This window comes from Paenibacillus agri, from assembly GCF_013359945.1.
Taxonomy (GTDB): Bacteria; Bacillota; Bacilli; order Paenibacillales; family Paenibacillaceae; genus Paenibacillus_AQ; species Paenibacillus_AQ agri.
On the sequence record NZ_JABWCS010000215.1, the window covers coordinates 57,672 to 224,915 of the forward strand.

Sequence of the window (167,244 nt, forward strand, 5' to 3'; positions counted from 1 at the left end):
TCCGGACTGACGCTGGATGTGGAACGGCTGGTGCTGTCCCGGGGCAACGATCGGACGGATCTCAGTCATACGGAGGTCAAGATTTTGGACGAGCTGATGCAAAAAGCCGGGGCCATCGTCACCCGTGACCGCCTGCTTGAGAAGATATGGGATGATCAGGTGTTTGTCGATGACAACACGCTTAACGTCTACGTTACCAGGGTCCGTAAAAAACTAGCGGCGCTGGAGATCCATGACGGTCTGCAGACCGTGCGGGGTCAAGGCTACCGGCTGACACCGAACTGGGGGGATGGGGAGTGAAACTATTTTTACGGGAGCAAAAGACATTAATCCTCGTATATCTGACCCAGCTAGCTGTCATTACACTGGTTTACAGACTGGATGGAGGTAGCGCGGTCAGTGTTAGTCTATATGCTGATATCCTCAGCACTTGTCTGCTGATTGCCTACCTCGGTTTCCGTTACATCTCCAACCGTACCTTCTACGAACGGATGACGGCACGGCCTTCCACGCTGGACGAGACAGGTGGCCCGTCGCAGGATACGCCGCTGGCTGAGAGCTTGCGCGGGCTGTTAACCCATCAATTCCGCCTCTATAAAAATGATCTGCACAGCTACCGCCACAAGCTGGAGGAGCATATTCATTTCATCAATCAATGGGTTCATGGCATGAAGACCCCGTTGTCCGTCATTCATCTGATCATTCAAGACAAGGATGGGCCCCCTTTCACGGCGATTGGAGACGAGCTTGATCGTCTGAAGAAAGGACTGGAGACCGTGCTATATACAGCAAGACTGGATACGTTCGAGCATGATTTCTATGTGGAGCGGTTGGAACTGCAGACAGTCCTGCGGCGGATTACTTCAGAGCAGAAGCGACTGTTCATTCGTAGCCGTGTATATCCCTCTATTATGGTAGAGGACAATATTGTTGTGACTTCGGATGAGAAATGGCTGTCCTTTGTCCTGACCCAAATCATTACAAATGCTGTCCGGTACACAGTAAAAGAGGGCGCAGTCATTCATTTAACAGGCTATATACTGAATAATAGGGTAGTATTGGATATACGTGATGAAGGGGTAGGCATTCCGCCGGGCGATCTGCCGCGGGTGTTTGACCCTTATTTTACTGGCGTAAATGGCCGGAATTTTCAGGAATCCACCGGGATGGGGCTATACCTGGTTAAGCAGATTTGTACCAAGCTCGGTCATGAGGTCAGCATCAATTCAGAGGTAGGGAAAGGCTCAACGGTACGGATTGTATTCTAACCACCTTACAATTGTGTAAGGTAACTGTAAGTTTCACAAATAGCTGGCGCCTGAGAGGTGTTTGTATAATAGAAGCATTCCAGGCCACGGAAGGAGCGGCGGCACTTGCCCATACTTGAAGTCAATAATTTATCCAAAATTTATGAGGGCCAAGTGTCCACGCAAGCGCTGAATCATATCCGGTTTGCTGTGGAAAAGGGTGAATTCGTCGGTATTATGGGCCCTTCAGGAAGCGGGAAAACGACCCTGCTGAACGTCATCGCCACCATCGATCAACCGACCTCCGGTGAGATTTCGATTGGTGGACGAGACCCTAATCTGCTCAGCAGACAAGAGAAGGCCTTGTTCCGCCGTCATGAGCTGGGTTTTGTATTCCAACAGTTCAATCTGCTCGACACGCTCACCGTGGAAGAGAACATCATTTTGCCGTTGACACTGGCCGGTGTCTCTGTTCCAGAGATGGAAAGTAGGCTGCTACAGGTATCAGAAGCGCTTGGCATTGGGCATTTGCTCAAGAAGCGGACGTACGAAATTTCCGGCGGGCAAATGCAGCGGACGGCGATCGCCCGTGCTATGATCCACCGGCCTGCGCTGATTCTGGCCGACGAGCCTACAGGCAATCTGGACTCCACAACATCGGGCGAAGTGATGGGTATGCTGGAGCAGATCAATGCTTCGGAGGGAGCGACGGTGCTGATGGCTACACATGATGCCGTGGCTGCGAGCTTTTGTCACAGGGTGATTTTTATCAAAGACGGGCGGTTCCACAGTGAGATGTACAGGGGCAGCAGCCGAGCCGCCTTCTTTCAGAATATCATTGATATGCTGTCGCTTCTGGGAGGCGCGGGCCATGACCTTTCGGCAGTTCGCTTATAGAAATGTAATTCGTAACAAGCGGAAGTATGCCGCCTATTTTGTCAGCAGCTCGTTCTCCGTGATGATCTTCTTTCTGTGTGCCCTGTTTATTTATCACCCGGATCTGTCCAAGGATCTGATTTTCAGTACTGCAACGCAGACGATGATGGTCGCCGAAGGGTCCATTTTTGTGTTTTGCTCCCTTTTTGTACTGGTATCTGTGAGTTCGTTCCTGCAATCCCGCAAGAAGGAATTCGGCATTCTACTGATGCATGGGATGACTAGGCGGCAGTTGCACCTGATGGTCTTTTTGGAAAATATGATGATCGGCAGCGCGGCAATTTTCACCGGTACCGGGCTGGGCTTACTGCTTGGCAAGCTGTTCCTGATGATTGGCTCGGGCTTCCTGGGCATTCATTCGCTTTCCTTTCATCTGCCCTGGCAGGCCCCAGTGCTGACCATTTGCAGCTTTGTGCTGTTGTTTGGTCTGATCTCGCTCTGTACTTTTGCGCTAACTGGCCCTGAAGATCCGATGCCGCTGTTCCAAGGGGAAAGCAAGCATGAGGAAGAACCTAAAATCTCTGTAGTGCTTGTGCTGCTGTCAGCAGTTTTCCTGATCGCTGGTTACGTTATGGCCGCCACAGTGCGCGCGGCTTTGGTAGATGTCATAATGTTCCCTGTCGTGATCATTACTGTCATTGGAACGTATCTGTTCTACACCCAACTGAGCATCTACATTGTGAAGTTACTGAAGAGAACACGGCGTTTCTATTGGCATCGGATTAACCTCATCGCACTCTCTGGCCTGTCATCCCGCTGGAGAGAGAACGGACGCATGTTCTTCATTATCACGATTATTTCGGCCGTGTCATTCACTTCTGTTGGTGTATTTGCTTCCATTCAGACGTTGACCCGGGAACTGAAGCTTAATTACCCGGCAGCTGTTGGCTATGTGGCTAAGGGGACGGAGGACGCGGCAGAAACAGAACAGCACCTGGACAGCATTCGCAGGGAGCTCGCAGGCCGTGGCCTGATCTTCGATACACTTAGCATCCCTATTAAATATGCAGAGGTGGAATCGCAGACTGGGCCGGATCGGACGCGGCTGCTGCCCCTGATCTCCTACAGTCTTTATAAGCAGGCGCTGATGAAGGCTGGATTCAGTTCGTCCGAAAGGCCGCTTGAAGGTCACGACGGGCTGGTCATGATCGGCTCTCAGCGGGACCGCAGTCTGACGAGTGAGCGGGTCAAGGCTACATATACCCTGCGGCAGGGAAGCATAATTCGGGAGATCGGCTACACCGAGGAATTACCGATTGCGAACCATCTGCTCCCGGCGCTGGACGGCGTTGACGGGGGTGACTTTAGCGGCATTGTGGTTAGCGATGAGCTGTATACTGCTATCCGCCCCGTGCAGACTGATAGGTACACGGGATTCTATGTTGCAGATTTGCTGCAAACGGTTGGAATCGCGGCCGATCTTTCCGTCAAGGGCAAGAGGGCATACACTGCTGATTATCCCTATGCCATTGCAGTCAGCGGCACATTGTTTGAGATCCACAAGACTCTGTACAGTACAATGCTGTTCGCTTCTCTGCTTGTGGGTACCGTCTTCTTCATTGCAGCTGGAAGCTTTCTTTACTTCCGTCTGTACATGGATCTGGATTATGATCGTCTGCAATATTCCACCCTGGCCAAGATGGGTGTCACTGATCAGGAACTAGACCGGATGGTGACTGTTCAGCTGTCGCTGTTGTTTTTTGTGCCGATTGGACTGGCGATTCTGCACAGTCTGTTTGCATTCATTGCCCTGCAACGTTTATTTTATTTGTCGATCGTGACCGAGACAGGAGCGGTTCTGGCGGGTTATTTTGCCGCCCAGGTGCTGTACTTCTTCTTCATCCGCAGCCGCTACCTGCGCAATCTGAAGAAAAATCTCATCTGAATGCGAGGCGAAAGCATGAAAACATGGATTACAGATTTTATGGAACAATTCGGTTATCTAGGCATCTTTCTGATGCTGGCCTTTGAAAACATATTTCCCCCGATTCCTTCGGAGATTATCCTGCCATTCGGCGGTTTTATGACGACCACCTCTGGGCTGACCCTTACTGGCGTGATTCTTGCGGCAACGGGCGGATCGCTGCTGGGCGCAGTCATTCTGTACGGTGTTGGCCGAATGCTGGATGTGGACCGGATGGAACGGATTGTGGAGCGCTGGGGCAAGGTGATTCGCATTACCAAAAGTGATATACGCAAAGCGGATGCGTGGTTCGACAAGTACGGCTATTGGACTGTACTGTTCTGCCGGATGATTCCGCTGGTGCGTAGCCTAATCTCGATCCCAGCCGGAATGTCGGGGATGAAATTCGGCGTGTTCATGCTGTTCACGGCCATAGGAACGCTTGCGTGGAACGTGCTTCTGGTGCTGGTAGGGGCTGCTCTCGGTGAATCCTGGGAGAGTATTGCCGGTTACATGGATGTCTACTCAAACATTGTCTATGTCCTCATTGCAGGCGGTCTGATGCTGCTGGCTTTCTTGTATTTCCGCAGACGGAGGCAGAGAGCAAGCGCACGCAGTTAGAACGTTTGAAGTGGAGGCCTGGGCTCGAAAGTAGAAGTAGGAATGGAAGCATTCGAATGATGACGCTATGAAGATGAATTTAAGGAGGATTTAACATGGACCTGCTCATGATTATTAAAGCAATTATTCTTGGCATCGTCGAAGGTATAACCGAGTTTGCTCCCGTATCCTCTACTGGTCATATGATTATTGTGGATGATATGTGGCTGCGGTCACAGGCATTTCTGGGCCAACATACGGCAAATACATTTAAAGTAGTTATTCAGCTAGGCTCGATCCTGGCGGTTGTAGTGATTTTCTGGAAAAGATTTATTGATCTGCTGGGCTTGAAGCGGTTCAGCCGCAAAGAAATGCAGCCTGTGCCGGATGGACAGACACAGCTGCCTGCCGGTGAAGGGCATCTAAAGCTTCGCATGGTGCTGATCGGTCTCATTCCTGCCGGAGTCCTTGGCGTATTGACAGAGAACTACATTGATGACCATCTGTTTTCGACGGCAACCGTATTGATTGGTCTTGTCATCGGTGCGGTATTTATGATTTGTGCCGATCGTTTCGCCCCGAAGAAGGTTCAGACCGAAACGGTCGATCAAGTGACCTACAAGCAGGCGCTGGGCGTTGGCCTGATGCAGTGCTTCGCCCTGTGGCCAGGCTTTTCCCGCTCCGGTTCCACCATCTCCGGGGGCGTACTGCTGGGGATGAGCTACCGGGCAGCAGCTGACTTCACGTTCATTATGGCCGTGCCGGTCATGGCCGGAGCTACCCTAATCTCCCTAATCAAGAACTGGCAGTACTTCACGGTGGAGTCCTTGCCGTTCTTCATCGCTGGCTTCATAAGTGCCTTTATTTTCGCGCTAATATCGATGCGTTTCTTCCTGAAACTGATCAATCGGGTCAAGCTGATGCCCTTCGCGATCTACCGAATTGTGCTGGCGGCAGTGGTGTATATTATTTTCTTCTAACTGGCTATAAGGATTCCGTATAACTGCTACACTCATAATCTATTGCGGTTTACTTGGTATTCCAGTATGATGACGTTATATTCATTCCCGAAACTGAATAACGGATACAGGTGCCTGCCGGATACCCACATACCGGATGGCTTAATAGGGAAGTTCGGTGCAAGACCGACGCGGTCCCGCCACTGTAACGGAAGAGTCTTCAGCGACCCTCGTCACTGGCAGCATATGCTGTTCGGGAAGACGGCTGAAGATGTAGACGCCGCAGCCAGGAGACCTGCCTGTTTCGACAGCACAGCTTTACCTACGGAAGATAGGACGGTGTTAGACCAGCTACCAGTATGTATAATACTAGGGCGTCTTTCCCTCTGACTTCTTACAGGGAGAGACGCCTTTTTTGGGTATAAAACATGACGCATATAGATTATTAGTGAGATAAGGGAGGAACCTAGGAATGACGCAAACAGTAAAAGTAAGTAACCTCGGGTACCCGAGAATCGGGAAAAACCGTGAATGGAAAAAGAACCTGGAGACCTTCTGGTCCGGCCAAAAAAATGAAGCTGAATTCCGTTCCGAAATGGAAAGAATCCAGCTCGAGCATTTGCAAACACAAAAAGAAGCCGGTATTGATCTGATTCCGGTCAATGATTTCACATTCTACGACCACGTGCTGGATGCAGCCGTAATGTTCGGAATTGTACCTCCACGGTATGAATACGATGGCGGAGACATCGGACTGGACCTTTACTTCGCAATGGCTCGCGGTAACGCTACAGCTACTGCATGCGAAATGACTAAATGGTTTAACACGAACTATCACTATATCGTTCCAGAGATCGGCAACCAAACGCCGCGTCTGACTGAGAACAAGCCACTTGCGGCTTACCGTTTTGCTAAAGCGCAAGCCGGTATCGAAGGCAAGCCGGTTGTCATCGGCCTTTACACCTTCCTGAAGCTGTCCAAAGGCTTCCAGCCATCTGAAACGGCTGAAATCGCGAAGCGTTTCTTGCCAGTATATGTGCAACTGCTTCAAGAGCTGAAGCAAGAAGGCGTGAAATGGGTACAAGTGGACGAGCCTGCGGTAGTAACCGGGCTTACCAATGAAGATATCAGCCTGCTTGAGACGATTTATGCAGAAATCGCTGCAGCTGTGCCTGGATTGAACATCATCCTGCAAACTTACTTCGAAGCTGCTGAACCGCTTGAAGCACTTCTTAAGCTACCTGTACAAGGTCTGGGTCTTGACTTCGTACACGATGGCGGTACAAACCTCGAATCCATCGAGCGTCTGGGCTGGCCGGAAGACAAGATTCTCGGCGTTGGTATCATCGACGGACGTAACATCTGGCGCTCCGATCTGGATGCTAAGCTGGCATTGCTGGACAAACTGGCGACTCATGTTAGCTTGGACCGTGTGTTCCTGCAACCATCCTCCAGCTTGCTGCATGTACCGGTAACCGTAGAAGGCGAAGACAAGGTTAAATCCGTAATCAAGAACGCTCTGGCATTCGCGAACGAGAAGCTGGTAGAACTGAAGCTGATCAGCTCTGCACTGGAAAACCGTGATGCTGTTGCTGCCGAGCTGCAAGCTAGCCGCGATGCACTTGCTACCTTCCGTGCCCTGCCTGAGCGCGGCCGTGAAGATATCGCTGCAGAAGTGCGCAAGCTGGCTGAACTTCCTGCAAACCGTAACCTGCCATTCGCAGAGCGTGTGAAAGTACAGCAGGAGAAATGGAACCTGCCACTGCTGCCAACAACAACGATCGGAAGCTTCCCGCAAACACCAGAAGTTCGCCAAGCTCGTCTCAAATGGCGCAAAGGTGTATGGAACCAAGAGCGTTATGATCAATATATCCGTGATCAAATCGACGAAGTCATCACTTTCCAAGAGAAGCTCGGACTGGATGTACTCGTACACGGTGAATTCGAACGTACAGACATGGTTGAATTCTTCGGTGAGAAGCTGGCTGGATACTTGTTCACCCGCAACGGCTGGGTGCAATCCTATGGCTCCCGCTGCGTGAAGCCGCCGGTAATCTATGCTGACGTTGCTTTCATCGAGCCAATGACCGTTAAAGAGAGCGTCTATGCACAATCCCGCACCAAGCTTCCGGTAAAAGGCATGCTGACTGGACCGGTAACGATCCTGAACTGGTCGTTCGTCCGCGATGACTTGAGCCGTGAAGAAGTAGCGAACCAAATCGCGATTGCACTGCGTCATGAAGTGAAGGCACTGGAAGATGCTGGCGTTGAGATGATCCAAGTGGATGAGCCAGCGATCCGTGAAGGTCTGCCACTGAAGCCAGAAGATCGTCAGCACTACCTGGATTGGTCGGTTAAAGCGTTCCGTATCTCTACCTACGATGTCAAAGACACGACTCAAATTCATACGCATATGTGCTATAGCGAGTTCAACAACATGATCGATTCTATTTCCGATATGGATGCTGACGTTATCTCCATTGAGACTTCCCGTAGCCATGGCGAACTGATCGTGAGCTTCGAGGAGCAAGACTACGATAAAGGCATCGGCCTTGGCGTATACGACATCCACAGCCCGCGTGTCCCAGCTGTAGAGGAAATGACAGTCAACATCGACCGCGCTCTGCGTGTATTGGAGCCAGAATTGTTCTGGATCAATCCAGACTGCGGACTCAAGACCCGTGGATGGGCAGAAACTGAAAGCGCCCTGCGCAACATGGTTGAGGCCGCTGCGATCGCAAGAGCTAAGACTAGCCCAAGCAAAGTGTAATACCGCGCTGTAAGCTATGAATATATGTACTAGAAAATCAGCAGGCTCCCTTCGTGGGAGACCTGCTGGTTTTTTGTTATTGGGGAGCTAGAATTCGCTCGGTTTCGCTCAGCCTATTTTAGCTGACTCGAGTTAGGCTAAACAGGAAGTGAGCAAGGGCATACAAAAGGAGAGCAAGAGCGTAGGAAAGAGGGTGAAGCGCATATAGCAGGGGGCAAGGGCGTGGGAAAGGTGAGTAAGAACATACAGTAGGTGAGCAAGGGCGCAGGGGAAGGCGAGTATGGGCACAGCAGGAGAATAAGGGCATGGAGTGGGCGAGGAACAGTTACAATCGAGTGGCGAACGAGAGAATGCGTCAGGTGAGCAGAAGCAAGCAGCAGATAAGCGAGAGAATGCGTCAGGTGAGCAGAAGCAAGCAGTAGATAAGCAAGTGCCTACTGCATGCAAACAAGATCATGCTGTATACAAGCAAGAGCATACAGCAGTAAGTAAGGTTGTGTAGACTGCAAAGGGTGTGTCCACGTCTTCCGGCTTTTAGGACAACTTCTTTATTGTATATTCTTTTTTTATCGATACACTTGATAATAATTCTCATTATTGATAAAATAAATGAGAAAAGAAGGAACCGTGGAGGGTTCCTTCCGGGTAAACTTACTTGCTCTCGAATGTTTTACAATCTGTTTCTTCCGCACGTGTTGGCTCCTTGGAGCTATGGAAAGCAACAAAGATGGAATCAGCCTGACATTTGTTCTCCTCTGCCCAGTGGGTGCAGGAGTTGACTTCACAGATTACGTCTTTTGCCATAAGGGTTCACCTCCCCTTTAGTAAAATGACTGCATCGTTAAATGGAATCTGCTGCTCGGCAAGGTGGAGCTTGTCCGAACAGAACCATGCCCTCATCCTAATGGATGTAAGGGTTTTTTGGTGTTATTTGTCTGTCAAGACACCGTAATTGTACCAAACAAAGTGACTGTTCGCAAACAGAAGCATCCTGATCAGGATGCTTCTGTTTTTGTTTTTACTGGGACTCTTTATCACTTTATGCAAAACTTTTAATAACATGCAACATTCCAGCTTCTGGAATCGTCTGGGTAGAAAGAAGTATTCTACTAAATTATGGGGGTATGGCGATGCGAAAATGGGGGTTGTATGGGATTTGGTTATTGATTTTGGTTATTGTCGTCACGGGTTGCGGATCGGCTGACAAGAACAGCAGTAATATGGCTGCGGATTCGGGAACGGCTAGCTCTGAAAGTAAATTTGACAGTGAGGCGCTGATACAAAAATCTGAGATGGCGGACAAGTCTATGTCTAATGTTTCTGCTGATTCGGACGCTAAAGCCGAGGGCGGATCAGAAGACGGTAGTTCGGTCACCGCAGGAGATTCTACAGCGTTAAATACCGGCAAGGCTGGTGCCGGATTTACAGGCAGTGACGTAGTAGCTGGATTGAACAAGAAGCTGATCTATCGCGCCAATCTGAACATGGAAGTGGATAACTACGCTAAGGCTCAGACTGAGGTTCGCAACATGGTGACGCTTGCCCAAGGCTATATTATCGAGTTCAACGAGAATATGTCTGAATATGAGCAGGGTGGCACTTTTTATTATGAAGGTACCGGCATCTGGCTTCTCCTCTTTTTTGAGTAATCTTGAAAAAGTGAAGCATGCGAAACTCCAGCGTAGTATTCAGGGGCAGGATGTATCTGAAGAATACGTAGACCTTGAATCCCGACTGAAGGCTAAGCAAATGATGGAAGCTCAATATACTGAATTTATGAAAAAAGCGACCAAGCCCGCTGACCTTGTCGCGTTTGCCAACGAACTGGGTTCCATCCAGGAGGAGATTGAACGGATCAAAGGGAGAATGCGTTACATTGACCAGAATGTTTCGTTTTCAACTGTAGAGCTACGTTTGTACCAAACGGACGAAAGCCTTGATGTGATGAAGAAAAAAGGTCAGGATCCACTCGGTACACGCGCATCTCAGGCCCTGAGCGGCAGCTTGAATGCGTTGTCTGTTACCTTTCAGTGGATTGTGGTGATCCTGGCCGGTGCTTTGCCAATATTAATCGGTGCAGCGCTTGTTCTGATTATCGTCTTCGCTTATCGCAGAAGAAGACAGCGCCGGCAGAGTGAACAATCTCAATTGATTCGGGAAGCGAACCGGCAGTCGGGGCGGACGCAAGAGAAAATGCCGGAAATCCGGCAGCCGTCACCGGAGATCAAACAGACGCAGGCGAAAGCAAACCAGACGCAGGCGAAAGCAGACCAGGCGCAGCTTAAGGTAGAGAAGACACAATCGGAAGATGTGCAAGCGCCACAGGTCGGGGCTGATCCTGTGGATGACCGTGAGAATGGTAACCGTGATAAAAAGTAATGTATGCGGGTGAGAAATTTGTACATGGAACGCGAACCTGCTTCATTTGTTGCTGAAGCTAAGTGGAGGTAGAAGGTACTGCGTTTGTTGAAAGAAAAAATTCGTTTAGAACAATCTGATGAGAATAACCAGAGTCGTTGTAAGCGAACAAGGCAGTCCGAGCAGACAGTGTTGAGCAACCAGAATAAGTAATTTAGAGACCAAGCAGCAAAGCAGAGTTAGTCGTTTGGGAGATCAAGCAGTAAAGCGGCTGAGGTGATTAAGCCTAGGCAGTGTTCACTTGAAAAATAACAGGACGGAGTCCCGTTATTTTGCCTTGGATCGTTAGGTTTTAGGGAATAACAGGAAAAAATCCTGCTATTTCTCCCGATTATGCGATTAAATTCAAATCAGGCAGAATTAACAGGAGATAATCCTGTTATTGTGTGAATATCTGGAGAAATGTTTGAATTAACAGGAGAATTTCCAGTTAGCCGTCAGCGCGGAGCATGATCATCTTGTATCTTTTGGGTAAAAGTCAGAAGTGAGTAACGGGAATTAGTGATGAGCACTAGTAGTGGAAAATATTCACGACCAATTCCATTAAAAGCTTACACTTCAAGATCCAAAAAAGCCGTCAAGTCTCACGTATTCCGTGAAGCTTGGCGGCTCTGTCTTTGGCTTTGATATTACTGTGAGGAGCACAATAGCAGGTCAGCTATTCGTATTTAACGGTGTTGTATAAACAGCGTAGTGGCTCCTGAACTTATATGTCGAAGTCTTTAGTTGCTGCTCATTATTCAAACGCACACACGTACTCAAGCTCGTACTCTAACGCGTGCTCGAACGCATGCTCTTACCAATACCATCCCCGCTAATTAAGCTTGCTGAAAAAGCACCCGGTACTCCCCGTATCCCTCTGCCTCAAGGTCTTCTTTGGGCACAAACCGCAGTGCAGCGGAGTTGATGCAGTAGCGCAGACCGTTAGGGCCGGGGCCGTCGTTAAATACATGGCCGAGGTGGGAGTCGGCTTCTTTACTGCGGACTTCCGTACGGACCATCAGGTGGCTGAGGTCGGTCTTTTCTTTGACGGAGTAATCGCGGATCGGACGGGTGAAGCTCGGCCAGCCACAGCCGGAGTCGTATTTGTCCTCAGAGCTGAACAGCGGCTCGCCGGATACGATATCTACATAAATGCCATCTCCGTGATGATCCCAGAATTCGTTGCGGAAAGGCGACTCTGTCGCATTATTCTGTGTCACTTCATATTGAAGTGGAGTCAGACGTTCTCTTAAGCTTTCCTTATCTTCCTTATGGGACCAGTGTTGTTCGATAAAAGCATCCCGGCCGGAGCCAGTGCGGTAGCGTTTGTAATGCCCCGGGTTCTTGTGGTGATAGCCTTGATGGTATTCTTCAGCCCGGTAGAACTTGGACGCTGGAAGTATAGGAGTAACGATGGGCTTGGAAAAGCGGCCGCTCTCCTGGAGCTCGGCTTTGGAAGCTTCAGCCTCAGCCCGTTGTTCCTCGGAATGGGTGAAGATCGCTGTGCCGTACGAAGTTCCACGGTCGTAGAACTGTCCGCCTTCATCGGTAGGGTCGATTTGTTGCCAGAACAGCTCTAACAGCTTGCGATATGGGAAAATATCCGGATTGAACGTAATTTGCACCGCTTCTACGTGGCCCGTGGTTTCGGAGCATACTTCTTCATAGGTAGGGTTCTCTGTATGGCCGCCGGTATAACCTGAGACTACGTCGATAATGCCCGGTAGCTCCTCAAAAGGGGATACCATGCACCAGAAGCATCCGCCTGCGAAGGTGGCTTGTTCCGTTTTGGATTCTATATGATTCTTATGAACTTCACTCATTAATATCCCTCCATTCGGATAATGCAATTAAATAGATCACAATTTAATTATAAAACAAATATGGGCCGCCTGCCAGCAGTTGCCTCCATTAAGCCCCATTTGGACGCGAGCGTAATGATAGCCCTGCCAGACCAATTACAGCCACATACAGCAGGACAGCGATAATGGCATTACTCGGATTGCTCAGCCCATTGCCGCCAAGATATGCGAACAGGGCGATCCCGGGGATTTTGCCTAAGCCCGATGCCAGTAGAAAGCTCCAGAAGGGCAGGCCTGCTGCTCCGGCATAAGCGTTGACTGCAGTCTGCGGGATGATTGGCAGCAGCCGGGCCAGTACGACAGAAGCAAAGGGACGGCGTTCCACAGTAGCTGTGAATTTTTCAAGCGCGGGAATAGAGGCCAGATAGGCTCGTGCTCTGCCCTGGAACCAGTACTTTACGCCAATGAACATCAAGGCTGCGGCCAGGTTAGTCGCTAACCAGCAGATCACCGCACCTGCAAGACTCCCATATACATAGCCGAATAATCCGATGACGGCCTTGTAGGGTACAACGGGAAATAAGGCGAGCACGGTGGCCATTCCCACCGACAGAACCGGGTTTTGAACATTGCGCATCCAGTCCAGGATGTCATTCCTGTACATAAAAGCTGCGCCTATACCCGCAATATACAACAGAATCGGCAACCATTTTCTCATCTTAATATGCCCTTTCCTCCATCTCTTCATCTCATCATACTGAAAAAAATGAAATTATTGAAGCAAAGGTCATTTGTCGGGTCATCAGTTCAAGGTATAATAGCTGGAAGAGTGTATACGTGATGAACATACAGACTTCAAGAGGGGGAGAGCTCACGACATGAAAGTTCCTGATCGAAAAAGAGTTGCACTGGTCGGCATCGGCGGTATTGCGCGTAAAGTATATCTGCCACTGCTGGCCAACCATCCACAGGTGGAGGTCGCGGGAGTGTTGAGCCGTTCCGCAACAACCGTGCAAGATACGCTAGAGACCTATCGTTTTCCTCAGGGCACGACCGATTTGAATGAATTATTGTCCTGGGATGTGGATGCCGTATTTGTACATAGCCCAACACCCTCCCATTATGATATCGTTATGAAATGTCTAGAACGCAGAGTCTCAGTCTATGTGGACAAGCCGCTCTCCTATAACTTGAAGGAATCGCAGGAAATGGCCTCTTTTGCTCAGGAGCAAGGGGTTCTGCTGGCTGTAGGGTTTAACCGCCGTTACGCTCCTTTGTATATGACAGCGAAGGCTTGGTTAGAGCAGGCGGGTGGCATCAGTCAATGTACTGCGGTTAAGCATCGAACAGAGCTTCAGTCTGGCAGTAGCCGGGAGACGGTATATGATGATCTGATTCATATGCTCGATTTGCTGCTATGGCTGTGCGGCAATGACTATGAGCTGTTACGATCCATGCTGCAAAGTAACAAAGAGGGACAATTGCTGCAATCCTCGGGTCTGCTGGGTTGGAGTAGCGGAGCGTCAGGGATGTTCAGTATGATCAGGGATGCCGGAACAGATCTGGAGAAGCTGGAGCTGCACGGAAACGGTAGATCAGCGGAGGTAGTGAACCTGGAGACAGCGGTACTCTATGAAAAGGGTGGCCTGCCGCGTAGTCAGGGCTTTGGAAGCTGGGACACGATACTCCAGAGAAGAGGCTTTAGCGGCGCTGTGGATGATTTTCTAAGCCATATTGACTCTCCAGAGCAATGCGGCATCGCGGCCGCAGCCGTATTGGCAAGCCATAAGCTGGCGGAAGAACTATCGGATTGAGGAGAACAGAAAGGGGCCATACATAAAATGGATGACCAGCGTAAACAAATGGAAGAACAGATTATTGAGAGTTACAAGCGTGATGAAGAAATGATGATTCTTGTCTTTGCCCAGTGGTGCGTAAATAATAAGCTGGATCCGCATGCCTTGTATTTGCAGGCTTACCCGCACCAGGAGAACAATGCAGCACTGCACCATGCCCTCTCCTTGACAGTACCTGAGGAAGAAGCCGGATTCATTTCCAATGATACGGTGCTCGGCTTGTTGTCGCTGTATGGCAATGATGATCTGGCCTTCGTAGTCACTGAAGCGATAGCGGAACGCGCTTCTTCACAGGGTGACGGAGAGTAGTAAGAAACGGCAATTATTATGTCAGTATTAACTTTTTTTTGGCAAACGATGTTCATCGGGGTTGAAGTGTGGTAAAATTTTATATACTAACTAATAGTAAGTTTTATTAGTGAGAGGTGAAAACAATGGAACAACATCAACTGACAATGTGTCCGAGATTTGAGACGGCTTTTTCTTTCCTTGGTAAGCGGTGGAATGGACTAATTATTCAAACGCTAATGAGCGGGCCGAAACGCTTCAAGGATATTTCCGGTCTGATCCCTTCGATGAGTGACAAGATGCTGTCGGAGCGGATGAAGGATCTGGAATGCGAAGGCATTCTGGTGCGCCATGTCTATCCAGAAACTCCGGTGCGGATTGAATATGAGTTGACGGACAAAGGACGGGCACTTGAGCCTGTCATGAAACAAATTTCTGTATGGGCCGAGAGCTGGGTTGAATAGCTTGCATCCGGTCAATGACTTGTAGATAGCCTCTTTCTCCTGTATTGGAGAGGGGCTTTTTTCAACCTTGGATAACCCAGCTATGGGTATTCCGGTCTGTACAACTATGAAATTACTTATTTACTTTAAATTGGACGGGGAATGGTTGCACAAAGTCGAGATTTGTGTAATATAATAGAAAAAAACATTGCCCATACTTTGTGGGATGATTTCCCAATCGCATGTTTTGTCCTGTTGTCCGGCCTAAGTGTTCTCTAGTCAGCCCGGGTACCACGTTGCTGCTTGAGATGCATGCTTTAGATTCAGCACAACTAACAGGAGGCGAGAAGATGAAGACTACCCTGTTTTCCCGGGAAATAACGTATGGAAAAAAGGATGTTGCCGAGCTGGAGGCTGCTTCGATTAAGGTGCAGCTTATTTATGACAAGACACTGTTTATGCTTCACAGCCATCTTCCTAAGTCCTTGTGGGATGCGTGGATCGGTGTGCCTTACAATATTATATCTTCCCTTTATAAGGGAGATAACGATGGTGGAACTGTTTTTCAGAAGTGGATTCAAGGTCCATCCGGCTTTAAATGTATCGGTTGTGAACGTCACTGTCTGGAATCTACGTCACCTCCCGCTGAGATTCGGCCGTCCGGCGTACAGCGGAAGTACAAATTCCACAATGGCATCAGACAAAGCATGGTACTTCAGGCTGTAATCTGGTCCATGTATGAGAATACGATATTGTTCGAACCATTTTTGGGCGGGGAGCCTTTTTTGACTGAAGAGGATCTGGATACGATCTCCTCATACTTCGTGCCAACCTATCTGAGCCAATTCCCTTTGCTTGAGCGCTCTAAGCCCTGTAAAGAGTATAAGGATCAGCATATTCGCGTGTACCAGGAGTGGATCTCAGCACCCGATGTGGTCCTGCAATGGGATGGCGGGCTGACGGAAGGCCGATGGATGACTGGTGTTTATATGGATCATGCCCGGTTTGCCGGACTCGGCCCTTATGTGAAGGATGCCAAAGGCAAGCGTACGTATATGCAGGCCTTTGTTCAATAGAAGGAATCAGGATTTACATGCTGTCTTATAGGCTGGAGGACGAGCCTAATGTCTCTAGGTGATATTCCCTAGTGTGAATAGAAAAAAAGTTTGCTTAGAGTCCCTTCGGGGACTCTTTTTTATCCTATCAATAGGAATAATCTCCTGATTTTGCATTGAGAACGTGGCTGGCTTCGGTTATCCTAAAATGAGACGAAATACGAAGTGACTACAGCCTGAGACACTAGTAGCGGATGTTGTCGGGAAGATAAGGCGGTGCTGGAAATGCCCATGGTAGGGTTGGGGCGTTTGTTGCTAGGATTGATTATTATTATGACCTTGGGGGGATGTTCCTCCGCTCTAGGTACCAAAGCAGACGTGGTTACAGGGCCTGAGGGGCCGACATTTTCCTTAATGGTGGGTGGCAAAGAACTGGCTGACAGCACAGAAAGACTATTAAGCGGCACTTATAGAAAAGGAATCACGATTCTTGAACTGCTGCAGGGCAGCGGTGTTGCTGTTTTTGCAGAAGACGGACAGAAGATTCTCGCTGTAAGCAATGTGTCCCTGGGGCCAGACATGGAATGGGAAGTACAGATGGACGGCAAGGTAATCAGTAATACGAATTGGAAGAGCAGTCCCGTTAATTCAAGCGCACGTATTGTGATTATGGCAAAGTCGGATGCCGGAGGCAAAGACCCGGATTCAGTCTTCCTATACGTGAACGGTGGAAGTGAGCAGGAGAACCTGACACATATATACGTAATGAGCTTTACAAGTGATCTCTCTGTGAGAAGCCTGCTGAAAAGCTGCGGAATGGTTCAATTGTCGGAGGACAACCAGAGAATACAGGCGGTGAAGGGACACGCACCACAGTCCAGTGAAATATGGAAATTGCGAGTGAATGGCAAAAAGCTGCTGGACAACGGGATGGACATGAAACTTCGGCCGATGGATGAGTTGGAGATTTCCTTAGGGTTGCGATAATAACAATACATAACGGCCAGATCACCTATTAGAAAAAGGGGGGTCTGGCTATTTCAGTTGCACGTGACAGAAGTTCTTTCTATGAATGAATAATTGTCAAATATATTGTGAAAGTATTCACAAATACTGTGACTGCAATCACAATCACGGTTCAAATTTGAAATGTATACTTTCAGTATATGGAAGTAACAAGAGAGCATGCAGAAGCATTGAGGAGGTACCTAACCATGACAGCAAGCAGAGAAAAGTTGGTATTAGTCGGCAACGGGATGGCTGGAATTGGCACTGTGGAGCAGATTTTAAAGCTTGGCGGCGCGTATGAGATTACCGTGATCGGGAGTGAACCTCACCCTAATTACAACCGTATCATGCTTTCTTATGTTCTGGAAGGCAGCAAGACTACCGAGGATATTATTCTAAATAATTGGAACTGGTATGAGGACAATGGGATTACGCTGCATACGGGAACAACAGCTACGCGCATCGATACAGCATCACGCCAGATCTACACGGACAGCGGTTTGGTAATTCCATACGACAAGGTGATCATTGCAACTGGATCGAATTCGTTCATTCTGCCGGTTCCGGGCAGCGACAAGGAGGGAGTAGTAGGCTTCCGCGATATTGCGGATTGTGAGGCTATGCTGGAGGCAGCCCGGCAGTACAGCAAAGCAGCTGTAATTGGCGGGGGACTACTCGGATTGGAAGCGGCCAAAGGGCTGGTAAACCTGGGTATGGATGTTACTGTCGTGCATTTGATGGAAGATTTGATGGAGCGCCAGCTGGACCGGAGCGCATCTTCAATGCTGCAAGCAGAACTGGAACGTCAAGGCGTGAAATTTGCGATGGGTATGCAGACGGTAGAGCTGACCGGGGAGCAGAGGGTAAGTGGGCTGCGCTTCAGCGATGGCAGTGAGCTGGCAGCTGATTTTGTCGTCATGGCTGTCGGGATTAAGCCGAATGTGCAATTGGCGAGAGACAGCGGGCTTGAAGTTAACCGCGGCATTGTTGTGAACGACTATCTTCAGACCTCCGCAGAGGGAGTCTATTCTGTGGGTGAGTGTACGGAGCACCGGGGCGTATGCTATGGTCTCGTCGCGCCGTTGTTTGAGCAGGGGATGGTGCTTGCGAAGCATTTGTGCGCTGTAGACACGAAGCCATATGAAGGTTCTGTCGTGTCGACCAAGCTGAAGATTTCCGGTGTCGATGTATTTTCTGCTGGCGAATTCATAGATACCCCCGAACATACAGTGATCTCTGCCAAAGATGAATGGAAACGAACCTACAAGAAGATTTTGCTGAGAAATAATATTATCGTCGGTGCTGTTTTGTTCGGAGATGTGACAGAATCGGCCAACTTACAGAAGCTTGTGAAGCAAGGCGCGAAGATGACGGATGATATCTATGCCGAGGTTATGGGAACCGGCTGCTGCGGAAATGGGGAGGCCAAAAAGGGCTTGATTGTGGAGTCCATGGCCGATGAAGAGATCGTCTGCGGCTGCAACGGTGTGACGAAGAAAGCAATTGTAGATGCCGTAACCGAGAACGGATTCACGACGGTTGAGGAGATCAAGGCCTGCACAGGTGCAACCCGTTCGTGTGGCGGCTGCAAGCCAGTGGTTGAGCAGATTTTGCAATTTGTACTTGGTGACAGTTTTCAGCAAAGTTCCAAGCAGGGCATTTGCACCTGTACTTCCCTGAGCCGCGATGAGATCGTGGCCGAGATTCACGCCAAAGGTCTAAAGACCAGCAAAGAGGTCATGCATGTGCTGGGCTGGGCCCAGGAGGAGGGGTGCTCCAAGTGCCGTCCTGCTATTAATTATTATTTGGGAATGACATATCCTGACACCTATGAGGATGAGAAGGAATCGCGTTTCGTCAATGAAAGAATGGGAGCCAACATCCAGAAGGATGGCACCTATACTGTAATTCCCCGGATGTACGGCGGGGTGACCACGCCGGAGGATTTGAAAAAAATCGCTGACGTTTCCCTCAAGTACGACGTTAAAGTGGTCAAAGTCACCGGTGGACAGCGTCTCGATCTGATTGGTGTGAAGAAGGAGGATCTGCCCAAGGTATGGGAAGAGCTGGATATGCCGTCCGGCTATGGTTATGCCAAGTCGCTGCGCACCGTCAAGACTTGTGTGGGATCACAGTTCTGCCGCTTTGGCACCCAGGATTCCATGGGTATGGGGGCTTTGATGGAACGCAAGTACGAACGACTGGACTTCCCGGCGAAATTTAAAATGGCGGTCAACGGCTGTCCACGCAATTGTGCGGAATCCTGCACTAAGGATATCGGCATCGTCGGCAATGATGGCGGCTGGGAGGTCTTTATCGGGGGCAACGGCGGGATTAAGCCGCGGATTGCAGACTCCTTCTGCAAGGTCAAGACCGATGAGGAATTAATAGAAGTTTGCTCAGCCGTGATGCAGTATTACCGGGAGACTGGCAACTATTTGGAGAGAACCTCCGAGTGGGTGGAACGGATGGGACTTGCCAACATTCAGACCGTTATTCTGAACGATGAAAGCAATCGTAAGGAACTGGCGGCACGAATAGATTTTGCCCTGGCCCAGGTTAGCGATCCTTGGAAAAAAATGCTGAACGACGACAGCACCCGTTCGGCTCTGTTCGAGACCGCAAAGGTCTAGCCGTGCGCAAGCTGGCTGGAATGAGGAATGAATAATCTTAAAGGAGCGAGAACGATGGAAATGACGAAGCAGGAATATGCGATCGGTGAAGTGCAGGATTTTCTGCCCCAAATCGGTCGGGTAGTGAAAGCGGGACAGACTGAGCTGGCTGTTTTCCGCACCTCTGACGGGACTTTTTATGCTGTGGAGAATCAGAGCCCTCATCCGAAGGGTGGACCGCTGGCAGAAGGAATCGTATCTGGCTATTACCTGTATGATCCACTGTACGATTGGAAGATTGATCTGCGCTCCGGCGAGGTTCAGGCTCCAGATCAGGGCAGAGTGGCGACCTATTCCGTTCAGACCGAAGACAATAAGGTGAAGGTCCGCGTGTAGCCTGATCGATTAAGCTTGATAAGCATGGTGAATCAGAAACACCAGGGGGAATGGGTATGTTTGCACAAAGTGTGGAGAATATCGTTGAAGCAGCTGTTTATAAACGCGATAAAATGAATGAAAGTCTGCCCAAATACTTTCTGGCAGCGCTGCTGGCAGGGGCTTATGTCGGGATCGGCATTATCCTAATCTTTTCTCTTGGAGCGCCACTGGCAGCACTCAAGTCGCCATTCCAATCGCTGATTATGGGAGCTTCCTTCGGGATCGCATTGACCCTTGTTGTCTTTGCGGGCTCGGAGCTGTTTACCGGCAATAATATGTTTTTTACGGCAAGCACGCTTGCAGGCAGAACTAGCATTGGGGATACCCTGAAGAACTGGGTGATCGTTTTTCTCGGCAATCTGGCAGGCGCTGTGGTTCTTGCCCTTCTGATTCAAGGGACGGGACTGTTCAAGGCGGCTCCGGCTGAACATCTGATTTTTACGGCTGCTGCCAAAAAAATGAGCCTGCCGTTCTCAGAGCTGTTCTTCCGCGGCATTCTTTGTAACTGGCTAGTCTGTCTGGCCCTATGGATGTCCTCGCGGGCTAAGAGTGAGACAGCCAAGCTGGTGCTGATCTGGTGGTGTCTGTTCGCGTTCATCGCCAGCGGCTATGAGCACAGTGTAGCGAATATGACGCTGCTGAGCGTAGCGCTGCTGCTTCCAGGTCATCCCGAAACGATCTCGCTGGCAGGCTGGCTGCACAACATGATTCCGGTAACGCTCGGTAATATTATTGGCGGCGGCGTCTTTGTCGGTATGGCCTATTGGCTGATTTCACCTCTGCGCGGCGCGGGTAAGAAAATCTAGAGGCAAAGCTAAAGAGTATATTAGAGGTAAAAGCTAGAGCTAGAGATAAAACAAAAGCAAACGCAACATCAAACGTAGAGTTAAAGGGCGTCTTTTGCTGAGCACAATGCTACTCAACAAAGTTACACTTTTTAAACCAGGATGTCTCCAGCAGGTCGGGGACTTCCTGGTTTTTACATTTGGAGAACTGTACATGTCCTTATGGTCCTTCTAAAAGCTCCTTATTTGGCCTATGTCATCATCGTGGATCTCCAGTCCAGCCGTAAAAAAAGACGCCCCGCAAGGCGTCTTGACCACTCTATTAAGTTCCGTGAAATTTATTGGGTCAGATATGATTCAATGAGGTGAATAGAGGGTATAAGTTTAGGGCGTTAGATTCGGCAAATTTCTCCCGGGCACATTTCGCAATGGCAAATTTCCTGAAGCATACCCAGATCCTTGATGACGATCATGCCATTCTCATATTCCACAGCGTCTTTCTTCCGCAGATCGCTCAGCATCCGGTTCACGCTCTCACGGGTGGCACCGATCATATTAGACAGGTCTGTGTGTGTGATTTTTTTGTTAATCAGAATATTCTCGCCGCTCTTCTCGCCATAGGTGTTGCCCAGACGGATCAATGTAGAGCAGAGTGCACCCGGTTTACCATACATCATTAGATCCCGGAATTTAGTCTGTGTCAGACGATGATGAATCCCCATCCATTTCATGAAGTCAATGGCAAAGTCGCAGTGCTGGCAGATGAGAATCTCCAGATCCTTGTGCTCTATGACGCCAACTTCGCTGTCTTCAATGACCTCGGCTGTAAAGCTGTGCTTCGTGCTGAAGAAAGGATCCGCTTGACCGACCATATCGCCTGCTTGGTACATATAGAGAATGAGTTCTTTACCTTCATCTGTAGATTTGGTTAATTTCACACGTCCACGTTTAATGTAAAATAGTTTATCCGAATAGTCACCTTCCCAGAAAAGGTGTGATCCTTCAGGGACTGTACGTTCTTTCATTGTAACGAGAAGTCTGTTGAAGTTCTGCTCGGAGAAACATTTCGTATTGCCATGGGCTTCGATAGCATTGTGGTATTCCTTGATCATAATCGACATCCCCTTTATTCCCTCAGTTTTTCAGTAAATTTTAAATTAATTATACCTTGAAATTGGCCAGATATGGGTAAAAAAAAGCCCTTAAAAGTGTCGAATTTTTAACATTGTGATTATTTTCACTTCAAATGTGTGAGATTTAATATGATTTTCGCGACATTAGGAGTATAAAGGGTAACTAAGGTGCATAGCAAAACAGCCATTACCATTATACACATATAGTGGGATTTGGTTGTTTTTTTGTTGTCTTTTTTGCAAAAGAGGTTGGTTTGTACACTGGTTTCTCATAATTTCGTATAAATGCACATAACTCTGTTACAGCCGGACATTGGCGGCAATAAAGCCGGACGATATCCTAGAGTTGAGCGTCTGGAGCTCTGTGATTATAAGGGCGGGCGGACAAAACTCAGGAGAAGGAGAAATCATACATGGCTAAAGTAGCGGACAAATATCTAAAGGTGGATCCGTGGGCAATTATCGAAGAGGGCTTCGACACGGAGCGGAACCGGGTTTCTGAATCTATCTTTTCACTAGGTAACGAATACATGGGCGTACGCGGGTACGCTGAAGAAGGATACAGCGGTGACAGTCTTATCGGGAGTTATTTCAACGGTTTAAATGAACAGCTGGACATCGGCAACCATTATAAAGGGATTATTCGCTCCCTGCGGTATATGGTCAATTCCGTGGACTGGCTGCATACACGTATCGCTGTAGACGGCGAACAGCTTGATTTGGCTAAGAGTAAGATTTCGGATTATGTACGTAAACTGGATTTCCGTACGGGCACCTACCGCCGGGAATTTGTATGGCATCTGGAGAATGGGAAAAGCCTGAAGCTTGTTTTCACCCGTCTTGTCAGCATGACTATGTCTCACCTTGGTTTGCAGCAAGTTGCATTTGAGCCGCTAAACTTCTCCGGAAGTGTGGACATCATTGCAGGTCTTGATTTCAATATCATTCATGAAGAGCGCGGCGTGAGCATGTGGAACCCTGTTCGCAGCGGAGAGCAAGATGGAATCTCGGCAATTTTGGCGAGCACTATAAATACCGGCAACAAGCTGTTCTCCAGCTTCACATTGAAAGCTTCCCAACCGATTGAAACAGCACGTGTTGAACGGGAGAAATTCATTGGACAGAGCTTCTCACTGGAATTGACCCAAGGTGAAACTGCACACTTTACGAAGTTTGCTATCAACTGTGCAGACAGCACATCTGCAAGAAGTGCCGAAGAACTGTGGAGTGAAGGCCTGGGCCTGGCTGTGGCGTCATTAAGTCTGGAAGAGCAGGCTGTACTTGCGGAGCAAGAAGCTTACTGGAACGGAATCTGGGAGACCAGTGATATTAGTATCGAAGGAGATCCTGAGAACCAACAGGGTATCCGGTTCTGCATTTTCCAACTGTATCAGACCTACCATGGCGACCATCCGGGCTTCAATATCGGAGCCAAGGGTCTGACGGGTGAGGTATACCGCGGATTGGCCTTCTGGGATACAGAGTCCTACTGTCTTCCATTCTATATGTTCAACAATCCGAAAGCGGCCAAGAGCTTGCTGGAGTTCCGCTACAGAACGCTTCCTGAAGCTATGCAACGCGCCAAAGATGTGGATTGCGAAGGTGCATGCTATCCGATCGCTACCATTGACGGAACGGAAAGCTGTGATCTGTGGCAGCACTCTAACCTGCAGTTGCATGTAGGTACAGCAGTATCCTTTGGTATTTGGCACTATGTCAAGAATACTGGAGACAAAGAGTTCCTATTCAGCAAAGGGGTAGAAATGCTGATCCAGATCAGCCGCTTCTATGCAACACGCGGTCAATGGGGACAACGTACCGGCGAATACGGTTATTTTGGAGTTATGGGACCAGACGAATTCCAACTGATGGTGAACAATAACTGCTATATCAACCTAATGGCTAAAAAATCCTTCGAATTTGCCCTGGAAGCGATTCAGGAAATGAAGGAAAAGGCGCCGTCCGAGTTCGCTGAATTGTCAGCTAAAGTGGAACTGCGTGAGGAAGAACTGGGCGACTGGAGCAACAAGGCAGAAAAAATGAAGATTCCTGTAGACAAGGAAACTGGAGTATATGAGGAGCATGACGGATTCTTTGATATGCCTCACATTGATATTCACTCCATTCCAGTGACAGAATTCCCGCTGTATTCCAACTGGTCGTACGATCGTCTGTACCGCTATGACATGATCAAACAGCCGGATGTGCTAATGTTCATGTTCTTGTATAGTGAGCAGTTCACCAAGGAAGAGAAGCTGGCCAACTATGAATACTATGAGTCAAGATGTATCCATGAGTCTTCGTTGTCGCCATCGATTCACTCTATTCTTGCCAGTGAAATCGGCAAGCATGAGGAAGCGTACAACTTCTTTGAATTCGCAACACGTCTTGACCTGGATAACTATAACCGCAATACCCGCGAAGGACTTCACACAACCTCTATTGCTGCGGCATGGATGAACATTGTGTATGGATTTGGCGGCATGCGTTCCGACGGTGAGCGTCTGTCATTCCAGCCATCCCTGCCTGAGCGTTGGACATCCTACAGCTTCCAGGTAATGTATGAGGGAGTACTGCTCAAGATTGTTGTGAACAAGGATAACGTTAGTCTGAAAGCCATCAGCGGCGGTAGCACGGAGATTATTGTGTACGGGCAACGGATTAAAGTGGATGCCTCCGGTACGGTGCTTCCGCTGGGCGAAGGGATGATTGCAGGTTGAACTGGACAGTTAGAGAAGAGAGCTTCGACAAGAACCAGATAACGACGAACGGGAACAAATATATGACCGGCAACGGCTATATGGGTTATCGCGGCACACTTGAAGAATTCGGCAAGGAGCAGCTGTCCGCGGTGACACTGGCCGGCCTCTATGATAGAGCTGGTGAGAAATGGCGTGAGCCTGTGAACGCTCCGAATGGACTGTTTACGGTCATCTCCTGCAACGGCCAGCCGCTCAGTGTGCTGGATACCGAACCGGTATCCCACATACAGGAACTGGATTTCCGCAGTGCAATCCACCGTCGTGAGACGGTGTACCGTACGCCTGAGGGCGGCACGGTGACCGTTACCGCCGAGCGTTTTGCAAGCATGGATAACCTGCATCTGCTTCTCAGCAAACTAACTGTCAGCAGCACCATCGATTGCCGGATTGATATTGAGACGGGAATCGACGGAGAGGTGTGGGATATCAATGGTCCTCACTTGTTCGAGAAAAAAGAATATGCCGAGGGCGATGTACTGATCTCAAGTGCGGTTTCCGGAGAATTGAACGTTCCGGTTGCTGTGGCAGAAATCGCTGATTTTGGCTTTGGAGAGCAGCAAATTGTGGATGGCCTGGCCATCCGCAAGCTCTTGCTGGATGCCAAGGCAGGCGAAACCTACGAATGGCACAAGTATGTGTCGGTATACACTGGCCTTGACGGCGGTAAAGCACCGGTAGACAATGCTGTAGAGGCTGTTCAGGCGGCGGCTAAATTAGGTTATGATGAGCTGCTTGCAGCACATCGTAAGCGTTGGGAAGATCGTTGGGTGGGCAGTGATGTGATCATTGAAGGTGACGATGAAGCACAGATGGCGCTCAGATACAGCATTTATCAGCTGCTGATCATTGCCCCTACGGAATCGGAGAAGGTCTCCATTCCGGCGCGCGGTTTGTCCGGGCAAGTCTATAAGGGAGCCGTGTTCTGGGATACAGAGATGTTCATGCTGCCGTTCTTCCTGCACAGTGATCCGAGTACCGCCCGCAATCTGATGATGTACCGTATCCACACGCTGGATGGAGCCCGCCGCAAGGCAGCGGAATATGGCTTCCTTGGTGCATTCTATGCCTGGGAGAGTCAGGATACGGGTGACGATGCCTGTACCCTGTTCAATGTGAACGATGTGTTCACTGGACGGCCTATGCGTACTTATTTCCGGGATAAACAGGTGCATATCAGTGCGGATGTTGTCCACGGTATTTGGCAGTATGTGCAGTTTACCGGAGATGACAGCTTGCTGGTGGATGGCGGAGCAGAGGTAATCTGGGAGTGCGCCAGATTCTTCTATTCCTACGCGTTCTACAATCCAGTCAAGAAGCGTTATGAAATTCTGGATGTGACCGGACCGGATGAATATCATGAACGTGTTAACAACAACGCGTTCACGAATGCGCTGGTCAAGGAAAGTCTGGAGATTTCGCTACGGACGGCGGAATTGCTCAAAGAGAAGTATCCTGCCGAGTTTGAAAAATTGACGGCTCAGTTCACAGACGGTCCATTCCTGACCGAGATCGGTTCGATGCTGGAGAGCTTCTATGTTCCACAGCCTGATGAAGAGACGCTTGTCATTGAACAATTTGACCGTTATCATACCCTTGAAGAAGTCACGCTGGCGGATCTGAAATCACGTGTTCTGAATAAAAACGAATATTGGGGCGGCGGCAACGGTCTGGCTACTACAACCAAAATCCTGAAGCAAGCAGACGTTGTGCTCATGATGAACCTGTTCAAGCATTCCTTCTCTAAAGAAGTCAAGAAGGCGAACTGGGAATTCTACGAGCCACGCACCGAGCATGGCTCCAGTCTCAGTCCGTGCATTTATGCGCTGGTTGCTGCTGATATCGGCTCTCCCGATTGGGGATATCCGTACTTTATGCGGACCGCTACAGTGGATTTGACCGGTGAATCAAAGCAATACGTAGGCGATCTTTATATTGGCGGAACGCATCCGGCTGCGAACGGCGGCGCGTGGATGGCAGCGGTACTTGGTTTTGCCGGCGTGCATTTCGACGGTGATACCGTGCATATCAAACCTTCCTTGCCACAGAAATGGGAGGCAGTGGAGCTCCCGGTGGTATTGCGCGGAGGAACCTATACGCTGAGAATCAGCCGCGGAGAAGTAACGATTACGGCTGCAGCCGGCAACAGTAGTGCATTAAACTTTGTTGTAGATGGCGCAGAGCCACAGTTATGCCAGCCGGGCGTGCAGCTGAAACTTCAGACAGCAGGGGCTACGGTATAGCTAGATCAGCGTGCAATTATATTTTCGTATACATTAATAGAGATATGATCAACACATAGAGAGGACAGAATGTCATGCTGCAAAATATGAAAGGTGCCATCTTCGATCTGGACGGTGTCATCGTAGATACGGCGAAATACCACTTCCTGGCCTGGGCAGAGCTTGCCCGTGAGCTTGGCTTTGAATTTACAGAGGAGGATAACGAACGTCTCAAAGGCGTAAGCCGGATGAGATCGCTCGATATCCTGCTGGAAGTAGGCGGTCTTGATTTCCCGGAGGAAGAAAAAATCGCGATGGCAGATAAGAAGAACAAGCTGTACGTAGAGTTCATCAACAAGCTTGATCAATCCGAGCTGCTGCCGGGCGTGAAGGAATATCTTACAGGTCTTAGAGAACGCGGTGTTGGTATCGCGCTTGGTTCAGCGAGCAAGAACGCCATGTTCATTCTTGATAAGCTGAACATTACCGATCTGTTCGATGCTGTAGTTGATGGCAACAAAGTATCTAACGCTAAGCCTGACCCTGAAGTGTTCCTCACCGGGGCTGTTGAGCTTAAATTACAGCCGGAGGAATGCGTTGTGTTTGAAGACGCAGAAGCGGGTGTGGAAGCAGGAAAAGCGGCAGGAATGAAGGTAGTCGGAATCGGCAAGCCGGAAATTCTTAAGGAAGCGGATCTTGTTGTTGCCGGATTGCATGAACTCCTCTAACTTGATAGACTGATGTCATTGTGAGGGGAATTCCCTCATAATGACAAGTCTATGAAGGAAGATTGAGGGATGAGAAATGGAGACCATTCTTTTATGGCCTGACGGTGCTCCCGGAGCTGCGGGTACTAATGACGAGGATTGCCCGGCTATTACACCTTATCTTGTCGAAGGGGACGGCAATGCCGCGGTTGTGATTTGCCCTGGTGGTGCTTACGGGATGCGTGCAGATCATGAGGGGGAGCCCATAGCTATCTGGCTCAACAGCCTGGGCATTTCAGCCTTTGTGTTGCGCTACCGCGTAGCGCCCTACCAATATCCAAGTGCACTTCTGGATGCCAAGCGGGCGATGCGTACAGTGCGCCTACATGCTGAGAAATTCAGGATTGATCCCGCCCGCATCGGGATTCTTGGATTCTCTGCTGGTGGTCACCTGGCCTCCACGGCTGGCGTGTTGTTTGACAAGGGCAATGCAGAGGATAATGATCCAGTGGAACGGGTGTCCAGCCGTCCGGATCTTATGATTCTATGTTATCCGGTAATTTCTATGGATGATCAGGTGGTACACAAAGGGTCCAAGGACAATTTGCTGGGTTCTTCCCCGCAAGATGATTTGGTGGATCTAATGAGCAGCGATCTGCAAGTAGGAACGGACACACCGCCGACCTTTCTGTGGCATACGTCGGATGACGAAGGTGTGTCGGCTCAGAACAGCCTTCTTTTCGCCGCAGCTCTGGGACGTCATGGTATTCCGTTCGATCTGCATGTCTATGCACACGGAAGACATGGCCTAGGCTTGGCTACGGAGGAACAGCATACTTGTGGCTGGACGGAGACTTGCGCTTCATGGCTTGACTTAAACGGATATACGCAATAATAATGTATTAATACGTGTTCAGAGAAGACTGGAGCCGTTCTGACGGGCTGTTCCAGTCTTTTTTTTTGTGCTGTAGTGTGTAACTGAGATTTTCAAATATCCTCCAACAGTTAACGGATAACTGTAAATTTAGCATTCCACTTCTGCAGGCTGGATCATGGCGTAGCTTTTATTTTGTCTTTAGTAGAAAAATAGATACAAATACTCCTAAAAAACTTTAGAATAGACATATATGACGCATATAGCGTTTGTTATAGTATGAAGCTGGAGGTGTGCCTTATGTGGTCAAGACTTGTTAAGCCACTTGTGAAACTGAACGTCAAGCAGCAGTTAATCCTGCTCTTCCTGATTATGATCTCTCCCATTCTGATTCTGAACAGCTACGGCAATTTGAAGGCCGAGGGCATTCTCAAGCGTCATGTTACGAATGCATATGTGGAGCTGAATAAACAGAACTTTACGATTATTAACCGGGATATTGAGACCGTTAACAAAATCACCACCACCATCATTCAGAACCCGCTGATTCAACAGCTGAGCACAAAATCCAATGAAATTGTGATGGATTCGTTCAAGCGTTATGAGGCTATAGAAAAGCTGCTGCTCAGCTACTCCCAGGGTACCGGCAAGGATGATGTTGTTTATTACTCGCTCTATGTATACGATCCGGAGGATAAATATTTCTTTGCCCCGAACTTTCCGCAGGTCAAGAAGGCGGGAGTTTATTTTTTCTCCAAGGAAGAGGAGCCTAGTTGGTTCCAATCGGCGGTGCAGCAGAAAGGGCGGGGCTATCTGCAGTTTATGGACAGACTCAGTGCCCAGGCCGAGAATAACAAGACACTTACCTATGTCAGGGCGGTCAACAACATTTACCGTGGAGAAGGGACCATTGGCGTATTGGTCGTGACTAAAATGGAGTCCAAAATCAGTGAATCGCTGAAATCGATATCCCTGCCTGACGGTGAGATCTACCTCACAGATATGAATAATCTTGTACTTGCTTCTACGATTAACAATTTAGGTGACCATATTGAACTGCCGGAAGGGGCAGAGGAGGGAGATCCGGAAGGCATCGTGGATGTTATCACCAATGATTTTATTTATGTGGTCAATAACAACCATGCCCTGGGTCAGAAGCTTGTCTACAAGGTTCCTGTAAAAGCGCTTTTACAGCAGCAAAATGAGATGAAGAGGGTCATACAATATATCACCATCGCCTATGCGGTATTCGGGCTGATCATTATTACATATTTCTGGCGTTCCCTGATGACGCCTCTGCAAAAGCTAGCCTTTTTCGTGCGTAAATACGAACCTGGCAATCGTGTCCCAGAGACGCCAAGGTGGGGCAGCAATGACGAGGTCAGCGTGCTGATCACTTCCACGTATGATATGGCCCGAAGGCTTAATGGCCTGATTACTTACAAGTATAAAATGGAACTGAAGCAGAAAGAATCGCAGCTGCAATTGCTTTACCAACAAATCAATCCCCATCTGCTATATAATACACTCGAGAGCATATATTGGAAAATATCACTTGAAGGTAATGCGGAATCTGCCGAGATGGTCAAGCAGCTGTCCAAGCTGATGAAGATTAGTCTCAGTCGTGGCAGAGAGTTGATTACACTGGAGGAAGAACTGGAACATGCCTCTGCTTATATCAAGCTCCAGCAGCACCGGTATGATTATGTTTTTCGGGTTGAGATGAATATTGATCCGGATATTAAGAGCAACTTGATTCCGAAGATCACTCTGCAGCCGTTGATCGAGAATGCCATCATTCATGGCGTGAAGAATATGGGGGAAGACGGCGAGATTATTATTACAGCCTGGATGGAGGAGGATTACATCCTTATCTCCATAGAAGATAACGGTTACAAAGAGGTTGATTTTGAGGCAATTATGTGGATTCTTGATGAAGAAAATCCAAATCCGACCAGCGGATATGGCATCCGTAATGTCAACCAGCGTATACATCTGCATTTTGGCCCTGAATATGGTATTAGTTATGCTGCCCGCGCGGGTGGTGGAACCCAGGTAGTAGTCAAGCTGCCGAAATCGGAGAATCACGAATAAAAGGAGAATATCGATATGTTTAATATTTTGGTAGTGGACGATGAGCCGTTGATTGTTAAAGGACTTAGCAGTCTGCTTGCTTCATCCGGTTTGGAAATCGATCATATTTATACGGCAAACAGCGGTTTTGAGGCGCTAGATTGCATACGAATGGAAGATATCGATCTGCTGGTTACGGATATTCAGATGGGCGCCATGAGCGGCATTGATCTGATGCAGCATGCGAAACTGACCAAGCCTTGGGTACAAACCATTGTCATCTCAGCGCATGAGACGTTTCAGTATGCCCAAATGGCGGTACGGCTAGGAGCCAAGGATTATTTGATCAAGCCCTTGAACAGCGAGCAGTTTCTGGACTCTGTACGTAATGTGCTGCTGAAGCTGGATAAGCCTTCACCGGAGCTGGATACGTTCATGTCCGGTATCAGCGAGAGCTTTCGCTTAGAAGAGACGCAGCCGGAATACAGTCAACTGTTGACTGAATTGCTGGCGAATCCGGATAAGGTGCTGGCTGACCCGCGCAGTCTGCAAAAAATAGATGCCCTTAACCTTCAGGGGCCTTTCTTTTCGGTCATCAAGATCAAGCTTCCGTTGTCTGATCCGGGATCAGAGAAGAAATATTGCGCCAATGATAAGCGCCTCTTATGTTATGCAGCCTTGAATATTGCCAAGGAGCTTATGGATCAGGAGTGGAACTCTATTGCTTTTTACTCTCCAGAGGGAGAAATAACGATCATTATCCAGTGGGATGAGAAAAGCTATGAAGAATCTTCCTCGGGCCAGATTAACCGGTTAGATGTTCTCGGTCGCAGTTTGCATTTTAATATTCATAAATATCTGCATCTGCACGCGGTTATCGGGATTAGCCAGATTCTGAAGGGACTGCCGTTTATGAATGTGCTGAACCGGCAGGCTTCAAAGGCTATTCTCTGGAACAAGGAGCATAGCGACCACTATGTGTTCTACTATGGTGATTTTAACTGGAATAATTACGCAATAGATCCTTCTGCCGAAGAACTACATACGCGAAGCAACCTCATCGTCCAGAAAGCGAAGGAATACATCGACGAGAACTATGCGCAAAAAGGTCTGACTATTCACGAGGTGGCGAAGAAAAATCATGTAAGTCCCAACTATCTGAGCTACCTGTTCAAGAAGAATACAGGCTTTAATCTGTGGGAGTATGTGATTAAGCTGCGGATGGAGGAAAGCCGGGAAATGATCCTGAATACGGATCTGCGAAGATATGAAATTGCAGAGCGAGTAGGCTATGAATCGCCGGAACATTTTAGCAAAATATTCAAAAAATACTATGGAATTAGCCCCAGCGAATTGAAGAAGTAAGAACAGTCATTACTTCGATAGATATACACATGTTCAGTACAAGCCTGATTTTCTACAATTTAAGGTAGGAAGCATTTTGCGAAAAAATGCCGAACGAACCAAAGGAATGAGGGAGCTTGATGAACCAAACTGCAGTAGTAAACGAAAACCCGGGGGCACAGATGGAGCGTAAATCGTCCACGCCACAACGGAATGGCCGCTGGAAGAAAAACTTCTGGGGCTACATGTTCCTTGTACCCGCATTTGTAATTTTCATCCTATTCATGTGGGTTCCCATTTTGAAGGGCTTAGTGTACAGCTTTTATCACGTCGATTTCGTTTCAGGCAATACTTTTGTGGGCTTTGACAACTATGCCAGAGCACTTACAGATCCCGATGTATTAACGGCTGTAAAGAATACCCTCTATTACATGGCATTGTGTTTTGTCCTCGGATTTTGGGTTCCAATCGCCTTCGCGATCGCGATCTCGGAGCTCCGCAGATTTGGAGGCTTTGTGCGGGTAGCTGCTTACTTGCCTTTTGTCGTACCAGGCGTCGTGTTGTACGGACTATGGAGATGGCTGTACGATCCGGTTGGACCAATCAATGCGTTACTTGGCACTTTTGGAATCGACCAAATTGCGTTTTTGACTGACACCAGATGGTCTATGATTTCACTCGTCTTTATGGAGACCTGGCAGCAATTCGGTTCAGGGATGCTAATATATCTGGCAGCGGTGCTGAGCATTCCGCGTGACTGGTATGAAGCGGCAGAAATTGACGGTGCTGGTGTATGGGCACGTATTCGTCATATTACATTGCCTTCTATGCGTAATCTGATCATTCTGATGCTTATTTTGCAGGTTATCGGCACTTCGCAAGGGTACCAGTCACAGATGGCTTTGCTTGATGGTGGACCTAACAACACCACGTTGACCTATGCGCTCCTGATGGTTAAATACGCGTTTACAAAACTTGATTATGGAACGGCTACTGCACTAGGCATGCTTATGTTCATCGTCCTGGGCGGTTTGGGCGTCTTACAGTTCAAGCTCAACAAGGAGGACAACTAAGATGAAAAGTGGAGACAGAGGTATATTATCGGAACACGATCTTAAGCAGACCAGTAATAAAATCGTATATGGAATAATGGTTTTGGTTATATGTGCCATGGTGTTCAGCATGTTGTATCCTATACTCATGATGATGTTTAACGGACTCAAGTCCAATACAGAAGTAAACACGTTCCCGCCACACTTTTTCCCGCAGGAATGGCATTTTGACAACCTGAAGCAAGCAATGAACTATATTGATCTGTTTTCATACCTAAGAAACACTATCTATATCTTTGTGGGTAACATGTTAATGACCCTGGTAGTGTTGGGGATGGCGTCGTTTAGTATCTCCCGGATGAATGTACCTTATAAGAAAGCTATTTATTTCTTCTTCCTGATGACCCTGTTCATTCCGGCGAGCAGTTATATGGTTCCAAACTTTGTCAACTTGAAGGAACTGGGCTTGCTGAACCAATACGCAGCTTTCTGGCTGCCAGCAGGTGCGAATACATTCTATTTCCTGTTGCTCAAGAACTTCTTTGACGGTATTCACCCTGAAATCTTCGAAGCCGCCCGGATCGACGGAGCCTCGGAGCCAAGAAGCTTCTTCTCCATCGCAGTACCGCTGTCGGTTCCGATTTTCGCAACACTTGCCATCTTTATCTTCTCTACAGCATGGAATGACTGGTTCTGGCCGTCACTCGTTATGCATAGTGATGACAAGTACACATTGGCAACAGCGATCTATAAGTATGTTATTAACGTTAAGGCACTCAATACCAATATCAAGTTTGCGATTCTTTTCCTTGTCAGTTTGCCGCCAATTGTCGTATTCTTGATCTTCCAGAAGTTCATTATGCGCGGTGTGGCTTTATCCGCTGTCAAAGGTTAAATTTAATGTCTGATTCTACTACCAATCGTAAACTTACACATAAAAGGAATATAAATGCACCTCGTTTGTAAACGATTTCTCTTTTATGATCAATGTGTAAGATAATTATGAAATTGAAAAGGGGAGTTTCAATGCGCAAGTATTCCACTATGCTACTAAGCCTCCTGATGGCCGGTTCGTTGCTTTCCGCTTGTGGCGGTAACAACGGTAATACAGCCAGCGAAAAGGGCGGGGACGCAACTACAGCCCCAACGAATGCCGCAACAGACAATTCAAGCGGCACCGATGCAGCTGCTAAGGATGACATTACCCAAAGAAAAGTTACAATCAAGATTCACTATCCGACACCTGACCTTACGGAAATCAGAGCTCAGGAAGATGACAAAATTAAGCGTTTCCAAGCTGAATATCCAAACGTTGAAATCGTTAAGGATGACTGGCAGTACAACGTAAATGAAATCGGCATCAAGATGGCTGCCAACGAGGCACCAACGTTCTTCAATACCTTTGCTACAGAAGCTAAGTTCCTGGTTGAAAAGGGCTGGGTAGCCGATATCACAGATCTTTGGAACAACTATGAACACAAAGATGAAATTAACCCTGTCCTGCAGAATCAGTTCATCATTGACGGCAAAGTATATGGTGTAACACAAAAAGGTTATGTCACCACTACAATGATCAACAAAAAGCTGCTTGATGAAAAAGGTGTAGCTGTTCCTCCACTTGACTGGACTTGGGACGATATGCTGAACACTGCCAAGGGCGCAGCGGATACTAAAAAAGGTATCTCTGGTATTGCTCCAATGGGTAAAGGTAATGAAGCTGGCTGGAACTGGACCAACTTCCTGTTCGAAGCAGGCGGAGAAATCCAAAATATTGATGGCGGTAAGGTTGTAGCTACATTCAACTCCGACGCTGGTGTGAAAGCACTGGACTTCTATAAGCAGCTTAGATGGGAAGCTAATGCTATTCCTCAAGACTGGGCACTTGGCTGGGGCGATGCTGTAGGCGCGTTCCAACAAAGCCGTACTGCAATGGTTATGGCCGGTTCTGACGGCGTTATCGAGCAAGCCCTGAACCAAGGCGGTTTGAAACCTGAAGAGGTGTTGACGTACCCAATGCCTGCAGCTGAAAAAGGCGGCAAGCACACAGGCGTACTTGGTGGCGACTATCTCGTAATCAACCCGAATGCAACGAAAGACGAGCAAGAGATGGCTTTCCGTTACATCACATTCGACTACTTCTCTGAGAAGGGGCTGGATGCACTTGATGCGGTAATCAAGCAACGTGAAGCAGACGGTAAATTCTTCATTCCGCCGCTTCTTGACTACTTCTCCGCTGATTCTGAATTCGGTAAGAAGACTAAAGCTGTCTATGATAAGTACACAAACGTCTACCAATACAATCCGGAAATCATGAACCTGCTGGACGGTAAGCCAGAAGCTCAGTACAATACTCAGGACTACTATGCAACAATGTCCAATGTCATTCAAGAGCTGTTCTCCAAAAAAGGAACGGATTCCAAAGCTCAGCTTGATGCTGCTGCTAAAACAGTCCAAGAGAAATTCTTCGACGGAATCAAAGTACAATAATCAGACTTCAGCATAATCGCTGTAACTGAATAGCACGAACAAAGGGATGTCCCAGAAACCATGTGAATGGTGAGGGGCGTCCCTTCGTATTATTGGATCAACTAGAGATTACTGGTTGGTCTTTTTTAATAGCCTTTTTTTGTTAGGTATATTTGAGATTAAAGAGTGACCAGGAGTGGTACTGAATGCGTGTGAGGGATTGTGAATCTTCTGTGATTCATGGAGTGCTGAATGAAGAGCAAGATGTTTCTTTTTAGTTATATATAATAAGGAATACGTTGGTTAAAAGCCTAAAACAAGGGGAATTCAACGATTTTTTAAATAAAATATGGTTAAAATACCTGAATATGATTGAATGTAAGCGCTTTGAAACACGTCAAAAAAACTTTATACTTTGTGAAAGATTTCACTATACAAGACGAAAAGTATGTGATAATATGAACATGTAGAGAAAAACAACTCAAAAATTGACAGGAGGACGAGGGACATGGCAGTTAAAAATGAAGTGCCCGCCCAAGTGAAGCAACCAACAGCTGAGGAATATATTCAGACTTTGGTAGATAAAGCCAAGAAGGCTCAAGAAGCGTACATGCAGCTGGATCAAGAGCAAGTCAACACAATCGTTCATGCAATGGCGCTGGCAGGACTCGACAAGCACATGTATCTGGCGAAACTGGCCGTAGAAGAAACAGGTCGCGGGGTCTACGAAGATAAAATTACGAAGAACATTTTCGCAACAGAATATATCTGGCACGGAATTAAATATGACAAAACCGTAGGGGTCATCGAAGACAACTCCTACGAAAGTTTCCAAAAGATCGCCGAACCGGTCGGCATCGTTATGGGTATCACACCGGTAACCAATCCAACATCCACCACGATGTTTAAAGCTTTGATCGCCGCAAAGACACGTAATCCTATTATATTCGGTTTTCATCCATCTGCGCAAGAGTGTAGTGCAGCATCCGCCAAAATTCTACATGACGCAGCAGTGAAAGCTGGCGCACCTGAGAACTGTATCCAATGGATCGAATTGCCTACGATGGACAAAACCAACGCTTTGATGAACAACCCTGACGTTGCACTGATTCTGGCAACAGGCGGATCGGCGATGGTTAAAGCAGCTTATAGCTGTGGTAAACCGGCTCTGGGTGTAGGCCCTGGTAACGTGCCTGCCTTTATCGAGAAGAGTGCCGATATCGACCAAGCGGTAACTGACATCATTCTTTCCAAGACATTCGATAACGGTATGATTTGCGCATCCGAGCAAGCAGTAATTATTGAAGAAGCTATCTTCGACCAAGTGAAGAAGAAAATGATTGCGAACGGTTGTTACTTTGTTAACAAAGAAGAAGCTGGCAAGCTGACTTCCGGCGCAATGAACGTTGAAAAATGTGCAGTGAATCCGGCAATTGTTGGCCAATCTGCAACGAAGATCGCGGAAATGTGCGGAATTCAAGTTCCAGCAGGCACTAAAATTCTGGTAGCTGAACTTGAAGGTGTAGGTACAAAATTCCCGCTGTCTGCAGAGAAGCTTAGCCCGGTACTGGCTTGCTATAAAGTTAAAAATGCTGATCAAGGTATCGAACGTGCTGCCGAGATCGTTGAGTTCGGAGGCATGGGCCACAGCTCGGCTATCCACTCCAACAATGAAGAAGTGATCATGAAATTCTCGAACCGTCTGCAAACCGGACGTATTCTGGTAAACTCGCCATCGACACACGGTGCCATCGGCGATATTTACAACACTAATATCCCTTCGCTGACCCTGGGCTGCGGATCTTACGGACGCAACTCGGTATCGCAAAACGTGACTGCCATCAATCTGATCAACGTGAAAAGGGTGAATCGTCGTACCGTGAATATGCAATGGTTTAAAGTACCCGACAAGATCTATTTCGAAAAAGGTGCAACTCAATACCTTGCCAAAATGCCTGATATTACACGTGTTGCGATTATCACTGACCCTATGATGGTGAAGCTGGGTTATGTGGAAAGAGTTGAACACTACTTGCGTCAACGTCAAACACCAGTAGCCATCGAAGTGTTCTCGGAAGTAGAACCAGATCCATCGACAACTACAGTGGAAAAAGGTACAGCTATGATGAACAGATTCCAGCCGGACTGCATCATTGCACTTGGCGGCGGTTCCCCTATGGACGCAGCTAAAGGTATGTGGTTGTTCTATGAACACCCAGACGCTGACTTTAACGGTCTGAAACAAAAATTCATGGATATCCGTAAACGGGTCTACAAGTTCCCTAAACTGGGTAACAAAGCTAAATTCGTTGCCATTCCTACCACTTCGGGTACGGGTTCGGAAGTTACTTCTTTCGCGGTTATCACGGATAAAACAACTGAAAAACACACCAAATATCCTTTGGCTGACTATGAGCTCACACCTGATGTAGCTATCATTGATCCAGAGTTCGTATACAGCTTGCCAAAAACTGCTGTTGCTGATACAGGTATGGACGTTTTGACCCATGCGATTGAAGCCTATGTGTCGGTTATGGCTAGTGACTACTCCGATGGTCTGGCCATCAAAGCTATCCAGCTCGTATTCCAATACCTGGAGAAATCGGCACTGGAAGCTGATCCACTGGCCCGTGAGAAAATGCACAATGCTTCAACGCTTGCTGGTATGGCGTTTGCCAACGCGTTCCTGGGCATTAACCACAGCTTGGCGCACAAATGGGGCGGTCAATATCACACGGCTCATGGTCGCACCAATGCGATTCTTATGCCACACGTTATCCGCTACAATGCCAAGAAACCAACGAAGTTTGCTTCGTTCCCTAAGTATTCGCACTTCGTTGCTGATGAGCGCTATGCAGAAATCGCCCGTATTTTGGGACTGCCAGCTCGTACCACTGAAGAAGGGGTTACCAGCTTGATCAATGCTATCCGCGACATGAACAAAAAGCTGGGTATTGAGGAGTCGTTCCAACAGCTGGGCTTTGATCCTAAGGATTTCGAATCGCGTGTTGACTATCTGGCTGACCGTGCATTCGAAGACCAATGTACAACTGCCAATCCAAAAATGCCGCTTGTCAGCGAGCTTGCAGACGTATACCGCAATGCTTTCTACGGCAAATTTGACAACTAATACCAAGGGTTTAAGCTAAGAATTCTGTTCCTTGAGAAACTGGATGCTAGTGACAAATATCACCGAAAAGGTGATATTTGTCACAGTCCTTTTTCAGAAAATAAACTAAAATATTTATATAAACAAACAACGATCCCAGTTGTAAAATCACTTTTGTGAATTTTATAACAACCATTAGATGGGGTCGCGAGACACGGGATTAACCTTCAAGCCCGCGATCTCTACAATACTATAAATATAGATGGAGGGATTTAGCATGTCGGTGATTGAAAAAGATGTACAAGAAGTGAAGTCGGGTTGGCGCGGTTTTACAAAAGGTAAATGGTCCAGAAAAGTTAACGTGAATGATTTTATTGAGAAGAACATTACCCCATACCTGGGCAAGGAAGACTTCCTCGCCGGAGCTACTGAGAATACCAAAGAGCTGTGGAAAATTGTTTCTGAAATGACTAAACGGGAAATTGCTAACGGCGGTGTGCTTGATGTAGATGTGAACACTGTATCTACGATCGTTTCACACAATCCTGGTTACATTGACAAAGACAAGGAGCAAATTGTCGGCGTACAGACTGACGCGCCTTTCAAACGTTCCATTCAACCGTTCGGTGGTATTAAAATGATGATCGATGCCTGCAACGCATACGGATTTGAACTTCCGCAAGGCATTGTCGACATGTTCACGAACATTCGCAAAACGCATAACCAAGGCGTATTTGATGCATATACAGATGAAATGAGAGCAGCGCGCAGAGCGGGGATCATTACCGGTCTTCCTGATGCTTACGGCCGTGGCCGGATCATTGGTGACTATCGCCGCGTAGCGCTTTACGGAATTGATTTCTTGGTCAACGAAAAGAAACAAGACCTCAAAAATCTTGAAGTAGATGCCATGAGCGAATCCGTAATTCGTCTTCGGGAAGAGGTCTCCGAACAGATCCGCGCACTGGGCGAACTAAAGAAGATGGCGGCTATGCACGGCTTTGATATCTCCAAGCCAGCTAACACTGCCAAAGAAGCTTTCCAATGGGTGTACTTCGGATATCTTGCAGCAATCAAAGAACAGAACGGTGCGGCAATGTCCCTTGGACGCGTATCCTCTTTCCTTGATATCTATGTTGAGCGCGATATCGCAGAAGGTATTTTGACCGAAGAACAAGCACAAGAATTAACAGACCATTTCGTTATGAAATTGCGTATCGTTAAATTCCTGCGCACACCTGACTACAATGAACTGTTCAGTGGTGACCCTACCTGGGTTACAGAATCCATTGGCGGTATGTCCGTAGATGGTACAACACGCGTTACTAAGAACAGCTTCCGTTTCCTGCACACCCTGTACAATCTGGGACCTGCACCGGAACCGAACTTGACTGTACTGTGGTCCGAGAAATTGCCTGAAGGCTTCAAGAAATATTGTGCCAAGGTATCCATCGAGACCAGTTCCATTCAATACGAGAATGATGATCTGATGCGTCCGATCTATGGCGATGACTACGGTATTGCATGTTGTGTATCTGCAATGCGCATTGGTAAACAAATGCAATTCTTCGGCGCACGTGCCAACCTGGCGAAAGCACTGTTGTATGCTATCAATGGTGGTGTCGATGAAAAATCCGGCGTGCAAGTTGGTCCTGAGCTTCCGCGCATCACTTCCGATGTTCTCGATTATGAAGAAGTAATGAAACGTTTCAAACCAATGATGGAGTGGCTGGCTAAGCTGTACATGAACACGCTGAACGTCATTCACTACATGCACGATAAATATTCCTACGAACGTATTGAAATGGCTTTGCATGACCGCGATATTCTGCGGACTATGGCTTGTGGTATCGCTGGATTGTCTGTTGCAGCAGACTCCCTGAGTGCCATCAAATATGCCAAGGTTAGACCAGTACGTAACGAACAAGGTATTGCCATTGATTTTGAAATCGAAGGTGAATTCCCTTGCTACGGTAACAATGACGATGCCGTAGACAGCATCGCGGTGGATTTGGTTGAATCCTTCATGACAATGATCCGCAAAAACACAACTTACCGTGATTCCTTGCCGACACAATCGGTACTGACCATCACATCTAACGTTGTGTATGGTAAGAAGACAGGTACTACACCTGACGGACGTAAAAAAGGCGAGCCATTCGCACCGGGTGCAAACCCAATGCACGGCCGTGATAAGAAGGGCGCCCTGGCATCCCTGAGCTCTGTTGCCAAACTGCCTTACGAGGATAGCCTGGATGGAATCTCCAACACCTTCTCCATCGTGCCTAAGGCATTGGGTAAGGAAGAAGAAGGCCGCAAATCCAACCTGGTATCCATGCTTGACGGATACTTCGGCAGCAAGGGTCACCACCTGAACGTCAACGTGTTCGCCCGCGAGCAGTTGATGGATGCTATGGAGCATCCAGAGAACTACCCACAATTGACCATTCGTGTATCCGGCTATGCAGTTAACTTCATCAAGCTGACTCGCGAACAACAATTGGATGTAATCAACCGTACGTTCCATGGTTCGATGTAAGACGATAACGAAATTGCTTTGGCTTTAGCTATATCATTATGATACTCGCAAGGAGATGCCGCCCTTGTCACAAGGGCGGTAAAATCTTGTTCTCAATTGGTTAAAATTTTAAATTTCGGGACCGCGATTTTAGGTGACAACAGTCTTTAAGGACAGGGACCTTCTTCGGAAGGAGAGGCTGTGGTCAGTCGTGGAGAAAGGATGACTCCTAATGATTAAAGGTCGCATACACTCCTTGGAAACCTTTGGAACCGTTGACGGGCCTGGCATTCGATTTGTTTTGTTCATGCAAGGCTGTCTGTTGAAATGCCAATATTGTCATAATCCAGATACATGGGCATTGGATGAGGGCAAGGAAATGAGCCTGGAAGAGGTTCTGGCTGAGATAGAGCCTTACTTGAACTATTACCGTACGTCCGGAGGTGGCTTGACCGTATCCGGCGGAGAGCCAACGCTGCAGGCCCATTTCGTCAAGCAACTGTTCACGGAAGTGAAGAAACGCTGGAATCTGCACACCACACTGGATAGCAATGGCTACAATGAAGGTGATAAGATTAATGATCTGCTGGATGTGACAGATCTGGTGATGCTGGATCTTAAGCATATCGATGACGAAGCCCACATCAAGCTAACGGGCAAATCCAATGAGCGGACACTGAAGCTCGCACGCTGGTTGTCAGATCATGATCGCAAAATGTGGATCCGGCACGTCTATGTTCCTGGCATTCATGACCGGGAAGAGGATCTGTTGAATCTTGGTCGCTTCATCGGCAGCCTGAATGGGGTAGAGAAGTTCGAGATCCTGCCATACCACCAGATGGGCGTATACAAGTGGGAAATGTTAGGCAAGGCTTACGAGCTTGAGGGTGTTCCCAGCCCAACTGAAGAGGAAGTACAGCGGGCTTACAGACTGGTTGAAGAAGGTCGCAAGCAAGTCGAACTGGTATAATATCTTGTCATAAGAACATAAGAAGCCGTCCCAAAATAGCTGCTGCTAAAGGGGCGGCTTCTGTTATGATATAAGAATAATCCGCTTACAAATTGATTAGAAAAGAATCGATTATTTTGATTTATGTTAAAATACATAACATAATAACGGTTTATCATACATGAAAGCACTTATTCTTCATTGTTTTTAGATGATTTTTGATTTTAAAATTAGCCTTTACAAAGATGTATGTTATATATACTAACGTTAAAAGTTAAAAAATAACAATGATTTCGCTTACATTAGACAATTTTATCCCTACTGTAGATGAATCTTAACCTTACGTTAACAATCACCTTTTTTTATAATAGAAACTGTAAACGAAAACATTAAATAGGGAGGGTCACAAAAATGAAAAAAAGTATGACTTTGCTGTTGTCCCTGATTTTCGTAAGCTCTGCGCTGCTTGCCGGTTGTGGAGGAAATAACAACACTAGCACTACCAATGGTGAGGGCAACAAAACTGGAACGAACACGGTGGAAGCTACAAACGCACCTGCTACTGAGGAACCGGTAAGTGAGGAGCCGTTCGAAATGACGATCCGTCACACCCAAGTAGGGGCAGACAAACAAAAACGTTTGGCTATTTTGGAGGATGTAGTTAAGAAGGTAGAAGGGGATGTTCCTGGTTTAACCTTTAAGCTGGACGGCGTTGAATCAGACGTGAACCGTAAAGAAAAACTTCGTGGTGAAATGGCGGCAGGCAATCCACCGCAGGTATTCGATCTGTTCGGTAGCCCTGACTCCAAGATTTATGCAAAAGAAAACAAGCTTCTTGATCTGACGCCTATTCTGGAAGAATTGGGCATCAAAGATAAATTCTCCAACCTTGATCCGTTTACTTATGAAGGAAAGATCTACGGATTGCCAATCGGCGGTTCCGGTGAAGGATTCTTCTATAACAAAGAGTACTACAACAGCAAGGGCTGGAAGGCCCCTACGACTTTTGCCGAGCTGGAACAACAACTGGCAGATATCAAAGCTGACGGCAAAGTGCCATTGGCTGCTGCCTCCAAAGCAGGTTGGGTACCGTTGATGTTGGCTAACCACTTGTGGTCCCGTTATGCTGGACCGGAAGTTACTGCTAAGTTCGCTACTGGCGAAGCTAAATGGACAGATCCGCAAGTCGTTGCCGGCTTTGCTAAGTACAAAGACTGGGTAGACAAAGGTTACTTCAAAAAAGGCGAACTGGGCTTCGAATATGCTGAATATACAACACAATTCACAAGCGGTGAAGCCATCCTGTTGTATGACGGAACATGGAAATCTTCCGTATTCAAACCAGGTCAATCTGGTGAAGGCCTGATCGGCAAAGTTGGATTCTTCAATATTCCTCCGGTTGAGGGCGGTGTGGGTGACCAAACAGCTCTGATGCGCGATGTGAACAATGGTTACGGCTTCTCTGCAGCGGTAGCTAATGATCCTCGTCAATTGGCTGCAGTGAAATCCTTCATCAAGAATCTGTTTAATGAAGAAATGCAGCTTCGCGGACTTGTAGAAGATGGCGTGCTGCCTGCAATGAAGATTGACCAAAACGTATTGAATGAGAATATTACAGATGATCTGATGAGCGAGATCGTAGCTGTACTGAACAACTCCCAATCCTCATTCCCAGCCTTTGACTCTCTTGTGCAAGCGGATGTAACGACCGAGATCAGTAACATTCAAATTCAAAAGCTGATCGGCGGACAAACCACACCTGAGAAGATGGGCGAAGCGCTGCAAAAGGTTCAGGAAGAAGCCAACGCAGCAGTGGAATAAGAAGCAGGAAACTGAATGTACCCTGGCGCTTGTTCCAGGGTACATTTTTTAAAATACTTCCTTAAATCGTTCTCTGATGTCTAAGCAATTGGAGGTAGCCATGAATAAAGCATTGAGAAACCCTGTGGTTTTTACGCTATTTGTTGTTCCTGCTTTAATTCTGTTCCTGATGTTCTTCATTTATCCGATTTTCAGTTCCATCTATTACAGCTTTACCAGTTGGAATGGTGTATCAGCGACGGTGAAATATACTGGTTTTAGTAATTATACGAAGGCTTTTGGGGATGAAAGATTTTGGATTTCGGTGAAAAACAACGGATGGTTCATTCTGTTCTCCGTGTTTATCCAAGTCCCTTTGATCGTGATCTTCTCTCTTTTGATCGCAAATGTCAAAAAGCTGAAGGGTCTGTACAAGACAGCAGTATTTATGCCATCGATTATGTCAACGGCTGTTATCGGCATCCTGTGGGGCTTTATCTACGAGCCTAACATCGGACTCTTTAACAAACTGCTGAGTTTGGTCGGAATCAACCCGGTATACTGGTTGTCGGATGAGCGGTTCGCGATGCTGTCCATCCTGATCACCAATGCGTGGCAGTGGACCGGATTTTATATTGTCATGGTGCTGGCGGCTATTCTGTCTATTCCAGGCGAACTGGATGAAGCTGCGGCAATTGATGGCGCAACCCGTTTCCAGCGGGCGACCCGGATTACTCTTCCTTTGATTGTCCCTATTATTTCCGTAGTCATCATGCTGTCCATCGCGGGTGCGATGAAGGCGGCGGATATCGTTATCGTCATGACGAAGGGCGGACCAGCAGGTTCCACCGAGGTTATGGCAACTTATATGATTAAATATGCGATTACCAACTTCAAGTATGGGTACGGCAATGCCATCGCTGTTCTGATCTTTGCGTTCACGCTGGTGGTTACAGTTCTTTATCAAGTGCTTATTGCCCGGCGTACAGAAAGGGTGGAATACTAATGCGCACCCTGAAAAAGAGTCTGCCCCATGTGATCCTTCTGGGTTATCTGCTGGTCATCCTGTTTCCTTTCCTGTTCGTGCTGTTCTCGTCTGTGAAGAAGGATAACAACGCGATTGCGCTCAATCCTTTTGGTATTCCGAAAGAATTTGTTTTCAATAACTATGTTGAGGCATGGGTTAACGCCAAAATAAGCACCTATTTCTTCAACAGCTTGTACATTTCTGTGTTATCATCCGTCGTATCCATCCTGCTAGCCTCGATGTTCGCGTTTGCAATCACGCGCATGCGTCAGGGCAAATGGAATACGATATTGTTCTCTTTGGTTCTGGTAGGGATGCTGATTCCGAACAACGCGCTGATGCTGCCGATCTACAACATTGTACGTAAGCTTGGCATCTTGAACACGCATTGGGCGCTGATCATCCCATATATTGCGAATGCGATTCCATTTACGATCATTATTTTGGCTGCTTTTATGCGATCTTTGCCCTCGGAAATTGAGGAAGCGGCCGTTATGGATGGCTTGAATGCCCCTGGTATCTTTGCTAGAATTATTGTACCTCTAACGGTTCCCGCTATGGTTACAGTATTCATTGTGAATTTCCTAGGAAATTGGAATGAATTCTTGCTAGCCAACTACTTCCTTTCCAATGATGAGCTGCGTACGCTTCCAGTGGGCATGGTTCAATTCCGTGATCAATATCAGATGAACTATGCACAGATGTCGGCGGGGATTGTCTACAGCGTATTGCCAGTGGTCGTTATCTATGCGATTTTGCAGGAGAAAATCATTGAAGGCGTTACAGCGGGCAGTGTGAAAGGATAATCCCTTAGGGTCAGGAGCATGGCCGATGAATTTGCGCTATAAACTTTTTACGGCATTTGTGGGCCTGATTATTATCCCCCTGTTTATACTTGGCATGATTATGTTCTTCGTAACTTATAATTCTATTGAGAAAAAATATAGCCAGCAGTCGGAATATTCCCTGAAGGCGATCAGCTACAGTATTTCTAATGTCTTCAAAGACATGGACAATGTAACAGACAACGGAATTGCCACCTCAGTATTCCATATGGCACTAAGTGCCGATGATCCTTCCAAACAGGATCTGACGGATGCCGAGCAACTGAACCTGAATGCCAGCCAGCGCAATTTCCGGAGTCTGTTATACAATCATCCTTCTATTAGTTATGCGTTTCTATACAATTTTAATGGAAAAGGCAGTTCGGAGATTGTCTCGGTTTTCACCAAAGAGAATTTCCGCACGATGCCTTATGAAAAGTTCAAAGAGAGCGATCTGTACAAGCAAGTCATGACGCTCAATGGTGTGCCCAAATGGCTGGCTCCTCACGAATACCCGGAACTTACGGGGACTGAACCCGTGTTTACGCAAATTCGGCTCGTGAAGGAGCTAAGCTTTTTTCAGAATATCGGCATACTGGTTGTGCAAATTAAAAACTGGGAGTTCGAGTCGATCTTCCGCAATTTGAAGATAGGCGACAGCGATCAGAATGTTTCCTTCATGCTGGTGAATGATGACGGTATGATCCTGTTTGATCCGGATCGCAAGCTGGATGGACAAAACTTTGAATCTTTTACCACTAAACAAGTAGCCTTCAAAAAAGGATTTCAGAGCTTTAAAACCGAGTTCGACGGCGAGAAGAGTATCCTCTCTGTCTATCACCTGAAGGATTATCCATGGAGTCTTGTATCCGTGACCTCTTGGGAGACATTATCCCGTGAAGTCACAGTGTTCGCACGCTGGTTCGTGATCGTCGTATTTATCTGTTTCTTGGCTGCCGTTTTCTTCAACCTGTTCTTCATGAACCGAATTACCGGGGCTATTGCGGTCATTGTCCGTTTCATGCGCCGTGTGGAAGACGGAGATTTGACTACCCGTGTTGAGGAAAAAGGGAACGATGAGCTGACTCTGCTGGCGAAAGGATTCAACGATCTGATGAATAAGATCAATGGTCTGTTCAACCGAATTCAGGTCGAGCAGCGTCGCAAGAATCAGGCGGAGATGAGAGTGCTGCAGGCGCAGATTAAGCCTCATTTCTTGTTTAATACCCTTGAGTCGATCAATGTGCTCGCGGTGCAGAATGAAGGGCGCAAAGTAAGCGAAATGGTCTACAGGCTGGCCAGTATTTTACGGATCAGCATTCAGGGCAGGGATGAAATTACCGTTGAGGAAGAGACGAAACATCTGCGACATTATTTGGATATCCAAAAGTTCCGTTTTGAGGATCTATTCGACTATGAGATCGACATTCCAGATGAGCTGATGAGCTGCGGGATACTGAAGCTTACGTTACAGCCGCTTGTGGAGAACAGTATTCAACATGGCTTTGAAGGGATTGATTATACAGGCAAGTTGATCATCCAGGGCTGGGAAGAACGGGGGAATCTGATCCTGAGAATCTCAGACAACGGTATCGGCATGACGCCGGCTCAGCTGTCGCTATTCCAGTATATGGTGAACGAAAATGCGGAGCAGGAAGTCGTTGACAAGCCGGATAATCGAATGAATCATGAGCGAAGGGGACTTGGCGTCCGCAGTGTGGCCGACCGTATCCGTATTGAATACGGGGACTTATACGGTGTCTTTATCTGCTCCAGTCCCGGTCAGGGAACGATTATACAATGCGTCATACCTAAATACGAGCAGGGGGAAGATCATTATGCTAAAAGTATTATTGGTTGACGATGAGGCGCCGATTCTAAACAATTTGAACCGTGTGCTGCCCTGGGAGGAAATGGGCATGACTGTATCAGGCATGGCCCGCAGCGGAATGGATGCCTTGCGTATCGCCGAGGAGGAGCATCCCGATCTGGTGCTGTGTGATATCCGCATGCCCGTCATGGACGGTCTGACGTTCGTCGGTAAGCTGCGCGAGCTTGGCAATGAGTGCGAGGTACTGCTGCTCACCGGCTACCAGGAATTTGATTATGCTCGTGAAGCGATCCGGCTTGGGGTGAGGGAGTACATCTGCAAGCCGATACACTATGAGGAACTAGGCAACAAAGTGCGTGAGATTGGGGCCCACATTCGCAGCAGAAAGTACAAAGATAAATTGTTCAATAGTCTCCCTTTGTTCCAGGAAGTGCCGGATAACGGAAGCGAGAACTCGAAAAAATCATCGGATCAGCTCATGAATATGGCGGTTCAGTACATTACAGAAAAGTTGAGTTCTGACATCGGCATTGAAGAGGTGGCTGGCAAGCTTGGCATAAGCAGCAGTTACTTCTGTTTGCTGTTCAAGAATCGCTTCTCCATGACATTTGTCGAATATGTGACGCAGCAGCGAGTGGATGCCGCCAAGTTCATGCTGGCCCACAGCGAAAAGAGCATTGCGGTGATTGGTTCGGGTGTTGGCTATCAGGAACGGCGTTATTTCACCAAAGTATTCCAGAAACAGACGGGAATGTCGCCCAAGGAGTACCGGGAAGCCTGGAAGCGTAGCGCCGAGTAAGCATTTGGTATAGCTCCCAAGTAATTTAAGCCCTATAAAAAATGCGCAATGGCATACTATGGACACCTTCATGGATCATGGTTTTCGATTCAGGGAGGTGTTTTCCCATGTTTATGGGAGCTGGCGTTAATCTTTTCTTTACATTTCTGAAACTTTTTAAGGCCTCATGCGTCTAATACTATGTTTTGTTAAAAAAGTACGTGGCAGATTTGACCGCCGTCCTTATGGATGGCTGCATTTTTGCAGGGAATGTTGTTGCTGTACATCTAACAAGATTGTAGTGCGCTAATATTCCATCAAATAGGAGCAGAAGGAGTCATACAATGAATTTTAGAAAACTCGCATTAGTTGCTGTACTGGCCGTTTCCCAGGTCGCTGCAGCCGTTCCGGCATTTGCGTCATCTGTAAGTGGTACGGTAATCGGCACAGTTGGTACCGCTGTCCCGGATGCTACGCCACAGAACACCGTTAATCCGTCGGAAGCAACAGACGCATTGCCGCATCAGCCAGAGGCCACAGAACAGCCTGTTAACAACGGAGCTCCTGGAGCAGATCAACCTTCACCTACGCCACCACCAAGTGACGTACCTGTTGTAACGACAGAAACACCTTTATCCACAACATTGCCAACAGCAACACCAGTACCGAGTGCAACTCCGACGCCAGCAGTTACCCCAAGCTCAGGTGTACAGCCTATTCCTACTGGTGGTCCTAATCAGCTTATCCTGATGATGAATAGTAACAAGATGTATGTCAATGGCGTTCAATATCTGGCTAATCAGCCAATGGCCGTCAAGAATGGTGTATCTTATGTATCCATCCGCGCCATGGTGGAGCGGGTAGGGGTCAAATTTATTTTTGACAACAAAACAAAGGAAACAGTCGTAACTAAAGGTACTGACGTTATGCGTTTCAAGACAAACAGCAATGTCTATACCGTTAACGGCAAGAAGGTAACGATGAAAGGTCCAGCTTACCTGTTCAATGGTACCTTTATGATCCCGCTAACTTCCATTACTGCGGCACTTGGTATTCCTTATACCGTAGATAATGTGCAAAAAAGTGTCACTCTGACACTGGATACAAAGCCTAAAGCTTCCTTCACGGTTCAGCCGACCGAGATCTATGCTGGCGAGCCGGTAGCCTTCACTACAACCAGCTCTTCCCCGAATGGTACAGCCATCGTTGAAGAACGTTGGGAAGGCAAGCAGGATGTATATGATCAACCAGGCTTCTATACCGTTAGCTACTCCGTTAGGGACGCGAATGGAGAATGGAGTAATCCTTACTCTGTAACCATTAATGTCCTGCAGCCTAACCAGCCGCCGGTAGCTAACTTCACGACAGATAAAGATGAATATAAAATGGGTGAGCCAGTAACCATTACTGACCACAGCTACGATCCTGAAGGCGAAGAACTGACGGCCGAATGGTCGAATCGCGCACTTGCCTACTTTAACCCGGGTCCAATCTCCATTCAATTGAAGGTTACGGACAAACACGGATTGAGCGGAACTTTTGAGAAGACGATTAATATTACTAATGATCAGTTGTATACACAAGATGAAGTAGCCAAGCTGTTCACCCCGCCGGGTGATGTTCTGACTATCGATGGTGGTTCTATCCCAAGCTATCCTAATTTGGCGTACAACACCTCTTCCGAGCCATACACACTGATCCGCAGTAATAGCCCAGAGACAGTAAACACTGAAGGCGTACTGTACCGCGAGACGGCTCTTGGTGCGACACGTTTCCTGGTTCACCATAAGAACAACATGAGTACAAGACAGAAGGTATATATCATTGCAACTAATAAAAATCCGGAACCAGCGACGATTACGACTCAATTTGTCGGATTTGCCGGTCCGGCAGCATCACCGGAGTACACAGGCAAAATTTCTGTTATGAAGTACTATAATTCTATTGTTACTGGTGCGAATTACAGCACGATCACACTTCAGCCGGGACAAAGCGTTCCGATCTTGACGGATACTAGCAAAGTTGCTATGAAGCCGGGTGACATCATCTCACTGAGTGCTGACCTGATGAGCGATTATGCCATCCAATATGACGTAATCATGATCGAGCAGACCAAGGATCCATTGACTACTTTGCCGCTGCTGCCTATTCTGGATCGGGACGGCGTGCATAACCGTGGTACGTATCCTGATTCCACCCGCATCATCGACGTACCTGATGTAGTAGGAACAGTACCATCCAGACTTGTTCTGGGAGACAACAAGAACGATTTGAACCTTATCGGTATGGATCCAATGACTGGAACCGAGGCTTCCAACGCCGGGAACTTTGGCGTATTGTACAAAATCAAGATTGATCGCGTAGCACCAAACACGCTGATCACCTTCAACCCGCGCGGAGGCAACTACCTTGGTTCTGTTCTTGTAAATGGTGTGATTGTGAATCTGGCGAATAAAGGAAGCTTGTCGAATTCTGACATGAACGCAGTGCTCTTCCGCACCGGTGAATATGAGGGTTCGGTTGAGATGCTCTTCACCGTTGCATCCGGAAGTAATCTTCCTGTAAACTTTGTATTCACTCCGCTTCCAGCTAAAAAGTAAGGCTATTTACAGTTTAAAGCACTTATAAATAGATTTTCTTACCCATCCCGAGGGCGTTCAGCTATTGAACGTGTCTCGGGTTTTTTAATGGATTGAATATATATGGACTGATATTTGATTAGGCAAGGATAGTGCTTCATTGACGGAGCATTTATTTTGGGGCATTATAAAGAGAGTGTTATTGAAATGAACAATTATTATGGGAGATGAGCGTATGCTGTCGACAGATCAAATATTGGAAGTCATGTCGGGGCAGGGACTGCGAATCACCGATCAGCGCAAAACGCTTGCCAAGTTATTCGGCGAGAATACAGGATATTTGTCAGCGAAGGATGTCTATGACCATATGGGACGCAAGTATAGCGGTCTCAGCTTTGATACCGTCTACCGTAACCTCCGGGTCATGGAGGAGCTGGGTGTGCTTGAGCAGGTCGTCTTTGAAGATGGCGTGAAGTTCAAAGCAAGCTGCGTACACGATCATCATCACCATCATATGATTTGCCTTCAATGCATGAAGACTTATCCAATCCATTTCTGTCCGATGAATTTGACTGATACGCCGGACCAGTTCCGGGTCGTCAAGCATAAATTTGAGGTGTTCGGTTACTGCAAAGATTGTGAAGAGACCCGGGAAGAAGAGTCAGCGCCGGCAAGTCTTAGTAAAGCAGGGCATTAAGATGGGAGTCGGACGCAGAACGATTCAGGCGCCAATCCGGATATACCGCAAGTATATTTCTCCGATTAAGCCGGCTACTTGCCGCTTTTACCCGACCTGTTCAGCCTATGCACTGGAAGCGATAGAAGTTCACGGTCCCTTAAAGGGTTCATGGCTGGCTGCGAAGCGGATAGCCCGCTGCCATCCTTTTCATCCGGGAGGTTTGGACCCTGTCCCTCCGCTAAAGGAAGAGAACCCAGAGGGAGGAACGTCCCAGGTTACTTGACATGACGGCGTCTTTTTGGGTATATTTTGGATAATAACTTGATTTCCGAGGAACGGATGAGTAGATCTGGATACCTGTACAGAGAACCGGGGAAGCTGAGAACCGGCAGGAGACGCCAGATTGAATATGGTCCGGGAGGAACTGTGTTCGAGCGAAGAACCGCATGACTGGGTTCACGTAAGATAACGGCGTGTTCCAGCGTTAATGGGCAGTTTCCGGCAAGGGAACTGGAGAAGCCTGTTCTCTGTGAGGAGACAGGGAATTTTGGGTGGTAACGCGTGAGTTTACTCTCGCCCCATATAGGGGGCGGGAGTTTTTTGTTTTTTATGGAGAAGAAAGGGTGACGACAATTGAGCGACAAGAAAACTTTTTATCTGACAACACCAATCTATTACCCGAGTGACAAGCTGCATATCGGGCATGCCTACTCAACGGTAGCCGGAGATGCTATGGCCCGCTATAAGCGCCTGCGTGGCTACGAGGTTCATTACTTGACCGGTACAGATGAGCATGGACAGAAGATTGAACAAAAGGCCGGAGAAGCTGGCAAGACCCCTCAGCAGTTCGTTGACGATATTGTTGTTGGCATCAAGGACCTGTGGCGTAAGCTGGACATTTCCAATGATGATTTCATTCGTACAACAGAAGAACGCCACAAAACTGTCGTTCAGGATATTTTTGACCGGTTGCTGAAGCAAGGTGACATTTACAAAGGGGAATACGAAGGCTGGTACAGCATTCCTGACGAGACGTTCTACACCGAGACGCAACTCGTTGATGTGGAGCGCGATGGCAATGGTGTTATTATTAGCGCTAAAAGCCCGGACAGTGGTCATGCGGTAGAGCTGGTCAAGGAAGAAAGCTACTTCTTCCGGATGAGCAAATATGCGGACCGTCTGCTGAAATATTATGAGGAGAACCCGGAGTTTATTTTGCCGGAATCCCGTAAGAACGAGATGATTAACAACTTTATCAAGCCGGGTCTGGAAGATTTGGCAGTGTCCCGTACGACCTTCGACTGGGGCGTTAAGGTTAAGGGTGATCCGAAGCATGTGGTGTATGTATGGATTGACGCGCTTACCAACTACATTACTGCACTAGGCTATGGCTCGGAAGACCGTAGTCTGTACGATAAATACTGGCCTGCAGATGTGCACATCGTGGGTAAAGAGATCGTCCGCTTCCACACCATCTACTGGCCGATTATTCTGATGGCACTGGGTGAGCCGCTGCCGAAGAAGGTTTTTGCGCATGGCTGGCTATTGATGAAGGATGGAAAAATGTCCAAATCGAAGGGTAACGTCGTAGACCCGGTAACCCTGATTGACCGCTACGGTCTGGATGCCCTGCGCTACTATCTGCTGCGCGAAGTGCCATTCGGCTCTGACGGCACGTTCACACCGGAAAGCTTTGTAGACCGGGTTAACTACGATCTGGCGAACGACTTAGGCAACTTGTTGAACCGTACAGGTGCAATGGTTGAGAAGTATTTTGAAGGCGTGCTTCCGGCTTATGAGGGTAACGTAACAGCATTCGACGGCGAATTGCAGGCTGCGGCGCAGAACACCTATGCCAAAGTAGAAGAAGCGATGGAAAAAATGGAGTTCTCCGTAGCACTGACTGCCATTGGGGCGTTCATTAGCCGGACGAACAAGTATATCGATGAGACACAGCCTTGGGTGCTTGCCAAGGATGAGAGCAGAATTGCGGAGCTGGCTTCCGTGATGAGACATCTTGTTGAAGGTTTGCGGACGGCGTCCATTCTGCTGCAGCCATTCCTTACTGGCGCACCAGCGAAGATTTGGGAGCAGCTGGGTATTGCGTCAGGCGAGCTGACTACATGGGATAGTGGTAAGACATTTGGCCTGATTCCGGCCGGCACGAGGCTGGTGAAGGGTAATCCGATCTTCCCGCGTCTCGATGTGGAACAAGAGGTGGCTTACATCGCTGAGGCGATGGGCGGAGGCAAGGCAGCGGCGGCTCAGCAGGCTGAGGCGGCTCCTGCAGTAGAAGCTTCCGAGGTGGAAGAAGAGCACAAGGAAGAAATCGGCATTGACGATTTCGCCAAGGCAGAGCTGCGGGTGGCACAAGTCATCGCCGCTGAGCCGGTGAAGAAAGCTGACAAGCTGCTGAAGCTCCAGCTGGATCTCGGCTACGAGCAACGTCAGGTGGTATCAGGGATTGCGAAGTTCTACACACCTGAAGAGCTGGTAGGGCAAAAGGTGATCTGTATCGTGAACCTGAAGCCGGTTAAGCTGCGCGGTGAGTTGTCACAGGGTATGATTTTGGCAGCTTCCAAAGGGGATCAGCTGACGCTTGCTACGGTACCGGACAGCATGCCTAACGGAGCGATTGTGAAATAAGACGGGACATTTTTTAAAAAAAGTGATTTAGAGTAGTGCAGAGCAGCAATTTGGAATAATGCCAGAGTACTGCTGAGCACAACAGAGTACATTAAAAAGGGAACATTCTCACAGCTATGAGAGCTGAGGGGATGTTCCTTTTTTCATATACGATAAGAAAGAAAAAGAAAAAGAAAAGGAAAAGGAATAGTAAGACTATGCTTCGGCAACAGCGGTATTCTATTATCTGCTATAGAAGGGCAAGCTAAAGGAAGAGAAAACACAAGTCAAATACAAAATCAACGTTAGGGGTAAAGAGGATAAAGAGTTGACTTATCGTAACCATTACTATTATAATTCGCATAGTAAATATTACGATCTGAGGAGTCGATAGTTAATATGGTTTCACGCATGTCACGCAAAGGGTGGTTCATGGTTGCCCTGATGCTGGTTCTGGTACTCGCCGGATGCGGCGCTAAGAGTGGTGGAAATATTGTGGAGGGCAAGGTAAACGTGGTCACCACATTTTATCCTATATATGAATTTGCCAAAGAAATTGGCGGGGATGATGTCCATGCCATTAATCTGCTGCCGGTCGGTGTAGAACCGCACGACTGGACACCTCGCAGTCAGGATATTATTAATACGTCCAAAGCGCAGCTGTTTTTGTATAATGGTGCTGGTCTGGAGGGTTGGGTGCCGAACTTCCTGAAGGGGCTGGACCGTGGGAGCAAAGTGCAGGCGGTAGAAGTGAGCCAAGGCATTAATTTGATCAAAACGAATGAAGATGATGGTCATAACCATGGCGGCGGAGATAATGCTGATCATGAGAGCGGAGCGGAGGATCATGGTGCGGAGAGTGGGAATACGGGCGGGGATAGCCTGCACACAGACCCGCATACTTGGGTGAGTCCGAAGTCGGCGCTCATTATGGCCGGAAATATTAAAAATAGTCTGCAAAATGTTGATCCCGAGCATAAGGATGCTTACCAGGAGCGTTACAATAAGCTCGCAGAGCGTCTCAAGGCGCTTGACGCCAAGTTCGAAACCGAACTTGCCAAGGTACCAGGTAAAGAAATCGTGGTTTCCCACCAGGCCTTCGGCTATCTGGCTCGTGATTACGGTCTCGATCAGCATGCGATTATGGGCTTGTCACCGGATGCAGAGCCACGCGGGCAGGATATGGTTGCGCTGGCGAAACTGGTGAAGGATGAAGGGATTAAGTATATTTTCTTCGAGGAACTGGTCTCCGATCGACTTGCCAAAACACTGGCAAATGAAGCAGGAGTATCGACGCTTGTGCTGAATCCGGTAGAGGGGCTGACCCAGGAACAGGAGAAAAATAACGATAATTATTTCACTCTGATGGAGAAAAATTTGCAAAATCTAATTCTAGCCTTACAATAATAAGGAAAGTATACGTGAAAGGTGGTACTATGCATGCAACCGGTATCCCTGGACTGTCATCAACATATGATTGAGATACAGGATCTTTCCTTTTCCTATGGAGAGCAAAAAGTTATATCCGGACTTAGCTATACTGTAAAAGAGCGTGATTTTCTCGGCATCATTGGCTCCAATGGCGCTGGCAAAACCACGTTGATGAAAATGATCGTCGGCCTGCTGCCTCCGAGTAGCGGCGATATCAAGTTGTTCGGCCAATCCGTGCGCAAGTTTAAGGACTGGGAGCGGATCGGCTATGTGCCGCAGAAAAATGCGTTTAACCCGTTGTTCCCGGCTACCGTGCGTGAAGTGGTGCTGTCTGGCCTCTATAACAACAAAAATCTGATTCGTAGGGTATCCAAAGCACAGCACCGGCAGTGTGATGATGCGCTCGAAGTGATGCGGATTCAGGATATTGCGGATAAAAGAGTAGGTCAGCTCTCCGGAGGTCAGCAGCAGCGTGTGTTCCTGGCGCGGGCGCTGATCAATCACCCGGATCTGCTGATTTTGGACGAGCCTACCGTTGGGATCGACGCCGAGACACAGGCCGGATTCTTCGACCTGATCACACATATGCATGCTCATCATCACATGACCTTCCTGATGGTGTCGCATGACATTGATATGATCCGTAATTATTTGGGGCAGGAGCCGGTCCAGCGTAACGGTAAAATCAATTTCTACTCTCGCCACTCTCATGATGTGCAGGATTGTGTCGAGGATAATCTTCAGCACACACTTGGTTGATGGAGATCGAGTACATGAGAATAACGGGAATTTCTCCCGGTAATCTGATGTATTTCTTGGTCAGTGTTAGAATAACAGGATAAGCTCCTGTTATTTCTCGGCTATTGAGCTCTAATCCGTTTAAAATGCTAGATTAACAGGAATAATTCCAGCTAATTTGAGAAAAAGGAGCTATCCTTCTTAAATAACTGGAGTTTTTCCAGTTATGCTCCCAGGTTTTTTAGTATTGATGAGGCGTCGACAGTATAACGTCAGATGCCTTAATATGTTTGTCTTGTGGTTATCCATAGTCAAACATGGGTTAACCAAAGCATTAGATCTTGTGGTTATCCATGGTGAAACATAAGATAACCAAAGCAATAGATCCTGTGGTTATCCATGGTGAAACATAAGATAACCAAAGCAATAGATCCTGTGGTTATCCATAGTCAAACATAGGATAACCCAAGCATTGGATCTTACAGTTATCCATTGTATAACATAGGATAACCAAGCGCATTGGATCTTACAGTTATCCATTGTATAACATGGGATAACCAGAGGCACTGGATCTTGAGGTTATCCATGGTGAAACATAGGATAACCAAAGCATAAGATCTTGCGGTTATCCATTGTATAACATAGGATAACATCAGGTCTTTGCCCTTGCCTTTGACCTTATATCTTGATCTTGTCAGTAGATCTTTCAAGTCCCTAAGTCCCGTCCACCGTAAAGCGTGTCCCGTCAGGGACGAAAGCGATCATGCGCCAAACGGTCCTAGACACAGCCCCCCTCCCGCCTACGTCAGTTGCACTTAGCGGTGTCCAGAGGGTGCAGCCCTTTGGGGCCCTCTCTTCGGGAAGGGAGGGTTTGGGAGGGATCGAAAAAAAAGGAGAATTGATTTTGGAAATTCTATTCAGCGATTTTTTCCAGCGGGCGCTTGCGGGCGGTCTGCTGATTGGTATTACTGCGCCGCTTATAGGCGTTTTTCTTGTTCTTAGACGTCTGTCGATGATCGGGGACACGCTGGCGCATGTCACGATTGCCGGTGTAGCACTGGGCTTCTTGGCGGGATTTTATCCGCTGGGCGCAGGTCTGATTTTTGCCGTTGCCGCCTCCTTTGCTATTGAGAAGCTCCGCAAGGCGTACAAAAGCTACGCCGAATTGTCCATAGCCATCATCATGTCAGGCGGTGTAGCGCTGGCTTCGCTTTTCTTCACACTAGGCAAAGGATACAATGCAGATGTTATGAGCTATCTGTTCGGTAGCATCTATACGCTCGATAATACGGACTTGCTCGTCGTTGGACTGGTTACGATAGCAGTTGTGGTTGTGGTTGCGCTATTCTTCAAAGAGTTCTTTCTACTTAGCTTTGAAGAGGATGCTGCGAGCGTCAGCGGACTGCCAGTGAAGCTGTTGAACATGTTAATAACGATTCTGACCGCACTGGTAATCAGCACAGCGATAAAAATCGTTGGTTCCCTGCTGGTATCTGCACTGCTGACCATACCAGTAGCCATTAGCCTGCTGTTATCGCGCAGCTTTAAATCATCGGTTATTGTTTCGGTGGTTATCGCAGAAATTGCGGTAGTGGGTGGCCTTGTTGTAGCCGGAATCTGGAATCTTGCGCCAGGGGCTACGATTGTCCTGTTACTTATTGCGATGCTGGCTCTGACGCTGATCGGCAAGAAGGGCCTGCCAACATAAGCAGGGAATACGCAGGTAAATACGTCAGGTAGCCCTGCGTAGGCTGATGTTGAACGTGTGAATGCAAAATTGAATGTGTGAAAGTAAGAATAGGTTTGAAGGTAACCGTGAACATATGGACGCTCTATGAAAGTGTGGGCCAACCATGACAGTGTGAGCTGAGCATTTTAACATATACAACGGGAATTCATAAGTCGCCATACTGAAGAAGGTTTTGGGAAGAGACATTAATCGGGAAGGAGCGCTGCTGCTTTGTCCAACATTAATGCAGGAATAGCTTTTGCTGCAGGTCTGGCCTCATTTATCTCTCCATGCTGCCTGCCTCTTTATCCTTCGTATTTATCTTACATAACCGGATTATCTGTTCAGCAATTGAAGAGCGGCGGCAACACCAAAGAGGTCCGTTTCCGGACCTTGAGTCATACTTTGGCTTTTATCCTTGGGTTTTCTGCGGTTTTTTACACATTGGGTTTTGGTGCGGGGTTGTTTGGACAGTTCTTTAACGGCCAGCGGGATCTGATTCGCCAGTTATCGGCAATCCTTATTATTGTTATGGGGCTGTTTTTGCTCGGTATTTTTCAGCCACAGTTTCTGATGCGTGAACGAAAGCTGAATCTCAAATGGAAGCCGGCAGGCTATGCCGGATCTTTTATCTTCGGCATTGGCTTTTCTGCCGGCTGGTCACCGTGTATTGGCCCGATTCTAACAGCCATCATTGCGCTTTCGGCTAGCGATCCCGGGACGTGGTTTACGCTTATTACTGCATACAGTATCGGATTCGCCTTGCCTTTCTTTGCGCTTGCGTTCTTCCTAGGCGGAGCCAGACGCATCCTGAAATACTCCAATGTGCTGATGAAGATCGGCGGCGTTCTGATGGTGCTTATGGGCCTGTTGCTCTTTACGGATCAGATGTTCCGCATCACGATTTGGTTGCAGAATATTACACCTGAATGGCTGAAGTTTTAGGCTGAGCCACTCTGGAATTAATATGGGACAATGGCTATGACCCGTCCTGTTGCTTTAGCTATTAGGTGCTGCTTATGCTGCCTGCTTCATCAGGTGAAATAATCAATCTTACCTTCTGGAAAATGCTCGAAAATCCGCTCTGTGATGAATTCCCGCAGGGCGGTTTGTTGTTCATCGGGGTAGACGTATTTGTTCTGTCCCCAGCGTCCCCACTTCTTTTTCCGCTTCTCAATGTCCATCTCCAGCTTCGACTTCGGATAACGCTTCTCAATCACCGTCTTGGCCGTCTTGGTGAAGCGATGCTGAATCATTTCAAAGGTTAATCCTTTTCCCGCCTCGGGAGGTAGCGCTTCTGCGAGCTTGGACAGTAGCTCTGCGTAGCCCTCCTGCCAGCCGTCATGCCAGATGATAGGGGCAATAATGAAGCCCAGAGGGTAGCCGGCCCTAGCGACCTTACCGGCGGCCTCTATACGTTCCTCGAACCGGGCGGTGGCCGGCTCGAAATTTTTGATGACATAATCGGCATTGACACTGAAGCGGATGCGCGTATGACCGTTATGCTGGAGCTTAAGCAGCGGGTCCACATGCTGATACTTGGTGACAAAACGCAGCCGGCCCAGCGGCTCCTTTGCCATGAAATTAATCAGTTCCTCCAGGGAACCGGTAATATGCTCCAGGCCCAGCGGATCTGAGGTACAGGCGGCTTCGAACGTTGTGATTTCGGGTGAGCGCTCTTCGATGTATTTTTTGGCGGCGTCCATCACATCATCTGTATTGACGTATACCCGAATATAAGGCTTGGCCCCAAGGGTAGTTTGAAGATAGCAATAATGGCAGTGTCCCATACAGCCGGTCGCGATGGGAATAGCATAATCGGCAGAAGGCTTGGACTGGTCGAAGGTCAGCGTTTTGCGCAAGCCAACGACAAGCGTTCTTTTGGCGATTTTATATTGCTCGGATTCCGTTTCGCCGGGAAGATTGGTGATACGATTATGCGATGTTGTCATACGGTAAGGGATGTTATTGCTCTTCACCCATTCCATAATCCGCTCCCCTTTGGGGTAATTCAGGGCGTTCGGCTCGAAAAAAACAAGCTCGGGCATGAAGGGGGCTGTTGGTCTTTTTTGCCGCCTGACTGCAGGGCGTTTCGGTGTCACGGTTGACATGAATACACGCTCCTTCATATAGGGGATGTCCTTAGTGTGCGGGTTTAGCGGTCATTGAAACCGTGGTAATCCTGTGCAATTTGGTCCGCAAAATGTGGCGGGACTTGCCAAGGAGCGGGAGAAACATGTATCATTGTTAGAGCAAGGTTTGGCCTTATGCGCCACGCTCATTATAGAAAAGAGGTAAAGTTGAATGCCAACACCCAGCATGGAGGATTATTTGGAGCGCATATACAAGCTCATCGATGAGAAGGGGTATGCGCGGGTCTCGGATATCGCCGAGGGATTGGAAGTCCACCCTTCATCTGTGACCAAGATGATCCAAAAACTGGATAAGGACGAATATCTCATCTATGAGAAATATCGTGGGCTTGTCCTGACCAATAAAGGAAAAAAAGTGGGAAAACGACTGGTTGACCGCCACCAGCTTCTGGAGCAATTTCTTGAACTGATTGGTGTGCAGCAGGAGAATATCTATAAGGATGTTGAAGGCATCGAGCATCACTTGAGCTGGGACTCCATCACGCGTATTGAGACACTGGTGGAATATTTCCGGCGGGACCAGGAACGGGTGCAGACGCTTTATAATATTCATGATGAACTGGTTAGCGATTCTTAGAAAAAAGGGACCCGGCTGTTTCTTTTCTACGAATTTACCGCAACCTTTCCCAGTTTTTTACGTCAAAACGGATACCGTCCTTTTTAGGATGACTCCGTTTTTTTGTTTTTTTACCACACTTTTGAATTTGGGGAGGAATTATGAAATACCGTAAATGGATGCTTGGACTACTGGTAATCATCTTGAGTCTGCCGCTGTTTTCTGTAGGGGTACGTGCGGCGGGGGTTCAGATTACGATTGAACTGGACGGGCAGGCACTGGTTAGTGATGTGCCACCTTATATTACACCGAAGAATGTGACCATGGTACCCATCAGCGTTATCAGTAAAGGGCTAAGTGCAGGCGTTGAATGGAATCAGAACAGCAAGACCGCTACAATCACGCAAGGAGACACGGTAATCAAGCTGACCAGCGGCCAGAAGAACGCCCTGGTGAATGGAACGGCAGTAACCCTTGAGACCACCGTAGAGGTAAAGCAGGGCCGGGTAATGGTACCGCTGCGTTTTGTCAGTGAACAGCTCGGATTGCAGGTGGTGTGGGATCAAGCAACGAAGCATATCTCCTTGTATACAGGGGCAGAACCGCCGCAATCGGCAGGTCCGCAGCAGCCGACACCATCAACTGCACCTACCTCTACACCAGCACCTACGGCGACGCCAGCACCAACAGTAACACCAAAAACTACGCCAACACCAACGTCGACGCCAGTGGTACCGACAGTGCCGCTTCCTGGGGCGGGAGTTAACAAAGCGATGAAAGGTGCATGGATTTCCTCTGTCTTCAATCTGGATTGGCCCTCGGTGTCTTCCGCCGGGAAAATCGATAAGCAGAAGCAGGAATTCGATAATTTGTTGGACAAGTTAAAGGCAGTGGGCTTCAATGCAGTCTTTGTGCAGGTTAGACCGTCTGCAGACAGCCTATATCCGTCGTCCCTGGTGCCATGGTCGAAGGTGTTGACCGGAACGCAGGGAAAGGACCCAGGCTATGACCCGCTCGCATATATGGTCAGCGCAGCTCACGCACGCGGTATGCAATTTCATGCTTGGTTTAACCCGTTCCGGGCTACCACGGATGCATCTACTACAGGCCTCGCCAGCAATCATGTCGCTAAAGCCCATCCTGAATGGATTGTGAATGCCGGAGGCAAGCTGTACATAAATCCAGGGATACCTGAGGCGCGTCAGCATATTATTGACACGGTAATGGAAGTCGTCAAAGGTTATGATATTGACGGCGTTCATCTGGATGATTATTTCTATCCGTCAAATACTACCTTTGCTGATGATGGAACCTTCAAGACCTATAACGCCAAGGGAATCGTATCTAAGGATGACTGGCGCCGGGACAACATCAATGAGTTCGTTCGTCAGCTTGGATCACAGATTCACAGCGCTAAGCCAGCAGTATCGTATGGCATCAGTCCATTCGGCGTCTGGCGCAACATTAAGATGGACAGCACAGGCTCAGACACCACAGCAGGCGTAACCGCCTATGACAGCATGTATGCCGATGTGCGGACATGGGTCAAGCAGGGCTGGATCGACTATGTTGCTCCGCAGATTTACTGGAGCCTGTCCTTCAATACTGCACGGTATGACAAGCTGGTCGATTGGTGGGTAAATGAAGTAGCGAACACTAAGGTGAAGCTCTACATCGGCCTGGCAGCCTATAAAGTCGGGGCCAGCGACCAAAGCGCGGAATGGCAGAGCGGTCAGCAGATCATCAATCAATTGAAATATAATGAGAAGTATAATGAAGTGGCGGGAAGCATTATGTTCCGCGCCAATGATATTGTGGTCAGAGATCCATTTGGGCTTTCAAGCCTACTCACATTTTATTTTAAGCCCTGATCCTTTAGTTACTGAAGTGCAGACTTATTGAAAAAGGCATCCCACGCGTTAAAACGTGGAGATGCCTTTTTACATTAATGATATTTGGGTAGGTGATCATCGTTCTTGCCTTTGCTGCCTTCGATGACCTGGAATGGATAGCTTTTGCGTTTACCGGGCGAGGCCTGGCTCTTGCGGATGCCAGCTACCTTGGCCATCGTTTTCTGGGAAGGCTTTACCTTGATCTTCGATCCACGTGGACTTCCGCTAAAGGCACGTTTTTTGAAGAAATAATAGATCACAGCGATCAAGAGAACCGGGATAATCAGTTCAGATAAAGCCCCCCAATCACTATCGATGATCGAGTACACCAGTCCGAATGCTGCCAGCAGTATTGCACTCCAAAAAATCAAAGCATGCCTGTTCATAGGCCACTCATCCTTTCGCCGGATCCAATATGCCTGACACACTTGCTCCTGCATAACCCTTTGCTTCGATCTCTGCGTCCAACTCCCGCATGCGGTTGAAGGAAGCGATAGATACCTCTACCTGTTCGTCTTTAGGCTCTTTCGTTGTGAGCAATTGAAGCCACAGACCCGGATAGCCCAGGTACTTCAGTCCCGGTACGTCGCGTACCGCGTTTGTTCCCTTCAATACTTCAAAGGAGACTCCGATAACGACTGGCAGCAATATAATCCGCTGAATTACACGTTCCCACAGACTATCCCATGGAACTACAGAGTAGATAATTACGCCAAGCACAATGGTCAGCATCATGAAGCTGCTTCCGCAGCGGTAATGCAGGCGGCTGTACTTCTGCACGTTGCGCACGGTCAATTCCTCACCGGCTTCAAAAGCGCTGATGACCTTATGCTCCGCCCCGTGATACTGGAAGAGCCGCTTGATAACCGGTGTCTGGGAGATCGCCCATAGATAGACCAGCAGCAGAATCAGCTTAATGGCACCTTCTATGATGTTGTGCAAAACATAGTTGTCGAATACATTTTTAAATAAAAAACTTTCAAGAAATACCGGTACGAGGGTAAAAATTACCTTACCAAAAATAAAAGAAAGAATACCCATGACAGCGACGCCAAAGATCATTCCAAGACTCCAGCCCTCTTCCTTATCCTTCTTCTTGGGTTTGGCGGCTTCTTCTGGATCTACCTCATCCTCGGCATAAGATTCTGCGGAATAGTTCAGGTGTTTGGAGCCCTTGGCGCTGGCATCTATAATACTGACAAGGCCGCGAAGCAGCGGAATCTTGCGGAGTTTGACGACCCAGCTCTTGTCGCTTTTCGGCACCTCCAAAAATGTGATTTCCTGATTCTTGCGCCGTACGGCTGTTACGTTGACATGCTTGCCGCCGAACATGACGCCTTCAATGACGGCTTGGCCGCCGTAGCTTGGAGTTTCCTGGGACAACCCATTCACCTTCCCGTTTGTAATATATTTGTATATCCCTCATTGTAACTAATTTTTACGGACATTACTAGTTGGATCGGCTTTTGCTGTACATACTATCCATTAGAGAGAGGATAAGGATGTTTAGGCCGTATTAAACCAATGAGGAAAGGGTGTACAGCCAAGATGAGCAAGCCGCAACAACAGAGAACAGTGCATACAAATCCGTTTGTGTTTGCCTTGGAGCTCGGCTTTTTTGCCGGATTGTTCTGGGGAGGTGCCCGCTGGATCATGTATACACTACACTTTACCAAGGTCATTCCCGCATTTTTGGCGGAGCCTTTCTTTAAGCATGAGTTTTTGCTGAAGCCAGCCGGTCATCTGATCGGTTACTTGTCCTTTATTCTCCTGTCGGTGATCGCTACCCTGATTTATGTATTCGTGTTCCGCTGGTTAAAGGGACCGTGGCCGGGGATGATTTATGGAGTACTCTGGTGGGCAGGCCTCTTCCTGGCGGGCTCCTGGCTCTTCCTGTTGCAGCGTCCGTTCCGGCTGCCATGGAATTCGGTGATCAGTGAATTTTGCGTTTTTTTACTCTGGGGACTGTTTATCGGGTATACCGTTGCGATGGAGTACACGGATGAGCGCAAGCGGGAACGGAAAAGCATACTTACTTAAACGCCTCAAAAAAACTTCTCAAGGGCATAACCCTATGTTAAAATACAATGTGGCTATTTTGAGAGGAGAATGAAAATGGGCAACAAGCGTGTCTCCAAGCTGCGCAAGGCTTTGCTGGATCAAGGTTTGGATGCGATCTTAATTACCAGCGACATCAACCGCCGCTATTTGAGCGGATTTACCGGGTCGTCAGGATATGTGCTCGTCACAGGTGACGAGGCTTACTTGCTGACAGACTTCAGGTATATGACACAGGCAGCGGATCAATCAAACGGATTAAAAGTGGTAGAGCACGCTTCCAAGTTTCTAGATACGGTACGTGAATTGCTGCCAGCAGGCAACAATGTGCGTATTGGCTTTGAACAGGATCAAGTGGCTTACAGCGCTTATACAGCTTATGCGGAAGCCTTAAAGCCGGCTGAGCTGGTTCCGGTATCCAAGGCTGTTGAGAACCTGCGTACCTACAAGGATGAAGAAGAGTTGGCTGTCATGAGACGGGCCGGCGCGCTCGCGGATGATACTTTCCGCCATATTCTGAATGTGATCAAACCGGGCATGACCGAACGTGATGTGGATCTGGAGATGGAATTCTACATGCGTACCCATGGAGCAACGTCTTCGTCCTTTGATACGATCGTCGCTTCCGGTGAACGTTCGTCGATGCCGCATGGTGTGGCGAGCAGTCGTGTGATTAAGGGGAACGAGTTCATAACTTTGGACTTTGGTGCTCTGCTTGACGGCTACTGCTCCGACCTGACGCGGACCATTGCGCTAGGATCGCCTGATCCGAAGCTGAAAGAGATTTATGATATTGTGCTGGAGGCTCAGCTACATACGCTGGCAAATATCAAACCGGGTATGACCGGACGTGAATGCGACGCACTGGCGCGTGATATCATTACGCGTTATGGATACGGCGAGCAGTTCGGACACAGCACCGGCCATGGCCTTGGCATGGAAGTGCATGAATGGCCACGTCTCTCCAAGCTCAGTGATGAGATTATGGAGCCAGGCATGGTAGTTACCGTAGAGCCGGGAATTTATCTGCCGGGTCTCGGCGGCGTGCGCATTGAAGATGATGTAGTGATTACGGAAAGCGGCATTTCGCTGCTGACGCACTCGTCCAAAGAGTACACCATTTTGTAAGTTGGCTTTAAGCCCATGAGTAGCTTTCGAACGGGAAGACTATATTTTCTCATCAGGGTTCCATTATAATTATTGATTTCAGGAGGGGTATTTGTGATTTCAGTTAACGATTTCAAAACAGGTTTGACCGTAGAGGTGGACGGAGATATCTTCACCGTTCTTGATTTCCAGCATGTTAAGCCAGGTAAAGGTGCGGCATTCGTACGCTCCAAGCTTAAAAACCTGCGTAACGGTAACACTGTTGAGCGTACCTTCCGTGCAGGCGAAACTATCGGCCGCGCGATCATCGAAAACCGTGGTGTACAGTACCTGTATGCCAGCGGTTCGGAGCACGCATTCATGGACAACGAAACTTACGATCAATTCGAACTGTCCAGCAAGCAGCTTGAATGGGAACTTAACTTCCTGAAAGAAAACATGACTGTGAACATTGTAAGCTACCAAGGCGAGATCCTTGGGATCAACCTGCCTACCAGCGTAGAGCTGAAGGTTGCTGAAACTGAGCCAGGCGTGAAAGGTAACACCGCTCAAGGTGCTACTAAATCTGCTAAGCTTGAGACTGGCCACACTGTACAAGTGCCTCTGTTCATCAACGAAGGCGATGTTCTTCTGATCGATACCCGCGAAGGTAAATACATCTCCCGCGCGTAGTCGTAAGGGAGAGTGTTCCATATCAGACTTTATTGCGTACAAGCCCCCCGCATTAGCGGCGGGGCTTGTACGTGTTTGGGTTTCCCGAACAATCATTTTCCTGTTAAAATGGCCCTGTGAGGGGCCTGATTCCGGACAATCCAAGAATTGCCCGGATATTTTTTTGTGAAACCATTAACGCATAACACTAATTTCGTATTATACTGATTTAAAGCGGGAAACTGAAAGCAAGATACTACATAGACCGAAATAGGGAGTGAATGGGACTTTGTCACTTTATGTTATGAAATTCGGGGGCAGCTCCGTCGGCGACATCGAACGTATGAAGCGGGTCGCAGGACGTATTGCACAGAAGCAGGATGAGGGCCACCGCTGTGTTGTAGTTGTATCCGCCATGGGTGATACGACAGATGATTTAATTGATCAGGCGAAGGAACTGAACGCTCAGCCACCAGCGCGTGAAATGGATATGCTGATGACTACGGGTGAGCAGATCTCTGTCGCTCTGTTGTCTATCGCGCTGCATGGAATTGGCCGGGACGCTGTGTCCTATACAGGCTGGCAGGCTGGATTCCGTACGGATGAGACGCACGGACGCGCTCGCATTAACGAAATTTTGCCTGGCCGCGTGCTGGAGTCTCTGGAGAAGAACCAGATTGTCATCGTTGCCGGATTCCAGGGGATGACTGTGGACGGTGAGATCACCACGCTGGGTCGTGGTGGTTCTGACACAACGGCTGTTGCACTTGCAGCTGCGATCAAAGCAGATGTGTGTGAAATCTACACCGATGTCGACGGGATCTACTCAACTGACCCGCGGATCGTGAAGACTGCGCGCAAACTGAAGGAAATCTCTTACGACGAGATGCTGGAGCTCGCCAATCTGGGCGCTGCTGTTCTGCATCCGCGTGCCGTGGAGTATGCCAAACGTCATCAAGTCAAGCTGGTCGTCAGATCAAGCTTTAACCATAATGAAGGTACTGTTGTGAAGGAGGAAACAAACATGGAGCAGGGAGTAGTGGTAAGCGGTATTGCCTACGATAAGAACGTGGCACGGATCAGCATTTTGGGAGTGCCTGATGTGCCGGGCGTACTCGCACAAGTCTTCGGCAAGCTGGCCGGAGAAGGCATCGATGTGGATATTATTGTACAGAGTGGCGTGCAAGGGGAGCAAGCAGATTTCTCCTTTACCGTCTCGCTGGATGATCTGGACCGTGCCAAGGGAGTAATCAAGGAGCTGCACAGCGCACTGCCATACCGTGAAGTGACCTCCGAAGATAATCTTATTAAAGTATCCATTGTCGGCGCTGGCATGGTCAGCCATCCTGGAGTAGCAGCTCAAATGTTCGAGGTAATCTCCAATCAGGGCGTCAGCATCAAGATGGTGAGCACGTCCGAGATCAAGGTATCTTGTGTCATTGAATCCGGCAATCTGCAAAACATCATTCAGGCGCTTCACACCGCCTATAATTTGGATACCACTGAGCAAGCTTTTGTTGGCGGACCACAAGACCGCCGTTAAGTTATACGTGAGCACACAAACAGGGATGTCAGCAGCCATTACGGCTGTTGGCATCCCTTTTTTTGCGAAAAAGAAAACGCATTATCTCAGTTGCCCGTATGCTCTTTGGGAAACCTGGAAAATGTGCATAAATCTACCGGATAAGCATGTGTTTTAAAGGGTAGTCCACGATAATCAACTCTCTCAGTCATATGATACAAGCAGGAGGTGAAAAACTTATGACTATTCAATTTATTGATTTGAGAGTCTCCAATCAAGCTGCGTCTGATTCGACACCGGTAACTATTCCGCTAGCTGCCACGCCCTTTGTATTCGGTGATATTGGGATTCAGACCGCCGGGGTGTTGCCGGAGAATCATGGCAATGTTCGTGTGCTCTTGTCAGGTTTTGTGAAAACGGAAAATAATCCACAGTTCAATACCAACACTATTAATGTCCGCAGAAATGGCACAGTTATTTTTACAACGACTTTTGGGGTGGCGCTCAGCAGAGAAAATGAAATGATTGGATTTAATGCGGTTGATGTACCCCCGGCTGTGGATGTTGCAACAGGACAGATTCAGTATACCTGCGAAATTTTCACTAATGCTGCTGTTACCGACAACTTGAACAACGTTCAGGCGAGAAATTTCAGTGGAACAGCGGCCGCTGGCAATTTCACAGGTTAGAAGACTTCCCGAAGTCTATAACAAATAAGGCCTGCACGAAAGTGACTTGTGAGAAAAGTCTCTTCCTGCAGGCCATTTATATTCATTTTGAGAGAAAAGATAGGGTGCTATTACTAGCTGAGTCTTCTGAATCTACCCAGAATCTCTACCGTCTCCAGCACATTGACGAAAGCTTTGGGATCGGTCTCCAGGATCGTCTTCCTAAGCTCTGACAGCTCATAACGGGTTGTGACCGTCATCAGCATGGTATTTCCCTCGTGGCTGTAGCCACCTTCCGCATTCACTACGGTAACCCCATGGGGCAGGAGCGTGAGCCGATTCAGCATCTTCTCCCGTTCCTTGGTGACGATGAAGCAGGTCAGTTTGACGTGGCGGATATGTATCATATCCACGACCCGGCTCTTGACGAAGATGCATAGCATGGCATAGAGGGCCGAATCCCAGCTTTTGAAGAAGCCAAGACTCAGAATCACAATTCCGTCCATTACGAACAGGATCGACCCCATCGGAATATCGTGCTTGCGGGTAATAATAGAGCCAAGAATATCAAAGCCCCCGGATGAACCACCCACTCGCAGCGCAAAGCCAACACCACAGGCAATAATCACCCCGCCAAAAATACTGGCCAGAATCGGATCTTTGGTCAATCTTACCACCGGAATAATCGTCATAAACCAGGTTGTAGCCACCACCGAGAGCATGCTTAGACAGATATACTTCTTCCCCACAGCGACAAAGCCCCACACTAGAATCGGTAAATTCATTGCAAAATAAATTATAGAGATATATTTCGGATTGGTTAGATATCCCACTACGGATGCCGCCCCGGCTATTCCTCCGCTTAGTAGCTGGTGCGGAATCAGAAACAGACGCAGCCCGCTGGCGACCAAAAAGGCCGAAATAATAATAATTGCTACTTCTCGCGCCTGCTTCACAGCAGCTGCGCCACTTAGTCCTGCCCATAAATTCCGAACGTACATACGATATCCCCTCTTTTTTCTTATGTAAAAAAATAAATTTATCATACTGATGATATTTTCTTATCGGAATGATCACTATGATTTGTTTCACAGTCTTCCCCTTAATCTTCCCTTTCTTTCCTGTCTAATCCGGGCCCGTCCCGCATATCCATGAATAATGGCTGGAAGTAGAGAATTCAAAGGGAGCAAGAGTGTTTTTAATATTGTCAGAAGGAGATGAGCGGATTTGGACAAGTATGTAAGCTGGATGGCTGTGTTGAGAATGCTGTCCGGCAGTGCCGAGATTATAGCTGCGCTGCTTATGCTGAGGCTTAATCAGGTGGATAAGGCGTTGGCTGTCAATTCTACACTGGCTTTAGTTGGACCCACTATATTGATTCTGACCACGGCCATTGGACTTACCGGGATGGCACAGGAACTGTCTTGGGGCAAGCTGGGCTGGATTGGCTGCGGTGTTGCCTTTCTCTTAATTGGAATTCTAAAAAAATGATAGATGATAGTCATATTTGACCGGTACAAGCATAAATATGAACTAAAGCAGAAGAAGTAGAGGACAACTTGGGGGTAGCTTGTATGGCAAATGACTGGCTTCACTTATTCCCTGAAAAAGTAAGAATGCTGCTAAAAAGCCTTCCTTTGCAACTTTTATCAGCGGTAGAGGAAATCCGGGTCCGCGAAGGGCGGCCTCTCGAAATCAACTATTCCGGCAAGTATCACTTTCTAAGCGCCGATGGTAGGCTCACGCAAAAGCCAGAGGAAGCTTATCGGCCGGATCGTGAGGATAGCCACCGGCTGCTGGATCTGATCAGCAACCATTCCTTGTATACGATGGAAGAAGAGCTGCGGAAGGGGTTCATTACGATTCCTGGAGGCCATCGGATTGGACTGGCCGGACGAACTGTATTGAGCGGGGGCGGTGTGGAACATCTGCGCGACATCACCGGATTCAATGTACGTATTGCACGTGAAGTGCCGGGTGTGGCTGACAGTGTGCTTCCTTATCTGCTGGACAAAGGTCGGCTGCGGGTGCTGCATACGCTGATCCTTTCGCCGCCCCAGCATGGCAAGACCACACTGCTGCGCGATCTCGCCAGACAGATCTCCGGGGGCAGCCAGAACAGGCAAGGCGGGAGCCGGCAAGGTCTCAAGGTGGGTATCGTCGATGAACGATCCGAGATTGCTGGAAGCAGACGCGGGATCCCCGCCTTCGATGTAGGCCCACGCACTGACATTTTGGATGGCTGCCCCAAAGCGGAAGGAATGATGATGATGATTCGTTCGCTCTCCCCAGATGTCATTATTGCCGACGAGATCGGTCGTCCCGAGGATGCCGATGCCGTAACTGAAGCGCTGCATGCAGGCATTACAGTCGTGGCTTCCGCTCACGGTAAGGAAGTGGCCGAGCTGGCCCGCAGACCGGGGCTGGGCAGTCTGCTCGAACACAGGATGTTCGAGCGCTATGTGATTCTCCACCGCAGTGAGGCGGGATTATCCTTCCGCGTCCTGGACAGTCAGAAGCGTGCGCTGCTTCCCGGCGCACCGGGAGAGCGGACAGGCGGTGAACGCCATGCTTAAACTGTTCGGCGCCGTGCTGGTCGTGCTAGCCGGTACATTGGCCGGGTTCCAGCGGGCCAGGCAGTATGCCGACCGTCCCCGGAACATCCGTAGCCTGATCGCCGCCCTGCAGCGGCTGGAGACCGAGATCATGTACGGCTTTACGCCGCTGCCGGAAGCGCTGCGGCGGATTGGACAGCAGTGCAAGGAGCCGCTGAGAGCCTTGTTTGTCCAAGCTGCGGAGGAAATGTCTCCGCCGCATGATCGCAGCGCCGAGGAGGCCTTCGGCCGGGCTATGGAGGCACACTGGAAGGCCGCAGCGCTGAAGGGCGCGGAGAAAGAAGTTATAAGGCAGCTAAGCTGTACGCTTGGCACCAGCGACAGGTCGAACCAGAGCAACCATATCGCGCTGGCTTTGCAGCAATTAAAGCAGGAAGAGACGGCGGCCAGAGAAGATCAGGGCAAATACGAAACGATGAGCAAAAGCCTGGGTCTGCTGCTTGGAGCATTGATCGTCATTTTGATCTTTTAGCGAGGTGCCAGGAATGAATATTGAAGTGAATGCCATCTTCCAAATTGCCGGCATTGGCATCATCATCGCCATGATTCATACCGTGCTGAAGCAGATGGGCAAAGAGGATATCGCCCATTGGGTCACAGTCATCGGGTTCGTCGTCGTGCTGTTCATGGTCATCCGCATGCTGGACGGACTGCTCCAGGAAATCAAAACGATCTTTCTTTTTCAATAGGCGCGGCGTGTCATGGAGATCATTCAAGTTGTAGGGATCGGGCTCATGTCGACCATATTGATACTCGTCCTGAAGGAACAGAAGCCGATGTTCGCCTTCCTGCTCACAGCTGCCACAGGAGTTCTGATCTTTCTGCTCCTGATTGGCAAAATCGGGATGGTCCTCTCCACGCTGGAGCGGATCGCCGAATCCTCCGGGATGGAAATGATCTACCTGAAGACCATCTTCAAAATTATCGGGATTTCCTACATTGCCGAATTTGGCGCCCAGGTGGTGCGTGACGCAGGCCAGGAATCGATTGCCTCAAAGATTGAGCTGGCTGGAAAAATACTGATCATGGTGCTGGCCGTGCCCATTATCAGCATTATTATTGAAACGGTCATGAAGCTTTTGCCCGCATAGGGTCTTAAATAACTACGAACGCGAAAGAGGAACAGGGAGGAGAAGCCATGCCGGAGCGCCGCAAGTTTCGCCCTCCGCCGTTCAAAATCATACTGCTTCTGCTCCCCTGCCTCGTGATGCTGTGGTGTGCCGGGAGCGCCGCTGCTTCGCCAGCGCCTACTCCAGCAGGAAGCTCATCGCCGGTGGATCAATGGGTGAAAAGCCAGGTAGAGAGCCTTCCCAAAGATAAAGTGGACAAATACTGGGATCAGCTGATGAAGGATTACGGCGGATTTTTCCCGGACGGGGCCACCCCTACCCTCATGGATATGCTGCTGCCAGGTGACAAGGGACTCAGCATGAAAGGGGTGCTGTCAGGTCTCGGGGCGTACATGTGGCACGAGGTACTGTATAACGGCAAGCTCCTCGTCACCATTGTCATGATCAGTGTGATGAGCATGATCCTGGAGACGCTGCAGACCGCTTTTGAACGTAAAACCGTCAGTAAAGTCGCGTATACCCTCTGTTATATGGTAGTGCTCGTCATTGCCGTTAACAGTTTCAATATTGCTATCGGTTATGCCAAGGATGCGATCGACAGGATGATTGATTTCATGATGGCGATGATTCCTCTGCTCTTCGCGCTTCTCGCTTCTATGGGGAACATCATCACGGTCTCGGTCACTCATCCACTAATTGTGTTCATGATCCATACGGTCGGCACCTTAATTCACACCATGGTTTTCCCGCTGCTATTCTTCTCGGCCGTGCTGCATCTGGTCAGCTCGTTGTCCGAGAAATACAAGCTTACCCAACTAGCCAATCTGCTGCGCAATATCGGTGCCGGGCTGCTGGGGGTACTGCTGACTGTGTTTCTGGGCGTCATATCCGTCAGGGGCATTACCAGCTCGGTCACTGACGGGGTTACGATCAGGGCTGCAAAGTATATAACGGGAAATTTTGTTCCGGTCATCGGTAAAATGTTCGCGGATGCCACGGACACCGTCATTTCTGCTTCACTGCTGGTGAAGAACGCCATTGGATTGTCGGGAGTTATCATTATTTTGTTCCTCTGTGCGTTTCCGGCAATCAAAATCCTGGTGCTTGCACTCATCTATAATGTTGCTGCCGCTGTTATGCAGCCGCTCGGCGAGACACCGATCGTAACCTGCCTGCAGACGATTGGAAAAAGTATGGTGTATGTGTTCGCCGCCTTGGCTGCAGTCTCGCTGATGTTCTTCCTGGCCGTCACGATTATGCTGACCGCAGGCAATGTCACGGTAATGATGAGGTGAGTGCAGGCGGTGCTTCTGAAGCCGGATTGCAGCAGAGGATTCCGGGATGCAGCATCAGCAGCACACTTTTGGGAGGGAGACGATGACTTGGTTAAGCGATTGGCTGCGTGAGATCATCCTGGTAGTATTGCTGGCGGCTTTCGTGGAGTTGCTGCTTCCTAGCAAGTCCATGGAGCGTTATGCCAGACTGGTGCTCAGCCTGTTGATCCTGCTCACCCTGTTGAACCCCGTCGTCTCCTTGCTGAAGGGAGACGCTGCTAAGGAGCTTAGCTTGGCGATGAGTCAGCAAGAGAAGACAGGCGGAATGTTCACAAGCACTGGCAAGGGGACGGATTCGCTGGAAAAGATTCTGGCGGACGGACAGAAGTTAGCCCAGGGCCGTCAGGAGCAGAGTCTCAAGCTGGCGGCCGAGGAAGTAGCCGGACAGATGCGAGATCAGATCGCAAGTGAAATGGGCGTACGAGGTGTCCGTGTAACTGTCTCGCTGGCGATGGGCAAGCCGCCTGGGGGAAACGGTGGAGACGTCCCGGTGATCTCAGGTGTAACGGTAGCGCTGCCTGCAGCCCATTCCCCTTCAGGGGGGAAGGGAGGTGCTTCCGGCGCAGCGGTCTCCCAGCCGATTGTCATCGCCCCTGTGGAAGCTGTAGAGGTGTCTATAGGAGGCACGCCAAGTGCAGCGCCAGCCCAAACCGGGCACACGGGAGTAAAGGGCAGTGCCGGCGAGAGCGGGGAATCAAAGGAAGAAGCAAAGTTAATCACTCAGCTGCTGAAGCAAAGATGGGATCTCGATCCGGAGGTCATCCACATACAAGATCAAAGCGCAGGCGACACAAAGCTGTGAGGCCAAGCATCGACAATATGCCAAACAATGAAGGAGGGATACAGGGATGGGCAACTGGTTGAAAAAGCTGGAACAGTGGGCCGGGGGCGGACAGGGAAGCCCGAAGCGGAGCCATACGTTCCGCTGGCTGATTATTCTGGGCTTATTGGGCGCGGCGATCATGCTGTTTAATTCTTTTGTGAATGTGAAGAAGATCGACAGCGAGAATACAGGGCGGGAGCCGCCCGGCTCCGGTAGTTCACAGGCGACTATCCAGCAGGCTGATCCGGCGGTCAGCAATTCTTTTTCCGGCATAGAACAGGCTATGGAAGACCGCACCAAGGAAATTCTGGAGAAAATCGTCGGTGTGGGGACAGTGGATATTATGGTCACCGTTGATTCTACCGAGGAAATCGTCGTGCAACGAGATGTCAAAGACTCTCAGCAGAGCAGTGAAGAGACGGATGCCAACGGGGGAAAGCGTCATACGACGCAGTACACAAGAGACGGCGAGATCGTAACCTACACCCAGTCCGGCGATCAGACCCCGATCATAACGAAGCGGGTTAAACCTCAGGTGCGCGGTGTGCTGGTAGTGGCCAAAGGGGCAGAGAACAAGGTTGTCCGCAGCTTGATTGAGCAGGCAGTCCAGAAGGGTCTGAATGTACCGAGCTACAGGATTTCCGTAGTGCCGCGCAAGCAGGAATAGAAGAAGGAAAGCATAAAAGGAGGAATAAGGAATGAACGGCAAAAGACAAACGATTTGGTTAGTATCGATGCTCAGCTTGATGGTGGTCTTATCCGCGTATTATTTATTCACAGAAGACTCTGGTGCTTCAGTTCCGAAGGAGACGGCGGGCAGCATGCAGGTGGATGGCACAGCTAAGGGAACCTCCGCAAATAATATTCTTGATAAAGGCTTCGAGGTCAATGAAGTGGTGACCCAAGGTGATGTTACCGGCGATGCAGATGCTACCGCTCAGACAACTGCACAAGACCCTGCAACATTAGATGACAGCGCAGCAGCAACTACTGAGGACAGCAGCAAAGCTGCCGATAACAGTAACAATGCAGCGGCCAGCACCGGTACTTCAGATAAGACAGCCGATAAATCAGCTGCTGGGGATAAAAAATCTGACGGTAACAAAGCAACTGCTGACAGCAAGAACAGCAGCGACAAGAGTACCGATAAGAAAACCGCAGTAGCAGATGAGAAAACACCAGCCAAGAAAGATGCCGATGTCCTGGACGAAGTCGCGTCTCAAAGTGTCTCTGCAAGCAGTTTATTCAACAATTACATGTACGAGCGTGCGCAAAATAATCAGAAGCAATACCGCGATCTGATGGCTCTGATCAACGATATGGATAAGACGCCAGCTGAGAATGCTGTAGCTCAAGAACAGTTGCATGCGCTGGAAGACAAAGAGTCCAAAATCACTAATATCGAAGAGCAGCTTCAACAAAAATATGGCGAGGCCATCGTCAAGGAAGACAGTAACAATTTCTACAAAGTGATCGTTCAGAGTGACAAGCTGGATGTAAAGCAGGCGGTGAGCATTGTAGACCTGGTCATGAAGGAACTTAGTGTCACTCAGGACAAGGTCAGCGTGCAATACGTCTCCCAGCAGTAAACGATGAGAAAAAACAAAGAAAATAGCGAAAGAGCTCGGGTTATCCCGGGCTCTTTCCATTTCTAGCGTTTATGATATAATACTTAAAGTTATCTTGTCCGCGAAGAAGAGCGGTTTCGAGAGAAAGCTGAAGGAGTGAACTGATTTTATGTTCAAATTAAGCGAAATTAAGGAATTGATTAAATTGCTGGACCAGACATCCTCCGTACATGAGCTGGAGATTGACAGCGAAGGAATGAAACTGGCTATCCGCAAACCGAAACGCCCTGAGGCCGACGGAACAGCGGTTCCTTATGCCTATCCTCTGACGCAGCCTGTTCTGCAACAGCCTGTTCCGCAGCAACCAGCGGTCCAGCCAACTGTAATTGAGACACCTGTTCAGGTACAGACTCCGTCTACTCCTGCAGAAAGCACATTACATACAATCGTGTCTCCGATGGTCGGTACCTTCTATAGTGCCGCATCTCCTGAAACGCCGTCGTTTGTATCTGTCGGCGACCGTGTCAATGCCAAGACAACAGTATGCATTATCGAAGCTATGAAGCTGATGAATGAACTGGAAGCGGAAGTGAAAGGCGAAATCGTATCCGTTCTGGTCGAGAACGGCCAGCTTGTGGAATACGGCCAGCCGCTGTTCTTGGTTAAACCGGAATAATATGCCGTAAATCATGCGGAGCTAAGGCTCCGCAATACTTTTGGGAGGAAACGCATGAACATTCAAAAAGTGCTGATTGCCAACCGTGGAGAAATAGCGGTCCGCATTATCCGGGCCTGCCGTGAACTCGGCATTTCCACCGTGGCGGTCTATTCCGAGCCCGACAGGGACTCACTGCATGTCCGTCTGGCAGATGAGGCCTACTGCATTGGACCGATGCCATCCAAGGACAGCTATCTGAACTTTACTAATATTATGAGTGTTGCCACGTTGACCGAATGCGATGCTATTCATCCGGGATACGGATTTCTCGCGGAGAACGCTGATTTTGCGGAGATTTGCGAGTCTTGCAATATTACCTTTATCGGGCCTTCCCCGGAAGCGATTACGCGTATGGGTGACAAGGCTGTGGCGAAAGACACCATGAAGCAGGCCGGAGTTCCGGTTATCCCGGGTTCTGATGGCCTTGTGGGTGATGTAGAGGAAGCTGTAGCGCTGGGCCGTGAGATCGGGTATCCGATCATCGTTAAGGCAACAGCGGGCGGCGGAGGCAAGGGCATCCGGATTGCTGAGGATGAAGAATCCTTGGTGAAGCAGATTACTGCAGCCCAGCAGGAAGCACAGAAAGCCTTCGGTAACGCCGGAGTCTATCTGGAGAAATTCCTGACGGGAATGAAGCATGTCGAAATACAGATTATTGCCGATAAGCATGGCAATGTTGTCCATCTGGGCGAACGGGACTGCTCTGTGCAGCGCCGCCGTCAGAAATTGGTGGAGGAAGCGCCTTGCGCCGTACTGACACCGGAAATTCGTGAGGCCATGGGTGATGCGGCCGTACGTGCGGCGCTTGCCGTGAACTATTCCGGAGCAGGTACACTGGAATTTCTGCTAGGTCCGGATGGTAATTTCTACTTCATGGAAATGAATACCCGGATTCAAGTTGAACACCCGGTTACAGAAATGGTTACCGGTGTTGATCTTATCAAAGAAATGATTTCCGTAGCTGAAGGCAATCCGCTTTCCTTCAAGCAAGAGGATATTGTGATTAACGGCTGGTCCATTGAATGCCGGATCAATGCCGAAGATCCTGAGAAGAATTTCATGCCTTCACCGGGCAAAATCGGCTTTTATCTGCCACCGGGTGGTCTTGGCGTTCGCGTAGACAGTGGCGCCTATCCTGGGTATACTATTTCACCATTCTATGATTCCATGATTGCGAAGCTGATCGTCTGGGCACCGACCCGTCAGGAAGCTATTGCGAAGATGAAGCGCGCTCTGGGCGAGTTCGCGGTGGAAGGTATTCATACGACGATTCCGTTCCATCAAAAACTGCTTGAACATCCTGTGTTCTTGGACGGGAATTTTGACATTAAATTCCTGGAAGAGTATGAAGTTTAGGACGACTTTGCTTTGTTTGTCATAAAGTTCGCCAAATGATATAGTATGTTTAATAAGAGACGTGCTTTAAGCTTGAAATCATGAACAACATGTTGAAAGGTGTGAAGGCTAAGATGAGTACATTGCCGACGGAATTCGAACGGACGGAAATCGGTGAAATCCAAATTGCCCCGGAAGTAATCGAGGTAATCGCAGGTTTGGCTACAGTAGAAGTTAAAGGTGTAGCCGGTATGAGCGGTGGATTTGCTGGAGGAATTGTGGAGCTTCTCGGACGCAAGAACCTGTCCAAAGGTGTGAAGGTAGAGGTTGGTCAACGCGAGGCAGCGGTGGATGTATCCGTAATCATCGAGTACGGCAACCGTCTTCCTGAAGTGGCGGCGGAGATTCAGCGCAATGTTAAGCGTTCCATCGAGACCATGACTGGGCTTACCGTTGTGGAAGTCAATGTTCATATTCATGATGTGCAGTTCAAGAGCACCACTGTAGAAAAGAACGAGGATGTCGAAGCCGTGCTTCGCGTGAAATAATAGCCACCCGTTCTTCTATAAACCCCCGACAGCAACGTCGAGGGTTTACTCTAATTTAAGGAGGTTATGAGACTCGTGGCAAAAATTTTGGACAGGCTTCTGCTGTTCATCTACAGCCTTAGCATCGGAATATTATCTGTAATTGCCATCCTCCTCTTGAGCGGAGCCATCCCCAGAACGGTGGAGATTAAGGATGGGCCGGCAATTTACATTGTTGCGATCACGATCTCAGTGATCCTGTTCTTGCTCAGCATTCGTTTCTTCTATATCTCCATGCGACGCGACCGGGCAACTTTGCCTTCGGTGGATCAGCGCACAGAGTATGGGGATATCCAGATCTCCATGGAAACGATTGAGAACCTCAGTCTCAAGGCTGCCGGTAAGGTGAAAGGCATCCGCGATCTGAAGTCGCGTATCCGCGTCTCTCAGGCGGGTCTGGAAATCATGATCCGCGCGGTAGTGGACGGAGAGCATTCGCTCCCGCTGCTGACCACGGAAGTTCAGCGTCAGGTGCATGATTTCGTGCAGGAAACGACTGGCATACCGGTCGCGGATGTGTCCGTATATATTGCCAACCTGTCACAGTCTCCAAGCTTCAAAAGTCGAGTGGAATAGAGGTGGGTTTCCCCTATGTCCTGGAGAGAAGTATGGGAAAGTCACGGGGGTAGGATCGCCGGAGTCTCCTTCGGGGTCATTCTCGGTTTGATTTATTTGATTAGTGGTTTTTGGGATATGCTGTTCTTTGCACTGGTAGTGTTCATCGGATATACGCTTGGCAAAAGGAAGGACGATCACGCGCAGTCTCCTATGGTTAGATGGCAGGAGCTGGTAGAGTGGTTGTCTGGACGCTGGCGTCCTTTCAAATGAACCGCGATAGTCTTTCTCCCGAAGCAGGAATTGCAGGTCTGTTGATGTTCGTTGCCCCGGAAGAAAGATCACGCGGTTTTTTTGTGGAGAGAAGGCTCTTGTCGCAGTTGCGATAATATCTGTGTCCTATATATAAGACGAATAAAAGAAATTAATAAAAGCGGGAAGGAACGAAGGGGAAGTTTGGAACTGTAGGAGCGAAGCGTTCGCCTTTGTTTCCGGATTTCAACCGCTAAAAGCGGTTAATAAATAAGAAATCTGGGGACAACAGCGACCGGAAGTCCAAACATCACCGCAATGACGACTGAGCCTTAAGTTAGATCTTAAGTTCGACTTATATAGGGATAAAATGTGCTGAATTTGGGCTTAAAATAAAGATATGCGAAACAAGATTTTAGGAGGAACACATGAAGAGACGTTTAGCTAGAGAAATTATTGTACAAAGCCTGTACCAAATGGAAATGAATGATGTGGACAGTGCTGAGGCGGTAGAAATGCTGCTGGAAGAAGCTTCGGAGGAGAATGAGACGGAACGTGTCATTACCGATGAGATTGAACTGAAGCACTATGTAGTAGACCATGTGAATGGCGTTTGGGAGCACAAGGTAGCGATCGATGACATGCTGGAATATTATTTGAAGGGCTGGCAAATGAGCCGTCTGTCGCGTGTGGACCGCCAAATTTTGCGTCTGGCGACTTTTGAAATGGTATTCGCAAGCGATGTTCCTGCCAAGGTCTCCGTCAACGAAGCCATTGATCTGGCCAAGCATTTCGGTACCGAGGATTCCGGTAAGTTCGTCAACGGGGTACTGGGTAAGATGATTCAGGAATTGGACACACTCAAAGCGGATCATCTTCAATAATTGATTAAACGTTGAGGATGCTAATTTAGCAAGAAACAGGTGAATGTATGATTTAGGAGCATTATCGTATGCTAAAATGTTCTACTTTAGTCTTAGAGAAGTAAAGCTTTTAGATTAAGTACGGTTATTGCTCTTAATGTACATTACACACGAAATTCCTAACTTTTAAGGTGCAATATTGCCTTTGTTCCGAAACTAAGTATTGCAAGCTCAGGTTTTGAAAGCACGCCATGTTTTGTGTAGAGCTATTAACTTTTTTTAAATAAATTAAGCTGGAATTAGGAGTTATCTTTAGAATCAGGAAAGAACTTTAATGTTGACCTCTGATTTTGACTTGAGCCCCAAAACAGGTTCAATTTATAATATAAAATCAATCAAAGCCTACCAAAGAGGAGAGATTTTCATGACAGCAGCAATCATCAGTGGTAAACAAGTATCCGACGAAATTCGCATCGACATTGCCCGGGAGGTTGCTGGGCTCGTGGAACGCGGGGTTAAGCCAGGCCTTGCCGTTGTGCTTGTAGGGGAAGATCCAGCATCGCAAGTATATGTTCGCAATAAGGAGAAATCCTGCATTAGCTTAGGCTTCCATTCCGAAGTACATAGACTGGATGCCTCGACTTCACAGGAAGATCTGTTGGCGCTGGTAGAACAGTTGAATCAACGTGATGACATTGACGGAATTCTTGTGCAATTGCCATTGCCGGGACATATCGAAGAAAAAGCCGTTATTGATGCGATTGCTGTGGAAAAGGATGTTGACGGTTTCCATCCGGTGAATGTGGGTAATCTGGTTATTGGCGATGATAGCCTTCTTCCATGTACACCTGCTGGTGTCATAGAGTTGATCAAGCGTACAGGAACCGAGATTTCCGGTAAGCATGCCGTGGTTATCGGTCGCAGTAATATTGTTGGCAAGCCGGTATCCCTGCTGTTGCAACGTGAGAATGCTACGGTTACTATGTGTCATTCCCGTACAGCTAACATTACGGAGCTCAGCCGTCAGGCTGATATCTTGGTAGTCGCGATTGGACGTGCTAACTTCATTGATGCATCCTTTGTGAAGCCGGGCGCTATCGTCATTGATGTTGGTATGAACCGTTTGGACTCTGGCAAACTTGCCGGTGACGTTGACTATGAAAGTGCGAAAGAAGTTGCTGGCCATATTACACCCGTACCGGGCGGCGTGGGCCCTATGACGATTACGATGCTGATGGGGAATACGCTGATTGCAGCGAAACGCCGTCACGGACTGGAATAGGTAGGAATCATGGCGGCAGAGCGGCAAGTCTATTCCATTAAGGAACTTAACCGTTACATCCGCATGAAGCTGGACTCGGATCATCTTCTGTCGGATGTATGGATACGTGGTGAAATCTCCAACTTTACACATCACGGCAGCGGACATATGTATTTCACACTGAAGGACGAGAGCAGCCGTATCAAGGCGATCATGTTCGCGTCCCACAATCAGCGTTTACCCTTTGTGCCAAAGGAAGGCTCCCGGGTTATTGCCAGAGGCAATGTGACTGTATATGAGCGGGATGGGCAATACCAGTTCTATGCAACGCACATGCAGCCGGATGGCATTGGCAGTCTGTATCTTGCTTATGAACAGCTGAAGGCAAAGCTGGAGCAAGAGGGGTTGTTCGCGGCGGAACGCAAGTCTCCACTACCAAGGCTGCCTCGCTGCATCGGGGTCGTAACTTCCCCGACCGGCGCAGCCGTGCGGGACATTATGATCACGCTTCAGCGGAGATACCCGCAAGCCGCAGTTGTGCTGTACCCGGTGACGGTGCAGGGCAAAGGCGCTGCGCCTTCCATCGTAAAGGCGATCAAGACACTGAACGCTATGGGTGAAGCAGACGTCTTGATCGTTGGCCGCGGCGGGGGCTCTCTGGAGGAGCTCTGGGCGTTCAATGAGGAGATCGTCGCCCGTGCGATTGCGGCATCGGATATCCCGGTCATTTCGGCCGTTGGCCACGAGACCGATTTTACGATTGCCGACTTCGCCGCCGATCTCCGGGCGGCGACGCCTACCGCGGCGGCGGAACTGGCGGTGCCGCATGCCGCCGAGCTGGCGGCGCAGCTTCGCCAGCAGCAGCGCAGGCTGCGCCAGGGGCTGCAGCGGCGCGCCCAGCGCGGACGCGAGCGGCTGGCTTCGCTGCAGCGCTCGCCGGTGCTGGTCAACCCGCGCCGGTATCTGCTGCAGCATACGCAGCAGCTCGACATGCTGCGCCAGCGGCTTTCCAGCGCGGCAGATGCGCGCCTGCGGCGCGCGCGAGAGCGTGAAGCGGTGCTGCGGCACAGCCTGCAGCGCTTCCATCCGCGTGATGGCGTGATCGCCGCCAGGCAGCGCGCCGAAGGCTTACGCCGCGAACTGATCGGCGCGATAGGGGCACGGCTGCGGGACAAGCGCTCGAGCTATGTGGCGGAGATGCGCCACCTCGACGCGCTAAGCCCGCTCAAAGTCATGTCGAGAGGCTACAGCCTCGTCTACGACGAAGGACAACAGCACTTGGTCAAGTCGCTGAATGATGTAGCGCTCGGCGACCTTGTGGTGGTTAAGCTGAATGATGGTGAACTGAATTGCCAGGTATGGGGAATGAAGGAGGATGGCAAAGACGATGACAAAGGAAGCGGAACTGGATTTTGAAGGAGCGATGGACCGTCTGGAGGAAATCGTGCGGGAGCTTGAGCACGGCGATGTCCCCCTGGAAAAGGCCATCGATTTATTTCAGCAGGGGATGAAGCTGTCCCAGCTGTGCGGTAACAAGCTTGAGCAGGTAGAACGCAAGATTGAGATGATAGTAGAAGAAGACGGCGAACTGCGCAAGAAGCCGTTTGGCGGTCTGGAAGGGGTCGGCGATGAGTCCTTTTGACAGCAGTCCTGAAGGGAACGCCGGGGAGCCCCTGCGGGAACCCATTGAGTCCTACATTGCGATAATTAATGATCTGGTCACTACTGAACTGGAGGCAACCATCCCAGAAGCATGGTTTGTCCCCGAAAACTTGCATAAGGCGATGCAGTATTCGCTGATGGCCGGGGGCAAACGCCTGCGGCCACTGCTTGTCGTCGCAGCTTGTGAAGCACTGGGTGGATCACGAACTGCAGCGCTTCCTGTGGCCGCAGCCATCGAAATGGTACATACGTATTCACTGGTGCACGACGACCTGCCAGCCATGGACAATGATGATTACCGGCGCGGCAAGTTGACGAATCACAAGGTGTTCGGCGAAGCGACAGCCATTTTGGCCGGAGACGCACTACTAACCCATGCGTTCTACAGCATTGTACAAGCTACGCGGCGCCATGGTATTCCGGCGGAGAGCTCGCTTGCCATTGTAGAGGAACTGGCTGAAATGGCCGGTCCACGCGGAATGGTCGGCGGTCAAGTGGCCGATATGGAGGGTGAGCAAGGCTTGACCAACTTAGAGCAGCTTCGCTACATCCATGAACACAAGACTGGAGATCTGTTTATCTTCTCGCTCTTGGCCGGAGGACGGATCGCGGGCGCAGATGAGCAGCAGTTGGCGGCCCTACGGGAGTTTGGAACAAATATTGGACTGGCCTTTCAGGTTCAGGACGATATTCTGGATCTGATCGGCGACGAAGGCAAGCTCGGCAAAAAAACAGGCAGTGACATCGAGCAGCAAAAAGTCACTTATCCTTTTTTTATCGGGATTGAGGCTTCGAAATCCGAGGTGGAGCGATTGACGCTGGCAGCCCGGAAAGCCGTGCTGGGCGGCGGTTTTACCGACGCCAGCAGGCTGCTGGAGATCGCCGATTATCTCATGAAGCGGGATCATTAGAATCAAATACGGAAACGGCTGTACTTCGACAGCCGTTTCGTTTGTGTTATAATGGGATTTATATATTTTACAACAACTAGGAAAGCGGGGAATACACGTGCTGCTTCCACAAATAAATGAGCCTGCGCAGTTGAAAATGCTATCAATCGAAGAACTCGGTGTTCTTGCGGAGGAAATTCGTCATTTCCTGATTGAAAAGCTATCTGTAACCGGAGGGCATCTTGCATCTAACCTGGGAGTCGTGGAGCTCACGCTGGCCCTGCATTACTGCTATGACAGTCCCTGGGACAAAATGATATACGACGTTGGGCATCAGGCTTATGTCCACAAAATATTGACTGGTCGCAAGGATCGCTTCGATTCGCTGCGCAAGCACGAGGGGCTCTGCGGATTCGTCAAGCGATCTGAGAGTGAGCATGATGTCTGGGAAGCCGGACACAGCAGCACCTCGTTGTCAGCAGCCATGGGCATGGCGATGGCCCGGGATTTGAAAGGCGAAGACAACAAGGTGATCGCAGTGATCGGCGACGGAGCTTTGACGGGCGGTATGGCTTTTGAAGCACTGAATCATATTGGACACGAAAAGCGTAAACTAATGGTAATTCTGAACGACAATGAAATGTCCATTGCGCCGAATGTCGGAGCGATGCACAATTATTTGAGCAAGATCCGTTCAGACCGCCACTACTTGCGCGCTAAAGACGAAGTTGAAGGACTGCTCAAGAAAATCCCTGCCATCGGGGACCGCCTCGCCAAAACGGCGGAGTGGGTGAAGGACAGCCTTAAATATATGATGGTTCCTGGTGTTCTTTTTGAAGAGCTGGGCTTTACTTATCTTGGACCTGTAGATGGCCACGATCTGGAGAAAGTGATCGAAGCCTTCCACCAGGCCGATAATGTCAACGGCCCTGTGCTTGTGCATGTGCTTACTACGAAGGGTAAGGGCTACAAGCCAGCGGAAGCCGACTCTTATAAATGGCACGGGATTTCTCCTTATAAGATCGAATCCGGCCAGGTGCTTAAAGCGGTCGGCAACCCGATGTACACCGAAGTATTTGGCAAAACGCTAATCGAGCTGGGGCGTGAGGATAAACGTCTGGTTGCCGTTACGCCTGCAATGCCAGGCGGATCTGGACTGTTCCCGTTTGCCAAGGAATTCCCGGACCGGATGATTGATGTCGGCATTGCCGAACAGCATGCTGCTACTCTTTGTGCTGCGTTGGCGATGGAGGGTATGAAGCCGGTATTCGCGGTCTATTCGACCTTTATGCAACGGGCGTACGACCAGATTGTGCATGATATTTGCCGTCATAATGCTAATGTCATGTTCGCGATCGACCGGGCCGGCTTTGTCGGCGCCGATGGAGAGACGCATCAAGGGGTATACGATATTGCCTTTATGCGCCATATTCCGAACATCGTGCTGATGATGCCTAAGGATGAGAATGAACTGCGCCATATGATGAAGACGGCCATAGATTATAATGACGGACCGATTGCTTATCGTTATCCACGGATCAATGGCACGGGTGTTCCTCTTGATGAAGAGCTGCATACCATACCGATTGGTACCTGGGAACGGGTGCGTCCGGGTGATGAATACGCGGTTGTAGCCTGTGGACCAATGGTCCAGCTTGCAGAAGAAGCAGCAGAGCTGTTGAAGCGTGAAGGTATTCAGGTCGGCGTGGTCAATGCACGTTTCCTGAAACCGATGGACAACTCGATGCTGCTGGACCTCGCTCATGCCGGAACAAGCATGGTCGTACTGGAAGAAGCAAGTCAAGCCGGCAGCTTGGGCAGCGCTGTGCTGGAATTCTACGCGGAGCATGAACTATACGATGTCAGGGTTCATCCAATGGGTGTGCCGGACATTTTCGTGGAGCATGGTTCGATCAAAGATCAGCGCCAGGTTGCGGGACTTACCGTTGAAGCACTGTGCAAACGTATCAAGTCGATGATCGCTCTGCGCGCCTTTTCATACAAGAACACTTCGTCTTCCTGAGAAGACCGGAAGCTGCAACCCGCATCCTTTGAACAATGGGAGATGACCATGGAACACCGTAAAGAACGGATAGATGTACTGCTCGTGGAGCAGGGGTATTTTGAAAGTCGTGAAAAAGCCAAGGCCGCCATTATGGCTGGCCTAATTCTCGCGGATGAAGAGCGGATCGAGAAGCCGGGCATGAAGGTGCCGCGCGAATCCGTGCTGAAGGTCAAAGGGGCTGTCCATCCCTATGTTAGCAGAGGTGGATTGAAGCTGGAGAAAGCACTCCGTACCTTTGGGATTGATCTTACCGGACGGAATATGCTGGATATTGGTTCTTCCACCGGAGGGTTTACGGACTGTGCGTTGCAGAATGGTGCCAGTCATGTCTATGCCATTGATGTCGGCTACAACCAGTTGGACTGGTCGCTGCGCAACGATGAACGGGTGAGTGTTATGGAGCGGACCAACTTCCGTTATATGACGCCCCCGGACCTTAAGGGGCCAGTGCCCGATTTTGCCAGCATCGATGTATCATTCATTTCCCTCAAAATCATTCTCCCTCCGCTGATGGCGCTGTTGAATCGTCCGGCAGATATTGCCGCGCTGATCAAGCCGCAGTTTGAAGCAGGCCGGGAGAAGGTTGGGAAGTCGGGCGTAGTTCGTGAGCCTGCTGTACATAAGGAAGTGCTGGTCAATGTGCTTTCGATGGCAGCCGGACTGGGCTATAGTCTTCAGAACCTGACTTTCTCGCCGATTACTGGCGGTGAGGGCAATGTGGAGTTCCTGGCTCACTGGCGGCTTGAGCCGGTTAGCGAGTCTGCGGCAGTGGAAGCCGGAGAACCATCTGCTATTGTGGAAGCTTTGTCTGCTGACGTCAGCTTTGCTGTGCTGGCCGATAAGGTCATCAAGGAGGCTAACGCCACATTTAGTGTCAATACAACTCATGGAAACTCACGACGGTGAGTTTCTTTTGTCATTGGGGAGGATTTTGCAGGGGGACGCGCGAATAAATCTCCGAGGTGATGGATATGGCAGGTAGCTCTGACAAGATCGTCATGACGGTGATTGGGATCGCGGTTGCCATTGGCTTGTTATACAGATTGTATGTATGGCTGGAGGGCTCTCCGCGTTCATTAATAAAAGATAAGATTCCGATAAATAAGGATATTCTCCCGCACCCGGCCATCGATTATCTGGAAGAGGCCGGGTACGAGGTGATTGGCGGCAAATTGAAGATTCCTCTGTCATTCCGGGTCAATGGAGCGGCGATGTACAGCAGGATATTTATCGATTATGTTGCTGCCAAAGAGGACGGGTCCTTCTATATGGTGATTCTTGCCCGACCCCGCAAGCCGCTGGATTTCACCGGCAGCGGGCTGCGTGATTATTTGCTGCCTTATCTGCTGATCTACCCCGAATGCAGCGGTGTGCTGTATGTCAATATGGCGGCTGCGGCAATCCATGTGATTGAGCTCGGTAAAGACGATGGTGAATCCAATTAAGCTTAATTTTTTAAATACGGGAGGCAACAATGAAGGGACAACGACATATCAAGATTCGCGAGATTATTACGCAAAAGGAAATAGAAACACAGGACGAGCTAGTTGAAGCACTGCGCGACGCCGGTTTTCAGGTAACCCAGGCTACGGTGTCTCGTGATATCAAGGAGCTCCTGCTGATCAAGGTGCCGATGGATGACGGCAGATATAAATATTCACTTCCAACGGACCAGCGTTATAATCCGGTTCAGAAGCTCAAGCGCGTGCTGGTGGACAACTTCGTACAGATTGATTTTTCCGGTAATTTGGTTGTAATGAAGTGTTTGCCGGGTACGGCAAATTCCGTCGCTGCTTTGATCGACAATATTGATTGGCCGCAGATTATGGGAACCATTTCCGGGGATGACACCATCCTCATTATTTGCCGCCAGCCCGAAGACAGCAAAACGGTGATTTCGCAGATTATGGGTTATATTTCGTAATCGTAAAGCATTAATCAACAGCCAATGGCATGACTTTTCGGAGGTGTTTCTTTTCGTGTTAGAAACGTTATCAATCCGCAATTTGGCCGTCGTGGAGGCGGTGGATGTTCATTTTTTCCCTGGATTTCATGTGCTTACCGGTGAGACCGGTGCAGGTAAATCCATTATTATTGATGCGCTGGGGCTGATTGCCGGCGGACGCGGGTCCGGTGATTCCATTCGTTACGGCTGTGAGAAGGCGGAGATGGAAGCCTTGTTCAGTCTGCCCAGCAGTCATCCGGTGTGGGAAACGCTGGACAGACTGGGCATCGGGGCACAGAAGGAGGAGCACCTCATCATCCGGCGTGAGATCACCTTGCAGGGCAAGAGTACATCACGTGTGAACGGACAGATGGTCAACCTCAGCATGCTGCGGGAAATAGGGGAACAATTGGTCAACATCCACGGCCAGCACGAGCATCAGAATCTGCTGAAGGCGGAACGCCATCTCGGATTGCTGGATACTTACGGCGATGCGATTATTGGGCCGCTTAAAGCGGTGTATCAGGAGCGGTATACCGCTTTTGCTAAGGTGGAAAGAGAACTACGGGAATTACAGGAATCCAGTCAAAAGGCATACCAGATGCTGGACTTGTATCGTTTTCAACTGGAGGAGATTTCTTCGGCGGCCTTAAAACCGGGAGAAGATGAATTACTTTCCGAAGAAAGGGTCAAACTATCCCACAGTGAGAAAATGATGGATTCCGTATCAGGTGCATACGAACTGCTGTATGATCGCCAGGGACTGGAATCGATTGGAAAAGTCATTTCAAGGCTGGAAGATGCCGTTCGTTATGATGAAAAAGGCTTGAAGAGCATTCTGGAGCAGCTGCAGTCTTCCTATTATCAATTGGAGGATGCGGCCTTTCAGCTTCGCGACTACCGTGAAGATATCGAATTCAACCCACAGCGGCTGGAGGATATCGAGAACCGGTTGGACCTGATTACCGGCTTGCGCCGCAAGTATGGGGACAGTGTAGAGCAGATTCTGGCTTATTATGAACAAATTCATCGGGAAACCGATTTATTGGAGAATAAGGACGAGTATCTTGAGAAATTGACTACGAAGCGAGATGAGCTGCTTGCAGTTTTAATGGATGCAGCTGTTGAGCTAACCGAGGCAAGACGGATCTGTGCGGACGATCTGGCAACCCAGGTGGAAGGCGAATTGAAGGATCTGCAGATGGAGCGGACCTCACTCAAAGTCAGATTGGAGACGCTGGAGGACCCACGGGGTATTGAATATCAAGGCCAGCGTATCCGCTTAACGAGACAAGGGATCGACAGCGCGGAGTTCATGATCTCCCCAAACCCCGGGGAGCCACTGCGCCCACTCGGCAAAATCGCCTCTGGCGGTGAGCTGTCGCGGATTATGCTGGCGATGAAGAGTATTTTTGCCCGGACCGACGCCATTCCTGTACTGATCTTTGACGAGGTGGATACCGGTGTAAGCGGCCGTGCAGCACAGTCCATAGCAGATAAGCTGTTTAAGCTGTCTTCTTCCTGCCAGGTGTTCTCCATTACTCACTTACCACAGGTTGCTTGCATGGCCGATCATCAGTACCTGATCCGTAAAAAGGTGGAGGATGAGCGGACCATGACCGAGGTAGAAGCCCTGACCGAGGATGGACGGGTAAAGGAGCTGGCCCGGATGTTGGGTGGCGTGGAAATTACCGAAAAGACACTGCATCATGCGCAGGAAATGCTTAATCTGGCGGGAGCCAGCAAGGCTGCGCAGGGTAAGCGGGACAATGATTGACAGTAATAAAAGCCTGGGGGCAAGGTTATCTTATAGGTACGCAATTGGCGACCACCTTTTTCGTCAAGCGAAAGAAGCAAAAGGGAGCGTGACAGCCATTGAAGCCGAACCTCAGGAAGTTAATGCCCGGCCTTTTACTTGCCTTCTTTCTCAGTTTATCAGGCATAACGGGACCCGTCACAAGCTTTGCCTCTTCATCAGAGCCTGAGCCTAACCAGGCCAAAATGGTGCAGAAGGGAATTGATCCGGAGCTAAAGGTTATTCCGGGGGGACAGACGATTGGTGTGAAGGTCAAATCTGCAGGCGTGCTGGTTGTCGGGCATCACATGGTCCAGACTGCACAGGCCTCCAAGATTTCACCTGGCGAGAACAGCGGGCTGCTGCCCGGGGATCTGATGACCTCGATTGACGGTGTGAAGCTGGATGAAGTGTCCAAGGTAGCCAAGCTTGTGGAGCGTGCCGGTAAAGCAGGCGAATTCCTCAATATTGTGTTTAAACGGGGCGGCAAGGAGCATACCGCCAAGCTCAAACCCGCCTACGACCGTAATGACAAGGTGTGGCGCCTTGGACTTTACATCCGGGATTCAGCAGCAGGGGTAGGTACCCTGACCTTTTATGCTCCCCAGCAAGGAGTGTATGGTGCACTCGGGCATGTCATCACCGACATGAACACTGGGACACCCATTGTTGTGGGCAGCGGCCACATTGTGCAGTCTAGTGTAACCTCGATTTCCAAGAGCCAGGACGGCGATCCCGGTGAGAAAAGAGCTCATTTTCTCAAGGAAAGCCAGGTTCTAGGGAATGTGGAGAGCAATACGGATTTTGGCATCTTCGGCAAAATGGACCGTAATCCGGAACACAGCCTCTACAAAGAGCCGATTCCGATTGCACTGAGCAATGATGTGAAAGAAGGACCGGCGCAGATCCTGACCGTTGTAGACGGCCAGCAGGTGGAGCGTTTCGATGTGGAGATCATTCATGTAGCTAAGCAGCAGGTTCCAGCCACGAAAGGTTTGATTCTGCGGATCACCGATCCTCGTCTGCTCGACAAGACCGGCGGGATTGTACAAGGAATGAGTGGTAGCCCTATTGTGCAGGATGGCCGTCTGATCGGTGCAGTCACCCATGTATTCGTGAACGACCCTAAATCCGGCTACGGCTGCTTTATCGAATGGATGCTTAGGGACTCCGGAGTAGCCAGCCAACAAAATAGCATCCCACAATATCTTAAGGCCATCTAGCCTTAAGATTTTTTGTCGAAGCTGACCGAACTACATCGAACCTTGCAATAAAATATTTAATTATAATCTAACCCCGAAAAAAAATAAAGAAAAATAATTTTCGACAGAAGGAAATTCAATCCAGATGTCGAAAACGTAAGGGAGAGAAGACAAAATTGTTATTTTCGAATAGCAGGTATAAATAAGGAGGAAGCAGCCAGTGCAGAATATTGAAATATTGTTGGCCGATGATAACCGGGAATTTACGAACTTGCTAGCCGAATACATTACAGAGCAGGAAGACATGACTGTAACGGGCATCGCGTACAATGGGGAAGAAGTGCTGCATATGCTTAGCGAAACACGTAAAGTTCCCGATGTCCTTATTCTTGATATTATTATGCCTCATTTGGACGGACTGGGTGTGCTTGAGCGTCTACGCGAAATGGACCTGAATCCGCAGCCCAAGATCATTATGCTGACAGCTTTCGGGCAGGAGAACATTACTCAAAGAGCTGTGCAGCTGGGGGCATCTTATTATATTTTGAAACCGTTCGATATGGAAGTTCTTGCGAACCGGGTGCGCCAGTTGGTGGGAGTCCAATCTAATATTACCTCTTCCTCTTCTTCCGGTATGTCGGGCTTCACGGCTTCAAGATCTAATGTGGTGCCATTATCCAAAGGCAAGAACCTGGATGCCAACATCACCTCCATCATCCATGAGATCGGCGTACCAGCCCATATCAAGGGATATCAATACCTGCGTGAGGCGATCACCATGGTGTACAACAACATCGAAATTCTGGGTGCCATCACCAAAACGCTCTACCCGGCCATCGCTGAAAAGTTCAAAACCACACCTTCCCGCGTTGAACGCGCCATCCGCCACGCCATCGAAGTGGCCTGGACCCGTGGTAACATTGACAGCATCAGCCACCTGTTTGGTTACACCATTAATATCTCCAAATCCAAGCCCACTAACTCGGAATTTATTGCCATGGTAGCTGATAAGCTACGGATTGAGCATAAGGTGTCTTGAAAGGGTAAGGAGGAGTGAGGGGTAAGGGATTTTAGTGAATGGATAAATATTACATTCAGTATATGAAAGCCGATAAACTTGTTTTGAAACCGATAAACTTTTTCCATCTCACCCGATAAACCATTTTGGTTTATTGGGTTTTGTTTTTGTAGGAAAAGAGATGGAGGAATAAGATGAATTTATCGGACCTGGAATTTTTCCTGGAGGATTTTTTAGCCTACTGTCAGAACAAAAATTCATCACGAAAAACGATTAGCTCACATGAACAATCATTGAAATTATTCATTGCTTATTTGAAAAACAAACATGATGTGGATAAAGTGAAAGAAGTTCGAGTAGGACATATGAGGCAGTATATTGCTTATGTTCAGGAGAGGAAAGTATACGGTAGTGAATCGTGAATCATTTAAACAGATGAATTTTCCTGAAAACAGAAAGGATTTTAAAAAAGAAGTCTCATCAATTACAATAAATAACTAAAGATGATACAAAACAAGTGCTTTTCGATAAGTTGAGGAAATTAGCAGAAGAAGTTTTTTATAACACCTTGAGAAAAACATTCGGAAATTAAGTCTAATATAGGATTAAGCAGCTAATGCTTAGTCCTTTTCTGTTCTTATGACTAAATTATAGATGCTAAGGCACTATATAACATGGTAAAATAATCCTATGTTTTCTTTAGTTTTTGTTTATAAGAAGAGAGATTCTAGATACATACTATGTGCTATATTTGAAATTTCGAAGAAAGTTATGACTCCGTTCAATGAAGACTAGGACAAGGCTATTATATCTGAAGAAGTGAGGTTTTTCTTGAAAAACATTTTAAAGGTGTATGTAGTACTTATAAGTCTATTGCAAATGGCGATTTGCGAACCTACGATATTTTGATTAAATAACTATTTTATAAGGAAGTAGAGGTGTTTGATGCATGGATATAAGAAAAGAATTGAAAATAACCAAAGGTGATGTAGTACATGCTGCGGTTAAAAGCACTGTTTCATTGATCCCAGGAGTTGGAGGTTATTTATCAGAAGCATTTTCATTATTAATAACTGAGCCTGCTGAAAAAAGAAAAGAGAATATTCTTGTGATGATTGATGGACGTTTACGAGAACTAGAAGAAAGGTCGTTTGATATAGAGTCATTAGCAACAAATGAACTTTTTCTCAGCAGCGTCTTACAGGCAACACAAATAGCGATGAGGACACATCAAAAAGATAAAATCATGGCTTTGTTAAATGCAATTACTTCGGTAGCGACTGAGCAAAGTTTAGACGATAGTCAGGTGCATATGTTTCTGTCTTTTATCGAGAGCTTCAATGAATGGCATCTTAAAATACTTTTGTTTTTTGATAACCCAAAAGAGAACTTAATTTCTAAAGGACTTTCACATGACTTCTACATGGGTGGCGCAAGTGAGGCACTGTATCGCTATTTTCCTGAGTTAGAAAACCGTAAAGAGTTTACTAAGCAAATAATGAATGAACTGTATCAAAGGGGACTTCTTAGCTCGGATGCAGGAGTTTTAAATACGATGATGACCGGAAGTGGTATTGTTGCTTCTAGAACCTCATCAACAGGGAAAGAATTTTTAAGTTTCATTAGCAAACCAATTACGTATAATGACTGATTTATAAGAAGTAGGGGTGAATTTTAAAATGATCGTCTATCACGGAACTACGGTGGACAATGCAGATTCAATTATGAAAAATGGGTTTTCTTTAGATACTTTTTATTGTGGCGCTTTTGGAGTAGGAGTTTATTTTGCAAGAGATACAGAAAGATGCAAAGAATTTGGGGACAAATATTAGAAGTAGAACTTAAAGAAAGTTCTGTTTTAAATGTTGATTTCAAATCAATTTCAATTCATTTTCAATCCTTATTAGATACTGATATCGAATTTATGAATAAATTTAAAGACTACACTGAATCTGAAGGCTATCAAGCTTTAGAGTTAAATAACTCAAGGGTTATTGTAGTTTATGATTTAAGTTGTATTCAATCGATAAAGCGCTGTACATGAAATGGCTATTTCGTATAGGGATACACTAAAGGAGAAGGATCATAAATGACCGTTGTAATTGGAATTTTAACTAACGATTTTTCAATTCTAGCTACGGATACGAGAACTTGCTATGAGAATGATAACAATGAGTTGTTTAACGATCAATCCTTAAAATTGCGCGCTCTTAATTACCCTCATGGTTGGTTGGCTGGCTTAGGCTATTCGTCATTTTTAGATCATTATCATGAATTGTCTTGCAGGATAGTTAATCCAAATACAGACAATTATTGCAGGGCGTATGCTCAAGTGGCACATGCAATGTTGCAACAAAATCCAGATCAGTTAAATGACATTATTGACTCATGCTGCTATCATACATTTATTCATAATGGAGATGTAGAGTTAAATTACTCATATTTTGACGAGAATAGCGAGAGTCGTACAGTTGCCTTATTGAAAAATAAATTTCAGATAGGGTTCCCTTACAATTACCCTGCAAAATCAAGAAAATGGATTGTTGAAAATTACATAGAATCCGAAATTGATTTAGGATTAGATTCAATTATCTTGAAGCTCTTAGAAATATTTAAAGAAGTTTCTTCAAAGTCTAATTCAGTCAGTAAGATATGTGAGATTGGAATTCTTAATAAAAATGGACACATCCAAAAATACTCTTTCAGTGGTCATGTAGATAGTTTATTAACTATATATCAAGATAGATTGAAAAGTGATTCAGTTGAATATACTTGTCATCTACCAACAGATTAGAAAGTGCACGAAAGGAATGTTTTATCAAAATATACAGTAGACACATATAGCGCATTAGGGAAGAGAAGATCGTTTTGATAACGAAATGATGTTTTTGTTCTTATCATCACCATGGTCCGCATTTTCTTCTATCTCTTTTTTCTCATCGTGAAACTCAACAAGAGAATGAGCCGTGATGTAGTCAAATGGAGTGTAATTATTACTTGGTAATTTTCTTGTAAGTAATATCTTGACAATGATGATTCCTAAAATGAGTGGTATGTAAAAACACAGGAGAAAAATGGAGTATTTGATGTATGGAGAAGCAGTGCTTTAAAAACTGGACTTGTTAACTTCGGTAAGAATAAAGTTGATCAAAAAACAAACTCAGCTATTTTCTATATAGTAGATGAAGGGATGCATGTAGCTCATGTATTAGATAATAAAGTTAATTTCCTTTGGACAGTGATACTCCATAGTCAGATTGTCCGAAGATGGTTCGGATGATCTGACTAATTTTGATTGTGTAAACACTAATGAATACTGCCATTGTCAGAAGAACAAGAAAACGTTTGGAAGGCCATTCACGTGATATGAATGAATTTCTAGTGAATGAATCATTAGATGAACAACTTGATGGTTATAACACAACGTTTTTAGCGAAGAATGACAATGGTTTAATTTTAGCATACATGTCTCTTTGTACTGATGCCATACGACTTAATCATGCAGAAAGAAACAATGGTCAAATAGGTTACGAAACATTTCCAAGTCTAAAGATAGCAAGACTTGCTGTACATAAAGATTATCAAAGAATTGGCCTTGGCAAAAATATGATAAAGTACGCAGTACATAAATCATTACAATTGCTAGAAGATTTTTGTGGAGTTAAATTTCTAACTCTTGATTGCTTCCCTCATAGATTGGGTTATTACGTGGAGACTATTGGTTTTGTTCAGAACCAGGAATCATCGGAAGATTTGATTAGTTTAAGGTTAAATATTGATGAGTATTTAGATAGACTGGTGTAGTCACTCTCTCATTGGAGTGACTTTTTTAATGTCTCTTCTTTCCAAATAAAATAACAATTTCAATCAATCAGGCCATTTGTTTAAATGGTCTTTTTGCTGCACACTGATTTTGTAGAAGCTCCTCCAGATGCTACCCGTACCATCAGGAGGAGGAGAAAATGAAGGTCATGAAGGATCAGGAATTACCCTCTAATGTTTCTAGGATCATTCCCATAAGAATTCTTTTCGCGGAATTTGCTATTTTTCCCTTGGATGGAATGTTCAAGACCATCCCTAATTGCACGTTTTCGTGCATCGGCTATAGCTTCAGCTTGAGTATCATAAACCTTTGATACACGCTCGTTACCTCCAATTTTATTTGCCCACTTATCACCGTGTGTGACTGTATAAATATCTCCTTCTGCCATGAAAAAAACCTCCTTATTTTAGTTGTTATATGAATAAATTACTTACGACCTGCACGAGATTGTGACAGAACTGAACCGGCAAGAGATTTTGCAGTTTTGCTAGAAGTATTGCTTCTAAGTACTGAGGATGCTTTTGTTGACATCTTTGAAGACGAGACCTTGCTTGTACTAGATTTTGGCATTAGTGTTCACCTCCATTTACCATATATTGTTGTTCATGTATTAAGATACATCAATATATTGTGTTTGTAAACTATTTTTTAGCAAACCCGCGCGGGGCATAAGCTCATCCAATCTCCTCCAAAGGCAGTCCAAAGACCATCCACAGGTACTCCACAAATGATCCACACACTATTCATGATTTTTATTTTTCCAATGATAAAATAGCGAATAAATTGAGGATGAAATAGCATACGAATTTTATATCTGACTCCCCAATTTTGGGGAGAGCTGCGACAGCTTTGACATACGAATTTTAGAGATCATTTTTTTGGTGATCTCTTTTTACGTTGTCCGAGTCTTGCGGACATTAATAATACAGGAGATTATCTCGGTCGCTTGTGATGTAGCAAGTAAACTGTAATAACGGAAACAGCCTATGATGTGATAGCGATCTTTAATTGAAAGTAAACATTATTTTGCCCTAAGTGGTTCTATCAAAATGGAGTTTTTGAACCTAAATCATTTTGAGGTAGGTTTAAAAAAGGCTAAGATAATATATCTTTGGAGGAGAAGATTGCGCTGCTACATGTGAAGTCATTAGGTACAAATCAAGCCTGGGAAACATATGAGTCTTTAGTGGATGGATACTTTGACATAAAGGAACAGTTAAATTTGTTAACTGCTATGGCTAGACGCAATGGATTTGTAACATTTGCTCAGTTCAATGAGTCTAGATTTAGCACTGAGCGAACAATTAAAACGTTTCGTGATTGTATAGCTAGAGACTTAATCTGAATTGCTGAAGACTTTAGGGATTATGTGGGCCAATTAGATGCTGCTATTCGAATTAGTCGATGCAAATCTGCAATTAAAAGACTAGAGGAAAGATACAACAAGTATGGATACTCCGAGGCTTGTAGGATCATTGTAGATGTAATGCATATTCAACATGTAACTAAGATTAGAAGCCAAGGTCAAAAGAATCGACCTAATAAAGAGCGATTGTGAAACAATATAACAGATGATTATTGAGTTGAATAATACATACATAGCTAATGTTGGCGACGAACAGTCTCAGGTTGAGGATTCTTGCGAAATTGCTGTTTACATAGAAGATAGGTTGTTGAGTTATGCCAATCTACAAGAGTTGTAAATATTGTGGCAAGATACATGATACTAAATTGATATGCGATAAGAAGCCTAAGAAGAAACGCAAAGAGATAGACATGACTAATGAGATGAAAGTACAGATAAGGCAGTTCAGGGATTCTACAGCCTGGAAAGATAAACGTGAAGTGGACTTCGATTTTCAAGTGGACAATTTCATGTTACTTTGTTCCTCAAAAACTCTTTAACTTCTTTTGGGGATTTTAAGATAATGACTACCTTTTCTTTAGCCAAATCTTCTAAACTTATTAAAATTCCTGGTTTTTTAGTCTTCGGGTATTCCCATATCCATTTTAAAAACTCAATAGAAAATCGTTCTTCGCAACCTATCCCCATATCTGGTCTTCTTTTATTCCGATATTTAATGATTCTTTTAATAACACGAAAAACGCATATTGTTCTTGGAATATCAAGAAAGATAATTGTATCAGCTGCATTAAGTCTTATCTCCATTGTACAGCCATAATTCCCGTCAATAATCCATTTTTGCTTCTTAACCAAATCATTTTGCACTATTCTTTGTTCATCTTTTGGTACACCCACCCAATTAGGCTTCCAAAAAAGCGAATCGAGATGATAAACATCTATCATTAACTGTGCTCCTAGTTGCTTCGCTAAAGTAGATTTGCCAGAGCCTCCTGAACCGATAATTGCAATTTTATTCATATAACACCTCCTGATGCGGTCTATAATGTTCCACTAATTTTCCATTCAGCTGACATTAACGAATTTACGAGGTATATTATAGCAAAATAATCAATTTTCATTATGACAATATGTCCTTGTGAGCATTGGAACTTATGTTTAAGTATTTTAAATAGAAGAATAGAGAAACTCAATTAGACGCTCGAACTACCCCGATGTTAGAGTTAAGTATGATGAAGTCCAACTAAATACATGGGAATTATGTTTATTGTGGAAGACTGAAGGCAAGTAAGCTATTAATTTCAAGCGCGATCTGGTGCGAATTATGGAGCTTGATCGTAGCTTCGCAGCCCATATCGAGAACCATCTGGGGGCAGATCAGCAGATCAAACTTACAAAAAGGATGGAGGGTTAACAACTATGATCATTGATTTTCGTATGAAGGCGCCGATTCCCAAATGGGAGAAGCTGTTTGTGGACGGCAAGGATGTTATCAGAGACAGCAGCAAGCTGCGCAACGTCGTCTCAGTACCTTCAAACACGCTTGATGAGGTGATTGGGGAACTCGACTTTCACGGCATAGATTACGCGGTCATTATGGGACGTGGCAATGAGCCGGGTTCCTCGAATGAGGAGCTTGCAGATTTTTTGAAAATTCCCCTGTCCAAACGCTTTATTGGCTTTATTGGCGTAGATACTCCTAACATCGACGAAGCGGTAAGAACGATTGAAACCTACGCCGCTACAGGACTGTTCCGCGGGGTGGCTCTCAACGCATCTGTGTTGTTGCCTCATTTACCAGTAGGCGATCCTGCTTGGGACCCTATTTTCATAGCCTGCGCAAAACATAAGTTGCCGCTTGCGCTGACGCTGAGTGTTTATCTGGGTGTGACTGGACCACGGCAGAACTATGATTTCGCTAGACCTAGCCAACTGGTTAGAGCTGCTCAGGCGTTCCCGGATTTAAACTTTATTATCAATCATGGAGCTTGGCCATTTGTAAATGAAGCCATCGGCACCGCTTCTTACCTTCGTAATATTTATATCTTGCCTGACCTGTTTGTTCGATTCCCAGACGGAGAAAGGTATCTGGAAGCTGCGAATTTCCATTTATCGAACCAGATCCTGTATGGAAGTAATTATCCCAACGTTCCGTATGAATTTACACTAGATAAAGTGAAAAATTGGAATTGGGATGAAGGCGTGCAGCAGAAGTTTTTTTATGAAAATGCTGCTAAACTGCTGGGATTGCCTGTTCATGAGTAGCAATTGACGCCATGCAGAACAAGTTTGTGTTTAGTGCTTATGTAATTATTTCAGGAGTGGTGTCATCAGGTTCGAAATAGTAAAGTAACTTGGATGTTTTCTAAGAGATAAGTAATAACTAGTAGTATATCTAACAAGCGAATCAACTAGTAATAAGGAGGAGTGAGGGGTACGAGATTTTAATGATTGGATAGATATTTACATTCAGTATATAAAATCGATAAACTTTTTCCATCTCACCCGATAAACTATTTTGGTTTATTGGGTTTTGTTTTTGTAGGGAAAAGAGATGGAGGAATAAGATGAATTTATCGGAACTGGAATTTTTCCTGAAGGTTTATCACGGAGATTTAGCTTTTAACTATACTACCGTTCAAGATATAACGTATGACTCTGATAGTATTTATGAAGTTTCTGTTACCAATACAAACTCGTTTGAGTACAAAGACATTGTGTTTACTTTATCTGAAGCGAGTGTAAATAATCTTTTCAATGGCGAAGATATCAGTACTGTTAAAATACTTGAAACAGGAGGAACTCTTAATAACGTTGAATATCTATTTGAAGAAGGCGGGGTACTAAAGCCTGGAGATACAGCAATCGTTTATTTAAAAAAATATATTGGTCCAATTCCTGAAGCACAAGGTGCATACGTTATTTCGGGAGTCTATCAAGGCAAATTTGATATGGATAAATCCACAAAGAAACTCACACCTGCCGCCACTGAACAGGAGGAATTAAGTGAAGTGCAATGGCTTTCTGACTTGAATTTAGAGTAATGATAATAATCTATGATAGAGCACGTTATTTGTGCTCTGTCATAATTTTTTTTGTTTAATATATAATTTAGTAGGGGGTGAGTATGTGAAAATACTAAAGTCTCTTATATTACTATTCTTAACTTTAATTTTCGTAGTTGGTTGTTCAAATTCAATGAATTCAAAAGATGCAATAAAAAAGGGATACGTAGTTTATGTAAATTCAGAAATTTTTAATAGTGAATACCTTGATGACTTTGTAAAAGATTTCAATAATAAGGTAGAAACAGAAGTTAAATTGGCGAAGTATACAGATGAAGGAGACCCAATCTTTCATAGCCTTGTGTATAGAGACAATCAAATTGTATATACGTATGACAGTAGATCAGACAATAATGGTAAAAAAGAAAAACTGAATACGACTTGCTCAAGCCTAATAAATAAGGACAATATTTATTATTTGAGTGGTTGCGCTAACGGAGAAATTGGTCAAAGATTTAGAGCTAGACAAGAATAAGATATTAATTTTTAGAAACCTGAGTTTTGGCAACTTTTTATATGGTGTTATATGCCTTCTTTGTTGTCCGAATCTTGTTGACATTAATAATACAGGAGATTACCTCAGCAGCTTGTGCTATAGCAAGTAAACTGAATAATGAAACAGCGTATGAGGTGATAGGCGACCTTTATATGACGGAAGCGACATAAGGGGATGAGTGCAGTTATTTGTCACTTGTCCTTTTTATATTGTCCAAATACATATAAGAGGATGATTTAGTATTGAGTAAGGTTAAACAATTGGTGAGCGAGCACCATACATTCAGCAGTGAATTTTGCAACGTACTGCAGACTGCTATTGGTTGTTTGGCTTCGTGCATGATCCCATAGAATTCATGATTTGGAGAAGCATGAGCAAGCAGAATATTCAAGCCTTTCAGGAAACGCACGAAAGGTTGTTCCAAGCAATTCAAAGTTTTGCGAGGGGAATTGAAATGAAAGCGCGAAGCTACGAACAATCATCATGCTTCGCACCAGATCGCGCTTGGAATTAATAGCTTACTTCTCCCAATCCTCATCTGTCAGCCGGTGAAGCAGTAGCGTGTTATACTGCAGCAGAGCGAGGAAAATCAATCCCCCAACGGCAAATAAATCTCAATAACACTCTCTTCTTGTTCAGGTGACCCCATATCCGCCCAATATTCAAAATCAAACATCCGGTCACCAGCGATATCCGCTTCTCGGATGGCATCATACGTTTCGCCGATTTGCGATTCGGGGCCTGTATGGGTGATCTTCGCGTAGGTTCCAGCCGGTAAGGTATGGCTAATGAATCCATCGTTCAACGTGCTGAATTCGCTAACTGCTACCGCAACAATACTTTCAAAAGGGACATCCGGTGTCCATTCGACATCTGGATACACTTGGACCAGATAGATGCCAGTATCGTCTAATTGGTTAGCGATTTCATGACTTCTTGCTATCAGTGCTTCGCGTAACTTTACGACAACTTCATTTTCCAGGTCTTGATTTAACGACGCTGTTGCGGCATATCCCACAAGTTTGGTTTCATTACGCTGTATTTGTACTGATTTTATCGACACGAATAACACAGCTCCTTTTACTTTTTCGTGCAGATCCAAAGACTGCCTCTACCAAATTATACCAGGTCACTGGGGAGAGTTCAAAAAACAGAACTACTTATGCTGTATTTCTATCCTTATCATTGGGCTCGCTTTCTTTAGGTGAACCTTTCTTCCGTTTCTCTGGGACAAGTAGAATCACAAAGAATAACAGCGGTAAACCGAGGCAGAAGATGAGATCGAACCAGGGATAGTAAAAGAGCAGAATCTGGTTGTAGATGGTGATGTTGGGCGTGCTGGAGATCGTGCACACAATGATAATCATACTAAGCGGGATGGTGAGCATCCGGCTCTCCTTCAGGCGCAGCAATTGGGCCAGTCCGTTCGTTAGGGCAAAGAAGATCATAGTGGACTTGAAGAACACGGTAATAATCCATAAAAAGGTCAGGATCACTTCAAGGCGTTCAAGGAATTTCCCGATGGTAATTTTTTGTGCCAGTACAAAGGCCGGATAATATTTGGTCTCCATGAGCATGGGACCGAGCACCAATACACATAAACTGACCACGATGAGCAAAATGAGTCCGCCAATGGCGTAGCCCGTCAGGATGGGCTTTGTCAGCTTGGTATTGCTGTGTACATGCTGGGTCAGCATCAGAATAAATACGATTTCCGTAAAAGCCTGAGTGAACGCAGGGAACATCCCTTTCAATACAGGTCCCATTCCATGGGGTAGAATCGGTTTTGCATTGGTGGTCTCAATCTGTGGCATCAGAAAAAATACCAGACATAGAAACAATATCAGAAACACCGGAAAAAGCAGCTCGCCCATCCGGGCAAAAGCCTCTATTCCGTATCGGTAAGCAATAATAATAACCGCGCTAAACAATAGCAGTATCGCACTGACAGGTGTTTCGGGCATCATCTGTGTCGTCATGAATTGACTCATTTCACTCATGAGCGTGAGGGAACACATGAAGAATTGGAATAAAATCAGCAGCGTAATGATGCTACCTGTAACAATGCCGAATTTATTCTGAACAGCAGTAATAAGACTCTTTCCTTTTAGCCGGTTAGCAATTCCTGCGAACAGAACCCCGACTCCCAGCCCGATCATGCAGGAGAGCAACATGGAAATCCAGGAATCTTGTTTGGCATAATAGGCAATCATAGTCGGCAGAACTAGAATAGAGTCACCGATAATTCCGAGTATGATCAGAATGGTGAACTGACGCGCTGATATTTTTTCCATGGCGTTTGTCTGCATGTGTTTCCTTTCTCCCGTACAGCGCTGGAATAGCTACGAGAAGTTGATTTTCACAAGCTGAAGTAGATTGGGGAGCGGGGCGTCCAATACCAGAGCTATATATATTGCCGTTCCTGTAAACAGTAGTACAAGAAATACGACAAGCTCCCACTTCCGTTTTCTATGCAGTAGTCCCGGTATTTCCAGTCCGAGGGCCACCACAGCCAATGCTAGCACCCCAATGACTGAAGCCATAGTCTCCCTCCCTTACTCATGATTCCAGGGTCGTATTGCCGGTTGTTCCGGTTTTGCGTATTAACATTTCGATTTTGTAACGGACTTTGGTCTTAGATAAGAAATCTTCAATCCAGCTTTCTTTGATGGTATCCCAGTAGTGGGGATGGCTCTTGGCAATGACTTCTCCGAAGCCCAAAAAATCGGATTTCATTGTCTTGGAACGATGGACTGCAGCTTCAGCATTGCTGCGGATGATTTCAACAGCCTGATTCTGCAATTGGGTAATGGTATCAGGGTCCATCAAATTAATATCACGACATGATTTTTGATTGATACTTCCTTCGGATCGTATAGATATCGTCATCTCCGGTATTCCGTCGATAATTTTGGACTCTACTTTCGATTTGGAGGAGGTGACTTCAATTCCTGTGTAGAAAGTTGGGCCACATGGAATTTCAATAGAGGTACTCTCCAATTTATTGGTAATGTCGGTATAACCCTTGCTCTCCTGCTGGTTCAACCATCCGATCAACTTATCCCCTTTGAACGCTGCGATACCGTTGTACCGAAAACGACTGTGTGGGAGAAATGTTTCAAGGTTGCTTTTTGCTTCGGCCTGTTGCAGATTGCCGATCAGCTTGATTCCGGTCAAAGTCAAATCAACACCGTTACTGGATAATCTCTTCATCACGTCATCCATCGTAACAGATACTGTAGGTGCCCAATTCTTCTCCGATGTCTCTAGAGAATGAAGCATGCTGTAGGTAGGAAGTTTCTCAAGCGGGGTATATAGCTTCAGAATATTCTCCGCCTTTGTTTCACGCGCAACTACCACATTAAAATCCATGCGATGTTCATTGTCACGAAGCGCATTATCTACGAAATCGCTGATCCCTCTTTTCGCAAGTTCCTCCCCGATGACATAGAATTGCAGATGTCCCATATACACTTTACGTGGCGCCTCTGCCGTCAAGAAACGGGCGGCTTCTAGCAATGTTTTACCCCTGCCTTGAAACAAGGTGGTTGGCGGACGATCCCCACCTCTTTTTTGCGCAGATATTTCACTTGGGTTGACCACCTGGAAGGAGACAAGAAATTCATCATCTACCCAGTCAAACCCGATTCCAAGCACAATCAGTAGTTCGTTCAGCTCGCGTCTGCTCCAGCAGCCGGTCAACGAGAGGAAACAGAGCATAACGATCATTAATTTTATAATGGTGACTTTAAATTTATCCATGTTTACGTAACCTTTCCTTGCCTCTTCCCACCGTAGTTTCAGAACGTCTGAACATTAGCCACCTTGGCATCCGCAGCAGGGAGTCCTGCATTTCTACTTCCCGGTAGGGGGAAATGGGCGACAGGTAGGGCTCTCCAAAGGAACGAAGCGCACAAAGATGGAGCAGTAATACGAAGATGGCCATAAATATACCAAGCAGACCAAAGCTGGCGGCAACAACCATGAAAAGAAATCGCAAAATTCGGATCGGAATCGACATGCTGTATGCGGGAATTGTGAATGTGGAGATCGCTGTGACCGCAACGACAATTACCATTGCGGCGGACACAATCCCGGCTTCTACAGCAGCTTGACCAATGACAAGCGTACCGACCACGGATACCGCTTGTCCGGTGGCCTTGGGCATACGCAGGCCGGCTTCACGCAATATCTCGAAGGTCACTTCCATAATAGTTGCTTCGACAAACGCGGGAAAAGGTACGCCCTCACGCTGCGCGGCCAGACTGATTAGTAGGGGAGCCGGAAGCATGTCACGGTGAAACGTCGTAATGGCTATATAAAGGGACGGGAATAGCAGGGAAATGAAGAAGCCAATGAACCGTAAAAGGCGCAGCAAGCTCGCATAGACGGACCGCTGGTAATAATCCTCCGGGGATTGAAAGAAGGTGATCATCTGGGTAGGGACAAGCAGCGCATTGGGTGTTCCGTCCACCAGAATGGCGACTTTCCCTTCCAGTAATTGGGCGGCGACGTTATCTGGAAGCTCCGTATTATAAACGGTGGGAAACAGTGAGTATTTGCCGTCCTCTATCAATTCCTCAATATAGCCGCTGTCAAGGATGCTGTCGATCTCAATGGATTGTAAACGTGATCTGGTCATTTCAATGACAGAAGGCTTGGCAACGCCGTTAATGTACATCATCGTAACATCGGTTTGTGTCACAGATCCGATAGCGTACGTCTCCAACCAAAGTCGGGGATCTTTGATTTTTCTTCTTACCAATGCAGTATTAGTACGCAGCGTCTCGTTAAAGCTTTCTCTCGGTCCGCGTATCGATGTCTGATTACTGGACTCCCCGATTTCACGACCCTTCCATTGCCGGATATCGGCACAATAGGCAAAATCAGAGCCATCCAGCACAATAATGGCCTCACCAGACAGCAAACTTTTATACAAGGAGCCGAATTCTGTCACGGTTTGAATCGAACCTATGCCGATCAGAAGCTCTCTGGCTAACAAGGCCGGGCCATCGTCATGGTCCTTAGTGGTCTCATTATTAGGTAAGCTAATGCCTCTCATATTTCCGATTAGTACATCTGTTAGATATTGATTAATGATAGCCGAATCTGACATTCCATCCACATAAATGATCGCCGCCGCTGCTTTTTCCGTATGTTCATAACAAACCATGCGAATAACAACGTCATCGCTTTCTCCTAAATCAAGACGGATACGGTCTGTATTGGAATCAATCTCTGTATAGATCGGAATTTTCGCATATTCAGGCATGTCTTGAGACTCATTTTTGTGATGCATAAAGGCAGACGATTTCCTCTGCATGAACAGAACCTTCTCTCCGGTGCACATTTCTTTCCTATTATGACCAGTGCCAAAAAAGTCTATGCACAGCGGAAAAGAGGCTCCGTAGAACCGTAATCACTCGTTAGTTGTGTATCACCCAGTCTCCGTATTTTGAAAATTGTTTATATAAAGTCCCAAGTTCAATATACTTTAGGGTGGGGTTTCTAATGTTATGGAGGGAGGACGAAGTTTGAAGTACCTTTTAAGAATTCTCGGTATTCTGTTTTCATTAGCGACCATTGCACTGGCTCTGTATTTATTAATTAATGATAATAATCGCGCTGATCAAGCCATGCGTACATGGTCGATGGTAACGATGTGTGGTGCGGTGATCTTTAATGGGGCACACTTTTATACAAGAAGAAAAGATAACCGGGGATTAATATCGGTGATTGTTGGAATAATAATCTTATTAGTGGTCGTTATCAAATTTCCTTTCTAAATGGCAAGCAAGCCGAAGAATTTGGACGGGGCAAAGCTCATGTAATATTTGGATAAAATCTTCTCTGAGCGAACCCTTTACCATCCCTGTGTCTGATGTGTTATGATTAGAGATAGGATCGTACTGAAAGAAATGAATCTGTTGCCCTTTCTTACAGCCATCTATTTTAAGTTGAATCAGAGCATACATTACCAATGGGGAAGAGAAAAGGGGATACGCTATTGAAGATTACCATGAAATTCACCAGCAAAGGAAAGGCAGCCATTGAATACTTTAACAACGAGGAACTGCTGGAGATCTTTACGAGATATATCAGAACTCTAACTAAAAAGTATGATATTGAAGTAGACATACCTGCGGAGAGCAACACAAACATCGTTGGAGATGGTGTGCTGACTGCGTTGGCTAAGAACGTTAACTGTGATGCAGATACCTTCTTTAAAGAGCTGGGTCGAGATGTTAAAGTCCCTTTGAAGAAAAGAATTGGCGTCAAATTAGACAACGTCTTTAAGACAGAGATTGTTGAATAGTATTTCAGTGAGCAATATGATTTAAAAAGAAACCAGGCATTGCCCGAGTGGGGGTGCCTGTTTTTTTTATTTCAGGTCTGCTGAACAACGAATTGTTGTTCTTAAATAACTGTCGGTGGCAGCAGTGACGAAGCTTGAACCCAGATCATACGTGTGCTACTTAAGTATCAAAGTGTAATTAACGGCATTTTCGTACCTTAAATCTTCTGATGCTAAGGGTTAAGTGGAGATTAAGTGCAATATTGTACCTTAAATTTTCCAAAATACCCCGTTCAGCGCGCTTTTCCTGAAAATAAGATACAATAATGCCCTTATTTCCCTCATATGACTATATTCAAGGAAAATAAGGTACAAAAATGCTGTTAGTTGGAAAGTCGCCCCTCTTTTTCACGGTTAAGACGACTGGTGAAGGGAATATACTGCTTCTAGACTTCAGCGACCTTACGATTTGTGTTTACACGTATAAAGAAGGTTTCTGCGGCTCAGGATATTTTCAATAATATCGATAAATTCTGGAGAGGCCTTGGCTTCGATCGCGAGTTCATAGATATCTACCAATTGTTCATCGGATAGCATCTCGAGTGATGAAGGACGCGGAATGGGATGAAAATGATAATCCATAGGATTCCTCCAAAGAGTAGTAAGAATAGGATCTGGATCCCGATATAAATGGTACCATTTGGAATTGAATCCGTCTCCTGCCATTCGCACTGCGAATTTATCTTTACTTATTATAGACTTTAAGCGATAATTAACTTTTTGTGTAAAATATGTATTCGAAGAAACAAAACGACGACCTATCCCTTAAGGAGAACAGAGTCGCCGTTTTTGTTTTTAATCCCGTGTTTTGTTGCGGTCATACAGATACTTTTTGATTCGGGCTTCGTTTGATTCCGAGACGTTAGTGAAATGCTCCCCTTGATTGAAAAAAACGATCTTCCGTTCGGAATCATAACCGTCAATATTGTTGATGTTCACGACATTGCTGCGATCCAGACGTTCAAAGCCCTTGCTACCGTAAGCGGCGAAAAGATCGGAAAGCGTGGTGGGGAGAACAAATTCGCCTTCTTTCGTATGGACGAATATCGTATTTTTGTAATTGGAGAAATACAATATTTCTTCCTCCAGGACTTCCTGGGAGGAACCGTCATTTAGCAAGACACGCATGTTTTCCCCATCCTTGTTCGACTACTTCCGCAGTTCTTTTGGAGCTTCTGGACTGTGTAGTCCAATCTTCAAGACGGATGCAAAAAAACGGGCAGATCCGGAAAGCGTTGAAGAGGCGAGTTTAGCTGCAGTTTTCTTCATGATTTTATCCTCCTTTTCCAAGGTATTATTGTTAAGGACTGGGCTAAGAAAGCAAGTCCGATAACAGCAGAGCCAATGAAGAAGTTCATAGAAACCAAGATTATTGAGAATTTTTTTAGCATGGGATACCACTGAGGCTGTATTTGGGCATTTTTGTCCGGGTTTGGTGCGAACAAAAACATGATTAGCAAGCTTATACTGTTGATGATCCAAACTAGGTTGCTTTCAAGGGTGATCAAATAAGGAGTTAGAGTACATAGTAAAATCGTGACAATATTGCAGGCTGTTGCCGTTTTAAGATGAAACCCGCCAGAGAGAAATCGTAATGAAGAAAAGCATAGTATAAAGATTATGGATTCATTTAAGTTACCCAGTAACCAGCCCAGCATCAAAGTACCGAGAAAAATCACCATAGTATTCAAAATAATATTTAAAGCATATTGCATGACTTCAATAGAGGATGTTTCTTCTGGATTGGTATGTTTTATCAAACTGGCAATTTTGTAAGCTAATTTATTCATATCGTATCTCCAAAATTCTTTTTTCTTGAGAGATATAAATAACCGTATAGAATGATTGCATAGAACAGCGGCATCAAACGAAAGTATGGAGATGAACTATTGAAAAGGTAAAGCATTAGAACGACTACAGTAATAGAGGGGAACGACAAAGCAAACAGTATCTTTTCACTGTGACTTATATTTATTTTTCCATCGGGTTTATCAGGAACAAAATCAAAACCTTTTCTTCTCTTACCTATATAAAAAGCTATAGAAAAAACTAAAAGGGCGGATAAGCATTGTAGGAAATATATTCTTAAGGAATTGGTAGGGATGTGAAGTGTAGTAATGAATGTTCTATTCAGGACTAAATAAACAAGGGATTGAATAAGCATATAGGTTTGATAAGCCATACCTGTCATGATTGCGGCATAGAAGATATGAATACGAAATAATTGCCACAAAAAGCAAAAAACTAATAAGTATTGTACTAAAATATCAATTTCAGCCAAACCATATACAATTCGAATAGTATAAGAGAAAAAGGCCATGATAAAGCCTGCGAATATAATTTCTTTTACATACAAATCAATTTTAAAAACCTTAAATGCGAAATAGAATAATGTAGAACTCTCTATAACAGAAAAAAACATAAAAAGCACAAAATCCAACATACCGACACTCCCGGTGATCAGACTAATAAATCCTTAATCTACCAAACAGTATACAGAATATGCTAAAATACAACAACGATAAATGACACTTTCCGGCAAAAAATTCTTAAAAATGTATTTGATAGAGACGAGGAGGATTAACATTGAGTTTGTTGCGTAGCATACTGGATTTCTTTATTCCGAGGGAACGCTTCTTGCTGTACACCACATTCGATCAAATGCAATATCTCAAGGTTAAGAATCATCTGCTTGCTGAAGGTATACCGCATCGTTCCAAGATTGATGGGGGAAGCGCAGGCTTGAACCAGCGCACTAGGGCCGGAGGACGACCCAATCCTAAATACGAGCTGTATGTCCGGAAGGAAGATGAGCACAGGGCACTGCAGGGAATACGCTGACTTTGATTAAAAAAAGCATTCCAACCGATGAACCGGTTCGGAATGCTTTTATCGTTACAAGGGGGGATTCTTGTGGCATCTGCGGCACACGGGATAGTATGCTTCATTGCCGCCGATCAGAATCTGCTTGCCGCTGTAGACGGGTTTACCGTTCTCTACGCGGAGGGCCATGGTTGCTTTGCGTTCACAGAACCAGCAGATCGTCTTCATCTCCTCGATTTTGTCCGCATAGATCAGCATATATTTACTACCTTCGAAGAGGTTGTTCTGAAAATCATTTTTGAGCCCGAACGCCATCACCGGAATATCCAGCTCATCGACAATCCGCACAAGCTGCAAAATGCTGTCCTTATTCAAAAACTGGCATTCGTCAATCAATACACAGTGGGGCTTGGGCAGATTTCTGCTGACAATCCCGAAGATATCGGTGTTATCATCAATCGGAATGGCTTGTTTACGAAGTCCGATGCGTGAGGTGATATAGCCCACTTCGTCCCGGTCATCAATGGAGGGCGTAAACATCAGCACCGATTTTCCCTGCTCCTCGTAGTTATGTGCGACTTTCAATATCTCTATGGATTTTCCACTGTTCATTGCCCCGTATCTAAAAAACAACTGTGCCACGTCCATCTATCCTTTCGTTGGTACCCGCTTGATTATGATCCCGAAAATTGCGACCTTAACAGAGTATCATATTCAGCCCCGGAGAAGCCAGTGTCAATAATGCGTTCTACAGTCTTCTTGCGCTCAGGTTGTCGTAAAGATCATTCTGACAGGATATGCTATAATTAATTCTATTGCTGTGAAACATGAGTTCGTATATCAGGCACGGATTCTAGCGTGTGAAGAAGGGAGGGAATGGCATGGCTGAGCAATACGATGACTACAAGGAACGGATAGCGGCACTCGAAGCGAGCGGGGATTTATCCGAGGCGGCTAAGCGTCTTTTGGAAGAGATGCTAGGTGATCTGGTCGAGAGTAATCGTAGTAACAAGGCATTGAGACGGGTGATTTTGAAAACAGGCCAGTCATCCACGATGTCTACCCGCTTGCGGGAAGCATTGTATGAATAAGCAGAATAACGGGTAATGGAATATTACGGAGGAAATGCTTATGGACATAATTTTTTCTTTTCTCAAAAAATACAGAGTTGCCTCCATTGCTGCACTGGTCATGATGGTCATTGAGCTAGCTGTGGAATTGTCCCAGCCCCTCCTGATTTCCAAAATTATTGATGACGGAATCAGGGAGCAGAAGGCATCGGTGGTGTGGCTATGGGGTGGAGTGCTCATTGGTAGCGCAGTCCTGGCATTTATAGCTGGTGTACTTAGTTCTTTTCTTGCTTCACATGCCAGTCAGAGCTTTGCCTTCGATCTGCGGGATCGGTTGTATGAGAAGGTACAAGGCTTCACGTATGAAGTGTTTAACCGCTTTGCCACCTCGTCGCTGATTACCCGTCTGACCGTTGATGTGTCCCAGCTACAGGATACGGTGTTCATGAGCCTGCGTTTCATGACCCGGGTTCCGCTCGTAGTATTGGGCAGTGTGATTATGGCGCTGGTCGTGCATTTTAAGCTGGGCCTGCTGTTGGCAGTAACGTTGCCCATTCTGATCGTTTTTTTATATTGGGTGATGAAAAAAGCCTCGGCGCTGTTCCGTAAGGTTCAGAACCGGCTTGACGGCGTAAACAGTGTCATTCAGGAAAATCTGACAGGTATTCGCCTGATTCGGGTCTTTGTACGGATGGGCCATGAGATTGGCCGTTTTGCTAACTTTAGCGGCAATTTGATGAAAACAACGATATCTGCACTTCGTCTCACAGAGACTACGATGCCCTTCATTCTATTGATTGTAAATGCTGCAATTGTGGCTGTTCTATGGTTCGGGCGTGTGGATATTTCTACAGGAAGTGCCACCTTGGGAGAGACAGTTGCAGTTATCAATTATTCACTGCGGACGATCGGAGCATTATCCGCACTGTCTTGGATTGTGGTGACCTTCTCCCGCGCCCGCGCGTCCTCACAGCGGATTGGGGAGGTCATGGCCGCCGGCAACCCGGCTTCGGACGGGACGGCAGGAGCGTTGGGCTTTTTATCACATGCGACACCAAACCCAGGGAATGCTAATGATTCCGCTGCAGCAATCAAGGGCAGTGTTGTTTTCGACGGAGTGAGCTTCCGCTATCCTGGCAGCGAGATCGCTGTGCTGGAGGATGTGTCCTTTGCGGTGCAGCCAGGGCAACGAGTGGCTATTATGGGCGCTACCGGTTCCGGAAAATCCTCGCTCGTTGGACTGATCCCCCGTCTCTATGAAGAGAGTGGCGGGATGATCACAGTGGATGGAGTGAACTCCGCCAAACTGGATCTCAATAAGCTTCGCGGCGCTATCGGTTATGTTCCACAGGAAGTGCTGCTCTTCAGTGGCACGGTGCGGGAGAACATCGCCTGGGGCAATGAGCATGCCACTCAGAAGGAGATTGAGCAGGCGGCGGCGGCAGCCCAGATTCATGAGACGATTGCTAATCTGCCGAAGGGGTACGATACGCTGCTGGGACAACGGGGCGTTAATCTGTCCGGTGGTCAGAAGCAGCGGCTGACGATTGCTCGGGCACTTGTCCGCAAGCCGGCCATACTGATTCTTGATGATAGCACAAGTGCGCTGGACGCGGTGACCGAAGGCTTGCTGCTTCAGGCTTTGAAGGAAATGTCCTGTACAACATTCCTGATTACTCAGAAGATCAGCTCTACAGTATCTGCAGATTTGATTCTGCTATTGGATGAAGGTCGTTTGATTGGGCGCGGTTCACATGCTGAGCTGATGGCCAGTTCGAAGCTGTACCGGACCATTCTTGAATCACAGACAGGGGAGGCGGAGCAACATGTTGAAAGCCTTACTTGAGGCGTTCCGCCATCCGAAGCCGGACATCGAGCTAGGGGCGGGGAGCGGATTCGGAACACCTTCCGGACGCAAGCCCAAGGGTAAAGCCAAGGACTGGTCCGGTACGCTGAAACGGCTCTGGAGCTACCTTGCTGTGCGCAAAGCCAAGCTGGGACTGGTGTTGTTCATGGTGATCCTCAGCTCGGGATTGTCGCTGCTAGGTCCTTACATGATCGGGATGGCGGTGGACGATTATCTGGAAGGCGCAGGAGGCCGGTCCTGGGGAATCTTCCTCGGCGCACTGTCGCTAGTATATATCCTCTATTCACTAACCTCTTGGCTGCAAAATATCTGGATGATCGAGGTGGCGCAGGAGACGATCTATCGGATGCGAACCGAACTATTCGCTTATCTCCACAGGCTGCCGATCTCGTTCTTTAACCGCAGACAGCAGGGTGAGATTATGAGCCGTCTGACTAATGATATCGAGAATGTCAGCTCTACGCTGAACAGTTCGGCGATCCAGATTTTCTCCAGCGTGCTTACACTGGTGGGGACAGTGGCCGTCATGCTGTGGCTCAGCCCGCTGCTGACCCTGTTGACGTTCATTGTGGTGCCATTGATGTTGTTTGGCATGCGCTGGATCACGCGGCGCACAGGCCCGCTCTTCAAGGAACGGCAGCGCAATATGGGTGAGCTGAACGGCTACATCGAAGAAACCTTGTCCGGCCAACGGATCATTAAGGCCTTCTCCCAGGAAACAAGAGTGATCCAGGGCTTCCGTGAACGGAATAACCGGATCATGCTCTCGGGGTATTGGGCACAGTCGATCTCCGGTTTCATTCCGAAGCTGATGAACGGGCTCAACAACCTGAGCTTCGCGATTGTCGCCGGAGTCGGCGGATTGCTGGCGATCCATGGCTCCATCTCGGTTGGTGTCATTCTCGTATTTGTGGAATACACCCGCCAATTCACCCGGCCGCTTAACGATTTGGCAAACCAGTGGAATACGCTGCTGTCCGCAGTGGCTGGGGCTGAACGGGTATTTGAGGTGCTGGACGAGGAGACTGAGGCCAGCGATGAAGGAGCGGCTATCGCACTGGAGCATGTAGCAGGGGCCGTTCAATTCAGCGAGGTGGCTTTTTCCTATGATGGAGAAGGTGATACGCTGCAGAATATCAGCTTCGAGGCGAAGCCCGGCGAGATGATTGCCTTGGTGGGGCCGACAGGTGCTGGAAAAACAACGCTAATCGGCCTGTTATCCCGCTTCTACGATCCGAGCGAAGGCCGGATTATGATAGACGGCAGGGATATCACCTCGATCAAGCGCGAGAGTCTGCGCGGGCACATGGCTTTTGTTTTGCAGGATTCCTTCCTGTTCAAGGGCAGCATCCGGGACAATATCCGCTACGGTAAGCTGGATGCTACCGACGAGGAAGTCGAGCAGGCAGCGAAGCTGGCCAATGCACATTCCTTCATCATGCGGATGCCTGGCGGTTATGACCGGATGCTGTCTGCAGATGGCAGTGGAATCAGTCAAGGCCAGAAGCAACTGCTGGCGATTGCGAGAGCCATTCTGGCCGACCCGGCCATGCTTATCCTGGATGAAGCGACGAGCAGCATCGATACGGTGACAGAGGTCAAAATTCAGGAAGGCTTGCAGGCGCTGATGAAGGGCAGAACCAGCTTTGTCATCGCCCACCGCTTGAACACGATTCGTGCAGCGGACCGTATTCTTGTCTTGCGGGGCGGCAGGTTGATCCAGCAAGGTTCTCACGAGAAGCTGCTGCAAGAAGAGGGACTGTACCAGGATCTGGTGCAGGGTCAGCGTAAAGCAGCTGTTAACTGACCTGGGGATCAGCGGCTAGAAGTCCAAACCGTAAAGTAGCAGCTAACTGTTCTGGGGATAACGGCGAGCGGAAGTCCAAACCGTAAAGTAGGAGCTAACTGATCTGGTGACAACGGCGACCGGAAGTCCAAACCGTAAAGTAGGAGCTAACTGATCTGGTGACAACGGCGACCGGAAGTCCAAACCGTAAAGTAGCAGCTAACTGATCTGGGGATAACGGCGAGCGGAAGTCCAAACATTCACCGTAGGGCCGACCGAGTCTTACGTTGGGATATTAAGTCGTATCTCAAGCTCGTCATATATAACAACAAAAGAGGCTCTCCGAAGGCGCATTTGCGCAGTCAGGGGAGCCTCTTATTTGATGTGCTAACGTTTGGGAGTTTTTTGAGAAAACAAATATGTGGAACACATTGAAATAATGATTTACGAAGTGTGATTTACGAAGAGAGACTAGCGAACTGCAATTAACGGCATTTTTGTACCTTAAATCGTCTGCAGCTAAGACTTAGTGGGAATTAAGGGCAATATTGTACTTTAAATCTTCCAGAAACCCCCGTTCAGCATACTTTTTTGAAAATTAAGATACAAAAATGCACCTATTTCCTTCTTTTCTCTAAATTGAAGAGGAATAAGATACAAAAATGCACTTAATTGAGCGGTAGACCATTTTTCACTGGTAAGACAACTTGTAAGGGGGGAGATTTGCGTACTAAAGCCCTACCTCACTAGTAGAAAAACACCTGATCTTGTGTGAGTATCTAATTTCGCTTGTAATATGCTTAAGACATTTAAAATTCAAAAATGCTGTTAGTTGGGCTGGTTAACTATTTTTTCACGGTGTTGTTTCTTCAGCCTTCTGCTTCTCCCGAAAACGGGGGCCGACGTAATTGCGTTTGCGGTCACGGGTGAGAATCCAGCCGCCGAGGAAAGTCATGCCTGCTGCGAACAGTACCAGTCCCCCGCCAAAATGAAGCCAGGCGAATACCGGAGTGACGCTATCATCTCCATGCATGGAGTAATAGTCGAAGATATCATCCTTCATCATGAGAAAGCCCTTCATGGCGACAAGGCCGGGAATTACAAGGATAAGGATGGCAATAAAGCGTGAAATGAGCAGTCTCATAAGTGTCTCCTACCCTTCTAGGCACTATAGCTTCAACATTATGATAACGCTTCAATCTGTAAAAGTCCATTGACATATGACGAATATACATTTTGTAATAGGCTAAAAAGGGAGTACAATGTAGTAGATTAACATTCAAAGCTAAGTGTAATGACTGGAGGATACATATCATGACAATTTCATGCGACGTGGCAGTGCTAGGTGGGGGAACCGGGGGTTATGTGGCCGCAATCCGTGCTGCACAATTGGGGAAATCTGTTGTCGTCATCGAAATGGACAAACTGGGCGGAACGTGCCTGCATCGTGGCTGTATTCCAAGCAAGTCGCTCTTGCGCAGCGCCGAGGTGTACGCGGAAATACAGGAGAGCGAAAGCTACGGCATTGAGACTAATGGCGTAAAGCTTGTATTCCCAAAAGTACAGCAGCGTAAGGAATCCGTAGTCGATCAACTTCATCAAGGCGTACAGTATCTGATGCGCAAAAATAAAATACAAGTCATCAAAGGGAAAGGGCGCGTCACTGGCCCTTCTATTTTTTCTCCACGCAGTGGTGCCGTGGCGGTGGAGCTGGAAGATGGCGAGATGGAGACCGTTGTCTCAGAGCATCTCATTATCGCTACCGGTTCCCGTCCGCGTGTTCTGCCAGGACTTCAGCCTGACGGCAAGATGATCCTCAGCAGTGAAGAAGCCTTGACGCTGGAAGAGCTTCCTGCTTCGATGATCATCGTCGGCGGTGGAGTTATTGGTGTAGAGTGGGCTTCCATGCTTGCTGATTTCGGTGTGGACGTGACAGTGGTGGAAGCCGCAAACCAGCTTCTGCCGCAGGAAGATGAGGAAGTGGCACGTGAACTGCAGCGCCTTCTGAAGAAAAGAGGCGTTAAGATTCTGACAGGTACGACTGTAGATGAAGAGAGCTTTAGCAGCAGCGGGGATACGCTGTCCATCGAAGCAACTAAAGGTGAGCAGCGGCAGGTTCTGACAGCAGAGAAGCTGCTCGTATCCGTAGGACGGGTAGCCAATGTGGAGAATATTGGTCTAGAGAACACAGACATCCGCGTAGAGAAGGGTGTTATCTCCGTCAACGCCAACATGCAAACTAGCGAACCGCATATCTATGCGATCGGTGACTGCATTGGCGGATTGCAGCTGGCCCATGCGGCAAGCCATGAAGGCATCCGGGCCGTGAATCATCTAGCCGGGGAGCTGCTTCATCCGTATCATCCCCACCTTGTTCCCCGCTGTGTGTACACACGGCCTGAGGTTGCAAGTGTCGGTTATACGGAAAAGGAAGCTAAGGCTTTAGGGCATGATGTTGTCACTGGCAAGTTTCCTTTCTCGGCCATTGGCAAAGCTATTGTATATGGCCTGCAAGACGGGTTCGTAAAGGTTGTGACTGATCGCAGCAGCCGTGACATTCTGGGTGTGCAGATGATCGGGCCACATGTGACCGATCTGATCGGGGAAGCGGCGCTGGCCCAGCTGCTGGATGCGACGCCATGGGAAGTCGGCGAGGCGATCCATGCGCATCCGACGTTGTCGGAGATCGTGGGCGAAGCCATGTTGGCAGTGGATGGTAAAGCAATTGGCTTGTAAAATGGGCTGCGAGGGACTTGAGGGACAGCAGAGAACGGGTTCTGCTGCCCAAACGGCTTCAAAAGGGCTGTCAAACGTTTATTTCCGGCTTTTCTTTTTGAGTAAGTTGGGATTATAATAGACTCAAGCCAAGTCTTAGTACCTGGTTTTAAGATCAGGGTATAGGTGGTCCTGAAACAGTCTAAGATTTGAGGCTACATGAACAAGCGTATGCTTCCAAAGCCGTTTCGTATGAAGGAGCTGAAAGAAGTTGCGCTTACCAAACTTTAGGAGGTACCTCACTTATGGAATTGCAAGGTACTGTAGAAACGGTTAACCGACATAAGCAGCTTGGACTCAGCGACGGCCAGGTCATTGATATGTACAGATATATGCAGCTCTCTCGCAAATACGATGAGCGCAGCCTGCTGTTGCAGCGCGCCGGGAAGATTAACTTCCATGTCTCTGGTATCGGCCAGGAGGCGGCTCAGGTTGCAGCCGCTTTTGCACTAGACCGGCAGAACGATTATTTTTTGCCATATTACCGTGACTATGCTTTCGTGCTCTCAGTGGGGATGACGGTGCGTGAATTGATGTTGTCTGTCTTCGCTAAAGCGGAAGACCCCAATAGCGGTGGCCGGCAGATGCCGGGTCATTTCGGCAGCAAACGCCTGCGGATCGTGACCGGCTCAAGTCCGGTAACGACTCAGGTACCACATGCGGTTGGCTTTGCGCTGGCTGCCAAGATGCAGAAGAAGCCGTTTGTTTCTTTTGTTACCTTTGGTGAAGGCTCCAGTAACCAGGGGGATTTTCATGAAGCGTGCAACTTTGCTGGGGTCAACAAGCTTCCGGTTATTATTATGTGCGAGAACAACCAGTACGCCATCTCCATTCCAGCCCACCGCCAGCTTGGCGGGAAGGTCAGCGACCGCGCGCTAGGTTACGGATTCCCGGGTATTCGTGTTGACGGTAACGATCCGCTGGAAGTATATCGAGTGGTGAAGGAAGCCCGCGAACGTGCGCTGGCGGGTGAAGGTCCTACCTTGATTGAAGCGATGATGTATCGTCTCGGACCACACTCGACTTCTGACAACGATCTGGCTTACCGGACGAAGGAAGAGGTTGACGAGAACTGGAAAAAGGACGGCGTAGCCCGTTTCCGCGATTATTTGACAGCTCTGGGACTGTGGAGTGAGGAGCAGGAACGCGATCTCGTTGCAGAGTACAATCTGGAGCTGAAAGAAGCTATTGAATACGCCGACAATGCACCGTTCCCGAAACCGGAAGAAACGCTGCTGCATGTGTACAGCGATTCCCAGTCACAAGGAGGGGTATAAGCGATGGCTATGATGGAATATATTGACGCTATTCGGCTGGCGATGAAGGAAGAGATGGAGCGCGATGACTCCGTGTTCGTACTGGGTGAGGATGTAGGCGTGAAGGGCGGCGTGTTCACGACGACCAAGGGCCTTCAGGAACAGTTCGGCGAAGAGCGTGTGCTGGATACACCACTTGCGGAATCCGCGATTGCCGGGGTTGCCATCGGTGCAGCCATGTATGGTATGAAGCCGATTGCTGAGATGCAGTATTCGGATTTCATGCTGCCAGCCACCAACCAAATTATTAGTGAAGCGGCTAAAATCCGTTACCGTTCCAATAATGATTGGGACTGTCCATTGGTGATCCGTGCGCCTATCGGCGGCGGTATCTTCGGGGGGTTGTACCATTCACAGTGTGCTGAATCCATTTTCTTCGGTACACCAGGCCTGAAGATTGTAGCTCCTTATTCGGCCTATGATGCCAAAGGACTGCTGAAGGCCGCTGTACGTGACCCTGATCCGGTATTGTTCTTCGAACATAAGAAATGCTACAAGCTGATCAAAGGGGACGTTCCTGAGGGTGACTACACAGTGCCGATCGGCGAAGCGAACCTGCTGCGCGAAGGTAGCGATATTACGGTTATCGGCTATAGCCTCCCAATGCATTTTGCCATGCAGGCAGCGGAAGAGCTGGAACGTGAGGAGGGTATCACAGCGCATATCCTTGATCTGCGCACGTTGCAGCCACTTGATACCGCTGCGATTATCGCAGCAGTTCGTCAAACGGGCAAAGTGCTGATCGTCCATGAAGACAATAAATTTGGCGGTGTAGGCGGCGAGGTTGCAGCCATTATTGCCGAGCATTGCCTGTTCGACCTGGATGCGCCAATCTTCAGACTCTGTGGTCCCGATGTACCTGCCATGCCAATCAGCCCGCCAATGGAGAAATTCTTCATGCTTAGCAAGGATAAAGTGAAGGCGGAGATGCTTCGCCTGGCGCAATACTAACATTTATTAGTCTTTGCGGAGCGAATGCTTTCGAAGCGAGTTTTACTGCGGAGTAGCCCCAGGGAGTATACCTCCGTAAAACTAAGAGTATGCTTCCGAAGCAAGTTTTACTGCGGAGTAGCCCCAGGAAGCATGGCTCCGTAAAACTAAGTGTATGCTTCCGAAGCTAAGTTTTACTGCGGAGTAATCCAAGAAGTATACCTCCGTAAAACTTTTAAGGAGTGAAATTATGTCTGACAATCAAAAGTTGACCGACGTGGTTATGCCCCAGCTCGCGGAATCGCTTGTGTCGGCAACCATCGGCAAATGGCTGAAGAAACCGGGCGATCCGGTGGAGCAGTATGAGCCGTTGTGTGAACTTATTACGGATAAAGTAAACGCTGAGCTGCCATCCACTGTTGATGGAATTATGGGCGAGCTTCTGGCTGAGGAAGGCCAGACGATTAGCGTAGGCGAAGTGATTTGTCGTATTGCTGTACCTGTATCGCCTTCTGAAGCGGCTTCAGCCGCGGCTAGCGCTGCTTCACAACCTATAGCTGCTGCGGGAGTACCGGCACCAGTGGCTCCGACTGCTAGCAGACCTGCGCTTTCTGCTTCATCTGCGGATGCTCCGATGCGTGCCCGCTATTCTCCAGCTGTTCAGACGCTGGCAGCGGAGCATAACATTGATTTGACTGCGGTTACTGGTACAGGGATGGGCGGACGCATCACCCGCAAAGATGTGCTGTCGTATTTGGAAGCTGGAGGTGCCGCTACTGCTGGGCAAAATGCACCACAAGCACAAGCACCAGCTCCTACTCCTGCACAAGCACCAACGTACGCACAGGCGCCAACACCTACAGTTCCATTTGCACCGCCGATAGCAGAAGGTTCATCCGCATCGCATGAGCCAGTCCGCCATTCTGGACTGCATCTGAGTGAATCTCCGCGCATTCCGTCGGTTGAAATTGAAGGGGCACAAAATGGCGCTTCCGAATACTTGATTGATGTCACACCGATCCGCAATACCATTGCGACCAGAATGCGCCAGAGTGTGTCAGAAATTCCACATGCTTGGACCATGATTGAAGTGGATGTCACCAATCTCGTGGCTCTGCGCAACAAGCTAAAGGATGATTTCAAGCGCAAGGAAGGTATCAATCTGACTTATCTGGCGTTTATGATGAAAGCAGTGGTTAGTGCAATTAAGGATTATCCGATCATGAACTCGGTCTGGGCCGTTAACAAAATCATCGTGAAGCGCGATATTAACATCTCGCTGGCCGTCGGCACGGAAGACTCCGTAATGACTCCGGTCATTAAGAAGGCCGATCAGAAGAATATCGCTGGTCTGGCTCGCGAAATTGATGAACTGGCTCAGAAGACACGGGAGGGCAAGCTGCGTATCGACGATATGCAAGGTGGAACCTTTACGGTCAACAATACCGGCTCATTTGGTTCGATTTTGTCTTATCCAATAATTAACTATCCGCAGGCAGCAATCCTGACCTTTGAATCCATCGTGAAAAAGCCCGTTGTCATCAACGACATGATTGCCGTGCGTTCTATGGCGAACATCTGTCTGTCGCTGGATCACCGGATTCTTGACGGTGTGATATGTGGACGCTTTTTGCAGCGTGTAAAAGATAATATTGAAGGCTATACGCCGGAAACGAAGCTTTACTGATCCATACCCGGCCCATCACAGGAAACAGAGACTCACTAAAGGGGACCTGACGCATGGAGAACTTGAATGAACACAGGCTGCGTATTTCCTATGCATCATTGATGGAATATGGTTCAGCCTGGGAGCTGCAGAAGGAGCTTGTGCAAGGGATTGATCGCGGAGAGCAGCCGGAGCAGTTGATCCTTTTGCAGCACCCGCCTACCTACACCATCGGATCGCAGAATCATCCTGAGCACCTTCTTCTGGACAGCGTACAGCTGCAGGAACAAGGAATCGCTTTGTTTGAAATCGACCGTGGCGGGGATATTACATATCATGGTCCTGGACAACTGGTCGGTTATCCGCTGTTGAAGCTGGGGGAACAGGGCAGAGTAGATCTTCATGGTTATTTGCGCACTTTGGAGGCGGTAATTATTGATTATCTTGCCTCCCATGGCATTGTGGGCAGCCGCAAGCCGGAATATACAGGAGTATGGGTAGGCGATGAAAAGATTTGCGCAATCGGTGTGAAGTTTAATAAAAGCAAGCACCGCAGGGGCTTTATTACCAGCCATGGCTTTGCTTTTAACATTTCTGCCGGCATTGCCCGTCAAGGCTTTCAGGGCATTGTTCCATGCGGCATTACGGAGTACGGGGTAACCTCCTTGGAGGAATGCGTTGGCCGCGTAATGGAAGTTGAGGAAGTTGCACAGTCGATAATTCCTTATTTTCTGCAGCATTTTCCTTTTGATAGTGAAGCCATGTCGTCCTGGAATGAACTTTAAGTGTGATGGGTCCGGGAAAATGGCAAGTCCAAATAGCGGCCGGGAGAACCCTGGCCGCTATTATTATCGTTGCCTGTGCAGGAAATTAGCCGGCAAGGAAGGGCTCGATGACAACCAGCAAGGTGGATGCGATCATAGCGATCAGCATAACGTAGATAATGATGCGGAACCATTTTTGACGTTGCATGAGTGACTCCTTTTGAATTAGTTTAAGTTATGAACATATCACAATTACAAACTATTGTAACGTATCCGTGAAAGAGAGGGAAGTCCAGTGATTGTACAGGACCGATTGATTGAGGAATTTATGGAGCTTGTCCGTGTGGACAGCGAGACGGGAAATGAACGGGAAATCGCCGATGTGTTGACGAGCAAGTTCAAAGCACTGGGTCTGGAGGTTGTCGAAGATGATTCCCAAGAGCGGACAGGACATGGAGCAGGCAATTTGTTTGTAACGTGGCCTGCAGTGCAAGGGGTTACGGCGCCTAAGCTGCTGTTTACCTGCCACATGGACACAGTGGTGCCGGGCAAAGGAATTAAGCCAACCCTGCATGAAGACGGCTGGATTACAAGTGACGGAAGCACGATTCTGGGTGCTGATGATAAAGCCGGATTAGCAGCACTTTTTGAAGCGATCCGGGTAATCCAAGAGCAAGGTCTGCCGCATGGCCAGATTCAGTTCGTTATCACAGCTGGTGAGGAGTCCGGCCTGTTGGGTGCTCGAGCTATGGATCCTAAGCATCTGGATGCTGAGATTGGCTTTGCATTGGACTCCAATGGTGAAGTTGGCGCCATTGCGGTGTCTGCACCGACTCAGGCGAGAATTACAATGCAAATCTACGGGAAGTCGGCGCATGCCGGGGTCAATCCGGAGGATGGCATCAGCGCTATTCAGGTGGCGAGTAAAGCGATCTCGGCGATGAAGCTGGGCCGAATTGACAGCGAAACTACTGCCAACATCGGCAAATTCGCGGGCGGTGGCCCGACGAATGTTGTTTGTGACCATGTACAGCTCGATGCGGAAGCTCGCAGTATTGTGCAGGAGAAGGTGGACCGGCAGATCGAATCCATGCGCGAAGCGCTGGAGACAACCGTTCGTGAACACGGCGCAGAATGTGAATTCCGCAGCGAAGTGATCTATCCGGCGTTCAGCTTCAACCAGCATGATCCTGTTGTGCAGCTTGCGGACCGTGCGATCATCTCGCTTGGTCTGACGACCCGCCTATTCGCTTCCGGCGGTGGCAGCGATGCCAACGTGTTCAATGGTCTGAAGGTGCCGACAGTCAATCTTGCCATTGGTTACGAGCATATTCACACAACCCAAGAGCGGATCAAGGCTGCGGATATCGCTAAAGCCGCCGAACTGGTGGTTGCGATCATTCAGGAAAACATTAAGGGATAGGCTGACCGCAGCTTCCCCTCTACACTTAACCAAAAGAGCTGTTATCTAACCGGCATTGTGCCAGTTCAGATGACAGCTCTTTTTTCAAGAGAACAAGGGGATGGAAAAACTGCATGGGTAATGTGCAAATGTAAGGTAGGTGAGGGATACATGAAGAGGTGAAGTAGATGTTCGAGTTACATGAAGAAGTGAAGTAGCTGCGAATCACTTAAAGAAGTGAAGTAAATGCGGATTACTTGGAAAGTTGAGTCACTGGGTAGCATTCGTAGGTGGGGAGAGCTACATGTCAAGTGGAATAACTGGAAAAAGTCCCGCTAATTCCTGCGGAATCGTTACATTACAAAAAATAACAGGACTCACTCCTGTTATTTCAGACTTAAGCCTAGTTTGTTAGTTGAAACCTCTGGAATAGCAGGAGCTTTTCCCGTTAATTAGCTCCTAATGAGAAAATTGAGTTAAATTAACGGGAAGAATTCCAGTTACGTGTCTCTATAGCTGCCCATGTGCTACCCATGTGCTGCCAATGTGCTGTCCGTGAGCTATCCATGTGCTGCCCATGTGCTATCTAGATGTTTTCCATGTGCCATAGGTGTTGTTGTTTATTACTTTTACTTTGCGGATTATTTGAAGGTAGTTTGAAGTTGATTTAAAAAGTTAATTTTTGAAGTTATTTATAAGAAGTCCATTTAGCATTCTGATAAATTAAGAGGTTATTTACCCAGCCTTGGGCGTGTGGACCCGCGCTTCGTCATGGAGGGAGAGGACGTAAGCCAGCGGCATATCCCTCCCGTACCTCTCGATCCATTCGGCCAGCATGGCCTTAATTTGCGCTGGTGACCCTGCCATCATGACGGCGGCTGAGCTTGTACGGCTGAAGAACTTGTTCATTGTCCGTTACCTTCTTTCCTGATAAGTTTGCTATAATACACCGTATGCAGAACAGAGACAAAGGAGACCAGAATGTGATGGAAAATCAAAAAAGACACAGCAATCCGGCCCTGGATGAAGTAACCTTGTCCACTCAGCCGATTTTTGACGGGAAGATTATTACCCTGCAGGTGGATACGGTCCAACTGCCGGATGGAAATACTGCGACCCGTGAGGTCGTGAAGCATCCTGGCGCTGTTGCGGTGCTGGCACTGAACAATAACAAGCTACTGGTGGTGGAACAGTACCGGCAGCCGATGCTTCGGACCGAGGTCGAGATTCCGGCAGGCAAGCTGGACCCGGGCGAAGATCCACTGACGGCGGCGCACCGGGAGTTACAAGAAGAGACAGGCTTTCATAGCGGCGATCTGAAGCATCTGAAGTCGTTCTACACTTCACCCGGCTTTGCCGACGAAATCATTCATTTGTATGTCACAGAGAATGCTCAGGTTGGAGAGATGGCTTTGGATGAGGATGAGTTTCTGGAGGTATCTGAGCTGACATTGGAGGAAGCGTATCAATATATTGCGGACGGGCGTATTGCCGACGCTAAAACGATGATGGCCGTGTACACCTGGCATCTGTATACGCTGACCGGACAATGGCACTAACACCGGAACTAAAGACCTATTATGGTGACCTGCATGTCCATATCGGGAGGACTTCGGAAGGTCAGCCTGTCAAAATCAGCGGTAGCCGCAACCTCACATTTGCGAATATTGCCAAGGAGGCCGCTGAACGCAAGGGCATCGAGCTGATCGGAATCATCGATTGCCACTCTCCGGGTGTGCAGCGTGACATCCGGAGTGCACTGGACTCGGGCGAGATGACGGAGGCCGAAGGTGGAGGCATTGCTTACCGCGGGACGACCATCCTGCTGGGTTCAGAGATCGAAATTCGTGAGCCGGGGCGAAAAGAGTGCCATGTCCTGGCCTTTATGCCAGACATAGAGACCATGGCGGATTTTAGCCACTGGATGAGCCATCACATGACCAATGTGAATCTCAGCTCCCAGCGTTTGTATGCACCGGCACAGGTGCTGCAGGACGAGATTTACGAACGGGGCGGAATCTTGATTCCGGCCCATATTTTTACACCGCACAAAGGATTATATGGATGCTCTGCCGAGCGGATGACAGACATTTTCGATTTGGAGCGCATTGCGGCCGTGGAGCTGGGGCTGAGCGCGGACTCGGAGATGGCTGGTTATCTATCGGAGCTAGACCCGTACACCTTTCTGACCAACTCTGACGCTCACTCTCTGGGCAAAATCGGCCGGGAGTATAACGCACTGGAGCTGGCCAATCCCTCGTTTGCAGAGCTGCGTCTGGCCTTGGAACGGAAGGATGGGCGAAGAGTGAGCGCCAATTATGGGCTTAACCCGCGGCTCGGTAAGTACCACCGGACGTACTGCGGCGGCTGCGGCAGCATCATTGATGAAGCCTATGCCACCTCAGAGCGCTGTCCTTACTGCGGGAGTCTCAAACTGGTGAAAGGTGTGCTGGATCGAGTTATGGACATTGCCGACCGCCAGACACCGCAGGTGCCAGAATATCGGCCGCCGTACCATTATCAGGTGCCGCTTGAATTTATTCCGGGGCTTGGCAAAGCCAAGATGAAGCTGCTGCTGGACGCGTTCGGGACGGAGATGAATATTTTGCATGCCGCCCGGGAGGACGAGATCGCCGCAGTGGCGGGGACTGATTTGGCGTCAAGCATTGTCGCTGCCCGCTCGGGTACACTTGCATTGTCAGCAGGTGGCGGAGGAACCTACGGCAAGGTCGTCCGGGAAGGCAAGTAGTTTAGGTACGCTGGAACCCCGAGCCCACCACAGCTTAAGGACAAGTCATAGAAGTGGATGTTGTCTCATATGGTGTAACATACACCAGAAAGGAGCACATCCCGATGCGTAATTTAAGGCTGATGATGAAGGAGCAGACGCCTCTTTATATTTTTGTCGCCGTACTGTTTCTAGTGGGGGTGGTCTTCGGCGCTCTGATTGTGAGTGCGCTGACCATGGACCAGCAGCAGGAACTGGGTGACTATCTGGGGAACTTCTTTGTCACCGTAGACCAGCAAGGGCTACCGGGCGCACAGGAGTCGTTCTGGAATATCGCTGCCCTACATCTCAAGTGGGTGGGTCTGATCTGGATTCTGGGCTTGTCCGTCATCGGTCTGCCGGGCATTCTCATTCTTGATTTTCTCAAAGGAGTGCTGATTGGTTTCACTGTAGGCTGTCTGGTCAGTCAATACTCCTGGCATGGTCTATTGTTCGCGCTGGTCTCGGTGGCTCCGCACAACTTGGTGCTGATCCCGGTCCTGTTGGTAACCAGTGCCGCTGCGATTGCCTTCTCCCTTCTGATGATCCGGAGCAGAGTGCTAGGCCGGACCCGAACGCCGGTTACCCGTCCTTTTGCCATGTACACCTTGCTGTCCTTAGGTATGGCCCTGCTGATTCTAGGCGTAGCTTCCTTTGAGACTTGGGTCACTCCTGTGATGATGCGCTGGGTCACTCCAATGCTGGTGTGAAGATGCCTGAAATCATTGGTGTTAGTGGGTTTATAGGATGGTCTACCGATCTAAAAATCACGTAAAAATCACATTTCTTGCAGAATCACTCCGGGTTCAATATTTTACCGAAGTGTATCTTGATTCTTTGATTAGCATTTTCTCTCATGAGATTTGTGACATGTGTATACACTTTCAACGTCGTCTTTGCATCATCGTGACCTACACGGCGCATAATTACAGTAAGATCGACTCCTGCTTCGGCCAGCATACTTACGTGAGTATGCCGGAAGATGTGAGGGGTCGCTTTTTTTGTTATAGAAGTTCTTTTGAGCAAACGATCCATACGTAAAAGCAATGTTTTTTGAGTGATTGGTCGGCCATTAGGACGAGTGAATATGAAATTATTCTTGTGGAAATCACTATTCAATTTTTGATATCGTTCATTACGCAGCTTCTGTACTTCTTTTAAATTACGCAACTTTTCAATGATAACGTCATCGAGATCGAACGTCCGAATAGAACCTTCGGTTTTAGGTGGTGTGATTTCAACTTCGCCACCAGATCGATCGGGAACGTATAATGTCTTTGTGACTCGTATTTCGTTGGTTTTAAAATTTATATCGGGCCAAGTCAGAGCACATAATTCTCCTGGTCTCAATCCTGAATAAGTCAATAGATAGAACACTTCTTCGTCATTATCCAGCCCCCGTGTTTCAACCGCTGCTAGAAATTCTTGTAATTCTGTACGTTCTAGATATTTTTCTCTGACTACATCTCGCTCAATATCTTCCACGGTTAATTTTTTCTTAGGCATCTTTGCACCTTTAGCGGGGTTGTCCGAGCGCAAGCGATTCAATATAGACCATTCAAAAACCATACTCGCTGTGATATGTATGTTACGTATGTATGCCTCAGCATAGCCTTCATCAAAAAGCGAATACAGAATCTTTTGATATTGTGTTGGAGTAATCGTTTCAACTGATTGCTTATCAATATGTCGCAACAACACTAATAACGACTTTGATCTTGAACGAATCGTACTGTTCTTGACCTGGCGTTTAGAATAATCCTCCATCCAACCTTCTGTTGCTTCTCGGAAGGATGTGCGCTTGGCCTTCTTTAAATCAATACCAGAATGCAGGATGTTAACGGCTTCTTGCGCAGCATCAATAGCTTCCTGTTTTGTATCCCGTACTCGAGGGATTTGACGACGTTCACCAGTGACTGGATCTGGAGGTCCCTCCATCACACAACGCCATTTGTAGCCTTGTTTGTTTTTTGCAGGTATCTTTTTTATGCTGGCCACGAGAATCGTCCTCCTAAAGTCGTTTGTTTTTTATGATTCTTTCAATTGCCTTTCGAGTTTTCTTTCTAACCTCGCCAACCTCCCTGAATACCCTCCTTTAGTTCCATCGGTCAGTTCATACTCAAGTGCAGCATTGCAGATGTCTATGGCTTCATAAAACCGATTCTTATTCTCGTAGAACATAACCAGGGTTTTAAATGATGGGATAGAAGGAAGAATGCCGTATGTAGGGTTGCGTTCGTGCCAGGCTACCTTGAATGTCGGGAACAGTTCAATATCCTTCATGCAGACCGCTACGAGCTTCTCAGCTGCATCAGGTTGGATAAGATGCATAGAGTAGAGCTTGATGAAGTTGTTATAAGCGAAGTGCACCTCAAAAGGTTTGTCCTCAACCAGTTTGAGGTGTTCCATAAAAAAATCCTCAGTAGCCCTGTAATTAAGCCACAGATTCATATAGTCAGACATTCAATCCCTCCTGGTGACTGTAATATTTTATGTAATGATAGCTAGTCGATTTTTGTCGTATTATATTTTGTAATCATCCAAGTTCAATCCACGCACTACATACAGAGTGCGACAACATCCAGAATCGGCAGGTGCGTTCATGATAAGACGAATGAAGAGGCTACAAATCAAGAAGAAGGATGCTTTCGAATGCAGAGACATTGATCTCAAAGATGTGAATTATATAGATAAGTGGCAACGTACAAGCAATTCGCATACCGCGCTTGCCTACCATACGAGTGATGGCTCATTCCAAGACCCAGATATCTTGGCTGAAGCAGCTGAAGCCTATAAGGATCTGGGTTTTGTGTTAATAGGGAGGACTGCACTGGTACAAGAGTCTAAGATCGATAAGATTCAGGCTATCGAAAATAATGGATCTCTAATAACATTCAAGGACGGTACCGAAGTATATGTGATGAAGCAAATATAATAGTGAAAGTCAACCCCTTCAATGGTGTTTAGGGGGTGCTTTCGTTCGTCCTTTTTCGACAACGTTTTCCATGTTTATGTGATATTGTATGTACTACCAGAAGGGATTGCGTATTCAGGTGGACAGTAAAAAACATAAAGTACGCACTGGAGTGTACTTATTCCTTACGAGCAGCCTAAGCCACTCTGCTATCGCCACTCCATTACATAAAGATCGTCAACCTGGCAATCAAGATAATAAGCAATCAGATGGGCCTTCTGGAGCCTCATGTTCTTCCTGCGAAGGTTGATGTAGTCAGAAAGTTGCTGTTTGCTCATATCAATGTTATCAGCCAGCCATTGTTGATTGATCTTAATCGGACTTGTCGGCGGCTCCATATTGGCGCGCCGAACAAGCAGCTCTGGAATGCGACAGCGCACGGGAACAAGTTCCATCGCCCTGCCACCTTATTATACTATTTTTCTGGAACATTTACGAACATTAGTTCGTATGTTAATATAATGAAATCATAAGCCTCTGAAATGGAAGGTGCAAAAAATGGATCAAGAATTCCTAGAGAAAATGTCAAACTTCAAGCAGTTGTCATCCGTTGATCCTAAGGAAATCTATGCTTTCATTAATGAAAAGATAAATCAATCAATTATTTTTGAGAGTTGCGATGAACAATTTTAATCATGTCCTCTAATGTTTCAGCGTCCTGGGGGTTAGTTAAATCAAGGTTGTACTTTTTAACAAGCTCCCTTAATACATATTCTGTTCGTTCCCTCGTTAGTTTCCCATCTGCAGATTCATTGTTAGTTTCTTCGTCTGAGTCTTCACGCCTATCTCTTTGCCGAATATCTGTGTTACCCATTAAAAAATCAATAGATTCCCCAAAAAAGGCGCTCAATGACAACAGTCGATCCCGCCGTGGAATAGAATCTGAAGCTTCCAGGCGTCTTATAGAAGAAGCTGGAATATCTAACTGATCTGCTAGTTGTTCTTGAGTTAGGCCCCTTTCTAATCGGAGTTCTTTTAAGCGTTCTTTGAACAAAACCATACGATCACCACCTGTTTCAATAATAACTTAGGATGTTCGCAAAATAAACGTTCATAAAACGAACTAATAGTGTTGACAAGATCGTTTTACGAACATATACTATGTATATAAAGTTCGACAAACGAGCAGATGAGAGGTGATGAAATTGAACTTTAAGCGAATCGTTCTGATTGAAGCTAGGAATAGAAAAGGATGGACTCAGGAAGAACTCGCCTCGGGTGTTGGAATATCTAGAGCTTACTTAGCAAATATAGAACGTGGTGAATATGTTCCTTCTTTAAAAGTAGCTCAATCACTTTCAAAAAAACTTGGAGTGAGCATAGACAAACTTTTTTTTAATGATAACGCTCGAAAAACGAACAGTGATAAGGAGGTGATCTAATTGGCAGTAATCGTCATGGAAGAAGCTGATCTTGAACGCCTGCTTGATAAAGTTGTATCTCGAGCTATCGAAGCATACGCCGTGCAAGTTCCTTCGTCTTTACCACCAGTTCTTAGCAGAACTCAATTCATGGAACTGCTGGACATCAGCGCTCCGAAAGCCTCGGAGGTCATGAAGCGCCCGGATTTCCCAGTAAACCGCGAGTTCGGTAATCCGCGAATCCCAACAGGCTTGCTGCTTCGCTGGATCGACTCGCATACCGATTGGGTTGAACAGAACGCAGGTGAAGAATTTAAAGTCAGACGTAATTATGCAACAGGATAAAACAAACCCGCCGAGCTGTACCGGCAGCGGCGGGCAGGGAATGCGGCAAGGGGAATTGCTTAAGACAATCATACAACAGGCTCCTGTCCGATAAAACCCGCAAAACCGGACAAAGGAGATGATTAAAAGTTGGCAATCGGACAATTCGGACTAGCATTAGAACAAGCGTTAAAACGCTCAGGCGATACCAGGGAGAAGGCAGGGCTAATCGTTCATGCTGATGCTTCCTTGGTAGGGAAAATCGCTAAAGGAACTCGGAAGCCATCACATCCTGTCATGAAAGCCGCAGCTGAGCATTACGATGATGGACAATTGTTCCTCGCAGCGGCGGCAGAAGTGACCGGAGGGGCGTTTGCCCCATGGCTGGACAACGTAGACCTACATAGAGCAAGTGTTCTTCTCAAATCGTTAGAAGAGATTCAAGAGGTGCGTGATGCCTCCGGCATAGCGCCAATCAGTAAAACGAATGAACAGATCAATGAAACCGAGCGTCAGCAGATCAAACTGCTTTTGATGGAGACGGTAGAGGCGATTACAGCACTGACGCATTTGGCGGCGGCTATCTGTAAGGAATACTCATTCAGTTGGCTGTCGACCTGGAAGGAACACCGCGCTGAACTGAAACTCAAAAATTACATGAAATGAGGGTTGCTGAAATGATAACACTCGAAGATTTGGAACAAGAAGCACGTTTCGTGGCAAAGAATGCTAAACACAATCTCAAGCTAGTTAAACAGCAGGCTGCAGTTATTGATCCGGCAAAGCTGGAGAGCAACATCAAGTGGCTCGAAATGATGATCGATCTGCATCAAAGAGATCTGGCAGCAGCAAAAGAACAAATGAAAAAAGCCCGCCTGGCAGGGCGGACCTCGTTGAGAACCCGTTTAAAGTATCTCGTTGCGTCCATTTTACGTGAAGATCGCAGCAAAGGCAAGGGGGAAGCGGTGTGACGGAGCAGGATAAGGCTGAGTTTGCCGCCGCACTTGCGGAATTGTACGTCAAGCGTCGTCAGGAATGGTGGTCCGCTATTGATAGGGTTCAGAAGATCAGAGCTGCTATCAAGGAATACAGTCAAGCGTTCCTCCTGCAGCAGGATCGGATCAAACAGATTGCTACTGCAAAGTGGGATCAGTTGGTTGAAGTCATCGATCTTCTGCCGGCTGATATAAAAGCAGCAACTATGCAGGAAGTAGCAAGGATTGAATGAGCAGAGGCTTCGGCCCCTGTCTCCAAGCGTCGACCCTTAGAAATAACCTTTCCTCCGGGTTGGCGTTTGGAGATGCGGCTGACGCATCCAAGGTGGTGGCGGAATAGGTAGACGCTAACGTCTCACGGAGAGGGAATAGGTATGCAATAACAACTCCGAAACGAGGCATCCACGGATACCAAATTCGTTGGCTAGAAGGTAGTGGGGATAAAGTTATCTCGTTGATTCCCATGAAGGTCGATTCCCTAAGTGGACGGCGCTAAGAGCACGGCATATCATGCGAGGTGCAAATCCTTGCCCACCTTGATCAACAAAAAAGCGACCCCTCGCACGGGCCGCCTCGCTCTTTGAAAACTGAATAGCATTAAAGCTTTATCACTTGCCTTTATCTTACACGATGAAGGCCAAACGACACAAGAGGGAGGGAATAGGAATGTCAACAGCTTTTTCTGCTCATATCAGCGGGAAGCCTATCGAAGTTGAAATCGTGCCTCCTACGAATTACGCACCGCCGGTTCTTTCTATCCGGCAGCAATCTGGGACCTTTCAGTTGCATGCTGACCCGGATCAATTAGCTGAAGTCGAATATGCCATTCGGACTTATCTGGAAGGCATTCGTTACCCAGAAACACCCGATCAACAAATGATCTTACATGCTGAATGCAATGCAGCAATTGAGGAGGGGATAATGCTTGAAACGTATCGTGTTGGAGCGCCTGACGCTCCGTAATTTCAAAGGGGTTAAAGAACTTGTCCTCGCTGTTAACGGCGGGGACGCTGATGTCTATGGTGACAACGCCACTGGCAAAACAACCGTCTTCGACGGTTTTGTCTGGCTCTTGTTTGGTAAAGACAGTCAGAACAAGGCAGACTTCGAAATCAAGGGACTGGATGGTGCCGGTAAAGTCCTGCAACACAAGCTGGAACATGAAGTCGAGGGTGTTTTTCTAATTGATGGCCGCCGCCGAACCTTCCGCCGGGTCTTCTCTGAGAAATGGACGAAGAAGCGCGGTGCCGCAACAGACGCTTTCGAAGGACATGAGACGAATTACTTCATTGATGGCGTTCCAGTAAAAAAGGGAGAGTACACCGCTGAAGTGGATTCCCTCATTAAAGAAGATCTCTTCAAACTCCTGACTTCGCCTTCTTACTTCAATGAACAATTGAAGAAGGAGGATCGCCGGAAGACGTTGCTGGAAGTGTGCGGTGATCTGACGGATGCTGAGGTGATTCACGGTAATAAGGAGCTTGCATCGCTACCGGGCATCCTCAGCGGGCGTGACCTTGATTCCCATAAGAAGGTGATCTCATCCCGCTGCAGCGTGATCAATAAAGAGATCAAGGAGCTGCCGGTACGGATCAGTGAAGTTCAGCGCCAAATGCCGGATGTTGCTGAACTGGATGAAGAGCTTCTTAAGGAAGACATCGCCATCCTGCGCAGCCGAGTTGAGTCGTGTGAAGCTGAACTGTCCCGTATCCTCTCTGGTGGAGAAGTTGCGGTACAGGAGAAGCGGCTGAGGGAGATCGAAGGAGAGCTTATCTCCATTAAGAGCCGCATGCACTCGGATGTTCTGGATAAGTTGGCTCTCAAGCGAGATGAAGTAAACCGGATGCACATTGAAGTCAATCGGTACCGTCGTGAGATTGAGGATAAGCAGCAGCGCATTCAGCACAATGAGAGGCTGGCAGCGGGGCGTCAGCAAGAAGCGGATCGACTACGGACGGAGTTTGCTGAACTGAAGGGTCTCGTCTTCGAACATCCGGAAGGTCATGATTCTCACTGCTCAGCCTGCGGACAGTCATTACCTGAAGACCAGGTAAAGGCAGCTCACGATAAGGCAGAGGCTGACTTTAACCGTAGGCTCGCTGAACGGAAGGAGCGTATCAATGCTTCTGGTAAAGCAGCCGTGGCAGAGGCTCTGAAGTTTGAGCAAGAGATCGTCCGGTTTCAGGGAGACATTGAGAACCTGAAGAGTGCTTTGCAGTTGCTTCAAGTAGAATTATCGGCTGCTGAGGCTGAACTGACTGATCTGAGAGCAGGCGTTAAAGACCCTGCAGATGATCCAGCCTATGCCAGTAAGCAAGCCGAGGCAGTTGCAGTACAGCAGCAGATCAGAGAGCTTAAAGCTTCATCTGACGATGCTGCAGCAGCTGTTCGGAAAAGTATTCTCTTTCAACGTTCTGAAATCGCGGGAATGGAAAGCGACCTTGCCAAGTTTGATGGTATCCGTCGTGCAGAGCTCAGGGTTACTGAGCTGGAGAATCAGGAGCGGGACCTCGCAGCTGAATACGAACGGCTGCAACATGAATTGTTCCTCTGCGAGGAGTTCACCAAGACTAAAGTCAGCATGCTGGATGCCAAGATCAACAGTAAATTCAAGCTTGCTAGATTCCGCCTCTTCGAAGAACAGATCAATGGCGGAATCAAGGAAGTCTGCGACACACTCTATAAGGGCGTTCCATATGACGGCGGGCTGAACAACGCGGCTCGGATTAATGTAGGCCTGGACATCATCAATACACTAGGTGAGCATTACGGCTTCTCGGCTCCTATTTTTATTGACAACGCAGAGGGAGTTACAAAATTGGTCAAAACAGAGGGACAGATGATCCAATTGATAGTTCCTCCATCTTTTGAAAAGCTGCCTGATGAAGTGCAAGCACATTTAGTTTCAACACATGGTAGTGAGGATAACGCCAAGAAGAACTGGATCAAACGAAACAGTACATTGCGCGTAGAAACGGCTCAGCAGATACAGGAGGCGATTTAATTGAGTACAACTAATCAGGTGGCAATTATTCAAAAGGACATCACTGATGATGTTAATCGTAGCCTTACACGGTTGCAGGATGACGGGTTGATCTTGCCTTTGAATTACAACGCCAGCAATGCGCTTAAAAGCGCCTTCTTCAAGCTCCAGGAGGTACAGGATAAGAATGGCAAACCTGCGCTGGAGGTGTGCTCGCGGGAATCCGTAGCAAATGCACTGCTAGATATGGTTGTACAAGGTTTAAGCCCAGCCAAGACACAATGTTACTTCATCGTGTACGGCAGCAAGCTTCAGCTTAATCGCTCTTATTTCGGGACACAAGCTGTGCTTAAACGTCTGTCCAACGTCAAGGATATCTGGGCAAACGTGATTTACAAGGGCGATGTATTTGAGTATGAAGTAGCTGGCGGGCGCGAAAAATTGGTCAAACACGAAACCAGTTTTGAGAATCGGGATAATGAAATTCTAGGCGTCTACGCTGTGGTGAAAACGCTCGAGGATGAAGAAATCCTTACCGTCATGACTAAAAAGGAAGTCGACGCTTCCTGGAGTCAGAGTAAAACAAGTCAATCCGTCCATAAAAAATTCCCGCAAGAAATGGCAAAGCGGACTGTTATAAACCGTGCGGCCAAGGCTTACATCAACACCAGTGACGACAGCGACTTGCTGGTCGATGCTATTAATCGGTCAACAGAAAACGAGTATGACGACCGTATCGATGTGACGCCAGAAGAAGTCAAAGCAGAGATCGCAGAGCATGCGAACAGAGAAGTCATTGATGTCAAACCAGATGTTACTCTGTCGTCATCAAAACAACAGCCGGTATCAAGTACAAAGAAACCTGTTGATGATCCTCACGGTTTCGCTGGAGATGTTCCACCTGTTGAGCAAGAGTTGGATTTCTAATGATAGATATCCAATGCCTCGGCTCCAGCAGCGCCGGTAATGCCTATCGAATCTCAGATGGGCATACCGTACTCCTGCTGGAAGCCGGCTTTCCTTATAAGTCGATACAGCGGGCTCTTAACTTCCGAATGTCGGACATTGCTGGATGCCTCATCACACATGAGCATTTGGATCATAGCAAGGCTGCTCCTGACATCATGCGAGCAGGCATCAACATTTACACCAGTGCAGGTACGGCAACTGCCAGAGGGCTGTCAGGTCATCGCCTGAAGGTGATTAAGGCGCTGGAGCAATTCACGATTGGCACCTGGATGATTATGCCGTTTGATATTCAACACGATGTAGAGGAGCCTCTGGGCTTCCTGCTTGCCAATACGTCAGGCGATAAGCTAGTCTTCCTGACTGATACCTACTACTGCCGGCATCGGTTCAGAGACTTGACTCACATCATGGTGGAGTGCAATTACTCATTGGATATCGTTAATGATCGTGTTGCTTCGGGCCATCTACATCCTGCCCAGAAGAAGCGTCTGCTTCGTTCTCACTTCGGGTTAGAGCATGTGAAAGACTTCTTGAAAGCCAATGATACCCGGAATGTCGAAGAGATTTGGCTGCTGCACTTGTCGGATGGCAACAGCGATGCTGAACGCTTCAAACGGGAGATACAAGAGACTACAGGTGCATTGGTGCGGGTAGCAGATCGATGAACGGACCGATGGGGGAACGTATTTGGACCAGCAGCATCGCTGAGCATATCTGGGAGCTGAGAGCCTCTGACCCAGAGGCGTTCAAGATGAGAGTTAAAGAGTACTTTGCTCGCGGGCATCCTGGCTTTACAGTGATCCGGGCGAAGTACCCGCACATTTACATTCAGGACGATAGAGCAAGCAATAAATAATGGCTGCTGCGGGAGGGGGGAGTGCATGACGGAGTCAGCCAGAGAACCAACAATGGCCGGCCTCCTTAACCAGTATGAAGCGATAGGCGGGCCAGAGGAATATGGTCCCGAAGGTATAGCTATCATGGTTGCCTTATGGCGAAAATCGAGCAAGTTAGGTTGGAGAAAGGCATTCCAGATGACGAACACAGAGCTTACACTTCAGACCGGAATTAAGAGCCGGGATACGTTAAATACACATCGAAGTAAACTCGTCAAAGCCGGGTTAATTGGCTACTCTCCCCCACCGCGGGGGAGTTCGAAAGGAGATTATCAGGTACGCTTTGATCTAATTGTTGTCGGAGAAGTGGTCCGAAAACCGGACAGCTTTTCTGAAGTATCCGAAAAAGTGGTCCAAAATCCGGACCACTTTAACCAAGTTGTCGGCGAACCTGTCCGAAAATTGGACCACTTTCCCGACACTGTATTAAAAGATCTTATTACTACTACTACTCCTACTACTGCCGCGGGCAGTGATTGGATTGAGCCAGAGGTTGATCCTGAGGCAAACGGAATGATCGCTATTTTAAACGCTTATTGCAAATTGAATCGCAAGCTAGACTTCCATGTTAAACCAAAAGAGCGCGATGCCATGGGTCGGATGGTCGCCGGGGGGATGCCGGTACCCTTTACCATCTCAACTATGGAGAGCCTGCTACAGGCCAAGCGCGAAAGAGAAGGTAATGATTTTGAGTACCCAACAAGCTTTTTTTATTACGACAAGGCAATAAACGAAGCCTGGCGTAACTCCCAAACTACCAACCCGCCGATGGAAGGAGTCGCCCCGGGAGAAGCACCAGGTCCTCAAACTAAGAAGACAAGGCAACAGCAGGAAATTGATGATCTGGACCGCTGGATCAGAGAGGAGGAAGCACGTGAACAAGCTAGAAGTCGCTAAGCTCTACAAGGAAATCAAGAAGCGCTATGCGAATTTCGACGCCAGCCTTCAGGCGGTGGAAGAGGATCTGGGGATGCTTCACGATATTCCCTATGATGTCGCTTATTCCAATGTCCGGCAACACATCATGACCAGTGATTTCCCTCCGAAAATCTCGCAGATTCGCGGCCGGCTTGGAGAGCAAATTGAGCGGGAGCGCATGAAGGAAGCGACGACTCAGCATTTCCAAAACCTTGATGCATGGAGTACAGCGAGTAAGCCGCCACCAGCAGGTTATTGGGATGATGTAAGGCGGAAAATCAGGGGTGAAGCAAATGCTTAATCGTGAAGAGATGCTTGAGCAGATGGGCATTCAGACTCCAGTTGATTTGGAGGCTGAGCAGGCGGTACTCGGTGCAGCTCTTCTGGACCAGACTGCTTACGATGCAGTTGCTGACATCCTTCAAGGCGGGGAATTCAGTGACAAAAGCCATGCCCGCATATTTCGGGCAATGCGCAAGCTCAATGATGCTGAGCTGCCGATCGATATGGTCAGCTTAACCTCACACCTCAAGGATAGTGAAGAGCTTGAAAAAGTGGGTGGAGTCAGTTATCTAGCACGGATGGCTGGAGCTGTTCCAACCGTTGCGAATGCCGGATATTACGCCGAGCGGGTGCAGGAAATGTTCCTTCGACGACAAGCCATAGACACTGCAATGGACCTCTTGCGAAATGCTGGTGAGGAACAGGACGTGAAAGGTTTCATCTCGATGGCGGAACACGCTGTTTCGAAGTTATCCGATCAGTCGGTTCCAGTTCGAGAGTTTGCCACCATGAAGGACGTGCTGATGCAGGTCTGGGAAGATGCTGAGCAGCGGTACAGCGTGCGGGAAACGTCACGTGGAATCACCGGCATCCGATCTGGGTTTGATGACCTCGACAAGATGACATCTGGCTTCCAGCGCAATGATCTGATCATCGTGGCTGCCCGGCCTTCCGTTGGTAAAACCGCCTTTGCTCTGAATATAGCCCAGAATGTTGCGGTCCGCGCCAAAGAGACGGTTGCCGTATTCAGTCTTGAAATGTCCAACGCTCAGCTCGTGCAGCGCATGGTCTGTGCTGAAGGTAATATCGATGCCAGCCGGATGCGGACTGGACACTTCGAAGGTGAAGACTGGCAAAGGATGTCCGAGGCTATGGGGTATCTGGCCGAAGCAGACATCTATATCGACGATACTCCTGGCATCACCGTCAACGAGATTCGTTCCAAGTGTCGGCGGCTCAAGAAGGAGAAAGGCCTTGGCATGATCGTCATCGACTACCTGCAGCTCATTCAGGGTAGAGGGCAGCGGGGAGTGAGCCGGCAGGAAGAGGTATCTCAGATCAGCCGGACGTTGAAGCAGCTTGCGCGGGAACTTGAAGTGCCGGTAATTGCACTGTCACAGCTCAGTCGGGGTGTAGAACAACGTCAGGACAAACGGCCAATGATGAGTGACCTTCGGGAGTCCGGTTCCATTGAGCAGGATGCTGATATCGTTGCCTTCTTGTACCGCGATGATTACTACAATCAGGACACGGAGAAAAAGAACATCATCGAGATCATCATCTCCAAGCAGAGAAACGGCCCAGTGGGCACGGTGGAGCTAGTGTTCCTGAAACAATTCAACAAATTTGTTAACTACGAGCGTTCGCAACATGATGCTGCAGCGCCTCCGGATGACATGGATAAACGCAAATGGGCTTAAGAAAGGGGAATTGCGATGAAGCAGGGGAAGCGGCCGACACGTCGGCAGAAGCAAGAAATTAAAGCGGCAGGCTTAGTTATGGATAACTGGCTAGTTGAGCGGGATACGCACACTCAGTTAGTACTGATTAATCGGTACTCTAACAAACTGCGAACGATCCGCCGGGGTGCCTGATGGGTCGGAGAAACTACTGGCATGTATACAATTACATGCGTCGCAAGTTGATAGACAACGGGAAGCAACCAGAACGACCGGAGCTGCTGAATGAATTCATCGATCTGGATCCGGATGAAGTGGACGAAGGGATAGCAGAGTTCGAGGTGGCATACGGACGGAGAAATGAGGCGGTCAGCCATGGGTAGGTTCGATCCGTTCTTCCAGCAACGACTATATTACCCCGTGTTTGATAAGCGTGGCCGGGTAGCCGGTATCGTGTACGTGCTCAACTCTGGCATGCTGCCTCAAGCAGAAGGAAATTCCAGACGTAGAGGAGGGAGAAGACGTGACAGACAACGGAATCGAAAAAGTCATTGAAGCTGTCCGTACCATCCGGATTGGCGTCGTGGCAGAGGAATTTGAAATCCACCGGGCGATTGCCGCAGCTCTCAACAAGGCTGGCATCGACTATCATCATGAACACAAGCTCGGACCGAGGTGCCGCATCGACTTCCTGACTTCATCCGGTATCGGTATTGAGGTCAAGAAGGGAAAGCCGTATTCGGTGGCTGTCGAGAAGCAGCTCGAGCGTTACGCTCGGTTTGATGCTGTGAAGGGCATTATCCTCGTTATTGAGCGATATCAGGACGTACCGGCGGAAGTAGCAGGCAAGCCATGCCGATCACTAGGATTACGAAAACTTTGGGGCATTGCCTTGTAGGAGGGGCTTATGGGCGTACCACAATTTTTACACGCTTTAGACAACGATCCACTGATGACATTCGGGACACTCGAATTTGACGCCAAGAAGAATGAGTGGGTTATGAAAGGTGATCAAGCGGCAGTTATGGCCGCTAAACGGATGTTTCCCGGAGCCAAAGGACGCGGCAAGACAGTGCGCTGGCCTCGAAGTAAAAGAACGGATGGCGACTTGAACTGGTTTATGATGCGGTACCCGCTAGAGATCAAGGCCAAGACTCAGTCCATCTGGGAAAATGCGGTCGAGAAGGCTCGAGAACATACGATCAAGCGGCTGACGGTCATCAAGAACCCAGTGCAACTGCAGCCAGAGCCATCGATCTTCAACGGCGAACTGCGGACCTTCCAGCAGGAGGGAGCCGGATTCCTGATCAATTCGGCGCCGACGCTATTGGCTGACGACATGGGACTTGGCAAGACGGTACAGGCGCTGGCATGGGTGGCACACCTTGGACGCTACCCCGGCATCATCATCGTACCGACATCAGTGCAAAGGCAATGGGAGCAGCAGATCAAACGATTTATTCAGCCAATAGCTACTGAGGGCTCATTGTTACCAGAAATGAACGTCCACATCATTAAAGGCCTCAAGCCATACAAACTACCGCAAGCTCACTTCTATATTATCCACTACGGACTGCTGCGAGCGTGGGGCAGGCAACTGGCGGAGATGGAGTTACAGTTCGCCGTGTTCGACGAGGCTCAGGAGCTTCGGCACAGTGGCACTGAGAAGTACAGCAACGCTTCGATCTTGGCGCAGAGTATTGCTGACGGAAATGTCATCGCATTGTCCGGTACGCCGATCTACAACACTGGTTCTGAGATGTGGAACATCATGAATATTCTCGATTTCCAGTGCCTCGGGGATTTTGAAAGCTTCTCGAAGGAATGGTGCGCAGGCTACGGTGAGAAGATCGTCAAGGATCCGGAAGCGCTCGGTTCTTACCTCCGGCGAGAAGGGCTGATGTTGCGGAGGTCCAAGACTGAGGTCCTGAGCGAGTTGCCTTCGAAACACCGGGTTGTGCAAGCGATCGACAGCGATGATATCAGCAGCGGATCGATGGGCGAGATCATGGATATGATTGCCGACTACGACGCCGCACAAGGCTTCGAGCGTGGCCGTCTTAAAACGGAGATCGGGCGTAGGCTTCGGCAGGAGACGGGCAGAGCCAAAGCTCCATATGTGGCTGAGTTCGCTAAGATGCTTCTGGATGCCGGTGAAGCGATCATCCTGTACGGATATCACCATGGTGTGTATGACATCTGGCGGCAGAAGCTCAAGCAATACAATCCTGTATTCATCACCGGGGAAGAGACATCTAGTGAGAAGGAGCGGTCTAAGGAAGCGTTCATCAGAGGAAAGACCAATCTCATTATCATTTCTCTCCGGGCTGCTGCTGGTATCGATGGACTGCAGCATCGCGCAAACGTCACTCTCTTCGGCGAACTGGATTGGTCTCCTGGCATCCATAGTCAATGCGAAGACCGGGTCCACCGTATGGGACAGGAGGCCAGCGTGCTGATTTACTACCTCGTATCGTCGGGCGGTAGCGACGAGCAGATGCTTGAGGCGCTCGGCCTTAAGACAGCTCAGATTAAAGGGATCATGGGTGAACAGGGCGAGACGGAAGACGAGCGTATGCTGGACCAGACGCAGATTGGGGAGCACTTGGACCAGATAATCGAGCGGCTTAAACGATGATTCTGGTTTGTCTGGAGTGCGGCGGGGACATGGAAGAGATCGAAACAGATGCATTCCGTTGTTCCCACTGCAAATGGGAAGCTGAACAGGTAAGTATAGACGAATTCGAAGCGGCTAAAAGCAATGGACAAGTCACAAAAGAAGCGAGTATCAAGGCCATGATTGTATAAAACGGGAGGGATATATATGAAAAGGAACAAATTAAGGCGGCGTTGGCCAATTTGGAGCCACAGCTGAAGCGCGTATCGAAATTGATTCATGATGCGGAGAACGAGGGCATCTATAGCAGCGAAGATCCGGAAGAACTGTATCTGCGGAACATGTTTTACAGAGTCGGTGAAGATCTGGATAAAGCACGGCGGTATATCCGCCAGGTTTCAGCACGCATCTCTTCAGAAGGAACAATTAGTAAACTGCCAGATGGACGGTATGGAAATGAGAGGGCTTATTATACTTCTGGATCGTCAATTGAATTCTTGTTCAGAGATCCTGACGGAGATGATCGCTGGATTTACTCCAGTGTAGAGCATAATGGCGTGGATTATTACATTGTTGTCAAACCAGAACTCTCACTTGATGGTCTGCGGGTCCGTGTTAAGGATCTTCCTTTCTGGGACTAATTCAAAGAACGGATGGAGTAAATCCCATCCGTTCAATCTTCAGTAAGTTTCAATTCTATAAGTTGCTTACAATTAGGACACTTTTTTTCTAAGGTAAAGGTCTTCTTATTATTAATCTCAAGAAGAGATACCAGTTGTACTAAAATCCCTGGCAGTGAAACAAGCCCCATAATTAAGGTGATCGCATTAATAGTGGCAGTGTTTACCAAAATTGTTTTGTCGGTAAGAGCACCGAACATCAAGATCCCTAGAAAGGCTACAAGTGCAACAATTGAAAAGATGAAAACTAGAAAATATACAACTTTAATCCAACGCCATATTTTTTTGAGCGTCATTTTATCACCCCAATCTATTATACGGAAACTATGGAAATAGATTCAACAAGAAATGAAAGGCCGTGATGACTTGGTCCTATTAAATAATATCCAATATAAAACAGCCGCCTTCCTCTTTGCTGGTATTGGCGGGGCTACGGCTGGAGCAATGAGATCAACGGTCGAATATGGCGGCAAAGTATATAAGTTCAAAGTGCTGTGTTCGATCGACAACGATCCGGTTGCCTGTCGGAATCATGATTTGATCTGCGGAGAGAAAACGTCCGTTGTCATGGATCTGTTCCAGCGTTGGCAGTATGAAGCCTGGCACGGCCATGAGCCACCAGAAGGTTGGAGAGAAACAACACCATGGGATATCTGGCTGGCATTTAAGGAACAGGTGCCATTCTTCCTATTTCTCTCGCCACCTTGTAAGGGACTCAGTGGGCTGTTGCCGTCTGATAAGGCAGCTTCAGCTCAGTATCAGGCGCTCAATTTTTTGACAGTTCATGGGCTTGAGATGGCCCTGCGGGCTTGCCTAGAATACGGCGGTGCCATCCCAGCAGTCATTCAATTGGAGAACGTGCCGAGGATCACCAGCCGGGGCAAGCCTTTATTGAAGCAGATTCTAAAGATGCTCAAGAAATTCGGATACGAGGTAAGTATCCGTTCTGATCACAACTTGGGTAGCATTGGCGGTCTTGGGCAAAACCGAGTCCGTTTTCTCCTTAAAGCCCGCGATCCGAAGCAGATTCCAAATGTGATTTATTACCCTGAGCATAAACCATTAAGAAGCATTGGAGATGTGATCGGAACACTGCCGTCCCCCGGAGATGTTGTAGCAGGCGGACCACTGCACAGACTTCCCCGGCTTCAGTGGAAGACTTGGATGCGGCTGGCCCTTATCTCCGCCGGCGGAGATTGGCGAGATCTGAACAAGGTCGATTGGCAGAACCTACGCGTTGTTCATGAGCCTCGACGCGGAGCTTACGAGGTGGCGGATTGGAATGAGCCTAGTAGGGCAGTGACAAGCACAGCGGGACCCGGCAGGAGCAACGGGGTAACGGCCGTTTCGGATCCTCGCCTACAGATCAACGGCGAAGGAAAGACAAATATCCTGCGGATACAGTCCGTAGATGAACCTTCCTCCTGTGTAACTGGTGCTGCCGGTCCGCACCAAGGTGGAGCCAGTATTGCTGACCCTGCACTGAAAGAACGTCCCGGCCGTCATCCGGCAGCATACCGGGTAGTACGTGCAGATGAGGTGGCGCCATGTGTGACAGGTACTCGATTTGGCAGCGGTGCTATTGCTGTTGCTGATCCAAGTGTTCCGGAACGCCCAGGGAGATATACCGATCAGTATCGGGTGCAGTTGACGGGTGGACCAGCGGCAACGGTAACGGGTTCCACGGATGTACAGAATGGGGCGCAACTAATTGCAGATCCTTCATTAAAATGTGCTCCACGTGCAGATAGCTACGGTGTCCAAGACTGGAACCAGCCAGCCAAGACAGTGATTGGTAGCGCCGATATCCATGCGGCTGCCGCAGCGGTAGCTGATCCACGGATCCCGGCAGACAACGAACAGGGGGTTTGGGTGATCATCGCCCAAGATGGTACTTGGCACCGTCCGCTTACCACTTATGAGCTTGCCATGCTACAGAACTTCCCAACGCATTTGCCGGACGGCAGACCATTCCAGCTCGAGGGATGCAGTGACGCTAAGGCCCGGGAATACATCGGTAATGCTGTTCCTCCGGCAGCTGAAGAGGAGATGGGAAACGTCATTCTGATGGCAGCAGCGGAAGCAGAGGCGGGGATATCCTTCCAACTTAGTTGGAACTCGGTTTGGGTGGTACCAGAGGATGAACGCCAGCCGGTAGTGTTGCAATAATTAAGCCTGTGATTGGTATTTGCACCGCTAAGGCCTTAGCTCATCCGGTCTACCGCATTAATGGCACTGATAGCCTGGACCACCTGTACCTGTACCGTTAGGACAGCCGCCTTAGGCGTCAAGGTGGTGGACGAGGAAGGGGGAAGTTCATTTTAACCCCACCCGTTCAGTAGCATAAGCGAATGTAACTTATGAGCTAATTTATGCTCAAGTTTTGGGTCATCTGCAATTAATAGCTTAGCGATAAGCCATTCAATATACAGATCGGTGTATTCCGGGAACTCCACGATAAAGGCATAGAAGTAGCGGCGAGAAAGATTGTTCGATTGATTCATTTGAGGTAACCTCCGGGATTTTTATTTGCCATTTTGGCTTGGTTTCTTTATACGAGAAATTAATAGATTTCTTAAATAAGACCAAGAAAAATATTGATTTACCGTTCTTCACACTAACTATCGTTTTATGGGGCAAAATTGATGCGATTTTTTTGGGAAGGAGAAAAATTTATGTTCAGATTGTTGGATGCAGTAGATTACCACCTCTATGTACTTCAACGATATACTCCTGACTCTCGCACAGTTTTTCATACAAAAAATTTAGAAAACAATCGAGCATCTTTATTTTAGACCCAAGGAGGGAACAGACATGAACCACTGGTTTTATATCACACCTGAAGAGTACGAGCAGGCTGCAGCAATAGGAATTGATTCCGAAAACTTGAATCGCCGTGTCCGGCTATTGGGCTGGGATAAATCAAGGGCCCTGACTACTCCCCTCGGCATAAAGACAAATCGGAACCATTGGTCTGAAATGGCGAGTCAAAACGGAATTGGATATTACACTTTCATGAATCGCATAAACAACCTGGGTTGGGATGAAGAGAAAGCAGCCACCACACCTTTACAGGATCGGAAAACTGCGGCAGCTCATGCTACTGAAAAGGGGAGAAAGTTCCCTGTAGAACTCCTTCGACTGGCTGAACAGAACGGCATTGCTTACCACACAATGCGCGCCAGAATCAATAAAGGGTGGGATCCGCAAGAAGCAGCGACCATGGCGGTTGGCTCTCACAGCGATGCTGGGAAGCTCGGGAAAGCTGCTGTCATTGATAAATATGGGGACTGGAATAGGTTCTCTTTCAAAGATCATATAACAACTACTCGAGCATAACCCCTATAAGGAGAGATAAGCATGAGCGATCAAACAAAAGGCCTTTATAACAAATACCAGATCATTAATCGGGAAACAGGACAGGAGGCAGATGGTCAGTTTTTCGTTCTCAAGCCTGCTACTGATCCAGCAGCTCGTGCAGCTCTGGTGACATACGCTGAGGCAACGAGCAATGAGCAGTTGGGGATTGATATTTTGAACTGGGTATCCAGCCTACCGAAGCTAGCGAAATGCGACTGGTGCGACACTGACGTAAAGGGAGAGACAGAATTGACGCATCCTCATATGTTTGACATGGCAATTGGAGGGCGGATGTGTCGTAACTGCTGGGAGCATGACCGCGAGGTGTACAAGGGTTCATATGGCGAGGATATCGGGGAGTTCAAGCCAATCAAGGGGGTGCAAGCATGAAAGCCATAACCATTATACAGCCCTGGGCGACACTGATCGCTGTTGGGGAGAAGCAGTTTGAAACACGCAGTTGGTCCACGAAGCACCGCGGCGAGCTGGCAATTCACGCGGGGATGAAGATCGATAAGGATGCCTGCCAAGAGTCGGAGATCCGCGCAGCACTGGAGCGACACGGATACACGGTAGATAACCTTCCTACTGGAGCTGTGGTGGCAACATGTGATTTAGCGAATGTTTATCCAATCACTCATCACTTTGAATATTCAGGTGAGGCTGCTTCAATAAACGCCGAAGGAGTAATTGAGGAAATATTCGAGGGTAAGGAGTACGCTTTTGGATGGTATGAGGTAGGTCGCTACGCATGGGGACTGCATGCGGTACGCCGGCTGCCGGAGCCAGTTTCAGCGAAAGGACAGCAGGGATTGTGGAATTGGGAAGGGGTAAACGAATCATGACAGTAGATTATTCCAAAGTCACAAATGTTGAGTGGACCCCTGAGCAGTTGGCAGAACACCTTCGGCGGATTGGAGCAGATAAAGTTCCAGCCAAGCCAAAGACTAATACAAGTATTACGGCTCCACAGCAACATCAGGGCAGCAGCCATTATTCTCGCCGTGGCGGGGAGTGGTAATAGACATGCAAAGACCCCCATATCCTTGGCCGGGGCGGGGGTCAATGTAGCAAATCATTCCTCTTGACATTATAACATGACAAAGGGGAATGAGGGGAATGGCGATGGTATATAAACAGAATGAACTATTTCCGACAGCAGATGAAGACGAATTGGAGCGGACGAAATTCCTTCTCGGAAAATATAAGAGCATGATGTTATTAATAGCGGATTATGAGGAGAACACTGCGGATCTCCAGCAGGTCGGGATTGATGGGGAAGTGGCCCGCCGAATAGACCAAGATGCCCTGCAAGCGGACAAGACTGCCAACGCAGTCATTCTGATGGAAAAGCAGAGATGGGTTTATGAACAGTACCGGCTGTACACAAGCACCATCCTGCGGGCAGTAGGATTGATTCAAGACGAAGATGCGAAGGGAGCTGTCCAGCACAGATTTATTGAGGGCCATATGTTCAAGGAGACGGTGTTGTTCTTCAGACATGGAATGAGTGACAGCACGATTCGGCGCAAGATTGCCGAAGGGACAGAGAGCGTGGCGAACACCTTGAAGCTCATGGGATTCTTTGAGCGAGATAATGCGGAATTTTGACTGCAAAGTGACGCAAATGCGGCGAAACATGACCTCATATTGAACACCATATGACGCATTTTCCGTGCTATATTGGTAATGTGGAAATCAGGCGAGAGTGACACGCACGGCTGCAACAATGCAGCATTAACCGAGGCGTACCTCCTCTCGCTTTTCTATTTACTCCGTTCTTGAGGGTTTGTCATTCCCTTGTCCCCCTAGAGCCGTGACCACAGCGGTTAAAGTTCGGATCGTGGAGGTTGCCAGCCGCCTGAGTAAGTGCTGGTTTATCAAATAAGTGAGAAAACAGTAGAGAATCTATGATTTACAGGGGCGCAATTGCTTTGATCGGGTTCAGTGGTTTTGACTCCGATTTCTCCAGGTCAGTAAAATGGTCTTGTTCTCCATTGTAACTATGGAGGTAAAGATTTTAAGCAAAGAGCGTAGCGCATTTGCTGCGGACGCTTTGCGGACGCCATTCTTTTCTTTTGCGTTGCAGGAATTTAATCCCGTTTGTCGAAATTCAGTGGCAGGGGGTGTTTTATGGATATTATTGGTGATTCATTCAAAAACTCGATGAACGCGATGTCTATGGCCATGATTGAAACATTGCTGCTTTACATCGCTTTGCCGCTTGTTATAGCAGCAATCGTTTTGAGAGGTATTTTCCGTTTACGAGGGCGGGCATTCAACATCAGTTTTGGAATCGCAGCAATAGCATGTGCTTATTTCTTTATTTATCACGGAATTCCGTATTATGAAGCAGTTTATGACAGGAAGCTCGTACAATAATACATATTCTGAAGTCGCTCATTATTGGGCGGCTTTTTTGTTTGGAGGAATTGATTTTGAAGAAGAAACAACAGCAGCAGAGGTTAAAAGGCCCGCCTCAGCAGCCACAGAAGTGTAAAGGTTGTATATGGGGTCGATGGGAGCAATCAGCACAGTTTTGTTCTAGGGTGAAATGCCAGAAGGGAAAATCTTCCTAGATGTCGAAATGTGAAGTAAAGGGAGGGGGATTATATGCAAAATGAAAAGTGTAGCGAGTGCGGTTCAAAGAACCTGAAGACTGAGGAGATTGGAGTAAAGACCGGCAATGCTGGTACTTTAACACGAATGAGAATCACTTGTGAAGAATGTGGTCACGAAAGAACGACTGGAATTATTGGAAGTGAACAATAGCACCTTCGGGTGCTTTTTCTATACTCGTTTTAAAGGAAAAAACTTCCTCAACGTCGAATTATGATGTCGAAGGGGGTGATTAATTTGTTGGAAAATCTAATTAAAGCTGGAGAAGAGCTCGAATCACAAGCTCAGCCGGGATTGTACGGTATTGGAAAGGTCCTATCAGGTGGAGATTTACAAAAATGGACGGCTCGAGTAATCCTCTATCTTGAAAAGCACCATCAAAATAGTTCGCTAACCAAGAAGGCGATAGAGCAAACTAAAGGTAATGTGGATTATGGTGAGTATGAGTATTTGCTAGGTCTTCTTAAGGCAATAAAAGAAAATGAAGAATGAACGGAATGGCACCTTTGGGTGCTTTTTTTATGCTTATATATGGCCTTCTGTAATCCGATTTAAGGCATTGTTCCGTTAAGCGTCCGTTTGTGAGGACAAAGTTGGAGAAGGGCAGGACGGCACGAGCCACGCAGCGTACTGACGGATTACAGCCTGACCCTACAGCAAAACCGACATAACATAAAAGTCCCCCACGGTATACGCAGGGGACTGTGCTATCATTTTGCATCCATTAGCAATTGAGTGATTGCTGAAAGAAGATCTGGTGCATAGTCAATTTCAAATTCTGGACCTGGTCGAGGTGATTTTCCGTGTGGTCGAATGTTAAATCGAAGGCAGGGCTTTCCTGTAAAACCATCTTCAACAAAAGTCACTCTTAGGCTTTCGACGCCATTGACCGTCTCTACTTCTATATACTTTTGATTGGATGAGTCAATTTTAATTTCATGGCTCACTTTAGCTCCTCCTAAGATATGTATTATTCGGCTTCGTTTCGCACAAAAATTACGCTGTTTCCAAGGTCTACGGACTTAATCTTCCAACCGGCATTTAACCAAGAGTGGGCTTGGGTTCGGCTGGGATGCAGGGTATTGGCCCACCAAGTTCGATCGTTGTAAGAAGATTCAGGCAGCTTATCTCCGAGAACCTTCTCGATCTCAGAGTATGACATTTGTACCTCAATCTGATTTTTTAAATAATCTTCAAGACGAAAATATTTACTCATAGGCAACCTCCTTTCTGTTTCCTAAATTATACATCAATCTCCGGGGGTGGTGACATGTAACATGGCGAGAGAACGCAGTCCCGAGCGGGACAAAGCAAAACAGATGTGGTTAGAGAGCGGCGGTACCATGAAGTTGGTGGACATCGCCGCCGCCCTTTCTATTGGAGAAACACAGGTCCGTAAGTGGAAGTCCCAAGATAAATGGGCTACTGAATTGAAAAGTAACGTTACCAATGATTCGAAAGGTAACGTTACTAATCGTGGTGCACCCAAAGGTAACAAGAACGCCGTCGGCAACCGAGGCGGTGCTCCTCCAGGAAACCAAAACGCTAAGGGCAACCGAGGCGGCAATGGCGGACCATTCCGCAATGACAAGGCCGTGACGCATGGATTCTTCCGTAAGTTCCTTCCAGACGATACAGCCGAGATCTTGGAGGAGCTTGAATCTCGTTCTCCCATTGATATGTTGTGGGATCAGATCACGATTCAATACGCCGCCATTCTCCGGGCACAGCAGATCATGCATGTTAAGGATCAGGCTGATTTAACCAAGGAATTGAAGAAGTCCAAGCTGGTGACCACCGAGAAATCAGATAATGAAGAAACAGAGTGGGAGATTCAGTTTGCCTGGGATAAGCACGCGACCTTCTTAACCGCACAGAGTCGGGCGATGACCACATTGCAGAACCTTATTCGGCAATACGACGATATGTGCCGGCAGGATGGAGCGGATACGGAGCAGGAGTTACGTGTTGAGAAGCTCAAGAAGGAAATTTCGATTCTTGATAAGAAAGGCGGAAGCGACGGTAGCAAGCCACCTCTTCACATCGTTATTGATTATGGGGATGATTCCTCATGAGTGCCCCAGTAGTTGTGGCTTACAATTCACATTTTAAGATCATTAACCGTTCTGTTCATCGGTACCGCGTACTTCGGGGTAGCGCCGGTTCAGGCAAATCGGTCAATATTGCACAGGACTTTATTCTGAAGCTTGGCGACCCGAAGTATGAGGGAGCCAATCTACTGTGCGTCCGTAAGGTCAATGAAACCAACCGGAATAGCACTTATGCTGAGCTGGTCGGAGCGATCAACCGCATTTACGGCGACCGTGCTGAGGAATATTGGGAAGTTCTACGTTCACCGCTAATGATCCGCAGCCGTGTTACGGGCAATGAGATCATATTCCGAGGCATGAATGATGTGCGGGACCGGGAAAAGGTCAAGTCCATCACCTTCACGAAGGGAAAGCTGGTTTGGATCTGGGTAGAGGAAGCAACGGAGCTGCAGGAATCTGATGTAGATATCCTGGATGACCGATTGCGCGGGGTGCTGCTAAATCCGAATCTATACTACCAGATCACTTTCAGTTTTAACCCGGTGTCTTCTACGCATTGGATCAAGCGCAAATACTTCGATTACCAGAGTCCAGATATCCTAACGCATCATTCGACGTATCTGCAGAATCGTTTCATCGATGAAGCGTATCATCGCCGTATGATGATGCGTAAAGAACAGGACCCAGAAGGATACGAAATATATGGGCTTGGTGAATGGGGCGAGCTCGGTGGCTTGATATTCAAGAACTTCATTGTGCATGACTTCGATACTTCTTTTGGGATGTTCGATAGTATGCACCATGCTCAGGACTTTGGCTTTAACCATGCTAATGCCATTCTCACGGTCGGTGTCAAAGACGGTGAGTTTTTTGTGTGCGACGAAATCTATGTACACGAGCTGCCGACGGACCAGATCATTGAGATCGCGGACCGAAAGGGCCTAAGCAAGTATCTGGCCATGTATTGCGATTCAGCGGAACCGGATCGGATCCAGATGTGGCAGAATGCCGGCTACAACGCGACTGCCGTCATCAAAGAGCCCGGCAGCGTGCAGGCACAGATCGATTATCTGAAGCAACGGAAGATTCATATTCATCCTGATTGCGTGAATACCATCAAGGAAATTCAACAGTGGTCATGGCGCAAGGATAAGAAGACGGGCTTGTACCTGGATGAACCAGTCAATGTGTTCGATGACGCAATGGCTGCTCTTCGTTACTCGGCTGAGCCGCTGAGACGACCAGAGTCTCTTTATGCTAATCAACGGCCTTCTGGCTGGTAAAGGAAGGTGAGCGCATTGAATAAAGGCATTAAAGTAGGGTCTTTCGCTATCGACAGTAAAGGTAATGTAACTGCACAATCTTTGAAAGTGGAAAGCAAATGATCAGCCTATTAATTACCCGGAAAGGAGGACAAACCCGTGACTATCATCTACAGCAAGAAGCGATTCCCGCCGCCGCCGTATGACGTTGAGGTCGAGGACATGCTCTACTACCGGTTGCTCTACAGTGGTGACCATGATCTGATCTTTCCAAGGGCTCGTAGCATCCAGACTACGGAGCGGGTCATCAGGCGTTCTCGTCCTGGCTTGCATAGGCGTGGAAGATCAGCAGACATCAAGGTCACAAGCGAGCATCAGTACATCGTGGTCAACTTCGCTAGCCTGGTTGCTGAGGTGCCGGCTGATCTTATTAACCGAGCACTCGGTAATGTGTCTGCAGACGTGGAGACGGGGCCGGAGTTAGAGTTTGTTTCGGGTGTGGTCACTGCATCTAAGCCCAATGACAAGATATGGGCTGCGGTCACGCAGCATCAGGTTGACGGTCTAATTGCTTACCGGATCCGGCGAAGTGTCAAGGGCAAGGTCTGGTTCGAGTGGCTGCTCGGCGATCGTTACTTTCCTCATGAAGATGGAAACGGTGCTGACCTGGCTTGGGTTGAGGAGTGGGACGACGGTAAGGGCGGTAAGCTGAAGTTTCTACGAGTGGAGCGACAACTGCTTAGTGATGAAGGCCTTGCTATCCAGCAGATGGTATTTAAGATGGACGGCGACGCAGTTGGTGATCAGATCAATACCGAGCAGTATGCTGCCACTTATGAGATCGAGATTCCTGAAGATGAGACAATGAAGGATGTTAGCGAGCTGCTCTGTGGCTTTGTTGTCAATGATGAGACCCTGCTGCATCCCCGGGGCCGTTCTGCTCTTCGCAACATCGATACGATTCAGGAGGAAATCAACTGGACGATCACGCGGGATTCCATTGTCTTCGATAAGCACGGTAAGCCGAAGCTGGCTATTCCCCGGGCATTATGGGATACGGTTGCTAACCAGAACCAACGTGATTACGGCGCTCGGTTTGTCCGCGGGGCTGATCTGGAAGTTGTCTCCTTCGACGAGAAGACTGGAGCCATCCCTCAGTACATCACATGGGATGCCAAGACGCAGCAGTCTTTTGAGCATGTCAATCGGCTGATCCGGTATATGCTGGCCGTTTCCAAAACTTCGATCCAAGCTGCAGGCATGGAGAATGCCAAGGGAGATACCGGCATCGCTCTGCTGTACCTCTGGATTCAGTCGGTCATCAAGGCCGATGCGATCAAGGGGAAGTTTGACGTCGCTATTAAGGATGCGATTCGGAAGTGTATGTTGCTGGAGAATGCGTTCGGGGGAGCAGCGCTGAAACCTGTGAATCCAGTCATTGAATGGGGTGACATGCTGCCGAAAGCGGAATCTGAAAAGGATTCGGAAGAAAGCAAGAAATACACCGATGGAGTACAGTCGCTTGAAACCACGGTGCGTAAGCTTCATCCGGACTGGTCAGAGAAAGCCATTGAAGCCGAGATTCAGAAGATTCAGGATGAGAAGGCGGTCGACTCACTGAACCCAACCTATGTACAACCTCCCAGGGTAACGGTGTAGGATGGCCACTACTGAAGAGTTGATTGCGATGTATGTCCAGACAGATGAACGGCTTCGTGCTTTGGTTGATCAACTGCGGGATGGGAACATATCAAGCCACCGTAAGCAACAGCTACTCCTTCAGGTAGATGTGATCATTGCGGAGCTGACCAGTGATGCCGGGCAAGGCCTGGCTGACCTTATCGGAACCGAGTACCGCAGTGGGGCAGCTGTGGCTGTTGAGCAGATTGTTGCAGCCGGGATTGCGCGGGAGGCGTTAGATGTTACGGTCAAAGCGATCATGCACCAAGGGGCAGCACAGGCGATCTCAGATGAGGGGTTCTATTCCATACTTGAAGCTTCAGAGCACATGAGCCGTGATGCCAAGCAGCGCATTGAGGATGCTGTCCGCATTGCGAATGAGCAGTCCTTTATGCAGGGCGTGAGCAGGCGGCAGGCCACTCAGAATGCCGTTGCTCTGGTGAACAAGCAAGGCATCACCGGCATGGTCGCCAAGAATGGTGCGCGGATTCCTGCCGACAAGTACATGGCTGGGGTTGTGCAGTACCATCAGCGCAAGGCGCACGTCACAGGAGTGGAGAATATGGCCACTCAGAACGATCATGACCTGGTGTATATCAACTTTGTTGGTATCACTTGCCCGGTTTGTGCGGTCTATCAGGGGCGTGTCTACAGCATCAGTGGCGATGATTCACGCTTCCCGAAGCTGGAATTTCGACCGCCGTATCATAGTCATTGTGTGCATAGCATGTCGGTATGGTTGGAGGAATTCACGCCTGCTGCCGAGGTTGAGCAGATGATTATAGCTTCAAATCGGCCATTTAAGGACAACCGAACCGTGGCTAATATGAAACGGTACAATGAGCTGCAGCAAGAGAAATCGCGTAAGAATGCGACTCGTAAGCAGTGGATCCGGTACAAAGCCGTTCTGCCGGAGGATACTCCGGACCTGAGACAATTCGCCAGCCATAAGGTGCGAGGGACAGCGAAGTATGTGGAGCTTCAGGAACTTTATCGGAAGGTGAACATTGAGATTAAGAAGGCGGGTGAGCCTAGTGGATGAGGTTAAGGAGCGGCGCGACCTTCGCGCAGGCAAGGTCACTCCGCTGGCATGCGCAGGTAGCCTACAGCAGGCAGCCGAGCAGGGGCGCATCGAGGCGTTCGTTGCTGTCGTGAAGTTGTCCGATGGAAGCATTCAGACGGTTTGGAGTCATATTCAGAACACTGAAGCGCTAGGCCTGTTGGAGTGTGGCAAGGATGATGTAATGCAACATATGCGTGAGTAGGTCGCTCGATGGAGCGGCCTTTTCTTTTGTCCAAAACGCCGTGAAGACGCTATAAAAGCTGCGGTAGGCAGTCCACCCGGACTTAAACTGGAGGTCAATATCATGAAAGAATATATCGTTAAAAAAGCATCCCGTTTCCCTTTGGATTTGCAGTTCTTTGCAGCAGACCCGCCAGCCGATCCACCAGCAGACCCGCCTGCTGATCCTCCGAAGGATAAGACCTTCACGCAGGCTGAATTGGATGCTGCTGTTCAGTCCCGGCTGGGCCGTGCTGAGAAGGCTGCGCAGAAGGCGTTGGCTAAGGAACTCGGCTACGATTCTGTCGAAGCAATGCAAGCTGCTTTAAAGAAGCCGGATCCTAAGCCAAACGATAAGACCAATGATCCTATTGATGTAGAGAAGCTACTGGATGAACGCTTGAAAGAGCGTGAGAAGGAGCAGAACGATAAGACCTTCAAACGCTTATTGACTGCCGAGGTAAAGGTTTTGGCGAACGAACTCGGGTTTGCCGATTGGGAGGATGCCTTAGCTCTTGCTGATCTGAAGGATGCCAAGGAAGATGAAAAAGGCAACCTGACTGGAGTCAAGGAAGCACTAGAAGAGTTGGCTAAAAAGAAGCCACACCTGCTGAAAGCTAAACAAGGCGGTGGGGCGTTTGGTGCCAATATTTCTAGTAACACAGCTGACGATAAGAAGAAGCGTCGTGAAGAGATCGTCAAGCTGGCTCAAAATCGAGGCGCGTCCGGTGGTACAGCAGCTCACGATCCGTGGGCCAGAAAATAAGGAGGGAATAATTCATGAGACTGCAACCCAGACCACGCTTTACTGTACAGGATGAATATGAAATTCTGGCATCGTTCGAGGTCATCCGTGAGGTTACAAACGGTATTACAATTGATGCTGCTTCTGTTCCGGCAGATTCCAATGGTGACAAGATCATCAAGAAGGGCATGCCAATGGCGAAGCTGACCGCAACTGGAAAGTGGGTACCTTACAAGCCAGCTGGTACAGACGGTAGCGAGAATCCGACCGTCATCCTCAAACGTACTGTCAATGTAAAAGATGGCGATCACGTTGTCGGTGGTTATGAGGTCGCGAAGATCATCGCAGCGCGTGTGCCAGTCACTGTTGATGCCACGCTGCGCGGTAAAATGCCGCACATTGTTTTTGAATAATCCCTATATCCAGAAAGGACTGACACACATATGTCTAAACAAAGACGTTTTAAGCTGGACCTTCAGCATTTCGCAGCCGGTGATCCCATTGATTTGACGCTAGAAGAAGCGTTGTCTGGAGATGACTTGCTTGTCTATTCACGCAATCTTGAAACATCTAATGAATATATCAGCCCGATTCTCTTCCCGCCTCGTGAAGTAGCTGAGCTGACCGTAGACGTGATTCAAGAGGAGTCCGCAAGACTGCCAGTCATGGCGAAGATTGCCGAACTCGGTACGGAAGTTGAATATGCATCCCGGGAAGGCATGAAGGGTAGCCGCATTGAGATTCCCAAGATTCAGCTTGGCCGCTATATGGACGAGCGGCTTGTACGAATGGCTCTTCAGGCATCACAAAGCTACGGTCTGCGGTCCGAAGAGGTTAATCAACTTCGCAATCGGCAGTTCAACGATGCACAGTTTACTGTGGATGCTATCCGAGCGCGGCGCGAATGGACGGCACTTACGGCCGTTTGGAGCGGTAAGGTCGTATATAACGAGGGCAATGTGAAAGTCGATGTTGACTACGGTTATACTGCTGAGCAAAAGCCCGTGCTTACTGGAAGTGACTTATGGAGTGATTTCATTAACTCCACGCCGCTGGATGATATTCAGACATGGGTTGATGCATGGAGAGCAAAGGGCATCCGGCTTCGCCGCGCCATGACCTCCCAGAAGATCATCACGTACCTGCGGCGGAACTTGGGTATCCGCCAGCATTACCACGGCAATCCGAGCGGAAACGCTCAGCCACCTCAGCTGACCAAAGCGCAATTGGATTCTGTTTTTGAAGAAATGGAATTTCCAACCTTGGTCGCCTACGACACGCAAGCCCGTACTGAGGACCGTGCATTGACTGGCGGCAAGCTGGCATTTACTACTGTGCGTATGGTGCCGGAGAACCGTTTTATCCTTCTGCCTGATGGTCCACTTGGCAACTATCTGTGGGCTAAAACCACCGAGGAAATGATTGCTGAGATCGAAGCAGAGCAAACCGGCGACATGGGCATTTACGTGTTCCGCGATGTGACGAAGAACCCGATCCGCATTCGTACTGCCGGTGTGGCCCTGAACTTTCCTGCATTCGCATGGGCAGACAGTGTAGTTTCCGCGACTGTAATCTAAGGAGCTCCTTCCGGGGTTCCTTTTCTTTTTACCGATTACCAATTGAGAAAGGATGAATCGAGTGGATATTAAGCTGAAAGGCGTTGTGAAGCACGGTGGCAAGTGGAAGAAGCCGGGGGACATCATCCGTAAGGTAGACGACGAGATTGCTGAGGAGTTGATCTCCAAAGGCCTCGCTGAGGAAGTAGAACCACTACCTGAGGTTGACACCGAGCTGCAGACTCTGCGGGAGCGAGCGAAGGCGCTCGGCATTGTGAATGCTGGCCGTCTCGGTGAAACCAAGTTGAAGGAAGCTATCTCCGAGAAGGAATCCGAGCTTCAGATGAGAGCTGCAGAACTCGGAATTGAAGGTACGGAAGACAAAACAGCTGAGGAATTGGTCATTGCCATCGCTGAAGCTGAAAAGAAGTAGGTGATGGAGGATGCTTACTACCGATGAGGTCAGTACATGGATTGCAGACAACGTTCTGGATACTGCTGCGTGGGACAAGTTGCCTCTAAAGCAGCCCTTGGCCATCAAGCAAGCGGAGCGTAACCTCACCCGTTGGTACCCAACTGTCGTGTTGACCGTTGAGTTGGTCTCCCTGCAAGCAATCTGGGAGATGGAGGGGCTGGATCCGGCGCTTAAATATCAGAAGCACAGCGTTAAGTCAGTCAACGATAATGGCGAGGGTGTCACGTATAGCGGCATCCGTGATGTTGTGGCACCTGATGTACGGGATCTTCTGGGCAAGACGGCCAGTGAGATCGCCGAAGAGGAAGCAGCGGGTGGCACCGATCTCCAATATGGAGGGAGCCTGATATGAGCTTGTTTGGCTATCCGGCCACTGTCACGCATTATCATTCTGGTGTAGATGACTGGGGCCGACCGTTACCACCCGCGGAAACGGTGCGAGCTGCCAAGGTTGTGGAAGAGCAGCGGCTGATCAAGAATGCCAAGGGCGAGGAGATTCAGGTTGCGTATGCCATCCATATCGAGGGCGCTGTGCCGATCGGATTTGACGATTACTTTCTATATAGTAATCAACTTGGAGCCGAGATCCGTATTGACGTGCAACATTATGAGATCCGAAAGTATCTTGGTACCGACGATGTGAAGAAGGTGATTGCATATTGCTAGCGGCTTTAATTTTGAACTGGAGGGCCTGGACGCCATCTTCACAGCCTTGGATGCAACACTTGACGAGATTGACAGTCGGGTTGATAAGACACTGTACACTCTCGCCCTGAAGGTCATCTACGATGCTAAGAAGCTGGCACCGCTTGATCATGGTGATCTGGAGGCTGCGCTCACTGTCGGGGAGGTCAAGCAGCTGATCGGCGTGTCGTATATCGATTTCGGAACGACTCCGGATGGTGATGCTTACGCCGTTATTCAGCATGAAGGATTTTACAGGGACGCCAAGGGGGCTATTAAGCCAATGGAGCCCGGCGAGAAGACGCTGTCCAAGGGTGCTTACAACGGCGAGATGCCGGGGGCTAAATTCTTGGAGCGGGCAATCAAGATGAATGAGAAGCTAATTATTGAAGAGCTCTCTAAAGTGCTGGGAGGTGGGTAAGCGATGGTTGCTAATGACTTGATCACTTTCTTGACGGCAGCTGGATACACCATCTATCCAGACGAGGGATTCATCCCAGCAGACCTCCCAGAGAACAAGTTGCCGTGCTTATTTGTCCTTGGAACGGGAGGATACGCACCGCATGACTACATTCCACGCGGAACGCCAACGTATCAAGTGATCGTAAAAGGAAAGTCATATAAAGCAAAACCCGCAAACAAGGCCGCAACAGAAGCAGAGGCCAAACGCTTAATCGACTTCCTGCATCGACGTACGAACTATACGGCAGGGAGTTCGTATGTTTGGTCGAGCAAGGCAGTGCAATCCAATCCTATATCTTTGGGTTTGGATGATAAGGACAGACCAATGTATTCAACCAATTTTATTTTTAGCGTGAGGGAGGACTAACCAACAATGAGTGATGTAAAAAAAATCTATGCTGGACCCGGTATCTTCGAGTGGGGAGTAGATGATAAAGGTGTTCTTGATTCAGACGGCATCATCATCGATCTTACACAGGGCGGCATCAACTTCACCACAACAACCACTTACTTCGAGCCTACGACGGACCAGACCGGTACGGCCCCCGTGAAATCCATTGCGACAGGTACAACGGGTGCCATTAACTTTGAAACGCCGGATATGGACTTCGAGAAGGTCACGAAGTATAACCCAAATGCAACGAAGGTTGTAGATGGGGATGATGAGACTAAGGTGAAATATCAGGTATCTGGCCTTGCAGGTAAGGAGCTGCCTCAGAAGCGTGCAGTCATTAAACCGCAGGGAGTCACTGATCCTTCACGCTATATCTACCTTGAAAGTGTAGGTATCAAGTTTGATGTGAACGCTGGTTACAAGTTGGACGACAACCTTAAGATGACCATCTCTGCTATGGCATACCCTTCCCTCGATGCAACGCCGAAGGGCTTGCTGTACACCTGGGGCGACATCACAGCTACAGCTTAATACCTGCATTATACGATCACGGAGAGGGCGCTGGCTTTCTCCTTTTTTCTTTTTACAACGATTAAGGAGGAGGCGAACGCCTTGTTAAACATAGGAGCATTGTTAGGCAAAAAGGAAGTATTGAAGCTCGGCAGACGGCAGGTGACTGTTCCGAAGCTAACTCGCAACCGCATGAAGAAGCTTACTGACCACATCGGTACCATTGGAAATTTTTTGGTGCAGTTGTTCTTGACGCCGGAAACAGACCGTTCCGTATTTATCGTTGCCGGAGCGGATGTGGCCATCGACGAGATTTATGAGTTAACCTCGCTGCTCAGCGACATAGACATTGAAGAGCTAAGTGAGCATGCCAGTCTGGCTGAGTGTTCGGAGTACCTGAAGCTTGCTTGGGAAAAGAACGACATGAACGCAGCCCTAAAAAACTTGACGGGCCTGATTCCGCCGGCGGCGCAGCAGTTCGTGCAGTCAATCGTCAAGCGAATGAATCAGGCCCTCCAAGAACAATAACCATAGATGAATTTATGCTGCGGGCCTGCATCATCCTGGGGAAGACGCAGCGTGAATTGGAGAACGACTATTACCAGATTGACATTCCGCGTCTGTTGCAGATCAAGGATCAGGTTCGGGCAGGGGAACTTCTGCAGTATCTCGATGTAATATCATTGCCGCATATCATCGATGATAAGGCGCGAGAAGAAGTGCTGAACCGGATTACCGCTGCGCTTCCGAAGCCACCTCCAGAGCCGCCGAAGTCGGCAGAGGAACAATATCAAGCGCAACTCGCGCGCATGAAGGGAGGACGTTGACGAGTGACGACGATGATCGGTGAACTACAAGCCCGTTTTACTGCTGATACACAGACGCTTAAGCAGGAGGTTCAGGCGGTCAAGCGGGATCTTGCTGGCATTGGCGAGCAGGGGAAGAAGTCAGCTTCTGACCTTCAGGCGATGAATGCTGCGCTTGAGGACATTTCCACTAAAAAGGGCAAGGTCGGACAAATGACTGCTGTGTTGGATAACATCAATGCGAAGCTCGAGATCCAGCGACAGAAACTGGCCGATCTGAGGCAATCCTATGAGAACACGTTTGACCAAGGGCGGAAGAATAAGCTTCAGGAGCAGATCGTCAATACCGAGAGCGCCGTCCTTCGGCTTACGGCTGCTTCTGATAAGACGGCTAAACAAATTTGGGATCTGGAGGACAGTCTGGAGGCAGCATCTAAAGGCATGCAACAGATGTCTTCTGATTCCGGAGTGGCTGCAAAGTCGGTCGAAAAGGCTGGGGAAGCTGCTGGGAAGGTTAAGGACCAGGTACGAGACTCTGCAAGCAGCATTGATACCTTGACATCATCCCTAGCTGCGCTCGGCGCGGGTGCTTTGCTGTCGAAGCTTACGAGCACCATTAAAACCTTTGCGGGGGAAGCCCAGAATCTGTCCAACTCTTACCAAGGTCTGACTAAAGTAGCTAAGGGTATGAACGTTGGCACTAGCGAATCCATCCAGTTGGCTGAAGAGTTGTCCAATCGGTGGGGGCTTGATCAGACAGCGCTTAATAATACGGTGAAGACCTATGTATCTGCTGGTCTGACGCTGGAACAGACCAAGCAGATCATAACATCCACAGCGGATGCGGCTACCTATAACCGGGAAGCTCATTTGTCGTGGGCTGAAGCCATCCAGCAAGTAGCGCAGGGCATCAAGTCGGGTAACTCAGACCTTACGGATGCAGCTGGTATTACGACCAATCTATCGGTTATGTACGAAAGATACGCTCAATCAATCGGTACGACAGCAGATAAGCTTACGGATGCTCAAAAGGTGCAAGCGGCCTACAATGGCATCCTTCAGGAATCAGCGATCTTTGCGGGCAACGCGGACGCTGCCATGACAGGCTACACTGGCGTACAGGCCACATTTAATAAGACTCTTACTGAAGCCCGTGCAGAGCTTGGCGAAGCGTTTATACCAGCGCTTCAGCAAGTAATGACATTGGTAACTCCGTTGATTAAAGAATTTGCTCAATTTACAGAGGAGAACAAAGGGTTGGTATCTGGTGTTAACGCCGGAACGGTCGCTGTACTGGCACTATTGAGCGCGCTACTACTTTTACCCCCGGCCATTAAGGCAGTAAAAGCTGCTCTCACTCTTCTAGGCGCATCAAGTGGACCTATTGGTTGGAGCATAGTAGCGATCGGCGCGCTGGTGAGTGGAATAACCTACCTTGTCACTAAGAGCAGCGAGGCAAAGCAGGCAGCTACCGAACTGGCACAGAAGCAAGCTGAATTGAACGCCGTGCTGGATAAAGCTCCAGTCGATCGCGCCGCATCGGACTTGGACATGCTAGCTGAGAAGGAGAAGGCACTTGCTGACGTAATTGAGCGTCGAACAGCATTGCAGAAACGGGCAGATGAACTGCAATCCATGTTTGATAGAAGCGAGGGTACTCCTGCGCTTGTTTCCGAGATGTTCGACCTTGCTGACGCAATCAAGGCGACTGACAAGGAGCTGAACAATCTTGGATTCGAAAATATCGATGAGGGTAAGAGGAAGTTTGAAGAGATGAAGGCAGCAATCAAGTCGACAACGGACGTCATCACTGAACAGGACAGGGCTGACGCCGCTGCAATTGCAACCAAGAAGACACAACTCACGCAGATGGCCGCGCTAGCTTCCGAATTCAAGAAGCTCAACGGATTGCAGACTCTGGACGCTTCCCAGAAGAATCGCTTGGTTGAGATCACCAATGACTTGATCAAGCAATACCCGCAGCTCAATGCTTACCAGGGCGAAGATGGGCGAATACGGGCCGACAACATCGACACCATTATAAAGCAAATAAATACCGACAAGCAGTTCACCGAAGATGCTGGGAGACAGGTGCAGACTCGTATCGCGAATTATAAAACAGAGGTCGAGGCTCAGGCTGCTGCTGTGCAAGCTCAAATCCGTAACTATCAGTTGTTGATTGAAGCCATGGCTAAGGTTAACCAGAGCAAGGCAGCAACCTTCGCGGAGAGCGTGCAACAAGGTGAGGACAGAATGAACGGTAAGACACCAGGTGTCATGGATATTGTTTATAATGATTGGCTCACCAGTACCGTGACTGAGGAGGCCAAGAAGAAGAAGGCTGAGGCGGAAGCTGCGCTGTCCAACTATCAGCAGACGATGAAAGAAATGGACGATCTTGCGAAAAAGGTGGAAAAGGGCGATCAGACGTTCACAAAAGACATTGTTTCGCCAGACCCGAAGAAAGGGCCGAAACCTAAGAAAGGAAAGACCCCAGAGGAATTGGCGGCTGAAGCCCGTAAAAAGGCGTATGATGCTGATCTCAAAACTGTTCAGTTTCAGGCAGACTATTTTGATCTGTCCCCGGAAAAACAACTTGAGAAGTATGAAGCCTTGCGTAAGAAGCACGCGCAGTTTCTGAAAGAGTCCATTGATGATGCTCGCACCTTGGCGCTGCAGATTAAGCGGCTGGGCGAAGACAGCATCCAAGCACAGTACGATTTTTCGGCCGAGTGGATCAAGCAGGAAGAGCGACGTATGGAAGATAGCGGGAAAACAGAGAAACAGATCGCAGAAATGCGGCTAAACTCCTGGACTCGCATGCGTGACCGATACGCCAAGGACTCCGATGAGTACAAAAAAGCTGACGAAGAGGTGTACAAGGCGCGCAAAGACGTAATCAAAAAGACGTACGATGCATCTTCTAAAGGAATCGACGAGGAGATGAGACGTCAAGAGGACGCGGGCAAGACCGAACGCGAAATGGCGAACTCACGCCTCTATATGTGGGAAAACGTCCTGAAACGGTACAAGGAAGGCAGCGAAGAGTATAAGAAAGCAGACGATCAAGTACGTAAGGCTCGTAAGGACCTTGCTTCAGCAACGGAGAAGGAGACCAAGGAGACGTACGATATCCGTTCCAAACTTATTGATAAGGAAATACGCCGGCTTGAAGATACTGGCGCTACCGAGAACGAGATCGCTAAGTACAAGGTAAAGGCGTGGACTGAGCTTCGTGATCAATATGGTAAGGACTCGGATTTTTACGAGAAAGCTGATGAGCAACTCTACCAAGCGCGGAAATCTCTTGTGGATAAGACGACGAAACTTGCGGATGATCTTGTCAAAGAGGAAAAGAAGCGTATCGATACCGCGAAAAAGGCTGACTTAGCCGCAATTGAAGAGCGCAAGAAGAAGTATGTAGCTGCTCAGGATGAGAAGATCAAGGCTCTTGACGATCTGTTGGCGAAGGAAGCAGAAGTAAATAGTGACAGCGACTATGAAGAGGAACTGGCGAAGAAGAACGCTAGAATTGATCTTCTCTCATCAGCAGTCAGTAATGAAGGCATCAAAGAACGGAACAAACTGATTGAAGAACGGGATAAATTCATCCTTGATCACAACCGCGACTTGCGCAAGCGTGATTTGGAATCACAGAAAACAGCGCTTCAGAAAGAAAAGGAGACTCAATTGGCTGCATATGAGACAGAGAAAACTAATGCTGAAGCGCAGTATGACGCATTGACAGCAGCCTTTGATGCATACAGCGGTGACATTAAGGATATCGAGTCTGGTATTGCTGCGTTTCGAGTCTCCGAATCTGCTTCGGCTAATGCGACGATTCTGAAGGACTTGGATACTTTTGTCACGCAGTATAAGTCGAAAATGGCCGAGGTAACTGCGACAAAAGCAGCTTCACAGAAAGACCGGGACCTTGAAGAATACAATGCGAATAAGGATGCATGGGATCGTGCGAAAGCTGCTGGCGACACTGCAAAAATGACAGAATTATCGAAACGTAATCAAGAGCTGCGCGACCGTTACGGAATAACTGAAGACAGTGGCAAGAAGCTGCAGCAGTTTAGTGCTGGCGGTGTCGTGCAGGGTCTATTAGGCGAAGCAGTTCCAGTTATCGCGCACGCCGGTGAAATCGTTCTTAATCCTCAGCAGCAGCGCAGTCTCTTCCGGCTGCTCGATTCTGTTATGCCTGCGACAACCTCGACCGGTCCGGTGAAGTCGGAGACGGTCATCCATAATAGCTTTGACATGTCGGTTAATGGCGTCACTCTAGAGGATCGGGCAGACACTGAAATCCTTTATTCTGAACGAGAGAAGACGGCTCGTCGGATGCAGACGATGGGAGTGAAGTCCGGATGAACGATGTTTCCATAAATGGATTATGGCTATCGACGATAAATGCCCAGTTGGTCAGCCGTGACATTCCTCCACTACCCGACACCGAGGAAAATACGGTTAAACTGGCAGGGCGAGACGGTGTGAAAAGCTTCGGCAGTACGTATGCGGCCCGACCTCTTGGCTTGGGCCTATTTGTCATGGGTGATGATTACGACGGTACTGTGGCGAAGCTGGCCAGTGTGTTCAACGTCCGGCGTGGGCCACTAATCATCATCTTCGATGATCGGCCAGAGAAACGATATATTGCCGAATATCGCGGTTCCATGGCATTCGATACTTCGACGGGCAACCGTTTGATTAACGTTCCTTTGAAAATGGACGATCCTTGGCCAGAGTCGCAGCAGGATACGGAGCTTAGAGAATACGGACAGGGCCTTTCCTTCGGGGAGGGCTATTTTTATATCTCGGATTCTTCATTTTCCATTACGACGAGCGGGCAGATGGTAACGTTGGATAACATCGGTTCGGAGAGAGCGTATCCGCTGATGAGAATTAGCGGATCATTTACGGACCTTTCGATTAGTGACGGTCGCCAGACCTTTACATTTACCGGGAGTATCGGTGCGAATGATGTTCTTGAGATCGACAGCGATCCGGACAAGTGTACGGTTAAACTTAATGGGACAAATGCTTGGGGTCGCAGCAATGGGGTGTTTTTCGAGCTTATACCTGGTGAGACGACTTTCACAGTCTCTGCGACCACACCAGCGTTCAACTTGGAGATCATTTATCGCTATAAATACTTGTTCTGAGAAAGGAGTGCGGATATGAACTTTAAACGCCGCATCATCACGAAGACGCTGGACCTGCCTAATCTCCAGCGACATAACGATAACTATGCGGAAATCGAGACTGATTTAACCGGCCACAATAACCGATTGAATACGGCTGAATCGGAATTGATTGTCCAGGATAAACGAATCACCAATCATGAAGTTTCCCAAGTTGCGCACGCCGCGGAACACATCACGTATGTTGGTCCAGTACCTGGCGTAGGGGATACGAAGGCCGCGATAGACAGCGTACAGCAGCAACTCAATACAGCAGTCATGGCCGGCGACAGCGGCGCTGCTGCGGCTCAGGCTGCTATCGATGTAGAGGGCGTCGATCACCGCAATCTGAAGGCTCGGATTGACTCGGATGTCATTAAGCTTAATACGCAGTTGGCGGAAACAGCGGGTGAAGTTGATATTCTATCAACAGTCAAAGCAGACAAAACTGAAGTTAATGCGCTTGCAACAACCAAAGCGGATCGGGTTTATGTCGATTCGCAAATAAGCGCAATTGGGAGTGCTACCCCGAAAGGGGCATACGCAACTTTAACGGATCTTCAAGCTGCTTTCCCTTCTGGAACTTCCGGAATTTACGTAGTGAGTGCAGACGGCAACTGGTACTACTGGAATGGTTCGGCATGGGTTTCTGGCGGGGTTTACCAAAGCACCGGCATTCCAGATGCCTCGTTGACTTCCGCAAAGATGTCTTTTCCAGTCATTGAGGGGGAGGCTTCCAAAAACATGTTTAACAAAGACACTATAGTTTTAGAAAGGTACGTCACAACCTCCGGCGCTCTTACTTCCAATCCCGCATATAGCGCTAGTGAGTATATTCCAGTTATGCCGAGCATCACCTATACGACAAGCCACTTATGGAGCGGTGCATGTTACGACTCTAACAAAGTATTTATTAGCATGATTCCAGCCAAAACCTTCACGACTCCGTTGAATGCTGCTTTCGTTAGAATTTCAATGAAAAACGAAGACG

The 167,244-nt window shown here is 48.0% G+C and carries 177 protein-coding genes, 1 pseudogene and 1 riboswitch (1 of these 179 cut by a window edge); of the genes and pseudogenes, 147 read left to right on the forward strand and 31 right to left on the reverse strand.

The window, feature by feature from the left end; all coding sequences use genetic code 11:
* The 8 genes from HPT30_RS19460 to HPT30_RS19495 form a co-directional block, all read left to right on the forward strand.
* Nucleotides 1-300: the 3' portion of a response regulator transcription factor gene (locus HPT30_RS19460; protein WP_175372993.1), read on the forward strand. Its footprint begins 402 nt before the window's first position; only the last 300 of its 702 coding nucleotides appear in the window; its start codon lies off the left edge, out of view; it ends in the stop codon at nt 298-300.
* Complete coding sequence (locus HPT30_RS19465) at nt 297-1,268, forward strand: sensor histidine kinase (RefSeq protein WP_175372994.1); 972 nt, start codon at nt 297-299, stop codon at nt 1,266-1,268. Before HPT30_RS19460 ends, HPT30_RS19465 begins: the two co-directional genes overlap by 4 nt.
* Nucleotides 1,269-1,373: 105 nt before the next feature.
* Nucleotides 1,374-2,144 carry an ABC transporter ATP-binding protein gene (locus HPT30_RS19470; protein WP_175372995.1) on the forward strand — a complete coding sequence of 257 codons (771 nt, stop codon included), beginning with the start codon at nt 1,374-1,376 and terminating at the stop codon, nt 2,142-2,144.
* Complete coding sequence (locus HPT30_RS19475; RefSeq protein WP_175372996.1) at nt 2,119-4,068, forward strand: FtsX-like permease family protein; 1,950 nt, start codon at nt 2,119-2,121, stop codon at nt 4,066-4,068. The genes HPT30_RS19470 and HPT30_RS19475 overlap by 26 nt, the downstream gene beginning before the upstream one ends.
* Nucleotides 4,069-4,083: 15 nt before the next feature.
* Complete coding sequence (locus HPT30_RS19480) at nt 4,084-4,707, forward strand: DedA family protein (RefSeq protein WP_175372997.1); 624 nt, start codon at nt 4,084-4,086, stop codon at nt 4,705-4,707.
* A gap of 95 nt (nt 4,708-4,802) precedes the next feature.
* Nucleotides 4,803-5,666 carry an undecaprenyl-diphosphate phosphatase gene (locus HPT30_RS19485; protein ID WP_175372998.1) on the forward strand — a complete coding sequence of 288 codons (864 nt, stop codon included), beginning with the start codon at nt 4,803-4,805 and terminating at the stop codon, nt 5,664-5,666.
* A 91-nt stretch (nt 5,667-5,757) separates the two neighbouring features.
* A riboswitch (cobalamin riboswitch) is annotated at nt 5,758-5,962 on the forward strand.
* 155 nt (nt 5,963-6,117) lie between these two features.
* The gene (metE, locus tag HPT30_RS19490) at nt 6,118-8,415 is read left to right on the forward strand and encodes a 5-methyltetrahydropteroyltriglutamate--homocysteine S-methyltransferase (protein ID WP_175372999.1); all 2,298 of its coding nucleotides are present in this window, start codon (nt 6,118-6,120) and stop codon (nt 8,413-8,415) included.
* Between the two features lie 310 nt (nt 8,416-8,725).
* Nucleotides 8,726-8,917, forward strand: a complete 192-nt coding sequence (locus HPT30_RS19495; RefSeq protein WP_175373000.1) for a hypothetical protein — start codon at nt 8,726-8,728, stop codon at nt 8,915-8,917.
* 149 nt (nt 8,918-9,066) lie between these two features.
* On the opposite strand, the gene HPT30_RS19500 is transcribed toward HPT30_RS19495, so the two are convergent.
* Nucleotides 9,067-9,219 (reverse strand): DUF1540 domain-containing protein, encoded by a 153-nt coding sequence (locus HPT30_RS19500; RefSeq protein ID WP_175373001.1) that lies wholly within the window; start codon nt 9,217-9,219, stop codon nt 9,067-9,069.
* Nucleotides 9,220-9,545: 326 nt separating this feature from the next.
* Here HPT30_RS19500 and HPT30_RS30465 point away from each other — a divergent pair, with 326 nt between their 5' ends.
* Complete coding sequence (locus tag HPT30_RS30465; RefSeq protein ID WP_175373002.1) at nt 9,546-10,064, forward strand: DUF4349 domain-containing protein; 519 nt, start codon at nt 9,546-9,548, stop codon at nt 10,062-10,064.
* Nucleotides 10,024-10,794, forward strand: coding sequence for a DUF4349 domain-containing protein (locus tag HPT30_RS19510; RefSeq protein ID WP_175373003.1), 771 nt, complete (start codon nt 10,024-10,026; stop codon nt 10,792-10,794). Before HPT30_RS30465 ends, HPT30_RS19510 begins: the two co-directional genes overlap by 41 nt.
* An 857-nt stretch (nt 10,795-11,651) precedes the next feature.
* Here the strand turns inward: HPT30_RS19510 and msrA are convergent.
* Nucleotides 11,652-12,638 (reverse strand): peptide-methionine (S)-S-oxide reductase MsrA, encoded by a 987-nt coding sequence (msrA, locus tag HPT30_RS19515; protein ID WP_175373004.1) that lies wholly within the window; start codon nt 12,636-12,638, stop codon nt 11,652-11,654.
* Between the two features lie 88 nt (nt 12,639-12,726).
* Nucleotides 12,727-13,335 (reverse strand): TVP38/TMEM64 family protein, encoded by a 609-nt coding sequence (locus tag HPT30_RS19520; protein ID WP_175373005.1) that lies wholly within the window; start codon nt 13,333-13,335, stop codon nt 12,727-12,729.
* Between the two features lie 160 nt (nt 13,336-13,495).
* Here HPT30_RS19520 and HPT30_RS19525 point away from each other — a divergent pair, with 160 nt between their 5' ends.
* From HPT30_RS19525 to HPT30_RS19560, 8 genes are all read left to right on the forward strand, one after another.
* Entirely contained in the window at nt 13,496-14,431 is a 936-nt protein-coding gene (locus tag HPT30_RS19525; RefSeq protein WP_175373006.1) for a Gfo/Idh/MocA family protein, read from the forward strand.
* 27 nt (nt 14,432-14,458) lie between these two features.
* Complete coding sequence (yxiS, locus tag HPT30_RS19530; protein WP_175373007.1) at nt 14,459-14,782, forward strand: protein YxiS; 324 nt, start codon at nt 14,459-14,461, stop codon at nt 14,780-14,782.
* A 125-nt stretch (nt 14,783-14,907) separates the two neighbouring features.
* Entirely contained in the window at nt 14,908-15,225 is a 318-nt protein-coding gene (locus tag HPT30_RS19535; RefSeq protein WP_175373008.1) for a winged helix-turn-helix transcriptional regulator, read from the forward strand.
* 329 nt (nt 15,226-15,554) lie between these two features.
* Entirely contained in the window at nt 15,555-16,280 is a 726-nt protein-coding gene (locus HPT30_RS19540; protein ID WP_175373009.1) for a hypothetical protein, read from the forward strand.
* Between the two features lie 264 nt (nt 16,281-16,544).
* Nucleotides 16,545-17,246 carry a hypothetical protein gene (locus HPT30_RS19545; protein ID WP_175373010.1) on the forward strand — a complete coding sequence of 234 codons (702 nt, stop codon included), beginning with the start codon at nt 16,545-16,547 and terminating at the stop codon, nt 17,244-17,246.
* A 227-nt stretch (nt 17,247-17,473) separates the two neighbouring features.
* Nucleotides 17,474-19,900 carry a nitrite reductase large subunit NirB gene (nirB, locus tag HPT30_RS19550; RefSeq protein ID WP_175373011.1) on the forward strand — a complete coding sequence of 809 codons (2,427 nt, stop codon included), beginning with the start codon at nt 17,474-17,476 and terminating at the stop codon, nt 19,898-19,900.
* 54 nt (nt 19,901-19,954) lie between these two features.
* A complete protein-coding gene (gene nirD / locus HPT30_RS19555) occupies nt 19,955-20,275 on the forward strand; it encodes a nitrite reductase small subunit NirD (RefSeq protein WP_175373012.1) in 321 nt (106 codons plus the stop codon).
* Nucleotides 20,276-20,331: 56 nt separating this feature from the next.
* Nucleotides 20,332-21,123 carry a formate/nitrite transporter family protein gene (locus HPT30_RS19560; RefSeq protein WP_175373013.1) on the forward strand — a complete coding sequence of 264 codons (792 nt, stop codon included), beginning with the start codon at nt 20,332-20,334 and terminating at the stop codon, nt 21,121-21,123.
* Nucleotides 21,124-21,494: 371 nt separating this feature from the next.
* Here HPT30_RS19560 and HPT30_RS19565 read toward each other — a convergent pair whose 3' ends face one another.
* Complete coding sequence (locus HPT30_RS19565; protein ID WP_217622451.1) at nt 21,495-22,214, reverse strand: Crp/Fnr family transcriptional regulator; 720 nt, start codon at nt 22,212-22,214, stop codon at nt 21,495-21,497.
* Between the two features lie 434 nt (nt 22,215-22,648).
* Between HPT30_RS19565 and HPT30_RS19570 the strand changes: the two genes are divergently transcribed.
* The 25 genes from HPT30_RS19570 (at nt 22,649) to HPT30_RS19690 (ending at nt 59,294) form a co-directional block, all read left to right on the forward strand.
* The gene (locus HPT30_RS19570) at nt 22,649-24,955 is read left to right on the forward strand and encodes a glycoside hydrolase family 65 protein (RefSeq protein ID WP_175373014.1); all 2,307 of its coding nucleotides are present in this window, start codon (nt 22,649-22,651) and stop codon (nt 24,953-24,955) included.
* Nucleotides 24,952-27,237 carry a glycosyl hydrolase family 65 domain-containing protein gene (locus tag HPT30_RS19575; protein ID WP_175373015.1) on the forward strand — a complete coding sequence of 762 codons (2,286 nt, stop codon included), beginning with the start codon at nt 24,952-24,954 and terminating at the stop codon, nt 27,235-27,237. Before HPT30_RS19570 ends, HPT30_RS19575 begins: the two co-directional genes overlap by 4 nt.
* A 74-nt stretch (nt 27,238-27,311) precedes the next feature.
* Nucleotides 27,312-27,944, forward strand: a complete 633-nt coding sequence (gene pgmB, locus HPT30_RS19580; protein ID WP_175373016.1) for a beta-phosphoglucomutase — start codon at nt 27,312-27,314, stop codon at nt 27,942-27,944.
* Nucleotides 27,945-28,020: 76 nt separating this feature from the next.
* Entirely contained in the window at nt 28,021-28,818 is a 798-nt protein-coding gene (locus HPT30_RS19585; protein ID WP_175373017.1) for an alpha/beta hydrolase, read from the forward strand.
* A 279-nt stretch (nt 28,819-29,097) separates the two neighbouring features.
* Nucleotides 29,098-30,891 (forward strand): cache domain-containing sensor histidine kinase, encoded by a 1,794-nt coding sequence (locus HPT30_RS19590; RefSeq protein WP_175373018.1) that lies wholly within the window; start codon nt 29,098-29,100, stop codon nt 30,889-30,891.
* A gap of 15 nt (nt 30,892-30,906) precedes the next feature.
* On the forward strand, nt 30,907-32,235 hold the full coding sequence (locus HPT30_RS19595) for a response regulator transcription factor (protein WP_175373019.1): 1,329 nt from the start codon (nt 30,907-30,909) through the stop codon (nt 32,233-32,235).
* 161 nt (nt 32,236-32,396) lie between these two features.
* Nucleotides 32,397-33,287, forward strand: a complete 891-nt coding sequence (locus tag HPT30_RS19600) for a carbohydrate ABC transporter permease (protein WP_246317300.1) — start codon at nt 32,397-32,399, stop codon at nt 33,285-33,287.
* A gap of 1 nt (nt 33,288) precedes the next feature.
* A complete protein-coding gene (locus tag HPT30_RS19605; RefSeq protein WP_175373021.1) occupies nt 33,289-34,161 on the forward strand; it encodes a carbohydrate ABC transporter permease in 873 nt (290 codons plus the stop codon).
* 131 nt (nt 34,162-34,292) lie between these two features.
* The gene (locus HPT30_RS19610) at nt 34,293-35,753 is read left to right on the forward strand and encodes an ABC transporter substrate-binding protein (protein WP_175373022.1); all 1,461 of its coding nucleotides are present in this window, start codon (nt 34,293-34,295) and stop codon (nt 35,751-35,753) included.
* Between the two features lie 487 nt (nt 35,754-36,240).
* On the forward strand, nt 36,241-38,862 hold the full coding sequence (gene adhE, locus HPT30_RS19615) for a bifunctional acetaldehyde-CoA/alcohol dehydrogenase (protein WP_175373023.1): 2,622 nt from the start codon (nt 36,241-36,243) through the stop codon (nt 38,860-38,862).
* Nucleotides 38,863-39,118: 256 nt separating this feature from the next.
* A complete protein-coding gene (gene pflB / locus HPT30_RS19620) occupies nt 39,119-41,380 on the forward strand; it encodes a formate C-acetyltransferase (protein WP_175373024.1) in 2,262 nt (753 codons plus the stop codon).
* 211 nt (nt 41,381-41,591) lie between these two features.
* Nucleotides 41,592-42,329, forward strand: a complete 738-nt coding sequence (pflA, locus tag HPT30_RS19625; RefSeq protein ID WP_066363800.1) for a pyruvate formate-lyase-activating protein — start codon at nt 41,592-41,594, stop codon at nt 42,327-42,329.
* 390 nt (nt 42,330-42,719) lie between these two features.
* Nucleotides 42,720-44,129, forward strand: a complete 1,410-nt coding sequence (locus HPT30_RS19630; RefSeq protein ID WP_175373025.1) for an extracellular solute-binding protein — start codon at nt 42,720-42,722, stop codon at nt 44,127-44,129.
* A 100-nt stretch (nt 44,130-44,229) separates the two neighbouring features.
* Nucleotides 44,230-45,114: a carbohydrate ABC transporter permease gene (locus HPT30_RS19635; RefSeq protein ID WP_175373026.1), complete on the forward strand. Its 885-nt coding sequence runs from the start codon at nt 44,230-44,232 to the stop codon at nt 45,112-45,114.
* Nucleotides 45,114-45,941 carry a carbohydrate ABC transporter permease gene (locus tag HPT30_RS19640; protein ID WP_175373027.1) on the forward strand — a complete coding sequence of 276 codons (828 nt, stop codon included), beginning with the start codon at nt 45,114-45,116 and terminating at the stop codon, nt 45,939-45,941. Before HPT30_RS19635 ends, HPT30_RS19640 begins: the two co-directional genes overlap by 1 nt.
* 25 nt (nt 45,942-45,966) lie before the next feature.
* A complete protein-coding gene (locus tag HPT30_RS19645) occupies nt 45,967-47,820 on the forward strand; it encodes a cache domain-containing sensor histidine kinase (RefSeq protein ID WP_175373028.1) in 1,854 nt (617 codons plus the stop codon).
* The gene (locus HPT30_RS19650) at nt 47,798-48,589 is read left to right on the forward strand and encodes a response regulator transcription factor (RefSeq protein ID WP_175373029.1); all 792 of its coding nucleotides are present in this window, start codon (nt 47,798-47,800) and stop codon (nt 48,587-48,589) included. The genes HPT30_RS19645 and HPT30_RS19650 overlap by 23 nt, the downstream gene beginning before the upstream one ends.
* A 323-nt stretch (nt 48,590-48,912) precedes the next feature.
* On the forward strand, nt 48,913-51,168 hold the full coding sequence (locus HPT30_RS19655) for a copper amine oxidase N-terminal domain-containing protein (RefSeq protein ID WP_175373030.1): 2,256 nt from the start codon (nt 48,913-48,915) through the stop codon (nt 51,166-51,168).
* Between the two features lie 214 nt (nt 51,169-51,382).
* Nucleotides 51,383-51,844 carry a Fur family transcriptional regulator gene (locus HPT30_RS19660; protein ID WP_066363786.1) on the forward strand — a complete coding sequence of 154 codons (462 nt, stop codon included), beginning with the start codon at nt 51,383-51,385 and terminating at the stop codon, nt 51,842-51,844.
* Nucleotide 51,845: 1 nt separating this feature from the next.
* Nucleotides 51,846-52,109 carry a membrane protein insertion efficiency factor YidD gene (yidD, locus tag HPT30_RS19665; RefSeq protein WP_175373031.1) on the forward strand — a complete coding sequence of 88 codons (264 nt, stop codon included), beginning with the start codon at nt 51,846-51,848 and terminating at the stop codon, nt 52,107-52,109.
* 350 nt (nt 52,110-52,459) lie between these two features.
* Nucleotides 52,460-54,472 (forward strand): methionine--tRNA ligase, encoded by a 2,013-nt coding sequence (gene metG / locus HPT30_RS19670; protein ID WP_175373032.1) that lies wholly within the window; start codon nt 52,460-52,462, stop codon nt 54,470-54,472.
* Between the two features lie 378 nt (nt 54,473-54,850).
* Entirely contained in the window at nt 54,851-55,858 is a 1,008-nt protein-coding gene (locus HPT30_RS19675; RefSeq protein ID WP_175373033.1) for a metal ABC transporter solute-binding protein, Zn/Mn family, read from the forward strand.
* A 66-nt stretch (nt 55,859-55,924) separates the two neighbouring features.
* Nucleotides 55,925-56,641, forward strand: coding sequence for a metal ABC transporter ATP-binding protein (locus tag HPT30_RS19680; RefSeq protein ID WP_446685662.1), 717 nt, complete (start codon nt 55,925-55,927; stop codon nt 56,639-56,641).
* Nucleotides 56,642-57,524: 883 nt separating this feature from the next.
* Nucleotides 57,525-58,328, forward strand: coding sequence for a metal ABC transporter permease (locus tag HPT30_RS19685; protein ID WP_175373035.1), 804 nt, complete (start codon nt 57,525-57,527; stop codon nt 58,326-58,328).
* Between the two features lie 252 nt (nt 58,329-58,580).
* Nucleotides 58,581-59,294 carry a cytochrome c biogenesis CcdA family protein gene (locus HPT30_RS19690; protein ID WP_175373036.1) on the forward strand — a complete coding sequence of 238 codons (714 nt, stop codon included), beginning with the start codon at nt 58,581-58,583 and terminating at the stop codon, nt 59,292-59,294.
* 89 nt (nt 59,295-59,383) lie between these two features.
* On the opposite strand, the gene splB is transcribed toward HPT30_RS19690, so the two are convergent.
* Nucleotides 59,384-60,460 (reverse strand): spore photoproduct lyase, encoded by a 1,077-nt coding sequence (gene splB, locus HPT30_RS19695; protein WP_175373037.1) that lies wholly within the window; start codon nt 60,458-60,460, stop codon nt 59,384-59,386.
* A 193-nt stretch (nt 60,461-60,653) separates the two neighbouring features.
* On the opposite strand from splB, the gene mntR reads away from it, so the two are divergent.
* Both mntR and HPT30_RS19705 read left to right on the forward strand, forming a co-directional pair.
* Nucleotides 60,654-61,079, forward strand: coding sequence for a transcriptional regulator MntR (gene mntR, locus HPT30_RS19700; protein WP_066363772.1), 426 nt, complete (start codon nt 60,654-60,656; stop codon nt 61,077-61,079).
* Nucleotides 61,080-61,219: 140 nt separating this feature from the next.
* Nucleotides 61,220-62,929 carry a family 10 glycosylhydrolase gene (locus HPT30_RS19705; protein ID WP_175373038.1) on the forward strand — a complete coding sequence of 570 codons (1,710 nt, stop codon included), beginning with the start codon at nt 61,220-61,222 and terminating at the stop codon, nt 62,927-62,929.
* 74 nt (nt 62,930-63,003) lie between these two features.
* Here HPT30_RS19705 and HPT30_RS19710 read toward each other — a convergent pair whose 3' ends face one another.
* Complete coding sequence (locus HPT30_RS19710; RefSeq protein ID WP_175373039.1) at nt 63,004-63,336, reverse strand: hypothetical protein; 333 nt, start codon at nt 63,334-63,336, stop codon at nt 63,004-63,006.
* Between the two features lie 7 nt (nt 63,337-63,343).
* Entirely contained in the window at nt 63,344-64,282 is a 939-nt protein-coding gene (locus HPT30_RS19715) for a DUF1385 domain-containing protein (protein WP_376767050.1), read from the reverse strand.
* 216 nt (nt 64,283-64,498) lie between these two features.
* Between HPT30_RS19715 and HPT30_RS19720 the strand changes: the two genes are divergently transcribed.
* The 5 genes from HPT30_RS19720 to HPT30_RS19740 all read left to right on the forward strand — a co-directional run bounded on the left by HPT30_RS19720 (nt 64,499) and on the right by HPT30_RS19740 (nt 68,977).
* Nucleotides 64,499-64,990: a YqhR family membrane protein gene (locus HPT30_RS19720; RefSeq protein WP_175373041.1), complete on the forward strand. Its 492-nt coding sequence runs from the start codon at nt 64,499-64,501 to the stop codon at nt 64,988-64,990.
* Nucleotides 64,991-65,065: 75 nt separating this feature from the next.
* A complete protein-coding gene (locus HPT30_RS19725; RefSeq protein ID WP_175373042.1) occupies nt 65,066-66,136 on the forward strand; it encodes a M24 family metallopeptidase in 1,071 nt (356 codons plus the stop codon).
* Nucleotides 66,137-66,229: 93 nt separating this feature from the next.
* On the forward strand, nt 66,230-66,787 hold the full coding sequence (gene efp / locus HPT30_RS19730) for an elongation factor P (protein WP_175373043.1): 558 nt from the start codon (nt 66,230-66,232) through the stop codon (nt 66,785-66,787).
* A gap of 268 nt (nt 66,788-67,055) precedes the next feature.
* A complete protein-coding gene (locus HPT30_RS19735) occupies nt 67,056-68,309 on the forward strand; it encodes an aspartate kinase (RefSeq protein WP_175373044.1) in 1,254 nt (417 codons plus the stop codon).
* A 218-nt stretch (nt 68,310-68,527) separates the two neighbouring features.
* Complete coding sequence (locus HPT30_RS19740; RefSeq protein ID WP_175373045.1) at nt 68,528-68,977, forward strand: hypothetical protein; 450 nt, start codon at nt 68,528-68,530, stop codon at nt 68,975-68,977.
* 113 nt (nt 68,978-69,090) lie between these two features.
* On the opposite strand, the gene HPT30_RS19745 is transcribed toward HPT30_RS19740, so the two are convergent.
* A complete protein-coding gene (locus tag HPT30_RS19745) occupies nt 69,091-69,957 on the reverse strand; it encodes a YitT family protein (RefSeq protein ID WP_175373046.1) in 867 nt (288 codons plus the stop codon).
* Nucleotides 69,958-70,183: 226 nt separating this feature from the next.
* Between HPT30_RS19745 and HPT30_RS19750 the strand changes: the two genes are divergently transcribed.
* The 31 genes from HPT30_RS19750 (at nt 70,184) to HPT30_RS19900 (ending at nt 95,308) form a co-directional block, all read left to right on the forward strand.
* Nucleotides 70,184-70,447, forward strand: coding sequence for a YqhV family protein (locus HPT30_RS19750; protein WP_376767049.1), 264 nt, complete (start codon nt 70,184-70,186; stop codon nt 70,445-70,447).
* A gap of 83 nt (nt 70,448-70,530) precedes the next feature.
* On the forward strand, nt 70,531-71,532 hold the full coding sequence (spoIIIAA, locus tag HPT30_RS19755) for a stage III sporulation protein AA (protein ID WP_175373047.1): 1,002 nt from the start codon (nt 70,531-70,533) through the stop codon (nt 71,530-71,532).
* Nucleotides 71,525-72,043 (forward strand): stage III sporulation protein SpoIIIAB, encoded by a 519-nt coding sequence (spoIIIAB, locus tag HPT30_RS19760; RefSeq protein ID WP_175373048.1) that lies wholly within the window; start codon nt 71,525-71,527, stop codon nt 72,041-72,043. Before spoIIIAA ends, spoIIIAB begins: the two co-directional genes overlap by 8 nt.
* A gap of 13 nt (nt 72,044-72,056) precedes the next feature.
* Nucleotides 72,057-72,260: a stage III sporulation protein AC gene (gene spoIIIAC, locus HPT30_RS19765; protein ID WP_025335735.1), complete on the forward strand. Its 204-nt coding sequence runs from the start codon at nt 72,057-72,059 to the stop codon at nt 72,258-72,260.
* Between the two features lie 12 nt (nt 72,261-72,272).
* Nucleotides 72,273-72,662, forward strand: coding sequence for a stage III sporulation protein AD (gene spoIIIAD / locus HPT30_RS19770; protein ID WP_066363745.1), 390 nt, complete (start codon nt 72,273-72,275; stop codon nt 72,660-72,662).
* 47 nt (nt 72,663-72,709) lie between these two features.
* Nucleotides 72,710-73,936 carry a stage III sporulation protein AE gene (spoIIIAE, locus tag HPT30_RS19775; RefSeq protein WP_175373049.1) on the forward strand — a complete coding sequence of 409 codons (1,227 nt, stop codon included), beginning with the start codon at nt 72,710-72,712 and terminating at the stop codon, nt 73,934-73,936.
* Nucleotides 73,937-74,018: 82 nt separating this feature from the next.
* Nucleotides 74,019-74,777 carry a stage III sporulation protein AF gene (gene spoIIIAF / locus HPT30_RS19780; RefSeq protein WP_175373050.1) on the forward strand — a complete coding sequence of 253 codons (759 nt, stop codon included), beginning with the start codon at nt 74,019-74,021 and terminating at the stop codon, nt 74,775-74,777.
* A gap of 46 nt (nt 74,778-74,823) precedes the next feature.
* Complete coding sequence (gene spoIIIAG, locus HPT30_RS19785; RefSeq protein ID WP_175373051.1) at nt 74,824-75,465, forward strand: stage III sporulation protein AG; 642 nt, start codon at nt 74,824-74,826, stop codon at nt 75,463-75,465.
* Nucleotides 75,466-75,496: 31 nt separating this feature from the next.
* Nucleotides 75,497-76,387: a SpoIIIAH-like family protein gene (locus HPT30_RS19790; RefSeq protein ID WP_175373052.1), complete on the forward strand. Its 891-nt coding sequence runs from the start codon at nt 75,497-75,499 to the stop codon at nt 76,385-76,387.
* Nucleotides 76,388-76,535: 148 nt separating this feature from the next.
* On the forward strand, nt 76,536-77,042 hold the full coding sequence (gene accB, locus HPT30_RS19795) for an acetyl-CoA carboxylase biotin carboxyl carrier protein (protein ID WP_175373053.1): 507 nt from the start codon (nt 76,536-76,538) through the stop codon (nt 77,040-77,042).
* Nucleotides 77,043-77,096: 54 nt separating this feature from the next.
* Nucleotides 77,097-78,440, forward strand: a complete 1,344-nt coding sequence (gene accC, locus HPT30_RS19800) for an acetyl-CoA carboxylase biotin carboxylase subunit (protein ID WP_175373054.1) — start codon at nt 77,097-77,099, stop codon at nt 78,438-78,440.
* A gap of 113 nt (nt 78,441-78,553) precedes the next feature.
* Nucleotides 78,554-78,967, forward strand: a complete 414-nt coding sequence (locus HPT30_RS19805) for an Asp23/Gls24 family envelope stress response protein (protein ID WP_175373055.1) — start codon at nt 78,554-78,556, stop codon at nt 78,965-78,967.
* Nucleotides 78,968-79,042: 75 nt separating this feature from the next.
* Nucleotides 79,043-79,582 (forward strand): alkaline shock response membrane anchor protein AmaP, encoded by a 540-nt coding sequence (gene amaP, locus HPT30_RS19810; RefSeq protein ID WP_175373056.1) that lies wholly within the window; start codon nt 79,043-79,045, stop codon nt 79,580-79,582.
* 15 nt (nt 79,583-79,597) lie between these two features.
* Nucleotides 79,598-79,834: a DUF2273 domain-containing protein gene (locus HPT30_RS19815; protein ID WP_066363711.1), complete on the forward strand. Its 237-nt coding sequence runs from the start codon at nt 79,598-79,600 to the stop codon at nt 79,832-79,834.
* Nucleotides 79,835-80,241: 407 nt separating this feature from the next.
* Nucleotides 80,242-80,697: a transcription antitermination factor NusB gene (nusB, locus tag HPT30_RS19820; protein ID WP_066363708.1), complete on the forward strand. Its 456-nt coding sequence runs from the start codon at nt 80,242-80,244 to the stop codon at nt 80,695-80,697.
* A gap of 403 nt (nt 80,698-81,100) precedes the next feature.
* Nucleotides 81,101-81,958 (forward strand): bifunctional methylenetetrahydrofolate dehydrogenase/methenyltetrahydrofolate cyclohydrolase FolD, encoded by an 858-nt coding sequence (gene folD, locus HPT30_RS19825; RefSeq protein ID WP_175373057.1) that lies wholly within the window; start codon nt 81,101-81,103, stop codon nt 81,956-81,958.
* Nucleotides 81,959-81,967: 9 nt separating this feature from the next.
* Nucleotides 81,968-83,353 carry an exodeoxyribonuclease VII large subunit gene (gene xseA / locus HPT30_RS19830; protein WP_175373058.1) on the forward strand — a complete coding sequence of 462 codons (1,386 nt, stop codon included), beginning with the start codon at nt 81,968-81,970 and terminating at the stop codon, nt 83,351-83,353.
* On the forward strand, nt 83,325-83,579 hold the full coding sequence (xseB, locus tag HPT30_RS19835; RefSeq protein WP_066363700.1) for an exodeoxyribonuclease VII small subunit: 255 nt from the start codon (nt 83,325-83,327) through the stop codon (nt 83,577-83,579). Before xseA ends, xseB begins: the two co-directional genes overlap by 29 nt.
* The gene (locus tag HPT30_RS19840; protein ID WP_175373059.1) at nt 83,566-84,510 is read left to right on the forward strand and encodes a polyprenyl synthetase family protein; all 945 of its coding nucleotides are present in this window, start codon (nt 83,566-83,568) and stop codon (nt 84,508-84,510) included. Before xseB ends, HPT30_RS19840 begins: the two co-directional genes overlap by 14 nt.
* 97 nt (nt 84,511-84,607) lie before the next feature.
* Nucleotides 84,608-86,512, forward strand: a complete 1,905-nt coding sequence (gene dxs, locus HPT30_RS19845; RefSeq protein WP_175373060.1) for a 1-deoxy-D-xylulose-5-phosphate synthase — start codon at nt 84,608-84,610, stop codon at nt 86,510-86,512.
* Between the two features lie 48 nt (nt 86,513-86,560).
* On the forward strand, nt 86,561-87,460 hold the full coding sequence (locus tag HPT30_RS19850) for a TlyA family RNA methyltransferase (RefSeq protein ID WP_175373061.1): 900 nt from the start codon (nt 86,561-86,563) through the stop codon (nt 87,458-87,460).
* Nucleotides 87,461-87,525: 65 nt separating this feature from the next.
* The gene (locus HPT30_RS19855) at nt 87,526-87,999 is read left to right on the forward strand and encodes a hypothetical protein (RefSeq protein WP_175373062.1); all 474 of its coding nucleotides are present in this window, start codon (nt 87,526-87,528) and stop codon (nt 87,997-87,999) included.
* Nucleotides 88,000-88,028: 29 nt separating this feature from the next.
* A complete protein-coding gene (gene ahrC, locus HPT30_RS19860) occupies nt 88,029-88,478 on the forward strand; it encodes a transcriptional regulator AhrC/ArgR (protein WP_175373063.1) in 450 nt (149 codons plus the stop codon).
* 55 nt (nt 88,479-88,533) lie between these two features.
* Nucleotides 88,534-90,276 (forward strand): DNA repair protein RecN, encoded by a 1,743-nt coding sequence (gene recN, locus HPT30_RS19865; protein WP_175373064.1) that lies wholly within the window; start codon nt 88,534-88,536, stop codon nt 90,274-90,276.
* 98 nt (nt 90,277-90,374) lie between these two features.
* The gene (gene spoIVB, locus HPT30_RS19870; RefSeq protein ID WP_246317289.1) at nt 90,375-91,517 is read left to right on the forward strand and encodes a SpoIVB peptidase; all 1,143 of its coding nucleotides are present in this window, start codon (nt 90,375-90,377) and stop codon (nt 91,515-91,517) included.
* 199 nt (nt 91,518-91,716) lie between these two features.
* Nucleotides 91,717-92,535 (forward strand): sporulation transcription factor Spo0A, encoded by an 819-nt coding sequence (gene spo0A / locus HPT30_RS19875; RefSeq protein WP_175373065.1) that lies wholly within the window; start codon nt 91,717-91,719, stop codon nt 92,533-92,535.
* A gap of 173 nt (nt 92,536-92,708) precedes the next feature.
* Nucleotides 92,709-92,936, forward strand: a complete 228-nt coding sequence (locus HPT30_RS19880) for a site-specific integrase (protein WP_246317290.1) — start codon at nt 92,709-92,711, stop codon at nt 92,934-92,936.
* Between the two features lie 527 nt (nt 92,937-93,463).
* Nucleotides 93,464-94,165 carry a hypothetical protein gene (locus HPT30_RS19885; protein WP_175373066.1) on the forward strand — a complete coding sequence of 234 codons (702 nt, stop codon included), beginning with the start codon at nt 93,464-93,466 and terminating at the stop codon, nt 94,163-94,165.
* 28 nt (nt 94,166-94,193) lie between these two features.
* A complete protein-coding gene (locus tag HPT30_RS31005) occupies nt 94,194-94,346 on the forward strand; it encodes a hypothetical protein (protein WP_175373067.1) in 153 nt (50 codons plus the stop codon).
* The gene (locus HPT30_RS19895; protein ID WP_175373068.1) at nt 94,319-94,558 is read left to right on the forward strand and encodes a hypothetical protein; all 240 of its coding nucleotides are present in this window, start codon (nt 94,319-94,321) and stop codon (nt 94,556-94,558) included. Before HPT30_RS31005 ends, HPT30_RS19895 begins: the two co-directional genes overlap by 28 nt.
* Nucleotides 94,559-94,603: 45 nt before the next feature.
* A complete protein-coding gene (locus tag HPT30_RS19900; protein ID WP_175373069.1) occupies nt 94,604-95,308 on the forward strand; it encodes a hypothetical protein in 705 nt (234 codons plus the stop codon).
* Between the two features lie 54 nt (nt 95,309-95,362).
* Here HPT30_RS19900 and HPT30_RS19905 read toward each other — a convergent pair whose 3' ends face one another.
* A complete protein-coding gene (locus HPT30_RS19905; RefSeq protein ID WP_175373158.1) occupies nt 95,363-95,602 on the reverse strand; it encodes a DUF3951 domain-containing protein in 240 nt (79 codons plus the stop codon).
* A gap of 221 nt (nt 95,603-95,823) precedes the next feature.
* Between HPT30_RS19905 and HPT30_RS19910 the strand changes: the two genes are divergently transcribed.
* On the forward strand, nt 95,824-96,318 hold the full coding sequence (locus tag HPT30_RS19910; RefSeq protein WP_175373070.1) for a GNAT family N-acetyltransferase: 495 nt from the start codon (nt 95,824-95,826) through the stop codon (nt 96,316-96,318).
* Nucleotides 96,319-96,500: 182 nt separating this feature from the next.
* Here HPT30_RS19910 and HPT30_RS19915 read toward each other — a convergent pair whose 3' ends face one another.
* Both HPT30_RS19915 and HPT30_RS19920 read right to left on the reverse strand, forming a co-directional pair.
* A complete protein-coding gene (locus HPT30_RS19915) occupies nt 96,501-96,725 on the reverse strand; it encodes a DUF2188 domain-containing protein (protein ID WP_175373071.1) in 225 nt (74 codons plus the stop codon).
* A 1,485-nt stretch (nt 96,726-98,210) separates the two neighbouring features.
* Nucleotides 98,211-98,720, reverse strand: a complete 510-nt coding sequence (locus tag HPT30_RS19920; protein ID WP_175373072.1) for a DNA topology modulation protein — start codon at nt 98,718-98,720, stop codon at nt 98,211-98,213.
* A 399-nt stretch (nt 98,721-99,119) separates the two neighbouring features.
* Between HPT30_RS19920 and HPT30_RS19925 the strand changes: the two genes are divergently transcribed.
* The 3 genes from HPT30_RS19925 to HPT30_RS19935 all read left to right on the forward strand — a co-directional run bounded on the left by HPT30_RS19925 (nt 99,120) and on the right by HPT30_RS19935 (nt 101,240).
* Nucleotides 99,120-99,965 (forward strand): amidohydrolase family protein, encoded by an 846-nt coding sequence (locus tag HPT30_RS19925; RefSeq protein ID WP_175373073.1) that lies wholly within the window; start codon nt 99,120-99,122, stop codon nt 99,963-99,965.
* Between the two features lie 302 nt (nt 99,966-100,267).
* Nucleotides 100,268-100,744, forward strand: coding sequence for a hypothetical protein (locus HPT30_RS19930; RefSeq protein ID WP_175373074.1), 477 nt, complete (start codon nt 100,268-100,270; stop codon nt 100,742-100,744).
* Nucleotides 100,745-100,829: 85 nt separating this feature from the next.
* Entirely contained in the window at nt 100,830-101,240 is a 411-nt protein-coding gene (locus tag HPT30_RS19935; RefSeq protein WP_175373075.1) for a DUF4362 domain-containing protein, read from the forward strand.
* Nucleotides 101,241-101,850: 610 nt separating this feature from the next.
* Here the strand turns inward: HPT30_RS19935 and HPT30_RS19940 are convergent.
* From HPT30_RS19940 to HPT30_RS19960, 5 genes are read right to left on the reverse strand one after another with little or no spacing between them, the layout of a single operon-like run.
* Entirely contained in the window at nt 101,851-102,363 is a 513-nt protein-coding gene (locus tag HPT30_RS19940; protein WP_175373076.1) for a GyrI-like domain-containing protein, read from the reverse strand.
* A 58-nt stretch (nt 102,364-102,421) separates the two neighbouring features.
* The gene (locus HPT30_RS19945; protein ID WP_175373077.1) at nt 102,422-103,570 is read right to left on the reverse strand and encodes a GerAB/ArcD/ProY family transporter; all 1,149 of its coding nucleotides are present in this window, start codon (nt 103,568-103,570) and stop codon (nt 102,422-102,424) included.
* A 33-nt stretch (nt 103,571-103,603) separates the two neighbouring features.
* On the reverse strand, nt 103,604-103,804 hold the full coding sequence (locus HPT30_RS19950; RefSeq protein ID WP_175373078.1) for a hypothetical protein: 201 nt from the start codon (nt 103,802-103,804) through the stop codon (nt 103,604-103,606).
* A 16-nt stretch (nt 103,805-103,820) separates the two neighbouring features.
* Nucleotides 103,821-105,023, reverse strand: coding sequence for a Ger(x)C family spore germination protein (locus HPT30_RS19955; protein WP_246317291.1), 1,203 nt, complete (start codon nt 105,021-105,023; stop codon nt 103,821-103,823).
* Nucleotides 105,016-106,584: a spore germination protein gene (locus HPT30_RS19960; protein WP_175373079.1), complete on the reverse strand. Its 1,569-nt coding sequence runs from the start codon at nt 106,582-106,584 to the stop codon at nt 105,016-105,018. Before HPT30_RS19960 ends, HPT30_RS19955 begins: the two co-directional genes overlap by 8 nt.
* 211 nt (nt 106,585-106,795) lie before the next feature.
* Here HPT30_RS19960 and HPT30_RS19965 point away from each other — a divergent pair, with 211 nt between their 5' ends.
* Nucleotides 106,796-107,047 (forward strand): hypothetical protein, encoded by a 252-nt coding sequence (locus HPT30_RS19965; RefSeq protein ID WP_175373080.1) that lies wholly within the window; start codon nt 106,796-106,798, stop codon nt 107,045-107,047.
* 221 nt (nt 107,048-107,268) lie between these two features.
* On the forward strand, nt 107,269-107,577 hold the full coding sequence (locus tag HPT30_RS19970; RefSeq protein WP_066363626.1) for a hypothetical protein: 309 nt from the start codon (nt 107,269-107,271) through the stop codon (nt 107,575-107,577).
* 441 nt (nt 107,578-108,018) lie between these two features.
* Here HPT30_RS19970 and HPT30_RS19975 read toward each other — a convergent pair whose 3' ends face one another.
* From HPT30_RS19975 to HPT30_RS19990, 4 genes are all read right to left on the reverse strand, one after another.
* Nucleotides 108,019-108,198 carry a sporulation histidine kinase inhibitor Sda gene (locus HPT30_RS19975; RefSeq protein ID WP_175373081.1) on the reverse strand — a complete coding sequence of 60 codons (180 nt, stop codon included), beginning with the start codon at nt 108,196-108,198 and terminating at the stop codon, nt 108,019-108,021.
* Nucleotides 108,199-108,411: 213 nt separating this feature from the next.
* Nucleotides 108,412-108,744, reverse strand: a complete 333-nt coding sequence (locus HPT30_RS19980; protein ID WP_175373082.1) for a LytTR family DNA-binding domain-containing protein — start codon at nt 108,742-108,744, stop codon at nt 108,412-108,414.
* A 137-nt stretch (nt 108,745-108,881) separates the two neighbouring features.
* Nucleotides 108,882-109,406 carry an accessory gene regulator ArgB-like protein gene (locus HPT30_RS19985; protein ID WP_175373083.1) on the reverse strand — a complete coding sequence of 175 codons (525 nt, stop codon included), beginning with the start codon at nt 109,404-109,406 and terminating at the stop codon, nt 108,882-108,884.
* On the reverse strand, nt 109,403-110,059 hold the full coding sequence (locus HPT30_RS19990; protein WP_175373084.1) for a hypothetical protein: 657 nt from the start codon (nt 110,057-110,059) through the stop codon (nt 109,403-109,405). The genes HPT30_RS19985 and HPT30_RS19990 overlap by 4 nt, the downstream gene beginning before the upstream one ends.
* Nucleotides 110,060-110,202: 143 nt before the next feature.
* On the opposite strand from HPT30_RS19990, the gene HPT30_RS19995 reads away from it, so the two are divergent.
* Nucleotides 110,203-110,457, forward strand: coding sequence for a putative signal transducing protein (locus tag HPT30_RS19995; RefSeq protein ID WP_175373085.1), 255 nt, complete (start codon nt 110,203-110,205; stop codon nt 110,455-110,457).
* A 54-nt stretch (nt 110,458-110,511) separates the two neighbouring features.
* Here the strand turns inward: HPT30_RS19995 and HPT30_RS20000 are convergent, their stop codons facing one another.
* On the reverse strand, nt 110,512-111,081 hold the full coding sequence (locus tag HPT30_RS20000; protein ID WP_175373086.1) for a thymidine kinase: 570 nt from the start codon (nt 111,079-111,081) through the stop codon (nt 110,512-110,514).
* A gap of 239 nt (nt 111,082-111,320) precedes the next feature.
* Between HPT30_RS20000 and HPT30_RS20005 the strand changes: the two genes are divergently transcribed.
* Genes HPT30_RS20005 through HPT30_RS20015 form a run of 3 tightly spaced genes read left to right on the forward strand, consistent with a single transcriptional unit; the run spans nt 111,321 to nt 115,183 of the window.
* Entirely contained in the window at nt 111,321-111,530 is a 210-nt protein-coding gene (locus HPT30_RS20005; RefSeq protein WP_175373087.1) for a hypothetical protein, read from the forward strand.
* 40 nt (nt 111,531-111,570) lie between these two features.
* Nucleotides 111,571-113,355, forward strand: coding sequence for an ABC transporter ATP-binding protein (locus tag HPT30_RS20010; protein WP_175373088.1), 1,785 nt, complete (start codon nt 111,571-111,573; stop codon nt 113,353-113,355).
* Entirely contained in the window at nt 113,336-115,183 is a 1,848-nt protein-coding gene (locus tag HPT30_RS20015; RefSeq protein WP_175373089.1) for an ABC transporter ATP-binding protein, read from the forward strand. Before HPT30_RS20010 ends, HPT30_RS20015 begins: the two co-directional genes overlap by 20 nt.
* A gap of 832 nt (nt 115,184-116,015) precedes the next feature.
* On the opposite strand, the gene HPT30_RS20020 is transcribed toward HPT30_RS20015, so the two are convergent.
* Nucleotides 116,016-116,306 carry a DUF2627 domain-containing protein gene (locus HPT30_RS20020; RefSeq protein ID WP_175373090.1) on the reverse strand — a complete coding sequence of 97 codons (291 nt, stop codon included), beginning with the start codon at nt 116,304-116,306 and terminating at the stop codon, nt 116,016-116,018.
* A 170-nt stretch (nt 116,307-116,476) separates the two neighbouring features.
* Here HPT30_RS20020 and lpdA point away from each other — a divergent pair, with 170 nt between their 5' ends.
* The 5 genes from lpdA (at nt 116,477) to lipB (ending at nt 122,634) form a co-directional block, all read left to right on the forward strand.
* The gene (gene lpdA, locus HPT30_RS20025) at nt 116,477-117,898 is read left to right on the forward strand and encodes a dihydrolipoyl dehydrogenase (protein WP_175373091.1); all 1,422 of its coding nucleotides are present in this window, start codon (nt 116,477-116,479) and stop codon (nt 117,896-117,898) included.
* 284 nt (nt 117,899-118,182) lie between these two features.
* Nucleotides 118,183-119,214: a thiamine pyrophosphate-dependent dehydrogenase E1 component subunit alpha gene (locus tag HPT30_RS20030; protein ID WP_175373092.1), complete on the forward strand. Its 1,032-nt coding sequence runs from the start codon at nt 118,183-118,185 to the stop codon at nt 119,212-119,214.
* Nucleotides 119,215-119,217: 3 nt separating this feature from the next.
* Entirely contained in the window at nt 119,218-120,204 is a 987-nt protein-coding gene (locus HPT30_RS20035) for an alpha-ketoacid dehydrogenase subunit beta (protein ID WP_175373093.1), read from the forward strand.
* Nucleotides 120,205-120,433: 229 nt separating this feature from the next.
* Complete coding sequence (locus HPT30_RS20040; RefSeq protein WP_175373094.1) at nt 120,434-121,870, forward strand: dihydrolipoamide acetyltransferase family protein; 1,437 nt, start codon at nt 120,434-120,436, stop codon at nt 121,868-121,870.
* 62 nt (nt 121,871-121,932) lie between these two features.
* On the forward strand, nt 121,933-122,634 hold the full coding sequence (gene lipB / locus HPT30_RS20045) for a lipoyl(octanoyl) transferase LipB (protein WP_175373160.1): 702 nt from the start codon (nt 121,933-121,935) through the stop codon (nt 122,632-122,634).
* A gap of 85 nt (nt 122,635-122,719) precedes the next feature.
* On the opposite strand, the gene prli42 is transcribed toward lipB, so the two are convergent.
* Nucleotides 122,720-122,821: a stressosome-associated protein Prli42 gene (gene prli42 / locus HPT30_RS20050; protein WP_139084594.1), complete on the reverse strand. Its 102-nt coding sequence runs from the start codon at nt 122,819-122,821 to the stop codon at nt 122,720-122,722.
* Between the two features lie 87 nt (nt 122,822-122,908).
* On the opposite strand from prli42, the gene HPT30_RS20055 reads away from it, so the two are divergent.
* The 4 genes from HPT30_RS20055 to spoIIM all read left to right on the forward strand — a co-directional run bounded on the left by HPT30_RS20055 (nt 122,909) and on the right by spoIIM (nt 127,492).
* Nucleotides 122,909-124,036, forward strand: coding sequence for a M20/M25/M40 family metallo-hydrolase (locus HPT30_RS20055; protein ID WP_175373095.1), 1,128 nt, complete (start codon nt 122,909-122,911; stop codon nt 124,034-124,036).
* 965 nt (nt 124,037-125,001) lie between these two features.
* Nucleotides 125,002-125,574, forward strand: coding sequence for an NUDIX hydrolase (locus HPT30_RS20060; protein WP_175373096.1), 573 nt, complete (start codon nt 125,002-125,004; stop codon nt 125,572-125,574).
* Entirely contained in the window at nt 125,565-126,764 is a 1,200-nt protein-coding gene (locus HPT30_RS20065) for an endonuclease Q family protein (RefSeq protein ID WP_175373097.1), read from the forward strand. The genes HPT30_RS20060 and HPT30_RS20065 overlap by 10 nt, the downstream gene beginning before the upstream one ends.
* A gap of 104 nt (nt 126,765-126,868) precedes the next feature.
* Nucleotides 126,869-127,492 carry a stage II sporulation protein M gene (spoIIM, locus tag HPT30_RS20070; RefSeq protein WP_175373098.1) on the forward strand — a complete coding sequence of 208 codons (624 nt, stop codon included), beginning with the start codon at nt 126,869-126,871 and terminating at the stop codon, nt 127,490-127,492.
* 85 nt (nt 127,493-127,577) lie between these two features.
* Here the strand turns inward: spoIIM and HPT30_RS20075 are convergent, their stop codons facing one another.
* Nucleotides 127,578-128,780, reverse strand: coding sequence for a tyrosine-type recombinase/integrase (locus HPT30_RS20075; RefSeq protein ID WP_175373099.1), 1,203 nt, complete (start codon nt 128,778-128,780; stop codon nt 127,578-127,580).
* A gap of 30 nt (nt 128,781-128,810) precedes the next feature.
* Nucleotides 128,811-129,245, reverse strand: coding sequence for a hypothetical protein (locus HPT30_RS20080; protein ID WP_175373100.1), 435 nt, complete (start codon nt 129,243-129,245; stop codon nt 128,811-128,813).
* 139 nt (nt 129,246-129,384) lie between these two features.
* Here HPT30_RS20080 and HPT30_RS20085 point away from each other — a divergent pair, with 139 nt between their 5' ends.
* Nucleotides 129,385-129,717: a LytTR family transcriptional regulator DNA-binding domain-containing protein gene (locus HPT30_RS20085; RefSeq protein WP_175373101.1), complete on the forward strand. Its 333-nt coding sequence runs from the start codon at nt 129,385-129,387 to the stop codon at nt 129,715-129,717.
* 188 nt (nt 129,718-129,905) lie between these two features.
* Here HPT30_RS20085 and HPT30_RS20090 read toward each other — a convergent pair whose 3' ends face one another.
* The gene (locus HPT30_RS20090; protein WP_175373102.1) at nt 129,906-130,151 is read right to left on the reverse strand and encodes a helix-turn-helix domain-containing protein; all 246 of its coding nucleotides are present in this window, start codon (nt 130,149-130,151) and stop codon (nt 129,906-129,908) included.
* A 206-nt stretch (nt 130,152-130,357) separates the two neighbouring features.
* The gene (locus tag HPT30_RS20095; protein WP_175373103.1) at nt 130,358-130,756 is read right to left on the reverse strand and encodes a helix-turn-helix domain-containing protein; all 399 of its coding nucleotides are present in this window, start codon (nt 130,754-130,756) and stop codon (nt 130,358-130,360) included.
* A 139-nt stretch (nt 130,757-130,895) separates the two neighbouring features.
* On the opposite strand from HPT30_RS20095, the gene HPT30_RS20100 reads away from it, so the two are divergent.
* The 19 genes from HPT30_RS20100 to HPT30_RS20190 all read left to right on the forward strand — a co-directional run bounded on the left by HPT30_RS20100 (nt 130,896) and on the right by HPT30_RS20190 (nt 143,142).
* Nucleotides 130,896-131,138: a helix-turn-helix transcriptional regulator gene (locus HPT30_RS20100; protein ID WP_175373104.1), complete on the forward strand. Its 243-nt coding sequence runs from the start codon at nt 130,896-130,898 to the stop codon at nt 131,136-131,138.
* Nucleotides 131,139-131,462, forward strand: a complete 324-nt coding sequence (locus HPT30_RS20105) for a hypothetical protein (RefSeq protein WP_175373105.1) — start codon at nt 131,139-131,141, stop codon at nt 131,460-131,462.
* 129 nt (nt 131,463-131,591) lie between these two features.
* A complete protein-coding gene (locus HPT30_RS20110; protein ID WP_175373106.1) occupies nt 131,592-132,107 on the forward strand; it encodes an XRE family transcriptional regulator in 516 nt (171 codons plus the stop codon).
* A gap of 11 nt (nt 132,108-132,118) precedes the next feature.
* The gene (locus HPT30_RS20115; RefSeq protein ID WP_175373107.1) at nt 132,119-132,412 is read left to right on the forward strand and encodes a hypothetical protein; all 294 of its coding nucleotides are present in this window, start codon (nt 132,119-132,121) and stop codon (nt 132,410-132,412) included.
* Nucleotides 132,409-132,669 (forward strand): hypothetical protein, encoded by a 261-nt coding sequence (locus HPT30_RS20120; RefSeq protein WP_175373108.1) that lies wholly within the window; start codon nt 132,409-132,411, stop codon nt 132,667-132,669. The genes HPT30_RS20115 and HPT30_RS20120 overlap by 4 nt, the downstream gene beginning before the upstream one ends.
* Before the next feature lie 433 nt (nt 132,670-133,102).
* Nucleotides 133,103-133,399 carry a hypothetical protein gene (locus tag HPT30_RS20125; RefSeq protein ID WP_175373109.1) on the forward strand — a complete coding sequence of 99 codons (297 nt, stop codon included), beginning with the start codon at nt 133,103-133,105 and terminating at the stop codon, nt 133,397-133,399.
* Complete coding sequence (locus HPT30_RS20130; RefSeq protein WP_175373110.1) at nt 133,362-135,440, forward strand: AAA family ATPase; 2,079 nt, start codon at nt 133,362-133,364, stop codon at nt 135,438-135,440. The genes HPT30_RS20125 and HPT30_RS20130 overlap by 38 nt, the downstream gene beginning before the upstream one ends.
* Nucleotides 135,441-136,346, forward strand: a complete 906-nt coding sequence (locus tag HPT30_RS20135; RefSeq protein WP_175373111.1) for a recombinase RecT — start codon at nt 135,441-135,443, stop codon at nt 136,344-136,346.
* Nucleotides 136,346-137,053: an MBL fold metallo-hydrolase gene (locus HPT30_RS20140; RefSeq protein ID WP_175373112.1), complete on the forward strand. Its 708-nt coding sequence runs from the start codon at nt 136,346-136,348 to the stop codon at nt 137,051-137,053. The genes HPT30_RS20135 and HPT30_RS20140 overlap by 1 nt, the downstream gene beginning before the upstream one ends.
* Nucleotides 137,050-137,244, forward strand: coding sequence for a hypothetical protein (locus HPT30_RS20145; RefSeq protein WP_175373113.1), 195 nt, complete (start codon nt 137,050-137,052; stop codon nt 137,242-137,244). Before HPT30_RS20140 ends, HPT30_RS20145 begins: the two co-directional genes overlap by 4 nt.
* A 25-nt stretch (nt 137,245-137,269) precedes the next feature.
* Nucleotides 137,270-138,181, forward strand: a complete 912-nt coding sequence (locus HPT30_RS20150; RefSeq protein ID WP_175373114.1) for a hypothetical protein — start codon at nt 137,270-137,272, stop codon at nt 138,179-138,181.
* A complete protein-coding gene (locus HPT30_RS20155) occupies nt 138,159-138,503 on the forward strand; it encodes a replicative helicase loader/inhibitor (RefSeq protein WP_175373115.1) in 345 nt (114 codons plus the stop codon). The genes HPT30_RS20150 and HPT30_RS20155 overlap by 23 nt, the downstream gene beginning before the upstream one ends.
* Entirely contained in the window at nt 138,496-139,905 is a 1,410-nt protein-coding gene (gene dnaB / locus HPT30_RS20160) for a replicative DNA helicase (RefSeq protein WP_175373116.1), read from the forward strand. Before HPT30_RS20155 ends, dnaB begins: the two co-directional genes overlap by 8 nt.
* Nucleotides 139,906-139,920: 15 nt before the next feature.
* Nucleotides 139,921-140,079: a DUF6906 family protein gene (locus HPT30_RS20165; protein WP_175373117.1), complete on the forward strand. Its 159-nt coding sequence runs from the start codon at nt 139,921-139,923 to the stop codon at nt 140,077-140,079.
* Nucleotides 140,079-140,267 carry a hypothetical protein gene (locus tag HPT30_RS20170; protein ID WP_175373118.1) on the forward strand — a complete coding sequence of 63 codons (189 nt, stop codon included), beginning with the start codon at nt 140,079-140,081 and terminating at the stop codon, nt 140,265-140,267. The genes HPT30_RS20165 and HPT30_RS20170 overlap by 1 nt, the downstream gene beginning before the upstream one ends.
* A 140-nt stretch (nt 140,268-140,407) precedes the next feature.
* Nucleotides 140,408-140,782 (forward strand): PDDEXK-like family protein, encoded by a 375-nt coding sequence (locus HPT30_RS20175; protein ID WP_175373119.1) that lies wholly within the window; start codon nt 140,408-140,410, stop codon nt 140,780-140,782.
* 9 nt (nt 140,783-140,791) lie between these two features.
* On the forward strand, nt 140,792-142,522 hold the full coding sequence (locus HPT30_RS20180) for a DEAD/DEAH box helicase (protein ID WP_175373120.1): 1,731 nt from the start codon (nt 140,792-140,794) through the stop codon (nt 142,520-142,522).
* Nucleotides 142,523-142,551: 29 nt separating this feature from the next.
* Nucleotides 142,552-142,692, forward strand: a complete 141-nt coding sequence (locus HPT30_RS20185; protein ID WP_175373121.1) for a hypothetical protein — start codon at nt 142,552-142,554, stop codon at nt 142,690-142,692.
* Nucleotides 142,693-142,743: 51 nt separating this feature from the next.
* Nucleotides 142,744-143,142 (forward strand): DUF5348 domain-containing protein, encoded by a 399-nt coding sequence (locus HPT30_RS20190; protein WP_175373122.1) that lies wholly within the window; start codon nt 142,744-142,746, stop codon nt 143,140-143,142.
* A 32-nt stretch (nt 143,143-143,174) separates the two neighbouring features.
* On the opposite strand, the gene HPT30_RS20195 is transcribed toward HPT30_RS20190, so the two are convergent.
* Nucleotides 143,175-143,477 carry a hypothetical protein gene (locus HPT30_RS20195; protein WP_175373123.1) on the reverse strand — a complete coding sequence of 101 codons (303 nt, stop codon included), beginning with the start codon at nt 143,475-143,477 and terminating at the stop codon, nt 143,175-143,177.
* Nucleotides 143,478-143,547: 70 nt separating this feature from the next.
* Between HPT30_RS20195 and HPT30_RS20200 the strand changes: the two genes are divergently transcribed.
* Entirely contained in the window at nt 143,548-145,350 is a 1,803-nt protein-coding gene (locus tag HPT30_RS20200) for a DNA cytosine methyltransferase (protein ID WP_246317292.1), read from the forward strand.
* Between the two features lie 152 nt (nt 145,351-145,502).
* On the opposite strand, the gene HPT30_RS20205 is transcribed toward HPT30_RS20200, so the two are convergent.
* Nucleotides 145,503-145,685, reverse strand: a complete 183-nt coding sequence (locus HPT30_RS20205) for a hypothetical protein (protein WP_175373125.1) — start codon at nt 145,683-145,685, stop codon at nt 145,503-145,505.
* Nucleotides 145,686-145,995: 310 nt separating this feature from the next.
* Here HPT30_RS20205 and HPT30_RS20210 point away from each other — a divergent pair, with 310 nt between their 5' ends.
* The 7 genes from HPT30_RS20210 (at nt 145,996) to HPT30_RS20240 (ending at nt 149,652) form a co-directional block, all read left to right on the forward strand.
* Nucleotides 145,996-146,520 (forward strand): hypothetical protein, encoded by a 525-nt coding sequence (locus HPT30_RS20210; RefSeq protein ID WP_175373126.1) that lies wholly within the window; start codon nt 145,996-145,998, stop codon nt 146,518-146,520.
* Between the two features lie 21 nt (nt 146,521-146,541).
* Nucleotides 146,542-146,931, forward strand: coding sequence for a hypothetical protein (locus HPT30_RS20215; RefSeq protein ID WP_175373127.1), 390 nt, complete (start codon nt 146,542-146,544; stop codon nt 146,929-146,931).
* Complete coding sequence (locus tag HPT30_RS20220; protein ID WP_175373128.1) at nt 146,928-147,386, forward strand: ASCH domain-containing protein; 459 nt, start codon at nt 146,928-146,930, stop codon at nt 147,384-147,386. The genes HPT30_RS20215 and HPT30_RS20220 overlap by 4 nt, the downstream gene beginning before the upstream one ends.
* Nucleotides 147,383-147,562, forward strand: coding sequence for a hypothetical protein (locus HPT30_RS20225; RefSeq protein WP_175373129.1), 180 nt, complete (start codon nt 147,383-147,385; stop codon nt 147,560-147,562). Before HPT30_RS20220 ends, HPT30_RS20225 begins: the two co-directional genes overlap by 4 nt.
* A gap of 98 nt (nt 147,563-147,660) precedes the next feature.
* Nucleotides 147,661-148,152: a hypothetical protein gene (locus tag HPT30_RS20230; protein WP_175373130.1), complete on the forward strand. Its 492-nt coding sequence runs from the start codon at nt 147,661-147,663 to the stop codon at nt 148,150-148,152.
* A 522-nt stretch (nt 148,153-148,674) separates the two neighbouring features.
* Nucleotides 148,675-148,923: a hypothetical protein gene (locus HPT30_RS20235; RefSeq protein WP_175373131.1), complete on the forward strand. Its 249-nt coding sequence runs from the start codon at nt 148,675-148,677 to the stop codon at nt 148,921-148,923.
* Nucleotides 148,924-149,397: 474 nt separating this feature from the next.
* Nucleotides 149,398-149,652: a hypothetical protein gene (locus HPT30_RS20240; protein ID WP_175373132.1), complete on the forward strand. Its 255-nt coding sequence runs from the start codon at nt 149,398-149,400 to the stop codon at nt 149,650-149,652.
* A 218-nt stretch (nt 149,653-149,870) separates the two neighbouring features.
* Here HPT30_RS20240 and HPT30_RS20245 read toward each other — a convergent pair whose 3' ends face one another.
* Both HPT30_RS20245 and HPT30_RS20250 read right to left on the reverse strand, forming a co-directional pair.
* Complete coding sequence (locus tag HPT30_RS20245) at nt 149,871-150,107, reverse strand: hypothetical protein (protein ID WP_175373133.1); 237 nt, start codon at nt 150,105-150,107, stop codon at nt 149,871-149,873.
* A gap of 23 nt (nt 150,108-150,130) precedes the next feature.
* A complete protein-coding gene (locus tag HPT30_RS20250; RefSeq protein ID WP_175373134.1) occupies nt 150,131-150,376 on the reverse strand; it encodes a DUF7662 domain-containing protein in 246 nt (81 codons plus the stop codon).
* Between the two features lie 61 nt (nt 150,377-150,437).
* Between HPT30_RS20250 and terS the strand changes: the two genes are divergently transcribed.
* The 19 genes and pseudogenes from terS to HPT30_RS20345 all read left to right on the forward strand — a co-directional run.
* Nucleotides 150,438-151,235 (forward strand): phage terminase small subunit, encoded by a 798-nt coding sequence (terS, locus tag HPT30_RS20255; RefSeq protein ID WP_175373135.1) that lies wholly within the window; start codon nt 150,438-150,440, stop codon nt 151,233-151,235.
* The gene (locus HPT30_RS20260) at nt 151,232-152,494 is read left to right on the forward strand and encodes a PBSX family phage terminase large subunit (protein WP_175373136.1); all 1,263 of its coding nucleotides are present in this window, start codon (nt 151,232-151,234) and stop codon (nt 152,492-152,494) included. The genes terS and HPT30_RS20260 overlap by 4 nt, the downstream gene beginning before the upstream one ends.
* A 138-nt stretch (nt 152,495-152,632) precedes the next feature.
* Nucleotides 152,633-154,132 carry a hypothetical protein gene (locus HPT30_RS20265; protein ID WP_175373137.1) on the forward strand — a complete coding sequence of 500 codons (1,500 nt, stop codon included), beginning with the start codon at nt 152,633-152,635 and terminating at the stop codon, nt 154,130-154,132.
* 1 nt (nt 154,133) lies between these two features.
* Nucleotides 154,134-155,195, forward strand: a complete 1,062-nt coding sequence (locus HPT30_RS20270) for a phage minor capsid protein (protein ID WP_175373138.1) — start codon at nt 154,134-154,136, stop codon at nt 155,193-155,195.
* Nucleotides 155,188-155,418, forward strand: a complete 231-nt coding sequence (locus HPT30_RS20275; protein WP_175373139.1) for a hypothetical protein — start codon at nt 155,188-155,190, stop codon at nt 155,416-155,418. Before HPT30_RS20270 ends, HPT30_RS20275 begins: the two co-directional genes overlap by 8 nt.
* 102 nt (nt 155,419-155,520) lie before the next feature.
* Complete coding sequence (locus HPT30_RS20280; protein WP_175373140.1) at nt 155,521-156,201, forward strand: scaffolding protein; 681 nt, start codon at nt 155,521-155,523, stop codon at nt 156,199-156,201.
* Nucleotides 156,202-156,215: 14 nt separating this feature from the next.
* A complete protein-coding gene (locus HPT30_RS20285; RefSeq protein WP_175373141.1) occupies nt 156,216-156,593 on the forward strand; it encodes a head decoration protein in 378 nt (125 codons plus the stop codon).
* Between the two features lie 30 nt (nt 156,594-156,623).
* Nucleotides 156,624-157,757: a major capsid protein gene (locus tag HPT30_RS20290; protein ID WP_175373142.1), complete on the forward strand. Its 1,134-nt coding sequence runs from the start codon at nt 156,624-156,626 to the stop codon at nt 157,755-157,757.
* A 61-nt stretch (nt 157,758-157,818) separates the two neighbouring features.
* Nucleotides 157,819-158,169 carry a DUF7210 family protein gene (locus HPT30_RS20295; RefSeq protein ID WP_175373143.1) on the forward strand — a complete coding sequence of 117 codons (351 nt, stop codon included), beginning with the start codon at nt 157,819-157,821 and terminating at the stop codon, nt 158,167-158,169.
* A gap of 10 nt (nt 158,170-158,179) precedes the next feature.
* Nucleotides 158,180-158,563 carry a hypothetical protein gene (locus HPT30_RS20300; protein WP_175373144.1) on the forward strand — a complete coding sequence of 128 codons (384 nt, stop codon included), beginning with the start codon at nt 158,180-158,182 and terminating at the stop codon, nt 158,561-158,563.
* The gene (locus tag HPT30_RS20305; RefSeq protein WP_175373145.1) at nt 158,560-158,877 is read left to right on the forward strand and encodes a hypothetical protein; all 318 of its coding nucleotides are present in this window, start codon (nt 158,560-158,562) and stop codon (nt 158,875-158,877) included. The genes HPT30_RS20300 and HPT30_RS20305 overlap by 4 nt, the downstream gene beginning before the upstream one ends.
* Nucleotides 158,864-159,316, forward strand: a complete 453-nt coding sequence (locus HPT30_RS20310; RefSeq protein WP_175373146.1) for a hypothetical protein — start codon at nt 158,864-158,866, stop codon at nt 159,314-159,316. The genes HPT30_RS20305 and HPT30_RS20310 overlap by 14 nt, the downstream gene beginning before the upstream one ends.
* 3 nt (nt 159,317-159,319) lie before the next feature.
* Complete coding sequence (locus HPT30_RS20315; RefSeq protein ID WP_175373147.1) at nt 159,320-159,724, forward strand: minor capsid protein; 405 nt, start codon at nt 159,320-159,322, stop codon at nt 159,722-159,724.
* 6 nt (nt 159,725-159,730) lie between these two features.
* Nucleotides 159,731-160,282 carry a hypothetical protein gene (locus tag HPT30_RS20320; protein ID WP_175373148.1) on the forward strand — a complete coding sequence of 184 codons (552 nt, stop codon included), beginning with the start codon at nt 159,731-159,733 and terminating at the stop codon, nt 160,280-160,282.
* Between the two features lie 81 nt (nt 160,283-160,363).
* Nucleotides 160,364-160,789, forward strand: a complete 426-nt coding sequence (locus HPT30_RS20325) for a hypothetical protein (protein ID WP_246317293.1) — start codon at nt 160,364-160,366, stop codon at nt 160,787-160,789.
* Between the two features lie 14 nt (nt 160,790-160,803).
* A complete protein-coding gene (locus tag HPT30_RS20330; RefSeq protein WP_217622455.1) occupies nt 160,804-161,088 on the forward strand; it encodes a hypothetical protein in 285 nt (94 codons plus the stop codon).
* Nucleotides 161,089-161,091: 3 nt separating this feature from the next.
* Nucleotides 161,092-165,444, forward strand: coding sequence for a hypothetical protein (locus HPT30_RS20335; RefSeq protein WP_175373149.1), 4,353 nt, complete (start codon nt 161,092-161,094; stop codon nt 165,442-165,444).
* A complete protein-coding gene (locus HPT30_RS20340; RefSeq protein ID WP_175373150.1) occupies nt 165,441-166,235 on the forward strand; it encodes a phage tail domain-containing protein in 795 nt (264 codons plus the stop codon). Before HPT30_RS20335 ends, HPT30_RS20340 begins: the two co-directional genes overlap by 4 nt.
* 15 nt (nt 166,236-166,250) lie before the next feature.
* Nucleotides 166,251-167,244 (forward strand): annotated as a pseudogene (locus tag HPT30_RS20345) (hypothetical protein); the annotation flags it as partial.

What these genes read in the sequence shown, in the direction of transcription:
- spoIIIAG (WP_175373051.1), top strand. Translation starts at nt 74,824, where the DNA reads ATGGGCAACTGGTTGAAAAAGCTGGAACAGTGGGCCGGGGGCGGACAG.
- HPT30_RS19675 (WP_175373033.1), top strand. Translation starts at nt 54,851, where the DNA reads ATGGTTTCACGCATGTCACGCAAAGGGTGGTTCATGGTTGCCCTGATG.
- HPT30_RS20330 (WP_217622455.1), top strand. Translation starts at nt 160,804, where the DNA reads ATGCTGCGGGCCTGCATCATCCTGGGGAAGACGCAGCGTGAATTGGAG.
- HPT30_RS20290 (WP_175373142.1), top strand. Translation starts at nt 156,624, where the DNA reads ATGTCTAAACAAAGACGTTTTAAGCTGGACCTTCAGCATTTCGCAGCC.
- xseB (WP_066363700.1), top strand. Translation starts at nt 83,325, where the DNA reads ATGACAAAGGAAGCGGAACTGGATTTTGAAGGAGCGATGGACCGTCTG.
- HPT30_RS20235 (WP_175373131.1), top strand. Translation starts at nt 148,675, where the DNA reads ATGGATATTATTGGTGATTCATTCAAAAACTCGATGAACGCGATGTCT.
- pflA (WP_066363800.1), top strand. Translation starts at nt 41,592, where the DNA reads ATGATTAAAGGTCGCATACACTCCTTGGAAACCTTTGGAACCGTTGAC.
- HPT30_RS20035 (WP_175373093.1), top strand. Translation starts at nt 119,218, where the DNA reads ATGGCTATGATGGAATATATTGACGCTATTCGGCTGGCGATGAAGGAA.
- HPT30_RS19880 (WP_246317290.1), top strand. Translation starts at nt 92,709, where the DNA reads ATGAATTTATCGGACCTGGAATTTTTCCTGGAGGATTTTTTAGCCTAC.
- lpdA (WP_175373091.1), top strand. Translation starts at nt 116,477, where the DNA reads ATGACAATTTCATGCGACGTGGCAGTGCTAGGTGGGGGAACCGGGGGT.
- HPT30_RS20125 (WP_175373109.1), top strand. Translation starts at nt 133,103, where the DNA reads ATGTCAACAGCTTTTTCTGCTCATATCAGCGGGAAGCCTATCGAAGTT.
- HPT30_RS20090 (WP_175373102.1), bottom strand. Translation starts at nt 130,151, where the DNA reads ATGGAACTTGTTCCCGTGCGCTGTCGCATTCCAGAGCTGCTTGTTCGG.
- HPT30_RS20095 (WP_175373103.1), bottom strand. Translation starts at nt 130,756, where the DNA reads ATGGTTTTGTTCAAAGAACGCTTAAAAGAACTCCGATTAGAAAGGGGC.
- nirD (WP_175373012.1), top strand. Translation starts at nt 19,955, where the DNA reads ATGGAAATGACGAAGCAGGAATATGCGATCGGTGAAGTGCAGGATTTT.
- HPT30_RS19960 (WP_175373079.1), bottom strand. Translation starts at nt 106,584, where the DNA reads ATGCAGAGGAAATCGTCTGCCTTTATGCATCACAAAAATGAGTCTCAA.
- HPT30_RS19980 (WP_175373082.1), bottom strand. Translation starts at nt 108,744, where the DNA reads ATGCGTGTCTTGCTAAATGACGGTTCCTCCCAGGAAGTCCTGGAGGAA.
- HPT30_RS19745 (WP_175373046.1), bottom strand. Translation starts at nt 69,957, where the DNA reads ATGTACGTTCGGAATTTATGGGCAGGACTAAGTGGCGCAGCTGCTGTG.
- HPT30_RS20015 (WP_175373089.1), top strand. Translation starts at nt 113,336, where the DNA reads ATGTTGAAAGCCTTACTTGAGGCGTTCCGCCATCCGAAGCCGGACATC.
- HPT30_RS19565 (WP_217622451.1), bottom strand. Translation starts at nt 22,214, where the DNA reads ATGATCAAGGAATACCACAATGCTATCGAAGCCCATGGCAATACGAAA.
- HPT30_RS19540 (WP_175373009.1), top strand. Translation starts at nt 15,555, where the DNA reads ATGAAGACTACCCTGTTTTCCCGGGAAATAACGTATGGAAAAAAGGAT.
- HPT30_RS20020 (WP_175373090.1), bottom strand. Translation starts at nt 116,306, where the DNA reads ATGAGACTGCTCATTTCACGCTTTATTGCCATCCTTATCCTTGTAATT.
- HPT30_RS20180 (WP_175373120.1), top strand. Translation starts at nt 140,792, where the DNA reads ATGGGCGTACCACAATTTTTACACGCTTTAGACAACGATCCACTGATG.
- spoIIIAA (WP_175373047.1), top strand. Translation starts at nt 70,531, where the DNA reads ATGGCAAATGACTGGCTTCACTTATTCCCTGAAAAAGTAAGAATGCTG.
- HPT30_RS20040 (WP_175373094.1), top strand. Translation starts at nt 120,434, where the DNA reads ATGTCTGACAATCAAAAGTTGACCGACGTGGTTATGCCCCAGCTCGCG.
- HPT30_RS19710 (WP_175373039.1), bottom strand. Translation starts at nt 63,336, where the DNA reads ATGAACAGGCATGCTTTGATTTTTTGGAGTGCAATACTGCTGGCAGCA.
- spoIIIAD (WP_066363745.1), top strand. Translation starts at nt 72,273, where the DNA reads ATGGAGATCATTCAAGTTGTAGGGATCGGGCTCATGTCGACCATATTG.
- pflB (WP_175373024.1), top strand. Translation starts at nt 39,119, where the DNA reads ATGTCGGTGATTGAAAAAGATGTACAAGAAGTGAAGTCGGGTTGGCGC.
- nirB (WP_175373011.1), top strand. Translation starts at nt 17,474, where the DNA reads ATGACAGCAAGCAGAGAAAAGTTGGTATTAGTCGGCAACGGGATGGCT.
- spoIIIAC (WP_025335735.1), top strand. Translation starts at nt 72,057, where the DNA reads ATGAATATTGAAGTGAATGCCATCTTCCAAATTGCCGGCATTGGCATC.
- HPT30_RS20060 (WP_175373096.1), top strand. Translation starts at nt 125,002, where the DNA reads ATGGAAAATCAAAAAAGACACAGCAATCCGGCCCTGGATGAAGTAACC.
- HPT30_RS19855 (WP_175373062.1), top strand. Translation starts at nt 87,526, where the DNA reads ATGGCAGGTAGCTCTGACAAGATCGTCATGACGGTGATTGGGATCGCG.
- HPT30_RS19715 (WP_376767050.1), bottom strand. Translation starts at nt 64,282, where the DNA reads ATGTTCGGCGGCAAGCATGTCAACGTAACAGCCGTACGGCGCAAGAAT.
- HPT30_RS20340 (WP_175373150.1), top strand. Translation starts at nt 165,441, where the DNA reads ATGAACGATGTTTCCATAAATGGATTATGGCTATCGACGATAAATGCC.
- HPT30_RS20320 (WP_175373148.1), top strand. Translation starts at nt 159,731, where the DNA reads ATGAGTGATGTAAAAAAAATCTATGCTGGACCCGGTATCTTCGAGTGG.
- HPT30_RS20305 (WP_175373145.1), top strand. Translation starts at nt 158,560, where the DNA reads ATGAGCTTGTTTGGCTATCCGGCCACTGTCACGCATTATCATTCTGGT.
- HPT30_RS19955 (WP_246317291.1), bottom strand. Translation starts at nt 105,023, where the DNA reads ATGGATAAATTTAAAGTCACCATTATAAAATTAATGATCGTTATGCTC.
- HPT30_RS20115 (WP_175373107.1), top strand. Translation starts at nt 132,119, where the DNA reads ATGATAACACTCGAAGATTTGGAACAAGAAGCACGTTTCGTGGCAAAG.
- HPT30_RS19545 (WP_175373010.1), top strand. Translation starts at nt 16,545, where the DNA reads ATGCCCATGGTAGGGTTGGGGCGTTTGTTGCTAGGATTGATTATTATT.
- HPT30_RS19655 (WP_175373030.1), top strand. Translation starts at nt 48,913, where the DNA reads ATGAATTTTAGAAAACTCGCATTAGTTGCTGTACTGGCCGTTTCCCAG.
- HPT30_RS19535 (WP_175373008.1), top strand. Translation starts at nt 14,908, where the DNA reads ATGGAACAACATCAACTGACAATGTGTCCGAGATTTGAGACGGCTTTT.
- HPT30_RS19975 (WP_175373081.1), bottom strand. Translation starts at nt 108,198, where the DNA reads ATGGATTATCATTTTCATCCCATTCCGCGTCCTTCATCACTCGAGATG.
- adhE (WP_175373023.1), top strand. Translation starts at nt 36,241, where the DNA reads ATGGCAGTTAAAAATGAAGTGCCCGCCCAAGTGAAGCAACCAACAGCT.
- HPT30_RS19610 (WP_175373022.1), top strand. Translation starts at nt 34,293, where the DNA reads ATGCGCAAGTATTCCACTATGCTACTAAGCCTCCTGATGGCCGGTTCG.
- HPT30_RS19480 (WP_175372997.1), top strand. Translation starts at nt 4,084, where the DNA reads ATGAAAACATGGATTACAGATTTTATGGAACAATTCGGTTATCTAGGC.
- HPT30_RS19595 (WP_175373019.1), top strand. Translation starts at nt 30,907, where the DNA reads ATGTTTAATATTTTGGTAGTGGACGATGAGCCGTTGATTGTTAAAGGA.
- HPT30_RS19590 (WP_175373018.1), top strand. Translation starts at nt 29,098, where the DNA reads ATGTGGTCAAGACTTGTTAAGCCACTTGTGAAACTGAACGTCAAGCAG.
- HPT30_RS19500 (WP_175373001.1), bottom strand. Translation starts at nt 9,219, where the DNA reads ATGGCAAAAGACGTAATCTGTGAAGTCAACTCCTGCACCCACTGGGCA.
- pgmB (WP_175373016.1), top strand. Translation starts at nt 27,312, where the DNA reads ATGCTGCAAAATATGAAAGGTGCCATCTTCGATCTGGACGGTGTCATC.
- accC (WP_175373054.1), top strand. Translation starts at nt 77,097, where the DNA reads ATGAACATTCAAAAAGTGCTGATTGCCAACCGTGGAGAAATAGCGGTC.
- xseA (WP_175373058.1), top strand. Translation starts at nt 81,968, where the DNA reads ATGGCGGCAGAGCGGCAAGTCTATTCCATTAAGGAACTTAACCGTTAC.
- HPT30_RS19895 (WP_175373068.1), top strand. Translation starts at nt 94,319, where the DNA reads ATGCAAAGAATTTGGGGACAAATATTAGAAGTAGAACTTAAAGAAAGT.
- HPT30_RS20185 (WP_175373121.1), top strand. Translation starts at nt 142,552, where the DNA reads ATGGAAGAGATCGAAACAGATGCATTCCGTTGTTCCCACTGCAAATGG.
- HPT30_RS19945 (WP_175373077.1), bottom strand. Translation starts at nt 103,570, where the DNA reads ATGCAGACAAACGCCATGGAAAAAATATCAGCGCGTCAGTTCACCATT.
- HPT30_RS19985 (WP_175373083.1), bottom strand. Translation starts at nt 109,406, where the DNA reads ATGAATAAATTAGCTTACAAAATTGCCAGTTTGATAAAACATACCAAT.
- HPT30_RS19660 (WP_066363786.1), top strand. Translation starts at nt 51,383, where the DNA reads ATGCTGTCGACAGATCAAATATTGGAAGTCATGTCGGGGCAGGGACTG.
- HPT30_RS20085 (WP_175373101.1), top strand. Translation starts at nt 129,385, where the DNA reads ATGATAAGACGAATGAAGAGGCTACAAATCAAGAAGAAGGATGCTTTC.
- HPT30_RS19705 (WP_175373038.1), top strand. Translation starts at nt 61,220, where the DNA reads ATGAAATACCGTAAATGGATGCTTGGACTACTGGTAATCATCTTGAGT.
- HPT30_RS19790 (WP_175373052.1), top strand. Translation starts at nt 75,497, where the DNA reads ATGAACGGCAAAAGACAAACGATTTGGTTAGTATCGATGCTCAGCTTG.
- HPT30_RS20065 (WP_175373097.1), top strand. Translation starts at nt 125,565, where the DNA reads ATGGCACTAACACCGGAACTAAAGACCTATTATGGTGACCTGCATGTC.
- HPT30_RS19680 (WP_446685662.1), top strand. Translation starts at nt 55,925, where the DNA reads ATGATTGAGATACAGGATCTTTCCTTTTCCTATGGAGAGCAAAAAGTT.
- HPT30_RS19900 (WP_175373069.1), top strand. Translation starts at nt 94,604, where the DNA reads ATGACCGTTGTAATTGGAATTTTAACTAACGATTTTTCAATTCTAGCT.
- HPT30_RS20300 (WP_175373144.1), top strand. Translation starts at nt 158,180, where the DNA reads ATGCTTACTACCGATGAGGTCAGTACATGGATTGCAGACAACGTTCTG.
- HPT30_RS19605 (WP_175373021.1), top strand. Translation starts at nt 33,289, where the DNA reads ATGAAAAGTGGAGACAGAGGTATATTATCGGAACACGATCTTAAGCAG.
- HPT30_RS19630 (WP_175373025.1), top strand. Translation starts at nt 42,720, where the DNA reads ATGAAAAAAAGTATGACTTTGCTGTTGTCCCTGATTTTCGTAAGCTCT.
- HPT30_RS20140 (WP_175373112.1), top strand. Translation starts at nt 136,346, where the DNA reads ATGATAGATATCCAATGCCTCGGCTCCAGCAGCGCCGGTAATGCCTAT.
- HPT30_RS19740 (WP_175373045.1), top strand. Translation starts at nt 68,528, where the DNA reads ATGACTATTCAATTTATTGATTTGAGAGTCTCCAATCAAGCTGCGTCT.
- HPT30_RS20210 (WP_175373126.1), top strand. Translation starts at nt 145,996, where the DNA reads ATGAACCACTGGTTTTATATCACACCTGAAGAGTACGAGCAGGCTGCA.
- yidD (WP_175373031.1), top strand. Translation starts at nt 51,846, where the DNA reads ATGGGAGTCGGACGCAGAACGATTCAGGCGCCAATCCGGATATACCGC.
- HPT30_RS20280 (WP_175373140.1), top strand. Translation starts at nt 155,521, where the DNA reads ATGAAAGAATATATCGTTAAAAAAGCATCCCGTTTCCCTTTGGATTTG.
- HPT30_RS19525 (WP_175373006.1), top strand. Translation starts at nt 13,496, where the DNA reads ATGAAAGTTCCTGATCGAAAAAGAGTTGCACTGGTCGGCATCGGCGGT.
- dnaB (WP_175373116.1), top strand. Translation starts at nt 138,496, where the DNA reads ATGCTTAATCGTGAAGAGATGCTTGAGCAGATGGGCATTCAGACTCCA.
- HPT30_RS19520 (WP_175373005.1), bottom strand. Translation starts at nt 13,335, where the DNA reads ATGAGAAAATGGTTGCCGATTCTGTTGTATATTGCGGGTATAGGCGCA.
- spoIIIAB (WP_175373048.1), top strand. Translation starts at nt 71,525, where the DNA reads ATGCTTAAACTGTTCGGCGCCGTGCTGGTCGTGCTAGCCGGTACATTG.
- metE (WP_175372999.1), top strand. Translation starts at nt 6,118, where the DNA reads ATGACGCAAACAGTAAAAGTAAGTAACCTCGGGTACCCGAGAATCGGG.
- yxiS (WP_175373007.1), top strand. Translation starts at nt 14,459, where the DNA reads ATGGATGACCAGCGTAAACAAATGGAAGAACAGATTATTGAGAGTTAC.
- HPT30_RS20195 (WP_175373123.1), bottom strand. Translation starts at nt 143,477, where the DNA reads ATGACGCTCAAAAAAATATGGCGTTGGATTAAAGTTGTATATTTTCTA.
- nusB (WP_066363708.1), top strand. Translation starts at nt 80,242, where the DNA reads ATGAAGAGACGTTTAGCTAGAGAAATTATTGTACAAAGCCTGTACCAA.
- HPT30_RS20165 (WP_175373117.1), top strand. Translation starts at nt 139,921, where the DNA reads ATGAAGCAGGGGAAGCGGCCGACACGTCGGCAGAAGCAAGAAATTAAA.
- HPT30_RS20205 (WP_175373125.1), bottom strand. Translation starts at nt 145,685, where the DNA reads ATGAATCAATCGAACAATCTTTCTCGCCGCTACTTCTATGCCTTTATC.
- terS (WP_175373135.1), top strand. Translation starts at nt 150,438, where the DNA reads ATGGCGAGAGAACGCAGTCCCGAGCGGGACAAAGCAAAACAGATGTGG.
- HPT30_RS20215 (WP_175373127.1), top strand. Translation starts at nt 146,542, where the DNA reads ATGAGCGATCAAACAAAAGGCCTTTATAACAAATACCAGATCATTAAT.
- HPT30_RS20250 (WP_175373134.1), bottom strand. Translation starts at nt 150,376, where the DNA reads ATGAGTAAATATTTTCGTCTTGAAGATTATTTAAAAAATCAGATTGAG.
- HPT30_RS19640 (WP_175373027.1), top strand. Translation starts at nt 45,114, where the DNA reads ATGCGCACCCTGAAAAAGAGTCTGCCCCATGTGATCCTTCTGGGTTAT.
- HPT30_RS20225 (WP_175373129.1), top strand. Translation starts at nt 147,383, where the DNA reads ATGACAGTAGATTATTCCAAAGTCACAAATGTTGAGTGGACCCCTGAG.
- HPT30_RS30465 (WP_175373002.1), top strand. Translation starts at nt 9,546, where the DNA reads ATGCGAAAATGGGGGTTGTATGGGATTTGGTTATTGATTTTGGTTATT.
- HPT30_RS19645 (WP_175373028.1), top strand. Translation starts at nt 45,967, where the DNA reads ATGAATTTGCGCTATAAACTTTTTACGGCATTTGTGGGCCTGATTATT.
- HPT30_RS19850 (WP_175373061.1), top strand. Translation starts at nt 86,561, where the DNA reads ATGGAACACCGTAAAGAACGGATAGATGTACTGCTCGTGGAGCAGGGG.
- HPT30_RS19475 (WP_175372996.1), top strand. Translation starts at nt 2,119, where the DNA reads ATGACCTTTCGGCAGTTCGCTTATAGAAATGTAATTCGTAACAAGCGG.
- HPT30_RS19805 (WP_175373055.1), top strand. Translation starts at nt 78,554, where the DNA reads ATGAGTACATTGCCGACGGAATTCGAACGGACGGAAATCGGTGAAATC.
- HPT30_RS20170 (WP_175373118.1), top strand. Translation starts at nt 140,079, where the DNA reads ATGGGTCGGAGAAACTACTGGCATGTATACAATTACATGCGTCGCAAG.
- HPT30_RS19650 (WP_175373029.1), top strand. Translation starts at nt 47,798, where the DNA reads ATGCTAAAAGTATTATTGGTTGACGATGAGGCGCCGATTCTAAACAAT.
- mntR (WP_066363772.1), top strand. Translation starts at nt 60,654, where the DNA reads ATGCCAACACCCAGCATGGAGGATTATTTGGAGCGCATATACAAGCTC.
- HPT30_RS19510 (WP_175373003.1), top strand. Translation starts at nt 10,024, where the DNA reads ATGAAGGTACCGGCATCTGGCTTCTCCTCTTTTTTGAGTAATCTTGAA.
- HPT30_RS31005 (WP_175373067.1), top strand. Translation starts at nt 94,194, where the DNA reads ATGATCGTCTATCACGGAACTACGGTGGACAATGCAGATTCAATTATG.
- HPT30_RS20260 (WP_175373136.1), top strand. Translation starts at nt 151,232, where the DNA reads ATGAGTGCCCCAGTAGTTGTGGCTTACAATTCACATTTTAAGATCATT.
- HPT30_RS19570 (WP_175373014.1), top strand. Translation starts at nt 22,649, where the DNA reads ATGGCTAAAGTAGCGGACAAATATCTAAAGGTGGATCCGTGGGCAATT.
- spoIIIAF (WP_175373050.1), top strand. Translation starts at nt 74,019, where the DNA reads ATGACTTGGTTAAGCGATTGGCTGCGTGAGATCATCCTGGTAGTATTG.
- HPT30_RS19560 (WP_175373013.1), top strand. Translation starts at nt 20,332, where the DNA reads ATGTTTGCACAAAGTGTGGAGAATATCGTTGAAGCAGCTGTTTATAAA.
- HPT30_RS19725 (WP_175373042.1), top strand. Translation starts at nt 65,066, where the DNA reads ATGGGCAACAAGCGTGTCTCCAAGCTGCGCAAGGCTTTGCTGGATCAA.
- spoIIIAE (WP_175373049.1), top strand. Translation starts at nt 72,710, where the DNA reads ATGCCGGAGCGCCGCAAGTTTCGCCCTCCGCCGTTCAAAATCATACTG.
- HPT30_RS20285 (WP_175373141.1), top strand. Translation starts at nt 156,216, where the DNA reads ATGAGACTGCAACCCAGACCACGCTTTACTGTACAGGATGAATATGAA.
- HPT30_RS19585 (WP_175373017.1), top strand. Translation starts at nt 28,021, where the DNA reads ATGGAGACCATTCTTTTATGGCCTGACGGTGCTCCCGGAGCTGCGGGT.
- HPT30_RS20100 (WP_175373104.1), top strand. Translation starts at nt 130,896, where the DNA reads ATGAAATTGAACTTTAAGCGAATCGTTCTGATTGAAGCTAGGAATAGA.
- ahrC (WP_175373063.1), top strand. Translation starts at nt 88,029, where the DNA reads ATGAAGGGACAACGACATATCAAGATTCGCGAGATTATTACGCAAAAG.
- HPT30_RS20010 (WP_175373088.1), top strand. Translation starts at nt 111,571, where the DNA reads ATGGACATAATTTTTTCTTTTCTCAAAAAATACAGAGTTGCCTCCATT.
- folD (WP_175373057.1), top strand. Translation starts at nt 81,101, where the DNA reads ATGACAGCAGCAATCATCAGTGGTAAACAAGTATCCGACGAAATTCGC.
- HPT30_RS19720 (WP_175373041.1), top strand. Translation starts at nt 64,499, where the DNA reads ATGAGCAAGCCGCAACAACAGAGAACAGTGCATACAAATCCGTTTGTG.
- HPT30_RS19815 (WP_066363711.1), top strand. Translation starts at nt 79,598, where the DNA reads ATGTCCTGGAGAGAAGTATGGGAAAGTCACGGGGGTAGGATCGCCGGA.
- splB (WP_175373037.1), bottom strand. Translation starts at nt 60,460, where the DNA reads ATGTCAACCGTGACACCGAAACGCCCTGCAGTCAGGCGGCAAAAAAGA.
- spoIIM (WP_175373098.1), top strand. Translation starts at nt 126,869, where the DNA reads ATGCGTAATTTAAGGCTGATGATGAAGGAGCAGACGCCTCTTTATATT.
- HPT30_RS20150 (WP_175373114.1), top strand. Translation starts at nt 137,270, where the DNA reads ATGACGGAGTCAGCCAGAGAACCAACAATGGCCGGCCTCCTTAACCAG.
- HPT30_RS19925 (WP_175373073.1), top strand. Translation starts at nt 99,120, where the DNA reads ATGATCATTGATTTTCGTATGAAGGCGCCGATTCCCAAATGGGAGAAG.
- HPT30_RS20030 (WP_175373092.1), top strand. Translation starts at nt 118,183, where the DNA reads ATGGAATTGCAAGGTACTGTAGAAACGGTTAACCGACATAAGCAGCTT.
- HPT30_RS19950 (WP_175373078.1), bottom strand. Translation starts at nt 103,804, where the DNA reads ATGGCTTCAGTCATTGGGGTGCTAGCATTGGCTGTGGTGGCCCTCGGA.
- HPT30_RS20220 (WP_175373128.1), top strand. Translation starts at nt 146,928, where the DNA reads ATGAAAGCCATAACCATTATACAGCCCTGGGCGACACTGATCGCTGTT.
- HPT30_RS19920 (WP_175373072.1), bottom strand. Translation starts at nt 98,720, where the DNA reads ATGAATAAAATTGCAATTATCGGTTCAGGAGGCTCTGGCAAATCTACT.
- HPT30_RS19840 (WP_175373059.1), top strand. Translation starts at nt 83,566, where the DNA reads ATGAGTCCTTTTGACAGCAGTCCTGAAGGGAACGCCGGGGAGCCCCTG.
- msrA (WP_175373004.1), bottom strand. Translation starts at nt 12,638, where the DNA reads ATGAGTGAAGTTCATAAGAATCATATAGAATCCAAAACGGAACAAGCC.
- HPT30_RS20145 (WP_175373113.1), top strand. Translation starts at nt 137,050, where the DNA reads ATGAACGGACCGATGGGGGAACGTATTTGGACCAGCAGCATCGCTGAG.
- HPT30_RS19635 (WP_175373026.1), top strand. Translation starts at nt 44,230, where the DNA reads ATGAATAAAGCATTGAGAAACCCTGTGGTTTTTACGCTATTTGTTGTT.
- HPT30_RS19990 (WP_175373084.1), bottom strand. Translation starts at nt 110,059, where the DNA reads ATGTTGGATTTTGTGCTTTTTATGTTTTTTTCTGTTATAGAGAGTTCT.
- HPT30_RS19930 (WP_175373074.1), top strand. Translation starts at nt 100,268, where the DNA reads ATGAATTTATCGGAACTGGAATTTTTCCTGAAGGTTTATCACGGAGAT.
- HPT30_RS20230 (WP_175373130.1), top strand. Translation starts at nt 147,661, where the DNA reads ATGGCGATGGTATATAAACAGAATGAACTATTTCCGACAGCAGATGAA.
- HPT30_RS20270 (WP_175373138.1), top strand. Translation starts at nt 154,134, where the DNA reads ATGGCCACTACTGAAGAGTTGATTGCGATGTATGTCCAGACAGATGAA.
- HPT30_RS19600 (WP_246317300.1), top strand. Translation starts at nt 32,397, where the DNA reads ATGGAGCGTAAATCGTCCACGCCACAACGGAATGGCCGCTGGAAGAAA.
- HPT30_RS20315 (WP_175373147.1), top strand. Translation starts at nt 159,320, where the DNA reads ATGGTTGCTAATGACTTGATCACTTTCTTGACGGCAGCTGGATACACC.
- HPT30_RS19910 (WP_175373070.1), top strand. Translation starts at nt 95,824, where the DNA reads ATGAATACTGCCATTGTCAGAAGAACAAGAAAACGTTTGGAAGGCCAT.
- HPT30_RS19885 (WP_175373066.1), top strand. Translation starts at nt 93,464, where the DNA reads ATGGATATAAGAAAAGAATTGAAAATAACCAAAGGTGATGTAGTACAT.
- accB (WP_175373053.1), top strand. Translation starts at nt 76,536, where the DNA reads ATGTTCAAATTAAGCGAAATTAAGGAATTGATTAAATTGCTGGACCAG.
- HPT30_RS20080 (WP_175373100.1), bottom strand. Translation starts at nt 129,245, where the DNA reads ATGTCTGACTATATGAATCTGTGGCTTAATTACAGGGCTACTGAGGAT.
- HPT30_RS19915 (WP_175373071.1), bottom strand. Translation starts at nt 96,725, where the DNA reads ATGGCAGAAGGAGATATTTATACAGTCACACACGGTGATAAGTGGGCA.
- HPT30_RS20005 (WP_175373087.1), top strand. Translation starts at nt 111,321, where the DNA reads ATGGCTGAGCAATACGATGACTACAAGGAACGGATAGCGGCACTCGAA.
- HPT30_RS19485 (WP_175372998.1), top strand. Translation starts at nt 4,803, where the DNA reads ATGGACCTGCTCATGATTATTAAAGCAATTATTCTTGGCATCGTCGAA.
- prli42 (WP_139084594.1), bottom strand. Translation starts at nt 122,821, where the DNA reads ATGCAACGTCAAAAATGGTTCCGCATCATTATCTACGTTATGCTGATC.